At 56.2% G+C, this 222,607-nt stretch carries 185 protein-coding genes, 3 tRNA genes and 2 pseudogenes (1 of these 190 cut by a window edge); 83 read left to right on the top strand and 107 right to left on the bottom strand.

The genetic code is table 11. The features are described from left to right. Window position 1: 1 nt before the first annotated feature. Window positions 2-77: transfer RNA gene (locus ACQCLF_RS12180), tRNA-Val, on the bottom strand. Window positions 78-291: 214 nt separating this feature from the next. Here ACQCLF_RS12180 and ACQCLF_RS12175 point away from each other — a divergent pair. The 10 genes from ACQCLF_RS12175 to ACQCLF_RS12130 all read left to right on the top strand — a co-directional run bounded on the left by ACQCLF_RS12175 (window position 292) and on the right by ACQCLF_RS12130 (window position 12,221). Then, window positions 292-762: a cytochrome c-type biogenesis protein gene (locus ACQCLF_RS12175; protein WP_426987619.1), complete on the top strand. Its 471-nt coding sequence runs from the start codon at window positions 292-294 to the stop codon at window positions 760-762. Next, window positions 759-2,039: a c-type cytochrome biogenesis protein CcmI gene (gene ccmI / locus ACQCLF_RS12170; RefSeq protein ID WP_426987617.1), complete on the top strand. Its 1,281-nt coding sequence runs from the start codon at window positions 759-761 to the stop codon at window positions 2,037-2,039. Before ACQCLF_RS12175 ends, ccmI begins: the two co-directional genes overlap by 4 nt. Window positions 2,040-2,166: 127 nt before the next feature. Continuing rightward, window positions 2,167-5,676, top strand: a complete 3,510-nt coding sequence (gene smc, locus ACQCLF_RS12165) for a chromosome segregation protein SMC (protein WP_426987615.1) — start codon at window positions 2,167-2,169, stop codon at window positions 5,674-5,676. Window positions 5,677-5,720: 44 nt separating this feature from the next. Beyond that, window positions 5,721-6,905: a cell division protein ZipA gene (gene zipA, locus ACQCLF_RS12160; RefSeq protein ID WP_426987613.1), complete on the top strand. Its 1,185-nt coding sequence runs from the start codon at window positions 5,721-5,723 to the stop codon at window positions 6,903-6,905. A gap of 47 nt (window positions 6,906-6,952) precedes the next feature. Further along, complete coding sequence (gene ligA, locus ACQCLF_RS12155; RefSeq protein ID WP_426987611.1) at window positions 6,953-9,001, top strand: NAD-dependent DNA ligase LigA; 2,049 nt, start codon at window positions 6,953-6,955, stop codon at window positions 8,999-9,001. After that, window positions 8,998-9,606: a transglycosylase SLT domain-containing protein gene (locus ACQCLF_RS12150; protein WP_426987609.1), complete on the top strand. Its 609-nt coding sequence runs from the start codon at window positions 8,998-9,000 to the stop codon at window positions 9,604-9,606. Before ligA ends, ACQCLF_RS12150 begins: the two co-directional genes overlap by 4 nt. A gap of 40 nt (window positions 9,607-9,646) precedes the next feature. Next, complete coding sequence (locus tag ACQCLF_RS12145; RefSeq protein ID WP_426987607.1) at window positions 9,647-10,072, top strand: hypothetical protein; 426 nt, start codon at window positions 9,647-9,649, stop codon at window positions 10,070-10,072. A gap of 13 nt (window positions 10,073-10,085) precedes the next feature. Then, window positions 10,086-11,120, top strand: a complete 1,035-nt coding sequence (gene hemB, locus ACQCLF_RS12140; protein ID WP_426987605.1) for a porphobilinogen synthase — start codon at window positions 10,086-10,088, stop codon at window positions 11,118-11,120. A gap of 7 nt (window positions 11,121-11,127) precedes the next feature. Next, on the top strand, window positions 11,128-11,400 hold the full coding sequence (locus ACQCLF_RS12135) for a DUF3012 domain-containing protein (RefSeq protein ID WP_426987603.1): 273 nt from the start codon (window positions 11,128-11,130) through the stop codon (window positions 11,398-11,400). Window positions 11,401-11,426: 26 nt separating this feature from the next. Beyond that, window positions 11,427-12,221, top strand: a complete 795-nt coding sequence (locus tag ACQCLF_RS12130) for an ion transporter (RefSeq protein ID WP_426987601.1) — start codon at window positions 11,427-11,429, stop codon at window positions 12,219-12,221. Here the strand turns inward: ACQCLF_RS12130 and ACQCLF_RS12125 are convergent. Next, entirely contained in the window at window positions 12,202-13,275 is a 1,074-nt protein-coding gene (locus ACQCLF_RS12125) for a GGDEF domain-containing protein (RefSeq protein WP_426987599.1), read from the bottom strand. The two genes, ACQCLF_RS12130 and ACQCLF_RS12125, sit on opposite strands and share 20 nt — an antisense overlap. A gap of 169 nt (window positions 13,276-13,444) precedes the next feature. On the opposite strand from ACQCLF_RS12125, the gene ACQCLF_RS12120 reads away from it, so the two are divergent. Both ACQCLF_RS12120 and ACQCLF_RS12115 read left to right on the top strand, forming a co-directional pair. Further along, window positions 13,445-14,290, top strand: a complete 846-nt coding sequence (locus ACQCLF_RS12120; RefSeq protein ID WP_426987597.1) for an ATP-binding protein — start codon at window positions 13,445-13,447, stop codon at window positions 14,288-14,290. A 154-nt stretch (window positions 14,291-14,444) separates the two neighbouring features. After that, window positions 14,445-15,242 (top strand): peptidylprolyl isomerase, encoded by a 798-nt coding sequence (locus ACQCLF_RS12115; RefSeq protein ID WP_426987595.1) that lies wholly within the window; start codon window positions 14,445-14,447, stop codon window positions 15,240-15,242. Window positions 15,243-15,326: 84 nt separating this feature from the next. Here the strand turns inward: ACQCLF_RS12115 and ACQCLF_RS12110 are convergent, their stop codons facing one another. The 5 genes from ACQCLF_RS12110 to ACQCLF_RS12090 are packed head-to-tail and all read right to left on the bottom strand — an operon-like array spanning window position 15,327 to window position 22,163. Then, window positions 15,327-15,761, bottom strand: coding sequence for a Dabb family protein (locus ACQCLF_RS12110; protein WP_426987593.1), 435 nt, complete (start codon window positions 15,759-15,761; stop codon window positions 15,327-15,329). Further along, a complete protein-coding gene (locus tag ACQCLF_RS12105) occupies window positions 15,758-17,737 on the bottom strand; it encodes a CASTOR/POLLUX-related putative ion channel (protein ID WP_426987591.1) in 1,980 nt (659 codons plus the stop codon). Before ACQCLF_RS12105 ends, ACQCLF_RS12110 begins: the two co-directional genes overlap by 4 nt. Before the next feature lie 24 nt (window positions 17,738-17,761). Further along, entirely contained in the window at window positions 17,762-20,932 is a 3,171-nt protein-coding gene (locus ACQCLF_RS12100; RefSeq protein ID WP_426987589.1) for an efflux RND transporter permease subunit, read from the bottom strand. Continuing rightward, complete coding sequence (locus ACQCLF_RS12095) at window positions 20,932-21,645, bottom strand: efflux RND transporter periplasmic adaptor subunit (RefSeq protein ID WP_426987635.1); 714 nt, start codon at window positions 21,643-21,645, stop codon at window positions 20,932-20,934. The genes ACQCLF_RS12100 and ACQCLF_RS12095 overlap by 1 nt, the downstream gene beginning before the upstream one ends. Continuing rightward, window positions 21,543-22,163, bottom strand: coding sequence for a biotin/lipoyl-binding protein (locus tag ACQCLF_RS12090; RefSeq protein WP_426987587.1), 621 nt, complete (start codon window positions 22,161-22,163; stop codon window positions 21,543-21,545). Before ACQCLF_RS12090 ends, ACQCLF_RS12095 begins: the two co-directional genes overlap by 103 nt. Window positions 22,164-22,312: 149 nt before the next feature. Here ACQCLF_RS12090 and ACQCLF_RS12085 point away from each other — a divergent pair, with 149 nt between their 5' ends. Both ACQCLF_RS12085 and ACQCLF_RS12080 read left to right on the top strand, forming a co-directional pair. After that, complete coding sequence (locus ACQCLF_RS12085; protein WP_426987585.1) at window positions 22,313-22,663, top strand: hypothetical protein; 351 nt, start codon at window positions 22,313-22,315, stop codon at window positions 22,661-22,663. Window positions 22,664-22,749: 86 nt separating this feature from the next. Continuing rightward, window positions 22,750-23,256 (top strand): hypothetical protein, encoded by a 507-nt coding sequence (locus tag ACQCLF_RS12080; protein ID WP_426987583.1) that lies wholly within the window; start codon window positions 22,750-22,752, stop codon window positions 23,254-23,256. Here ACQCLF_RS12080 and ACQCLF_RS12075 read toward each other — a convergent pair. Beyond that, window positions 23,253-26,387 carry a glycoside hydrolase family 15 protein gene (locus tag ACQCLF_RS12075; RefSeq protein ID WP_426987581.1) on the bottom strand — a complete coding sequence of 1,045 codons (3,135 nt, stop codon included), beginning with the start codon at window positions 26,385-26,387 and terminating at the stop codon, window positions 23,253-23,255. The genes ACQCLF_RS12080 and ACQCLF_RS12075 overlap by 4 nt on opposite strands. A gap of 170 nt (window positions 26,388-26,557) precedes the next feature. Between ACQCLF_RS12075 and ACQCLF_RS12070 the strand changes: the two genes are divergently transcribed. From ACQCLF_RS12070 to ACQCLF_RS12060, 3 genes are all read left to right on the top strand, one after another. Further along, window positions 26,558-28,267, top strand: coding sequence for a VRR-NUC domain-containing protein (locus ACQCLF_RS12070; protein ID WP_426987579.1), 1,710 nt, complete (start codon window positions 26,558-26,560; stop codon window positions 28,265-28,267). Further along, entirely contained in the window at window positions 28,260-30,539 is a 2,280-nt protein-coding gene (locus ACQCLF_RS12065) for an ATP-dependent DNA helicase (protein ID WP_426987577.1), read from the top strand. Before ACQCLF_RS12070 ends, ACQCLF_RS12065 begins: the two co-directional genes overlap by 8 nt. Window positions 30,540-30,654: 115 nt before the next feature. After that, window positions 30,655-31,797, top strand: a complete 1,143-nt coding sequence (locus ACQCLF_RS12060) for a rhomboid family intramembrane serine protease (RefSeq protein WP_426987575.1) — start codon at window positions 30,655-30,657, stop codon at window positions 31,795-31,797. Window positions 31,798-31,826: 29 nt separating this feature from the next. Here the strand turns inward: ACQCLF_RS12060 and ACQCLF_RS12055 are convergent, their stop codons facing one another. Both ACQCLF_RS12055 and ACQCLF_RS12050 read right to left on the bottom strand, forming a co-directional pair. Further along, window positions 31,827-32,390 (bottom strand): flavodoxin, encoded by a 564-nt coding sequence (locus ACQCLF_RS12055; protein WP_426987573.1) that lies wholly within the window; start codon window positions 32,388-32,390, stop codon window positions 31,827-31,829. Window positions 32,391-32,620: 230 nt separating this feature from the next. Continuing rightward, on the bottom strand, window positions 32,621-33,640 hold the full coding sequence (locus ACQCLF_RS12050; protein WP_068810574.1) for a DNA-binding protein: 1,020 nt from the start codon (window positions 33,638-33,640) through the stop codon (window positions 32,621-32,623). A gap of 438 nt (window positions 33,641-34,078) precedes the next feature. On the opposite strand from ACQCLF_RS12050, the gene ACQCLF_RS12045 reads away from it, so the two are divergent. The 6 genes from ACQCLF_RS12045 (at window position 34,079) to ACQCLF_RS12020 (ending at window position 41,486) form a co-directional block, all read left to right on the top strand. Then, window positions 34,079-34,417: a hypothetical protein gene (locus ACQCLF_RS12045; protein WP_426987571.1), complete on the top strand. Its 339-nt coding sequence runs from the start codon at window positions 34,079-34,081 to the stop codon at window positions 34,415-34,417. A gap of 99 nt (window positions 34,418-34,516) precedes the next feature. Next, on the top strand, window positions 34,517-35,890 hold the full coding sequence (locus tag ACQCLF_RS12040; RefSeq protein ID WP_426987569.1) for a TolC family protein: 1,374 nt from the start codon (window positions 34,517-34,519) through the stop codon (window positions 35,888-35,890). Continuing rightward, window positions 35,887-37,023: an efflux RND transporter periplasmic adaptor subunit gene (locus tag ACQCLF_RS12035; protein WP_426987567.1), complete on the top strand. Its 1,137-nt coding sequence runs from the start codon at window positions 35,887-35,889 to the stop codon at window positions 37,021-37,023. Before ACQCLF_RS12040 ends, ACQCLF_RS12035 begins: the two co-directional genes overlap by 4 nt. A 15-nt stretch (window positions 37,024-37,038) precedes the next feature. After that, window positions 37,039-40,143, top strand: a complete 3,105-nt coding sequence (locus ACQCLF_RS12030; protein WP_426987565.1) for an efflux RND transporter permease subunit — start codon at window positions 37,039-37,041, stop codon at window positions 40,141-40,143. Window positions 40,144-40,152: 9 nt separating this feature from the next. Then, entirely contained in the window at window positions 40,153-40,494 is a 342-nt protein-coding gene (locus tag ACQCLF_RS12025) for a P-II family nitrogen regulator (RefSeq protein WP_068810571.1), read from the top strand. A gap of 74 nt (window positions 40,495-40,568) precedes the next feature. Then, window positions 40,569-41,486 (top strand): cation diffusion facilitator family transporter, encoded by a 918-nt coding sequence (locus ACQCLF_RS12020; RefSeq protein ID WP_068810610.1) that lies wholly within the window; start codon window positions 40,569-40,571, stop codon window positions 41,484-41,486. 229 nt (window positions 41,487-41,715) lie between these two features. Here ACQCLF_RS12020 and cadR (ACQCLF_RS12015) read toward each other — a convergent pair whose 3' ends face one another. After that, the gene (gene cadR / locus ACQCLF_RS12015; protein ID WP_068810570.1) at window positions 41,716-42,123 is read right to left on the bottom strand and encodes a Cd(II)/Pb(II)-responsive transcriptional regulator; all 408 of its coding nucleotides are present in this window, start codon (window positions 42,121-42,123) and stop codon (window positions 41,716-41,718) included. Window positions 42,124-42,216: 93 nt separating this feature from the next. On the opposite strand from cadR (ACQCLF_RS12015), the gene ACQCLF_RS12010 reads away from it, so the two are divergent. Beyond that, complete coding sequence (locus ACQCLF_RS12010) at window positions 42,217-43,113, top strand: cation transporter (RefSeq protein ID WP_068810569.1); 897 nt, start codon at window positions 42,217-42,219, stop codon at window positions 43,111-43,113. 732 nt (window positions 43,114-43,845) lie between these two features. Here the strand turns inward: ACQCLF_RS12010 and ACQCLF_RS12005 are convergent. The 4 genes from ACQCLF_RS12005 to ACQCLF_RS11990 form a co-directional block, all read right to left on the bottom strand. Next, window positions 43,846-44,817 carry a sodium:calcium antiporter gene (locus ACQCLF_RS12005; RefSeq protein WP_426987561.1) on the bottom strand — a complete coding sequence of 324 codons (972 nt, stop codon included), beginning with the start codon at window positions 44,815-44,817 and terminating at the stop codon, window positions 43,846-43,848. Window positions 44,818-45,006: 189 nt separating this feature from the next. Then, entirely contained in the window at window positions 45,007-46,254 is a 1,248-nt protein-coding gene (locus tag ACQCLF_RS12000; protein ID WP_265368060.1) for a cytochrome P450, read from the bottom strand. 156 nt (window positions 46,255-46,410) lie between these two features. Further along, a complete protein-coding gene (locus tag ACQCLF_RS11995) occupies window positions 46,411-46,983 on the bottom strand; it encodes a DsbA family protein (protein ID WP_265368059.1) in 573 nt (190 codons plus the stop codon). 203 nt (window positions 46,984-47,186) lie between these two features. Beyond that, a complete protein-coding gene (locus ACQCLF_RS11990) occupies window positions 47,187-47,945 on the bottom strand; it encodes a cation transporter (protein ID WP_426987558.1) in 759 nt (252 codons plus the stop codon). Window positions 47,946-48,052: 107 nt separating this feature from the next. On the opposite strand from ACQCLF_RS11990, the gene cadR (ACQCLF_RS11985) reads away from it, so the two are divergent. From cadR (ACQCLF_RS11985) to ACQCLF_RS11945, 9 genes and pseudogenes are all read left to right on the top strand, one after another. Further along, complete coding sequence (cadR, locus tag ACQCLF_RS11985; RefSeq protein ID WP_426987556.1) at window positions 48,053-48,664, top strand: Cd(II)/Pb(II)-responsive transcriptional regulator; 612 nt, start codon at window positions 48,053-48,055, stop codon at window positions 48,662-48,664. An 81-nt stretch (window positions 48,665-48,745) separates the two neighbouring features. Next, window positions 48,746-49,105: a hypothetical protein gene (locus ACQCLF_RS11980; protein ID WP_426987554.1), complete on the top strand. Its 360-nt coding sequence runs from the start codon at window positions 48,746-48,748 to the stop codon at window positions 49,103-49,105. An 81-nt stretch (window positions 49,106-49,186) separates the two neighbouring features. After that, entirely contained in the window at window positions 49,187-50,488 is a 1,302-nt protein-coding gene (locus ACQCLF_RS11975) for a TolC family protein (protein ID WP_426987552.1), read from the top strand. A 34-nt stretch (window positions 50,489-50,522) separates the two neighbouring features. After that, window positions 50,523-51,479, top strand: a complete 957-nt coding sequence (locus ACQCLF_RS11970; protein ID WP_265368055.1) for an efflux RND transporter periplasmic adaptor subunit — start codon at window positions 50,523-50,525, stop codon at window positions 51,477-51,479. A gap of 10 nt (window positions 51,480-51,489) precedes the next feature. Further along, window positions 51,490-54,612 carry an efflux RND transporter permease subunit gene (locus ACQCLF_RS11965; RefSeq protein ID WP_265368054.1) on the top strand — a complete coding sequence of 1,041 codons (3,123 nt, stop codon included), beginning with the start codon at window positions 51,490-51,492 and terminating at the stop codon, window positions 54,610-54,612. A 275-nt stretch (window positions 54,613-54,887) separates the two neighbouring features. Further along, window positions 54,888-55,109, top strand: coding sequence for an AbrB/MazE/SpoVT family DNA-binding domain-containing protein (locus tag ACQCLF_RS11960; RefSeq protein WP_265368053.1), 222 nt, complete (start codon window positions 54,888-54,890; stop codon window positions 55,107-55,109). Continuing rightward, a complete protein-coding gene (locus tag ACQCLF_RS11955; protein ID WP_265368052.1) occupies window positions 55,106-55,540 on the top strand; it encodes a PIN domain-containing protein in 435 nt (144 codons plus the stop codon). Before ACQCLF_RS11960 ends, ACQCLF_RS11955 begins: the two co-directional genes overlap by 4 nt. Before the next feature lie 40 nt (window positions 55,541-55,580). Continuing rightward, window positions 55,581-56,552 (top strand): site-specific integrase, encoded by a 972-nt coding sequence (locus tag ACQCLF_RS11950; RefSeq protein ID WP_265368051.1) that lies wholly within the window; start codon window positions 55,581-55,583, stop codon window positions 56,550-56,552. 39 nt (window positions 56,553-56,591) lie between these two features. Further along, window positions 56,592-59,549, top strand: a pseudogene (locus ACQCLF_RS11945) (Tn3 family transposase); the annotation flags it as partial. A gap of 89 nt (window positions 59,550-59,638) precedes the next feature. Here the strand turns inward: ACQCLF_RS11945 and ACQCLF_RS11940 are convergent. The 5 genes from ACQCLF_RS11940 to ACQCLF_RS11920 all read right to left on the bottom strand — a co-directional run bounded on the left by ACQCLF_RS11940 (window position 59,639) and on the right by ACQCLF_RS11920 (window position 64,060). Further along, window positions 59,639-60,544 carry a metallophosphoesterase family protein gene (locus ACQCLF_RS11940; RefSeq protein ID WP_426987548.1) on the bottom strand — a complete coding sequence of 302 codons (906 nt, stop codon included), beginning with the start codon at window positions 60,542-60,544 and terminating at the stop codon, window positions 59,639-59,641. Window positions 60,545-60,671: 127 nt separating this feature from the next. Continuing rightward, window positions 60,672-61,421, bottom strand: a complete 750-nt coding sequence (locus ACQCLF_RS11935) for an MBL fold metallo-hydrolase (protein WP_426987546.1) — start codon at window positions 61,419-61,421, stop codon at window positions 60,672-60,674. Beyond that, on the bottom strand, window positions 61,418-61,891 hold the full coding sequence (locus ACQCLF_RS11930) for a DUF6691 family protein (protein WP_426987544.1): 474 nt from the start codon (window positions 61,889-61,891) through the stop codon (window positions 61,418-61,420). Before ACQCLF_RS11930 ends, ACQCLF_RS11935 begins: the two co-directional genes overlap by 4 nt. Window positions 61,892-61,893: 2 nt before the next feature. Then, entirely contained in the window at window positions 61,894-62,319 is a 426-nt protein-coding gene (locus tag ACQCLF_RS11925) for a YeeE/YedE family protein (protein WP_426987542.1), read from the bottom strand. Beyond that, complete coding sequence (locus ACQCLF_RS11920) at window positions 62,312-64,060, bottom strand: SulP family inorganic anion transporter (protein WP_426987540.1); 1,749 nt, start codon at window positions 64,058-64,060, stop codon at window positions 62,312-62,314. The genes ACQCLF_RS11925 and ACQCLF_RS11920 overlap by 8 nt, the downstream gene beginning before the upstream one ends. Before the next feature lie 76 nt (window positions 64,061-64,136). On the opposite strand from ACQCLF_RS11920, the gene ACQCLF_RS11915 reads away from it, so the two are divergent. The 3 genes from ACQCLF_RS11915 to ACQCLF_RS11905 all read left to right on the top strand — a co-directional run bounded on the left by ACQCLF_RS11915 (window position 64,137) and on the right by ACQCLF_RS11905 (window position 69,488). Then, window positions 64,137-64,421, top strand: a complete 285-nt coding sequence (locus ACQCLF_RS11915) for a metal-sensing transcriptional repressor (protein ID WP_426987538.1) — start codon at window positions 64,137-64,139, stop codon at window positions 64,419-64,421. 410 nt (window positions 64,422-64,831) lie between these two features. Further along, the gene (locus ACQCLF_RS11910; protein WP_426987536.1) at window positions 64,832-67,348 is read left to right on the top strand and encodes a hypothetical protein; all 2,517 of its coding nucleotides are present in this window, start codon (window positions 64,832-64,834) and stop codon (window positions 67,346-67,348) included. Continuing rightward, window positions 67,290-69,488: a hypothetical protein gene (locus tag ACQCLF_RS11905; protein ID WP_426987534.1), complete on the top strand. Its 2,199-nt coding sequence runs from the start codon at window positions 67,290-67,292 to the stop codon at window positions 69,486-69,488. Before ACQCLF_RS11910 ends, ACQCLF_RS11905 begins: the two co-directional genes overlap by 59 nt. A gap of 524 nt (window positions 69,489-70,012) precedes the next feature. Here the strand turns inward: ACQCLF_RS11905 and ACQCLF_RS11900 are convergent. Both ACQCLF_RS11900 and ACQCLF_RS11895 read right to left on the bottom strand, forming a co-directional pair. After that, on the bottom strand, window positions 70,013-70,501 hold the full coding sequence (locus ACQCLF_RS11900; protein WP_426987532.1) for a DUF5362 family protein: 489 nt from the start codon (window positions 70,499-70,501) through the stop codon (window positions 70,013-70,015). A gap of 311 nt (window positions 70,502-70,812) precedes the next feature. Next, a pseudogene (locus ACQCLF_RS11895) lies at window positions 70,813-71,130 on the bottom strand (transposase); the annotation flags it as partial. 525 nt (window positions 71,131-71,655) lie between these two features. Here ACQCLF_RS11895 and ACQCLF_RS11890 point away from each other — a divergent pair. Next, a complete protein-coding gene (locus ACQCLF_RS11890) occupies window positions 71,656-72,069 on the top strand; it encodes a hypothetical protein (RefSeq protein ID WP_426987530.1) in 414 nt (137 codons plus the stop codon). Between the two features lie 130 nt (window positions 72,070-72,199). Here the strand turns inward: ACQCLF_RS11890 and ACQCLF_RS11885 are convergent, their stop codons facing one another. From ACQCLF_RS11885 to ACQCLF_RS11875, 3 genes are all read right to left on the bottom strand, one after another. Continuing rightward, the gene (locus tag ACQCLF_RS11885; protein ID WP_426987528.1) at window positions 72,200-72,997 is read right to left on the bottom strand and encodes an aspartate dehydrogenase domain-containing protein; all 798 of its coding nucleotides are present in this window, start codon (window positions 72,995-72,997) and stop codon (window positions 72,200-72,202) included. A gap of 106 nt (window positions 72,998-73,103) precedes the next feature. Then, the gene (locus tag ACQCLF_RS11880; protein ID WP_426987526.1) at window positions 73,104-74,018 is read right to left on the bottom strand and encodes an NAD(P)-dependent oxidoreductase; all 915 of its coding nucleotides are present in this window, start codon (window positions 74,016-74,018) and stop codon (window positions 73,104-73,106) included. A gap of 727 nt (window positions 74,019-74,745) precedes the next feature. Then, window positions 74,746-74,961: a hypothetical protein gene (locus ACQCLF_RS11875; protein ID WP_426987524.1), complete on the bottom strand. Its 216-nt coding sequence runs from the start codon at window positions 74,959-74,961 to the stop codon at window positions 74,746-74,748. A 322-nt stretch (window positions 74,962-75,283) separates the two neighbouring features. Between ACQCLF_RS11875 and ACQCLF_RS11870 the strand changes: the two genes are divergently transcribed. Continuing rightward, window positions 75,284-76,561, top strand: coding sequence for an O-acetylhomoserine aminocarboxypropyltransferase/cysteine synthase family protein (locus ACQCLF_RS11870; protein WP_426987522.1), 1,278 nt, complete (start codon window positions 75,284-75,286; stop codon window positions 76,559-76,561). 67 nt (window positions 76,562-76,628) lie between these two features. On the opposite strand, the gene ACQCLF_RS11865 is transcribed toward ACQCLF_RS11870, so the two are convergent. Together ACQCLF_RS11865 and ACQCLF_RS11860 are read right to left on the bottom strand one after the other, a co-directional pair. After that, complete coding sequence (locus ACQCLF_RS11865; RefSeq protein WP_426987520.1) at window positions 76,629-77,849, bottom strand: nucleoside permease; 1,221 nt, start codon at window positions 77,847-77,849, stop codon at window positions 76,629-76,631. A 165-nt stretch (window positions 77,850-78,014) separates the two neighbouring features. Beyond that, on the bottom strand, window positions 78,015-78,446 hold the full coding sequence (locus ACQCLF_RS11860; protein ID WP_426987518.1) for a CBS domain-containing protein: 432 nt from the start codon (window positions 78,444-78,446) through the stop codon (window positions 78,015-78,017). Window positions 78,447-78,643: 197 nt separating this feature from the next. Between ACQCLF_RS11860 and ACQCLF_RS11855 the strand changes: the two genes are divergently transcribed. The 4 genes from ACQCLF_RS11855 to ACQCLF_RS11840 all read left to right on the top strand — a co-directional run bounded on the left by ACQCLF_RS11855 (window position 78,644) and on the right by ACQCLF_RS11840 (window position 84,954). Continuing rightward, window positions 78,644-79,039: a hypothetical protein gene (locus ACQCLF_RS11855; RefSeq protein WP_426987516.1), complete on the top strand. Its 396-nt coding sequence runs from the start codon at window positions 78,644-78,646 to the stop codon at window positions 79,037-79,039. Window positions 79,040-79,086: 47 nt separating this feature from the next. Further along, window positions 79,087-81,390 carry a protein translocase subunit SecD gene (gene secD, locus ACQCLF_RS11850; RefSeq protein WP_426987514.1) on the top strand — a complete coding sequence of 768 codons (2,304 nt, stop codon included), beginning with the start codon at window positions 79,087-79,089 and terminating at the stop codon, window positions 81,388-81,390. 101 nt (window positions 81,391-81,491) lie between these two features. Then, window positions 81,492-82,802, top strand: coding sequence for an acetyl-CoA C-acetyltransferase (locus tag ACQCLF_RS11845; RefSeq protein WP_426987512.1), 1,311 nt, complete (start codon window positions 81,492-81,494; stop codon window positions 82,800-82,802). Window positions 82,803-82,812: 10 nt separating this feature from the next. Further along, window positions 82,813-84,954, top strand: coding sequence for a 3-hydroxyacyl-CoA dehydrogenase NAD-binding domain-containing protein (locus tag ACQCLF_RS11840; RefSeq protein ID WP_426987510.1), 2,142 nt, complete (start codon window positions 82,813-82,815; stop codon window positions 84,952-84,954). On the opposite strand, the gene modC is transcribed toward ACQCLF_RS11840, so the two are convergent. The 7 genes from modC to glgC form a co-directional block, all read right to left on the bottom strand. Next, on the bottom strand, window positions 84,944-86,023 hold the full coding sequence (gene modC, locus ACQCLF_RS11835; RefSeq protein WP_426987508.1) for a molybdenum ABC transporter ATP-binding protein: 1,080 nt from the start codon (window positions 86,021-86,023) through the stop codon (window positions 84,944-84,946). The two genes, ACQCLF_RS11840 and modC, sit on opposite strands and share 11 nt — an antisense overlap. Next, window positions 86,020-86,718, bottom strand: a complete 699-nt coding sequence (modB, locus tag ACQCLF_RS11830; RefSeq protein ID WP_426987506.1) for a molybdate ABC transporter permease subunit — start codon at window positions 86,716-86,718, stop codon at window positions 86,020-86,022. Before modB ends, modC begins: the two co-directional genes overlap by 4 nt. Further along, on the bottom strand, window positions 86,715-87,479 hold the full coding sequence (gene modA / locus ACQCLF_RS11825; protein WP_426987504.1) for a molybdate ABC transporter substrate-binding protein: 765 nt from the start codon (window positions 87,477-87,479) through the stop codon (window positions 86,715-86,717). Before modA ends, modB begins: the two co-directional genes overlap by 4 nt. Before the next feature lie 113 nt (window positions 87,480-87,592). Further along, window positions 87,593-87,964: a hypothetical protein gene (locus tag ACQCLF_RS11820; RefSeq protein ID WP_426987502.1), complete on the bottom strand. Its 372-nt coding sequence runs from the start codon at window positions 87,962-87,964 to the stop codon at window positions 87,593-87,595. Between the two features lie 15 nt (window positions 87,965-87,979). Then, entirely contained in the window at window positions 87,980-89,488 is a 1,509-nt protein-coding gene (malQ, locus tag ACQCLF_RS11815; RefSeq protein ID WP_426987500.1) for a 4-alpha-glucanotransferase, read from the bottom strand. Beyond that, window positions 89,485-91,209 carry a glycoside hydrolase gene (locus ACQCLF_RS11810; protein ID WP_426987498.1) on the bottom strand — a complete coding sequence of 575 codons (1,725 nt, stop codon included), beginning with the start codon at window positions 91,207-91,209 and terminating at the stop codon, window positions 89,485-89,487. Before ACQCLF_RS11810 ends, malQ begins: the two co-directional genes overlap by 4 nt. Further along, the gene (glgC, locus tag ACQCLF_RS11805) at window positions 91,199-92,467 is read right to left on the bottom strand and encodes a glucose-1-phosphate adenylyltransferase (RefSeq protein ID WP_426987496.1); all 1,269 of its coding nucleotides are present in this window, start codon (window positions 92,465-92,467) and stop codon (window positions 91,199-91,201) included. Before glgC ends, ACQCLF_RS11810 begins: the two co-directional genes overlap by 11 nt. A gap of 262 nt (window positions 92,468-92,729) precedes the next feature. Here glgC and glgB point away from each other — a divergent pair, with 262 nt between their 5' ends. Next, complete coding sequence (gene glgB, locus ACQCLF_RS11800) at window positions 92,730-94,925, top strand: 1,4-alpha-glucan branching protein GlgB (protein WP_426987494.1); 2,196 nt, start codon at window positions 92,730-92,732, stop codon at window positions 94,923-94,925. Next, the gene (glgA, locus tag ACQCLF_RS11795; protein WP_426987492.1) at window positions 94,922-96,382 is read left to right on the top strand and encodes a glycogen synthase GlgA; all 1,461 of its coding nucleotides are present in this window, start codon (window positions 94,922-94,924) and stop codon (window positions 96,380-96,382) included. The genes glgB and glgA overlap by 4 nt, the downstream gene beginning before the upstream one ends. 36 nt (window positions 96,383-96,418) lie before the next feature. Here the strand turns inward: glgA and ACQCLF_RS11790 are convergent, their stop codons facing one another. The 3 genes from ACQCLF_RS11790 to ACQCLF_RS11780 are packed head-to-tail and all read right to left on the bottom strand — an operon-like array spanning window position 96,419 to window position 99,036. Next, window positions 96,419-97,423 (bottom strand): methyl-accepting chemotaxis protein, encoded by a 1,005-nt coding sequence (locus ACQCLF_RS11790; protein WP_426987633.1) that lies wholly within the window; start codon window positions 97,421-97,423, stop codon window positions 96,419-96,421. 3 nt (window positions 97,424-97,426) lie between these two features. Next, complete coding sequence (locus ACQCLF_RS11785; protein ID WP_426987490.1) at window positions 97,427-98,287, bottom strand: methyl-accepting chemotaxis protein; 861 nt, start codon at window positions 98,285-98,287, stop codon at window positions 97,427-97,429. A gap of 14 nt (window positions 98,288-98,301) precedes the next feature. Then, a complete protein-coding gene (locus tag ACQCLF_RS11780; RefSeq protein WP_426987488.1) occupies window positions 98,302-99,036 on the bottom strand; it encodes an SDR family oxidoreductase in 735 nt (244 codons plus the stop codon). Between the two features lie 150 nt (window positions 99,037-99,186). On the opposite strand from ACQCLF_RS11780, the gene ACQCLF_RS11775 reads away from it, so the two are divergent. Beyond that, on the top strand, window positions 99,187-100,062 hold the full coding sequence (locus tag ACQCLF_RS11775; protein WP_426987486.1) for a LysR family transcriptional regulator: 876 nt from the start codon (window positions 99,187-99,189) through the stop codon (window positions 100,060-100,062). A gap of 56 nt (window positions 100,063-100,118) precedes the next feature. Here ACQCLF_RS11775 and ACQCLF_RS11770 read toward each other — a convergent pair whose 3' ends face one another. Then, window positions 100,119-100,724 (bottom strand): redoxin domain-containing protein, encoded by a 606-nt coding sequence (locus ACQCLF_RS11770; RefSeq protein WP_426987484.1) that lies wholly within the window; start codon window positions 100,722-100,724, stop codon window positions 100,119-100,121. Between the two features lie 174 nt (window positions 100,725-100,898). Between ACQCLF_RS11770 and ACQCLF_RS11765 the strand changes: the two genes are divergently transcribed. Together ACQCLF_RS11765 and ACQCLF_RS11760 are read left to right on the top strand one after the other, a co-directional pair. Beyond that, window positions 100,899-101,630, top strand: a complete 732-nt coding sequence (locus ACQCLF_RS11765) for a hypothetical protein (protein ID WP_426987482.1) — start codon at window positions 100,899-100,901, stop codon at window positions 101,628-101,630. Between the two features lie 3 nt (window positions 101,631-101,633). Next, a complete protein-coding gene (locus ACQCLF_RS11760) occupies window positions 101,634-103,106 on the top strand; it encodes a Y-family DNA polymerase (RefSeq protein ID WP_426987480.1) in 1,473 nt (490 codons plus the stop codon). On the opposite strand, the gene ACQCLF_RS11755 is transcribed toward ACQCLF_RS11760, so the two are convergent. Both ACQCLF_RS11755 and ACQCLF_RS11750 read right to left on the bottom strand, forming a co-directional pair. Beyond that, the gene (locus tag ACQCLF_RS11755; protein WP_426987478.1) at window positions 103,088-106,162 is read right to left on the bottom strand and encodes an efflux RND transporter permease subunit; all 3,075 of its coding nucleotides are present in this window, start codon (window positions 106,160-106,162) and stop codon (window positions 103,088-103,090) included. The genes ACQCLF_RS11760 and ACQCLF_RS11755 overlap by 19 nt on opposite strands. A gap of 30 nt (window positions 106,163-106,192) precedes the next feature. Beyond that, on the bottom strand, window positions 106,193-107,314 hold the full coding sequence (locus ACQCLF_RS11750; RefSeq protein WP_426987476.1) for an efflux RND transporter periplasmic adaptor subunit: 1,122 nt from the start codon (window positions 107,312-107,314) through the stop codon (window positions 106,193-106,195). A gap of 291 nt (window positions 107,315-107,605) precedes the next feature. Between ACQCLF_RS11750 and ACQCLF_RS11745 the strand changes: the two genes are divergently transcribed. Next, the gene (locus ACQCLF_RS11745; RefSeq protein WP_426987474.1) at window positions 107,606-110,734 is read left to right on the top strand and encodes an error-prone DNA polymerase; all 3,129 of its coding nucleotides are present in this window, start codon (window positions 107,606-107,608) and stop codon (window positions 110,732-110,734) included. 54 nt (window positions 110,735-110,788) lie between these two features. Here the strand turns inward: ACQCLF_RS11745 and ACQCLF_RS11740 are convergent, their stop codons facing one another. From ACQCLF_RS11740 to rimO, 3 genes are all read right to left on the bottom strand, one after another. After that, window positions 110,789-111,394 (bottom strand): DUF938 domain-containing protein, encoded by a 606-nt coding sequence (locus ACQCLF_RS11740; RefSeq protein WP_426987472.1) that lies wholly within the window; start codon window positions 111,392-111,394, stop codon window positions 110,789-110,791. Between the two features lie 51 nt (window positions 111,395-111,445). After that, on the bottom strand, window positions 111,446-113,050 hold the full coding sequence (locus ACQCLF_RS11735; RefSeq protein ID WP_426987470.1) for a fused MFS/spermidine synthase: 1,605 nt from the start codon (window positions 113,048-113,050) through the stop codon (window positions 111,446-111,448). Window positions 113,051-113,223: 173 nt separating this feature from the next. Next, window positions 113,224-114,549 (bottom strand): 30S ribosomal protein S12 methylthiotransferase RimO, encoded by a 1,326-nt coding sequence (gene rimO / locus ACQCLF_RS11730; RefSeq protein ID WP_426987468.1) that lies wholly within the window; start codon window positions 114,547-114,549, stop codon window positions 113,224-113,226. A gap of 221 nt (window positions 114,550-114,770) precedes the next feature. Between rimO and pabB the strand changes: the two genes are divergently transcribed. After that, on the top strand, window positions 114,771-116,165 hold the full coding sequence (gene pabB / locus ACQCLF_RS11725; protein ID WP_426987466.1) for an aminodeoxychorismate synthase component I: 1,395 nt from the start codon (window positions 114,771-114,773) through the stop codon (window positions 116,163-116,165). Window positions 116,166-116,357: 192 nt separating this feature from the next. Here pabB and thrH read toward each other — a convergent pair whose 3' ends face one another. Beyond that, a complete protein-coding gene (thrH, locus tag ACQCLF_RS11720) occupies window positions 116,358-116,975 on the bottom strand; it encodes a bifunctional phosphoserine phosphatase/homoserine phosphotransferase ThrH (protein ID WP_426987464.1) in 618 nt (205 codons plus the stop codon). A 459-nt stretch (window positions 116,976-117,434) separates the two neighbouring features. On the opposite strand from thrH, the gene ACQCLF_RS11715 reads away from it, so the two are divergent. Then, complete coding sequence (locus tag ACQCLF_RS11715) at window positions 117,435-118,160, top strand: phosphoadenylyl-sulfate reductase (RefSeq protein WP_426987462.1); 726 nt, start codon at window positions 117,435-117,437, stop codon at window positions 118,158-118,160. 33 nt (window positions 118,161-118,193) lie between these two features. Further along, complete coding sequence (locus ACQCLF_RS11710; protein WP_426987460.1) at window positions 118,194-118,529, top strand: hypothetical protein; 336 nt, start codon at window positions 118,194-118,196, stop codon at window positions 118,527-118,529. Between the two features lie 35 nt (window positions 118,530-118,564). Here ACQCLF_RS11710 and msrA read toward each other — a convergent pair whose 3' ends face one another. The 8 genes from msrA to ACQCLF_RS11670 all read right to left on the bottom strand — a co-directional run bounded on the left by msrA (window position 118,565) and on the right by ACQCLF_RS11670 (window position 125,877). Continuing rightward, window positions 118,565-119,215 carry a peptide-methionine (S)-S-oxide reductase MsrA gene (gene msrA, locus ACQCLF_RS11705; RefSeq protein ID WP_426987458.1) on the bottom strand — a complete coding sequence of 217 codons (651 nt, stop codon included), beginning with the start codon at window positions 119,213-119,215 and terminating at the stop codon, window positions 118,565-118,567. 241 nt (window positions 119,216-119,456) lie between these two features. After that, window positions 119,457-120,509, bottom strand: coding sequence for a protease SohB (sohB, locus tag ACQCLF_RS11700; protein ID WP_426987456.1), 1,053 nt, complete (start codon window positions 120,507-120,509; stop codon window positions 119,457-119,459). 48 nt (window positions 120,510-120,557) lie between these two features. After that, window positions 120,558-121,211: a cation/multidrug efflux pump gene (locus ACQCLF_RS11695; protein ID WP_426987454.1), complete on the bottom strand. Its 654-nt coding sequence runs from the start codon at window positions 121,209-121,211 to the stop codon at window positions 120,558-120,560. Beyond that, a complete protein-coding gene (nudC, locus tag ACQCLF_RS11690; protein WP_426987452.1) occupies window positions 121,211-122,074 on the bottom strand; it encodes an NAD(+) diphosphatase in 864 nt (287 codons plus the stop codon). The genes ACQCLF_RS11695 and nudC overlap by 1 nt, the downstream gene beginning before the upstream one ends. Further along, window positions 122,071-123,780 (bottom strand): pilus assembly protein, encoded by a 1,710-nt coding sequence (locus tag ACQCLF_RS11685; RefSeq protein ID WP_426987450.1) that lies wholly within the window; start codon window positions 123,778-123,780, stop codon window positions 122,071-122,073. Before ACQCLF_RS11685 ends, nudC begins: the two co-directional genes overlap by 4 nt. Before the next feature lie 63 nt (window positions 123,781-123,843). Further along, complete coding sequence (gene dnaQ, locus ACQCLF_RS11680; protein WP_426987448.1) at window positions 123,844-124,554, bottom strand: DNA polymerase III subunit epsilon; 711 nt, start codon at window positions 124,552-124,554, stop codon at window positions 123,844-123,846. Beyond that, entirely contained in the window at window positions 124,551-124,994 is a 444-nt protein-coding gene (gene rnhA, locus ACQCLF_RS11675; RefSeq protein WP_426987446.1) for a ribonuclease HI, read from the bottom strand. Before rnhA ends, dnaQ begins: the two co-directional genes overlap by 4 nt. A 10-nt stretch (window positions 124,995-125,004) precedes the next feature. Continuing rightward, complete coding sequence (locus tag ACQCLF_RS11670) at window positions 125,005-125,877, bottom strand: class I SAM-dependent methyltransferase (RefSeq protein ID WP_426987444.1); 873 nt, start codon at window positions 125,875-125,877, stop codon at window positions 125,005-125,007. Window positions 125,878-126,007: 130 nt separating this feature from the next. Between ACQCLF_RS11670 and gloB the strand changes: the two genes are divergently transcribed. After that, the gene (gene gloB, locus ACQCLF_RS11665; RefSeq protein ID WP_426987442.1) at window positions 126,008-126,799 is read left to right on the top strand and encodes a hydroxyacylglutathione hydrolase; all 792 of its coding nucleotides are present in this window, start codon (window positions 126,008-126,010) and stop codon (window positions 126,797-126,799) included. A 128-nt stretch (window positions 126,800-126,927) separates the two neighbouring features. After that, on the top strand, window positions 126,928-128,541 hold the full coding sequence (locus ACQCLF_RS11660) for a LysM peptidoglycan-binding domain-containing protein (RefSeq protein WP_426987440.1): 1,614 nt from the start codon (window positions 126,928-126,930) through the stop codon (window positions 128,539-128,541). 91 nt (window positions 128,542-128,632) lie between these two features. Here ACQCLF_RS11660 and ACQCLF_RS11655 read toward each other — a convergent pair whose 3' ends face one another. The 13 genes from ACQCLF_RS11655 to ACQCLF_RS11595 form a co-directional block, all read right to left on the bottom strand. Beyond that, the gene (locus ACQCLF_RS11655; protein WP_426987438.1) at window positions 128,633-130,495 is read right to left on the bottom strand and encodes a SurA N-terminal domain-containing protein; all 1,863 of its coding nucleotides are present in this window, start codon (window positions 130,493-130,495) and stop codon (window positions 128,633-128,635) included. 237 nt (window positions 130,496-130,732) lie between these two features. Next, window positions 130,733-131,005, bottom strand: a complete 273-nt coding sequence (locus ACQCLF_RS11650) for an HU family DNA-binding protein (RefSeq protein WP_426987436.1) — start codon at window positions 131,003-131,005, stop codon at window positions 130,733-130,735. Window positions 131,006-131,334: 329 nt separating this feature from the next. Further along, window positions 131,335-133,755: an endopeptidase La gene (gene lon / locus ACQCLF_RS11645; protein WP_426987434.1), complete on the bottom strand. Its 2,421-nt coding sequence runs from the start codon at window positions 133,753-133,755 to the stop codon at window positions 131,335-131,337. Window positions 133,756-133,923: 168 nt separating this feature from the next. Next, entirely contained in the window at window positions 133,924-135,213 is a 1,290-nt protein-coding gene (gene clpX, locus ACQCLF_RS11640; RefSeq protein ID WP_426987432.1) for an ATP-dependent Clp protease ATP-binding subunit ClpX, read from the bottom strand. 111 nt (window positions 135,214-135,324) lie between these two features. Beyond that, window positions 135,325-135,960 (bottom strand): ATP-dependent Clp endopeptidase proteolytic subunit ClpP, encoded by a 636-nt coding sequence (gene clpP / locus ACQCLF_RS11635; protein ID WP_426987430.1) that lies wholly within the window; start codon window positions 135,958-135,960, stop codon window positions 135,325-135,327. A gap of 175 nt (window positions 135,961-136,135) precedes the next feature. Then, window positions 136,136-137,449: a trigger factor gene (tig, locus tag ACQCLF_RS11630; protein WP_426987428.1), complete on the bottom strand. Its 1,314-nt coding sequence runs from the start codon at window positions 137,447-137,449 to the stop codon at window positions 136,136-136,138. Between the two features lie 73 nt (window positions 137,450-137,522). Then, window positions 137,523-137,607 (bottom strand) — tRNA-Leu (locus ACQCLF_RS11625). 157 nt (window positions 137,608-137,764) lie between these two features. After that, window positions 137,765-138,739 carry a TraB/GumN family protein gene (locus ACQCLF_RS11620; protein WP_426987426.1) on the bottom strand — a complete coding sequence of 325 codons (975 nt, stop codon included), beginning with the start codon at window positions 138,737-138,739 and terminating at the stop codon, window positions 137,765-137,767. A 162-nt stretch (window positions 138,740-138,901) separates the two neighbouring features. Further along, complete coding sequence (gene fadA / locus ACQCLF_RS11615) at window positions 138,902-140,080, bottom strand: acetyl-CoA C-acyltransferase FadA (protein WP_426987424.1); 1,179 nt, start codon at window positions 140,078-140,080, stop codon at window positions 138,902-138,904. Next, on the bottom strand, window positions 140,077-142,251 hold the full coding sequence (gene fadB, locus ACQCLF_RS11610) for a fatty acid oxidation complex subunit alpha FadB (protein ID WP_426987422.1): 2,175 nt from the start codon (window positions 142,249-142,251) through the stop codon (window positions 140,077-140,079). Before fadB ends, fadA begins: the two co-directional genes overlap by 4 nt. A gap of 41 nt (window positions 142,252-142,292) precedes the next feature. Continuing rightward, complete coding sequence (locus tag ACQCLF_RS11605) at window positions 142,293-142,901, bottom strand: helix-turn-helix domain-containing protein (RefSeq protein ID WP_426987420.1); 609 nt, start codon at window positions 142,899-142,901, stop codon at window positions 142,293-142,295. 8 nt (window positions 142,902-142,909) lie between these two features. Next, the gene (locus ACQCLF_RS11600; protein WP_426987418.1) at window positions 142,910-143,269 is read right to left on the bottom strand and encodes an MmcQ/YjbR family DNA-binding protein; all 360 of its coding nucleotides are present in this window, start codon (window positions 143,267-143,269) and stop codon (window positions 142,910-142,912) included. A gap of 57 nt (window positions 143,270-143,326) precedes the next feature. Next, window positions 143,327-145,021: an NAD-dependent malic enzyme gene (locus tag ACQCLF_RS11595; RefSeq protein ID WP_426987416.1), complete on the bottom strand. Its 1,695-nt coding sequence runs from the start codon at window positions 145,019-145,021 to the stop codon at window positions 143,327-143,329. A 59-nt stretch (window positions 145,022-145,080) separates the two neighbouring features. Between ACQCLF_RS11595 and ACQCLF_RS11590 the strand changes: the two genes are divergently transcribed. After that, window positions 145,081-145,440 (top strand): hypothetical protein, encoded by a 360-nt coding sequence (locus ACQCLF_RS11590; protein WP_426987414.1) that lies wholly within the window; start codon window positions 145,081-145,083, stop codon window positions 145,438-145,440. Between the two features lie 9 nt (window positions 145,441-145,449). Here ACQCLF_RS11590 and ACQCLF_RS11585 read toward each other — a convergent pair whose 3' ends face one another. From ACQCLF_RS11585 to ffh, 3 genes are read right to left on the bottom strand one after another with little or no spacing between them, the layout of a single operon-like run. Further along, on the bottom strand, window positions 145,450-145,986 hold the full coding sequence (locus tag ACQCLF_RS11585) for a hypothetical protein (RefSeq protein ID WP_426987412.1): 537 nt from the start codon (window positions 145,984-145,986) through the stop codon (window positions 145,450-145,452). A gap of 8 nt (window positions 145,987-145,994) precedes the next feature. Beyond that, window positions 145,995-146,453, bottom strand: coding sequence for an META domain-containing protein (locus ACQCLF_RS11580; protein WP_426987410.1), 459 nt, complete (start codon window positions 146,451-146,453; stop codon window positions 145,995-145,997). 21 nt (window positions 146,454-146,474) lie between these two features. Then, the gene (gene ffh, locus ACQCLF_RS11575) at window positions 146,475-147,869 is read right to left on the bottom strand and encodes a signal recognition particle protein (protein WP_426987408.1); all 1,395 of its coding nucleotides are present in this window, start codon (window positions 147,867-147,869) and stop codon (window positions 146,475-146,477) included. 183 nt (window positions 147,870-148,052) lie between these two features. On the opposite strand from ffh, the gene ACQCLF_RS11570 reads away from it, so the two are divergent. Further along, a complete protein-coding gene (locus ACQCLF_RS11570; protein WP_426987406.1) occupies window positions 148,053-148,853 on the top strand; it encodes a cytochrome C assembly family protein in 801 nt (266 codons plus the stop codon). Window positions 148,854-148,912: 59 nt separating this feature from the next. After that, complete coding sequence (locus tag ACQCLF_RS11565; RefSeq protein ID WP_426987404.1) at window positions 148,913-150,196, top strand: HlyC/CorC family transporter; 1,284 nt, start codon at window positions 148,913-148,915, stop codon at window positions 150,194-150,196. A gap of 3 nt (window positions 150,197-150,199) precedes the next feature. Here the strand turns inward: ACQCLF_RS11565 and ACQCLF_RS11560 are convergent, their stop codons facing one another. The 12 genes from ACQCLF_RS11560 to ACQCLF_RS11505 form a co-directional block, all read right to left on the bottom strand. Next, window positions 150,200-150,406 (bottom strand): hypothetical protein, encoded by a 207-nt coding sequence (locus ACQCLF_RS11560; RefSeq protein WP_426987402.1) that lies wholly within the window; start codon window positions 150,404-150,406, stop codon window positions 150,200-150,202. Window positions 150,407-150,463: 57 nt separating this feature from the next. Continuing rightward, complete coding sequence (gene cysS / locus ACQCLF_RS11555; protein ID WP_426987400.1) at window positions 150,464-151,855, bottom strand: cysteine--tRNA ligase; 1,392 nt, start codon at window positions 151,853-151,855, stop codon at window positions 150,464-150,466. 6 nt (window positions 151,856-151,861) lie between these two features. Then, window positions 151,862-153,574: a glutamine--tRNA ligase/YqeY domain fusion protein gene (locus ACQCLF_RS11550; protein ID WP_426987398.1), complete on the bottom strand. Its 1,713-nt coding sequence runs from the start codon at window positions 153,572-153,574 to the stop codon at window positions 151,862-151,864. A 167-nt stretch (window positions 153,575-153,741) separates the two neighbouring features. Continuing rightward, window positions 153,742-154,785: an endolytic transglycosylase MltG gene (gene mltG / locus ACQCLF_RS11545; RefSeq protein WP_426987396.1), complete on the bottom strand. Its 1,044-nt coding sequence runs from the start codon at window positions 154,783-154,785 to the stop codon at window positions 153,742-153,744. Between the two features lie 12 nt (window positions 154,786-154,797). After that, window positions 154,798-155,658: an aminodeoxychorismate lyase gene (gene pabC, locus ACQCLF_RS11540; RefSeq protein ID WP_426987394.1), complete on the bottom strand. Its 861-nt coding sequence runs from the start codon at window positions 155,656-155,658 to the stop codon at window positions 154,798-154,800. A 64-nt stretch (window positions 155,659-155,722) separates the two neighbouring features. Continuing rightward, on the bottom strand, window positions 155,723-156,979 hold the full coding sequence (fabF, locus tag ACQCLF_RS11535) for a beta-ketoacyl-ACP synthase II (protein WP_426987392.1): 1,257 nt from the start codon (window positions 156,977-156,979) through the stop codon (window positions 155,723-155,725). A gap of 186 nt (window positions 156,980-157,165) precedes the next feature. After that, window positions 157,166-157,402: an acyl carrier protein gene (gene acpP / locus ACQCLF_RS11530; RefSeq protein WP_012487300.1), complete on the bottom strand. Its 237-nt coding sequence runs from the start codon at window positions 157,400-157,402 to the stop codon at window positions 157,166-157,168. Window positions 157,403-157,613: 211 nt separating this feature from the next. Continuing rightward, window positions 157,614-158,357 (bottom strand): 3-oxoacyl-ACP reductase FabG, encoded by a 744-nt coding sequence (gene fabG / locus ACQCLF_RS11525; protein WP_426987631.1) that lies wholly within the window; start codon window positions 158,355-158,357, stop codon window positions 157,614-157,616. Between the two features lie 9 nt (window positions 158,358-158,366). Continuing rightward, entirely contained in the window at window positions 158,367-159,314 is a 948-nt protein-coding gene (gene fabD / locus ACQCLF_RS11520; protein ID WP_426987389.1) for an ACP S-malonyltransferase, read from the bottom strand. 54 nt (window positions 159,315-159,368) lie between these two features. After that, on the bottom strand, window positions 159,369-160,361 hold the full coding sequence (plsX, locus tag ACQCLF_RS11515; RefSeq protein WP_426987387.1) for a phosphate acyltransferase PlsX: 993 nt from the start codon (window positions 160,359-160,361) through the stop codon (window positions 159,369-159,371). Between the two features lie 42 nt (window positions 160,362-160,403). Continuing rightward, the gene (gene rpmF / locus ACQCLF_RS11510) at window positions 160,404-160,589 is read right to left on the bottom strand and encodes a 50S ribosomal protein L32 (protein WP_426987385.1); all 186 of its coding nucleotides are present in this window, start codon (window positions 160,587-160,589) and stop codon (window positions 160,404-160,406) included. Between the two features lie 40 nt (window positions 160,590-160,629). Beyond that, window positions 160,630-161,166: a YceD family protein gene (locus tag ACQCLF_RS11505; protein WP_426987383.1), complete on the bottom strand. Its 537-nt coding sequence runs from the start codon at window positions 161,164-161,166 to the stop codon at window positions 160,630-160,632. Window positions 161,167-161,282: 116 nt separating this feature from the next. Between ACQCLF_RS11505 and ACQCLF_RS11500 the strand changes: the two genes are divergently transcribed. Further along, window positions 161,283-161,885, top strand: coding sequence for a Maf family protein (locus ACQCLF_RS11500; RefSeq protein WP_426987381.1), 603 nt, complete (start codon window positions 161,283-161,285; stop codon window positions 161,883-161,885). Here the strand turns inward: ACQCLF_RS11500 and ACQCLF_RS11495 are convergent. Continuing rightward, window positions 161,872-162,522 (bottom strand): HAD family hydrolase, encoded by a 651-nt coding sequence (locus ACQCLF_RS11495; protein ID WP_426987379.1) that lies wholly within the window; start codon window positions 162,520-162,522, stop codon window positions 161,872-161,874. The genes ACQCLF_RS11500 and ACQCLF_RS11495 overlap by 14 nt on opposite strands. 69 nt (window positions 162,523-162,591) lie before the next feature. Continuing rightward, a complete protein-coding gene (gene rluC, locus ACQCLF_RS11490; protein ID WP_426987377.1) occupies window positions 162,592-163,578 on the bottom strand; it encodes a 23S rRNA pseudouridine(955/2504/2580) synthase RluC in 987 nt (328 codons plus the stop codon). A 739-nt stretch (window positions 163,579-164,317) separates the two neighbouring features. Between rluC and rne the strand changes: the two genes are divergently transcribed. The 7 genes from rne (at window position 164,318) to ACQCLF_RS11455 (ending at window position 170,187) form a co-directional block, all read left to right on the top strand. Beyond that, the gene (gene rne, locus ACQCLF_RS11485; protein ID WP_426987375.1) at window positions 164,318-167,500 is read left to right on the top strand and encodes a ribonuclease E; all 3,183 of its coding nucleotides are present in this window, start codon (window positions 164,318-164,320) and stop codon (window positions 167,498-167,500) included. Window positions 167,501-167,649: 149 nt separating this feature from the next. Then, window positions 167,650-167,740, top strand: a tRNA-Ser gene (locus ACQCLF_RS11480). Between the two features lie 190 nt (window positions 167,741-167,930). After that, window positions 167,931-168,617 carry a Bax inhibitor-1/YccA family protein gene (locus ACQCLF_RS11475; protein ID WP_426987373.1) on the top strand — a complete coding sequence of 229 codons (687 nt, stop codon included), beginning with the start codon at window positions 167,931-167,933 and terminating at the stop codon, window positions 168,615-168,617. Between the two features lie 98 nt (window positions 168,618-168,715). Further along, window positions 168,716-169,108 carry a sulfurtransferase complex subunit TusD gene (gene tusD / locus ACQCLF_RS11470; RefSeq protein ID WP_426987371.1) on the top strand — a complete coding sequence of 131 codons (393 nt, stop codon included), beginning with the start codon at window positions 168,716-168,718 and terminating at the stop codon, window positions 169,106-169,108. 19 nt (window positions 169,109-169,127) lie between these two features. Then, complete coding sequence (gene tusC, locus ACQCLF_RS11465; RefSeq protein ID WP_426987369.1) at window positions 169,128-169,490, top strand: sulfurtransferase complex subunit TusC; 363 nt, start codon at window positions 169,128-169,130, stop codon at window positions 169,488-169,490. Between the two features lie 54 nt (window positions 169,491-169,544). Then, entirely contained in the window at window positions 169,545-169,853 is a 309-nt protein-coding gene (gene tusB / locus ACQCLF_RS11460) for a sulfurtransferase complex subunit TusB (protein ID WP_426987367.1), read from the top strand. Between the two features lies 1 nt (window position 169,854). Further along, the gene (locus ACQCLF_RS11455; protein WP_426987365.1) at window positions 169,855-170,187 is read left to right on the top strand and encodes a TusE/DsrC/DsvC family sulfur relay protein; all 333 of its coding nucleotides are present in this window, start codon (window positions 169,855-169,857) and stop codon (window positions 170,185-170,187) included. Between the two features lie 21 nt (window positions 170,188-170,208). Here ACQCLF_RS11455 and ACQCLF_RS11450 read toward each other — a convergent pair whose 3' ends face one another. The 7 genes from ACQCLF_RS11450 to ACQCLF_RS11420 all read right to left on the bottom strand — a co-directional run bounded on the left by ACQCLF_RS11450 (window position 170,209) and on the right by ACQCLF_RS11420 (window position 175,859). After that, window positions 170,209-171,582 (bottom strand): alanine/glycine:cation symporter family protein, encoded by a 1,374-nt coding sequence (locus ACQCLF_RS11450; RefSeq protein ID WP_426987363.1) that lies wholly within the window; start codon window positions 171,580-171,582, stop codon window positions 170,209-170,211. A gap of 31 nt (window positions 171,583-171,613) precedes the next feature. After that, window positions 171,614-171,943 carry a preprotein translocase subunit YajC gene (gene yajC / locus ACQCLF_RS11445; protein ID WP_426987361.1) on the bottom strand — a complete coding sequence of 110 codons (330 nt, stop codon included), beginning with the start codon at window positions 171,941-171,943 and terminating at the stop codon, window positions 171,614-171,616. 149 nt (window positions 171,944-172,092) lie between these two features. After that, the gene (locus ACQCLF_RS11440) at window positions 172,093-172,536 is read right to left on the bottom strand and encodes a helix-turn-helix domain-containing protein (RefSeq protein ID WP_426987359.1); all 444 of its coding nucleotides are present in this window, start codon (window positions 172,534-172,536) and stop codon (window positions 172,093-172,095) included. Window positions 172,537-172,874: 338 nt separating this feature from the next. After that, the gene (gene bcp / locus ACQCLF_RS11435) at window positions 172,875-173,348 is read right to left on the bottom strand and encodes a thioredoxin-dependent thiol peroxidase (protein WP_426987357.1); all 474 of its coding nucleotides are present in this window, start codon (window positions 173,346-173,348) and stop codon (window positions 172,875-172,877) included. Window positions 173,349-173,378: 30 nt separating this feature from the next. Continuing rightward, entirely contained in the window at window positions 173,379-174,260 is an 882-nt protein-coding gene (locus ACQCLF_RS11430; RefSeq protein ID WP_426987355.1) for a carbon-nitrogen hydrolase, read from the bottom strand. Continuing rightward, window positions 174,247-175,290 (bottom strand): agmatine deiminase family protein, encoded by a 1,044-nt coding sequence (locus ACQCLF_RS11425; protein ID WP_426987353.1) that lies wholly within the window; start codon window positions 175,288-175,290, stop codon window positions 174,247-174,249. The genes ACQCLF_RS11430 and ACQCLF_RS11425 overlap by 14 nt, the downstream gene beginning before the upstream one ends. A 32-nt stretch (window positions 175,291-175,322) precedes the next feature. Next, entirely contained in the window at window positions 175,323-175,859 is a 537-nt protein-coding gene (locus ACQCLF_RS11420; RefSeq protein ID WP_426987351.1) for a lipocalin family protein, read from the bottom strand. 105 nt (window positions 175,860-175,964) lie between these two features. On the opposite strand from ACQCLF_RS11420, the gene ACQCLF_RS11415 reads away from it, so the two are divergent. After that, window positions 175,965-176,444, top strand: a complete 480-nt coding sequence (locus ACQCLF_RS11415; protein ID WP_426987349.1) for a molecular chaperone DnaJ — start codon at window positions 175,965-175,967, stop codon at window positions 176,442-176,444. A gap of 15 nt (window positions 176,445-176,459) precedes the next feature. Here ACQCLF_RS11415 and ACQCLF_RS11410 read toward each other — a convergent pair whose 3' ends face one another. From ACQCLF_RS11410 to ACQCLF_RS11395, 4 genes are read right to left on the bottom strand one after another with little or no spacing between them, the layout of a single operon-like run. Then, complete coding sequence (locus ACQCLF_RS11410) at window positions 176,460-177,275, bottom strand: methyltransferase domain-containing protein (RefSeq protein WP_426987347.1); 816 nt, start codon at window positions 177,273-177,275, stop codon at window positions 176,460-176,462. Between the two features lie 4 nt (window positions 177,276-177,279). Further along, the gene (locus tag ACQCLF_RS11405; RefSeq protein ID WP_426987346.1) at window positions 177,280-177,891 is read right to left on the bottom strand and encodes a tRNA-(ms[2]io[6]A)-hydroxylase; all 612 of its coding nucleotides are present in this window, start codon (window positions 177,889-177,891) and stop codon (window positions 177,280-177,282) included. 14 nt (window positions 177,892-177,905) lie between these two features. Continuing rightward, window positions 177,906-178,394 carry a DUF1289 domain-containing protein gene (locus ACQCLF_RS11400; RefSeq protein WP_426987344.1) on the bottom strand — a complete coding sequence of 163 codons (489 nt, stop codon included), beginning with the start codon at window positions 178,392-178,394 and terminating at the stop codon, window positions 177,906-177,908. Window position 178,395: 1 nt separating this feature from the next. Beyond that, window positions 178,396-179,469, bottom strand: coding sequence for an SMP-30/gluconolactonase/LRE family protein (locus tag ACQCLF_RS11395; RefSeq protein ID WP_426987342.1), 1,074 nt, complete (start codon window positions 179,467-179,469; stop codon window positions 178,396-178,398). Window positions 179,470-179,883: 414 nt separating this feature from the next. Between ACQCLF_RS11395 and acnB the strand changes: the two genes are divergently transcribed. The 4 genes from acnB to ACQCLF_RS11375 all read left to right on the top strand — a co-directional run bounded on the left by acnB (window position 179,884) and on the right by ACQCLF_RS11375 (window position 185,392). Further along, the gene (gene acnB, locus ACQCLF_RS11390) at window positions 179,884-182,502 is read left to right on the top strand and encodes a bifunctional aconitate hydratase 2/2-methylisocitrate dehydratase (RefSeq protein WP_426987340.1); all 2,619 of its coding nucleotides are present in this window, start codon (window positions 179,884-179,886) and stop codon (window positions 182,500-182,502) included. A gap of 118 nt (window positions 182,503-182,620) precedes the next feature. Continuing rightward, entirely contained in the window at window positions 182,621-183,358 is a 738-nt protein-coding gene (locus ACQCLF_RS11385; RefSeq protein WP_426987338.1) for a dienelactone hydrolase family protein, read from the top strand. A gap of 69 nt (window positions 183,359-183,427) precedes the next feature. Then, a complete protein-coding gene (locus ACQCLF_RS11380) occupies window positions 183,428-184,483 on the top strand; it encodes a DUF3080 family protein (protein ID WP_426987336.1) in 1,056 nt (351 codons plus the stop codon). A 72-nt stretch (window positions 184,484-184,555) separates the two neighbouring features. Further along, window positions 184,556-185,392, top strand: coding sequence for an SDR family oxidoreductase (locus ACQCLF_RS11375; RefSeq protein ID WP_426987334.1), 837 nt, complete (start codon window positions 184,556-184,558; stop codon window positions 185,390-185,392). Window positions 185,393-185,398: 6 nt separating this feature from the next. On the opposite strand, the gene ACQCLF_RS11370 is transcribed toward ACQCLF_RS11375, so the two are convergent. The 5 genes from ACQCLF_RS11370 to ACQCLF_RS11350 all read right to left on the bottom strand — a co-directional run bounded on the left by ACQCLF_RS11370 (window position 185,399) and on the right by ACQCLF_RS11350 (window position 189,403). Beyond that, window positions 185,399-185,857: a methylglyoxal synthase gene (locus tag ACQCLF_RS11370; RefSeq protein ID WP_426987332.1), complete on the bottom strand. Its 459-nt coding sequence runs from the start codon at window positions 185,855-185,857 to the stop codon at window positions 185,399-185,401. A 19-nt stretch (window positions 185,858-185,876) separates the two neighbouring features. Beyond that, window positions 185,877-186,899 (bottom strand): quinone-dependent dihydroorotate dehydrogenase, encoded by a 1,023-nt coding sequence (locus ACQCLF_RS11365; protein WP_426987330.1) that lies wholly within the window; start codon window positions 186,897-186,899, stop codon window positions 185,877-185,879. A gap of 95 nt (window positions 186,900-186,994) precedes the next feature. Continuing rightward, window positions 186,995-187,216 carry a DUF2835 domain-containing protein gene (locus ACQCLF_RS11360; protein ID WP_426987328.1) on the bottom strand — a complete coding sequence of 74 codons (222 nt, stop codon included), beginning with the start codon at window positions 187,214-187,216 and terminating at the stop codon, window positions 186,995-186,997. Next, a complete protein-coding gene (locus ACQCLF_RS11355) occupies window positions 187,213-188,106 on the bottom strand; it encodes a substrate-binding periplasmic protein (RefSeq protein WP_426987326.1) in 894 nt (297 codons plus the stop codon). Before ACQCLF_RS11355 ends, ACQCLF_RS11360 begins: the two co-directional genes overlap by 4 nt. 19 nt (window positions 188,107-188,125) lie before the next feature. Further along, window positions 188,126-189,403, bottom strand: a complete 1,278-nt coding sequence (locus ACQCLF_RS11350; protein ID WP_426987324.1) for a DUF2254 domain-containing protein — start codon at window positions 189,401-189,403, stop codon at window positions 188,126-188,128. Window positions 189,404-190,434: 1,031 nt separating this feature from the next. Between ACQCLF_RS11350 and ACQCLF_RS11345 the strand changes: the two genes are divergently transcribed. The 3 genes from ACQCLF_RS11345 to ACQCLF_RS11335 all read left to right on the top strand — a co-directional run bounded on the left by ACQCLF_RS11345 (window position 190,435) and on the right by ACQCLF_RS11335 (window position 196,612). Further along, entirely contained in the window at window positions 190,435-190,743 is a 309-nt protein-coding gene (locus tag ACQCLF_RS11345) for a GNAT family N-acetyltransferase (RefSeq protein WP_426987322.1), read from the top strand. 334 nt (window positions 190,744-191,077) lie between these two features. Next, on the top strand, window positions 191,078-193,402 hold the full coding sequence (locus ACQCLF_RS11340) for a glycosyl hydrolase (protein WP_426987320.1): 2,325 nt from the start codon (window positions 191,078-191,080) through the stop codon (window positions 193,400-193,402). Between the two features lie 93 nt (window positions 193,403-193,495). Continuing rightward, window positions 193,496-196,612 (top strand): TonB-dependent receptor, encoded by a 3,117-nt coding sequence (locus ACQCLF_RS11335; RefSeq protein WP_426987318.1) that lies wholly within the window; start codon window positions 193,496-193,498, stop codon window positions 196,610-196,612. Window positions 196,613-196,701: 89 nt separating this feature from the next. Here ACQCLF_RS11335 and ACQCLF_RS11330 read toward each other — a convergent pair whose 3' ends face one another. The 9 genes from ACQCLF_RS11330 to ACQCLF_RS11290 form a co-directional block, all read right to left on the bottom strand. After that, window positions 196,702-197,286 (bottom strand): HD domain-containing protein, encoded by a 585-nt coding sequence (locus ACQCLF_RS11330; RefSeq protein ID WP_426987316.1) that lies wholly within the window; start codon window positions 197,284-197,286, stop codon window positions 196,702-196,704. A gap of 4 nt (window positions 197,287-197,290) precedes the next feature. Further along, window positions 197,291-198,496, bottom strand: a complete 1,206-nt coding sequence (locus ACQCLF_RS11325; protein WP_426987314.1) for a pyridoxal phosphate-dependent aminotransferase — start codon at window positions 198,494-198,496, stop codon at window positions 197,291-197,293. Between the two features lie 19 nt (window positions 198,497-198,515). Then, window positions 198,516-199,922, bottom strand: a complete 1,407-nt coding sequence (locus tag ACQCLF_RS11320) for an amidase (RefSeq protein WP_426987312.1) — start codon at window positions 199,920-199,922, stop codon at window positions 198,516-198,518. A gap of 10 nt (window positions 199,923-199,932) precedes the next feature. Then, window positions 199,933-200,874: a D-2-hydroxyacid dehydrogenase gene (locus ACQCLF_RS11315; protein ID WP_426987310.1), complete on the bottom strand. Its 942-nt coding sequence runs from the start codon at window positions 200,872-200,874 to the stop codon at window positions 199,933-199,935. A 4-nt stretch (window positions 200,875-200,878) separates the two neighbouring features. After that, entirely contained in the window at window positions 200,879-202,138 is a 1,260-nt protein-coding gene (locus ACQCLF_RS11310) for an aspartate aminotransferase family protein (protein WP_426987308.1), read from the bottom strand. A 214-nt stretch (window positions 202,139-202,352) separates the two neighbouring features. Beyond that, a complete protein-coding gene (locus tag ACQCLF_RS11305; protein ID WP_426987306.1) occupies window positions 202,353-203,507 on the bottom strand; it encodes an isocitrate/isopropylmalate dehydrogenase family protein in 1,155 nt (384 codons plus the stop codon). Window positions 203,508-203,511: 4 nt separating this feature from the next. Beyond that, a complete protein-coding gene (locus ACQCLF_RS11300) occupies window positions 203,512-204,990 on the bottom strand; it encodes an NAD-dependent succinate-semialdehyde dehydrogenase (protein ID WP_426987304.1) in 1,479 nt (492 codons plus the stop codon). A 37-nt stretch (window positions 204,991-205,027) separates the two neighbouring features. After that, complete coding sequence (locus ACQCLF_RS11295; protein WP_426987302.1) at window positions 205,028-205,201, bottom strand: hypothetical protein; 174 nt, start codon at window positions 205,199-205,201, stop codon at window positions 205,028-205,030. A 3-nt stretch (window positions 205,202-205,204) separates the two neighbouring features. Next, the gene (locus tag ACQCLF_RS11290; protein ID WP_426987300.1) at window positions 205,205-210,115 is read right to left on the bottom strand and encodes an NAD-glutamate dehydrogenase; all 4,911 of its coding nucleotides are present in this window, start codon (window positions 210,113-210,115) and stop codon (window positions 205,205-205,207) included. 345 nt (window positions 210,116-210,460) lie between these two features. On the opposite strand from ACQCLF_RS11290, the gene ACQCLF_RS11285 reads away from it, so the two are divergent. From ACQCLF_RS11285 to ACQCLF_RS11235, 11 genes are all read left to right on the top strand, one after another. Continuing rightward, complete coding sequence (locus ACQCLF_RS11285) at window positions 210,461-211,420, top strand: AAA family ATPase (protein ID WP_426987298.1); 960 nt, start codon at window positions 210,461-210,463, stop codon at window positions 211,418-211,420. Then, a complete protein-coding gene (locus tag ACQCLF_RS11280; RefSeq protein WP_426987296.1) occupies window positions 211,420-212,382 on the top strand; it encodes a DUF58 domain-containing protein in 963 nt (320 codons plus the stop codon). The genes ACQCLF_RS11285 and ACQCLF_RS11280 overlap by 1 nt, the downstream gene beginning before the upstream one ends. 10 nt (window positions 212,383-212,392) lie before the next feature. Beyond that, window positions 212,393-212,956: a DUF4381 domain-containing protein gene (locus ACQCLF_RS11275; RefSeq protein ID WP_426987294.1), complete on the top strand. Its 564-nt coding sequence runs from the start codon at window positions 212,393-212,395 to the stop codon at window positions 212,954-212,956. Next, window positions 212,949-213,968: a vWA domain-containing protein gene (locus ACQCLF_RS11270; protein WP_426987292.1), complete on the top strand. Its 1,020-nt coding sequence runs from the start codon at window positions 212,949-212,951 to the stop codon at window positions 213,966-213,968. Before ACQCLF_RS11275 ends, ACQCLF_RS11270 begins: the two co-directional genes overlap by 8 nt. Next, on the top strand, window positions 213,965-215,866 hold the full coding sequence (locus ACQCLF_RS11265) for a VWA domain-containing protein (RefSeq protein WP_426987290.1): 1,902 nt from the start codon (window positions 213,965-213,967) through the stop codon (window positions 215,864-215,866). Before ACQCLF_RS11270 ends, ACQCLF_RS11265 begins: the two co-directional genes overlap by 4 nt. An 8-nt stretch (window positions 215,867-215,874) precedes the next feature. Next, a complete protein-coding gene (locus ACQCLF_RS11260) occupies window positions 215,875-217,617 on the top strand; it encodes a BatD family protein (protein ID WP_426987288.1) in 1,743 nt (580 codons plus the stop codon). Beyond that, complete coding sequence (locus ACQCLF_RS11255; RefSeq protein WP_426987286.1) at window positions 217,614-217,904, top strand: GIY-YIG nuclease family protein; 291 nt, start codon at window positions 217,614-217,616, stop codon at window positions 217,902-217,904. The genes ACQCLF_RS11260 and ACQCLF_RS11255 overlap by 4 nt, the downstream gene beginning before the upstream one ends. After that, window positions 217,901-218,485 (top strand): tRNA-uridine aminocarboxypropyltransferase, encoded by a 585-nt coding sequence (locus ACQCLF_RS11250; RefSeq protein ID WP_426987284.1) that lies wholly within the window; start codon window positions 217,901-217,903, stop codon window positions 218,483-218,485. The genes ACQCLF_RS11255 and ACQCLF_RS11250 overlap by 4 nt, the downstream gene beginning before the upstream one ends. A gap of 57 nt (window positions 218,486-218,542) precedes the next feature. Next, complete coding sequence (locus tag ACQCLF_RS11245; protein WP_426987282.1) at window positions 218,543-221,476, top strand: insulinase family protein; 2,934 nt, start codon at window positions 218,543-218,545, stop codon at window positions 221,474-221,476. Between the two features lie 94 nt (window positions 221,477-221,570). Then, a complete protein-coding gene (locus tag ACQCLF_RS11240; protein ID WP_426987280.1) occupies window positions 221,571-222,437 on the top strand; it encodes a PP2C family protein-serine/threonine phosphatase in 867 nt (288 codons plus the stop codon). Then, window positions 222,365-222,607, top strand: partial view of a bifunctional serine/threonine-protein kinase/formylglycine-generating enzyme family protein gene (locus ACQCLF_RS11235; protein WP_426987278.1) — the beginning only. Its footprint extends 2,208 nt past the window's final position; 243 of the gene's 2,451 nt are visible here — the first part of the coding sequence; the start codon lies at window positions 222,365-222,367; its stop codon lies beyond the right edge, outside the window. The genes ACQCLF_RS11240 and ACQCLF_RS11235 overlap by 73 nt, the downstream gene beginning before the upstream one ends.

The following is a 222,607-nucleotide window of genomic DNA, read 5'->3' as shown; positions in this document are numbered from 1 at the left end:
GTGGTGGGTGGTACAGGAGTCGAACCTGTGACCTACGCCTTGTAAGGGCGCCGCTCTACCAACTGAGCTAACCACCCCCGTTCAGGAGACGCGTATTCTAATGAAACGGAGGCTGAGGTCAAACCCTTTTTTGGTAAATCCTGAAAAATCTTTACTGACGAATTTATGGTCGGTTCCTCGCCATGCTTTGAAAGGGCTTGTTATACTCTGCGCTCGCAAATTCTAAGTAGGAGGGCGTACGCCTTGAGGTCTTTGGTTTGGGCATGGTGTCGGGCATGGTTGTCCTTTGGGTTGTTGGTTCTACTGCCCTGGCTGGCGGCTCAGGCAGCGGTGGACGTCAGGGAGTTTGACAGCGAAGCCGACCGGCAGCGTTATCAAAGCTTTATCGATGAAATGCGCTGCCCCAAATGCCAGAATCAAAATCTGGCCGGCTCCGATTCGCCCATCGCAAAGGATTTGCGCGATCAGGTCTATCGTATGATCGAAGAAGGGCGCTCCGATAAAGAGATCGTTGATTTCATGGTGGATCGTTACGGAGAGTATATTCTGTACCGGCCACCCTTGAGTGCCTCTACGCTGGTGTTGTGGCTCGGACCCGTCGTGTTGCTGCTGCTGGGCATTGTGGTGTTGATCTGGATCGTGCTCAAGCGCCGCACCAACCTGTCCAATAACGCCGCTGATACAAAGACCCTCACTGAGGCTGAGCGCGAACACCTGGACCGCATCCTGAAATCCTCCGACGATGAGACTTCCGAACGATGATGGCACCCTTATGGTGGGGCATGGCCCTGTTAGCCGCTTTGGCCCTGGCTTTTTTCCTGTGGCCGTTACGCCGTCGCGAGGCCGGCTCGCGGGTGGAGCGTCTGCGTCGGCACTCGCTGGAAACCAATATCACCCTGTTCCGGGAGCATCTGGCCGAGCTGGAGGCGTCCAGAGACGCCGGACGACTGTCCCAGGAGGCGTTTGAACAGCTGAAACTGGAGCAGGAGCGGGCGTTGCTGGAAGAGGAGCGCCAGTTGGCGTCCAGCCGACCACTGAAAGGCCGTGCACTGCCCGGCGGGCGAGTGTTGGTCGTGGTGGCGCTGCTGGGAACCCTTGGCAGTGTTTTGCTCTATCACGAGCGAGGCGCCAGTGAGGATGTTGAGTTGCTGGCGCTGCAAACCCAAAAAGCGTTGGGGGATAATAACGACCTTCGCAATGACCGCCGGCCCGATCCGGCCAGAACCTGGGCTGTGGTTGAGCAGTTGCAGCAGCGGGTAAAAGAAAACCCCGAGTCGGTACAGCACCTGTTTTTGCTGGCTAACTATACCCGTGAACTGGGGCATTATGACCAGGCGGTGGATCTGTATGAGCGTATCCTCAGCCTTCAACCTGATTCGGCACGCATCCATGCGGATTTGGCGGAAACCCTGTTTATTCGCGATGACAATCGAATCGGGGAGCGTGGTCGGGCGCTGGTTGCCGAAGCCTTGCAGCTGAATCCTGAGGAAACAACGGCGCTGGGGTTGGCAGGTATTGATGCTTTCAGTCACCAGCGGTATCAGGAAGCCATTGATTACTGGGAGCGGGCGATCGCGGTCATGGACCCGACCTCGGGTAACGCGATGGCGTTCCGTCGCGGCGTCAGTCGGGCCCGCGCCGCACTGGGAGAGGGTGCACCGGAAGCGGACACGGCCCCCACTGCCGACGGAGGCGTCGCTCTGACGCTCGATGTCAGCCTCGGGGATGACGTCGAGGTAAAGGGCGACGAAACCGTGTTCGTTTACGCCAGAGCCTGGAATGGATCGGCCATGCCCCTTGCTATTCAAAGACTTCAGGCCTCTCAGTTGCCATTGTCCATTACTTTAGATGAAACAATGGCCATGTCGCCCGCCGCTTCGCTGGCGTCGGTAGAGACGGTAGAACTGGTCGCACGACTGTCGAGAAGTGGCGATGTCGCCGCTCGCCCCGGTGATTGGCAGGCGACGCTGGGCCCTGTGGAGCTTGCCGATGCTCCCGAAAAACTAACGCTGGTCATTGACGAACCCATCGCCGACTAGCGCAAATCCGTGTAGAATTTCCGCCTTTGCACCAGCCTGTCGGCGCATGGCGGAGAGGCGGGAAAAGTCAATAATTTCAATGGGCTAGCATGCTGGCCTGCGATTAAAAACCGAGTGATAAGGACTTATGCGCCTCAAGTGTATCAAGCTGGTCGGCTTCAAATCATTCGTTGACTCCACGACGGTCAATTTCCCCAGCAATTTGTGCGCAGTGGTGGGCCCGAATGGTTGCGGCAAGTCCAACATTATTGATGCGGTGCGCTGGGTCATGGGTGAATCGTCCGCCAAGAACCTTCGCGGCGAAGCCATGACCGACGTCATCTTCAATGGCTCGAATGCCCGCAAACCGGTAGGGCAGGCGTCGATCGAACTGGTGTTCGACAACACGGACAAGACCGTGCAGGGCGAGTACGCCGCTTTCAACGAAATCTCCATCAAGCGCAAGGTCACTCGGGACGCGCAGAACATCTATTACCTCAACGGTACCAAATGCCGGCGCCGTGATATTACCGATATCTTCCTGGGCACCGGCCTCGGCCCCCGGAGCTATGCCATTATCGAGCAGGGCATGATTTCCCGGTTGATCGAGGCCAAACCCGAAGAGCTGCGTGTCTATATCGAAGAGGCCGCGGGTATCTCCAAATACAAGGAGCGCCGCCGCGACACGGAAAACCGCATCCGCCGCACCCAGGAAAACCTGGAGCGCCTGACCGATATCCGGGACGAACTGGAACGCCAGCTGAGCCGGTTGCAGCGCCAGGCCCAGGCGGCTGAAAAATACACCGAGTTCAAAAAGGAAGAGCGCCAGCTGAAGGCGCAACTGCAGGCGCTTAAATACCGGAACCTGGACCGGCAGGCCAAAAGCAAGCAGGAGACGATTCGGGACCTTGAGCTGCGCATGGAGTCCTTTGTTACCGATCAGGTCAGCAAAGATACCGAGATCGAGAAGTGCCGCAGCCAATATACCGAACTTCAGGACAAGTTTAACGAAGTTCAGGGTCGATACTATGCCATTGGCGCTGATATCGCCCGTATTGAACAAACCATCCAGCACGCCAAGGAGCGCAGCCGTCAGTTACAGACGGACCTGGATCAGACCGAGCGGGATCGCCGCGAGGCCAATGACAGCCTGCAGTTTGACAAAGAGAAGGCCGAAGGCTGGGAAACGGAGCTAATGGAGATCGAGCCAGAGCTCGAACTGGTGCGCGCGGCGGAAGAGTCGTCCGGTGATGCGTTGCAGGCGTCCGAAGAGGCGATGCAACACTGGCAGAGCGAGTGGGACGCCTTTAACCAGCGTGCCGCCGAGCCTCGCCAACGGGCGGAGGTCCAGCAGTCACGCATTCAGCATCTGGAGCAGGTGCAGCAGCGCTTATTGCAACGTATTGAGAAACTGAAAGAAGAACGCTCCGGGCTGCAAGTGGGCGCCGACGATGAAGAAATCGAGCAGTTGAACGAGCAACTGGCCGAACTGGACTTGGTGGTCGAGGAAAAGCGCGGCCAAAGCGAAAGTCTTGGCGAGCAATTGGAAGCCCAGCGCGAGACCAATAACCGCCTGGCGGATGAACTGGATCAGGCGCGCAGCAAGCTGCAAAGCCAGCGCGGTCGCCACGCTTCGCTGGAAGCCTTGCAGCAAGCCGCGCTCGGCGAAAAGAGCAAGGCCGTCGCCAACTGGCTGGATGAACACCAATTAACGGACCAGCCCCGTCTGGCCGAAACCCTGACAGTCTCTGACGACTGGGATACCGCCGTCGAAACAGTCCTGGGTAATAGCCTTCAGGCCGTTTGTGTCGATGGTCTGGACGCTGTCGCCACCACACTGGCCAATCTCAGCCAAGGCGAACTGGTGTTAATGGATACCGCCCGCCGAACGCAAGCGGTTACCGGTGAGAAAGCCCCCCGACTGCTGGACAAGGTTCAGGCCGACTGGGATTTGAGCGATCTGCTCCAGGGTGTTTATCTGGCGGACTCACTCAACGACGCTTTGGCGCTGCGCCCTCAGTTGAGCGCGGGAGAATCGGTGATTACTCGCGATGGTATCTGGCTCGGCCCGCAGTGGCTGAAAGTCGCCCGCGATACCGATGCCAGTGCCGGCGTGATCGCCCGTCGACAGGAACTGGAAGAGCTGGACGCGACGATCCATGAGCTGGAAACCGAGGTCAGCCGTCTCGATGAGGCGCGTGCCGAAGGGCGCGAAGCGGTCCGCCGCCTGGAACAGGAGCGCGAAACCGCCCGGCGCGAGGTGGACGAGCAAAATCGGCGTGCTGGCGAGCTGCGTGCTCAACTGAGCGCAAAACAGGCGCGCATCGAACAAATCAGCGTGCGCCGGGAACGAACCGATACCGAAATTCGCGAAGCGGGCGAGCAACTGGATCAGGAGGCCGAGCAACTGGCCGAGGCACGCATGATCCTGAGCGACGCCATTGAATCCATGGGCCAGGACACCGACGAGCGGGAGCGACTGCTGCAGGAGCGGGACCGGATTCGCGGTGGCCTGGACGACGCTCGCCAGAAAGCCCGTCATGACCGGGACAAAGCGCACGAACTGGCGATGCGGGCCCAGTCGCTGAAAACCCAGTTGGACAGTATCCGCCTGGGCATCGCCCGACTGCAGGAACAAACGCAACGTCTCGAAGAGCGCCGCGAGCAATTGCTGGAAGCATTGGGGGAAGCCAGCGACCCGGCGGAAGAGCACCAATTGGAGCTGGAAGCCAATCTCGACAAGCGTCTCAGCGTCGAGGCGGAGTTGACCGAAGCCCGCCGTTCGCTGGAGGATGTGGAGCAGACATTGCGCTCAGCTGAACAGGCCAGAAACCGGGCCGAACAGGAGGTTCAGGCCGTTCGCACGCATTTGGAGCAGGAGCGGCTTGCCGCCCAGACGTTCGAAGTGCAGCGCTCGGGGCTTGCCCAGCAACTGGCAGAAGAAGAGTTCGATCTGGAGGCGTTGTTATCCGAGTTGCCCGAAGACGCCGAACTCAAGCCGCTGGAGTCTGAACTGGAGCAAGTGGCGGGCCGTATTGCCCGTCTCGGGCCGATCAACCTGGCGGCCATCGACGAATATCACACCGAATCTGAGCGCAAACAGTACCTGGACGCCCAGGACGAGGACCTCCGAGAGGCTCTCGAAACCCTGGAGAATGCGATCCGCAAAATTGACCGTGAAACCCGGACCCGCTTCCGGGAGACCTTTGATGAAGTCAATCGGTCATTGCAGGAACTGTTTCCCAAAGTCTTCGGTGGAGGCCATGCCTATCTGGAACTTACCGGCGAGGATCTACTCGATACCGGTATTACGATCATGGCCCGCCCGCCGGGCAAGCGCAACAGCACCATCCATTTGCTGTCAGGGGGAGAGAAGGCGTTGACCGCGATCGCGCTGGTGTTCTCAATCTTCCGTCTGAACCCGGCGCCGTTCTGTATGCTGGACGAAGTGGATGCGCCTCTGGACGATGCCAACGTGGGCCGCTACGCACGCATGGTAGAAGAAATGTCGGCGCACGTGCAGTTTATTTATATTACCCACAACAAGATTGCCATGGAGATGGCGCACCAACTGATGGGTGTTACCATGCACGAGCCGGGCGTTTCCCGCCTGGTGACCGTGGATGTGGACGAAGCGGCCGAACTCGCGGCTGTGTAACTCACTGGGCGAGAATCTGACGGATTAACTGACCGGACAATATTATGGGCGACTGGCTGACGATACTGATTATCTTGCTGATCCTCGGGATTCTTCTCGATGGCTGGCGGCGTATGCGTAATGCCCAGAGGGATTCCCTGAAGGTTTCCCGCTTCATGGGCCGTGCGAGCTCCACGACGAGTCATCGGGACCCAGCGGTGGATTACGGAGCGGAGCTGCCCAACGGTGGCGCTCGCGTCGTGGCCTATCGTGAAACCCCGGAAGATGAACGACCGTTTCATCGCGCGCCTGTGGATGAGCTGGACGATGACACTCACATTGAGGACTCCGGTCAGTCCTTCGATACGGAAACATTCGAGACAGAGGAACCCGAGCCGCCTCGCTATGAGGCCAGGCCTGCCGATAGCCGTGGGCGAATTCCTGAGCAGGTGGCATTGAATCTCGATGAGTCGGTCCCGCTACTGATGGAAGCTGAAGAATCGGCAAGCCCGGCATCGGGTGAACACGATGCTCGCATTGAGCCGACGCTGGACGGGGGCGGCGAGTGGGACGAAACCCCGGAACCGTCTGCCGCACCGGAACCAGCGCCCGAGCCTGCCAGAACAAAAGCGACCTCTAGCCCACTGGAACCGCGTGGCGCCCAGCCGTCACCGGCTCCGTTTAAATCGGAACCCCAGGCTAAACCGGAGCCCGGCCTCAAGCCAGAATCCAAGCCCAGGCCGGAATCCAAACCCAAGCCCAAGGCGGAACCCAAGCCGGAAGCGGGGCGCCCGGCGCCCCAGCCGGAAGAGGTCCTGGTTATTAACGTAATGGCACCGGCCGGAGAACAGTTTCGCGGTGATGCATTGCTGGATGCCGTTATCGATGCAGGTCTGCGCTTTGGCGATATGAACATTTTCCACCGTTATGAACGGCCCAGAGGTGGCGGTGCCATCCTCTTTAGTCTGGCGAACATGGTCAAGCCCGGTGTTTTCGACCTGGATGCCATGGACAATTTCACCACGCCCGGTATCAGCCTGTTCATGACCCTGCCGCTGGAGCGTGCGGTGGAACTGGCCAATGTGGACGTATTTGAGGAAATGCTGGAGGCCGCCCGTTCCATTGGCCAGGCCCTGGGCGGGGAACTGAAAGACGAGAATCGCAGCGTGCTCACCCGGCAGACACAGGAACACTGTCGGCAACGCATCCACGAATTTGAACGCAAGCAACTGTCGCGCGCGCCGCACTGAGGCGCGCCGCCACCCCGCAGTCATTGATCCGCAGGAACGACCGCCACATGGCCAACTCCCACTCTGCCATACCGGCTGAGCAAAGCGCCCGAGCCCAGGAGCTTCGTGCGACCCTTCAGGAGCACAATTATCGCTATTACGCGCTGGATGACCCGGATATCCCCGATGCGGAATACGACCGGCTAATGCGCGAACTTCAGGCGCTGGAAGCGGAATACCCGGCGTTGATCACCGCTGACTCGCCTACGCAGCGGGTGGGGGCCACGCCCCTCAGTGCATTCGCCACGGTCACTCACGAACTGCCCATGCTGTCTCTGGACAACGCGTTTAACGAGGAGGATCTGGAGGCCTTTGATCGCCGTGTGCGCGATCGTTTGCAGGACAATGCTGAAATCGAATACGCCTGTGAACCCAAGCTCGATGGCATTGCCGTCAGTCTTTTATACCGCGACGGTTTGCTCGTGCGCGGTGCCACCCGAGGGGACGGCACCCAGGGCGAAGACATTACCCAGAATGTGCGCACCATTGACTCGATCCCCTTGCGCCTGCGCGGTTCGGGCTATCCCGATGTGCTTGAAGTGCGCGGCGAAATCTATATGCCCAAGGCCGGTTTTGAACGCCTGAATCAGACAGCTCGCGAGCGGGACGAAAAAGGCTTTGTGAACCCGCGCAACGCGGCAGCCGGCAGCCTGCGACAGCTGGATGCGCGTATCACCGCCCAGCGCCCGCTGGAAATGTGCGCCTACAGCGTGGGTTATGTTGAAGGCGGCGCCTTGCCCGGCAAGCATTCGGACATACTGGCATCGTTGCGCGAGTGGGGACTGAAGATCAATGGCGAAATTGACACCGTCAGTGGCGTGGCGGACTGCGTCGCCTACTACCGTAAAATCGGTGAAAAGCGGGCGGCTTTAAATTACGATATTGACGGTATTGTCTTCAAGGTCAACCGCCGCGACCTCCAGGAAGAGCTGGGGTTTGTTTCCCGTGCGCCGCGCTGGGCGATTGCCTGCAAGTTTCCCGCGCAGGAAGAAATGACGCTGCTGAAAGGCGTGTCGTTTCAGGTAGGCCGCACCGGGGCCGTTACGCCCGTGGCGCGGCTGGAGCCGGTGTTTGTCGGCGGGGTGACGGTGTCCAATGCGACGCTGCATAACGCCGACGAAATCGCCCGGCTGGGCGTCAAGATTGGCGATACCGTCGTCGTGCGCCGCGCCGGTGATGTGATTCCGCAAATTGTGTCGGTGGTGACCAGTAAACGACCCGACGACGCAGAAGCGATTACCTTCCCTGATCGATGTCCGGTATGCGAGTCCCCGGTCGAGCGCGTGCCTGGCGAAGCGGTGGCCAGGTGTGACGGGGGCTTGATCTGCCCCGCACAGCGTAAAGAGGCCATCAAACACTTTGCCTCGCGCAAGGCGCTGGATATCGACGGGCTTGGCGACAAACTGGTTGAGCAACTGGTGGATCGAGATCTGATACACGCGGTGGCAGACCTGTATACTCTGACTCGCGATCAGCTGGTCAGCCTTGAGCGGATGGGCGAAAAATCCGCGGATAATTTGCTGGCGGCGCTGGAAGCCAGCAAGCAAACCACCCTGGCCAAGTTTGTCTACGCGCTGGGCATTCGTGAAGTGGGCGAAGCGACAGCGCGAAATCTGGCTCAGTATTATGGCTCTCTGGATTCCCTGGCCGACGCTGACGAAGAAAACCTCCAGAAAGTCGAGGACGTCGGCCCGGTGGTCGCGCATTTTGTGGCTGAGTTTTTTGCCCAGCCGCACAATCGCGAAGCCGTGGAGGCACTGAGATCGCAGGGCGTTACCTGGTCGGAAGCCGCTCCGATTGATCGCGATGCACTGCCATTGGCTGGCCAGACGTTTGTCCTGACCGGCACGCTGGAGCAACTGACGCGAGACGAAGCGAAAGAGCGGTTGCAGGCGCTGGGGGCCAAGGTGGCAGGCAGTGTCTCCAAGAAAACCGACTACCTGGTAGCCGGTCCGGGGGCGGGCTCCAAACTGGCCAAGGCCGAAGAACTGGACGTCGACATCATGGATGAAGCGGGGCTGATGTCGCTATTGCAACAATGGGAACAAACGTCATGAAAATTGTGGTTGTCACCGCCGTGCTGGCGCTGGGACTGTTATCCGGTTGTGCCACGGCGCCCCCGAAAAGCAGCGATAATATTTGCAATGTGTTTGACGAAAAACGCGGCTGGTACAAAGATGCCCGGCGTTCAGAGCGGCGCTGGGGATCGGATATCGCCACGTTGATGGCCATCATGTACCAGGAGTCGAGCTTCCGCCCCAAGGCCAAGCCGCCGCGCACCAAAATTCTCTGGATTATCCCGGGGCCGCGTCCCAGCAGTGCCTATGGGTATGCGCAGGTAAAAGATGAAACCTGGAATGAATACCAGAGGTTAAGCGGTAACCACTGGGCAAGTCGCACGCGTTTTGCCGATGCCATCGATTTTATCGGTTATTACAATACGCAAAGCAACGAACGGCTCGGCATTGGCAAGAACGATGCCCGCAACCTGTATCTGGCGTATCACGAAGGGCACGGCGGCTACCAGCGCCGCACCTACAATCAGAAAGCCTGGTTGGTGGGCGTGGCCAACAAGGTGGGCAGCCGGGCTAAACGCTACCGCGAACAGCTCGACGGTTGTGAGAGACGCTTCAAGGGTCCCTGGTGGTGGCCGTTGCGCTGAATGAATTTTTGCTGTGTCTGAGTCGTGTAAAGGAGCGGCTATGGATCAGGAATCCATTGTGTATGGTTGTATCAAAGATGTGGCGTACGTGCCTTCCGGTGACGGACGTTTGCAAGTCAATCGCGAGGCCATGCTGACATTGCCTCATGCGGATGACTGGCCGTTTCTGTCGCAGGAAATGTTCTCCATTCCGGCGGTATCGGCTGGGGCCGGACATTACCAGACGGAAGTCATGCACTTCGGTGCGTCCTATAAGGCCGTGGAGTACGAGTGGGATCAATGGATTGCTCAGTTTGAAGATTTGTTGAGTAAAATGTTCTGGGTATCGGCCACCGTGCACCTGGAAACGGAGCTGTCCGGCGTACATACCTTTACGTGGGAATCGACCGCTAATTATCATGTGCCGGGCTCGGGCGATATGCAGGTTCGCTGCGAGTGGAATCACGAAGGCTCACTGTCGCTGTAAACCAGAGGTAACCATGACGCATAACACCGTTCACCCCGATTTCCGATTTCGTCGTCTGCGGCGCACCGCCGCGCTGCGCGAGCTGGTGCGTGAAACGCGGCTGACGGCCAGCGACTTTATTCTTCCGCTGTTTGTGGAGGAGGGGATTGACGAGCCTGTGAGTATCGCGAGTATGCCGGGCGTGGTTCGTTACCCGGAGGCGCAATTGGCGAGTCGGGTGAAAACCGCCTGGCAAAAAGGCATTCGCGCCGTGTTACTGTTCGGGGTGTCCCGGCACAAAGACAGTGAAGGGGCGGACACCTGGAACGATGAAGGCCTGATGGCGCGCATGATACGCACCGCGAAGTCAGCGGTGCCGGAGATGTGTGTCATCAGCGACAACTGCTTTTGCGAGTACACCGATCACGGCCATTGCGGAGTGGTTCACGAACACGATGTGGACAACGACGCGACCCTGACGAACTTGCAGAAACAAGTGGTGACGGCGGCGCGTGCCGGCGTGGACGTTATTGCTCCCTCGGGCATGCAGGATGGTATGATCGCCGCGATTCGACAGGCGCTGGATGAGGCCGGTTTTGCCCACCTTCCCGTAATGTCCTATTCCACCAAATTCGCGTCCGCGTTTTACGGCCCTTTTCGCGATGCGGTGGACAGTAATTTTAAAGGCACTCGCGCCAGCTACCAGATGGACCCGGCCAACCGGCGCGAGGCACTGGCGGAATCGCTGCGCGATCTGGAAGAGGGCGCCGACATTCTGATGGTCAAGCCCGGGCTGGCGTATCTCGACATCCTGGCGGATATCCGCGCGCATTCCGAGCGTCCGCTTGCGGTGTATCAGGTCAGCGGCGAGTACGCGATGATCAAGGCGGGCGCTGCCGCCGGAGTGATCGATGAACAGGCGGTGGCGCTGGAAAGTTTGCTTGCGTTCAAGCGAGCCGGTGCCGATCTGATCATTACCTATTATGCGGAGGCCGCCGCCGAGTGGCTCTCCAACTCCTCCGCTGAGTGGCTCTCCAACTCCTCCGCTGAGTGGCTCTCTGATTCCTGAGGTTCCCATGAAAACGATTTATGCATTGATGGTCATCAGTGTGCTGATGATTGCGCTGGGTGTGTTTCTCATCATGAGCCAACCCAGTGAACCGCCGCAACCCAAGCGGGACATTGGCCTGATCCCGGCACTGCCGGAAAGCGCGAACGAGATTCCGAAGCTGGAAGAACGCGCGGAGCCCGGTTCGGAGGCGTGGTGCGAGCAAATGATGAACGTGCCTAACAACGATTGGACGGAGGACGATTCCCGCACCTTCGCCAAACACTGCATTTACGACTGACCCGCGTGTTCTTCTCCGAGGAGCGTATGATCTCAAACGACACGTTACAGGCTCGTTTTTACCAGCTTCGGACGCACAAAGCGTTCGAACTGTTTGTGGTTGGGATCATTATTTTTTCCGCGCTGGTCATCGGCGCGAAAACGTACGATATTCCACCGCTGGTCTCCAGCCTGATTGTGATCACCGACTGGTTTATCACGCTGTTCTTTTTGGTCGAGATCAGCATCCGGTTTATGGGTGAGCCGCGCAAAAGGGATTTCTTCAAGTCCGGCTGGAACGTGTTTGACACCTTGATTGTCGTGGTCAGTCTTATCCCGATCGAGGACAGTGAACTGGCGCTCGTGGGCCGATTGGTTCGGGTGTTCCGCGTGTTAAGGATGGTGTCCATTATTCCCGAGCTGCGCACGCTGCTGATCTCGCTGTTGCGGGCTCTGCCGCAACTCGGCTATGTGGCGTTGATGATGTTTATCATCTTCTATATTTATGCCGCGATTGGCAGTATGTTTTTTGCCAGTGTCAATGAATTTCTGTGGGGCGATATCGCTATCAGCATGCTCACCCTGTTTCGAATCATGACGTTTGAAGACTGGACCGATGTCATGTACGAGACCATGGAGCACTATCCCCTCAGTTGGGTGTTTTATGTGACGTTCATCTTTTTATCGGCGTTCGCGTTTCTGAATATGATTATTGGTATTGTCGTGAACGTACTGGACGAGCAGCATCGCAAGGAGCGTCAGGAAGAGGGCGAGCCGACGTTGCGAGAGTTGCAGAGTGAGCTTCGGGAGCTCAAAACGATGCTTAGAGAGACGAAGCACTGACGCGATTGCGACCCGCCTGCTTGGCCTGATACAGCGCCCGGTCGGACCGCTCGATGATCGATTCGCGGGTGTCACCAGGGCGATAGTGCGCGAGGCCCAGACTCAAGGTCATGTCGAGCAGTACGCCGAAGCTCTCCTGCTCGATGCTCAACCGCAGTTCCTCGGCCAGCGTGCGCGCGTCGGTGGGGCTGGTATTGGGGCAGATCAGTAAAAATTCCTCGCCACCCCAGCGACCCAGGCAGTCGGTGCTGCGCAGCCGCTGACCGAGGAGACGGGCAACCTCCACCAATATACGATCCCCGGTTCTGTGTCCGTAGCGGTCATTAATGAGTTTGAAATGGTCAATGTCCATCAGAATGACGGAAAGCGGGGAACTTTGCCGGGTTTGCAGATCAATCTCCAGGTCCAGCATTTCGTCGGTCCGAACCCGGTTGTAAAGGCCGGTCAGGGCATCGGTAATGGCCAGTTGCTGAAGTTTCTGGCTGGTCTGCTCCAGATCGCGAGTGCGCTCTTGCACCAGGCGCTCCAGAACCGCCCGGCGTTCTTCCAGCTCTTTCAGCGGGTAACCCTCTCCGTTGCCTTGGGCCTGGGAAGGTTGGGACAGATGCTTGTGCTCCAGCAGCCATTGACCGTGTTGCTGACAAAATACCAGTGAGAAACGGATGTTGAGCAAGGCCACCGATTGAGACAAGTGATTGAAATGCCAGTCCATTTCTCCCATGACCACTCCGGCTTGCTCGCCCAGCGGCTGGGCCTGAATGGCTTTCAAGCTGTAATGAATCGGCGTCGGCATGGCATCGATGTCGGCCTGGTACAGGTCCAGCGCGTGCGCCAGGCTGTAGACCTGCTCTTGGGCACCGGTTCCGAAGCCCGTCAGGCGGGCACTGGCCAGTACCGACGAGCCCTTGGCATCGCGCTTGTGAAGAAACGTGTCCAGGTAATGGCGGGCGGCGACCAGCAGAGACGCCACCTGCACGGCGTCAGGGCTCTCGTCTTCCAGGGCGGAGTGGCCCGTGTTGTCAAATCCCAAACGGTCCAAGACAACAGTCTCCAAAAGCGTTGGGTCCATGAGGTGGTCGGGTCTCAGTGTCATTTGGTCTAAATGTCGGGGTTATCGGGCGATAGCGATATTCGTTACTATGGCATCTTAGCCCACTCCAGCCAATTGTTAAACTCTGTAAGCCAATGGTTGGGGTGTGATGGTTTTAAATGAGGAGTTGAATGTGAGTCAAGCGGACAAAATTCTCGAACGCCTGGAGGCACTGGTGGGCCGGGTGGAGGAACTGGTGCCCCAGCGGACCCCGTCCCCGGACTGGGGAGCGCAAGCGTTTCGCTGGCGAACGCACAATGGACAGGGGCGGTTGCAGGCAGTGCGCCATCCGCACCGAATCGGGCTTGAGGCCTTGCAGAATATCGACCTTCAAAAAGAGCGTCTCGTTCGCAACACCCAGCGCTTTGTGGAGGGCAAGCCGGCGAATAACGTGCTCTTAACCGGCGCTCGCGGCACCGGCAAGTCGACGCTGATCAAGGCGGCCTGGAACGCGTTCTCCGCTCGCGGCCTGAAAATAATCGAGATCGATAAGGCCGACCTTCCTTACCTGACGGATATCCTCACGCTGCTGGAAGAGCGGCCCGAGCGGTTTATCATTTTCTGTGATGATCTGTCCTTTGAAGAGGGCGATATCAGTTACAAAGCTCTCAAGTCCGCGCTCGATGGCAGTATTGCCAAACCGTCCGATAATGTATTGTTCTACGCGACCTCCAACCGTCGCCACTTATTGCCGCAAACCATGCGCGACAATCTGGATGTGAGTTACGAAGAGGGCGAGCTGCGTCCGAGTGACAGCATTGAGGAAAAAACCTCCCTGTCGGATCGTTTCGGGTTATGGCTTAGCTTTTACCCATTCAGCCAGGATGAATATCTCGATGCCGCCCGCTATTGGGTGGTGCAATGGGGTGGGCAATGGAACGACGATACCGAGCGACAAGCGTTGTTGTGGCATCGCACCCGTGGCGCACGCAGCGGTCGCGTGGCCTGGCAATTTGCCCGGGACTTTGTCGGAGAGTAAAAAATCAGTCGGTTGTGAGAGGGGTTTTCAGGTTCTTACAATTTAGCCACACTCCGGTACAAAGGCTTACAGTTTCCGCCGGGTTGCTTTGCTAGAGTGATTTTATATTGCCTTTCTGGCTTATAAAAGTCTGACTCACCCAAGGAAACCCTGTATGCATAAGTCACTTCTGGCGGCGGGCGCGCTGGCTTCAACCCTGTTGCTGACCAGTGGCCCGGCTGCGGCTACGATTGTCGAAATCGAGACCTCCCTCGGTAATATTCAGGTCAACCTCTACGATGAGAGCACTCCGAAAACCGTGGCAAATTTCCTCTCGTATGTGGAAGGAAATTCCTACGACGGTACTTTTATTCATCGTTCCGTTCCCGGTTTTATCGTACAGGGCGGCGGCTATCGTTTCGATGCCGAGGGTGAGGTGCCGGAAGAAATCGAGACGGAAGCCGCAGTAGTCAATGAGCCGGAATGGTCCAACCGCCAAGGCACGATTGCCATGGCGAAAGTGAGGGGTCGTGTGAACAGCGCAACGTCGCAGTGGTTCTTTAACCTGGAGAACAATCACACCAATCTGGATCAGCAAAACGGCGGGTTTACCGTATTTGGCGAAATAATCAGCGGTATGTCTGTAGTGGAAGAAATAGCGGAGCTGCCTCGTTTTAATTACGGGAGCGTGTTTACTGACTTACCATTGCGGAATTACGACGAAGACGATGCCGATAATAAAGTGCCGCTTTCATCCGATCATTTTGTGGTAGTGCTCTCCGTGAATGTGATCGATGATCGAGAGGATTCCGCCGCCGATCTCAATCCGGTGCCCAACACGCTGATTGATCAAGTGGATCAGGGCGGGGGTGGCGGATCGTCCAGTGGTGGTGCAATGGGCTGGTTCAGTTTGCTGGGCCTCGCGGGGCTGGGCTGGATTCGCCGCCGAAGCGTCAAACGCACGGTCGTGTAGACGCGAACGGTGACCAACGAAGCATGAAGCAAAAAGGGCAGATACCTTGGTATCCGCCCTTTTTTTCGGAAAAAAGCGTGCGCACTATACTTTCATGGAGTCGAATACTTCCACTTTTTTCCACAGGTGTGAGCAGTCTTCCACAAATTTCACATGGATCGGGTGATCCTGGTAAACGTTCTGTCCCTCTACGTCATCAAACAACAACAGTTCGGAAACCTGATAGCTGTTGTTGACCACGTCGCGTTTTTCGGTGGAGGCGGGTACGCCAATATGAATGCCGCGAACGGTTTCAATTTGTTCAAGCGTTTTTAAACCCTTGATCAGCGCATCGCGATCTTCCTGGGAATCCGGGTTTTTCAGCCAGAAGAAAACCGTGTGAGTCAACGGGGGAACCTTGACCATACCGGAGTGGTTTCCGTGGTTGTGTGCCTGCGCGGCACCAGGGATGACGGCGGCGGCGCCCAGGGCCGCTGCGCCGGTGAGAAATTGCCGACGATTGGGGTGTTGTTCTGTCATTCTTGAGAATCTCCTTTATGGATGCCAGTATCGGTGAGAATCACCAACTGATCTTCGGGTTGAAAATCCAGTGCGGTTTCCCGCGCGGGATTCAGGTGCAGACGCCGACCATCAACAGCGTGAGCGTAAAAAACCCCCATGGCGGTTTCCCCTCGCTCCGCGGCCAACCGTTCCAGTTTCCAGAACGGCAATGCGCCTCCAATGCTGTATTCGGCCGGGCTGCGAAACACAATTTCGGCCCCGCCGACGGTAAATAGTTCATCAAATACGGCTCTTAGTTCCGGGCGCAGCGCGACCTGAGCTAACAGGTGGCTAAGCACCAGAGGGCTAATCAACATTTCCGCGCGCTGTTGGCCGAGTAAAATCGCGTTATCCGGATCGCTCAGTTCCAATAATATTTGCGGCGGGTTCTCGAGGTGGCCGATATGCTCTTCAATAATACTTTGCCCAACAATCGCACGCGCATCCGCTTCCTCACCGCTGGCCAACAAATCACTGCTCATCAGTGTGATGCCGTCGTACTGAGCCAGGTCAATATCGTGCAGTTCACCCTCCTGCATGAAGTCCGTTTCGATGTGACGGCACGAAACGCGAACCTGTTCTGGTTGGTAGCGTTCAATCAGGGTTCGACGTTCTTCCGCAGGCACGATGGAAACAATATCGAGGTCGAACTGATATTGCTGGTAGCTCGCCAGCTCGTGAATCAGTGCCGGGAGGCGCGCACTCCATCCGAGGATCAGTATCCGTTTGCGATAGAGCCGCCCAGTGGGCAGGAAGCGTGGGTCAGGGGCCTTGCGTTCTACGGTTTCGAGGCGTCTCTGTGTGGCGCTGCCAGGCTCGGTGTCCCGAAAGTCGAGCGCCATCATGACCACTTTGTCCCTCTCGCCAACCTGGGTGTTGGAAGGGGCGTTGAGGCGTACATTCCAGCCGCCGTTTTTCTGTGGACTGAGCATGCCGCAGACCAGCGCCCGAGGACAGCGCGTAGCAATCGCCGCGAGTGTCTCGCCCTGAAAGTGTTGTCCGCTGCGTACATACAATTCATTGCCGCTCTGGTCGGTGAGCAGCTCGTTATACAGAGCGGACAATCCGGGGTGGAGCAGTGTCTGTGCGATCAGGCTGGCAATCATCGCGTCGCCGGCGACAACTTGCAATGGTCCTTCGTAGGCACGCTGAGCGATGGGCACCTTGCGCAAATCCTGAATTTCCGCCACGACGAAGGGGCGTTTTACACCGCGTGCACGCGCCTGGGCGTTCAGGGACATCAAGGCTTTAATGGTTTCCACATCCGCGCTGACCAGGCTGTCCTGTTCGTGCGAACGGCTGGGAATAATCACAGCGGCGGCGTTGAGACAGGCGGCTCTGTGCAGGGCGTCGGGCTGCAAGGCACTCCCGGAGCGCAGTACGATTTGACGAGCCTTGCGACCGATCTCTGGATCGTTACGCAGCAACTGGGCCTGTTCGGCCGACATGTCTTCTGCCAGCACCACCAGTTTCAGTCTGGAGCGGCTTCGGCCCAGCAAATGGCTGCGCATGGAATCAGAGGCGCCGACCAGTTCACGAATCAGGGGCAGGGTGCGGCTGCTCCAGCCGAGGATAACCACGTGGTTGCGGTAGGCCACGGGGGTGAGGCCACGTTCCAGTTCTGTCATTCGGTTAATCAGCGAGCGGGTGAGAATGGCCACCAGCGCGCCCATGAACACGACATAACCGCTTAACGTCAGGAGGGTAGAGACGAAGCGTACCCAGCTTCCTTCGTCATCGCCGAGATAGCCGGGATCGGTCAGGCGCAGAAAGGCCCACCAGATGGCATCGGCAATGCTTTTGCCTTCTCCGGCGGGGAAGGTCAGCAGCCCGCCGGTAATAGAGATCAAGGCAATAATGGCGCCCACCACCAGCAACTGGAAGGGGCCGCCTTTGACGAACTGACGTTCCACAAAAAACTTCAGGCGATCAATAAAACGTAACGGAGGCAGCATGCAGGTTCCTGTCCTTTTATGTCTTTAGACTCGGCTGTCAGTATAACGGTTTTTCCGTTCCATCCAGTTTAGCACTGCCACGGTCAAAGCCGGCAACATGGTGAGTGTCACCACCGTCGCTCCGATAATGCCCGCCATGACGATGACGCCGACCCCGCGGTAAAGCTCGCTGCCAGCGCCGGGCAGAAACACCAATGGTGCCAGCCCGACTATGGTCGTAATCGTAGAGATGGCAATGGGGCGCAGGCGCGAGGAAACCGCCTCCTGCACCGCCGCAATGGCGGTCATGCCTTCTTCCTTAAGATTACTCAGCGCCCGGTGAACAATCAGAATCGGATTGTTCACCACCGTACCCATCAGGATCAAAAAGCCCAGCATGGAGATCATGTCAAACGGCTGACTGATGCGCCCAAGCCCGAGCGCACCCATGGCGGCGCCAACGAGATTGAGCAGCGCGAGTCCGGCAATGCCGCCTGCAATGCCCAGGGGAATGGTGGTCATAATGAGCAGCGGGTAGCCCCAGTGCGTGAAGATTGCCACCATCAATAGATAAACGATGATCAGCGCGACCAGGTAATTGCTGCTCAGCGCGGCACGGGTCGCATCGAGTTGATCAGCGGCACCGGAGATGTTGAGCGTGACTCCGGTGGGGACCTCGCCGTTATCCTGCAAGTGGCGAACGATTTGCTCACGCACGCGCTCCACCCCCGTTTCCAGCGCCACGGAGCGGGGAGGAATGATGTACAGCGTAACGGTTCGACTGCCATCCAGGCGTCGAATCGAGCTGGTGTCAACGGTTTCTTCGATACGCGCCAGATCCGATAGCGGCAACACGCCAAAGCCGGGCACGTGCACGGCAATGTTCTGCAAGGTATCGACTTGCGCGCCCGGCCCCTGCTGGTTGTACAGGTACATATCAATTTTATCGTCGGCCAGAAAGAACTCGTTCACAAAGGCACCGTCGGTCAGAGCCGACACAGTGAACCCGATATCGTCAGTGGTGAGGTCGAGTTCGGCGATGCGTTCCCAGTCTGGCCGTATTTCCATCAGCGGTTGGGCCAGCGACAGGCTGGATGGCATGGTCTGGATGCTGGGGTTGTCGAACACCTCTTCGGCGCGGGCGTAAGCGGCACGTGCCACCTGGAACAGGTCGGCGAGATTGGGCCCGGAAATATCCAAGTTCACACTTCGGGTACCGCCATCGTTACTGCTGATGATCGACCCCCGGGTGGCGAACGAACGCATACCGGGATAGGCCTCGTAGCGCTCCACGAGAACCTCCATCAGTTCATCGATCATGGCCGGGTCTTTGGTCTCGGTAATGATTCGCAGGTTTTGCGGCGTAATTCCCATGTTGATGTACGCCATGGCCGGTACATCTTTACCACCGCTGGCATTATCAGCACCGGTATAGTCGCCGGGCTCAGCGTCCACGTAGGGCATGAGCGCTTCCTGCAACTCCAGGCCAATCGCTTCCATGGTTTCCAGATTGTAGCCCGGCGGCGCGTTCATTGACGCAAACGTTTTGGGCTCTTCGCCCTCGGGGAGATACTCAGCTGGTGGGGTTAGAAACACCACGATAGCCCCGCTGACCAACACCGTCGTAATCATGGTGATCATACGTCGGCGCGAGTGGGCAATCAGCCATTCAATACGACGGGTAATGGCGGCTTGCACCGGGTGTGGTGTATTGGGATCACTGCCGGCATCGTCGAGGGAAAGGCGGGCACTGGCGGTGGGAATAACGGTGATGGCCACCAGCATGGATACGAGAATAGATGCTGAGATGGCGATGGCGATATCGGAATAAAGTTGACCGGCTTCCTCCGCAATGAAAACCACGGGCAAAAAGACCATGACGGTGGTCAAGGTCGAGGCCAGCACAGCGGGCCAGACTTTTTGTACACCGCGCACAGCCGCTTCCAGTCGTTTCAAACCTTTGCGTCGTTCGAGTTCAATACTCTCCAGCACCACAATGCTGTTATCCAGCGTCATACCGATGGCAAAAGCGACACCGGCGAGGGAGATCACGTTGATCGTACGGCCTGCCAGCAAAAGGCCCAAAAAAGCGGCAATGGTACAGATGGGAATGCCGACCACGCCCAGTGCAGTGGCTCGGAAGGAGCGCAAGAACACGTACATAATCGCCGTTGCCAGCAGCGCCCCGAGGATCAGGTTTTTCCAGACGTTGAAAATTGAATCGCGGACATAGCGCACATCATCGGAGGTCAGTTGCAGCTCCATGCCCTCCGGGTTGAGCAGATCGCCATTGATGAGATCAATCTCGGACATCATTGCATCTTTGATGTCGATGACATTCGAACCGCTTTCCCGGCGGACCGACAGAGTGATAACCGGACGGCCGTCGACGTAGGATTTTTCGCGAATCTTGAAGTGATCCAGTGTAATGTCGGCAACATCGCCAAGGCGAGTGATGCTGTCGCCCTGGCGAGAGAGAATCAGATTCTCCAGATCCTCCAGCTCTTCAAAGCGTCCCATGGTGCGCAACAAATAGCGTCGCTTGCCGCTTTCCAGCTCACCGCCGGAAATATCGCGGTTGCGTGCCCGAATGGCGTCGCGAACCTGACCGGGTGCCAGCTCTCGTTCCGCCAGCCGGTCGGCATTGAGGTGAATCTGGATTTGTCGCTCGGCGCCGCCGCTGACGTTGACTTCCGACACACCGGGTACACCGGACATTCTCGGTCGAACATTGTCCTCGACGTAATCGCGCATCATATCCATATCGAGATCGCGCGGATTGCCCTCCAGCGGCGAGACCCGGAAGTACATGAAAGCGTTGGCCGAGAAGGATGTCGCGAACACACTGGGCTCGTCGACATTCTCCGGGTAGGAGGGCACCTGGGTGAGGGCATTGTTGACACGAATCAGCGTTTCATTGATATCGACGCCGAAGGGAAACTCCAGCTCGATCTGCGCGGAACCAAAATCCGCCGTGCTCTGCATTTCCTGTAGGTAGGGAATGTTGCGCAGGTACTCTTCCTGCTCAATGAGAATTTCTTTCTCAATATCCTGGGGAGTGGCGCCGGGCCAGGTGGTGCGAATGGAAATGGTGCGGACTTCAAGGTCCGGAATCATTTGGACGGGGATGCGCAGGGCGGCCAGTATGCCAAGTACGCAAAGAATCAGGACGGTGACGGTAACCAGAATACCGTGACGAACGATGTGTGCAAACATCAGCCAGCTCCATCCCGTGATTCGCGGGCGCTGACGCGTTGCACCATGACCGTTTGTCCTTCCCGCAGCGCTTCATTACCCCGGGTAATGACCACATCGCCGTCGGAGAGGCCGGAGCGTATCTCCACCCAGCCATCGGCGCTCATGCCGGTGGTGATGCGCTGCTCGGTCACATTGCTCTCGGCCCCCTCTGAGCCACTTTGCGCGACCCACACGGTGATGCGGCCATCGGGGTATCGGATCAGTGCATCTCTCGGCACGGCGAGCCCGGTGCGTTCGGTATCCAAACGAAGTTCCCCGGACGTGGCCATGCCGGGAATGAGCAGCGGGGATTCCTTGGGCGGATTCACACGCAGCAGGAAAGTGCGTGATCCGGGCTCGCTCAGCGGGACTTTACGGTGAATCTGTCCCACATAGGCGTCGTTCGGGTAGGCATCAAAACGCAAGGCGACCTCGGCGGACTCGGCGATCTGCGGGAAATAGCGCTGCGGCACCTGAAAGTGGATTCGCAGGGACTCGCTGGCCACCAGCTCCAACAGTGGGTCACCGGGGGTTACCCACTCGCCGATATCGATCTGTCGGCTGCTGACTACACCATCATAAGGTGCTGTTAACTGGTGACGCTCAAGTTCGGCCTCCAGTCGGCGTAGTTCGGCGGCCGCCGCGTCGCGGGCCGCTGTTTGGCCTCGCTGCTCGGCTTCGAGCGCGCGAATGTCGCTCGCGGCATAGCCCCATCCCGTAGGGCCTGCGCCTCTTCAAGCCGACGAGTGCTGTCTTCGCGCTGGGCGGCTACCTGAGCAAGAGCGGCCCGTGCACGGTCGCGGTCAATCGCCACCAGCTCGTCGTCCAGTGTCATCAGTACATCGCCTTCGCTTACGCGGTCACCCGTGTCCACCGCCAAGGTGTGTACCAGCCCGGCAACTTGCGCGGACAACTGGGATCGCCGTTCGGCAGTGACCGAACCGGTGAGTGGCACCGTATCAATCAGCGGCTGCTCGAGCACTCGCACGGCTTCCACACGCGGTCCTCCCTGACTTTGCGCCAGAGTTTCCAGCGGCGCCAGCACCGCCAGCAAACTGGCGCCGAAAGAGCGCCGCGCGGTGCGGGAAAGGGCGCGGGCCAGGACCAGCGGGGCTCGTAAACAGTGAGGGAACTTTGTGTGTCGGTGGAGTCGGATAAAGAATCGGTGCGAAAGCGGTTTGCCGCGCGCTACCGTGCAAATCTGGGACATGCGTTTACGTCTCCACCTATAGGAAATGCTTATACACAAGGGCTCAGGATACAGGGATAGGCGCCAATGGGAAACCTGGGCCGCCTCGTTTTATGTTACTGTAAACCCATAAATCGGTGCATTTTCACTGTTTGATACGGACAAGAGTTATGAACGATCAATTCAATCAACGCAACGCGGCCTGGCGCTCTGCCCAGCAGTGGCGTGCGCGGGCACAATCCAGCTCACGCTGGCGTGGGCCAAAACTATTTCTGGCCTGGCTGGTGTTTGGCGTAATGATGATAATCGGGCTCGTTGTGGCGCTGGTTTTCCTGTTGGTGGGATGGCTGGCCATGCCGTTCTTGCGCCGTCGAATGCGCAAGCGCACCGAAGAGATGCGCGCCCGTGCGGAACAGGCTGCTCGCCATGGCCGGGGCGACACCCGGCGGAGTCGGGGCAACGTCATTGAGGGCGATTATTCTGTGGAAAGCAATGATGGCCAGAGTGATCCCAAGCGTTAATGATCGTTAAGCTAATGACTTTTGATAAGCCCCTCCGTTCCTTTCTTCCGTATGCCCGCCTTTGCTTTTTGGCGGGTTTTTGCTGGTTGCTAACCAGCTGCGCGGCCTGGCGTCCGGAGGTCAGTGAAGCGGCCTGGCCCGACTCGATACCGCCACGGGCCGAGTTCGCGGCACTGTATGAAGAGGATGACGCGAACCGGGCGGTGCAATCCGAGCGCGAATATCTGCTCTGGATCAAACGGTTCTATGTGGGCTGGCGGCTGTACGGCCAAGGCTGGAACGATCTCGTTCCGGATGTGATGGCGCACGTTGCCGATCCGTTGGCTCGCCTGGAACTGACTCGTGAGTTGAACGACACGGGCAAAATTATTGCCGGGGAGTGGGCCAAGGACGTGGACTCGCGGCGCATTGAAACCCGCCATCTGGCCATTTGGGGTGAAGCGATGCGCGAGGCGGTGGTGCGCGGCGACCCGGAAGACATGGTGCGCCGCATTATTGCCGATGTGAACGACCTGATGGATCAGACGTTGTCGCGAGACGCCATTGACGATGATCGCTACTATGCGGTCGACGCCAACGACGTATTTCGTTAAGCCGGCTGTGCGGCGGCCTGTTGCATGCCACTGAACACCTGCTTTACGTAGGATTGCAACACCGCCGGGGGCTGGTCCAGCAAGCGGTCCAGGTCACGGTGTGGCTCAGCCGCTTGTGCCTGTCTGCCTTCACCTTCCTGTTCGCTTCCATCGCTCGGCTGACGTCGATCACTGACAAACTGGCGGGCGGCGGCCTCCAGTATTTCGCTGAACACCACCGGTTGTTCGAAATACGCCTCCGGATGCTTCTGGCAATACTGGGTGAACACATACAGTGCCTCGACGACGGCACTTTTGTAGTAGCCGGGATGCAGCTGCTGGGTAAGCCGGTCAATCAACTGGGCGAAACTTTCCTCGCCGGACGTCATAGAGCTGCGCACGAGTTCGCAATCCAGAGTAGAGTCGTCACTGTCCCGGTCACCGAACTCCAAAATGGTAGCGTGGGACAGACTCTGCCAGATCGCTTTGAGAAAATCATTGTCCAAACGTGTTACCAGCCCCCGCGAGAGGCGCCATTCAAACCAGTCGGCGTCCACCGCATGCGACTGAATGGCGTCGCTGATTGATAATCCCTGATTCGCGCGTGCTTCCAGACCGGCGCTGAGGCTGACCTCTTCCGAAAAAATTCGCCGCTGGTAAGTCAGGATATCTACCAACCGTTGCATCACAGCGGAGGGAGGCAGAATACCCAGTTCATCCAATGAGCAGAAGTCATCGCTGATGTGTCCCTGACGCAAACATAACTGCATAAAGCGATGCAAATGAATGGAGCGCAGGCCGTCAAACAGTTCAGGATGGGTTCTTACCAGCGAACCGATTTGGGCGAGCATTTCCTGGGCCAGTGTGCGCTCTACCGGGTCGCTATAGGTGCGCTGTAATCCGTCCATTAATTCATCGTTGTTCAAGTGAGCGCTGACCATGAATTCGTGGCCGGGGTCCCCGAGCGCAATGCGCAGATGGCGTACAGCCAACACGGACAGGCTGCCGGCAAGGTCGCGATGAAAGCGTTCCAGTGCGGCAAAACAAAACCGCGCCAGCAACCAGCGATTCAACTCCCGCGCCTGGCGGTAGAGCGTTTCAAGCCACTGTTGCACCGTCATGGGTTGGCCCTGGTGTTGACCAATTACATCGCCCAACGGGCGATTCTTCAGGAAGTGTTGCAGTTGATCGTAGACCTCATGCTCCGGTGCTTGCGCAAACATTTCCCACAGCGCTTGTGCGTTATCGTCCAACTGATCCCAGTGGCTGCGGCACTGCCGACAGGGGCGAGGCTCCTGGGCACTCAGGGAAAGATCATGAATACTCAACTGATTCACGCGAGAGGCGCGGTAAGCGAGGTTGGCCGATGCGTATCCCACATGCTCGTGTTCGGTGCGCAATTGCAGGGCGCGAATCGCACCTAATAAATGCTCCAGATTCGGCATCTGGCACAACTCGTGCGTCAGCAACAGCGTGAAAACCGCCACCTCCTGATTGATCCAGTGTTTGCGGATGTGTTCAATCTCATGGGCCAGGCTGTCACTGAACCAGCGTGCATCGTACAGTCGGTAATCATTGTCTTCGCTTTGCAGCCAGGACAGACTTAAATACACCTTGCCGTTGATTTGGTACGTCTGCGAGCTGGCCAGGCTTTGCAGGCGTCGAGCGGGTCGACCACTCAACCCCAGCGCCGCGTTCGCCCCGACGCTGCCGTAGGCTTTGACCAGCTCGGGGGCGGACAGGGCGGTGATCGGCTGAATATCCTGCAACGTCTCGGCGATGACGCCGTGTTCGGACAGGTTTTTCTTGGTGGTGTCGTTGTCGGTGAGCACGACCAGGGCAATATGGGATTTGATAAATCGTGTACCGCGCTGCCGCAACGACAGCGGATCAAGGTGGGTCGGCTCCAGAAGTCCTTCGTGCAACATCAACCCTGTCCAGTACAAACTTTGTGCCCACACCAGCGGCACATTGTCGTTGGGACGGCGAACCTGTGAACCGGGTTGTTTTTTCTCAGCGGCAATGTTTTCTTTGGGCAGGTAGTACAACTCCGGCAACAGTTGGGTGCCGTTGCTGTTGACCATCAGGGAATCAAGTTTTTTCCGATAGTGACGCGCCGTGGTCTCGTTGCCATCGAACAATGCCTGAATGTACAAATACGTGAAAAACAGGGGCCACTCGGATTCAATGTGTTCAAAGTTCACCAGCTCGGAGTGCTCGTAGTAAATGCGTGAGGTTTCCTCAATCGCCGTCTGGTGGCCGTCCCAGATAAAGCGCTTGCAGCCGTAAGCGCCGCCGAGTTTGGCGAGCACATCATCCCGGGTGCGGGTGACCAGTTGTTCGCTGCTGACGGCAAACGCGGGAAAACCAATAATGCTGAGCAACGCACTGTCCACTTCCTTGGACACGGACTCTCTCGGCAACAGCGAGGCCAGCGTGGTGCGGGCCAGCGAAATCGCATCCGCCACCACGTGAATGGTGGCGCGCTTGTCGGCGTTGGCGCCGAACAGGTTAAACCCATCGAGCGCTTGCAGCGCGGCCTTGGCCATGCCGACCGAACTGGCGTTAATTTCGGTCTTGCCATTGTTGATTTTGTTACCGCGTTCCCAGATGCCGTAGTCCGGCGTGCGGTAAGCGCTGGAAATGTAGTAAACCAGGTTTTGCACGAAGTCGACTTCGCTGAAAGTCGTCACAATACGCAGGCCGGAGGCGGTCATTTGGGCCAGCATCAACAGGTAGAGTGACGTGGCATCGATCTGCAAATGCCCCCAGGCGTCGTCCGCCACTACGGTCAGTCCCGTTTCGGTGTCGTATTTGGCGTGCAGGGCATCCTTGGGGTCCAGAGAGCCTTTGAATGCCTCGACCTTGGCGGACTGTCGCATCATGGCCTGGAGCAGCCCCCGCATCAGCTTGATGGTGGCCTGTTCCAGTTGATCGCTCCGGTTCTGGTCACCCGCATGGCGCAGGGCCATGCCCAGCGCCCAGACACAGATCACGGAGTAGACATTGTCGCGCACCCACGCATCGGTGTAGTCGCCGTGGTGATTGACGCTGGTGCTGGCGGGAAGCAGCCCCGTAACAGGGTGCTGGCGACTGAGAATGACTGTTTCGATATCCTGAAACAGTCGGTTGAGTACCGATTTGCTGTTCATAGGCCCACCTGACTCCGAGCGGGAAAGCGTCTTCAGTATATTGATAGAATACTCTGGCGGATATGACAATCTTTCCGGTTGTCTGAGGCTTTTAATGCCTCGTCATCCACCACTTAAGCAAGCATAAACTGTGCCCAGCCGCCGTGCCGGACCACCTTTCGGGAGTCGTTGTGAACAAACCCGTCGACATTCAGTCTTCCAGCCAGTCCCCCGGCCAGCTCCAGGGGCCGGCCAGCCTGGATGACCCGCTGTATTACCGGCGCAACTTCGAGTGGGTGCTGCACTGGGTGCGGGAACGGTACAACGATCTTCTTCCAGAACGTGAAGCCGGGTTTATCGAAGACGTTCTGGCGCTGCCGGAGGCGAGTCGCGGTTTATTGGTGCGTCTGGTCATGCGCAAGGGCGAGTGGTTTCGACCGGATTCACTGAATTACCCGGAACTTGGCGATCTGTCGGAGGCCGCCGCGCCTTTATTGGAAAAGGGATGGCTGGCCGAAGAGGACTGCCTCTCGATGGAATCCTTGTTTGCTGTGCTCACCTGGCCCCGCCTCAAGCCGCTGTTGCAAACCACCTTTGCCGAGGCGGGCATTCCCTCCAGTACCTCAAAGGCACAGGCATTGGCCATGTTGGAAGCGGAGCAATGGCCGGATCGAAACGCCCGCGAGTGGGGGCTGGAGGCCGGGGCGCTCTGGCATTTGACCGTGATGCCCCAATGCGACCGCGTGCGCTGGCTGTTTTTCGGTAACGCCTATCAGGATTGGTCCGAATTTGTGCTGACCGAACTGGGGTTGTTCGATTACGAGCCCGTGGCGTTTGATGAGCAGATTCGTCCCATGCACTCGGAAGCCGAGTTGCTGCATTATTGGGCACTGCTGGAGTGCCGCGCCGCCTGGGAGGAAGACCTGTCGCCGGAAGCCATTCTGCCCCGGCTGCCGACGGCCCCCACGCAGAATCCCTGGCTGAAACGCCACTACCACCGGCTGCTGTTCAAACTGGGGCGGGAGTGGGAGCGCCTCGGGGAGCTGACGCAGGCGAGGGCGCTCTACGAAACCTGTACCTACCCAGGCGCACGCGGTCGTCTTCTGCGTGTGCTGGAGCGACAGGAAGCGTTTGATTTCGCGCTGGCACGAGCCGAAACCGCCGCGCAAAACCCCGAGAGCGATGCCGAAGCACAACAACTGGAACGGCTACTGCCCCGGCTGCGCCGCAAACTGTTTGGGGAAAAAACGCCGCGTTCACCCGCCCCGGATGTGCCGGTCACGCAATACGTTTTACCGCGATCCGACTCCGTGGAGCGCTCCGTGTTGCTGCATTTGAGTACACCCGAGGCCCCGGTGTTTTACGTGGAGAACACGCTGATGGTCAGCCTGTTTGGGCTGTTGTGCTGGGAGCCGGTGTTTCAGCCACTGCCGGGTGCTTTTTTCCACCCCTTTCAGCGAGGTCCAGCGGACTTAACCTGGCCAGAGTTTTACGCCCGGCGGGCCGACGCTTTCGATGCTTGTTTGGCGTCGTTGGATGACGGTTCCTATCGCGAGAAGATCGTACAGGTATACGGACAGAAGTGGGGGCGACAGTCTCCGTTTGTGTTCTGGGGCGCTCTGGATGAGCCGTTACTGCATTTGGCTTTGAAATGTTTGCCAGCGTCGCATCTGAAACTCTGCTTCCAGCGTTTGTTGCGTGACGTCAAGGCCAACCGGGCCGGATTCCCCGACTTGATTCGCTTCTATCCTGACGAGAGCCGCTACGAGATGATCGAAGTCAAAGGGCCCGGTGACCGCCTCCAGGATAACCAGAAGCGTTGGCTGGCATTTTTTGTCGAGCATGGCATGCCCGTGTCAGTCTGCTACGTCACCTGGCAGGACGGAAACACGGATGACTGAGCACTACACGGTATCGGTGCGGGCATTGTGCGAGTTTACCGCAAAAGCCGGAGATCTCGATCTGCGCTTTACCCCGTCGCCCACGGCGCGCGAGGGCATGGAGGGACACCAGATTGTGACGCGCCGGCGCGGCGGAACGTATCGAACGGAGGTGTTCCTGAGTGGCCACTATGAAGAACTGACCGTGCGGGGCAGGGCGGATGGCTATGACCCAGAGCGAAACCGCCTGGAGGAAATCAAGACCTTTCGCGGTGATCTGGCCTTGATGCCCGCCAACCACCGGGAGCTGCACTGGGCCCAGGCCAAGCTGTACGGCTGGCTGCTGTGCCAGTCGGAGGCGCTGGCACAGCTGGATATTGCTCTGGTGTATTTTAATGTGGTTTCTCAACAAGAGGATTTGCTAAAGGAATCCTTTAATAGCAATGAGTTAGAGAATTTCTTTAAAGAAAAATGTAAGGAATTTTTAAGTTGGGCGCGCCAGGAATTACACCACCGCGAGGCGCTTCACCAGTCGGCGACGGCCCTGGATTTTCCTTATGCCACGTTCCGCCACGGCCAGCGGCCACTGTCCGAGGCGGTTTATCGGGGCGCGGCCAGCGGCCGATGCCTGTTGGCGGAAGCGCCAACGGGTATCGGTAAAACGCTGGGCACACTCTTTCCTCTGGTAAAAGCCATCGCACCGCAGCGGCTGGATAAACTGCTGTTTCTGACAGCCAAAACGCCGGGACGGCAATTGGCGCTGGAAAGCGCGGCAAAACTTAACCTGCCGGAGCTGCGGACTCTGGAGCTGGTGGCCCGGGAAAAGAGCTGCGAGCATCCGGATAAAGCCTGTCACGGCGAGTCCTGCCCGTTGGCAGAAGGCTTTTATGACCGGCTGCCTGCGGCGCGGCAAGACGCAGTGCACGAGACAGTGCTCGACCAGGCGCGTCTGCGCGAGCTGGCGTTAAAACACCATATCTGCCCCTATTACCTTTCTCAGGAAATGGCGCGCTGGAGCGATCTGGTCATCGGTGATTACAACTACTTTTTCGATCAGAGCGCCATGCTTTACGCGCTCACCACCCAGCAAGGCTGGCGCACGGCGGTACTGGTGGACGAAGCGCACAACCTGGTGGAACGCGCCCGCAGTATGTATTCCGCCAGCCTGGATCAACACGTCTTTCGGGCAGTCAAGAAGCAGGCCCCCAAGGCGCTCAAGACCGCACTGGAGCGTGTGAACCGGCAGTGGAACGCCCTGAACCGTGAGCAGCCTGAGGGAGAGGCGTTCATCGTGCAGGCCGGTTTGCCGGAGGCATTGCTCCAGAGCTTGCAGCTGGCCACCGCCGCCATCAGCGACTACCTGACGGAGCACCCGTTTGCCCTCGACAGTGATTTGATGCGGTTTTACTTTGATGCCACGCAATTTATCCGGGTGGCGGATCTCTTCGACGACGTGCACTTTCTCTGCGACGTCGAATGGGGTTCATCGCGAGGGTCCAGCAGTCGCCGCGCCAGGGGGACGGTGGTGAGTTTACGCAACCTGGTGCCCAGCGAACGGCTGCGCCCCAGATTTGAAGCGGCCCACAGCGCCACCCTGTTTTCCGCCACGTTGCAACCGTCCCGTTACTACCGGGATTTGCTGGGGCTGCCCGACAACACCGTGGCCATGTCCATGCCATCACCTTTTAAAGCCGGGCAGTTGCGCGTTCACATTGCCCGTCACATTTCCACACGCTACGCGGATCGGGAAGCGTCGGTCGCCCCGATTGCCGCGCTGATTCATGAGCAATACCAGCGGCAGCCGGGTAACTATCTGGCGTTTTTCAGCAGTTATCACTACTTGCAGCAAGTGCAGGACTACCTGCAGGCGCATTACGCGAGCCTGCCCGTTCGGGCACAGCGACGGCAAATGAGCGAAGCGGATCGCCAGGCCTTTGTCGAGCAGTTTCACAGCGAGGGGCAGGGCATCGGGCTGGCCGTGCTGGGCGGCGCATTTGGCGAGGGCATTGATCTACCCGGCCAGCGATTGATCGGCGCGTTTGTGGCGACGCTGGGCCTGCCACAAGTGAACCCGATTAATGAAGCCTTGAAGGCACGGCTGCATACCTTGTTTGGAGAAGGCTACAACGACACCTACCTGTACCCGGGCTTGCGCAAGGTTGTTCAAGCGGCCGGGCGTGTGATTCGCAGCGAGCAGGATTCCGGCGTGGTGTATCTGATTGATGATCGCTTTTGCCGCAACGAAGTACAACGCCTGCTGCCGGACTGGTGGACGCCAACTGAGGGACAGTGACTCGTTTCACAGTTCAACACATCCCTTTTGGAAACCCGGTGAAATTCCGGCAGAATCCGCCGCGTGTTCTTAATCGCAGAGTCATGTCGGTGCATGTTTTATGGAGATCGAATAGGTGGCGTCGTCAAAATCCCGTTGTCCCCACTGTGTCACCTACACGCTGGTTGAATCCCGTGTAGCGCGTCAGCGTGTTCTCGAATGCCGTGACTGCAAAGGCGTGTGGTTTGAAGACGGTTCATTGAACCGTGCCATCGTGCATAAACACGACAATATTGAGCGCTACAACCACGAGGAATTCCTGGGCGACAAAGTCGGCCTCGGTGACCGGCTGTGTCTGCGGTGCAGCAAGTTTATGGAGCGCTTTCATCTTCTCGAACAATACGAGGTGGAGGTGGACTGCTGCCCAACGTGCAATGGCATCTGGCTCGACCGGGAAGAGGTGCAGGGTGCCCTGCATTCGCCCCAGATGCAGCGGGCATTGAATCATCTGAAGCAATCGGTGAGCTGGCGCTCCTGGGTGTTTCAGTTTTTGACGCGCATGCCTGTTGAGTACAACCTCAAGCCGCACATCACACCCTGGATGACCTGGAGCATCATAGCGCTGTGTACGATCCTCTTTGTGGTGGGTCAGTTTTCGGCGGATCTCGAACTGCGCCTGTTAATGACACTGGGCTTCAACAGCGAAACACCGAACGGCTTGTTGCAAACGGCACAGTTGGTCACCAGTCAGTTTATGCACGGCAGCTGGTTGCATCTGATCGGCAATATGTATTTCCTCTGGATCGTTGGCGATAATGTGGAGGATGCGGTGGGCCATTGGCGTTATCTCGCGCTCTATCTCGTGTCGGGTGTGGTCGCCGCGCTGACCGAGTGGGCGTTTTTCGATACCGGTTCCGGGCCGTTGTTATTGGTCGGTGCCAGTGGCGCGATTGCCGCGCTGTTTGGTATGTACCTGGTGTGGTTCCGCTATGCCAGCCTGACGTTCATGGTCTTTGTATTCCAGGTGAAAGTGGCACCGCACTGGTACTTCCTGATCTGGAGCGGAACCAACATCCTGGGAATGTGGATGGGCGATGTAGGCGTAGCCTATTGGGCGCACCTCGGTGGATTTGCGTTTGGCTTGCTCGTTGGTTTGCTAATGAACCGGTGGGTGAGGGCGCGCAACCCTATGCTTGATCTGTTAAACCGCCCGGAAATTCACCTGGATCGTTTCAAGCGTTTTCGCGCGCGGTTACAGGGAGAAAAGCCCGCCCGGTGAAGGTCGGGCTGCTTGACGACGCAGCCGGTTTACGCCGCGTTCGCTCGGCTGTACTCACTCACGATCTGATCCACCCATTGTTGAATGCGTTGATCGGTGAACTCGAACTGCTGATCCTCGTCGATGGCCAGTCCGCAAAAGAGGGAATTATCCGCATTCACCGCTTTGGACTCGTCGAAGTCGTAACCGTCGGTGGGCCAGGCGCCGATGGTTTGCGCACCGGCTTTCAGCACGCGCTCATTCAGCCAGCCCATGGCGTCGAGAAAGTAAAACCCGTAGCCAAATTGATCGCCCAACCCGTACAGCGCCACCGTTTTACCGCTGAGTCGGCTGGAGAGGATGTCTTCTTCGAAGTTCTCCCAGTCGGCCTGAATACCGCCAAAATCCCAGGTAGGAATCCCCATAATCAGCATATCAAACGCCTCAAGCTGCTCGGCGGAAACGTCCACCACATTGATCATGTCGGCGTGGATGCCGTGAGCCGCTAGAGCGGTACAAATTTTATCGCCAACTTCTTCGGTGTTCCCGGTATCGGTGCCAAAAATCAGTGCTACGTTCGCATTATGTAAGGATGAATCGTGCAAGGAAGACAAAATAAAACTCCTGTGATCACACCCACGCCAATGGGATTCAGCTAATGTAATGATAATTATTATCAATAAAGCCGACTTATGCCACAGGAGTTACATTTGTTACAAAATCACCGGATAACCCACAGGAGGTCCGGCCGGTAAAGCTGTAAAATCCAGCCACTAACTCTACATCTCATTGATTTTAAAGGAAAATATTGGACATCTAGAAGCAATCCTGGATCACCTCCCGCTTACGTGGCCGGTTCGTCATATTGGCGCCGGTTTTCAGCCATTAGGCGCTCAATCATATCGTTCTTAACCGATAGCTCAGCCTCCAGTTTGGCCTGGCTGACGGTAAAATCTTGCACCTTGCTTTGCGCCGATTCAAGGCGTTGCGTCAGCTCATCAATTTGCGAGGCCTGGCGCTGAGCGCTGTCGGCGTACTGCTGCAGATCCGTCGACTGGGTTTGCAATTGCTTATTGGCATCTTCAAGCTTCGCGTCAGTCCGATTAAGCTTCGATTCGAGGTCCTGTGTTGCTTTGCGTGCAGCGCTCAGCTCGCTGACCAAGCGCGCGTTGTCCTTGTTGAGCTGCGTTAAATCGCCCTGCTTGACGGAAATTGTCTGGTTTAACGTGCGAATCTCGGCCTGAAGCTGCTGAATTTGTTGCTCATGCCGGCGCTGATCCTGATCCCTCTGCTCTTTCACCGATTCACGATAATGCTCCAGTGCCTCCCGGCTGTGACGGTGCTTTTCCTCAAGGGATTCGATATGAGCCTGCTTTTCCTTGAGCAGCGCCGCCCTGCTGGCCTCGCGCTGACCCACCTCGTTGAGCTGTTTATCTAAGGCATCGCAGGCCGCGGATTTGGCAGCCAATTGCTCACTCGTCTCATCAAGGCGCGATTTCAACGCTGTCTGCTGATCGGCCAGTTGGCCAGCCTCTTGAGTGAGCGCGGCGCAGCGGTCAGAGAGCTCTTTGATCCGGTGTTCATAGCGGCTTTTACTTTCATCGATGATGTCGTGTGCCTCTTCCTGTAGGCGCGATGCCAGGCGCGCAATGAGGTCCTTAATGGGCTGGCTCAATAGGGCCTCATCATCGAGTCTGGTGGACGCCTCCTCCTCCAGCTCTTTGAGATAGCGATGAATCGTTGATTTGGAGCCGGTATTACCGAGCTCTATGCGTATCGCGTCAATGGAGGGGTTTTCTCCCCTGGCTAGAACGGCCTGATGGGCCTTGGCCACCAATGCTTTGTTGATACCGCCACGAGCCATGCTGTCCTCTCCTGTTTATTTCGTACTGTGATACGTAATATGTATATACGTACTATATTAGGCGGTAATGGGAGCTTTGAATAGACCTAATTTAACCCAAGATAATAAAGCATTATCTGATGTTAGAACGTTTTTTGCGCAAACCGACGCCAAAATCTGTACAGGTACAGATGTTTCCAGACCAAGTAAGTCATGAAGAGGTTGCTGCAAACCGCTAGCCCTGACTTCAAATCCCTTGATCTTCAAGGTGATGCGGGCATGGCTCTACTCCACACAACTCAAGAGATGACCTCGACTTCGAAGGCCTATCCGCTCTACAAGGAAGTCATCGCCTACGGCTTGTCGAAGGCGGCTAGCGGACCGTGACAGCCAGACGCGCGGTCCCGTAAACGGGAAAGGAGTTGTATTGTCTGATTGCTTGCAAGTAAACTCAACTACATGAAGAAAAGCTCTCTGATCCTGTTTTTAATGCTGGTAGCCGTCGCGAACCTCGTGTTCGCGGCGGATTTGCATGAGCTGGCGACGGGAGACGAGGCGGCGTTGGAACATTTGGCTAGCGCTGACGGTAACGTCAGCGCCGACCACGCCAACCACTCTCATCCCCCTGGGGGTAGCTGCGTTCACAGCCATAGCTGTCACGCCCACGCCCATCTGTTTTTCGTTGAGACGGGCGGGTATGGATCTCACCTGCCCACCGGTCACCGCTGGCAGGCGGAACAACTGCCGTTACCCCCTCAGCATTTTATGGCACCGGATGTGCCCCCTCCCATTGCCTGATTTCACTCCCTAGAGATCCTCTGTCGATTGTTCTTGCCCGGCGCTTGACCCGGTGCAGATCGGCACATTTCTACCACTGAAATATCAGGCAGGTAACACATGTTTCACTCTCTATTCACCCGTCCGTCCGGGCGGCATGGGGTATTGGGGCTCTGGGCTTTGCTGCTGGCCATGGCCGCCGCGCCCGCCGGAGCGGGTTCAGCCCCCCTATCGCTGAACGAAGCGTTGGCCCACACACTGGAACGCCATCCCGAGCTGGCGCAGTTTCCCTACCGTCGGCGCGCCGCAGAGGCCCGTGAGCTCCAGGCGGGTTTGATCCCCAATCCGGAACTGGCCGTTGAAGTGGAAAACATCGGCGGCAGCGGCCGCTTTGCCGGTACGGACTCGGCCGAAGCCTCGCTGGTGCTGAGCCAACTGATCGAATTGGGCGGTAAGCGCGGACGGCGCGAGGAGGTCGCCCGCTACCGCACCGATCTGGTGGACAGCGACTACCGGCAAGTCCGCTGGCAGGTGCTCGCGGAAACTGTACGCCGCTTTCTCAGCGTTGCCGAAGCCCAGCAAAACATCCAACTGGCGGAGCTGTCGCTGGAACTGGCGCGGGAAAGCCGGGAGACCATCCGGCAGCGTGTCCAGGCGGGAACAACAAGTGACGCCTCACTTCAACGCTCGGCCATTGCGGTCACACGGGCCGAGCTCGCCGTAGACTCGGCCCGGCAGCAACTGGCGTCCGCGCGAGTGGCGCTGGCCGCTCAGTGGGGAGAGAGCGAGCCGGATTTTGAACAGGTCCGCGCCGACTTGTACCAACTTGTGGCACTGCCTGAGTTCAACCAGGTTCGTCGTCACCTGGAAAACGCGCCGCAACTGTCCCGCTATATCACCGAAAGACGACTGCGCGAAGCGGAATTGCAACTGGCGCGGGCCCGGGGTCGGCAGGACCTTCGGGTCGGAGTAGGCGTCAAGCAGGTGCAGGAAACCAACGACCACGCCTTTACCCTAAGCCTGTCCATGCCGCTCGGCGTCAGCGATCGCAACCAGGGCGAAGTCCGAGCCCGTCGGGCGGAATACGAGCAACTAGCGCTGGAAGAGAAAGCCACTCGGGTGCATTTGATGGCCCGAATCCAGCGGCTTTACCAGGAACTTGAGGTGTTTCGTAGCACCGCGCTTCGCTTGCGAGGTGAGGCACTGCCTTCGGCGCGCGCCGCGCTTGACAGCATTCGCAGAGGTTATCGGGAGGGCTTGTATACCTATCTTGAACTGGTGGACGCTCGGCGGGAACGTCTGGCGGTAGAGCGTGATGCCCTCAAGGCGGCCGTCAATTTCCACCAAACGCTGGTAACGCTGGAACAACTGACTGGCACGGGCCTGACAGGACAGTGGACCTTGGCCCCCAATGGAATCGAGGGGGCCACAGAACCCTACGAAGCGTCTGAACCAGAGCCCCGTCCCTACAATGAACAAGCAGGTGAATCATGAAGCCGTTATCGAATGTCTGGATTTTAACGATCAGTATGATGCTGACCCTATCCGGCGTAAGCATCAACCTACAAGCGCAGGAAGACGATCACGAAGCACACGGTGAAGAAGCCCATGGCGAGCAGGAGCACGGTGCTGATGAGCCCAGTGATCATGAGGAAAGCGGTGCTCACGAGGATCACAGTGAACAAGAAAGTCACAGCAACAAGGAGCAGCACTCTGACCACCAGGGTCATGAAGGCGAGAAAGACCACGAGGAGGCCACTGAGGGCGCGCATGAAGGGCATGGAGGTCACGATGAACACGAAGCGCAGGGCGCCTCTGTTGATGCCGAAACGTTAAAGGCGTTGGGTGGAGAAATCAGAATCGCCGGTCCCGGTACAGTCCGCCAGACGGTCTCCCTGCCCGGTGAAGTTCGCCTGAACAAGGAAACGGTTGCCCGGGTCAGCCCTCGCTACCCGGCCCAGGTTGTCGATGTCAGTGCCCGAATCGGTGATTCCGTGGACGCTGGCGATACATTGGCCGTCGGTGAAAGCTCCCAAACGCTACAGCGATTCCCTCTAAAATCGCTCATACGTGGCACGGTCATCGACCGGTCCGCAACGCTGGGCGAGCAGATCCAGCCTACAGACGCAGCGTTTTTCGTGGCGGACCTCTCAACGCTTTGGGTTGATATTGCGCTCTACCCACGGCAGATAGGGCACGTGCAAAAGGGGCAGCCGGTTCGAATCACCACAGCGTTCGGTCCCGACCCCGTCAATGCCAAGATCGACTACCTGGATCCCGTGGTCAGCGAGCAGGTGCGCACCGGCCTGGCCCGAGTTTTCCTCGACAACGCTTCGGGCAAATGGAAGCCCGGAATGTTCATTGAGGCCGAGGTAACGCTATCCGAGTCGCAAGGGGGCGTGGTGGTTCCACGGACCGCCGTGATTGAGTATGAGGGCCGCCAGGTGGTTTTTGTGCGCGAGGGGGAGAGCTGGCATCCCCGGCCGGTAACGCTCGGGGCAAAAGACCGGGATCAGGTCATCATCCAGTCCGGACTTGAGACGGGTGAACAATACGTCGCCAAAGGCGGGTTCACACTGAAAGCGGATTTGCTCAAGAGCGAATTCGAATCGGGCCACAACCACTAGCACTCGGAGGTTTTTATGCAAGCGATTATTCGAGCCGCGCTGCAAAACCGGCTGCTGGTGGTGGTGATTGCACTGGCCACCGTAATCGGCGGCTATGCCGCCTATCGAAGCCTGCCGGTGGACGCCTACCCGGACATTTCACCCTCGCTGGTACAAGTATTTGTTGAAACCGAAGGGTTGGCCCCTGAGGAGGTCGAAAAGTATGTGACCTACCCTCTGGAAAGCGCCATGAACGGTTTGCCGAAGCTGGATCACGTCCGATCAGTGTCCAACTTCGGCCTGTCGGTAGTGAACATCTATTTCGAGGATGGCACCGACATTTACTTCGCCCGACAACTGGTCAGTGAGCGTTTACAGCAAGCGCGGGAGGCGATTCCCGACGGGTTTGGTGAGCCGGTCATGGGGCCCATTACTACTGGGCTTGGGCAGATTCTGTTCTACGTTCTGGAAGACACCAGCGGCGAGTATAGCCGCACCGAAATGCGTGAAATCCAGGACTGGATCGTCAAGTTCAACCTACAGACGGTCAAGGGCGTGACCGAAGTGCTGTCCATCGGCGGCAACGTCAAACAGTTCCAGGTGCGCATTGATCCCAAGGCGCTGTTGCGCTATGACATCTCCTTGCCGCAGGTCAAACGTCGGATCGAGGCGAACAACGCCAACGCGGGGGCCCAGTTTATCATCCAGAACGACGAGCAATACATCGTTCGCTCCGTCGGTCTGGCAGAAAATCTGGATGACTTGCGCAACATCGTGGTCAAAAGCGTCGATGGTGTGCCGGTCTACCTGCATCAGCTCGGTGACCTGACTATTGGCGGTGAAATTCGTCGGGGGCTGACCACCAAGGATGGCAAAGGCGAAGCCGTGGTCGGCATGGTGCTCAAGCTGATTGGCGCCAACACCTCCAACGTGATCAGTGCCGTGAAGGACGAGCTGGCAACCATCAACGCCAATTTGCCGGAGGGCATTGAAGTCAGTCCGTATTACGATCAGGCACAGCTGGTTGAAGCCGCCGTCTCCACCGTTACCAATGCGTTGTTGCAGGGTATTGCGTTGGTTGCGATCGTGTTGCTCGCCTTTATGGGCGGTTGGCGCCCCAGCCTGGTGGTGGCCTTGTCGATTCCCTTCTCGGTGTGTCTGGCATTAATTGCCATGAAGTGGTTTGGGATTTCCGCCAACCTCATGTCCCTCGGTGGCCTGGCGATTGCCATTGGTATGATGGTGGACGGTGCCGTGGTCGTAGTGGAGAACATTGACCGGCTCTTGCGCGAATCCTCCCCAGATGAGTCGCGCATGCACCTTGTGGCGCGAGCCAGTCAAGCGGTAGCCCGACCGATAGTGTTTGCCATCAGCATTATCATCGTGGTGTTTCTGCCCCTGTTCAGCTTGCAGGGCGTGGAAGGCGCGACCTTCCGACCCCTGGCTTACACCGTGTCGCTGGCCATGGTGGGCTCCCTGATTTTCGCCTTGGTGGTGGCGCCGGTGGCGGCCTCACTGTTAATGCGCCGCCCGAAATCGGCGCAATCGTCCAGTGAGCCCGGCGGCTTGATTGGCTTTATCGCCCGTGGGTACCGACCGCTCCTGAACGGTATTATCCGGCGCCGCTGGATTGGGGTGGCTATCGCCGGTGTTGTCTTAGCCGTCGGGGTGGCTGTCGGTCCGCGTCTCGGTTCCGAGTTTGTGCCCCGATTCAACGAGGGGGATCTGCTGATTCGTGCCACCATGGCCCCCTCCATCTCCCTGGATAAAGCCAAACAGTCCATGACCCTGTTTGAGCGCCAGCTCCTGGAGCGCTTCCCCGAAGTGACCCAGGTAGTAACCCGCTTAGGCCGCGGTGAAGTGGGGGCGCATGCCGACCCGGTGAACAACGCGGAAATCTTTGTCGGGCTAAAACCCAAGGATCAGTGGCAAACGGCGGAGACGCTTGATGGCCTTTACTCCGCCATGAGTGCCGAGTTTGAAGACTTTCCCGGCACCAAGTTTAACTTTACCCAGCCCATTGCCGCCGCCGTGGACGAGCTATTGACCGGGACCAAAGCCGAATTGGCGGCCAAGCTCTTCGGTGACGACCTGACCGTTCTGGATCAGAAGGCAACGGAGATTGCCGAGGTGATGCGTCGAGTCGCTGGCGGGGAAGACGTGCAGAAGGACCAGGTGGGTGGTACGCCCCAGGTGCAAATCAAGTTGGACCGGGAGGCCATTGCCCGCTATAACCTGAATGTGTCGGAGGTGCAGGAAACCATCAGCATTGCCGTGGGTGGTGACAGCGCCGGTCAGGTGTTCGAAGGTATTCGCCGGTTCGATATCTACGTACGCCTGGAAGAGTCTTCAAGAGACCGAACCGACGTCATTCGGGACCTGAAGGTTCGCAACGAACAGGGCCAGCAGATTCCTCTCAGCGAACTGGCCAGCGTGGAAGAAGTGGTTGGTCCACGGCAAGTCACCCGGGAGAACAACCAACGCTTTATCACCGTTCAGGCCAATGTGCGTGGCCGGGATATTGGCTCCTATGTGGCCGAGGCGGACCGGGTCATTGCCGAGCAGGTGGACCTTCCTCCAGGCTATTTCCTGAAATGGGGCGGGCAATTCGAACTTCAGCAGCAGGCCAACAAACGCCTGATGGTGGTGGTTCCGATTACCTTGGCGCTGGTATTTTTCATGCTGTACGCGAACTTCGGTTCACTGCGCAATGCACTGCTGATCATGCTCAATATTCCTCTGGCCCTGGTCGGCGGTATTGTGTCGTTGTGGCTGGCAGGGCTGAGCCTGTCGGTACCGGCCTCCGTGGGTTTTATCGCCCTGTTCGGTATTGCGCTGGAAAACGGCCTGGTACTGGTCAGTTACCTGAACGAGTTGGTGCGCGATGGTGTGCCCATGGCGAAAGCCTGTGTTCAGGGCGCAATGGCGCGCTTGCGTCCGGTCATCATGACCGCTGTCACCACGGGTCTGGGCTTGGCGCCATTGCTGTTTGCCACTGGGACGGGCAGCGAAGTCCAGCGACCTTTGGCAGCCGTGGTTATTGGTGGGCTGGTAACCGCGACCATTCTAACGTTGGTGATTCTGCCAGCTCTCTACCCCTGGTTCGCCGATCGTTCCAACGGCGACAACTCAACGTCTTGAGGTGACACCATGCAAGAGGTAAAAGCTTACATCAAAACGCGTAAACTGGAATCGGTCACTCTGGCGCTGCATCGCCTGGATGGCATTACCGGGATGAGCGTCTCGGAAGTCCGGGGTTTCGGTCGCAGCAAGGCGCAGAGCAGCGCCACGCACCCGATTGCGGGTGCGTCGGAGTTCTCCGAGCATGTGAAGGTGGAGATCGTGTGTCAGGACCACCTCGTCGATGCCGTAGTGGAGCTGCTGAAAACCGAAGCCCATACTGGGCTTAGGGGGGACGGTCGTATCTTTGTTAGCGATATCAGGCGTGCAATCCGCATTCAGGATGGTGTTGAGGATTCAAGCGTCATCTAATGTTGAGTAGCTGGGATGCCACTGGGCATCCCAGCCCTTCTTTCAGATTGTATATTCAAGGGAGCGGCTATCCCATGGGACATGAGCATAACCATAGCACCAAGGCCATGGGCGATAAACGTCTGATTGCTGCAATTGGCGTCAATGCAATCCTGACACTAGCGCAAGTGGTCGGTGGGATACTTTCTGGTAGCCTGTCGCTCATAGCTGACGCACTCCATAATCTGAGCGATGCCGCATCACTCGCGATCGCGCTCATCGCGCGCAAAATCGGTCGCAGACCGCCCGATGCCTTCAAAACCTTCGGCTACCGACGCAGTGAAACCATAGCGGCCTTGATCAACCTGGTCACGCTAGTCATTGTCGGTATGTACCTTGTCTACGAGGCTATAGGACGGCTATTTGCCCCGCAGCCCATCGAAGGCTGGACGGTGGTCGTGGTGGCAGGAATAGCTCTGATTGTAGATCTTGCCACGGCCATACTCACCTACACGATGTCAAAGAACAGCATGAACATAAAGGCCGCGTTCTTGCACAATGTGTCGGATGCGATGGCGTCCGTCGGTGTTGTTATAGCGGGGACCTTGATACTGCTGTATGGCTGGTACTGGACGGACACTGTGCTGACGTTGATGATCGCTGGGTACGTGCTGTGGCAAGGCTTCAGTATGCTACCGAAAACCATTCACTTGCTGATGGAAGGCACACCAAAGGGAGTCTCCATTGATGACGTGATCAGCGCCATGGAGCATGTGGACGATGTTGTGAGCGTCCATCATGTACATGTTTGGGAACTCGCTGAACACACAATCGCACTGGAAGCACATGTTGTCGTAAAGAAGGCCAATCTGCCCGATATTGAACGGGTGAAGACCGATTTAAAGCGTATGCTTCATGACCAATTCGACGTCAGCCACTCAACACTTGAAATTGAGCAGGAAGGCAGTGGCTGTGTCGATACGCAGACCAACAGTAAGCGCGGCGGTGCGTAAGCATGCCCTACGGGTGCTTCCACTTTTGCGTTGGATACCGCCTTACCTGATTAAGGATGCTCCTGACCATTAGCCATTGTTAAAAAACAGCCTCCTCATAGTGGGTCGCTTGGCCGTCAATCGAGAAACCACCTCTTTCCGGGGGTTCGAGTTGCCGAAACGCCGGGCGACGGCGGTTTGAGCAGAGCTGGTTCAAGCTTGTCACCGGATTATCTGGTTGATGCTCAAGCTACTGCTGACGCACGCTTTCCTCATTGATTCGGGCAAGAATTCCACAAGTCTCAACCTCCCGGCCATCGTTGCAGCTCGCTCTCAGCGAAACGAGTTGTGTCTCTAGCGTTTGCAGAGCGGTTATCCGCGACCGTACATGAGAGATGTGCTCATCGAGCAGGGCGTTGACGGCGGCACAAGGTTGGTGAGGGTCGTCCTGATGTCTCTGTAGCTCGTGAATTTCTGCTAGCGACAGGTCCAGGATTCTGCACCGACGGATGAAGGCCAGCCGCTCACCATGTTTCTCGGTATAGACACGGTAACCATTCTCCTGTCGATCAGGCGGCGGTAACAAACCCTGACGTTCATAGAAGCGGACCGTCTGTGTATCGACCCCAGCCAACTCTGCCAACTGACCAATACGCACCAAGCTTCTCCTAAACGGATTCTCTACTATTGACCCTATAGTAGCTATAAGGTTTATGATGATATCACAAAATTATTCAAGTGGAGCCGTACCATGAATAACTCCTGTGGTGGCGCCTGTGGCGGCGATAAAGTACCTGCAGCGGATTCCGATTTGCAGACTTCCTCAGAATCGCCAGGGAAGTGGGTCAGCATCTATGCTGTGCCGAAGATGGATTGTCCATCTGAAGAGCGAATGATCCGCCTTGCACTGAACGGCTTTGACGAGATCCGAATGCTGTCCTTTGACTTGTCCAACCGCCGGTTGGAGGTCTTGCATGACGGCTCGGTTGTGCCCATTACTGCGAAGCTGACGACCTTAGGGCTAGGTGCCTCTCTTCAGGAAACCGTGACTGCCGACCCAGAGACAATCAAGATCGCTAAGAGCTCAGCAGCCTCTGCTACGCAGGAGTCCGACACCCTGCGCTGGTTGCTTGGCATCAACGCACTCCTGTTCGTGGTGGAAATGACTGCCGGTCTGATCGCCCAGTCCACCGGACTGATTGGAGAGTCCCTAGATAATTTTGCCGATGCGGCAGTGTATGGGCTCGCCCTTTATGCGGTTGGGCATAGCGTGAAAATGCAGGTACGTGCCGCGCATCTTGCTGGTGTACTTCAACTGATTTTGGCTCTCGGCGTACTCGTAGAAGTGGTGAGACGCTTTGTATTTGGTAGTGAGCCCGAATCGCTGATGATGATGGCCATCGCCTCCGTCGCTTTGATCGCCAATACCGGTTGTCTGCTGTTGATCTCCAAACACCGCGAAGGCGGCGCACATATGAAGGCAAGCTGGATATTCTCGGCCAACGACGTGGTGATTAACATGGGTGTCATCGCCGCTGGCGCCTTGGTCGCGTGGACCGGATCCAATTATCCGGATCTGATTATCGGCACCATCGCGGGGATCATCGTGCTTAACGGTGCCAGGCGTATTCTGGCGCTCAAGGGTTAAATAATAAAGCATTATCTTGGGTTAGGGCGTTTTTTGCCCAAATTGACGCTAAAACCTGTACAGGTGCGCATTCAACCGTCTACCTCGCTGTGGCGCATCATTGGCTTGCCCGCCGGCGGGCATAGAACTCCATCAGTGCAACCCTAGGCGGCTTTGCGACATCGTTCTAGACGTACCGGTCCAGGTTGAGGCTGCAACGGCTTTCGTTAGCAGTAGAAGTCGTAGGACATTCTGTGATGCGACGTAAATATCGAAGGAAACACATCCAGGGCGCGCAAACCCATCACGACTGAAGCCGATTACTGTGAGGCCCTGAAAAAGATTGGTAGCTTAATAATGGCTGGACCAACACCGCTGAAGAGAAAAAGCGCGATTACCTTGTGGCCTTGGTCGAGGCCTATGAGCAGAAGCTTCAAGGCCCCACCTTGGACTCACTGTTGGATGCGACTCCAGCCGATGCGGTGACGCTGAATCAAGTGGACCGGGATTGGCTGCACAATACGCTGCCTAGCGAGAGCCAAGGCCCCTGCGATACCTTTTTTCGAGGTCTGGGGTTACGCCCGTTTTCCTTCAGGACCGGGAACAGCCGGATGACGAAGACAAGTAATGGGGCGTCGCGAAGCTTCACCCCGAGACCGAAAGGCGCGCTGAGCCGCTGCACACCGACAACGCCTTCAACGCAGCAACTTAATCATGCGTTGGCCGATGTTTGCAGAACGGCGTCGGAACATCCTAAACAGCATTCAGAACCCAAATGAGGGTCACGGCGATGTAAGCCAAGTAGAGGGCGACAATGATGCCGACTTTCCAGCTCCGCAGGCGGGGTTGCTTGGTGCCAATCAATGCGCCGAAGGCGGCAGCCATCGCAGCTAACGCGGCCAGGCTAACCCAAAACAGCTGGACCTCCTGCAAGGCAGTGGACACGATGGCCAGCGGTATAAACGCAATGGTCATCGTCGCCACCAGGTCACCCAGGACGACCGTCACCGCAGCCGTATGCTGTCGGCTTCGCATTACGCTCCAGGTGGAAAAGACTTCCGGCAATGCGCTCATGGTGCCGGTAATGAAGATACCCCCGACCAATTTGGATATTCCAAGGGCAGAGACAATTTGCTGGGTGGAGCGCACCGTGAAATAGGCGCCTATGGCGAGCACGCAGAGACCTGCGGCGGCTAATAGCCACTCTTTTTTCTTCCACTGCTGGGATTGACTCTCGGAGCGCCCCCTTAGCAGCACCTGGGCGAGGTAGGCAAGATAGGCGCCCAGAAGAATCCAGCCATCGATAGGCTGCAGTCCGCGCCAGGCCGGAGGTAACGTCAAGAGGGCGACGAGTGCCAGAATCGCCAGGTAGGGCAACACGTGCCGAGTTACCGTCTCTTCCTCAATCGGCAATGCCGTCGACGCCTGCTGATCGGAGCCGGTCCGAAAAGCGATATAACCAACAGTCAGCGTGAGTGGCAGCGCGATCAGATTCGCGCCCAGCATCGCGCCGAGACCAATGTCACTAACACCCTTGGCGGCGCTGGTGATGTTGATCGCCAATTCCGGACTGGCGGTGGCGATACCGACCAGCGCGCCCCCCGCGACACCCGAAAAGCCCCAGCCTTTACGAAGCTTCTTCAGCGGAGACGCCAGTTGATCTGCCCCCCAGTGCGCGGCCCAAATGGCGATCAGTAGCACAATTTCCCAGATCCAGGCGTTCATCAGTTCCTCCTTTCGATTGGTGGATAGGCATCCACCGGTAGCCAGCTATCCAAGGGCTCCGAATGCAGAAGCTGCAGAGCCGGTTTTCGCATTAGATCGCTGCCGCCCCGTTGGATGACAACGTGTTGCTCCATCTGCCGGAGTGCTGGCATTTACGAACCTTCGACAGCACTTATGCCAGCAATTGCTTTAGCCAGCCTGCACATTGCTGATGACAAGCCGGCTTCGAGGTAAGGCGGGCAGCCGGGACATATCGATCTCCAGATCCTGCGCCGGTACGTCGTACCGCATCCTTTTCAGCATGACGTCCAGAGCGATCTTAATAAGGTCGATCGTGATCCACTCGCCCGGGCAGCGGTGGTTAATCTGATGCTCTCCGCCGCCTTGCGGAATGAAGTTGAACGGGCTGCCATCCCACTGGCGGAAGCGCTCCGGCCGAAACGCCTCAGGCGCCTCCCAGATTCGCGCGTCATGATTGGTACCATGCAAGTCCAGCATGACCCGTCGCCCCGCTGGAAAGTTATAGCCCTTCCAGTCAAAGCCGTGCCGCACGCGCGCCATTACAGCGGGGAAGAAAGGATAGAAGCGCCGGATCTCCTGTATGAACAATTCTGCGTAGCCATCCTCGTCGGCCGCAAGCTTCCGCTGGCAGTCGGGATACTGGTGCAGCGCGTAAGCGGCGAATGTGACATAAACCGAAACGGCTACGGTGGGACGGAGCACATTCAGCAGTTCCACGGCGGCAATGCGCGGACTTAGCCGTTCGCCGTTGAGTTCTCGATGCAGGGCGACGACCTGAAGCGCGCTCTGCTCGGGCGCATGCCGCTTGCCGTTGCGAACCTGCTCAATCATCCCCGCCGCCCAGCGCTCAGCCCGCTGGCGGGCCAAGCGCGACCACCAATGCCTGGGACCGACCGATCCGGCAGCGTCGAATAGCACTGCTAGCTCGCGCGTCCGCCTGCCGACCTTCAACTCCTCAAGCGGGATACCTGCCCAGGCGCACACGGCGCGGGTGAGTAGCACCTGCGACTCGTCGTAAAGCACGACTTTATCCAGCGAACTCCATTTTTGCACATGGTTATCCCACTCGGCAGAGGCCATCTCCGCAAGCAACCTCAGCCTCTCCGGCGTCATTAGCGACAGGAACATCTTCTTGCGGTGCCGGTGCGCATCATCATCCAGCCCCTGCACACCGCCTCGACCGAACAGAGTTTTTTGGATCCGGCCGGGCGCCGCGCCGCTACGGACGAAGCGGCTCGTGTCGTAGAACAGTTGCGCCGCCTCTGGGCCGGACATACAGATGGTCGGTCGAAGCAGCAGGCGGGTCTGGAACACGTCCGACTGGTAGCGCTGACACCGCTTCGCGATAAAGTCGTAGGGATCACGTAGCAAAGCCAGAGTACTGTCCCGGCTTCTGTCAATCGGTATCTGGGGCATCACTCCACCTCTCTCAAGTTTCGCAGGGTAAACTGGTGCTTCATTGCCCAGCGCAGTGCTGGCGCCGGGAGAAATGCCTAGCAACCTCAAGCCAGAGACAATGTCGCCATGGACATGGACTTCGCAACCGCTAGCATACCGATCCTGACATGCGGGTCATTCGCCTGTCGCTCGGATATCTGAAGTCGAGTCCTTGGATGAACCCCTTTTCCGCCTTTCGTGTTCAATCAAGGATTCCAGCGCGGAAAGTTCAAGCAAACCTGACCTGACTTCAGTCCCAATGACAAACGCTGGCGTACCAATGATTCCTAATGTGTTTGCCAAGGCTCGATTTCGTTCTACTTGCCGCGCAATGGCCGGGTCCTCCATAGCGGCCAGTAACCGTTCCATATCCAAGCCGAGGGAACCTGCGGCTTCTTCGATCGCTACCTGTGACGCTTGCCCGGGAAATTCCATCAATCCCTTGTGAAATTCAACGTACTTCCCCTGACGGTGCGCAGCCAAGGCTGCTTTTGCGGCAAGGGTCGAATCCGGACCGCGGATGGGGAATTCTTTATAGACGATGCGCAAGCCAGGGTCCCGTTCCTTGGCTTGCGCCAGGATCGGCGCCATCCGTCGACAAGCCCCACAGTTGTAATCCATAAACTCCACAATGGTGATATCACCCTGTGGATTACCGCCCACAGGCGAACGCGGGTCATCGAAAAGCTCCCCGCGATTTTCTCTCACAACATCGCCCCCTGATTGAGGGAGCGGCGACTGGTTTTCCGTGGGCCAGAGCAGGCTTCCAGCCGCGGCCAACGCCACAACGATAACGCTGACTATTATCGCTCCGCGGCGAAACGAGTGATTCCCGGTTACCATCAATTTTCACCTTTTCGCTTGGGTTGGGTTTTGCGCTTATTCCATTGTTCCCGGTGTATGTGCGTACGCTAGCCTTTTAGCCTGAGAATTTTGCGCGCACCACCAAGCACCACCAAACCTATGGCTAGCCCGATTATCAGGTCGGGATAAGGGGAGCCGGTCCAGTACACGAGTGCGCCCGCGAGAATAACCCCCGAGTTGGCTATGACGTCATTGGCGGAAAAAATCCAGCTGGCTTTCATGTGAACACCGCTTTCACGGTTGCGGGAGATGAGCAGCAGACAGCTCACATTGGCCACTAGTGCCACCAAAGCCATCCCCATCATGAGTACCGACTCAGGATCGCTGCCAAATAGAAACCGGCGCAGGACCTCAGAAAGTGCACCGAACGCTAGAATCAGTTGCAGCCATCCGGCCAGGCGGGCCGCTTTCAATTTCGTCTGCGCAGCCCGTCCCACCGCGTAAAGCGCAAGGCCGTATACAGCCGCATCGGCAAACATGTCGAGAGAATCCGCAATCAGGCCCGCAGACTGCGCCAGATAGCCTACCGTCAGTTCTACGAAGAACATCAGGCCGTTGATCGCCAGCAGTGAGCGTAGAATTCTCGCTTCTTTCGCAGCCGTTTCCGCCAGGGCGGCCGGCGTGACGATGGCCTCCTCGGGACTGGCGGCTTCGCTATTCTCCAGCACAGCGCCAAGCCCCAACGGGTCTAGCCGCTCGCTAATCGGCTGTGGCGAACCCTCGTGCACCACTCGTACCTGACGATTTGGCAGATCAAACGTCAACCTTCTGACCGAATCCAGCCCATCCAGCGCAAGTCGAACCATTCGTTCCTCAGACGGACAGTCCATCTTTGCCACTTTAAAAACGCTGACCCACGAACCAGCGCCGTCTTGAGTATGACTCACCTCAGACCTATCCGTGGAAGGGGTTTGTGGATTGCAGTGATCATCACAGGACTTTGTCACAGCCAAACCTCGCTCAGCGTCGAAGGAAATTTCGTGTTATTACAGACCCTAAAGCCACTTTAGAGTCAAGGCATTCTGCGGCTGTTGCCTCTGCACTTGATGTACCAAAAGACTTAAGTTACTATAGGGTTTATCCTGACGAAGGAGATTTCCCAATGAGAATTGGTGAATTGGCCAAAAAACTCGGCTCGCCGGTGGAAACCATACGCTTTTGGGAGAAAGAAGGCCTCTTACCAGAACCTTCGCGGACCGAGGGCAATTACCGAGATTATGACGGCTCGGATTTGGAGCACTTGCTATTCATTCGTAACTGTCGAGCGCTGGACATGAGCCTTGACGAAATCCGGCAGTTATTGCAACTGCGAAGCCAACCGACCGAGTATTGCGGTAGTGTCAATGATCTTATTGATAACCACATTGATCAGGTGGTACTTAAAATCGAAACACTACAAGCGCTTGAAGTCCAGTTACGGTCGCTGCGCAAGGCCTGTGCTGACGGACGCAAGGTAGAACAATGCGGCATTTTACGAGGGCTGACCAAAGGCAGCCGGGGTACGGTTCAAAGGAATAAAAGCTAAACAAATGAAGCTCGAGCGGTGACTCTGCTGCTTCTCGCGCCGTGAAATGTGCTGAAACCTGTTTAAGTACGGAACTCAATTTTGACAAAACAAAGAGTGACGATTGTATTGATAACGCTGATGGTGCTGCAGACCTTTATGGTCGCTGCGGACGCGCATCCGTTTTCTCAATGGACTGATCGCCCGCTCGAGTGGAGCCTGGAGGCTCAAGACCTTGGCCCGCACGCTGGTAATGGAGAAATCGATTCAAGAGATGCTGCGAACACTGCCTTGCTGACAGACGATTGTTCGTGCTGCAGTCAGTGTCACGCTTGCTGGCTCGCCGTATTTGCTCACCAGTTCTCCGATTTCTACCCGGACGCTACGCGAAAGCTACCGTTTTATCACATCTCTCTCTCATCCGATCACGCCTCATCCTTGTTTCGTCCGCCCAAAGCCTGACATTTCTCCGCTCATTCAACACCCTTAAGCCGGTCTCCTTGGTGGGCACCGATCAATATTAATCATTCTAGGATGTTATCGATGAACTGTTTTGGCTTACGGGCCGGGTACGCCTCCTGGCGTGCGCGCACCGTACACAGAGTCTTATTGATTTTTTTATTACTGAGCGGCGCCGCGTACGGACAACCCCAGCAGGTGGCGCTGACACTGGACGACGCTATTCTCCAAACGTTGCAACACAACCCCCGCCTGCGGGTATTCGACGTCAGAATGCGCGGTCTCAAGGGTCTTAGAGAATCGGCTGATCTGGCGCCAGCCTATGAGCTGGGCGCGGAGGTCGAAAACTTTGCCGGCAGAGGTGAAATGCAGGGGCTGAATGCCTCTGAACAAACCGTGGCATTGTCGTCGGTCATCGAACTCGGCGGTAAGCGTTCGGCGCGCGTGGCGTTGGTCGATGCTCGAGCGGACCTGTTGGAGGCAGAGCGCAAGGCTAAAGCGCTGGATTTGCTCGGCGAGGTGACCCAGAGATTCGTCGCCACCCTGGCCGCGCAGGAACGCCTGAATTTAGCTGAAGATGCATTGGCGCTAGCGCGCACCACACTGCAGGCGTTTGGACAGCGTGCACGTGCGGGCGCGGCGCCTGATGCAGAAGTCTTGCGCGCTGAAGCGGCCCTCGCTCAAACGCAGATCACCCTGTCTCACATCCGGCGAGTCTTTGACACCGAGAAAACACAGCTCGCAAGCCTCTGGGGCGCCACCGAAGCCGATTTCGAGGAGCTTCAGGGCGACCTGTTTCAGTTTCCGCCAGCGGACGATTTCGAATCGCTCTATGCCCGGGCCAAAGGCAGCGCCGCTTTGGCCGTGTTTGCCAGCGAGGCGCGCCTGAAAGAGGCCGAACTGCGGCTGTCGCAAGCGCGCGCCAACAACGATATTTCCTGGAGTTTAGGCGTGCGCCGGATGGAAGGCACTGGCGACACTGGACTGGTTGCGGGTGTGAGTATGCCCTTGTTTTCGGGCCGCCGCAGCCGTGGGGATATTCGCGCAGCCCAGGCCGAACGCGATCAAGTGGCGTTTCGCCGAGAAGCGGCGCTGCTCGATCTGCATGCCCAACTTTTTGAAGCCTTCCAGAACCGACAACAGAACATCGACGCCGCAACGGCACTGCACGAAGAGGTAATTCCAACGCTTGATCGCGCGCTACGGGAAACGCGGGAAGCCTACGAGCGAGGCCGGTACAGCTACCTGGATCTGACCGCCGCGCAGCAAGAGTTGCTGGATGCTCGGCGAAGGGTGATCGACGCCGCAGCCTCAGCGCTTCAATACGGCGCTCTCATTGAACAGTTGACTGCCGAGCCCCTGTCAGCCGGCAAACTCGCCCGGTAACCGCCGGTGCTCCAAAAACAACAGGAATAACATTATGCGACACAAATACTACTTTATCTTGGCAGTATTCATGTTGACGTTCGCCTCGAGCGGCGCCGTCAGCCAAGACTTGGATGGACACGAACGGCTCGATGAAGCGCCGGAAACTCATCCCACAGGAGATGATGACGAGCAAGGAGAAGGAGACGGCTTGGTCCAGATCAGCCCGGAGACGGCGCAGCAAGCAGGAATCAGTACAAAAGAAGCCGGGCCCGCTACCCTTGATCGGACCGTGCGAGTCTACGGAAAGATCGTCGTGCCACCGGGGCAGGAAGCCGGGGTCAGAGCCCGATTCCCAGGCCAGATCATTCAGGTTCATGCCCAAATCGGCGACAGGGTCCAAGCTGGAGATTTGCTCGCTGAAGTCGAGTCCAACGACAGCTTGCGGACCTACCAACTTCGCGCTCCGATCAATGGCGTCGTCACTGATCGCCAAGCGGCCGCAGGCGAATTGGCTCAGGATCAAGTCCTGTTCTCCATCGCCAACTTGAATACGCTTTGGGTCGAGCTCCAAATTTTCCCTGGCCAAAGGTCAGCCGTCGCGCAAGGGCAGACGGTTCTGCTTTCTTCCGACAGTGTTGACGGCACCACCACGCTCAGCCATGTACTGCCCGACAGTGGAATGCAACCTTACGTCATTGCCCGAGGCACACTCGACAATCGCACCGGCCAATGGGCTCCTGGATTATTAGTGATGGGGCAGATCGTCGTCGAGTCATTCGAAGCTCCTCTCGCAGTGGACAGCCGCGCCTTGCAAACAGTTGAGGGCAAAACGGTGGTGTTCGTCAAAGTGGACAATACGTTCAAAGCGCAACCCGTAGAACTCGGACGCAGTGACGACCGGTACACCGAAGTCCTATCGGGGCTCGAAGCCGGTGACCGCTATGTCGTGGGCAACAGCTTTTTAGTCAAAGCTGATCTTTTGAAATCCAGCGTCGAAGACCACGATTAGGAGACAGACGATGATTGAATCGATTCTGCGCTTCTCAATCGAGCGGCGCTACCTCACATTATCCTTTATTTTTGTACTGATCGGCCTAGGTGTCTGGAGCTATAAGAGCCTACCTATCGACGCAGTACCGGACATTACCAACGTCCAGGTCCAGATCAACACACAGGCTCCCGGCTACTCGCCACTGGAGGCCGAACAGCGCATCACCTATCCGGTGGAGACAGCGCTTGCGGGGCTACCTAATCTGTCGTACACACGGTCCTTGTCCCGCTACGGCTTATCGCAGGTGACAGTGGTGTTCGAGGAAGGCACCGATATCTACTTCGCTCGCAACCTGATCGATGAACGCCTGGGTGGCATTAAAAACGCTCTCCCGCCGGGCCTCGAGCCCGAGATGGGCCCCATCGCAACGGGCCTTGGCGAAATCTTTACCTACACGGTAGAGGCTGTGCCCGGCGCGGTTCAACCCGATGGCACGCCATACGACGCAACGGCTTTGCGGGAAGTTCAGGACTGGATCATTGAACCCCAACTGGCCCTTGTGCCCGGTGTAGTGGAAATCAACACCATCGGCGGCTTCGCCAAGCAGTACCACGTAACACCTGATCCGCGAAAGCTACTGGCTTTTGGGGTGACGCTGGATGATGTAAGCCGGGCCCTTCGGAACAATAACAACAACCGCGGCGCAGGCTACATCGAGCACAACGGTGAACAACTGCTGGTGAGATCACCGGGCCAGTTGGAAACCATAGCCGATATCGAACAGGTGGTGGTGAAGCTCGCGAACGGCGCACCGGTGCGCATCGCCGATATCGCCGAGGTCGCCATTGGCAAAGAACTACGCAGCGGCGCAGCCACGCGGAACGGGGTCGAGACCGTCGCTGGCACAGCGATGATGCTGATGGGGCAAAACTCACGCGCAGTGGCCCGCGATCTGGCGGAACGGCTTGAAGAAATTAAGCCCTCTCTTCCCGAGGGTGTTCGCGTGGAGACTGTCTACGATCGCACCACCTTGGTGGATAAAGCCATTGCGACGGTCAAGAAAAACCTGCTAGAAGGCGCACTGCTGGTTATCGCAGTACTTTTTATATTGCTTGGCAATATCCGCGCGGCCTTGATCACTGCCGCAGTGATTCCGCTATCGATGCTGGCGACCATCTTCGGCATGGTCAAGACCGGGGTTTCCGCCAACTTGATGAGTCTTGGCGCGCTGGATTTTGGCCTGATCGTCGACGGAGCGGTCATCATCGTAGAGAACGCGACGCGCCGCCTAGCCGAAGCACAAGCGGCTGGCAAGGGCAAGCTCGAGCGCAAGGAGCGGCTTTGGGTGGTCTTTCAAGCCACCAATGAGGTCATTCGTCCGAGCCTGTTCGGCGTACTGATCATTACGGTCGTCTACATACCGCTGTTCACGCTGACAGGTGTCGAGGGCAAAATGTTCCAGCCGATGGCCGCTACCGTGGTGATGGCACTTCTGGCGGCCTTAGTACTGTCACTGACCGTGGTGCCTGCGGCGGTGGCCGTCTTTATGACCGGGCGCATCAGTGAGAAGGAAAATCGCGTCGTTGTCGCCGCAAAGTCACTGTATCGACCGCTATTGACTCGGGCGCTCAGGTTCCGATGGTGGATTGTCTCCGGTGCCACAGCCCTGGTGCTTGCTTCAGGCTGGCTCGCCACGACCTTGGGGTCCGAATTTGTGCCCCAGCTCGACGAAGGGGACATTACAGTGCAGGCGTTACGGGTTACCGGGACAGGGCTAGAACAGTCGGTGGCGATGCAGGAAATGCTGGAAAAGCGCATCCAGGCTTTTCCCCAGGTGGATAAGGTGCTGGCCAAGATAGGCACTGCCGAGGTGGCCACGGATCCGATGCCCCCGAATGTGGTGGACAACTTCGTGATACTGAAGCCGCGCAGCGAATGGCCCGATCCAAAACTTCCCAAAGCGGAACTGCTCGAAGAGCTGGAAGAGGCCTTGGAAAAAGTTCCGGGGAACAATTACGAGATTACGCAGCCGATTGAAATGCGCTTTAATGAGCTGATTTCCGGCGTCCGCTCGGATCTGGGTATTAAAGTCTTTGGCGATGATCTCGACCAGTTGCTGACCTCAGCCCACGCGATTCTCGCAGTTGTGAATGACATGGAAGGTTCAGCCGATGCGCGGGTTGAACAAGTCGATGGCCTGCCGATGCTCTCAGTGCACCCAAAGCGGATGGCGATCTCTCGTTATGGGCTTAACGTCGACGATGTGCAGGATTTTGTCGCGACTGCCATCGGCGGTGAGTCCGTAGGGCTGATCTACGAAGGTGACCGTCGGTTTGAACTGGTGGTCCGTCTTCCAGAAAGCATACGGCGCGAGGTCAAGCACCTGCATGAGCTGCCTGTGCCTCTGCCGCAGGGCGGTTTTGCCCCCTTGTCGGAACTCGCCACGCTCGAAATTGCGCCCGCACCCAGTCAAATCAGCCGGGAAAACGGCAAGCGCCGGGTCGTGGTCATGGTGAATGTGCGCGGTCGGGACTTGGGCTCTTTCGTCGACGAAGCCAAGCAGCGTATTGCCGCCGAAGTCGAGCTGCCGGCCGGGTATTGGTTGGATTACGGAGGTACCTTTGAACAACTGGCCTCGGCCAGTCAGCGGCTTTCGCTCGTGGTTCCGGTGACCTTCGCCATTATCATTATGCTACTAGTAATGGCGCTGGGCTCGATCAAGGACGCACTCATCATCTTTACTGGCGTGCCCCTGGCGTTGACCGGTGGGGTGCTAGCCCTGTGGCTACGTGATATGCCGCTGTCGATTTCAGCCGGCGTTGGCTTTATTGCGCTATCGGGCGTAGCTGTATTGAATGGGCTCGTCATGCTGGCCTTTATCCGCGACCGCTGGCACGCATCGGGTGATTTGATCGCCTCGGTCATCGACGGTGCGCTCCTGCGCCTGCGCCCGGTCTTGATGACGGCGCTGGTGGCCAGCTTGGGCTTTGTGCCTATGGCGCTTAACACTGGAACCGGTGCCGAAGTTCAGCGGCCTTTGGCGACGGTGGTTATCGGCGGCATCATCTCATCGACACTGCTGACATTGCTGGTATTGCCAGCGCTTTATCGGATTGTTCATGGTAGAAGAAACGGCAGCTCAAGCTTTTAATGGTCCGCAGCCTTGGGAACGGGATGTCCCGAGGCTTACCAATCGCGGGCAGTGCTGCTAAACCCAAAACCATCCAGATGCTGTCCATAGTCTGCCCTGAAACACGTGAGTCATGTGGTACCCACGATTGGCAGCTGGCATGGCTAATCCTGTGACCCCAGGCGCATGGCTCATGTCAGCTACCACGGACGGCGCATCGGTTTCTTTACGTATTGACCACTCGTAAAGGCGGTGTTACCCTTTACTGAACCGTAAGTAGTAAAGAGAGTTGTCCTATGCCAAAAGTGAGCTCCAAGCGGCAAATCACACTGCCCGTCGATCAATGCCGGCTGGCGGGCATTGAGCCTGGTGATGAATACGAGAGCTTCGTCGATAACGATGGCCACATCACCATCATCAAGAAAACCTCCGGAGCCGCTTTCGGCATCCTCAAGGGCGTTAGCGTAGACAGGCAGGTAAGCGACGAGGCGTCGCGACAAAGCAGTATCAGTCCATGATTGCGATCGACACCAATGTGCTTCTTCGGTACCTGCTGCAGGACGATAAGACTCAATCACAAAAGGCCGCGTCATTGATCACAGGTTCTGTGCCCGTGCTGGTGACGGATGTCGTACTGGTAGAGGCAATGTGGGTTCTAGCCGGCAAGCGTTATGGATTGAATCGTGAGGCGATAGCGGGCGTTCTTAGCGCGCTATTTGAAGAGCCGAACATTGTCTTTGAAGATGGCCAGACCGTCTGGCGAGCGCTGAGTGACTATAAAAATGCGCGGCCGGTGAAAGTCGGCGGCAAGAAAAAGAGCGCTGACTTTCCCGATGCGCTGATCGTGAATAAAGCCATGCGCCAAGCACGCGAGTGGCATCAGGCGCTCGAGGGTGTCTACACCTTCGATGTCGCGGCTCTGGAAATACCAGGGACGCTGAGCCCATAGCACCGCCTGTGCTGAGAATTCGAGATAGCTAAAAACCGACATGAGTAGCATTGACCACTACATACACGCAGCCACCCGCGCCAACACCCGCAGAGCGTATCAAGCCGCTGTCCAGCACTTTGAGGCCGAATGGGGCGGCTTCCTGCCGGCCACGGCCGATAGTGTTGCACGTTACTTGGTTGATCATGCCCGCACTCACTCGCTAAACACCCTGCGCCAGCGGCTCGCGGGTCTGGCGGCTTGGCATCTTGAGCAAGGGTTCTCCGATCCCACCAAGGCACCCCACGTCAAAAAGGTACTAAAAGGCATTGCCGAGCTGCACCCGGTCCCAGAAAAGCGGGCCCGGCCCATCCAGTTAGTGCAGCTGACGGCCATCATAGCCCACCTTGATCAGCAGATTGCCCAACACGAATCGCACGCATTGCCACTGCAGCCGCTTCGCAATAAAGCGCTCATGCTGATGGGTTTCTGGCGGGCCTTTCGGAGCGATGAATTGGCACGGCTTGATGTGGAGCATATCCAGGCGGAGCCTAGCTCAGGCATGGAGATTTATCTACCCCGCACCAAAGGTGACCGCTCGGGGCAAGGGCGTTACTTCAAAGCGCCAGCGCTGAAGCAGCTGTGCCCCGTAGAGGCTTACTTGGACTGGATCAACGCGGCGCAAATCGAGCAGGGGCCGGTCTTTCGGGGAGTTAATCGCTGGGGCCGGCTTGCGGATGAAGCTCTGCACCCGAACAGTATCATCGGCATCGTCAGATCCTGTTGCCAAAACGCCGGCATAGAGGGTTCAGACGCTTTCAGCAGCCATTCCCTGCGCCGAGGCTTTGCGAACTGGGCCAATGACCAGTGCTGGGACACGAAGTCTTTGATGGAGTATGTGGGATGGAGAGACGTTCATTCCGCAATGCGCTACATCGATGCACCTGATCCGTTCGCCCGCCTTCGGATTGGACACGTGCCGAACGAAGCCGAGGCTTCCGGTGGTCCCTCAAACTCACCTGATACAAAATAAGCACTTGCCATGGTAGCCATCTAGCACACCGCGTACCCGCGCCTTAAGAAGGACCTTTCGCCGCACGAGCTCGGCGATGTTTACACGCCGACAGATACAGAGCTTCGCTTCGCCCAACGTCACTGTAAACGTACCAGCGCCTCGTATCTCGGATTACTGGTGCAGCTGAAACTGGTTCAAAGGCTGGGGCGCTTTGCCACACTGGGCGAGGTGCCAGACGTTATCCTCAACCACATCAGAGCTCACAGTCGTTCCCGAACATCTCGTAAGGAACTGCAGACCTATTTCGCCTCGGGCGCGAAAATTCGGCACGTCAAATTCATTCGCCAGTACCTGAAGATTCGACCTTTCGATAGCGAAACAACGGGTGTTCTGGTGCGGGGCTGGGCGCTGGAGGCGGCCGCCACCAAAGAGGCATTGGCCGATATCATCAATGTCACCCTGGAGTACCTGGTCAAGGAGAAGTACGAGCTGCCCGCTTTTAGCGCTCTCGACCGACTATGCCAATCGGCGCGCCGAGAAGTCAATAACAGGTACTATGATCAACTCTGCGGCTATCTGACGGCCGGAGGTCGCCAGCTCATCGGGCAAATGCTCCGATCTGCCGGTGGAGCGAGTGGTTTTGGCTGGAACACCCTGAAAAACGAGCCCAAACGGCCTACGCCTCGAAATATTCAGACTTACATCACCTATCTGGAATGGCTGACGTCCCTGCAAAATAGCTTACCCGTGGATCTGGGGTTGCCGCCTGTCAAACACCGGCAATTCATCAACGAAGCCAAGGCTCTCGACCACGCTGAGCTGATGAAACTCAAGGCGAGCAAACGCACGGCACTGATGATCGTGCTGATTCGTCATCAGTATGCCCAAACCCTGGACAAGGCCGCTGAGATCGTCATCAAGCTCCTTCAGAAGATGGATCGCACGGCGGAAAAGAAGCTGGAGGAGTATCTGGCTCATCACCAAAAGCAGACGGACCGGCTCATAGCTATACTGTCCGGTACCGTCCAAATATATCTGGACAAGCCGGAAACAGTAACCGCGTTTGATCCTGTGTTGGGCAAGGACAGCGAGCTGATCTTACAAATGTGCGAACAGTACATGGCCTATGCTGGCAACAACTACCTGCCCTTCATGGTGCCGCTGTACAAAAAGCAGCGAGCCACGTTGTTCCGTACGATCGAGATACTAAACCTCGCGTCGGCCACCGAAGATAAAGATCTCCTTAAGGCTTTCCGATTTATCCTCAAGCACAAAAAGCGCCGCACTGAAACCCTGTGCATTCTAAGTGACCCCGATTCACCCTCAAGTAAGAACGTGCTGAACATCCGGTGGATTCGAGATAAATGGTGGAAGCTGGTAACCGGCAAGTCCACGAAGTCTGCAACTGTTACCCATGTCAATAAACTGTGCTTCGAACTATGCGTATTCGAGCGAATCGCGGAGGAACTGAGCACGGGTGACTTGTTCATCCCTTACAGCGAAACCTTCGACGACTATCGCGAGCAAATGATCACTTGGGAAGAGTACGAGGCCGGGTTAGGACCGTACTGCGAGCAGGTAGGCCTGGTCGCCGGGGCTCCCGCCTTCACACAGGCATTGAAAAGCGCCATGACAAACTCTTGTCAGAAAGCGGATCAGCGTTTTCCGGATGACGAACTGGTTCGTATTGAAAATGGGAAGCTTGTTATTGGTAAAGCCAAAACCGATGATCCGCCGCCCGAAATTGAAGCCATTTCTGCCTTGCTTAAAGATCGCCTGGAGAAGATTAACCTGCTTGATCTGGCCATCACCGTGGAGAAATGGCTTAATTTGAATCACCAATTCGGACCGCTATCCGGCTTTGATTCACGTATCGACGACCCTTTTCTACGCTTTGTACTGACGTTGTTCTGCTACGGAACCAACATCGGACCGACAGAAACGGCCCGGTCAGTGAAAGGCATATCCCGCAAACAGATCGCCTGGATCAGTCTCAAAAGGACGACCGAAGAGCGCCTTGATAAGGCCATCGCCAAGGTCAACAACGCTTACAAGAAGTACGGCCTAATTGAGTGTTGGGGCTCAGGCAACAGCGTTTCTGCTGATGGCAAGCTTTGGGACCTGTACGAGGACAATCTGCTGTCTGAATACCATCTGCGATACGGCAGTTACGGGGGTATCGCTTACTACCATGTCTCCGATACCTATATTGCATTGTTCAGCCGGTTCATTCCGTGCGGTGTTTACGAGGCCATCTACATTCTCGATGGTCTCTTGAACGACAAATCCGACTTCAATCCGGATACCGTGCACGGCGACACTCAGGCGCAGTCAACGCCGGTGTTCGGGTTGGCCTCCCTGCTGGGCATTAAACTGATGCCTCGCATCCGCAACATCAAAGACCTAACGTTCTACAAGTCAGACAGGGGACTGGTGTTACAGCATATCCAATCGCTATTCAGCGATCCCATTCGGTGGGAGCTCATTCAGACGCATTACCCCGATATGATGAGGACCGCCATGTCGGTAAAAACGGGCAAGATCACCGCGTCGACCATTCTCAGGCGATTTGGCACCAAAAACCGCAAGAATAAGCTGTACTTTGCATTTCGGGAACTGGGAAGGGTCGTCAGAACCATGTTTTTGCTGGACTATGTTACCGACCTTGACCTGCGGAGGACGATTCAGGCCGCCACATGTAAGAGTGAAGAGTTCAACGAATTTGCGCGCTGGTTGTTTTTTGCCAACGGTGGGAAGATCAGCGCAAACCTCAGGCATGAGCAGAGCAAGATCGTGAAATACAATCACTTACTTGCCAATGTTGCGATTCTTTACAACGTGAATGCAATGACGGAGGTCTTTAACCAATTGAAGGCAGAAGGGCACAGCATTACCCGAGAGCACATGGCCAGCTTCTCGCCATACCACGCAGAGCACCTTGGTAGACTGGGCAGCTTCGAAATTGATTTGTCCAAGAAATTTAAACCAATGGCTTTCGAGCTGGAGATCGAATAACGGGAAAATGGTTTTGGATCAATCGCTTACGAGGCTAGTGGCTGAATTTTACAGTTTTACCGGCCGGACCTCCACAGGGGTTTACACGGTCACCGAACCAGGGGGCTCTTGGGCAACGTGAATGTATAACGGTGCCGGGAGAGAGGCGCTTCGACACCTGCTTCATACGTCTCTACGAGTACCTTTCCTGATGCAGTCACCTGGAACACCCGGAACATTGGGGTGTGTCGCGTTTCATCCGGGATCTTGGTTCGCTCCAGGGCGGGGATGTGTAAATAGTGGACCTGGCCGATCTTGTGGGAATGGTTCACACGGTCCATATCCATATGCAGGTCACCGGAAATGACGGCCGCCAGGTTAGGCTGCGCTACCACCTCGGCAAAGCCCGGGTGAGTGACCCCCTTATCGGCACGCTCAGGATAAACACCTGCCTGCGCGGCGTGTACCACCAGCAACACAGGCTTATCCTGCAGGCGTTGCAGTTGTGTGAGAATCCAGTCTATACCGTCATCGTCAAAGTCTCGTCCATGGTCGGGAGACGCAAAGACCATGGCCAGTGAATCAAACTCCAGAACGTAGCTCGGCTTTTCTATAGTGTTTTTACCGGCAGTCCATTGATTGGCGTACTCCAGATAGCGCTCTTCAGTGCTGCCATGCTCTTCGTTGCCCATAATAGGGTAGAAAGGCAGGGACAGTTGTTGCAGCACGGGCGTGGCGTTCTCGTATTGAATCAGTGTGCCTTTATGAGCGATGTCACCAACGCCCACAACGAAGTCCAGGTGTTGCGGGTCAGCCAGCTCATTAACATGGTGAACAGCCGCTTCAAGTCCAGGAAACTCTGCCTTGGGTTTGGGCTCCGCGTCTCCAAGTACTGCGAAAGCCAATACCACCTCGGTATCCTCGCTGGTGGTTGCGGGATGGGAGGCGCAAGCCACAAGAGTGAACAGGGAAGCCACGAGGGCGCTCGTAAGCATGGTTCGAAAGCTGTTTGTCATGTCTAAGCCTTACGTCTATGAATGGGCGAGCCGACTGTAGAGGCTTATTATGTCAATCCAATGACAAATCAGAGAATCCTGTCCGCCGCTTTATGTCGGCGAACTGGCGCTGCTTTCATCACAAGGCTTAGCCCTGCTGGCTGTTCGTCATCTGCTCGCAATATTCCTGAAGCTGTTTGGGAAGATTGTCCGGACACACACCACACTTTCGGTTACCCGGCACGGCGTAATCGATAAACTTCGGGTAGGGCAGGTTCAGGTTGTTCATGATCTCCCGAAACTCTTCCAGACTCTTGTTTTGCCCCAGCCGTTCGTTGCGGTCTTTCTCCTGCGCAATCGTGGAAACCCGGCGCTTGTGATAGTCGTGCGCGGGATAGACCAGGTAATCATCCGGCAGCGCGAACAGCTTTTCCGTCACGCTGTTGTACAAGGTATCGGCGTGGCCGTTTTGGAAGTCGGTTCGGCCGCAGCCTTCGATTAACAGCGCATCACCGGTCAGCACGCGGTCCTGAAAAATGTAGGCGAAATGCCCGTCGGTATGGCCGGGCGTATGCAGGGGGTTCAGCGTGATGCCGCCGACCTGAAAAGGCGTGCCGTCCTCAATTCCGACATCGGTACACGGCAGCCCATCGATAGCGGGCGTGGCGATTTTACTGCCCACCTTTTTCTTCATTTCCAACGCCGAGGTAATGTGATCGGCGTGGATATGGGTGTCCACCGTGTAGGCCAGTTTCATGCCCAGCTTGGAAAGCTCGTGCAAATCCCGGTCAATAGCATTCACCACTGGATCAACCAGAATGGCCTGTCCGGTTTCCTCGCAGCCAATGAGATAAGTGTAGGTGCTGGAAACCGGTTCATAGAGTTGCCGAAAAATCATAAATAGCGCTCCTGTAAAATGTGGTACATCAGTGCCCCGACGGCCATGGAGGCCACGAATCCGAATACCGGTAACAACCCGCTGGCCAGTGCCGTCAGAGCCGGCCCGGGGCATAACCCGGCCATCCCCCAACCGACGCCAAACAGTATGGCACCGGTAATCAACCGGCCATCAATATCCCGGCGATTGGGCACATAAAACGTGCGATCAAAAAGCGGGTGAGGGCGCTTCAGAATCAACCTGAACATCGGAAAAGTCACCAACACGGCGCCCCCCATGACGAAGGCCAGGGTAGGGTCCCATTGGCCGGCTACATCCAGGAAATTGAGCACTTTTGCCGGGTTCACCATTTGCGAAACGATCAGTCCGACGGCGAACAGAACGCCGCACCCGAAGGACAGAAGAATCCGTGCCTTACTACTATCGTGTCCTTGGCTATTATCGTGTCCTCGGCTATTATCGATCGCCATGTTCAACCTCCGATCACGTGACGGACCACAAACGTGGTAATGGCCGCCGATAGCATAAAGGTGACCACTGCCACCATGGAGCGCGGCGACAGACGGGCAAGACCACACACACCGTGGCCACTGGTGCAACCGCTGCCGAGCCGACTGCCAAAGCCCACCAACAAGCCCGCCACAATCATCACCGGCCAGGACACTTGCAAATCCACCGGCAACGGGTCGCCGGAGGCGAGACGCCACACCAGCGCGCCGACCAACAGCCCCGCAATGAAGGCAGCACGCCAGCCAAAGTCCCCTTTACTCGGAGTCAATACCCCGCCAAATATCCCGCTAATGCCGGTAATTCGGCCAGAACCCCACAGCATCAGTACGCTGGCAATGCCAATAAACAGGCCGCCGATGAGGCCGGTGACCGGTGTGAATTCAGTCATGAGAAGAGGGCTCCTGATTGTGATAGGTCATGTTCGTTACCGCTTGCTCGGTGCTTAAAAACACCTGGCCCGGCGCGAGCCACCGGTACAGGTCGTGATGCTCCAGTCGATCCATCACCGGCCCCTTAACGTCGCTCAGGTGCAGCGTTATTCCGGCACTGCGAAGGCTGTGGGCCAACTGTTCAAGTGCCTCAATCGCGCTGTAGTCGATGGTGTTCACCGCGCTGCACACCAGCACCAGGTGTTTGATGTCCGGCTGCTCAGCCACCTGCTGCGCCACGTAGTCATCCACATAATGAATGTTGGCAAAGAACAGGCTTCTGTCAACGCGCACCAGCAACAGCTGAGGCCAGGTTTCGACAGGGTGGCGGCGAACGTTGCGAAAATGATGCGTACCGGGAACACGCCCGACGATGGCAATGTGCGGGCGGGTGCCGCGCCACAAAAACGTGGCCGTGGCCACGCCGACCCCCAACAGTAAACCCAGCTCAATGCTCAGCAGTAAAACGCCCAGAAAGGTAACGAGAACGGTGCAGCCATCGGCTTTATCGTAACGCCAGGCACTTAAAAAGCCGCGCCAGTCGAACAACGACGCCACCGCCACCACAATAATGGCGGCCAGCGCGGCCTTGGGCAAATAGTAAAAAAGTGGAGTGAAGAACAGCGCAACGAGAGCGACCAGGCACGCCGTTACCATGCCCGCCAGCTGCGTTTGGGCGCCCGCTGAAAAATTAACGGTGGACCGACTGAAGCCACCCGCCACCGGCATACCGCCACTGAACGACGCCACCACATTCGCGGCGCCCAGTGCAACAAGCTCCTGATTATTGTCGACTTTTTGCCGACGCCGGTAAGCCAGCACCCGGGCCACAGAAATGCTTTCCACATAACCAATCAGACTGATCATAATGGCGGCGGGCAATAAATCGAGTACGCGGTCAACGCGCAGAAAATCCCATTGCGGGATCGGCAGACCGGCGGGAATGTCACCGACAATGGCGACACCCCGGTTCTGCATATCCAGTGCGGCCACCAACGCTGTTAACAACACGATCACAGCCAGCGGTCCAGCACGGGATAACAGAGTCGCCGTCTCGCCCGCCATCCCCAAACGGGTCAGCAGGGCAATCAGCGGACGGCGCGACAGCAGCAAAAGCGCAATGCCCGAAATGCCGAGAAGGGCCGTCAGGTAATGCGACTGCGGGACTTCGGCGAACGCCACCATGGCCATAGCGAACCCCGAGCCCGTGGACGGTACGGACACCGCTAGCAGATTGCCGAACTGACTGAGAATAATCAGCAGCGCGGCCCCACTGGTGAACCCGGAAAGGGTGGGGTGGCTGATAAAGTTCACCAACACATCCAGCCGCAGGGCCGCCATCCCCAGCAGAATAACGCCACTCATGGCCGCCAGCAGAAGCGCATCCGCCAGATAGGTGGCGTCGGAACCCGAGCCGCTGGCCGATAATGCGTCCGCCACCAGCAATGCCGCGACCGATACCGGCCCCACGGACAAGGTTCGGCTGGTCCCCAGAAAAGCATAAATCACCGGCGGCAAAATACTCGCGTACAAACCCACCTGAGGCGGAAGCCCCGCCAGAATCGCATAGGCCAGCCCCTGGGGCACCAGGAGCACGGCGGTAATGAAACCCGCCAGCAAATCATCGGGCAGCTGCTGGCGCTGGTAAGCGCGCATCCAACCGGATGCGGGAATGAACTGTGCCAACCGATCCGCTCTCACATTTCCTGCCCTGTTCACCGAATTCATATCAGGTTAGTATACCCCCTGGGGTATAGTCAACTGCTGGAGTCCACCCGTGAAAAACAGCCCAAAAACCAAAGAATCCCGCCAGAAAGCGCTGCTGGCACGTCTCTCCCGCGTAGAGGGGCAAATACGCGCCGTGCGCCGAATGATTACCGAGGGCGAGTCCTGCGAAACAGTGGCGCAGCAACTGGCCGCGTCAAAGACCGCCATGAACAAAGCCTTCTGCGAAATGATGGCCTGCGCCATTGAACACGAGGTGGCCGAAGACTGCGCACTGGACGAAGCGGCGCAGGAAAAGATTGCGAGATTGACGGCGATGTTGACGCGTTATGGGTGAGGGGGGGCTAATACCTAACCTCGTTACACGGTCAGGGGGATACGTAAATTAGATATCCAACCTGTTCTTTTCTTTACTGTGAGAGCGGTGTATTTAATTTGTCTGAGAAATAGCGCACAATTTAAACAGAAAGGCATTGTTTCATGCAATGAAATAACATTATTTTCTTATAAATCAAAAGGTTATGATGCTTTATAAATGAAAGAATAACTCGAGGCCAGATCTTCTGAGTCGTGCATGCATTCTTATTTTCGTTTCACCGTGAAAAGTGTGGGCTATAAATACTGGCTTGGTTCGTCCGCTTTCGACCCAAAGCGGACGTTTGAAAATTATATTCTTCAGCCTAAATAACCTGTTTCTGATAGCTAACGGGATTCTAAAATACCCAAACATATCAAGAGAAAGAATAAGTGATTAAACCAAACTGGGACAGTTTTAAAGTTAAGTTCAGCGAAAACCCTCAATCGAATTTTGAGTGGTTCTGTTATTCACTGTTCTGCCAAGAATTCAAGGCTCCGGCGGGCATTTTTAGATATAAAAACCAGTCTGGAATAGAGACTAATCCGATCGCTAAGGGCGAAGAAGTAGTCGGCTGGCAATCCAAATTCTATGACACTAAGTTGTCAGACCATAAGTCTGAGCTGATAGAGATGGTTGCCAAAAGCAAAAACAATTATCAAGACCTAACAAAGATCATTTTCTACACCAACCAGGAATGGGGACAAGGTAAGAAGGAAAATGATTCAGAGACCAAGAAAGCAGTCGAAAATAAAGCAAAAGCATCAGGCATAGAGATAGAGTGGAGAACAGCAAGCTTTTTTGAGTCTCCATTTGTAACAGTTGATAATGAGATATTTTCAAAACACTTTTTCTCCCCAGATAAAAGCATCTTTGATCTATTGGAAGAGAAGCGGAGGCACACATCGAATGTTCTGAGTGAAATTCAAACTGATATGGGTTTCAACGATAAAAAGATCGAGATAGACAGATCTTATCTCTTAGAGAGTCTGCGTGAAAACATGGATCAAAAGCAGATTCTCATCGTAAGCGGCGTGGGTGGCGTCGGGAAAACAGCGATCATCAAGAAGCTTCACGAAATAGAGAAAGATAGTATTCCTTTTTATGTCTTTAAGGCTAGCGAATTCAATAAGGACAGTATTAGTGACCTATTTAAGGAATATAGCTTAGAGGATTTTTCAGCCGCTCACCGAAAGGAAACACACAAAATCATTGTCGTTGATTCTGCTGAAAAGCTTTTGGACTTGACCAACACCGATCCTTTTAAGGAATTCCTAACGATTTTAATAAAAGATAGTTGGAAAATAATCTTCACCACTAGAAACAACTATTTGTCAGATTTGAATTATGACTTTATTGATATCTATAAGATAAGGCCAAGCAACTTTAGTATAGGCAATCCGAGTCAGAAAGAATTATCAGAAATAGCATATGCAAATGGTTTCAACCTTCCTAAAGATGTGAGGCTGTTAGAGCTGATCACAAATCCTTTCTATCTGTGCGAATATTTAAAGTTCTATACTGGCGAGAATATCGACTATGTAAGTTTCAAAGAAAAGCTATGGAACAGGATAGTTGTTAAAACGAATCCGGCCAGAGAACAATGTTTCTTATCAACGGCGTTTCAGAGGGCTGGTGAGGGGCAATTCTTTGTCACCCCATCCTGCGATTCGAAAGTTTTAGATGCATTAGTCAATGACGGAATTTTTGGTTATGAGACAGCTGGCCACTTTATTACACACGATATTTACGAGGAATGGGCGTTAGAAAAGAAGATTGCCGTCGAATACATACGCAAGGTGAACAACAAGGACTTCTTTGAAAAGATCGGAGCGTCTCTGCCAGTCCGTCGCAGTTTTCGAAATTGGGTGTCAGAACGTTTGCTATTCGATTGGCAGTCCATAAGGAAATTTATAGTCGAAGTAATTCAGAGTGATGACATCTCCAACTTTTGGAAAGATGAGCTATGGATATCCGTCTTGCTCTCCAACCACTCAGAAATAGTTTTTGAATCGTTCAAGGAAGATTTGATTAGTAACGATCAGAGATTGTTAAAAAGACTGACCTTCTTGCTAAGGTTAGCTTGCATGGAAATTGATTACGATATTCTCAAGCTACTGGGAGTTAATGACTCAAACCTTCTTTCCATTAAGTTCGTATTGACCAAGCCGAAGGGAATGGGCTGGGAGAGCGCGATTCGTTTCATCTACGATAATTTAGACGAGATAGGTGTCAAAAATATTAACTACGTATTGCCGGTGATACATGAGTGGAACAAAAAATCCAAAGAGGGTGAGACGACCCGGTTATCTAGCCTGATAGCTCTTAGGTATTATCAATGGACCATCGAAGAGGATGTCTATTTGTCTCGGGGGGACTATAAGGAAAATTTATTACAAACTATCCTCCATGGGGCAGGCATGATTAAACCGGAGATAGAAGAAATATTCGGAGATGTTATAAAAAATCGATGGAACAACCATAGAGATCCATTTTGCGATTTAATGAAAGCAATCCTGACAGATATGGATTCTCAGCCTGTCTGGATAACTCTTCCAGAATATGTCTTACAGATTGCTGATCTGTTTTGGTATTGTCAGCCTCAGAAAAAAGGAAGTTTTTATAGTAGGATGGACGTTGAAGATGAGTTTTGCCTGAGTGGCTCTCATCACGATTACTTTCCTGAAAGTCCGTATCAGACCCCCATCTATTGGTTGCTACAGTCAGCGCTACAAAAAACCATCGATTTCATTGTGGATTTTACAAATAAGACAACGGAATGTTTTGCTCACTCTCGACTTGCTGGAAATGAAATAGAAGAAATTGATGTGTTTATCGAAGAAGGGGAGTTTGTCAGGCAATATATATGCAACCGGTTATGGTGTTCGTTTAGAAAAGTTTTTTCTTGATCACTGGAAAGACGTGGATTCCGAAATATTGGAAAGCTGGCTTCTTTATCTTCTGCGTAATACTAAATCAGCATCCATTTCAGCAGTGGTGACAAGCATTGTGCTGGCTTTCCCGGAGAAGACGTTTAATGTCGCTAAAATACTTTTCCAGACAAAGGATTTATTCCATTTTGACATGAATAGATTAGTGCTGGATCAGTCACACAAGAGCTTACTTATTTCGCTGAGAGATAGTTTTGGAGGCGCAAACTACAAGAATGCTCTCCATGAACAAGCCAGAATAAAGGCTTGCGATGATCCTCACAGAAAAAAATCTCTTGAACAGCTTGCTTTGAGTTATCAGGTTTTCAGAAGTGAGGATACTTCTGAAGAGGAAGCTGAGAAAAGGCAGAAGGTTTTATGGGATATCTTCGACAAATACTATAGCCAGCTTCCAGATGAAGATCAAGAAACCGGGGCTGATAAGACCTGGAGGATTTTCCTGGCGAGGATGGATCGCCGAAAGATGAAGGTTTCCACCGAAGAGAAAAAAGGGGGGGTCGAGATATCTTTTAATCCGGAAATTGATCCTAAGCTCAAGGAGTACAGTGAAGCATCATTAAAGAAAAGTACCGAGCCGATGAGATACACTTCTCTGAAGTTATGGGCAAGCTATAGAAAGGACAAGGACGAACGCTCTAAACAATATGAGCAGTACGAGAAGGACCCTCAACTAGCCTTAAAAGAAACCAAGGAAATAATCGAGAGGCTCAATTCGGGTGCTGATGAAAGTTTCAATTTATTTAATAGCGCCATACCGGCGGATGTTTGCTCCATCCTGATTATTGAGTATTTTAATCAGCTTTCAAAAGAAGAGAGAGAATACTGTAAAGATATTGTTTTGGAGTATTCGAAGATGCCACTGATGCCTAATTACCGATATCAGATATCAGACGGAACCACGTCGGCCATTTCAGCGTTACCAGTAGTATTTCAGAATTTTCCAACGGAGCGGGATGGCATAAAAGTATTATTACTCCTAACATTGTTTGATGATTACCCTATTGGTATGGGAGGGGGTAAGTATTCTATCTATCCTAGTATGGCGATTCATAAGTTATGGGATTACCATTTTGAAGATATGCAGTCTCTCTTGATTGGATATTTTATGCTCAAACCAAAGTATGAAGATTTGAGAATAAAAATTCGCAATGAGGGCTACGAAAAAGGAGTCTATGACATTGACGAACAAAAGCTCAGCGAGAATTTCTTCAAGGAGTATGAACACGACCTGCAAAAAGTAATCGGAAATACGGTTTCGATAGATGACTTAAAGGAGCTTAATAAAACTGATCTACATATATTAAATACGGGTTTTCAATTGATTCCCATGAAAACGGACAATGCTATACATAAACAGATTGCGTTATCCGTAATCGCCACATTTGCAGCTCCTCTGTTATCTCGTGAGCGAGAAGATAAAATAGACTATTCAGTCCGCCATGCCTTTTTGGAAAGGTTTTCGTATTTTGTTCTTAATGCTTCAGAGCAAGACATTCCCAATTATTTGAAACCATTTCTTGATGAATTCAACGGATCGGAGCCTATCTCGGATTTATTTAACGAATTCATTTTAGCTGAAGATAGATTGGATACCTACGATAATTTCTGGAAGGTCTGGAATCTATTTTTAGAGAAGATGGTTAATCTTTGTAAGGATGGGGATGGATACTGGTATGTGGATAGAATTATAGAAAGCTATTTATTTGCACGAGTTCCTTGGAAAGAAACAGCTACTGATTGGCATACATTCAAAGATAGCAATAACCAATTTTTCTCAAAAATAGTCAAGAATATTGGTCATTGCCCATCAACGTTGTACGCTCTGGCTAAATCGCTGAATAACGTCGCTAGTCGGTATCTCAATCCCGGTATAGCCTGGTTGTCTGAAATGTTGACTAACAACGAAGGATTGTGGGAAGCCAAGCTCGAAGCCAACACAGTTTATTACCTAGAAAGTCTCGTCAGAAAGTATATCTACAAAGAGCGTGAAAAAATTCGAAGGACAAAGCAATTGAAAGAAGAGGTTTTGGTAATATTGGAATTCTTGGTAGAGAAGGGTTCTGTCATCGGGTATATGTCACGAGAGAACATATTGTGACACCCTAAATCAGGAATGTCCGATTAACAAGTGCCTTATAGTGATAATATTAATAGAAGCCATATTGAAGTTTCCCTTTGATCAACAAAGAATGTCCGCTATTGGCCGAATGCAGCCAGTTAGACACTCTTGAATGTAGGAAAGACGGCCTGTAAGCACCTGTGCACAGAAAACGCCGAGTTCAGGGCCAGACCTAACCTCTGAGAGAGCAGCAAAAGGCGGTAGGGCAGTGTATCGGGAATGAGCGCTGAACGCTTTTTAGCGAGGACATGAACGCATGGTCGAACTGATACAAGATCGGGTAATTTTGCGCTGCAAAACCATGTAACTTATTGTCACATAAGGTGTTTTTCCCATAATACGCTTTTCAAATGGTGGTGAGACCGAATCTCAGTCTCACATTGAAATGACATAGCAAGGGCTTGCATTGTTTTAAAGGACAACACATTATTTAACATAATATACATTATGCGAATGTATGGCGCATCGGCAGGAACCCTCCAGCCCCAGACTGTTACCCCTTTCTACTGCTGGACTAGCTCGCGGGCCTGCTGGAGGAGTTTCTCTCGGGATTCGTCCCGGGGAAAAATGGAGTTTAGCGCCTTGAATGGTTTCCGAAACTGCCTGCCAATAAAAATCAGTGGAATCCCTATGATCGCACCGACCACGGTCAAGCTGATCAGCACGCCCGCCACAATAAGAACCATTCCTAGTGCGTGGAAGCCAGAGTTTTCTTGTGAATTCACCGTGAAAAAACCTTTCGGCATCCCCTCCAGCCAGCCACTGATGCCCTTGGTGTGATTTCTGTAGGCAAGGCAACCGACGAACCCAGCGCCGTTATTTTCCTCACAGATGAGTGAGATATCATCCCCAGTGCTTAGTGACCAGTATTGGCTGATCGACAGATGATAAACGCCAGGCTTATCGCGTAGTTCTATATGAGTCTGCGTTTTGGTAAGTGGCTTATAGGATTTAACGATTCCGCGGGTTTCAGTTAGTCGTTGATCGGGCATTCAAATATCCGTGTCTTTCAGGGGGTAATCGGTGTCGATTGGTATTTTAATGATTCTTGCGCCAAACGGCAAAGACATCAGAATGTGCTTGGTCGTAGCACCTTAAGAAAAACCGCAAGAAAATGGGCATGCAACAACTATGGTACGAGCTATAGTCAAATCTGGTGTACAGCCTTTTCAGCGTGCCCCTGCTGTCGATCCGGCTCTACACGTTCACCATCCTTGAATTTAACTCCCTGAATGACATCGGCTAACAGCTTGTAGCCTCGTAACCGCCGCCATTTTTTCTGGGCCGCGACGATGAGTTTGTACGCCATGGCCTTGGTGCGCTTCAAGTACGGTGGCACCAGGCTGCTGTTGAACTTGATACCGCTGCCGGAACGGTCCCGCACCTTGGGCACTTTGACCGGTAAATCTCCAAGTCCGGTCTGCACCGTGCGCTCCGGCAAATAGCCGTTGCGCACAACCGCTTGCCTGCCCTCCACCCGGAGGTCTGAATGCTGATCCAGAAGCTCGGCCAGCTCCGCCTCAACGGCCTTTGCCAACAGTTGCTGAGCGCCGTGCTTGAGCAGCTCATTCAGCGGGTCTTGGGCTGGCGTTTTCAGGTCAAGAATATTACCATCGATCATGCGGTGTATCTCCTGTGTTGATTGTTGATCCGCCAAGATCAATCAACAGGATACACCGCTTCTTTTCTCAGCTCATACACCAGAAATCATCATAGCTCCTTGGCTTTGCGTTGAAGTTTGATTGCAGCGGTCGGATCGGATTTGGGCTTTATTTTTTCTTTGAGGTTTGTGGTGAGTGCTTTGCGCGTTCCTGTTTAAGGATAGCAATAGGTTTGACTTTATTCTAGGTTTTAGTACTATCTTCGACAATCAAGCTCATTTTTTTGGTTTTGGGTCATGTTTAAGAACAGACAGATCTTCATTTGGAGGACCTCTCCAGCTTTTCCCGTCTAACCCGAGTGCAGAACGCACTCGGCCCCTCTTCTATACGCAACAGCTAAACTGTTTATCCCAGCTCAGTCGTTAGTGGCTTTTGTAAATTTCGCCCAAGCATACCATTACCTCGGTAATATGGTACGTGCTGGCCGAGTTGTAGCCAAAGATGGCGGCCACCGCCGCCACCTGTTATACCCCTGGTGAAACACTATGTTCAAACCCATCAACACGACCGCCGTTCTGTGTCGAAGCGATTACGAGTATATTAAAAACCATTTAACAAGATCTTCTATATGCGATTATTGGCGTATCAAACTCGCCCACTCTACGGTAGTTAGCGACGACCTCTACTCCCATCATTTGGTCAGAATAGGGTCCATCGTAGAGATTAAAGACCTAGGAACAGGAAGCATAACCACTTTTGTGGTGACGGCCAAACGAGGCAATCCAGAGCTCATCACTTCAAGCCGACATCCGGTAAGCATCTGTTCGTCACTTGGGTTTACCCTTATCGGAATGCGTTTGGGGGAAGAAATCATCTGGACTTTGCCAATAGGGGAAGAAGAACGTCCTCTAAGGGTTTCAGGCGTCAACTTTGATAAATATCAAAACGAGAAAGAATGACCATCTGGAGAAATACGTTGGCTTGCACTGGTTACGTGCCGGTAAAAACCGGACTGTTTGATTGTGGGTTGAAAATCACCGGCTGTCGCACCGGAGCTCAGGCAGTCCATTGCCTGAGCTGGAAGAATCACTATCCAAACTTTATCGGTGAAACGATATTTCGAAGTGTGGAGACCACACTCCAACCGGCTATGTGCGCGGTACTGCTATACACGTTGATACTGGCTCTAATACCATTACCCTGAATACGAATTTTGTGCTCATCTCCCACGTAATTAGGGGTTGACGTCATCGATACTTTCATATTCTCAGGGCCGACAGAAGCCAGTGAGGCGGCAACGGCAACGTTTACTTGGGTAGGAAAGCATTCAATGGCTTCAACTGCAGTCCCCTCAAAGACCGTTTTCTGTTGTCTTTCTAGCTCTGGGTCGTAGATGGACGAAGACCTCAACGATTTCGCGCCCTTCTCTGTATCGAAGCTTGCTTCATTTGCTCCCATTAGTGTCAAGGTGCTCAACACATCAAAGCCCCCTATCGCTCCCGAAACAATATGAACTTTTGAGGCTGACTTCTTGGCAACTTCCTGAACTTTTTCGTAGAATTCTTTATCAGCAAAAGCACCAATGGAAAGGGTGATTACGGACGTTCCTTGCTTCAAGGCAGGCACGATAAACTCTTTTAAAGCGTCTGGCGACGCTGCCTCTACAATGTAATCAGGGTTTAGCGTCAAAAGCTCATCAATGGATTGGCATGAAACGCAATGACGATCCCCTATAAAGTCATTGACTTTTTCACACAGTCGCTGAGAGTTAATTTTATTTCTTGAGTAGGCACCCACCAAAGCATATTCCGGAAGAAGCCCATTTAACTTTGCATTGACCACGACGTCGGAGAGTTTTCCGCATCCTACAAAGGCCAGAGTTTTCATTTTTACGCCTATAAATAATATCAATTTGAAGTAATCGGTTCATATAGCTATTCCTCTAATGGATAGCTACGACCACCTGTAATATATAAAAGCCAAATCACTGCCACTACGGATTTGGTCTAAAGTAATTTGAAATATTTTCAATAACCTTATCGCTTAAACGTACAAACGCTTGCCGCGTTCGTCCTGCTGAAGCTTCGACACACTGCACATTGCGATGAGACAGATACTTTTCGTTTCCCAGAGCTCCTAAGGAGTCACAGAAAAACAGGTTTTCGTTCTCTAACCATTTGGCGAAAGGAGCTTCATCCCAGGCGGGAGAAAGTCCGACGTTGAACAGCATTTTTCGGTTTCCTAAATACCTGAACTCCTCATCTCTTAATAAAATAACGTTTTTGTTCAAGCAACAAATGACTACTTCGCTACTGACAAGAAGCTCCTTGAGAGGAAGAAACATATAACCCTTCTTGCGAGCCTTTAGTTTTTCAGAGCGTGAGTAATATGCAATATTTGCTCCAAAAAACTTTAATGCATCTGCTATCATTCCTCCAAGTGTTCCTAACCCAACTATTCCGACATTCAGACCGGTTATTTCACGAGGTGTACCGGTCCATGGTTTGAGAAGAGCGCCCTTTTGTGTTCTCCCAAACCCATGCAGGCACCGAACCAATTCGCTGACTACATATTCTACGACGCCTTCATCGCCATAATCTCGAACGCCGACGACGGTGATTCCTCGAGATTGCGCATAATGGATATCAACGTTTGCAGATTCGGGAGAATAAAGGGAGCAGCACATTCCAATGTATCGAATATTCGGGCAGCGCGCCAAAGCCTCCTCTCCAAGATAAGTCGTATGGCTCAACAGTACCGCATCCGCTTCCCCAATGCGTTTTGCTATATCGTCTTGTGTTTTGGGTTTGTCTTGGTAGAGCGTTACTTCCTTCGCGTAATCATGCAATTTTAACTCAGCTGATGAAATTAAACTCAAGGGCTCAATTCCAACAATTTTAGAAAACACTTTTCTACACCTCTTCTTTAAAATCAACGGCAATCATAGACACGCTTATCCTGAAAGGCAACTCCATAGGTGATTGCGGCACCTTTGATCGTTTTCTTTGATGAGGTCCATGAGCTAGTTCAAAGCGAAGCTAGCTCTTATGGTTGACTTTATTCTCCGTTCAGGTAGTCTCTCGTTAATATTCGCCCAAAAGCAAACGGTGTCAACGTTTAATATGCATAATAGTATTGTTTTACGTTTTTTGATGTGGAGGCTTGCCCCCATCTTCCCCTCTTAACGAGTGCCTTCCCTGGCACTCGGGTTTCGGCGTGTCTGATGCTTAAGCCACCTTTAATCCTTTGATGTTTCACCCAGTGACACTGTAGGTCGGTAACTTGCTACTGAACGTGCATAATTAACGATAGTCTATCAGGAGGTGATTGTCTTGCATGCTGGAGAATGGTAAGTCCACGTTTTTCCATAAATGTTCAATATCTCTAATTAGAGGACTTGCATCATGGCAAAAACTGAAAAAAAACCGGCAAAGCGCTCTTTGAAAGAGAAGAGAGCTGCAAAGCGCGAACGCAAAGAAGCAATGAAAAAGGATTAGTAGTTTAACTGACTTCACTCGCCAAGGATGGCTTTCAGTCGTCCCCTCTTCCAAAGCGCCATAACCGATAATTACTCCAATGCCTGATCATGTGTGTGCGACATTGGAGTTTTTAGGGGCCACGTCGTTCAATCGGTGTCAAATTACGCCAAAGGCAAGCATCGCATCAGCAACGTGGCGAAAACTGGCAATATTGGCTCCTACGACATAATTGCCTTCCGCGTCAAACTCTTGAGCTGTTTCGTAGCAGTCACGGTGTATGTTGGCCATTATTTGCTGTAACCGATTTTCGGTTATTGCCGACACTATCGAATACCCGAGCAACGAATCATCCGGACTCTTTGCTCCGTTCATATTTTACAATGAACGTCTCATCGTTCTCGGTGTAATCGTACTGATGATTGATCGGGGGGTAGTCATTTTCAGCGAAGGCCGGTAATGTCGATAGAAGAATAGAAAAAGTGACAACTGGTCGAGATGATTTAAGCGCCATAATGAGTCCACCTGTATTGAGATTCCTTGGATATACCGCTGCGAGACGTGTAGTGTAGCCTCGCTCCCCATTATCGGAACGTTTTGTTAAAGGTGGGAGTAACTTCTCTATATAAATGATAAAGTCCCCTATTCCCATAACGATTATTCCGCGCCGTATGGCGCTCAGTTCGGAGAACCGATCATGAAGCTTGAATCACTGGCGTTGCATTGTGGCTATGATCCTGAGCCCACCACTCACGCGGCCACCACGCCGATCTATCAGACGACGTCCTATACCTTTGATGATACTCAGCATGGCGCTGATCTCTTTGATTTGAAGGTTCAGGGTAATATCTATACCCGCATCATGAATCCCACCAATGCGGTGCTGGAAGCTCGCATGGCGGCGATGGAAGGCGGTATTGGCGCCCTGGCGCTGGCTTCCGGTATGGCCGCTATCACTTATGCTATCCAGTGCATCACCGACGCCGGCGACAATATTGTCAGCACGAGTCAGCTGTATGGCGGCAGCTACAACCTGTTCGCCCACAGCTTTCCCCGCCAGGGTATTGAGGTCCGTATGGCCTCTTTTGACGATTTGCAGAAAATGGAAAGCCTGATCGATGATAAGACCAAGGCGCTCTTTTGTGAGTCGATCGGGAATCCCGCCGGTAATATTGTGGATATTCAGGCGTTGGCGGACATCGCTCACCGGCACGGTATTCCGTTAATTGTAGACAACACAGTGGCCACGCCATTTTTGTGCAAGCCGTTCGAGTTTGGCGCGGACATCGTGGTGCACTCTCTCACCAAATACATTGGTGGTCACGGCACGACCGTGGGCGGTGTGATTGTGGACTCCGGAAAGTTCGACTGGGTGGCCAACAAGAAGCGCTATCCGATGCTGAATGAGCCTGATCCGTCTTACCACAACGTGATTTATACCGAAGCGCTCGGGGAAGCCGCTTATATTGGCCGTTGTCGGGTCGTTCCGCTGCGCAACACGGGCTCGGCGTTGGCTCCCCACAGTGCATTTTTGATTATGCAAGGGCTTGAGACGCTTGGGCTTCGTATGGAGCGTCATTGCGAGAATGCGCTGAAGGTGGCTCAACACCTGAAACAGCATCCGAAAATCAATTGGGTTAACTACGCGGCGTTGCCAGACAGCCCCTATCAAGCCCTGTGCCAGAAAATCAGTGGCGGGCAGGCGTCAGGTATTTTGAGCTTCGGGATTAAAGGCGGGAAAGCGTCCGGTGCCCAGTTCATCGACGCACTGCAAATGATTTTGCGTCTGGTCAATATTGGTGATGCCAAATCGTTGGCCTGTCACCCGGCGACAACCACTCACCGCCAGTTGAATGAAGAAGAGCTTAAGTCGGCCGGTGTGTCGTCAGACCTGGTTCGTCTATCGATTGGTATAGAACATATCGATGATATTATCGCGGATATTGATCAGGCACTGGATAAAGTCAGCGCCTGATTCTCTAAATCCTTTAAGTCAGCCGGGGCTCCCCTGCCCCGGCTTCCTACCTTTTCCATGTCACCTATTAATCAGACACATTGAGTTTTTCATTCCGGAAAAGCACGGAGAAGAGCACCAGAACGACCAGCGCGAAAGCGGATGGGAAAAGCCAGATGCTGGTCCAGTCACGAGAGGCGTCGGCGTTCACAAAGTGGTCGGTAATGGCGCCGGCAGCCCAGAAGCCGATCAACATCCCTACCCCATACGTCGCTAAGGTAATCATGCCTTGCGCCGAGCTTTTGAATCTCTCTCCGGCTCGGGAGTCCGTATAGATTTGCCCGGAAACAAAGAAGAAGTCGTAGCAAATACCGTGCAGCGCAATGCCGATGATCAGCATGAAGACGAGTCCGTCAGCGTCGCCATAAGCGAACAGCAGGTAGCGTACCACCCAGGCCATCATGCCGATTAACAGGGTCAGCTTAATGCCAAACCGCTTCAGGAACACCGGCAGAAGAAGCATGAACAGCACTTCTGATACCTGCCCAAGCGCCATTTTGGCGGTAGCATTCTCTACGTTAATGTCGGTGAGAAACGGGTTGGCGTTCTGGTAGTAGAAGGCCAATGGAATACAGATCAGGACGGAAGACACGAAGAAGATGGCAAAATTGCGATCTTTCAGCAAAGCCAAGGCGTCCAGCCCCAGCACTTCGCGCATTTTCAGTTTTTCGCCCCGTGCCACTGCCGGTGGCGTTTTGGGCAGAGTAAAGCTGAACAGGCCCAATGCGACGGACGCCAGAGAGCACATCAGGAAGGTGTTGCGCAGCATGCCTTCGGAAAGGCCCAGCTGTGAGTCCCAGGAGAACACGTAGCTGATCATCAAACCGGCGACGACCCACCCGATGGTGCCCCACACACGAATCCTGGCAAACTCGCGCGAAGGATCGACCATTTGGCGAAACGATACCGAGTTAACCAGTGCCAGCGTCGGCATGAACAGAATCATGTAGACCAGCACAAAGGGATAGAAGGTGGAGAAGTCCTGTGCAGAATAGAGCTGGTACATCAGGACGGCGCCGACCAGATGCAGCAGTCCAAGAATCCGTTCGGCATTGAAGTAGCGATCCGCAATCAGACCAATGATAAACGGCGCAACAATGGCGCCCCAGGACTGAGTGGCGAAGGCCATGGCCGTTTGGCCACCGGTCGCACCCAGGTTATTGGCCAGGAAAGTGCCCAGGGTAACGAACCAGCCTCCCCAGATAAAAAACTGGAGAAACATCATTATGCTTAAGCGTGTTTTTACCATAATACAACTTCCAACTGATGAACACTTTAAGAGCGCCAAAGTGTATCAGCCGTCGATAAAAACCACCATCAAAGTGTCTGCTTCAACATCCCCTCATGTACATTTATTAACACTTACCTGAAAGAGGCAGCACTAGTACTGCTTCACCCTTCCGCCAATTTGAAATCAATGGTACTGCCGACAACAATGCACCACCCGCTGCATCATTTCCGGATCGCTCGGATTCTCACATTTTTCGGCAATGTCGCTGAGCGAAATCACGCCAACAAAATCCTTGTTCGTGCGGTTGTTTAATACAATCAAGCGTTGTACTGAATTTTGGAACATATTCTGCAAGACGTCCTTCACGTCTTCATCTTCATAGCAGTACAGAACTTTGCCACTCATGACACTGCTGACTTTGTCATCTGCGGTTTTACCGTTCGCCAGGGACCGCAGGGCGATGTCCCGGTCAGTGACCACCCCGACCAGTCTTTCCCGTTCGGCCACGGGGGTGAACCCTCGATCATCTTCCGCCAGCCGTTGTGCGGCCTCGCGAATGGTGGCATTGGCGTCGATATATTCCGGTTTGCTGCTCATCAGGGATTTGACTTGCATGATTCGACTCCTTTTCCATCGAGTAAAAGTAAATAGTGGATTGTGTTCTAATCAGATCCTGCATGGGTTAGGACCCTGCATCCGGCCCCAAATTCCTTCAATAAACGGGCGTCCCTGAAGAATGTGTTAGGGCGGGATATTGACATTCAAGGGGGGTACCCCCATTGTGCTAGCTGACGCCATTATTCGGATTGATCATGAGCCAGCCCGCGCCATCCTGTCGCGACATCGCCGTTTCTCGTCAGCCAGCCAGAGCCGTCTGGCTGGCGCTGGTGCTGTTGTCGGGCCTGGTCTTCAGCGTTGGGACCAGTCAGCCGGTCGCCACGGACGCTGACTCTGGCCTGCTCAGTGGCGCCCAGTCCATTGAAATGGGTGCCCCCAGCGATCTTTCCGGCTGGAATCCACGGTTGCGTTCGTCCAGTTCTGACGGCGAGCCAGATTGGAAGCCGCCTTATTTGGTGGTAACTCGACACGCCCCTTTCAACATTCACCCGACCGGCACGCAAGGGCAACGCCCTTCGTATTCAGCAGATACATTCCCCCGTTTTGCACCAGCGGAGGTCCATCCGCCACGCGCCCCACCCCTCGGTTAATGCCTGACAGCCACTTTCCATAACACGCATTTTCCGAGGACTTTTGCATGAAATCCCTGAGATCCCGGGCCATCGTCTATGGCCTGGTTGTTTTATTGGGCCTGCTCAGCGCCCTGCCCAACCTGTTGTCGGCCCCCAGCGCCGACAAGCTGCCCGACTGGTATACGCAGAACCAACTGGCACTCGGCCTGGACCTGCGCGGCGGCTCCCATCTGTTATTGAATGTTGACACCAGTGAACTGGCGCTCGATGAACTTCCTCCGGGGCAACGCCAGGCGGCGCTGGATGATGTCGTAGAGCGCAGCCTGGAAATGGTGCGCCGCCGCCTGGACGAAACCGGCCTTGTGGACCCGACGATCACTCGCCAGGGAGAGGATGGCATTTTGGTGCAGCTTCCCGGCGTGGACGATCCTGCCCGTATTCGGGAGCTGCTCGGCACCACTGCCAAAATGACCTTTCACTGGGCTGCCAGTGGTCGTTCGCTGGGGCCGGTAATGACGCTAAAAGGCAATGGCTCCGAACAGACATACCGGCTGGAAAAACGGGTAGCGATGGCCGGCGAGCATATTCGTGACGCGCAAATGGCGTTTCACCCCGATACGGGAGAGCCTATTGTGACCTTTGAGCTGGACAAGGAGGGCGCCCGACTCTTCGGTGATATGACACGACATAATGTGGGGCGGGCGCTCGCGGTCGTGCTGGATGACGACGTGCTGACCGCGCCGGTTATTCGCTCGGTGATCGCTGGGGGCCGCGGTGAAATCAGCGGTAGTTTTACTACCACCGAAGCCAGCGACCTCGCGTTGTTGCTGCGCGCTGGTGCCCTGCCCGCGCCACTGGATGTCGTGGAAGAGCGCACCGTGGGGCCGGAACTGGGCAGTGATTCCATTGCGATGGGCGTAAGCACGGGCCTGATTGGTACGCTGCTGGTCTTCGGGTTTATGTTGACGATTTATCGTCGCTGGGGATTGATCGCGTGCACGGCCCTGGCGCTGAATATCGGTCTGATTTTTGGCGCGTTGAGCCTGTTTCGCGCCACGCTCACGTTGCCCGGCATCGCCGGTATTATTCTCAGTATCGGCATGGCGGTGGATGCGAATATCCTGATCAACGAACGCATCCGCGAAGAGGCCCGGAATGGCGGTTCTGCGCTGAAATCGTTGAGTGCGGGGTTTGATCGCGCCTGGAGTACCATTCTCGACTCCAATGTAACCACCTTGATCGCTATAAGCTTGCTGTTCCTGTTTGGAAGCGGACCAGTGCGAGGTTTCGCGGTCACCATGGCCATTGGTTTGCTCACCTCGATGTTCACCGCGATTGGTGTAACGCGATTGCTCATGGAATGGCGGGTGCGAAAGCTGGGGCGTCAGCCGCTGCGCATTCCCGGTCCGGCATTTCTCAGTCGGCTCGGCAAAAAACCGCTGAATATCATGCGCGCCCGCTTTATGGGCATTGCCGTTTCCGCCGTTCTGTCGTTGGCCTCCATCGGCCTGTTTTTCCAGCCGGGACTGACCTACGGCATTGATTTTACCGGCGGCAGCGTCGTGGAAGTGAAGGCGGATGATCTGTCGGTTGAGACGTTGAGACTCAGCCTGGATGATCCGGCACTGGCCGGCCTTGCCATTCAGGAGTTTGGTGAGCCGGGGTATTTTCAGGTTCGCCTGCCCGCCCAGACCGCGGACCAAGTGGCTTCCGGCGAGCTGGTGTCCCTGTTGAAATCCGACGTTCTGGAAACGGCGCCAGACGCGACCTTCCCACGCGTGGAAATGGTCGGCCCTAAAGTCAGTGGCGATTTCAGCGAAGCCACCATTCTGGCTATTCTGATGGCGGGCGCGGGCATGCTGGCCTATCTCTGGATACGGTTTGAGTCACATTTTGCGCTGGCTGCCACTCTGACACTGGCGCTGGATCTGGCCAAAACCATTGGCTTTTTTGTCCTCGCGGGCGTCGAGTTCAACCTGACGGCGGTGGCGGCGTTGCTGGCGCTAATCGGTTACTCGGTAAACGACAAAGTCGTGGTGTTTGACCGCATTCGCGAACGTTTGCGGGAAACACCCGACCGCCCGTTGATACCCTTGATGAACGACAGCATCACGTCCACGTTAACGCGCACAGTCCTGACGTCGGTCACCACATTCATCGCGATTATTCCCATGGCCGTCGCTGGAGGCGACGCGGTGGCCAGTTTCGCACTGCCGATGCTCTTTGGCATTGTGGTCGGCACCAGCTCTTCCGTTTTTATCGCTGCTCCTATGCTGTACTGGTTGAGCCAACGACGCCTGAAAAAAGGCATGCCGCAGCTGCGACCGACAGCGGAAGAAAGGCGCGAGGCGCTGGACGGTATGCCGTAACCGTCAACCGGACCGTCAAACCTGAGTTGGCAGACAGGGGAGGAAAGCCGTATGCTTGAGGGTATTGGTACGACAGCAGTGACTCGCAACAAGGAGCCCTCATGGCGAACGACTCGTACACCCCGACCACAGGTCGCCCCGTCTATCTGGTAGACGGGGTGCGCACGCCCTTCCTCAAAGCCCGGGGACGCCCCGGGCCCTTCACGCCGGTCGATCTTGCTGTGCAGGCCGGACGCTCACTGCTGCTGCGACAGCCCATGGCGTCCAGCGAATTCGATCAGGTTATTCTCGGCTGCGTGAATGTCATTTCGGAGGAAATGAACCCGGCCCGCGTTGCAGCACTGCGCCTGGGAATGGGTGAAGCCATGACGGCGTTTACCGTGCAGATCAACTGCGGTTCGGGCATGCAGTCGCTGGACACGGCGTATCACTATATTCAAGGTGGAAGCGCCGATTTGATTCTCGCCGGGGGCGCCGAAGCACTGAGTCACTCTCCCCTGCTCTTTCAACAAAAAGCCGTTAACTGGTTTGCCGAGCTAGAGACGGCCAAAACCTTCGGTCAGCGCCTGAAGGCGCTTTCCCGATTTCGCCCTTCGATGCTGGCGCCGGTGATCGGCCTGGAACGCGGTCTGACCGATCCGATTGCGGAGCTGAACATGGGGCAAACCGCCGAGGTTATTGCCCAGTTATTTGGCATCACCCGACAGCAGGCCGACGAGTACGCGGTGCAAAGCCATTTACGGCTGGCTCGTGCGCAAAAAGAAGGCTGGCTGAAAAACGAGGTGGTCCCCGCCATTGCGGCGGACGGTCGCATTTTCACCGAAGACGACGGGGTGCGTCCGGACAGTTCGGTAGCACACCTGGCTAAACTCAAGCCGGTGTTCGAGCGCCCGTACGGCATTGTCACGGCGGGCAACAGCTCGCAAATCACCGACGGCGCGTCCTGGATGATTCTCGCCTCCGAGGAAGCGGTTAACCGATATGAACTAACGCCACGGGCGGTGATTACCGACAGCTGTTGGTCGGCGCTGGACCCGGAAATCATGGGGCTCGGACCGGCAATGAGCATTGCCGAACTGATGACTCGTCACCAGCTTCAAACCGATGATATTGATCTGTGGGAACTGAATGAAGCCTTTGCGGCGCAGGTGCTCGCCTGCCTGGCCGCACTGGATGACGATACGTTTTGCCGCAACGCCCTGGGTCTGGAACAGCGCATCGGTCGAATTGATCCGGAAACCCTTAACGTGGATGGTGGCGCGGTGGCCCTGGGTCATCCGGTGGGCACCAGTGGCAACCGCATAGTGTTGCACCTGGTCAACGCCCTGGAGCGAAAGGGGCTGAAACGTGGCATTGCCACGCAGTGTATTGGCGGCGGCCAGGCTGGCGCCATGCTGATTGAACGCGTTTAAGGAGAGCACGATGACTGGTCCTGTGTATTCTGCCCTGCAAGTGCGCGCCCTGGAACTGGGCCCTTTCGGATATCGCCCGGACGGGGACAGCCCCTGGCAACACTGGCAATTGCAGCGCGACGATGAAGGCGTGGCCTGGCTGTTGCTGAATAAAGCCGACAGTCGTGTCAACGTATTGTCGGCCGAGGTACTGGAAGAGCTCGGCCAAGTGGTCGAGACTTTGCACAACACTTTGCAAACAGATCCGCCCAAAGGGCTGGTGTTGCGCTCGGGGAAAGTCGGCAGCTTCTGTGTGGGGGCGGACATCAAGGAGTTCCGCCACCTGCATTCGGAATCCGAGGTCGAAGAAAAACTGAACCGCGCCCACGCGCTGGTCAAACGGCTCAAGGATCTTCCTTTTCCCACCGTGGCGGTTATTCACGGCGCCGCCCTCGGCGGCGGACTGGAACTGGCGCTGTGCTGTGATTATCGCATTGCTATTGAGGGCGCGACCTTTGGTACACCGGAAGTTTTGCTGGGTCTGCATCCCGGCCTTGGCGGCACCGGGCGACTGGTCGATCTCATCGGTCCGATTCCGGCCATGACAATGATGCTGACCGGCAAGAATACGCGTGACCGAAAAGCCAAATCCCAAGGGTTGGTGGATGCCGTTGTGCAGGAACGGCACGTCGCCAATGCCGTGCGCTTTGCCCTCACCGGCAAACTGAAACGCAAAAAAGGCGGCTGGCAAAATACGCTGTTCCGTATCGATCCCCTGCGTCGTTTCGTTGGTCGAAAAATGCGCGCGCAGGCCGCCCAAAAAGCGCCACCGGAGCATTACCCTGCACCGTCTGCATTGGTTGACCTGTGGGAGAAACACGGACGCAATGGCAAGGATTTGCTACGCTACGAAGTGTCCTCATTCGCCCGGTTACTGACCAGTGAAACCTCCCGTAATCTGGTGCGCGTCTTTTTCCTGCGCGAACAGATGAAGTCGCTGACCAACGTGGGGGACGACATTTCACCGATCCGGCAAGTACACGTGATTGGTGCCGGTGCCATGGGTGGGGATATTGCCGGGTGGTGTGCCCTTCAAGGCTTGCGTGTGACGCTGTTCGACACACAGCCCGAAATGATTGCCAAAGCCATCGGAAAAACCGCCGACCTGTGCCGCAAGAAACGCATGAACACCGCTCAGACTCGCGCGGTACTGGACCGGCTGGTTCCGGATTTCTCGCACCAGGCCATTGGGCAGGCGGACCTCGTTCTGGAAGCGGTGCCCGAAAAGCTGGAGATAAAACACAAGGTGTTCTCGACGGTGGAGCCGCAGTTAAAACCCGGTGCCATTCTGGCCAGTAACACCTCGAGTATTCCGCTCGAGCAATTACAGGATGGCCTGCAGCAGCCCGAGCGTCTGGTGGGTGTGCACTTCTTCAACCCGGTGGCACAGATGCAACTGGTCGAAATCGTTGAGCACAGTGCATTGAGTGATGACACCCGTCAACGGGCGCTGAAATTTGTGGGACAGATCAGCCGACTGCCGGCACCGGTTTCCAGCGCGCCGGGCTTTCTGGTCAATCGCGCCCTGACGCCTTACCTGATTGAAGCGATCATGATGCTGGATGAAGGCCACAAAGCGGAGAGTATTGACCGGGTGGCGCTGGATTTCGGCATGCCCATGGGCCCCATCGAACTGGCTGACCAAGTGGGCCTGGATATCTGCCTGGGTGTGGCGGATATGCTGCGCGAACGATTGGATAATAACCTCCCCGAAACGCCTGCCTGGCTTCGTAAAAAAGTAGAGGAAGGCAAGCTCGGCAAGAAAACCGGTGAAGGCTTGTACACCTGGGAAAACGGCAAACCGAAAGAGTCCGATAACGCACCCAGAGCACCCGAGGAAATATTGGACCGTTTGATTTTGCCGCTGCTTAACGCCTGCATGGCCTGCCTGCGGGAAGACGTGATCGACAACGAAGAGCTACTGGACGGCGCCATGATTTTCGGCACCGGCTTTGCGCCTTTCCGGGGCGGACCGATGAAGTACGCTCACGAGCGCGGGTTCGAAGATATTCGGGTGCGCTTGCAGCAATTGGCTCAGTTACACGGGGAGCGCTTTGCTCCCGACCCCGGCTGGAGAACGGACGCACCCACCACGGAATTGGTTAGCGAATAATGGCGACGGATTTAATCAGTGCCCAGAGCGTTTGTCCGGGACGAACCTGTAAATGCTCAAAGGAACGGCGGGTAAGCCGGGCGAGCAGATAATCGTCCCCGGCCCGGAGTCGCACCAGACAATGGGCCGGGTGTTGATCATTACCCACCGACTCCACGCTGACCGGAATCTGGTTCAGAACACTGGCTTCGGAAATGGCGTTTTGGGCGAGGCTGACGTCGCTGGCGAGAATCCGAAGGCGCACGTCCTTCCCCGGATGATCCCCCTCATCGGGAACGGTCAAGACGCTACCGAGACATCGAACGTCCACCAAATGCCAACGGGCATCGCGGGAAACGACCTGGCCGCTAAGCATAACGCCGGTGTCCGGCCCTTGCAGGCCAGGAAGGTCTATTCGCGAAAAAACATCATTCACACCTCCCTCTGCGACGACTCTCCCCTGATCCAGTACCACGGCGTGCGAGGCCAGACGGGCGACCTCTTCCAGCGCATGACTGACGTAGATGATCGGCAGCTCAAACGCGGTGCGCAGCCGTTCCAGATACGGGAGGATTTCCTGCTTTCGGGCACGATCCAGAGACGCCAACGGCTCATCCATCAACAGCAGGCGCGGTCGAATTAACAAAGCTCGTGCTATCGCCACTCGCTGACGCTCGCCACCGGACAGGTTCTCCGGATAACGCGACAGCAAGGCGTCAATGCCCATGACGGAGAGTACCTGTTGATACAGTTCATCCGTCACCCGAGTGGCCGCTCGCCGCATGGCATAGGCCAGATTACCGCCAGCCGACAGGTGGGGAAACAGGCTGGCCTCCTGAAAAACATAACCCACCGGGCGTTTGTGGGCAGGCTTGAAGTGCTCGGCACTCTGCCACGAGTCGCCTTGCACAACCAGTTTTCCTTCGTCGGGTTTTTCCAGCCCCGCCAGGCAACGAAGGAACGTGGTTTTGCCCGAGCCCGATGGGCCGTAAATGGCGGTCACGCCCTGGGCGGGTACACTAAGATTTGTATTCAGTTCGAAGTGGTTGCGACGTTTCAGAATAAACCGGGCATCAATCGTCTCGCTCACGACCGCACTCCATAAGCCATCACGCCCGAACGTCGGCGCTGCAGAGTGTACAGCAGGAACAGTGTCACGAAGGAAAACAGTACCATCAGCAGCGCGAGGCTGTGCGCGTTGTCATAGTCCAACGCTTCCACATGATCATAAATCTGCACCGACACCACTCGGGTTTCGCCGGGGATGTTGCCGCCAATCATCAAGACCACACCGAACTCCCCCACGGTGTGGGCAAAGCCAAGGATGGTGGCGGTAATAAATCCGGGTCTGGCCATGGGCAGGACGACGGTAAAAAAACGATCCCAGGGTCCCGCGCGTAGAGTCGCGGCCACTTCCAGCGGGCGATTACCCAGGGCTTCCATGGCGTTTTGAAGCGGTTGCACCACAAACGGTAACGAATAAAAGACAGAGGCGACCACCAGCCCCCAGAACGTAAACGGCAAGGTACCGAGCCCCAGGCTTTCGGTGAACTGCCCGACGGCGCCGTTTGGACCCAGTGCCAGGAGCAGATAAAAACCCAAAACGGTGGGCGGCAACACCAATGGTAAGGCGACTACGGCGCCGACGGCGCCCTTCCACCAGGAACGGGTGCGCGCCAGCCACCAGGCAATCGGTGTCCCAATCACGAGCAGCAACAGCGTTACGGTCGTGGCCAGGCGAAGCGTGAGCCAGATGGCCTGCCAGTCGGCGTCAGAGAGTGTCAAGGTGCTTCAGCCGCTACACGGTAGCCGTAGGATTCCATAATGCGCACGGCCGATTCTGTGCGCAGAAACGCCATCAGGGCTTTCGCACCAGCGTTATTCTCGGCGCGCTTCAAAATGACGGCATCCTGACGGATGGGGTTGTATAGATCGAGGGGGATGCGCCAGAACGACCCGCCGTCGATGTGGCCATCGCTCATGATTTGCGACAAGGCCACAAACCCCAGCTCCGCATTGCCCGAGCGAACGAATTGATACGTCTGGCCAATGTTTTCGCCCTGGACCCACTTGGGACGAGTGGCTTCCAGCAACTCCAGGTTGCTCAGTACCTCGGTGGCGGCGACACCATAGGGCGCGAGCCGAGGGTTGGCCAATGCCAGCTTGCGGAAGTGCCCACGGCCCAACACAATACCGCGCTCATCCACCAGTTCCGGCCGGGAGGACCACAGCACAAGAGCGCCCAGCGCGTAAGTAAACCGGCTGCCGGGTACGATGCGCCCTTCGCGCTCGAGCGCTTCCGGCTTCTGCTGGTCGGCCGACAGGAAAACGTCAAAAGGAGCGCCATTATTGATTTGTGCGTAGAACTTACCGGACGAGCCGAAAGAAAGTGCCAGTTCGTGACCGGTGCTGGCCTCGAAAGGTTCGGCCAGCGCTTTCATGGTGTTGGTAAAATTCGCAGCCACCGCCACATTGATGGTTTCCGCTTGTACGGTTGGTGTCAGCAGCATTGCGGTCAGCAGCGCTGTCCAATGATGTCGAAGCATTATGCCCCACCGCCGTTTATTCCAGTGAATGTTCGGTAACGCCTACTATAGCGTACTCTACGGCTAAAAATCATGGTGAGGATTTTGATAAGACGACAGGAAGAGGTGTCTCTCTACGAAGCGATTGGCTTTGCGATGCCCTGCTCTTTTTGAATCAGATCGTGTAACAACTGGTTTCCCGGCTCTTCCAATAGCTCCATTTCCAGCCCTTTCCCCATTAGCGTCTTTTTGACCACCAGTGCGCCCACGCGGCAGCGCTGTTCGCCTTTTATGCGGCCCGCGAGAAGCACTTCCAGTTCCAGCCGTTGCAGTTCGCGTACATCCTGATACTCGGTTTCCAGATAAAGGCCGTGGCGACTGCCGTTGATAATACGCCCGGTAGCCACCGGAGTGCCGTGCTTGTAGATCAACGCATTCAGTTGCAACGGCACGCGTCGGCTCGCGTAATGATCCATAGTGTCATGATTCCCGTTGTAATAATTCATAACCACACCTCGTTATCAGGAGTCATTCATAGCGTGTCGTCGGGTCAGTGCCCGGTTGGGTTCGCGCCCGTACAGCAGCAGCCAGTGTCGCAGTTGCCCGGCCAACCCGTCGGGTACCTGGTCCCATGAAAAGCGCCAGCGCCAATTACCGCTGTCTGTACCGGGCGTGTTCATGCGGTGCTGACCGTCGAGCCCCAGGAGATCCTGCATGGGGATGATCGCCAGGCGTGCCACGGAAGCCAGTGCCAGGCGTATTAGCAGTTCAGGCATGCGCTGTTCACTCCCGTAGCAATAGTCCGTCACCCGGTCGCGTACTTCCTCCCCCTGAGCATTGAACCAGCCCAGGCTGGTATCGTTGTCATGCGTACCGGTATACACCACCGTATGCGGTGAGTATTCGTGGGGCAGATGGGGGTTATCGGACTGACCATCAAAGGCAAATTGCAGTACGGCCATGCCCGGCAAATGAAACGACTCTCTGAGCGCTTCCACTTCCGGGGTGATAAAGCCAAGATTTTCCGCCACCACTGGAAGTTTTTTGTGCTCCCGAAGCAGCGCGTTCAGCAGGGCTTTTCCGGGCGCTTCTACCCATTGCCCCAATTTGGGTAAGGGTGTTTTCGCGGGAATTTCCCAATAAGCCTGAAGACCTCGAAAGTGATCCAGCCGGACCAGGTCGAACCCTTCAATCTGTCGGTTCAGGCGCGCTCGCCACCAGCGAAACCCGCTGGCCTGCATTTCATCCCAGTTGTAATGAGGGTTGCCCCAGTGTTGCCCTTCTTCCGAAAAGTAATCCGGGGGAACGCCTGCGACGGTTAATGGCTGGCCATCCGCATTCAGGCGAAACAGGTTTTGGTTGGCCCAGACATCCGCACTATCGTGTGCCACAAAAATGGGAATGTCGCCCATCAGTGCGACTTGGCGCTCGGCGGCGTACTGGCGGAGCTGGCGCCACTGGAGGTCGAATACAAACTGCTCGAAGCGAAACACCTCCACAGCGTCCGCCAATGTCCGCCGCAGGTTGGCCATGGCCTGTGGACGGCGTGATCGTATTTTCTTGGGCCACTGCGTCCATTCCTGTGTTTGAAAATGCGCCCGCAACGCCATGAACAAGGCGTAATCTTCCAGCCAGTCTCTGTGCGAGTGACAAAACCGCTGGTACGCATCGCGCGGCTCTGTTGATCCCAAGAACCTTCTGGCGGCCTTCTCACGCATGGTTTTGGTGTTTGTCTGAGTGCGCTCTTCTTCTGTTAACCAGCCTCGAGCCACAAGATCATCTGGATCAATCAGTTCCGGATTGCCGGCCAACGAGGACAAAAGCTGGTACGGCGAGCGGTTGTCGTGAGTGGGTCCGGTCGGCAACATTTGCCAGACGGTAAAACCGCTTTGTGAGAGGAAGTCCACGAACCGGCGGGCATGCTCCCCTATCGTGCCGAACTGACCCGGTCCGGGGAGCGACGTGGGATGCAGCAACACACCGGCGCGTCGGTCGCGCAGCAAAGCGTGAGGTTGATCCCGGCGAATCATTCCGGGTGCTCCTCGTGGCCGCGACGCATGACACCGCCCGCCTGAGGCGATCCGCCACCCTGGCTCAATGGGTGTGACAGATTCTCCGGCACAGGCTGTTGCAGGAAGGTATAGAGGTTAGAGAGGTGCCGACGATACAACACATCGAAATCCCTCACGCTTTCCGCCGGATTGTAATCCCCGAGCCACCAGAACCAGTCCGAGCCTTCACACTGGGCCAGCTGTTGTTCGGCGTCCGTCGCTGCTTTTTCGTCGAGAGCGTCGTGGTGTTGATCATACGCACGCTTGGCGTCACACAAGCGATCCCAGGCGAGATTTTTATCGGCGTCACCGAGCCAGGTGGAGAAGGTACCGTACACCCAACTGCCCGCGACCAGGTGATCGAGCGCAACGGGTTCCGGGGGGGGTTCGCGGGACAGTAATTCGTGATAAGTGGTCAGCGTCAGCCGCTCATGCGTGGCGATACGTCGGTATAGCGCCTCCAGAAAATGCCAGGCATTTTCGGGATAATACTCCCAGGCATTCTCTCCATCCATAATAATGGAAATCACCGTATCGTCGGGATTGCCACTGCTTTCGGCGATAGACACCATGTGGTTGATTAAATCACCGACCGCATCCTCGGCATGCCAATCGGCGTACTGAAAGCCGATCAGGTCCGATAGTCCATCGTCTCGAAAAAAGCAGCGCAATGATTGCCCCGGCACGGTGAATGCCCGGTGAGCCACTGTGTGTTCATGCGGTGAGCGCGCCTGATTCTGTAAGCTGTTGTGAAGCACGGAATCGCCCGTGGCCGTCCAGAAAAAACCGCTTTCTTCCAGGAGTGTTAATGTGGCATCACTCAGAGCACCTTCCGAGGCCCAGCAGCCGGAAGGCCGTCCGCCAAAATAGCGTTCGAAAACGTCCAGCCCTCGTTCAATGTGCCATTGGGCTCGCGCACGCCCTCCCGGATAGTGGTCATGTTTTGGTAACACCACGTCGGGCATGGCTTCTCTGGCCGAGGCGAAGTCCAGTAACAACGGCAGGATGGGATGTGCGTACGGGCTCATACTCAACTCGATGCGCCCTTCTTCCCATAGCTGTTTATAACCTGGCTTCAGTACTCGGAACTGGTTGGCAATGACTTCCATTAACGCGGTGCGGTCCTCCGGGGTAAACCCGCCGCCCTTGGCTTCCAGTGCGTTCACGCGCGGATCTTCCCGACGCACAAACTCGCCCAGCCAGGCCAGGTGATACCACACCACCAAATCAATCAGGTACTGAGGGTTCAGGTAGCACTGCTGCTGAGGGTTTTCGGCAATCACATCCATGGTATCGGCCAGAAACCGATACGCGGGAAACCGCTCAATCATCCGCCCCCGTTGTGCGCGCAGACAATGGTTGGCCAACGTCCAAAAGGCATCGCTTCCCGGTTCCGGCAAGGTTTCCTGTACGAGTGCGGCGAGTATGGAGTCTCGTATCGGGATGGCCTTGTCAAGCCAGCCATCCACTTGCTCCCGATAATCTTCCAGCTGCTCCAGAAGAATCGGGGAGAAATTCACCACGGCCCGAGCCTGCGGCTGCGCTTGCAAGTGCCGCAACATGTCGCTGTAATCTTTCAACGCGTGCAAATAAGTCCATGGAAAATCATAGTGGCCGTTCTGATGATTGCGATAGTCGGGCTGGTGCATATGCCAGCACAGCACGACTGGTACTGGCTTGCTGGCCGTATCAGGAGACATGCGGATACTCCTTATCAAGCATTTCCGGTGTCACCAGAACCACGCCTTTGGGCGATACATGAAAACGCTGGCGATCAGCTTCGGTGTCGAACCCGATGTCGGTGCCGGGTGGTATCTGGCAGCTGCGGTCAATTAACGCGCGACGAATGCGACAGTTCCTGGCGACATCCACACTGGGAAACAGCACCGAGTCTGTAACCTCGCTGTAGGAGTGAATGCGCACGCGGGGAAACAACAAAGAGTGCTGGATATGCGCCCCGGAAACAATGCAACCACCAGCCACCATGGAGTCCACCGCCGAACCGCGACGACCTTTTTCGTCAAAGACAAATTTCGCCGGGGGCACCTGTTCCTGATACGTCCAGATCGGCCACAGCGAGTCGTAAAGATCCAACTCTGGAGTAAATCCGGTCAGCTCCAGATTGGCTTCCCACAGTGAGTCAATTGTCCCGACATCCCGCCAATACGCTTTGCCGCCGGACACCGGGTCACGAAAAGGAAACGCCATCACGCGACGGCTTTTCATCAGCGAAGGAATAATGTCTTTGCCAAAATCGTGGGAGGAACCCGGCAGGTGCTGGTCGTTCAACAGTTCACGAAACAGTACTTCCGTGTTAAATACATAAATGCCCATCGAGGCCAGGGCCTGATCCGGAGCGCCGGGCATTGGCTCGGGTTTTGAGGGTTTTTCCTGAAAGCGCACAATTCGGTGGTCGCTGTCGATTTGCATGACACCGAAGGCACTGGCTTGTTCGAGAGGTACTTCGATACAGCCAACGGTGATATCGGCGGCACGTTCAACATGCGCGGCCAGCATGGTGCCGTAATCCATTTTGTAGACGTGGTCACCGGCGAGAATCAGCACGTACTCCGGGTTGTGACGGCGAATAATATCCAGGTTCTGTAACACCGCATCCGCTGTGCCGGCATACCAGTTTTGACCCATGCGCTGCTGGGCCGGAAGCCGTTCGACAAACTCCCCCAGCTCCCCGCCGAGAAAACCCCAGCCGCGTTGAAGATGACGATCAAGGGAATGGGATTTGTATTGCGTCAGGACACTGATGCGGCGAATACCGGAGTTCACGCAGTTGGAAAGGGGAAAATCAATAATGCGAAATTTGCCGCCATAGTGCACAGCGGGTTTGGCTCGCCAGTTGGTTAACTCGTGCAGCCTTGAGCCTCGACCTCCAGCTAATACTACCGCCAGGGTCTCCCGTGTCAGGCGACTGACAAAGCGTCCGGATGTCGAAGTCAGCATAGCGTCTCCCCTGAGCAAGCTAATCGTGTTCGTGATGGATTTTCATAAGTGGAGCATGATGAGTTGAGCAATAACAGTGCCAAAGAGTTCCCTTTCAAAACTGGCTACGTCAATTAACCACGTCAATTATCTACGTCGAACAGGCACGGTTTGTGCGTCATCCATTAAGTGTAGTCATAAAATGACAGACTTATGGAAGCGCTGGCAATATATCAGCAACCCGATTACGCTTTAACGACAGGTCCCAACGAGTGGATGCTATATGCCAGAAAGTGAGCTGAAGGATATCGGGACGCGCCTGGCACAGGCTCGTCATCACGACCCGTTTCAAGTGCTCGGCCACCATCCGGTAGCGGGGTTATCCGACGAAGGTATTTATCGGGCATTTTTGCCCGACGCCGATCATGTATCGGTGCAACAGGTCAGTGGACAACCGGTATCGCTGACCGCCATCGGTGCCGGGGGGATTTGGGAATGGCGAGGCCGACGCGACGATCTGCCGCCTCACCCCTGGCTCCACTGGACAGATAGAGAGGGTCGCACTCACTCGGAGCAGAGCCCGTACACCTTTGCCCCACAAGTGGGCGAGATGGATTTACACCTGTTCAATGAAGGGCGACACTGGAACATTTACGACAGGCTGGGGGCACACCCGAAAGCCGTGGACGGTATTTCCGGGGTGGGTTTTGCGGTGTGGGCGCCCGGTGCCGAAAGAGTCAGCGTGGTGGGCGATTTCAATGGCTGGGATGAGCGCTGCCACATGATGCGCTCTCTGGGTGCCAGTGGTGTCTGGGAGTTGTTTATTCCCGGTGTACCAGTCAACCATCTTTATAAGTTTTCCATTCGTCACCGGGAAACCGGCCAGGTTGTGTTAAAAACCGACCCCTATGGTCGAGCCTTTGAAGTGCGTCCCGCCACCGCGGCGCGCATCCTTTCGAGCTCCGATTACCAGTGGCAGGACAGCGAATGGCTGTCCCAAAGAGCGCTGTGGGATTGGCAGCGCGAACCACTGTCGGTTTATGAAGTACACCTTGGATCCTGGCGTCGTCAGGCCGATGGGCATTTTCTCAATTACAGGGCGCTGGCCCACGAGTTGGTGACGTATGTGCAGCCACTTGGTTTTACTCATGTGGAGTTGTTGCCCGTTTCCGAGCATCCGCTGGATGACTCATGGGGCTATCAAACTACGGGTTATTACGCGCCAACCAGCCGATTTGGTACGCCGGATGACTTTCGGTACTTCATCGATACGCTTCATCAAGCCGGTATCGGGGTGTTATTGGACTGGGTCCCCGCGCATTTTCCCAAAGACGAACACGCCCTGGCCCGCTTTGATGGCACAGCGTTGTATGAACATGAAGATCCCCGCCGTGGTGAGCACCGGGACTGGGGCACATTAATCTACAACTATGGGCGTAACGAAGTACGGAATTTTTTACTGGCGAACGCGCTGTACTGGTTAAAGGAGTTTCACCTGGATGGGTTTCGGGTGGATGCTGTGGCTTCCATGTTGTACCTGAATTATTCCCGGGAAGACGATGACTGGATACCAAATCGTGACGGAGGCAACGAAAACCTCGAAGCGGTGGATTTTTTAAGGCAACTTAACGAACTCTGTCACGGAGCCTGCCCGGGCGTTGTGTTATTGGCCGAAGAGTCCACCGCGTGGCCCCAGGTCACTCGCCCCGCCTGGGCGGGTGGATTGGGATTTTCCATGAAGTGGAACATGGGCTGGATGCACGACACTCTGGCGTATATGAGGCACGATCCGATCCACCGCCAGTACCATCACGAGCAGTTAACGTTCGGAATGATGTACGCGTTCAGTGAGAACTTCATGTTGCCGCTCTCTCACGATGAAGTGGTGCACGGCAAAGGCAGTTTGATCAACAAAATGCCGGGCGACCATTGGCAGCGTTTCGCCAACTTGCGCCTGCTTTACAGCTATCAGTGGACTTATCCCGGGACCAAACTTTTATTCATGGGACAGGAGTTTGCGCAATGGCGCGAATGGGCGCATCAGGAAGAGCTGGAATGGGCTCTGCTCGATCAGGAAGCGCACCAGGGAGTGCATCAATCACTTTGCGACCTTAATCGCCTCTATCGCGAGCGCAGCGAGTTGCATCAACGCCATTTTCAGGGCGAAGGCTTTGAGTGGATTGACTGCCACGATGCCTCGCAATCGGTCATTAGCTACCTGCGTGCCAGCGATGACGGTTTTTTGATTGTGGTATTGAATTTTACGCCCTCGCCGCATCCTCACTACCGCCTCGGTGTGCCGTTGCCGGGGGTGTACCGGGAAATCTTTAACTCTGATTCCACCTATTACGGGGGCAGCAATCTGGGCAATCCGTTGTCCCTGACCACTGACGACAGGCGTTGGATGAACCGCCCCTGCTCCATTGAATTAACCCTGCCACCGCTCGGTGCGCTGATTCTGGAGCGGGAACACCCATGAATATTCTGTTTATGGCCAGTGAAGCGTTTCCGTTTATCAAAACCGGCGGACTGGCCGATGTGGCCGGCGCCCTCCCCCGCGCCTTGATGAAACGCGGTCACTCTGTGCATCTAATCGTGCCGGCTTACCAGTCGTTGCTGGCCCGAATCCGCGCGGGTGAAGTCCCCTCCGTGGCGCTGAAATTGACGACGACATTGACTCTGGAGGGAGAGCGCGTGGCGTTGTGGCGAACGCGCTTGCCCGGCACTCGTGTGACCGTTTGGCTGGTGGATATCCCGGCGTTTTCCGAACGTTCGGGCAATCCCTATACGGGTCTCGATGGCCGCGACTGGCCTGATAATCATCAACGGTTTTTCCGCTTTTGCCAGGCAGCGGTCGCCGTAGCCACCAACCGGGCGGGCTTGAACTGGAGCGCGGATCTCGTGCACGCCAATGACTGGCAGTGTGGCATGGCCTGCTGGTTGCTTCGACAAACCCCCTCCGCTCCGCCGAGTGTTTTTACCATACACAATCTCGCCTACCACGGTCTGTTCAGCCAACCGGCTCTGTATGATCTCGGTTTGCCCGATACCTTGTGGCAACCGGATTATCTGGAGTTTTACGGGCAGTTGTCGTTTATCAAGGCCGGTCTGGTTTTTGCGCACCGCTTGACCACCGTCAGCCCTGGCTACGCCCGTGAAATTCAAACCCCGGACATGGGACATGGCCTCGACGGTTTACTGCGCGCCCGCCACGATGACTTAAGCGGTATTCTCAATGGCATTGATACCGAGGTATGGCATCCGGGTCGTGACCGGTATCTGGCCACGCCCTATAACCAGCACCGTCTTCAGCGGAAAAGCCTGAACACGGCTGACTTGCGCAAGCAGCTCGGGCTCACGATGATAACGGAGCAACCGTTAGTGGGGTTTGTCGGGCGAATGGTGGCACAGAAAGGCCTGGATCTTTTACTGGCGGTGTTGCCCGAATACCTTCAGAAATCGGCATTGCAGCTGGTCGTGCTCGGCAAGGGAGACCCACATTATGAGCAGGCTTTTGCAAAGCTGGCTCTGACATTTCCCGATACCGTGTCGGTCACACTGGGGTACGACGAGGCGCTCGCCCACCGTATTGAAGCTGGCGCCGACCTGTTTTTAATGCCCTCTTTATTTGAGCCCTGCGGCTTGAACCAACTGTACAGTCTTCGTTATGGGGCTTTGCCGCTGGTTCATGCGGTTGGCGGGCTTGGCGACACGGTAGTGGATGAGGGAAACCCTGTGCGGGACAACGGCTTTTGCTTCCACCGCCCACAACCGGATGCGCTCTCTGCAGCGCTAAGCAGAGCCTTGGAAATGTACGAAAAAGACACGTCGGCCTGGCGTCAACGCCAACGCAATGCCATGGGTGGGGACTACTCCTGGAACCAGAGCGCGGCGGCTTATGACCAGTTGTATCAGAAGACGCTGTCCAGCGTTTGATCTGTCACGGTCAAAAGCCGCCCGTCTTTATCGCCGTTATCCGTTCAAACGAAAACGTTGCGTCATTTCCTGAAGTTGCTGAGCCAGTCGTGCCAGTTCCTCACTGGAGCGAGACGTCTCTTCTGAGCCGGAAGCGGACTGATCGGCAATATCACTGATACGTTGCACACTGTGGCTGACTTGCTCGGAAGCCGCGCTTTGCTGCGTGGCCGCCGAGGCAATTTGGACATTCATGTCCGCAATGTCACCCACGGCTTTTGCAATCCGCTTCAACGCCTGTGCCGCTAGTTCACCGCGCTCGACGGTATTTTCTGCGCTGCTTTGATTCGCTTCCATCGAGGTAACGGCCTGCTCGACCCCCTGTTGCAGCTCGCTGATTAACTGCTCGATTTCGGTCGTGGATTCCTGAGTACGCTGAGCGAGCGTTCTCACTTCGGAGGCCACTACCGCAAAACCGCGTCCCTGATCGCCCGCTCGCGCCGCCTCGATAGCCGCATTCAATGCAAGCAGGTTGGTTTGCTCGGCGATGCTTTTAATCACATCCAGTACGGTACTGACGTTATTGCTGTTTTGGCGAACGCGCGTCACGGTATCAGCGGACTGTCGGATGTCGCTTGCCAGCGCCAGGATGGATTCCTGACTCGAGCGCACCAGTTTTTCGCCTTCTCCGCTGTTTTCATCGGCTTCTTTTGCCAGATTGGAAGCCTGTTCGGCACTGCCCGCCACCTCCTGAATACTGGCGGTCATCTCGGTCATGGCGGAGGCCACTTGATCCACTTCCTGTTTTTGTTCCTGTACACCCTCAGCGGTTGGTACCGTAACCGCCGATAGCTCCTCGGCGGCCGAGGCTATTTCATCGGAACTGGTTTGCAAGGCAGCAACCATATCCTGCAAACCCTGAATCATACTATCCAGCGCCTGCAGCACCTGGCCGACTTCGTCTTTTCCGGCGTTGGGCACGGAAACCGCAAGATTGCCGCCCGCGACTTCCCGGGCGATTCGCGCCGCGGCCGTCAATGGTGGAACAATGGAGCGCGTAATCAGTCAGGCGGCCACGACACCCACCAGTAACGCAACCAGAGGCAATAAGAGTGAACCGGTTTCGGTGCGTTCAACGCCTCTGTTCATTTGGGTGCGCTGAGTCTGCGCGACATTGGCCGCCGCATTCATTGCCTCCCGGGCGTTGCTCACCATAGCGGCTTCCATGTCTTCGCGGGTTTGATTCAGTTCGATATAAGTCTCGAAAGCATTCTGATACCGCTCAAGATCACCTTGGCTTCCATCCAGCAGGACGCGGCGATCTTCCCGCACCAGTTCCGCGTCCAGTTCATCCAACGCCTCAGCGATGCCACTGATATGAGTTCGTGTGTCAGCGGCATAATCCGGCAATGCAAACAGCATGTAGTTCTTCTCGTTTACCCTTGCCTGAAGCAGCTGGCGGTTGGCGCGATTCGCCGTGTTGGCAAGGGCCATATTGCGCTGAATCTCGTCGTAGCTGCCTTGCGTTTCGACGGTAGAAGTCACGTCCTCCACGAGACTGTCTCGCAGCGTGTCCAATTGTTCAATGAAGCTCCCCGCTCGCTCCCGCAGCTCCGTCACCAGTTGACGCTGGCGTTGGGCACTTTGGACATATTGTCCAAATGCTCGTTGATACTCCCCTACCCGGGCACTCACAGAGGTGATTTGCTGTCGGTCTTGAGCGTTATCGGTCAGGGCCTCCAGGTTATCAATCAGTGTTTGCAGTTCTCTCAGCCGTTCCTCCGCCAGGTTCACTTCATTGTCGTCGTCCCGCGCTATGAAGTTTTTCTCCGCGATTCTGGCTTCCAGCATCAGCTTCACGGAATCAGCGGCATTTTCGGATTGATCCACTCGATGTACGATTCCCTGTAACCCCATATAGGACATCAGCGCGATCTCCTTTAGTAAGGCGAGGTGGTGGGACGGATGGTGATTTCGCTGGTATCCACATCCATGGGGGCTTCTATTACCTGGCGGACAGCTCGGGCAATAGCCTCGGGCGGTAGCTTGATACGGCGGAACTCTTGCATCGCAGCAGCGGCGCTGGCGTCGGTGATGGTATCGGCCAGCTCGGAGTCCACCACGCCGGGATTGACGCAGGTCACCCGAATAACATCGCTTTCCTGCCTCAGACCGTCCGAAATCGCCCGAACCGCGAATTTCGTGGCACAATAAACGGCCGCGGTCGGCGAAACCGCCAATGCACCGATAGACGCAATATTGATAATCTGACCGAACCCCTGTTTTTCCATCGACGGCTGGACGGCAGCAATCCCCCAGAGCACCCCTTTAATATTCACGTCGACCATTCGCTCCCATTCGTCGCACTTACCGGCAGCCAGGGGAGAGAGCGGCATTACGCCCGCATTGTTGATCAGGACATCGATCCGGCCCCACTGGTCAAGAGCGGTCTGTGCAAATCGTGATAAGGCGGAGCGATCGGTAACATCCAACGGCTGCACCTCGACCGTCCCACCGGCGCCCCGAATCTCGGTGGCGAGCGCTTCCAGCCGGTCCAGGCGCCGAGCCCCCAGTAGTAGCGTTGCGCCCGCGGCACCGAGTTCTTTGGCCATGGCGGCACCAATGCCACTGCTGGCACCGGTGATAAGAATGACTTTCTCTGCGATGTTCATCATCTTTTCCTCTGGTTAATTGTTCCTCTGATGACTTGAACGACCCCGGTCGCCGTGTCAGAAAATACGATAACGGCTCGACTTGTTTAGGAGAACATGCCAATCTCTGGACTTTATGGTTAACAGAAATTACCAATTGCTATGGATCTCAACTTGCTGAGGTTATTCACGGCGGTCGCCGACACGGCGAACTTTCGCGCCGCGGCGGATCGACTGGGGGTCACGCGCTCGGCTGTCAGCCAGGGCGTGCAGCGGCTCGAAGAGGCTTTGGGGCAGCCACTGTTCCGACGTACTACCCGCAGCGTGAGCCTTACCGAAGAGGGGGAGCAGTTGTTGCAGGCTGTCTCGAACCCACTCGCTGAGCTTACGGCGGCGCTGGAGGTCGCCCAAAATACCGCTGGCAACCCCCATGGGCTGCTGCGAGTAACGGCGACGTCGATTGCTGAACGGTTTCTCTCCGGGCCATTGATTGCCTCGTTTGTGGAAACCTACCCGGGAATTACGCTTGATGTGACGGTGAATGACGAGGAGTTTGATATCGTCGCCGCTGGCTACGACGCCGGTGTGCGGTTGGGAGAGGTGATCGAGCGGGATATGGTTGCGGTGCCGCTCACGGGGGATCAGCGGCAGGTAGCCGTGGCCACGCCGGACTATCTGGACCGTTACGGTGCCCCGCAACACCCACGTGATCTGGCGAAGCACCGTTGTATCGGTTGGCGCCCGGCCTTCGATACCGCGCCCTACCGTTGGGAATTCGAACGCGATGGCCACGCTTTCGATATTGCGGTTGAGCCACAGGTGACCACCAATGACATGTTGGTGATGGTCCGCACTTCATTGGCCGATGGTGGCATTACTTTTGGTATGGAGGAAACGTTCCAGCCCTACCTGGACCGTGGCGAGCTTGTCACCGTACTGGACGATTGGCTACCACCGTTTACCGGCTTTTATCTCTATTTTCCAAGCCGGCGCTCGGTGACACCAAAATTGAGGGCACTGATTGACCACGTTCGTCAGTACCGTGAATAACCCCGCTCAAGGCTGTTTCCCTAAACCCCGCTCAAGGCTGTTTTCCTAAACCCCGCTCAAGGCTGTACATCCAACTCCAGTGTACAGCCTTTGGCTTCGGTCGAGCTGATGTCTACCGGCTCTCCCGCGAGGGCCGACTGTAGTGCGGCTTCCAGGGCCGTGGCTTTTGAGCTTTCCGCCTCTTCGCTCTGCAGGGCTCCCCGATAGAGCACTTTGCCGTGAGGGTCGATGAGGAAAAAATTCGGCGCGGTGCTGACTCCGTAGGCGCGGGCCATAATGCTGGTGTCATCCAGGAGAATCGGAGCGCTGGCTTGCATGCCGTACTCACTGGCCAGGGCCAGGGCGTCTTCCGGCTCAATGCGGTTTCCCGGTCCGGGACTGGATGAGATCACGGTCAGCCAGGTGACGCCTTTTTCACGATAGGCTTCTTGCAGCGCGGGAAGCGTGCCATCGCGGTATCGCTGCTGCACGGCGTCACACTCCGGGGTTAACCATTCGAGCACCAGCCAGCCCCCAATAGCCTCCGTCAGAGTATGCGAATGCCCTCCCGCGTCAGTGGCCCGGAAGGCGGGAGCAGGATCTCCCGGCACAGCGTCGGCCCATGCCACTGGCGTGCTCATTAATGCCGTCAGGCAGATGGCGGAATACAGCAGAGACTTCATCGCATCGGACTCCTTAGTGGTTTTTTCGCTGGCCTTGGGTTTTTCGGTGGACGCCGCAGGTGGAAAACTCGCTATGCTAACAAACTGGACACAATTTCTCTGCCCGAAATGGTTTTCAGAGGTGCGGCACACTGATAAACTGTATTTATGTACAGTATCAAGAGGTGAGATTCCGTGCCGAATCTGGAGCAACCTGAAATGCTGGAGACACTGGAGCAGCGCCACCTGATCTGGCGAGGGCGGGAGACTCCCACCATGCCCGGGACTCGGGCTAGCGGGTGGGCCGAGGTGGACCAATATCTGGGGGGCCTTCCGGGTGCCGGAGCCGTGGCTGTTCACAGCCCGTTGGCGATCGGTGAAATACGCCTGCTGTGGCCTTCGGTGCAAGCCGGCGAACGCTTGAGTGTGATGGTCAACCCCCCTTTCCAACTGAGTGCTGAAGCCTTGCTGGCCGAGCAATTAACCCCGGAACGGTGGCTGGTCGTGCGATCTGGTACAGACAAAGATGCCCTCTGGTCCGCCGAACAAAGCGTGAAGAGTGGCTGTTGTGACAGCGTTTGGCTTTGGCCTTCTCCTTCGCTCTCCCAGGCTCAGGTCCGGCGCTTGCAGCTGGCCGCCCGCACGGGCGAAGCCACGCTCTTTTTGTTTTTTACCGATAGCAGGACTCCAAACCTGAGCTGGCCGGTGGATATGCACCTGGTATTGGCACCCCATCCCGACGGGGTGCGGGTGTCCGTGCCCCGACGCCGACAGGGGCGGCCTGTCGGGGCGTTTTCTGTTGCCATGACGGCTCGATGGCCGGAACTGTGCGCGACCTATACAGAAAAACATCGGGCGGCAATGCCGAAAGCTCCGATGCCGAAAGCCCCGATACAGAAAACCCCGATGCACCGAACGGCCGTTTGATCCATGCTCTGGCTGTATTTGCACTTCCCGCGTTTGCAACTGGACACGCAAATGCCGGTGACGGCCCATCACGATGACAAGGTTTCCGAGGAGGCACCCGCCGCTGTAGTCAACGAACGGGATCATCGGCTTTGCCAAATTAACCCATCGGCAGCCAAGCAGGGTTTGCGAGTGGGCATGGGGCTCGCGACCGCCGCTGTCTTATGCCGAGAGGTGCATTTATTGCCCTATCGGGAAACGCTGGAGCGGGAACGACTGGAGGCTTTCTCTCAGGGGCTTTATCGAATTTGCGGTGACCTTTCGTTGGACTACCCGCAGGGAATCTGGGCCGGAATAACCAGAATGATAAAATACCATAATGGACTAGACAACTATTTTAAAAAAATATCCGCGCTTATGGCGTCATTTCAGGTTCATTGGCAATGGGGCAGCGGACCATCACCCCTGACCGCCAAACTGTTAGCCCGCTCTGGTAGAAACCTTGTCAGCGACAACCTTCCGCATCTTCAGATCGAATGTGAACATTGCCCACTCGCGTTTACGGATTTGCCGAAGGAGGCTATCAAACCCTTGCAACGGCTGGGAATTCGCACCCTTGGTGAGCTTTTGACCATTCCGCCAGGAGAACTGGCCCGCCGCTTTGACCGACCCGTGGTGGACTATGTGTTGCGCTTTCAGGGACAGACCTCTCATCCCCTGCCCTTTTATCAGCCTCCCGATCATTTCCGCCGCTCCCGGGAACTTCCCCATGAAGCCACCATGACCGACAGGCTTCGCCCTTGGGTGGAGCAACTTCTGAAAGAGCTGGAGCAGTTCCTGTTGGCCCGCAACCAACAGGCTCTCAGGCTCGAGCTGCAACTGTGCTTCCGCGACGGCCCTCCTGCGCGGCTCATTATTGGCTCAGCTAAAGGCGAAGTCCGAGCGGTTCGCTGGCAGCACTTGGTGGATTTGGTACTCGAACGCCACCCCCTGGCCGCTCCGGTAGTGACTATGACGCTTTCCGCTCTGGAATTCACTACCGGTACTACAGGCAGTGAATCCCTGCTGACTCGCCAGTCAGCGGGTACGATGCAGCCTGCTGAACTGGTATCCCTTCTGGAGGCCAGGCTGGGGAGCGGGCGTGTCACCACGCCGCATCATCGCGATGACTTTCGGCCATTGGTGGCCAACGGAGAAAGCGCCGCGCAGGCGACTGTTTCCCAGGAGGAGCGCGTTATTTCTTCTCGGGATGCTCCTTTATCGGCAATGGAACCTCCATTGCCTTCGCTCCGCCCCGCTTTTCTTTTGCCAAAGCCAGTGCCTTGCCGTGAACCTTTGATGATTGTGGAAGGCCCGGAACGAATTGCCACGGGCTGGTGGGATCCTACCCCCGAGATTCGCGACTACTATGTGGCACGCAATGGCAAGGGTCAGTGGTGCTGGGTGTTTCGGGAACCCGATAGTCCAGAGTGGTTTCTTCAGGGGTATTTTGCCTGATGTGCCTTGCCCTGACGATAATCCCGGGCCAGCCACAGGTACACCGCTGGAACCACAAAGAGGGTGAACAGCGTACCAATGGTCATACCACTGGCAATCACCAGTCCCATGGCGTAGCGGGAGGCTGAACCGGCACCGGTGGCGATCAGCAGCGGCACCATGCCCAGTACGGTCGCAGCGGTGGTCATCAGGATGGGCCGCAGCCGTATCGCGGTCGCCTCTTCAATGGCTTGCCGTTTGGTGCGCCCTTCTTCCTGAAGCTGGTTGGCAAATTCCACGATCAGGATACCGTGTTTGGCAATCAAACCAATCAGCGCCAACAACCCCACCTGGGTATAAATGTTGATACTGGTCAGCCCCAGGCTGATAAAAATCAGAGCCCCGCAAATACTCATGGGAACCGTCACCATAATGATGACACTGTTGCGGAATGACTCGAACTGGGCCGCCAGCACCAGGAAAATGACCAACAACGCGAAAAAGAACGTCATTACCAGTTTTTGACCTTCACTTTTCAGCTGCCGCGACTGGCCAGAATAGTCCACAGTAAAACCGTCTGGCAAAACCTCAGCGGCAATCGAATCCAATACACCCAGCGCCTCACCCAACGAAACGCCAGGGCGCGGCACACCGGAAATGGTCACTGAATTAAGCTGCTGGAAACCCGTCAGGGAGCGCGGCTGCACTGACTCTTCCAGGGTCACCAGGGACGACATGGGAACCAGTTCCCCTTCCCGGTTACGGGTGTAGTACTGCTCCAGCTGTTCGGGATTCAGCCGCTCCGTGCGCTCCACTTGGGGAATCACACGGTAAGAGCGGTTCTCGAGTGAAAATCGTCCAGCGTAGCCACCCCCGGTCATACTGCCCAGGTCGGCGGCAGCCTGCTGCATGCTCACGCCCATCAACGCGGCCTTTTCGCGGTCAATCTTGACGGTCTGGCGCGGCCGGTCAATACGCAGGTCGGTATCCGTGAAAATAAAGCGGCCACTGGCCATGGCACGCTCCAGCACTTCTCCGGCCACTTCATCCAGCACGGAGTATGGCTGAGTGGTACCAATCACAAACTCCACGGGGGCACCACCACCGCCCGGGGAGGGTAATGAGGGAGGAATCACCGCGAAGACATCCAGCCCCGGCACCTGTTGCATAAATGGCTGGATATCATTGTCCAGAATCTCCTGAGTGCCGCGATCACGTCGGTCCCAGGGTGCCAGTACCATACCAGCCCCCGCTGTATTGGAACCGTTCATGCCGTTGATCACGAATATTTTCTCCAGCTCAGGAACGTTTTCCTGCAACTGATTGAAATACTCGGTATTGCGGTCGGTGTAATCCAGCGTCGCGTAAGCATCACCCGTGGCAATGGTGAACACAAACCCCTGGTCTTCCTGAGGCTCCAACTCATTATTACTGGAGACAAACAGGAAATAACAGGAGGCCAGAATAATCAGCGCGAATACCAACACCACTGGCGCCGTGTTGAGCATGCCGTGGAGACGCTTCTGGTAACCCTGCCGCAGTTTCTCGAAGTTTTCATCCAGCCAGCGCTCAAATTTCGGCCGGGTTCCGCTGTGAGAGCGAGAGCGCAGAATACGCGAACACATCATCGGGGAGAGCGTCAGCGCCACTACGCCCGATAGAATGACGGTGGCGGCCAAAGTGAAGGCGAACTCCACAAACAGAATGCCTGTCAGCCCCCCTACAAAACCCAGCGGGATAAAGACGGCTACCAGTGTGGTGGACATCGCAATGACCGGCCAGGCCAGCTGTTGTGCCCCAAGAATGGAGGCATCGAAGCGGGACATGCCCTCTTCCACATGGCGCTGAATATTCTCCAGCATAATAATGGCGTCATCCACCACAATCCCGATCGCCAGCACCATGGCCAGTAGCGTCAACAGGTTGATGGAAAAGCCGAACATCCACATCAGGAAGAAGGTGCCCACCAGCGACAGCGGTACAGCAACCGCCGGCACGATGACACTGCGCACAGAGCCAAGAAAGGCATAGATCACCAAAATGACGATGATCAGAGCGAGCACAATCGTGAGTACCACTTCATCGATCGCACTCTGGATATACTCGGTGGAGTCGTAGGGGATATCCGCTTCCAGCCCTTCCGGCAGTTGCGGAATAATGTCCCGGTCCCACACCTCACGAACATCGGCAATTACATCCAGGGCATTGGCATCCGGCGAAATTTCAATGCCCATAAACGTGGCGGCCAGCCCGTTGAATGTGACCGAGGTGTCGTAGTTTTCGGCCCCCAGTTCCACATCGGCCACATCTCTCAGGCGCACCAGCGCGCCGTCTTCCGAGCGCACCACCAACGCTTCGAATTCCTCGGCGGTGTGCAGATCGGTGCCCGCGTTCAAGTCCACCGCCACCATTTGGCCTTTGGTGCGTCCCAGGGCGGCCAGGACGTTGTTGGACCGCAGCGCCGTCATCACATCGGAGCCGGTCACGCCTTGGGCTGCCATACGTTCAGGGTCCAGCCAGATACGCATCGCGAAGGTTCTGGCTCCCAGAATCTGGGCACGCTGAACGCCGGGAATGGTGGCCAGCTGTGGCTCCACGACCCGCACCAAGTAATCGGTAATCTGGTTGTTGTCCAGCAAATCACTGAAGAACGACAGGTACATCGCCGCGGTTTCCTGCCCTACCGCCAGCGTCACCACCGGGTCTTCCGCCTCTTCCGGCAAATCGGACCGCAGCGCATTGACCTGGGCGGCAATCTGCGTAAGCGCTTCATTGGGATCGTAGTCCAGGCGAAGGTACGCCATCACCGTGCTCATGCCGGCGCTGGAGGTGGATTGTACATAATCAATCCCCTCGGCCGCTGCGACTTCGCGCTCCATAGGCTTGGTGATAAACCCCTGGATCAAGTCAGCATCCGCACCAATGTATGCCGTGTTGACCGTCACCACAGCATTCTGGATTTCGGGAAACTGCCGGACGTTCAGCTCAAAACCGGCACGCATTCCCAGCAAGAGGATAAACAGGCTGACCACCGAGGCCAGCACCGGTTTGCGGATAAAAACGTCAGTAAACCGCATCAGTTATTTCTCCTTTGGCCTGCCTGGCACTTACTGGTTTGCCGGAGCCGGTTCCAGTTCCGCAGAGGGCTGGACGCTCGGGTCATCGTTGATACTGACCAGCGCATTGTTGCGCAGCTTCAGCAGGCCGGAAGTGGCGATCTGCTCCCCTTCCTGCAAACCATCGGTCACCGCAATCAAATCACCACGACGCTCCCCGGTGCGTACAAAACGCCGGGTGGCACGAAGCTCTCCCTCATCATTCTCGGCAAGAATAAATACCGAGTTTCCATAGGGATCAAACTGGATGGCGGTTTGCGGGACAACCACCAGCTCCTGTGGCTGCCCCAGGTCCAGGGTTACCCGGCCGAACATGCCCGGGCGCAAACGCGCTTCGGGGTTTTGCAGCGTGGCTTGTAACGTGAAAGTGCGGGTCGCTTCGTTAATGGAGGGCTCGATGGCGGTTACCTCCCCTTCGAAGGTCTCATTACTGAACGCATCCACCTGGGCTGTCACCGCTTGCCCCACGTCTACCTCGGACAGCTGGCGTTCAGGCAGGGTGAAATTCAGGTAAATGGGATCAAGGGATTGTACCGACACCACGGGCTCACCGGGTGAGATATATTGGCCAATATTAACCTGCCGAATTCCCGAAATGCCATCAAAGGGAGCGCGGATGGTTTTCAAGCGAATGCGTTCTTTCTGGGCTTTGACTGAGGCCACGGTTTGAGCGGCTTCACTTTGCCGACGCTGTAATTCGGAACGGGAGCTGTTCCCTTCATCAAACAGGCGCTGATAGCGCTCCAGCTCCATGGACGCCAGTTTTTCTGCCGCGTTCAACCGTTCCAGTTCGGCTTCGTCAGTGGCAGTATCGAGCGACACCAGCCGCTGACCTTTTTCCACTCGGTCACCATTGTCGAAATGAATGCCCGTGACAATTCCGCTCGCTTCAGTGCTCAATTGCGCCCCGCTGACGGCCCGAAAACTGCCGACGGCGGTCGTTTCCCGGTTCCACTGCTCAAGCCCCGCTTCGGCGGCGGTCACTGAGGCGGTCTGCTCAGGCATATTGTCCAGAAAGTTACCGATCATCGTGTTCACAAAAGCCTTGTAGCCAAAAATCAGGCCGAAGACGACACCGACAATCACCAGCATTATGATCATTCGCTTGGTCATGCGCTTACTCCCTAACTCCTGCGTTTATGTCTGAGCAGATGGTACTTTCACCTGGTACTTTCCAGTACTTACTTTCATTGACGGGAAGGTTTTTACTGAGCCCTCGGACGGAGGTACTGCGGGGGGCTTCTTCAAGGATGCCAAGCTTACAACAGACCGCCTCAAAGGTATACGGGGGTTACAGAATCTTACATTTGGACGCCACCTGCCAGTACCCTTGCACAATGCCCGCCACTCTTTTACTGTATGTAAATACAGTATTCAAGTGATTCCTACTTCATCACCTTAATTATGAGTTACGCCGAGCTGGTCTGTCAGAGCAACTTTTCGTTTTTGGAGGGCGCCTCACACCCCGAGGAGTTGGTGGCTCAAGCGGGCGTTCTGGGCTACAAAGCCCTGGCCATTACCGATGAGTGTTCCGTGGCGGGTGTTGTTCGGGCTTATGCCGAAGGCCGGGACAGCGATACCGCACCCGCCTTGATCGTAGGCAGCCGGTTCCGTATTGAGGGCGAGCTGGACCTGGTGCTGCTCTGCCCCAGTCGCCAGGCTTACGCGGAGCTGTGCCGCATTATCACCAATGCCCGACGTCGCTGCCCCAAAGGGGAATACCGGCTTGAAGAGTGGGATATAAAGTCCCTGCAATATTGTCTGCTTCTGTGGTTGCCATCCGGGCGTCCGAGTGATCAGGCCTGGGGCCGCTGGCTGAAAAAACACCATGCCGAGCGGCTTTGGCTGGCGGTGCGGTGCCACCTCACGGAGGCGGAGCATCGCTATCGGGCCCATTGCGAAACACTGGCCCGGGAGCTGGCCTTACCGGTGTGTGCCTGTGGCGATGTGCTGATGCATCATGCTGAAAGGCTGCCCTTACAGCAGGTACTCACGGCTATCCGGCTGGGCACCACCGTGGTTCAGGCGGGTCGACGCCTGCAGTCCAATGCCGAACGCCGCCTGCGATCCCTGCCCCGTTTGCAGTCTTTATTTCCGGCGTCGTGGCTGACAGAGACCCTGCGCATTGCCGAGCGCTGCCGGTTTGATCTGGGCGAGTTGCGCTACGAATACCCCTCTGAACTGGTCCCGAAAGGAAAAACGGCTTTTTCATGGTTGTGCCATCTCGTCGACAAAGGAATAGCCAAGCGCTTTCCGGAGGGGGTCTCCGGCGAGATTCAAACCACCATCGACAAAGAGCTGGATTTGATCGAAAGCCTGGGCTACGCCCATTTTTTCCTGACCATTCACGATCTGGTGCGGTTTGCCCAGGAGCACGGCATTCTCTATCAGGGACGTGGGTCGGCGGCTAATTCTGTGGTGTGCTACTGCTTGGAAATTACAGCGGTAGACCCACGCCATATCAAGGTGCTGTTTGAACGCTTCCTGTCACGGGAGCGTAACGAGCCCCCGGACATTGACGTGGACTTCGAGCACCAGCGGCGCGAGGAAGTCATACAATACATTTACCGTAAATACGGTCGGCCCCGCGCTGCTCTTGCCGCCACGGTGATTACCTACCGGTTTAAAAGCGCCCTGCGGGATGTCGGAAAAGCGCTAGGTATTAATGAATCGCACCTGGATTTTTTGATTCGCCAGACCAACCGGCGCGACCGGGGTACCGACTGGGCGTCACAGGTTGCCGAGGCCGGGCTCGATCCAAACGCGGATACGGGCCGACACCTGATCCAGAGGGTGAACGAGCTGCGCGGTTTTCCCCGTCACTTATCCCAGCATGTGGGGGGATTCGTGATTTCTTCTGGTCCGCTGTACGAACTGGTGCCCGTCGAGAACGCAGCGATGACCGATCGCACTGTCATTCAGTGGGACAAGGACGATATCGAGACGCTTGGCCTGCTTAAAGTGGATGTGCTCGCGCTCGGCATGCTAACCGCCCTGCGCAGGGGTTTCGACCTGGTGCGCGAGCACTGGCAACGGGAGTTAACGCTCTCCGGCGTGTGTCGTGAAATGACGGACAAGGCTGTCTATGAAATGATTCAGCGCGGCGACACCGTAGGGCTGTTCCAGATTGAGTCCCGCGCTCAGATGTCCATGTTGCCGCGCCTGAAACCCGCCTGTTACTACGACCTGGTGATTCAAATTGCCATTGTCCGCCCAGGCCCTATCCAGGGGGGCATGGTGCACCCGTTTCTCAAACGGCGAAACGGCGAAGAAAAGGAAGAGTACCCTTCCGAAGCGGTGAAAGGGGTTCTGGAGCGCACACTGGGCGTACCCATTTTCCAGGAACAGGTGATCCATCTGGCCATGGTGGCCGCCGGCTTCAGTGGCGGTGAAGCGGATCAGTTGCGCCGCGCCATGGCCGCCTGGAAAAAAACCGGCGACCTCGATCCCCTCAAGGACAAGCTGATCAAAGGCATGACCGAACGCGGCTATCCGCTGGCCTACGCTGAACGCATTTACCAACAGATTCGTGGTTTCGGTGAATACGGTTTCCCGGAGTCTCATTCCGCCAGCTTTGCGTTGCTCGCTTACGCGTCGGCCTGGATGAAGTACCATTATCCGGAAGCCTTTTACGCCGCACTAATGAACAGCCACCCCATGGGCTTTTATTCACCTTCACAACTGGTGCAGGACGCCCGGCGCCACGGGGTGGAAATACGCCCCGTGTGTATTAACCATTCGGGCGCCGACCACCGGCTGGAAAGCACCGGAAAGAGCACCGACAAGAGCTCCGGCAACGGCTGGGCAATTCGTTTGGGCTTCAGGATCGTGACAGGTTTGTCGCGAAAAGCGATTGAAGCCATCACGGGCATCCCACCGGACGTACATGGATATCGTTTCCGCGCTTTGAACGATATTCACCGGCTGGGACTGGCGCAACCCGACCGCGAAGCTCTGGCTGGTGCAAACGCGCTACACAGCCTCAGTAATAACCGTTACCAATCGCGCTGGGCGCTGATGGATCGCGGGTTCACACTTCCCTTGTTTGCCGCTCAGCCTTCGGAAGAAACACTCGCTGCGGAAGCAGAAACAACTCCCTATCTGCCCGTCCCGAGCGACATCGACAATCTGGTGGAGGATTATGCCAGCGTCGGGTTAACCCTGAATCGACACCCCATCGCACTATTGGATGAGGCGGGTTGTCTGGGCCGCTTTGTCCGCGCCACAGCATTGGGAGAATATCGCCACGGTGCCCTCGTGACGGTTATCGGTGTCGTCACTGGTCGCCAGAGTCCGGGAACCGCTTCGGGCGTTACTTTTATTACCCTGGAAGACGATACTGGCAACCACAACGTTATCGTCTGGCTGGCCACGGCCCGGGCGCAAAAGCAAGCGTATCTAACCGCTCGTGTACTGCGTGTTCGCGGGACCGTTGAACGCGAGGGGGAAGTGATTCATGTCATCGCCGGGAAGCTGGAAGATCTGAGCGATTGTTTGGAGAACCTGTCAGCCAGATCCCGGGACTTTCATTAATCCGGGCCATTAATCCAGGCCACTAATCCGGGCATCTCCCCCGTCTCAATGACATCAACGGCGTACAAAAACCAGGCAACGATTGTTGGCCGGCAGTTCCAGTGTTTCGGTCAATACCAACCCGCGTTCCGCAGCCTCGATTTCCAGTGTTTGCCGGTTCCGGATACCTCGATGCGGCGCCTGGGACTTCAACCACTGATCAAAGGCGGCATTGCTCTCGCTGGTGAACTGCCCCTGCTCATTGAATGGCCCATACACGATCAGTTTGCCTTTTGGCGGGAGCACGCGCGTGCATCCATCGAGCAGAGACAGCACACTTTCCCAAGGCATGATGTGCAAGGTGTTCGCGCTGAATACGGCATCGGTGCTCGCCACCGGCCAGTCCGGCTGAGTCGCGTCCAGCGTCAACGGAGCGCGAATATTCTTTCCCGGATATTCACTCAACCATTGCTGAATAGCGTCGTGATTATCAGACAAGTCACTGGTTTGCCACTCCAGGTGAGGCATGGCCGAGGCGAAGTAAACGGCGTGCTGTCCCGTGCCCGAGCCGATCTCCAACACATGCCGACAGGTGGCAAGACGCGGGATCAGTACGGACAAAATAGGTTGCTTATTGTTTTCGCAGGCCTGCGAGAAGGGTTTCTGCGGCGTCGGGGACATCGGTTACCTCGGCGGCTTGAAAACCGTCATTGTAACCGATTAGGAATGGGGTCAGTAAAACAGAATCTCTTCACCCACCCGCTCAATCAACATATCGCGGTAATATTCCGCTTTGGCGATGTGCAGCGTCTCCAGTGGATTGAAGTTATCGGTAATAATCAGTTCGGAATCGCCCTCAATAGTCACTTCGCGCTCAGTCAGCCACGCCAGCGTATCGGCGCTGCCCTGCAACTCCAATGGTTCATCCGATACGTAGAAGACAAAATCATTGAAGGTGGCCTCTGGGGAAGACACAAAAGTGCGGCGGTGCTCAAACACCTGATCGAGGGTATGCGCGACCGCTTCCACGGGCGCCTCCTCCCCCTCCAATGTCAAACCGACAAAGTTAAGGGCCAGGACACCACCGGGCTTGAGCTTCGCTTTCAACTCTTGAAACATCTCCAGACTCAACAGGTGAATGGGTTCGGCTCCCCCGGTAAAACAATCGTGGATGATAAAGTCATAGCGCTTATTCAGCTGTTTAATCTGGTAGCGAGCATCCCCGACAATGACGTCTCCAGTGGGTTGAAAGCTAAAATAACGATCCGCCGCATAGGCCACCGCAGGGTCAATCTCTATGGAATCGGTACGCACACCAAACTGCTCGTACACATTCACCAGGTGCCCACTGCCAAGACCCACCAGCAATGCCTCATCCCCGGCGGGATTAAAACGCGGCAGATACCCCACGACTTTCTGGTAGCCCAGCAGACCGGCCCCGGTACGAATATCCTCGGCACCGATGGTAGACCCGCCGGACATCAGCCAGCGAATACCACGGTCGGGCTGGTCTACCACCCTCACCCAACCGTAATGCGTTTCCTGCTCAAACACGACCTTGGAGCCAGAGTAATTCCGCTCACCCACGCCGGCCCCCACGCCAAACAATAAGACCAGGGCCAGAATCCCAGTCGTGGCCCCCCAGCCCACTATGGAGTTTCGGGCGCGCAGACGCCGATTCTCATACAGCGCCAGCAGCAATGCCATGAATAACATCAACAGGCTCAAGGCGATCACGATTTGCTCGGTTCCAGCCAGCGGCAGCAGGAAGAACCCGAGAAACAGCGTGCCGAGCACACTCCCCAGAGTGCTGATCGCGTAGACAGTGCCAGCGGTGCGCCCTACCCGCTCCAGTCCACTGGTTGCGATTTTGATGACATAGGGCCCCACCATTCCCAGCATCAGCAGGCAGGGGGTGAACAGCACGAAAGCGCTCACCAGCGCGCCACCGCGCAACCCCAATACATTACTGGCCAGTTGTACCGGCTTGCTGATCAGCGGAATAACACCGATTAAAATCGCGGTGACCAGCAGAATGTGAGACAGCCGTAGCCACGGGGCCGTATCCGCCAGGCGGCCACCGAGCATGTAGCCGATCGACAGCGCCAATAACGCTGTGGACAGCAGCGACGACCAGACAATCATGCTCACCCCGTAATAGGGTCCGATGATGCGCGTGCCGAGCAGCTCGATCATCATGACCGTAGCCCCGGTAATGCTCGCCGTGATGTAAAACAGAACCCGGTCTGCCCGGGTCAGGGGAGGATGGGCAGCGGCGCTGGCAGCGCTCGCTTTGGAAGACGATCGTTTTTGGTGGGGCAGACTTTGTTTGGACACGTTCCATGACCTCTATTACTTATTGTAACGCCCGGTATGTGCGTCAGACTTAATGGTATGAGTAACTGTAGTCTATAAAACGTTAGCGTATAAAAAGTCCCCGTGCCTGCCAATCGAACTCTCCGATTTTGTGGCGCGTTTCTCAACTCGTGAAAATTACCAGAGGACGCAATTTACTGCTCCGCCAGCCTCCCCCAAAGGTCATACTCATCCGCGTTTTCAATAATGACAGTGACCTTATCGCCGGGCTGCACATTGTGTTCACCATTGAGGTACACCACCCCGTCGATTTCCGGGGCATCGGCGTAACTGCGCCCTATGGCCCCTTCACTGTCTACCTCATCAATCAATACTTCCAGCGTTCGACCCATCTTCGCTTGCAGGCGACGAGCGGAAATACCCTGCTGCAACGCCATAAAACGCTCGAAACGCTCCTGCTTGACCGCCTCTGGCACCGGGTCCGGTAACTCGTTGGCCGCGGCACCTTCCACCGGGGAATACTGGAAGCAACCCACGCGATCCAGTTGCGCCTCTTCCAGGAAGTCGAGCAACTGCTGGAAGTCTTCTTCGGTTTCACCGGGGAAACCGACAATAAATGTCGAGCGAATCGTCAGGTCGGGAACCTGGGCGCGCCAGCTTTGAATTCGCTCCAGCGTCTTCTCCACCTGCCCCGGGCGACGCATCAACTTCAAAATGCGAGGGCTGGCATGCTGGAACGGAATGTCCAGATACGGAAGGATTTTCCCCTCAGCCATCAACGGGATGACCTGATCCACGTGAGGATAAGGATAAACGTAGTGCAGGCGCACCCACACGCCCAGCTCACCCAGCGCCTCACACAATTTGATCATATCGGTTTTCAGTGGGCGCCCATCCCAGAAGTCGGTGCGGTATTTCACGTCCACACCATAGGCTGAAGTGTCCTGAGAAATCACCAGGAGTTCCTTGACGCCCGCCTTGACCAGCCGTTCGGCTTCACTCATTACCTGCCCGATGGGTCGACTGGCCAGTTTACCTCGCATGTCAGGAATGATGCAGAAGCTGCACTTATGATTGCAGCCCTCGGAAATCTTCAAATAGGCGAAATGCCTGGGTGTCAGCTTAATGCCCTGAGGTGGCACCAGGTCGATGAATGGGTTGTGATTCGCCGCCGGCGGTAAATGCTGGTGCACCTGATCCAGCACCTTTTCATAGGCGTGAGCGCCGGAAATGCCCAGCACCCCGGGATGCACCTCCCGTATTTCATCTTCTTTCACGCCAAGGCAACCGGTGACAAGTACTTTGCCATTCTCCTTGAGCGCTTCGCCGATAGTGCTCAGAGACTCTTCTACCGCACTGTCGATAAAACCGCAGGTGTTGACGATGACCATATCGGCATCGTCATAGCTGGGCACAATGTGATATCCCTCGGTGCGCAGCTGGGTCAGGATACGTTCGGAGTCCACCAGGTTTTTGGGACAACCCAGACTGACAAAACCAACTGTGGGGGTATTCTTCATAAAGCGCCGCTCGCAGGTGTTCAGAGGGGAATAGCAAACCGGAGAAAGAGAGGGTCCGCGAAAACGGCGCTATTGTAGGCGTTTCGGCGCGATTTTGCAGCCGTCGATTGGGGCAAATCGCCGAAAACCGATGATTCAGGCACGGCCTGGGCCTGTCCTGTCAGAGCATCATCCCGTGATAGAATGCGCGCGTTTTCCAGCAAGCATCGAGTGCCCAGTCAATGAGGCCTAAACCGCACGTTCTCACTCTGCCCTACCGAACCGACAGCGTTGCCTGGTTTGCGTGCCTGGCCGGGCGACGCCAACCTGTGTGGCTCGATAGCGGTCGCCCTCACAGCACCTATGGGCGTTTCGACATTATGGCGGCGGAGCCGGAGACGATACTGAGCAGCCAGGATGGAAAAACCCGGCTGCTTGACGCCCAAGGCCAAAGCCACTCCCTGACTGGCCACCCCTTTGATCTCATTGAGCAGTGGCTGCCCCAGCCACTCGAACCCGTCCCTGACCTGCCCTTTGTGTCCGGCGCGATCGGCTATTTCAGCTACGATCTGGTACGGCAGCTGGAGTCGCTGCCCGCGCACGCCCGGCACGACATCGCTCTGCCCGATTTCTGGCTCGGTCTCTACCCCTGGGCAATCGTGCAGGATCACCACCGGAAACAGACCTTTCTGGTGGCACGCCCTGATATGGACCCGATGCCGCTGCACCGTGAACTGTCTCAGCAGGACCCGGATTTTGAGTTAAAGCAATTTCTTGAACCTAAAAAATCCTTTAAAATCAGAAAGTTTAAAGAAGAACTTACAGCAGATTCTTACCAAAAGAAGCTCTCGCAAATTCAGGCTTATATTCGCGCTGGCGACTGCTATCAAGTCAATCTTGCCCAACGCTTTCAGGCTGACTGCCAGGGCGACCCTTTGGCGGCTTATCTGGCGTTACGACAAGCACTGCCCTCGCCGTTCTCCGGTTATTTGCCACGGCCGGAAGGCGCCATTCTCAGTTTGTCCCCGGAGCGCTTTATTGCCCTCAGAAATGGTGTGGCTGAAACCAGGCCCATCAAGGGCACAGCCCCGCGCCACCCCGACCCGATCCGGGACCAGGCAGAAGCGGACGCGTTACGCCGAAGCGCCAAAAACCGTGCCGAAAACCTGATGATCGTCGATCTGCTTCGCAACGACCTCAGCAAGTGCTGTGACGAGGTTCGTGTCCCGGCGTTGTTTGAACTTCAAAGTTTTGCCAATGTGCACCATTTGGTCAGCACGGTTACCGGACACCTGAAATCCGGAGCGACGGCCGTGGATTTGCTCAGGGGCAGCTTTCCGGGCGGCTCGATTACCGGAGCGCCAAAGATTCGCGCCATGGAGATTATCGAAGAGCTTGAACCGGTGCGCCGCTCGGTGTATTGCGGGAGCCTGGGCTATTTGAGCGCCGACGGCCAGATGGATACCAGTATTGCGATTCGCACCCTCGTTTGCCATCAAAATCGCCTGTATTGCTGGGGCGGCGGCGGTATTGTGGCGGACTCGGAACCCGACGCGGAGTACCAGGAGAGTTTGAATAAAGTGAGAGTGTTGATGGAGACGCTTGAGAGGGAGTTTGGAGATCGGCCGCCTCTCTGAAAGCTTTCTCGAGGGCACTGATAACCTTGTTGCCACTGTAAGGCTCTTCAGTTTGGGCAGAGGCAAACGCGAAGCCGACGGAATGAGGCCCTTGGGAAACTCTAGGAGGCAGGAAGCCGACTTGAAGCCCCCATGGAGGGGTTCACGGCGGGTTTCCCAAGGGCCTCATTCCGTCGGCGCTACCTGTCTCTCTTATAAACTCAAATCGCGGTTACTGGCGGAAATGAAGGCTTTTTTGAGGTCTTCGTAGTTGTGTACCGCCGGGAATTGCGGGAATTCGTCAATGACGTTCTGCGGGGCGTGAAACAGGATGCCGGCGTCGGCCTCACTCAGCATGGTGGTGTCGTTGTAGGAGTCGCCTGCCGCAATGATCCGGTAGTAGAGGGTTTTCAATGCCAATACGGACTGGCGCTTGGGGTCTTTTTGACGCAAGGTGTAATCCACGACCTTGCCCTTTTCGTCCACTTTCAGCCGATGGCACAACAGGGTCGGAAAGCCCAGTTGACGCATCAGGGGCTGGGAAAACTCGTAAAACGTGTCGGACAGGATGATGACCTGGAAGCGTTCGCGCAGCCAGTCGACAAACTCCGGAGCGCCGTCCAGAGGCTTCAGGCGTGCAATCACGGCCTGGATTTCATTCAATCCCAGGCCGTTTTCCTCGAGAATACGCAGACGCTGTTGCATCAGCACGTCGTAGTCAGGAATATCCCGGGTAGTGGCTTTTAGCGCTTCAATACCGGTTTCCTTGGCAAATTCGATCCAGATTTCCGGTACCAATACCCCTTCCAGGTCAAGACAGGCGATTTCCACAGTTACCCCCAACAAGCGTCTGATTTAGGCTGGGGCTCGACGCCCCAAAACGCGCGCTAATTTACCGGCTTCCCCCAAGGAACGCAACTTGCCTGACGTCTGAACACCTGCTGACATTGTCAAGCAAATGGCCGAGCGATTCACGTGGAACATATTTCAAAATCGGCAATTTTTAACCAGCTGTTCTATGAAAACAGTCTATAAAATTTTGCTATTTTGACGAAAATATGACCAAAATAGCGCAATATATGGTGTTTTTTAATAAAGGCACCACTACATACTGTACATTTTGCGCTCACATAGTGCAAAAAGCACCCAATGTTCCACGGCTTAAAAATACCGCAAAAACCAGCCGGGACCGCCAGCTATAAGGTCATAATGACTGGCTATTAGGAACTTGTCCGGCGCTCTGGTATTCTTCCCGGCCCGTGATAGCAAATCGAACAATGGCCCTTTTTCATGAGCAGTGAATTACTCAATACCGTCGATATCGATGCTGAATTACAGCACGCCTCCCCTCAAAAGATTCTGCAGTTCGCTTTAGGCGAATTCGATAACATCGCCGTCTCCTTCAGTGGGGCTGAAGACGTCGTGCTGGTGCACATGGCTCACCAGATTCGACCCGATATTCAAGTATTTTGCCTGGATACAGGCCGGCTACACCCGGAGACGTATCGGTTTATTGAGCGGGTGCGCGAACACTACGGTATCGACATCGATGTGCTCTCCCCCGACGGCGAGGCCGTTCGTGAATTGGTGCGAAATAAAGGCTTGTTCAGTTTCTATGAGGACGGCCATCAGGAATGTTGTGGAGTGCGTAAAATCGGTCCGCTGCGCAACAAGTTATTGCAGGTGGACGCCTGGGTAACGGGGCAGCGCAAAGACCAGAGCCCTGGCACACGAATGGGCATACCGGTAATTCAGGACGACAAATTGTTTGCGCGTCCGGGCGACCGCCTGGTGAAATTCAACCCACTGGCCAACTGGAGTTCACAACAGGTCTGGGACTACATTCGCGCGATGGAAATCCCCTACAATGAACTGCATGATCGCGGCTTCGTCTCCATCGGCTGTGAGCCCTGCACTCGCCCTATTGGTCCGGGTCAACACGAACGGGAAGGCCGCTGGTGGTGGGAAGAAGCCACCAAGAAAGAATGCGGACTGCACGCAGACAACGTCAAGTAAACGACTCTAATCGAACCGGTAAGAAGGTGAACCATGAACATCACGCTGGTTAAAAAAATCCTGAAGGACGGATCGCCCTGCCCCAAGTGCGCCGATGTCCTGCAAAAGCTGGAAGCGTCCGGCCATATGGATCGCATTGACCGTATCATCGTGGCGGATGAGCGGGACCCCGACAGCCCGGGTATGACATTGGCGCATCAGCTTCAGGTGGACCGGGCCCCCTTTTTTGTGGTGGAACGAGAAGGCCAGGCACCGGAAATTTACACGGTCTACCTCAAGTTTGTGCGGGAAGTTCTGGAACAGGAAACGCGTGAATCCGACGAACTGAAGGAAATCATGAAGGACAACCCTGACTTGGATTTTCTCTAAGTCCTGACGCCTGACACACCGCTTTTCGGCTGGAGTCAGGCGATGCCCGGGCAAGCCACTCCGGTTCCCCCCAGGCCACAATATCCACCGGGATTTTTTGCCAGATACTGCTGGTGATAATGCTCGGCATAGTAAAACGGCCCGACGTCCTGAATTTCCGTCGTAATACTGCCCTGCCCCGCCCTGTTTAGCGCGGCCTGGTAACGATTCCGGCTCTCTTCTGCGGCGTTTTGCTGAGCCGAAGAACAGGTATAAATGCCGGAGCGATACTGCGTGCCTCGATCATTGCCCTGACGCATGCCCTGCGTGGGATCGTGATTTTCCCAGAAGGTTTTCAGAACGGTATCCAGAGAAATCACCGTTGGATCGAACACCACCAGCACGACCTCGTTGTGCCCGGTATACCCGGAGCACACTTCCTCATAAGTCGGGTTGGGTGTGAAACCTGCCGCATAACCCACCGCGGTGGTGTAGACACCGGGCAATTGCCAGAAGCACCGTTCTGCGCCCCAAAAACAACCCATCCCCACAACGAGTTGCTCCATTCCTGCCGGAAACGGTGGTTGCAACGGAGTGCCCTTCACAAAATGCTTGCCCTGATTTCCCTCAAGCGCCATAGGCTCATCGCGGCCCGGCAGCGCCTGCTCACGAGTTGGCATCTCCAGCTTTCGGGTTCTGGAAAACATGGCTTTGCCTCCTACAGAATAACTTCAAGCTACCTTACAAAAAAGCACCTTACAAAATACGACTGACGGCTTAAAGAAATCAGCGAGTCAGTCACTGAAGGGTCGGAGGTCTACCGTACAGAGACTCTTGGAGGCATGGATGCCGACATGAAGCCTACAAGGATGTATTCACGGCGGGTCTCTGTGCGGTAGACCTCCGCCCCCGGAACCTCCCCGTCAAACCCACTCGTTGTTTTCAACACTAAAACCAGCGCTGATTATTAGACCGCTGCCACCAGCGCAACAGCAAACGGTCCATCGACTCCTCGGCCGCAAAGCCCAGCTTCTTCGGCAGTGACTTTTTCTGCACGTAGTTTACCTCGAAGATATCCGCTTTCTCAGAGAGTGACAGCAGATACTCGTCACTGGTTTTTAACTCATCAATCAGATTGACATCCTGAGCGCGACGGCCAAACCAGATCTCACCGGTCGCTACAGCCGCAACGTCCACCTGAGGACGGTGCTCCGCCACAAACTCCTTGAACAGAACGTGCGTGTCTTCCAGGTCTTCCACAAACTTGTCACGGCCCTTCTTGGTATTTTCACCAAACATGGTCACCGTGCGCTTGTACTCACCAGCGGTAAACACTTCGAAATCGACGTTGTTCTTTTTCAACAGCTTGTGAAAGTTGGGAAGCTGAGCCACTACACCGATAGAGCCGAGCACCGCGAAGGGGGCCGCCAGAATACGGTCTGCCACGCAGGCCATCATGTAGCCGCCGCTGGCCGCCACCTTGTCCACGCAGACCGTCAAAGGAATATGACGTTGTCGAATGCGCGCAAGTTGACTCGAGGCCAGCCCGTAACTGTGTACCAGGCCGCCACCGCTCTCCAGTTTAACCACCACTTCGTCCGAGGTGCTCGCCAGGCTCAGCACAGTGCTGATTTCTTCCCGCAATCGATCAGTGGCGGAGGCCTTGATGTCGCCGTTAAAGTCCAGCACGAAAACACGCTTGCCCGGTGTGGGCTCGCCCTGGCCTTTGGCCGCTTTTTTTTCTGCCCGTTCAGCCTTGAGGCGTTTTTTTTCCGCTTTTAATTCAGACTTGCGATCCGCTTCGTCGAGCACAGCCTGTTTCAGCGTGTCCGCCATCTGCTTGAAGCGGTCATTGAGTTTGTGGACTTCTATATGACCTTTATCGCCCTTTTTCCGGGTTTTTTGGCCCGCCGCAGCGATTAACCCCAGGACAATCCCAATCGCCACGACAACGGTGACCGCCTTGGCCAGAAACAAACCGTATTCAATAAGAAATTCCAAATCAGGACTCCGTCAATAGTTGTAGGTTTCCGTGTATAGTCATTGTGGTTATTCCCACACGTTCAACGCCTTGCGGGCGGGGTCGTTTAATGGACGAGCCAATAAGCCCGTCGCGGATAACCGCACTTCAAACAGGGCGTTGTCCGCCATGGGCACAAAGGTCGCACTCCCATATCGCGCATCCACCAGCGGGAACCACTCCGGATGACGATTGACCCAGGACCATAAATCCGGCCCCCAGCGATCCGAGGCGAGACCATAGACCGTTCGCTCAGCCGAACGCTCTTCTGTCAGGCTGTAATAGCGACCGCTCAAGCGATCAAGCCGGTAGCCGGGATGGACACCCAGCCCAGCGACCATGCCTTTCCACTTAATCAGCCGCGCGTCCAGTTGCCATTGATCTCCCTGCAACTCGAAAGTTTCTTCTTCACCGTTACTGTGCACCAGCGTTGCTTCATAGCGCTGTTCGGCCAACCGCTTGAAGCTCAACGTGGCCACCGCCTGCTCCTGAGTCAACTGACGATAGCTGAACAGATCCATTGAGGCCAGTGCCAGCATGAGCGCCACCACCAGTAGCCCAAGCCCAAGCAAGCCACGCACAAAGCCCAGCAACCAGTGGCGTCGGGCCAGCAGGCGAAGTGCCATATACGCAAAGGCGAGCCCGAGAAATACAATCAGAACTGACAATACCGTGTAGAACATCAGGGGTCTCCCGCCCGCTGGCTCAAGGGTTGAGGCCTATTGTGCTGGCGACGAACGAAATCCGCAATCAATTGCCCGGCCAGAGTTTGGGGCGGCGGTATATCCGGCAAGGATTGATAGTGGTACCAGTGAGCTTCCACGATTTCATCCCCATCCACCCGGATATCGCCCGACCGGTATTCGGCATGAAAACCCAGCATCAACTGTCCCGGAAAAGGCCAGGGTTGACTGTCGAAATAACGCGGCGGATGAACGCCCAGACCGACTTCCTCTTTGACTTCCCGGTGCACCGTGTCTTCTACCCGCTCGCCGATCTCCACAAACCCGGCAAGTGCGGTGAAAGTGGCGCTCGTAGAGCGGGCGTGGCGCGCGAGCAGACAGTGGTCTCCGCGTGTGACCAACGTGATCATGCAAGGGGTGACGCGCGGGTAAAACCGCAGGCCGCACTCCGGGCACTGATGAGCAGGCTCACCGGCGGGCATTGGCTCAGTCGACGCTCCGCAACGGCCGCAGAAGCGATGTTCCCGACGCCACCGGTACCATTGCAAACCACTTCCCGCGAGCATAAACAAGGCATCCGGCACCCGGCCCAACAAGGCGCGCAGGCCTAGCCAGCGGCCTTCCCGAAGCCCGGGAAGCTGCTCCAGCGGCCGGGAGGTTTCCGGAAGCAGTGAAACGAGCCTTAAAGGCCTTCCCCCCCAGTCGCCCAACACATCCTCAGGGGCGTGGGCAGGCCACTCAGCCCGCTGAGCCGGATCCAATAACACCAGTTGTTCGTCAGAGGTACAGAGCAATTGCCCATCCGCCACCAACAGATAACGGGGGGAAGCCGGGGCGAGGGGTGGTTGCTCGGAGGACGTCATGCAGCTGGGTAACCCACTGCGGCCAGGCTCTCTTCGGCCACCTGGAGCACACTGTCATCCGCGCTCCGCTGCTGTTTTACGCTGTCGATATAATACTCAAGGCTAATGATGGCGTCGGCGAACGTTTCAAGCATAGGGCCGACCGCAGCAGGCTTCTCGTTTTTCAGCAATGTTTGCTCGACAAACTGGCGACTGGCCAACAACACCGCCGCCGCCCGATGACGATTCAGCAGCACCATACCGCCACGAAGCGTACTCAGCGTGGTACCGACGTTTTTGATATGTCCGACGTCATAGCTGGATTCTGTATACGACGTCAGGGCACGTTTGATCATTGCCAGCCCGGCCTCGGCTTCCTCAAGGACCAAAGCCTCGGCTTCCACCAACTGGCTGCTCGAAATAACCTCTTCCCGAGAGCGTGCATTGATTGTTTCCAGACGAGAATCCGACAGGTTGCCCTGCCCTAAGCCGGTCACCGAACTTTCGATATACAACAACGTATCGGCGACTCGTAACAGCTCTTCCGCACTCACATCCTCAGACGCCTCCTGCCAGCGCTCGATACAGCGTATTTCCTCCCGCAAACTCTCGGCGGGCGTGACCAGTCCAACCACCTTCAGTATCTCCGCCACCTTTACCAGAGTCTCCACCAGCTCCGGGCTTTCCCTCAGCATTTCAACGCCGCCCTGCGCAGCGCGTTCCAGGATATTCTTAGTGCTGCGCAACTCATCCTTGAGCACACTGCCCATCGAATGAATGGTGGCGGCACTGGGGCCGGTCATAAACTGCAGTTCCCGCGTCAGTTCCCGGTCGGTATAGGGCAGATAGTCCAGCTGGTACGCCTGGAAAATGGGGTCAATGCGCTCTCCCGAAGCCCTGGACAGCGCGATCAGATAAAGCATTTCCTTCAGCAACTCGGGGGAAGGCGCCTTCTCCAGGCCCTCAGCACCCAACTTTTGAACATCGCGAATTTCCCGGTCCAGCGCGCTGAACAGGCGCTTGCGGCTGACGCCGATCGTCATTTCGCTCTGGCGCATCGCTTCCAGTGTAGCGGCCGCTATCCACCAAAGACCGGCACGGGGACGCCCACCACTGATGGACTCCAATCGCTCCATGGCACGGGCCATCATACCCAGTGACCCGGGCAACTGCCGATTTTGCAAGACGTTGACGAGCCCCACCTGATACATGTGCCGCAAACGTCTCACCAGCGCCGAAAAGTCCTCTCCCATCACGGTGCTTTGTTGACGTTTAGGGGGGATGACTTCGGGCACATCGATGACAAAGTAATAACTCTCGGGTAGCGGTGGTGCCCGCCGCAGCTGCCGCAGCTCGTTGATATGGGGGATCAGCAGCACCGCCATGCTGCGCGACGTTTGCAGGCAGTGTTCGATGTACCGGGGCAATATAAAGAAGGCCGAGGTGAGCACATTCAACTTGCGGTCGGTCTGCGCTTCTTCTCCCAACGGGATGTCGGTAATCTGCGATACCAGCTCGCGGGCCAGTAAATCGACCCCTTTCAGTTGCAATAAATCCAGGGTGCCACTGATCTGCTTGATGCCGTCAATACAGCTTTGCAAGCGGTCGGCGTCATTGCGATCCGCTGCAAACTCTTCCAGCCGAACCGCCGCCTGCTCAATGGTGGCTACCAGTTGATCCTGAACCAGTTTCAGGGAGTTGAGATTTACCTTCTCGGTGCTGCTCACGGGCGCTACCTTTTTTGTACTCTTTGATTAAATCCGTGAATAATCACGAGTTTGCGAACAGTGTCAGTCCTGCCAGACAATCTGACCGGCGGTTTTCTCAATGGCGTCCAGGCGTGCCCGGTGAGCGGCAAGCTCATCGTCACTGGCCGCGATAACAGGTAGCGGCGCCCGACCTCTTGCCAGCGGGCGTTTCTCTACACCAGAGGTGCCACCCCCTTCTGAACTCGACCCCTGCCCGCCCAGAGAGAGCGCCGTTTGCCCACCCGTCATCAGCAGGTAGACATCGGCAAGGATCTCGGCGTCGAGCAAGGCGCCGTGCAGTTCCCGCTGGGTGTTGTCTACGCCGTAGCGCTTGCACAGCGCATCCAGGTTATTTTTTTGCCCTGGGTGCTTGCCCCGGGCCAACACCAGACTATCCACGACACCACACCGCTTGGTGACCGAGCCGTAGCCAGCATCCCACGCGCGCAGTTCGTGATCGATAAACCCAATGTCAAACGGTGCATTGTGAATAACCAGCTCCGCGCCTTCGATAAAGTCGAGAAATTCACGCGCTATCTGAGCAAAGAGAGGCTTGTCGGCCAACATCTCATTCGTGATGCCGTGCACTTCAATGGCGCCGGCATCCACTTCGCGGTCCGGATTAATGTATTGATGGTAATGGCGACCGGTCAGTTTACGGTTGACGAGTTCGACACACCCAATTTCAATAATTTTGTGCCCCTGAGAAGCCTCAAGGCCGGTGGTTTCAGTATCCAGTACAATTTGTCTCACCCGTGACTCCCCAACTCATCAATCCCGCGATTGGCCAATTGATCGGCCATTTCATTTTCCCGATGGCCACTGTGGCCTTTTACCCAATGCCAGTCAACGCGGTGGGTTTTCACAGCTTCGTCCAGTGCCTGCCAAAGGTCCACGTTTTTGACCGGTTTTTTGGTCGATGTTTTCCAACCGTTACGCTTCCAGCCCGACAGCCACTCATTAATGCCTTTGCGCACATACTGGGAATCCGTCGTGAGCACGACCTCACAGGGCTCTTTCAGTGCGGCCAGCGCTTCAATGGCGGCCCGCAGCTCCATCCGGTTATTGGTGGTGTGGGCTTCGCCCCCGTACAGACTTCTTTCACGACCGTTGAATCGTAACACAGCCCCCCATCCGCCTGGCCCCGGATTTCCACGACAGGCGCCGTCGGTAAATACTTCAACTTTTTTCAAGGTTTCACCATTAACTATTTGATCTTGCAGCTTTTTGTGTTTTATTGAGGGGCTGAACACCGCCTAATCCACGAAAGCCCTTGTCGGCGTTTTCCCAGGGCGGTTTGAGCGGTACCGCTCCCCCAACCTCCTTGCAGGCCACGACCACGTAGAAGGCGCCACCCGGCAGCCGGAACCGTTTTCCCCAGGTTTCCAGCCATTGGGTGCGACGCATCAAGCCCGGAGAATTGACCGGTGGTCGAAAAAAACCCTGCTCAACGCTGTCGGGTACCAGATCCAACAGAGGCAGCCAGTCCAGTAACCGGCCCAATCGCAATGCGCGATGGTGCCACACGGCATGGGTACTGAACAGGCGTGCGACGCCACGGACGCCTCCCAGCCCACTCCACGGGTTGAAGCCGAGTATAATAAGGTGTCCCCGAGGAATCAGCACTCTTTGGACCTCGCGCAACAGCTGGTGAGGGTTTTCACAGTAGTCTAGAGCATGATGCAATACCACCATATCAATGGATTCACCAGGTAGTGGTAGTTGCCGGTGATCGGCCATCAGCCCGGAGAGGACCGATTCTTTGCCTGTGCCTGTGCCTGTGACTGCGCCTGTACTGGTAACTGAGCCGATGCAGGCCCCCACCGTCACCCGGTGAGCGATGCGGCTGCCGGCGCTGACATCCAGCTCGGGGGTGACACTCATCTGCAGCAAATGATAGCCAAAGCGATCCTGAAGCCTCTGGTCCAACGCCTCCCGTTCCTGGGCGAGCAAGGTTTCACCGAGCGGCGTGTGAAACCACGCGGACAAATCCGTCTGCGAGCGGGACAGCTCGGGCAGTCCGAAATGTCTCTGCCACCAGCGATAGGCTCGATTGAAGGGGCTTGATGGCCGCATAGTTCGGTTCGATACGTTTAGTTCGGTTCGATACGTTGATGCGCTTGCGTTTAAACGAAGTATATTGAAAATATCGAAAGCAGGTCAGACGAGTATACCTGCTTTAACGGTCTGAAAGCAGGAGTCCCTCATGCGAGAACCCATTCCCGTTCCGGCGCTCGACAGCAACTATTTTTGGCTGATCCCTGGCGATAACCGGAAAGCCTGGGTGGTTGACCCCGGAGACGCCACGCCCGTGCTGGAAGCCCTGCAGAAGTTGAAACTGTCCCTTGAAGGCATATTGATCACCCATCACCACTGGGACCATACCGACGGCCTGGAGGCGCTGTTGGCGAGGTTCGATGTGCCGGTCTACGGGCCGGAATCCGTGCCGGAAGTCACTCACGTGCTCACCGAAGGAGATCGAGTGGCGTTATTTGAAACGACAGAATTTGGCGTGAAAGAGCCAACGCTGGAGGTTCTTGCGGTGCCGGGCCACACGCTGGATCACCTGGCGTACTATCAGCCCGGCGTGGGCGGTCAACCTCCCCGGCTTTTCTGCGGCGATGCCCTGTTCGCCGCGGGCTGCGGCCGACTGTTTGAAGGCACAGCCTCACAGGCTCTGGACTCCCTGAACAAGCTGAATAAACTGCCAGCGGAAACCCTGATCTATTGTGCTCATGAGTACACCTTGGACAACCTGCGCTTTGCGCGAACGGTAGACCCGGATAATCCGGCTGTCCTGGCCAGACTGGAAGCGGTCAGCCAGTGTCGGGCCCGGGGAGAACCCACCCTTCCCTCCTCTCTGGATCTCGAGCGTGACACCAATCCCTACCTGAGAACCGGCCTGCCGGGCATCCGAAAAACCTTTGGGGCAGATGACGTGGAAGAGGACGCCAGCGTCTTTGCCGAACTACGCCGCCGTAAGGATCGTTTTCGCTGACGAGTTCACGTTCCCGTTCTCGGGGCGAGACCATTTCTTGACGCTTGCCGACGACGTCCATAGAATCGCCAAAATCCACGCTTGGCAAAAACGCCTGGCACCAGAGTCACCAAGCAGTTCGGAACCCAATGAATCGATTCAAGCGCCCTCTCGCCCTGGCCATCAGCCTGATCAGTCTCGGTGGCTGCCAAGCCCTGAACTCACACGATCGCACCGAAACGGAGCACTCTGACGGCAAGGCAGCCCAACAAGGAACGGTTATCGATGAATCTCTTTGCACCTTCGACGAGGAGTCTTACACGGAGTTCTCAATCTCTGATCGGGGCAACCTGTGGCCTCGACTGCGCGAAGGCTATGGCCTGCCGGACATTGATCACCCGCGGATCGACGCCTACCTGGACTGGTATACGCGCCATCCCCATTACATGGAACGCGTTCTGGAGCGCGGCCAGCGTTACCTGCATTACATTGCCAACCAACTCGATGCCGAAGGGATGCCCCTGGAGCTGGCTTTATTGCCGATTGTCGAAAGTGCGTTTGATCCCTTTGCTTACTCTCACGGGCGGGCTTCCGGGATCTGGCAGTTTGTCCCGGGTACAGGACGCCAGTACGGGCTCAAACAGAACTGGTGGTATGACGGACGTCGCGATGTAGTGGCGTCTACTGACGCGGCGGTGCGCTACCTCAACTACCTGCACGGACTGTTCGACGATGACTGGCTGCTCGCACTCGCGGCCTACAACACTGGGCAGGGCAACCTGGCGCGTCGCATTCGCAACAATGAACGCCAAGGCAAGCCAACGGATTTCTGGTCCCTGAGCCTTCCGCGGGAAACCCGGGCTTATGTACCCCAACTTCTGGCATTGTCCAAGGTAATCGCGGCACCGGAAGAGTACGGACTCTCATTGCGGCCAGTGCCCGACGAGCCCTACTTTCAGGTGGTCGATGTCGGTTCCCAGATCGATCTGTCGCAAGCGGCCGAAATGGCTCAAATGGATCTTGATGAGCTGTATATGCTCAATGCCGGCTACAACCGTTGGGCCACGGATCCGGAGGGGCCCCATCAGTTGCTTATCCCAGTGCAACATGAGGACGCTTTTCTCGAGCAGTTGGCCGAGCTGCCGACGGATCAGCGCGTCGCCTGGGACCGCTATCGCGTGGAGCGCGGGGACTCGTTGATTACCATTGCCCGGCGTTACCGCACCAGCGTTGACAACATCAAAAGCGCGAATCGGCTCAAGGGAAATATGATTCGTGCCGGGCAAACCTTGATGATTCCAACGGCCCGCGAGTCGGCCGAACACTACGCCTTCAGTGCCGACCAGCGACGAGCCAGGACCCAGAACCGTTCAAACGGCAATGACGGAACCCGGCTAGACTACCAGGTGCGCTCAGGAGACAGTTTCTGGACGATAGCCAAACGCCACGGTACGACCGTCGGCGCGCTGACCAATTGGAACGGCATGGCCCCAGGGGATACTCTGCGACCGGGACAAACCCTCGTTATCTGGACTGACCGGGAGCAAAGCGGAACTCGACGCACGGATTCCGAGCAGCGCTCAGTGGTTCGCAAAGTGAGTTATCGCGTGCGGAAAGGCGATTCTCTGGCACGCATTGCCAACCGTTTTGGCTTGTCTGTACAAGATATTCTGAGCTGGAATACGGTGTCTTCTTCGAGCTACATTCACCCGGGCCAATCGTTAACGCTTTACGTGGATGTAACAGAAAACGGAGGCTACTGACTATTGATGTAGTCCCTGGCCAGAGCACAAAAATGCCCGCTGTTTCCAGCGGGCATTTTTTTATGCGGGGCTACTTACCGAAGCCTTGGCACTAACGGCTGATCTTCGCATTGGCTCTCAGTTGGTCCCTGAACGCCAGATACTCCTGCTGGCCATGCATCTGCGCCAGATTGCTGCGCAGAGCACGCTGCTCACTCTCGGAGAGTTGGGTCCAGTCTCCCGGTTGAACCTCAGTCAGGGTCATCAGCGCGTATCCCCCATCAATTGGCGTACCACTGTTCTGAACGCCAGCTTCTGGGTGAGGCAAGGCAAATACATGGCTCAATAGCTCACGGCTTACATCGGCGTCGGAGCGCTCAACTGCTTCGGCTTGTTGAAGATCCAGGCCCGCTTCAGCGGCAACGCTTTCCAAAGAAGCACCGGACTGCAGTTCGGACAACAGGGCTTCGCCACGCTCGGCCAGCAACGCCCGGGTTTTTTGTGCTTCCAAACGGGTCGCGATTTGGTCACGCACCGTGTCCAGCTCCTGAATGTAGGACTCCTGGTGTTCGGTTTTCTTCACGACCACCACACGATCGGCGGCCAACTCAATCAAATGGCTGCTGTTATTGTCGACAAGCACCTCATCCGAAAAAGCGGCTTCAACCACCGGGCGTTCAGCGGCAACACCCGTGCCGCCATTGCGGGAAAACAGGCCAGTATTACCCATCGGCAAACTCAATTCCTCCGCTACCGGTTCCAGGCTGTCAGTGTTGTAAGACAATTCGCTGAGCCGCTCCATGAGGCCGGCAAATTCTGTCTCCGCCTGAACGCGCTTGAGCTGCCGGGCGATACGATCTCGTGACTCTTCAAAGCTCTGCACTTCGGTGCCGCTTTCTTCGGTAACTTTGATAAAGTGCACCCCGGCATCGGTTTCGACGGGGCCGGAGACCTCGCCTTCTGCCAGTTGATTGGCCGCGTCTATAAACGCTTCCGGCAAACCCTCGGAAATATACCCCAGGTCTCCACCCTGACCGCTGGAGCCAACATCATCAGAATAGTTTTGTGCCAACTCAGCAAAATCTTCTCCGCTTTCCAGCGCTTCCTGCACTTGCGCCACTCGATCATCATCGGCATCTTCAAGAAGGATATGGGATACCCGGCGCGGTGTTTGCTCCGCTGCCTGAGCCTCAAGATTCTGTTCGTACTGATCTCGCAACGTTTGCTCATCCAGTTCTATCTGCTCCATCAGCACCGCTACACTCAAGTCAATATAGTCCACCGCGACTTGCTCTGGCTGACGAAACTGCTGCTGGTTGTCCTGATAGTACGTTTCGATCTCGGTTTCGCTCACCTCTACCTCACCCGCCAGGCTCTGCTCTTCGAGAATGGCATACTGAAAACTGCGAGTTTGATAGTTCAGTGCAGCAAAACGCTGTAATTCATCATCGGTTACAAAGCCACTGGCACCGATACCCGATGAGAGCTGGCTGAGCAACATTTCCTGTCGAAGCATATTTTTGTATTCAGTGGGCGTGTAACCCATGGAGCGCAAAACCTGCTGATAGCGATTGGCATCGAAACGGCCGCTCTCACCGGCAAACTGGGGGAAGCTGACGATCAGGCTGTCCAGCTCCGCATTGCTGACGGCCATGCCATGTTCCCGGGCATACTGAATCAGCAACTGGCGCTGCACCAGATTATTGATCGCAGGCTCACGAAGGCGCTCGTCACTCACCATTTCGGAAGGCACTGAATCGCCATACTGGTTGAGAATCTGCTGCCGCTGACGATATACCTCCCTCATGACTTGGTTCTCAGTAATGGACTCGCCGCCCACACTGACAACTTCACCGGAATTGGAAGAACCGGAAAACAGGGCTTCCGAGCCGGACACAGCGAAAATAATCACCAGAAAACCAATCAGAATCCCGGCCACTACGCCCTTGGAATTGTCGCGAATCGTCTGCAGCATTGTCTGCTCCTAATCATCGTTCCTCCGGGGCGATCAATTCCGGAAGACATTTCTTATCATCCCGTCCAGGCACTGAGCCAAAACGGTTGAAGTTGAATAAAGAAAAGGCGCACCTTCAAAAGATGCGCCCCTTCATCACGCCCACTGGTTCACTCGTTCACTGCCATTAACAATCTGACGGTGATCACCCGTTAACAGTCGGCGCACACTGAAATTGCGCGCCAGGCGCGCAAACGCTTAGTTAACGGCGTCTTTCAGTGCTTTACCCGCTTTGAAGCCGGGCACCTTGGCAGCGGCAATCTGGATTTCAGCGCCAGTCTGCGGGTTACGGCCAGTACGAGCAGCGCGCTCTTTCACTGCAAAGGTACCAAAGCCTACCAAAACCACTTGTTCGCCCTTTTGCAGAGCACCAGTGATGTTATCCACCATGGCGTCCAAGGCGCGACCAGCGGCAGCTTTAGGAATATCCGCAGATGCGGCAATGGCTTCAATCAGCTCGGATTTGTTCACACTTAACCCCTTTTGCTTATTTGCTTCAAGAATTGATAGCGCAGGTCTACTGTTCATACCCGCTCAGGCAGGATGTCGGCCTGAACAGCAACTTAGGCGTGGACAGCAACTTCGCCCCCCGTGCCGCCTGCTTGGCGAATGAACTGCGATTTATACCAAGGCAGGCCATGCGGGTCAAGAACACAATGAATGCTTTGTGCGTTTAGCACCGTTCCTGCTGATTATTTAACCAAGGAGACGGTTCCAGCCTGGCAATCCGTCGCCAAACGTTACTGCCGGAACCCGGACACCCTGCCCTTATGTTACCTCTGGAAACTGCACCTTTGACCTCAGTGGGTGTTAATCCGGCCCGTTTCCGACTGCTGCTCTGCTTTTTTTTCAAGCGCCTGATATTCTTCATCAGAAAGCGGCTTGGGCAAGGATTGCAATGCAATTTGTAAAACATCGTCAATCCATTGGACAGGGCGAATCTCGAGATCTTCTTTGATATTGTCCGGAATTTCTTTGAGATCACGTTCATTCTCGGCCGGAATAATCACGGTTTTGATACCACCCCGATGCGCGGCCAGGAGCTTTTCTTTCAAACCACCAATACGCAGTACCTCACCGCGCAAGGTAATCTCACCGGTCATGGCAACATCGGCTTTCACGGGAATTGAGGTCAATACCGACACCAACGCTGTACACATGGCAATACCGGCGCTCGGACCGTCTTTGGGGGTAGCCCCTTCGGGCACGTGAATGTGAACGTCGGTCTTTTCGTGGTAGTCCGGCGCGATTCCCAACACCTGAGCGCGAGAGCGGACCACTGTGAGCGCCGCCTGGATAGACTCCTGCATAACGTCGCCGAGGGAGCCGGTCTTGATGATCCGCCCTTTCCCTTTAACCGCCGAAGACTCGATAGTCAGCAGCTCGCCCCCGACTTGGGTCCAGGCCAGACCGGTCACCTGACCAATCTGGTTTTTGTCCTCGGCGCGGCCGAAGTCAAACTTGCGCACACCCAGATAATCTTCCAGCACATCCGGGCCAACAACATCCTCTCGCAATGTTTTATCTTTCACGTGCCGAGTAACGACTTTGCGGCAAATTTTGGCGATTTCACGTTCCAGACCACGCACACCTGCCTCGCGGGTATAGTAGCGAATCACGTCTCGTATAGTGCTGTCTTCGAGCTTGACCTCACCCTCTTTCAAACCATTCGCTTTCATTTGCTTCGGAATGAGGTAGCGTAAAGCGATGTTCAGTTTCTCATCCTCTGTATAACCGGGAATACGGATTACTTCCATACGGTCCAGTAAAGGTCCCGGAATATTCATGGAGTTGGACGTACAAACAAACATCACATCCGACAGATCGTAATCCACTTCCAGATAATGATCATTAAAGTGATTGTTCTGCTCGGGATCGAGAACTTCCAGCAACGCCGATGCTGGATCGCCGCGATTGTCCATTCCCATCTTGTCAATTTCGTCCAGCAAAAACAGCGGGTTTTTGACCCCCACTTTCGCCATTTTTTGAACCAGTTTGCCCGGCAAAGACCCTATATAGGTGCGTCGGTGACCGCGAATTTCCGCCTCATCCCGAACGCCACCCAGCGCCATGCGAATAAATTTGCGGTTTGTGGCTCGGGCGATAGATTCGCCTAAAGAGGTTTTACCCACGCCAGGCGGGCCTACCAGGCAAAGGATAGGACCTTTTACTTTATTGACGCGTTTCTGAACCGCCAGGTATTCGAGAATACGCTCTTTCACTTCCTCAAGGCCAAAGTGATCTTTTTCGAGCACACTTTCGGCGCGCGCCAGATCGTGACGTACTTTACTGCGCTTTTTCCACGGAACCTTCAGCATCCAGTCGATATAGGCACGTAATACTGACGCCTCGGCCGACATCGGAGACATCATGCGCAGCTTGTTTAGCTCAGCCAGCGTTTTTTCACTGGCTTCTTTGGGCATGCCGGCCTGCTCGACCCGCTTTTCAAGTTCGTCGATTTCATTCCCTTCATCGCCCATATCCCCCAGCTCTTTTTGAATAGCTTTCATTTGCTCATTCAAATAATACTCGCGCTGGCTTTTTTCCATTTGTTGTTTAACACGGCCACGGATTTTCTTCTCTACCTGAAAGAGGTCGATTTCCGCTTCCATCAGGCCCAACAGATGTTCAATGCGTTCGCGCACAGACACCATCTCGAAGATGGCTTGCTTTTGACTCAACTCCAGAGTCATATGCGCTGCGACGGTATCCGCAAGACGACCGGGGTCGTCGATACCACTGAGGGACGTCATTACCTCGGAAGGCACTTTTTTACTGAGGTTAACGTACTGTTCGAATTGATTAATGGTCGAATTGATCAGCGCTTCTGCCTGCGGGCCTTCCAGGCTTTCATCCTCTTTCAGGGTCACCCGTGCGCGAAAGTGTTTTTCGATCACTTCCACATTGTCAATCTGGGCGCGATCACCCCCTTCTACCAGGACTTTCACTGTGCCGTCCGGCAATTTGAGGAGTTGCAAGATCGTGGCAATGGTTCCTACGCCATACAGCGCATCAGCTCCAGGCTCGTCTTCGCCCGGATTTTTTTGCGCGACCAACAGCACTTGTTTGTCACTGGCCATGGCGCTTTCCAGCGCCTCGATCGACTTCTCTCGGCCCACAAACAGCGGAATCACCATATGGGGGTACACCACAACATCCCGCAGAGGAAGAAGTGGAATATCACTGACTTGGGTGGGAGTAGCCTTGTCTTGCTGGTCCATTGAGTCGACCCTCATCGTCAAACGCGTAAAGTGATGCCCATTCACCGGGCTCAAGACAAAGGTGGGGGCTATCCAGGGTTATTGCAAGCTAACATAACGTTAAAAACCGCAAAGAGCGCCGTAATGGGCGCTCTTTGCGGTTACAACAGATGGGTACACCACCGCGTGTCAATCGCCCTTGGCCACCTTGGCCGGTCGTTCGCTCTGCTCGTACACCAACAGGGGTTCAGATTCGCCCTTGATGACCGTTTCGTCCACGATCACCTTGACCACACCCTCTTCCGAGGGAATCCGGTACATCGTGTCGAGCAGCACCGCTTCCATAATAGAGCGTAGACCCCGAGCCCCGGTTTTGCGATCCATGGCTTTTTGTGCCACAGCCTCAAGGGCATCGCGCCGGAAATCGATATCCACGCCTTCCATTTCAAACAAGCGCTGATACTGCTTGGTCAAGGAGTTTTTCGGCTCAGTCAGAATTTCAACCAGGGCTTCCCTGTCCAGCTCATCCAGTGTCGCTATGACCGGCAGACGCCCAACAAATTCGGGGATCAAACCATACTGGACCAGATCTTCCGGCTCAAGCTGATGCAGAACTTCGCCGAACTTCCGACTGTCATTCTTGCTCTTAACTTCCGCACCGAAACCGATCCCGCCTTTTTCGGAGCGATCACGAATCACTTTGTCCAGCCCGGCAAACGCACCACCGCAAATGAACAGAATGTTCTTGGTGTCCACCTGCAGGAATTCCTGCTGCGGATGTTTGCGCCCGCCTTGCGGCGGCACTGACGCGACGGTTCCTTCAATCAGTTTAAGCAGCGCCTGCTGAACACCTTCCCCTGACACGTCCCGCGTAATGGAGGGGTTGTCAGACTTACGGGATATTTTGTCGATTTCATCGATATAGACGATACCCTGTTGGGCCTTGTCGACATCGTAATCGCATTTCTGCAGCAGCTTCTGAATGATATTCTCGACGTCTTCACCCACGTAACCCGCTTCAGTCAGCGTCGTCGCGTCGGCAATGGTGAACGGAACATCCAGCAGGCGTGCCAGCGTTTCCGCAAGAAGGGTCTTACCGCTACCCGTCGGCCCTACCAGCAAAATGTTACTTTTCCCAAGTTCTACAGGATCTTTGCCTTTATCGCCCACGCGCAACCGCTTGTAGTGGTTGTACACGGCGACAGCCAGTACTTTTTTGGCCCTTTTCTGGCCAATGACGTATTCATCCAGAATAGCGGAAATTTCACTGGGCGTCGGCAGGTGGTCTGAAGGCCCTTCGGAAGCCGCCTCCTGGATTTCCTCGCGAATAATGTCATTGCATAAATCGACACATTCGTCGCAGATAAATACCGAGGGACCGGCAATCAGCTTGCGTACTTCGTGCTGGCTTTTACCACAAAACGAGCAATACAGCAGTTTGCCGTTCTTATCGCCGCTGTCGTTGGTGTGATCGGTCATTAAACCACTCCGTTTAAACGCATACTTAGGACAGAGGTGCAGCCTTTGTCCCCAATTTTCAAGGTCGACCCGTCCAACTGACCTTTCCTGGCAGCGGACGGTCCGCCGCCATTACTCTGTTGCATCTCTGCGACCTACAACTTTGTCAACGAGACCATATTCAACGGACTTCTGGGCACTCATAAAGTTGTCACGTTCGGTGTCCGCGGCAATCTTTTCCACGGGTTGACCGGTGTGATAAGCCATCAGCTCATTCAGGCGCTCACGGATGCTCAGAATCTCTTTTGCCTGGATATGAATATCGGAGGCCTGCCCTTGCGCGCCACCGCTGGGCTGATGGATCATCACGCGAGAGTTCGGCAGGCAAAAACGTTTGCTTTTGGCACCCGCTGTGAGCAAAAAGGCGCCCATGCTGCAGGCTTGCCCGATACACATGGTGCTGACATCGGGCTTAATGAACTGCATGGTGTCGTAAATCGCCATACCCGCCGTCACCGAGCCGCCCGGTGAGTTAATGTAAAGGTGAATATCCTTGTCCGGGTTTTCGGCTTCCAGAAACAACAACTGGGCCACGACCAGATTGGCCATGTAGTCCTCAACCTGGCCGACCAGAAAAATCACCCGCTCTTTGAGCAGGCGAGAATAAATGTCGTAGGATCGTTCGCCGCGAGCGGTCTGCTCTACGACCATTGGAATCAGGCCAGATGCCATAACGTCGGGTACCTGTTTGGAAAAATCGTTCGACATAAAGTCTTCGTGCCCTTATTTGTGAACCGGTTCATCGCGACCGTCGCCCGGCCCGGGGCGATGCGGTGGAGACTGTCGTTCAAGCTTAACCTGAGAAACGAGCGGATGCCAGTGCTAGGCGATTTTGGAGGGAAGATTGGCCACAAACTGTTCAGTTTGTGGCCATTTCGTTCAATTACGACTGCTTCTGGCTGCCGACAACGTCGTCGTAACTGGCAGATTCGTCAGTCACTTTGGCCTTGTCCAGGACGAAATCCACGACCTGGTCTTCCAGGGCTGCCGATTCAACGCTTGCCAGCAACTGGCGGTTTTCATAGTAGTAGTTGACAACCGCTTCGGGCTCTTCGTAGGTCGAGGCCATCTCCTCAACCAGCTCACGAACGCGATCACTGTCGACCTTGATATCGTGCTGCTTGACGATTTCTCCTACCACCAGCCCCAGGGCCACACGGCGCTGCGCCTCTTCTTCGAACATGTTGTCCGGCAGCAGAGACTTGACATCAAAGTTCTGCTGCTGGCCTCCAAAACGTTGCAACATTTGCTGACGCAGGGTCTCGATCTCGCTGTCTACGAGCGCTTTTGGCAGATCTGGTTTATGGCTCTCGAGCAGAGCGTCCATTACCTGGGTCTTGACCTTGTTTCTAACCGCGTTTTTCAACTCACGCGTCATGTTTGCCTTCACTTCCTTGCGGAACTGAGGCTTGCCACCTTTTTCCACGCCAAATTTGGCATAGAATTCTTTATCCAGCTCGGGCAACTCTTTCTCGGATACGGCGTTTACCGTCACTTTGAATTCGACCTTGGCTCCACGCAGATCTTCAGCCTGATAGTCTTCAGGGAACGTCAGCTCCAGTGTTTTCTCTTCTCCGGCTTTCAGACCCTCAATACCCGCTTCAAAGCCCGGAATCATGGAGCCAGAGCCCAGCACCAGGTTTTGCCCCTTGGCACTGCCGCCTTCGAACTCAACACCATCGCGAGTACCCACAAAGTCAATATTGACCTGATCCCCATCTTGAGCGGCACGATCTACTTCTTTCCAACCAGCCTGATGCTCACGCAGGACGTCAATCATCTTATCGACGTCTTCCGCGCTTACATCCGCTTTGTAGCGGGTAATTTCAAACCCGGAGAAGTCACCCAGCTCGACAGAGGGGTATACTTCAAAAGTCGCCACGTACTCCAGATCCTTCCCTTCTTCGAACTGCTTGGGTTCAATAGAGGGCTGACCCGCCGGTTTGACCTGTTCCTTACTGACGGCTTCGTAGAAACTGCGATTGATCAACTCGCCCAGCACTTCCTGGCGAACGCCAGCGCCGTAACGCTGTCTGACCACCTTCATGGGTACTTTACCCTTGCGGAAACCGTTGATACGAATATTTTGAGCAGCCTGCTGTAAGCGCTTTTGCACTTCGCTGTCTACTTCGGCGGCGGGGACTCCCACCGTCAGGCGACGTTCCAAACCGGACGTTGTCTCTATGGAAACCTGCATTCTCTTCCTCTATACGCTATTCGCATCGGGGGACCAATGCCGTTTAAGGTAACTCGTGAATGACGATATTGTATGGTGCGGTCGGAGAGACTCGAACTCTCACACCTCGCGGCACCAGAACCTAAATCTGGCGTGTCTACCAATTCCACCACGACCGCTTAAAACCTCGGGCGGCTTGTCAGCCCCCTGGTAAATTCCACGCCTATTATCTCCCAACCTGCTGATTTCTATAGGCTTTTTGCCAAAAGTCAGCCTGTGCGGCAACGTGAAGGCAGGAGATTGTGCCACAAGCCCCAGATGGGTTCAATAAGCGGCTTAGAGCCGCTCCACCCGGTACCCGCCGTGCCGCAGTCCGTCCACTAACCCGTCCGGCCCGATCAGATGCCCAATGCCCACCACAAAAAAGACCGGTTGGCGAGTTTTCAGGTAGCCCTTGACCGCTTCCATCATCGAATCATTTCGGGTTTTGAAGATTTTCCGATAAAGCTCCTGGGTAAAGGGATCATCCGCCGCAAATGCTCCCAGTATGACGGCCTCTAAGTCCTCGCGGCGCCCCTCGCGCCAGGCTCGCGCCATGCGGCGCAGTTGAGGGCCGGTGGCTTCCAGATCGTTGAGCGTATGCGCCAGAAACGCACGCTGTTCAACCTCGTCCATGCCGGCAAAAAGCCGTAATTGCTGATCAACGGTTTCCAGCGGTTCAATACGCTTTTCCCCTTTTGCCATATCCAGGAAATACCGATCAACGCCCTGCCCGGCGAGGTAGTCGCTGCGAATTACCTGCATATTGACCAGTTGCAACGCCGCAAGCCAGGGACGTACATGCACAAAAAACTCTTTCTCCAGGCCCAGGCGTTGGCTGGCCTGAGTCAACTGTTCCCATAACTCCGGTCCGATACGCTCCGCTATCTGCACGTGCGAGGGGTAGCGGCCGGTTCGGGCCAGCGTCGCGCGCAGTGTTTCAGTGTCGGTTTGGGTGAGATCCAGCTCCACGGCCAGCACTTCGGACGCTCGATAAGCCTCCAGCACTTTGTCTGGCAGCGGGAAGAAACTGTCGTCGCCAAAATGCAGGGAGCCGAAGAGGTAGACAACGTGTTCACTGTCCGGCGCGTGCACTCGCCAGAGCAGCGGCTCGGGTGGCGATGCTGACGTGGGGGAAGAGGGAGAAGGTTCCTTAACGGGAGGCGCCGGAGAATCAGATTCCAGGTCGGGAGATCCGGCCCAGGTCGAGAGCGACAAAAGCAGCAGAAGCGCGCTCCAGAGCCACCGCTCCAAGCCAGGGGTTGGATACACTGATCGAACACAGATGCGCCACGTGCCGAGCCGTACGCCCTTTCTGTTAAGCGACCGCACCATTTGAGTCTGACTATCCGCCAACGCTGCCACCTTACTTCGCCACTGTTCCGACAAGCGGCGAAGTCTAGCAGAATCGGAGCGGGAATCGACGTTTTTCCTTCAGCGCAGGCGCTCCACTACGGTGGCAATACCCTGCCCCAAACCGATGCACATGGTCGCCACGCCCAGCGTCGCCTCTTTTTCCGCCATTACCGTCAACAGCGATCCGGTAATACGTGTACCGGAACAGCCAAAGGGATGTCCCAGGGCAATAGCGCCGCCATTGAGATTGACCCGGTCATCCATGTCGTCCAGCCAGTCCAGATCCTTAAGCACCGGCAATGCCTGTGCGGCAAACGCTTCATTAAGCTCGACGCATTCGATATCCGAGGCGGACAACCCGGCTTTTTGCAGTGCTTGTCGAGTTGCGGGGACCGGGCCATAGCCCATTATGGAGGGGTCTACCCCGGCCAAACCGAGCGACGTGATTTTTGCCAGCGGTGTTAGCCCCAGCGATGCAGCGCGTTCGGCGGACATGACCAGCATGGCGGACGCCCCGTCAGAGAGCTGGGAAGAGGTGCCCGCCGTCACCTTGCCGTTCTTGGGGTCGAAAACGGGGCGCAACTGAGACAGCCCCTCCACCGTCGTTTCGGGCCGGATCGTTTCATCCGCCGTCACCATCACAGGGTACCCCTCCTCGGTATGGCCGCTCACCGGGATGATTTCCTGTGAAAACGCGCCACGTTCCCTTGCAGCGGCCGCCCGCTGGTGCGAGCGAGCGCCGAAGGCATCCATTTGCTCGCGACTGATATGATGGAGGCGGGCCAGGTACTCGGCCGTCACGCCCATATTGCCAGCCGCTTTCGCCACCGATAAACCCAGCCGCGGATTGGGATTGATGGCATCGTACATGGGTAAATGGCCGAGATGTTCCACGCCACCCACGAGATAAATATCACCGAGCCCTGCCCGAATATTCGCCGTAGCGGTATGCATTGCGGCCATGGAAGAACCGCACAAACGATTGACCGTCTGCGCGGGCACCGTATGAGGAAGCCCCGCCCTCAACCAGCTATTGCGGGCGACATTGAAAGCCTGTTCTTCTCTTTGAAGCACGCAGCCCCAGATAAAGTCATCCACGGTGGCAGGATCGAACTCCGGGTGGCGTGACAGCAGTCCGAGAATCACGGCCGCCGAGATATCGTCGGCTCGCGTGTGGCGAAAACACCCGTTTTTGGAGCGGCCCATCGCACTGCGGGCATAATCCACGATAACGGCATCGCGTGCATTCAAGCTCATTGCACACCTCCCTTGTTCTCTGCAGAGTCCACGGAATAGAAAGGCTGATTGTCTCGCACCCGCTGCTTGAGGCTGTCCGGCAGTTGATACAAGGCTCCGAGTGAACCGAGGGTTTTCGCCATGGCCTCCAACCTCGACAGGCCAATGGCATCCACCCAGCGCAATGGCCCACCACGGAATGGCGGAAAACCGGTACCGTACACCATTGCCATGTCCGCCTCTGTCGCCGACGCCACCACCTCTTCGTCCAGGCAGCGCGCCAGTTCAGTGATCATCGGGATCATCATTCGGGCCACGATGGTCTCATCGGTGATCGACTCGTTATCCCCTGACTGTTGGATGATGTCACCCACCGCTTTGCTGGACTGCTTTTTCGGTCGACCTTTACGGTCATCCACGTAATCGTAAAAGCCGCCACTGGATTTTTGCCCAAGACGACCCGCTTTATACAAGGCTTCCGTAGCGGAGACGTAATCGCGAGTCAGCCGGTCCGGATAAGCCTCTGCCATCACGGCCTCAGCATGAATGGCCGTGTCCAGCCCGACCACATCCAACAGATAGGCCGGCCCCATTGGCCAGCCCCAGCGCTCCATCACCCGATCAACGCGCTGATAATCCACGCCATCCCGAACCAACATTGCGAACGCCGAGAAGTAGGGAAACAGGACGCGATTGACTAAAAAGCCGGCGCAATCGCGTACCACAACGGGTTTCTTGCCCATACGGCTCGCGTAGGCGACCGTGCGTGCGATGGTGCTATCCGAACTTTTCTCTCCCCGAATAACCTCCACCAAAGGCATGGCGTGAACGGGATTAAAAAAGTGCATACCGCAGAATTTTTCGGGCCGTTGCAGCGCGGCTGAAAGCTCGGTAATGGAAATCGTGGAGGTATTGGAAGCCAAGACGGTGTCGTCACCCGTGCACTGCTCAGCCTCGGCCAGGACGGTTTTTTTAACCCGGGCATTTTCCACAACGGCTTCGACTACAATGTCGACATCGTCGAAACCCTCGTAGCTGAGTGTCGGTTCGATACGGATCAGCGCTTGTCCCATTTCGCTGACACTGAGTCGTCCTTTTTCAACGAGTTTGGTGAGCAAGCGGTTGGCTTCCCGCAGCCCCTGATCGAGCCCTTTACGTTCTATGTCTTTCATCCGGACAGGGACGCCCTTGAGAGCCGACTGGTAGGCGATTCCGCCCCCCATGATTCCCGCCCCGAGCACAGCGGCGCGGGACACCTCCCCTTCATCGTGACGCTGCCACTGCCTGGCCTGACGACCGAGCCATTGTTCTCCGAGGAAAATGCCCACCAACGCCTGCGCTTCGGTGCCTGTTGCCAATTGGGCGAACGCCTCCGCTTCGATGGCAAGGGCCTCTGCACGCCCTTTTGAAGCGGCGGCCTCCATCACCCGAATGGCCGCAATCGGCGCGGGATAATGAGGCCCCGCTTCGGCGGAAACCACGTTCTTTGCTGTCTCGAACGCCATGCCTGCTTCGACGGCGTTTAATTGCAAAGGCGATGTCTTGAGCGCTCGCCGGGATTGATAGTCCAGCCGGCCCGCCGCACATTCCGCCAGGGTATGCAGCGCCGCATCGCGCAGGCGATCCGTCTCTACCACGGCATCGACAACGCCTGCCTTGAAGGCGGCATCGGCGCGCCATTGGCGGCCGCTCGCGATCCATTCAGCGGCGGTATCAACACCCACCAGCCGCGGCAGTCTAACCGTGCCACCCCAACCGGGGACAATTCCCAGTTGAGTCTCGGGTAAGCCGATCTTGCCCCCACTTCCCATAATCCGGTAGTCGCAGGCCAGGCAAAGCTCCATCCCGCCGCCCAGCGCGTAGCCGTCAATAGCCACTACCACGGGCGCCGCCAGATCTTCCAGTCGGCAAAAGTTGCGGTTATTCGCCGCCAAGTAGTCTTTGACGGCCTGCTCGCCCGAGGCAAAAAAACTCTGAAATTCGGTGATGTCAGCGCCGACCATCAACGCGGGCTTGGCACTGCTGACTAGTAACCCGGAGAGTGGTTCTTGCTCGAGGATATCCAGCGCCTGCTCCAGTTCCCCGACGGTTTGCCGGCCAAACTTATTAACCGATTCCCCGTTCAGGTCAAACACCAGCTCCACCAGGCCGTCTTCAAGCCTGAGTAGTTTCAACGTGTTTCCTTCGTACATCGCGGCTCTCCTTTTGTTTTCAAAGGAAGGTTCCTGGCGCCTTACTTCTGCGCCTCGGCCATCACTAAAACGGCCGTTTCACTACCGGCGTTGCGTACCCGGAACCGCTGTCCGGATGGCAATTGGAACGCATCGCCACACTTTAAAGTGTAGCAGCGCAAACCCAGCGTCAACTCCAGATTCCCGGCCACCACCCAACCGGCGCGGGCCATCGTGAGCTGTTTGGGAGCATTGCCGGTATCACTGCCCGGCGCCAGCTCGCAGCGCTCAAGACACGGGGCGGTGCCACCCGGCACGGGTAGGCTCTCTATCGTGAGACCAATATCGGGCCGTTCTGTTCGCGCGGCTTTTCCAGCACGAACAATGGCTCCTTCGGGTGCGTTCAGGTCGAGCGCGAAGAACTGCGCCAGAGAAATGGGAATGGCTTCCAGCAAACGGGCCAGTAAACCCACGGAGGGGCTTACCTGGCCTTGCTCAATCAGGGAAATATTACTGTTGGTGGCGTTGGCACGTCTGGCCAACTCGCGTTGCGAGAGGCCATTTAATTCACGCACTTGTCGAAGGCGTCGACCGACTTCAAGCGCTTCAAGGTCGCCCGAGACCTCCTCGTCGCGACCGTCTTGGAGTGGTGGTGAATCGCTACGGGACATGACCGCCATCAGCGCCCCAACAGCCGCTCCTGATCGGCAGTGGGCAGGTTTTCCACCACCCGTTCATACGAGTGGTTAATTAATTCCAGCACCAGTTCCTCGGGTACGCTGCCGTCGAGCACCACGGTGTTCCAGTGAACCTTGTTCATACGGTGACCTGGCTGAATGGCCGGGTAGCTATCCCGCAACTCTTGCGCGCGGTTGGGCTCACACTTCAAGTTGATGTACGGTACGCCATCTTCCCCTTCCGCCAGGGTGGCAAACAACTTGTGACACACTTTGAAAGACTTGACTTCAGACCCCTGAGCTTGCAGCTCTACAGCTTCGGGTTTCGCCAATATGCTGGCCTTAGCACTTTCGTAATCCATTGACTTTGCCTCACAAACGATAGTCGGTTAACTTTACACGGTTGATAGTTTAACAGCTTAGAACGAAGTGCGGCGATAGTTGCGGTACTCCGGTTCCCAAAAATTACGCTCAATACGCTCTTCCACAACTTCCTCTGGTGCCGGAGTCGCTACCGCATCCTCCATAGCTTGCCGATAAACGGCGCGGGCAATCACTTTGCTCACCGCACGGATATCACGCAACGGCGGCAGCAAGGCGCCCTCTCCCGTCTTCACCATCGGTGAGCATTCGGCCAACGCGCGGCTGGCGGCCACCATCATATTGTCGGTAATCCGTTCCGCCCCCGACGCCACGACTCCCAGGCCAACCCCCGGAAATATGTAGCTGTTGTTGCACTGCGCAATGTCATGTCGCCGCCCGGCAATCTCCACTGGCTTGAACGGGCTGCCGGTGGCCACGATGGCCTGCCCTCCAGTCCAACGCAAGATGTCCACCGGCTGTGCCTCCACCTGTGATGTGGGGTTGGATAACGGCAACACCACGGGCCTGTCACAATGTTGATGCATCGCTTCAATGACCGCTTTAGTGAACAGCCCCGGTTGCCCGGACACGCCAACCAGCACCGACGGGCGGGCATTATTCACAACATCCAGTAATCCAATTTGCCCTTCAACACGACTGTGACCCAATGTCCAGCGTGCCAGTTCAGAGGAAGTGGCACAAAGAGGCTTCTGGAAAGAACGAACGTTCTCGGAACCCTCGTGCAGCAAGCCGGAGCGGTTCAGCATAAAAATACGTCGCCTGGCCTCCGACTCAGTCAAACCTTCCTGCATCATCAACACGATGACCTGTTCAGCGATGCCGCAACCCGCTGAACCTGCGCCGGCGAAGACAAAGGTTTGCTCGGACAGCGACTCCTGCTTGGCTTTGCATGCGGCCAGCAAAGTCCCTACGGTGACCGACGCTGTCCCTTGTATGTCATCGTTAAAACAGCACACTTTATTTCGATAGCGTTCCAGCAAAGGCGTCGCATTCCCTTGGGCGAAGTCCTCGAACTGAATCAGCGCCTCCGGCCACCGTACCTGCACCGCCTGGATAAACTGCTCGACAAATTCATGATACGCCTCACCGGATATCCGTTCATGCCGCCACCCCATATACATGGGATCATTGATCAAGGCCGCATTGTTACAGCCGACATCCAGGACAATGGGCAATGTGTAAGCGGGGCTGATGCCGCCGCAGGCGGTGTAGAGCGCCAGTTTTCCAATCGGAATCCCCATGCCCCCAATACCCTGATCACCCAATCCCAATATACGTTCACCATCGGTGACAACGATCACTTTGACTTTTTGTTTAGTCGCGTTTTGTAACATATCATCCAGACGCTCACGGTCCGGATAGGAGATAAACAACCCACGCTTGCGACGGTAAATTTTTGAAAATTGTTGACAGGCAACACCCACCGTTGGCGTATAGATCAGCGGCATCACTTCTTCAAGATGATCCACCACCAGCCGGTAGTACAGCGTCTCGTTGGTGTCCTGGATGTTGCGCAGGTAGATATGCTTGTCAATATCCGACTGGAAGGAGCACAATTGGTCATAGGCCCGCGCCTCCTGTTCCTCAATCGTCTCAATGTTGTACGGGAGCAGGCCTTCAAGATTGAACTGCTGACGCTCCTGCGTAGAAAAGGCGCTGCCTTTATTGAGTAACGGAGCCTCCAGCAGTGCCGGGCCGGCGAAAGGAATGTATATGGGGCGTTTGCTCACTGGGTCACCTGCTCCGTAAACCGTCACTGTAAAAATGGTAAGAATGCCGAGGACATTTTATGGTAAATGCGAAGAATGTTAACACAGCCCGCACCTTGCTGTGGGGCGCAGCCCTCTCACTGATCATCGGCTGCCAGGCGGCACCCAAAGACGCCGACAATGCCAATCCGTCCAAGGTACCCGAAAACCTGACAGCGTGTCCGGATCAACAGGCCGAAGTGTGTACCCAACAGTACGATCCAGTGTGTGGCTACCTGCAGCCGAGCCCGCGCGATGATGGACAATCGTCCAGTCAGGAATGGGCCACCAACAGCGGGCAAGGCACCGGACAGTGGCGCACGTTTGGCAATGCCTGCAGTGCCTGTACGCAGGAACAGGTGATGGGCTACCAAAAAGGAAGTTGCGAAGAGGGTCGCTGACGTTATCACTTAATCCTGGCGAAGCAGGTTTTCGGCCACCCGTACCAGATTGTCGTTCGCTTGCCGCTGGGCCCGGGCGCAGTGGGCTTTGAGAACGGAGACTTTCCAGCGTGATAAAAAACCGCTCACGCCGAACACCTGCATACGCGATTGAACCAGAGTGCTGCCTGAGTCGTCCTCGAAGGTGAGCGTCATACGCGAGCGATTCCATGGCATGGGAGACGCTGCCACAGAGAGCGGTTGTTCGTCGTCAAGCGCGGTGTACTGATAATCGTAGACCAGTTGTTCTGGTCGGCTCGCGTCAATGATATCCAGGCGTGTTTTATAGTGGTAATCGTTGTCAGGCAGCGAAATCCAATAGCGGTTTCCTGCCATCTCGCTATCCCGTTTCGATGCTTCTCTTTCGGCACTGATCACAGCACCATGGAATTCTGGAAGCTGCGTCAGATAACGCGGAAAATCTGACATAAGATCGAAAACCGATTCCCTCGGGAAACGGACGCGGTAGCGGGTATCGAAGAAGGTGATGGCATCCACGGTGGACATGGCGAGAGCTATTGCCAACGCACGGCGGTGACCAGCGGCTGGCCATCGGCATCGGAAAGAGTCAGCTCCCCTTTCGCACTCAGCTCAGTCTCCACCGCTTGCGGCAAAACATCAAAAAGCTGTTGTTCCTGAACCATGACCTGCGGCTCACAAGCCATTTTCGTACTGCCCACCGCAGGCTCAATAAACAACTCCCCTTCGGTGAAGCGATACATACCAAAAAAGCGATTGCAGCCACCGTTGCCGGTCAGTCTGGGAGGCTCGGAAAATTCAATAAACGCCCTGCCCCCCGACTCCATGACAACCCCATCAACGGATTGTATCTGCCAGCGCCCTTGCAGTTCTCCCAGTGTCAACGGCTTCTGTCCGTCGTCGCTGTCCGACATTGAGGGCGACTGGCAGCCCACCAGCATCATTAAGCCAGCCGTGATCGCCAATACACTTATCCATTGAGAGCGGTTGGGCATAACGGTTCTCCTGCGGCGTGACTAACGACGAAATCCCGGTGGCAGTTGCCCACCGCCCGGCATACCACCGCCACCGCCGAGCATACCGCTCATGCCGCGCATCATTTTATTCATGCCGCCGCCCTTCATTTTTTTCATCATCTTGGACATCTGCTTGTATTGCTTGAGCAAGCGGTTCAGGTCCTGGATCTGTGTGCCAGAGCCTTGCGTAATACGGCGTTTACGCGAGCCAGTCAGGGAGTCTGGATTGCGACGTTCCCAGGGTGTCATGGAGTCAATAATAACCTCCATCACTTTAAACTGGCTGGTCATGTTACTTTGCTGCGCCATCTGAGACATTTGTCCCATGCCCGGCAGTTTTTCCATCATGGCACCCAGCCCGCCCATGCTCTGCATTTGCTGCAGCTGGTCGCGCAAATCTTCGAGATCAAAGCGCTGACCTTTGCTGACTTTCTTGACCAGTTTATCGGCCTTGGCTTTGTCAATTTTTTGTTCGGCCTGCTCAATCAGCGACATCAAGTCGCCCATGCCGAGAATGCGCGAGGCAATCCGATCCGGGTGGAACGGTTCGAGGGCGTCTACTTTTTCTCCAGTGCCCAGAAATTTGATGGGCTTTCCAGTGACCTCTCGTACCGACAATGCGGCGCCACCGCGCGCGTCACCATCCGCCTTGGTGAGAATCACACCGGTCAAGGGCAGCGCGTCGTTAAACGCTTTCGCCGTGTTCACCGCATCCTGACCAATCATGGCATCGATCACGAACAAGGTTTCCGCTGGTTCGACCGAGCTGTGCAGCGCCCGGATCTCATCCATCAGCGCTTCGTCCACGTGCAGGCGACCGGCGGTATCCACAATTACCACGTCGGCAAACTGGCGACGCGCCTGGGCAATCGCGGCCTCGGCAATGGCCACCGGTTTTTGGTCGGCCGAGGACGGGAAGAAATCGACTCCGACCTCAGTGGCGAGGGTCTCAAGTTGCTGAATGGCTGCCGGGCGATAAACGTCGGCACTGACGACCAGCACCTTTTTCTTTTCCCGGTCTTTCAGATACCGGGCCAGCTTGGCTACCGAAGTGGTTTTACCCGCCCCTTGCAGGCCGGCCATCAATATCACCGCCGGCGGTTTGACCGCCAGATCAAGCGATTCGTTAGCAGACCCCATGACGTCGACCAGCTCATTCTGAACAATTTTCAGGAACTGCTCACCGGGGTTCAGCGCCTTACTGATCTGTTGGCCTAATGCTTTGCTGCGCACTTGCGCAACGAAGGTCTTCACTACCGGCAGCGCCACGTCGGCCTCAAGCAGCGCCTTACGTACTTCGCGCAAGGTGTCCTTGATATTGTCTTCGGTCAGCCGGGCCTTGCCGGTTACCCGACGCAGGCTGTCGGAAAGACGATCACTCAGGGTATTAAACATGGGTACTCTCGAATGCGAATCCACGATAAACCGCGATTATACCCTTAAAGACGGGGTATGGGTCCACCCAGCCAGCCCCCGGCCATCAGGAGAATGGGAAGCCTTCCGCTTCTATTTGGGCGTACCTTATGACACACTGCACCAGACCGGACACGGATCGATGCCTGAGGATAATCCACCGTTATGACCACCCTCCTTTTGAACAGCCTGGCCGCCGCGCTCTACCTGTTGGCTGGTGCCTATCTGGCGTGGACAGTGCGCGTGGGGCAAGAGCCCAGGCGCCAGTACCTGTTCGCCGCTGTAGCGGTGGCACTGCTCGTGCATGGGCTGGGTGTCTTCAGCCAAGTGATGGTGGATAACACGGTAGAGCTCGGGTTTTTCCGGGTCTCCTCGTTGCTCTTCTGGGTCATTAACCTGATCGTTCTGGCCAGCAGCCTGCGTAAACCGTTACACAATCTGTTTATCCCGTTACTGCCCTTGTCCGCTGTGGGGGTTCTGGCCTCTCTGCTCGGTCAGGGTGCCGGACACCCCATCGTGCTCGACTACGCCCTGGCCAGCCATGTCCTGCTGTCTATCCTGGCCTACAGCCTGCTGACCATCGCCACCCTGCAAGCACTATTGCTGGCGTGGCAGAATCATCAGCTAAAACACCGTCACCCGACCGGACGCGTCCGCCTCCTGCCACCGCTGCAGACGATGGAAGCGTTGCTGTTTGAGCTGTTATGGGCCGGTCATATTGCTCTGACTCTGTCCATCCTGTCGGGATTTGTGTTTCTCGATGATCTTTTCGCCCAGCATCTGGTGCACAAAACCGTCTTTTCTCTGGCGGCCTGGGTCATCTACAGCGTACTACTCTGGGGGCGACATCAGCTCGGCTGGCGGGGCTATACCGCTATTCGCTGGACGCTGGGCGGTTTTGTCCTGTTAATGCTGGCCTACTTCGGCAGCAAACTGGTGCTTGAACTGATTCTGGATCGCTATTGATTCCCTTGGGATTCTGCTTCAAGATAGCGAGCCTCGTAGCAACTTGGGCTTGACCCGCCTTGAATGAAGCTCCGCTAGAAATCTTGTTTGCTATTCTGATCGGCCTGCTGGTGATGTCCGCGTTCTTTTCGAGCTCGGAAACCGGCATGATGTCCCTCAACCGGTATCGTCTGAAACACCTCACGAAGAAAGGTCACCCTGGCGCTCTACGGGTAGCGTCCCTGTTGCGCCATCCGGATCGGCTGATAGGGCTGATTCTGATCGGTAATAATCTGGTTAATATTTTTGCAACGGCCATCGCGACTATTATTGCCATGCGTCTCTACGGCGACGCGGGTGTCGCCGTGGGCAGCCTGCTGTTAACCCTGGTAATTCTCATATTCGCGGAAGTTACGCCCAAAACCATCGCCGCACTGCACCCCGAGAGAATCTCGTTTTTTGCCAGTTGGGTGCTCAAACCTCTATCGGTGCTGTTGGCGCCAGCGGTTTATCTAGTAAATGGCATCTCCAACAATATTGCCCGGCTATTTGGTCTTCACGGCGCCCACGGTGCCATGGAACACCTGAACCCTGAAGAGCTGAGAACCGTAGTCGACGAGGCTGGCGACTTGATCCCCGACCAACATCAGGGAATGCTGCTCAACATTCTGGATCTGGAAAAATCCACGGTCGAAGACATTATGATCCCTCGCAACGAGGTGGAAGGCCTGGACATCACCCGCCCGGTGCCGGAGTTACTCGAATGCATCCGCACCAGCGAGTACACCCGCCTGCCTCTGTACGAAGGTGACATCAATAATGTGCTGGGTATTCTGCACCTGCGCAATGCCGCCCGCTTCATTCGCGGGACGGATGACAGCATTACCCTTGAGCGGATTCGGGAGTACGCGGACGAGACCTATTTCGTGCCCGAAGCGACCCCACTGCATACCCAGCTGCTGAATTTCCAGCAACACAAAAGCCGCATGGCGCTGGTCGTGGATGAGTACGGGGAGGTCCAGGGGCTGGTCACACTGGAGGATCTCCTGGAGGAAATTGTCGGCGATTTCACCACTAACTCCGCCGAAGAGTCCACGGACGACATTGTCCCTCAACCCGATGGAACCTATCTCATTGACGGTGGGACGTTCATTCGGGATATCAACCGCGGCCTGGATTGGGATTTGCCACAAGACGGCCCCAAAACGTTGAACGGACTCGCCATGGAGTATCTGGAAAGCATTCCAGACGCCCACATTGGTTTCGCCCTCGATGGCTACCGCTTAGAGACAACCGAGTTGACCGATAAGATGATTGCCTGGATGAGAGTCGAGCGCGTGCCGCGTTCCGGGGACGATGACTGACGGTCAGCGCCGTAAACGGGACAACACATAGCCGAGCAGGGCTGCCACGAGGATCAAAACAATCAACAACCCCCCTGCCACCAGTAGCTTACCGCCAAGATCCTGCCAGCGAACACCCCAACCGTAGACCGCCAGCGCCAGGAATGCTCCGCAAGCCAGAATGCTTACCCAAAGTGTTCGATAACGGCGATAGGCTCTACGAAACGACATGGAACATACCTCTACACATCTCTGTCAGGGTCACAGACCAACCCCAACACGAACGGTTCATTCTCGGCGCCATTGGGTGCCCGCAGGAGAATCGAGCAGCACAATGCCTTGTGCGGCGAGCTGATCACGAATCGCATCAGCGCGCGCAAAATCGCGCTGCTTCTTGGCTTCCGCACGCTCGGCAATCAGCCCTTCCACCGTTTCGGCATTGATGGCATCACGGCCACCGGCTTGCAAAAACGTATCGGGAGACTCCTGCAATAACCCAAGAATATGGCCCATCGCTTTCAACTGAGCGGACAGCGTTTGCGCCTTGCTCACATCCGTTTCGCTGTTGAGGTCCCGAACCAGGTCGTATAACACGGCCAGCGCCACTCGCGTATTGAAGTCGTCATTCATCGCGGCCACAAAATCGCGATAATAACGGCTCTCCGCCATGGTCTCCAAAGGAGCAGGTGTCACGGCTTCATAGCCTTTCAAGGCACCGTAAAAACGCTCAAGTCCGTTTCTGGCTTCAATCAAGCTGTCTTCGGAATAATTGATCGGGCTGCGATAGTGGCTGCCGATCAACAGGTAGCGAACGACCTCAGGATGGTATTGCTCCAATACATCGCGAATAGTGAAGAAATTGCCGAGCGATTTCGACATTTTTTCACCATCTACTCGTAACGCTCCGGCGTGAATCCAGTAGTTGACATACTGGCAACCATTGGCCGCTTCGCTTTGTGCGATTTCGTTTTCATGGTGCGGGAACGGCAGATCCGGGCCGCCACCGTGAATATCAAAGTGCGCTCCCAGACAATGTTTGCTCATCGCCGAGCATTCGATGTGCCACCCTGGACGCCCCCGTCCCCACGGCGATTCCCACCCCACATCATCGCTCTCGGCATGCTTCCACAAGGCAAAATCTCTGGGGTCTTCTTTTGCTTCGTCGACTTCAATGCGGGCGCCGGCCAACAGCTCCTCGGGATTGCGATTGCTCAACCTTCCATACGGCTCGAACCGGCTGACCCGGTAATACACATCACCATTACTGGCCGGGTACGCATAGCCCTTATCCACCAGAGCCTGCACCATATCCACGATATCACTGATATGAGCCGTGGCACGTGGCTCAATATCGGGCGGCACAATACCGAGGCGCGCTTCATCTTCATGAGCAGCATCAATAAAGCGGTGCGTCAGCTGATGGTATTCCTCGCCATTTTCTTCGGCGCGGCGGAGAATCTTGTCGTCGATGTCCGTCAGGTTGCGAACATACGTCAAATCCCAACCCTGGCTGCGCAGGAAACGGGCAATCACATCAAAGGCGACCAGTACCCGGCCGTGCCCCAAATGACAGTAGTCGTATACGGTCACTCCGCACACATACATGGAAATCCTGCCGGGATGAATCGGCTTGAAGGTTTCTTTTTGTCGAGTCAGGGTATTGTATATCTGCAACGTCATAGTCGATTACTGATTCTGAATTTTGGCCCAGGTGTCACGCAACTCAATGGTGCGATTGAAAACCGGCTTTTCCAGTGTTGAATAGCGACTGTCCAGGCAAAAATAACCAGAACGTTCAAACTGGAAATGATCTCCGACGCGAGCGTTTGCCAGACTGATCTCTGCTTTGCAATTATTAAGGACCCTCAGACTTTCCGGGTTAATCGCTTGCAGAAAGTCCTTACCACCGCTGTCGGGAGAGGGATCATTGAACAGACGGTCATACTGGCGCACCTCGCAGCTGAGGTGGTGCGTCGCAGACACCCAATGGATGACGCCTTTGGGTTTGACTCCGTCGGCCGGATCGTTACCCAGCGTACCTTCAATCACCCGGGCGCGCACTTCGATAACCTCCCCCTGCTCGTTCTTGATCGCTTCATCCGCTTCGATGACATAGGCGTTGCGTAAGCGAACGCGCTTACCGAGCACCAGTCGCTTGTATTTTTTGTTGGCCTCTTCGCGGAAGTCCTCGCGCTCAATAAACAGCGTTTGGGTAAATGGCAAGACACGCTCGTTGAAATCATCACGGTTCGGGTGCCCCGGCGCACGCATCTCCTCGGTTCGGTCGGCCTCGTAATTCGTCAAGGTGACTTTCAACGGGTCCAACACACACATTGCGCGCGGTGCATTCTTGTCCAGATGATCGCGCACCGCATATTCGAGCATGCCCACATCAACGACGCTGTCAGAACGTGTCACACCAATAGCCGTGCAGAAATTACGCAGCGCTTCGGGTGGATAGCCCCGACGGCGCATGCCGGAGATAGTGGGCATTCTCGGGTCATCCCAACCGTCCACATGCTCCTCGTCCACCAGTTGCCGCAATTTGCGCTTGCTGGTAACGGTATAGTTGATATTAAGCCGGGCAAACTCGTACTGCCTGGGGGCGGTCGGCACCGGCAGGTTTTCAATAAACCAGTTGTACAGCGGGCGATGATCTTCAAATTCCAGCGTACAAATGGAGTGCGTCACGCCCTCGAGGGCATCACTTTGCCCGTGAGCAAAATCGTAGGAGGGATAAATACTCCAGATATCACCCGTGTGGTGATGATGCGCTTTTTTAATGCGATAGATAATGGGGTCGCGCAGATTGATGTTCGGCGCCGCCATATCAATCTTGGCGCGCAACGCACAGCTGCCCTCGTCAAACTCTCCCAGACGCATTTTCTCGAACAGAGTAAGGTTTTCTTCAACGGAGCGGTCGCGGTATGGGCTGTCACGGCCAGGCTCGGTGAGTGTGCCTCGATACTCCCGGGCCTCATCCGGACTCAAATCGCACACATACGCTTTTCCCTCGCGGATCAGATGAAGCGCCCACTTGTGCAATTGCTCAAAGTAGTCAGAGGTGTAACGAACGTCGCCAGCCCACTGGAAGCCAAGCCACTGAACATCCGCTTTGATAGCGTTGACGTACTCTTCGCTCTCTTTTTCCGGGTTGGTGTCATCAAAGCGCAAATGACAGTCGCCACCAAATTCGGCGGCCATACCGAAATTCAGGCAAATAGACTTGGCATGGCCAATGTGCAAATAGCCATTCGGCTCGGGCGGAAAACGCGTGACCACCTTCGCAGTTTGACCGGACTCAAGGTCTTTGCGAATAATCTGCTGGATAAAGTGTTGCGGCTTTTCGGATGGCGTGTCCGGATTGCCCCGGCCCCCGGCGGAGGACTGATCACTCATAGGATTCGCTTTCCCTTTAACTCTGTGGAATAGGGTAATTCAGTGAAATACGGCCATAGCAGACGGTACATTTCGCGCCATTTGCGACCAAGCCAACCATTGTAACCATTCACCCTGCCTTTTCCTAGGCACCATTGAGACAAGGGACACAAGAACAATAACGTCATTCAACGAGCGGGGGGTGCCCCTAAAGGTGGTGAAGAACGGTAGTCCTCCCGGCGTTGCAGCTGGTACTCCCGGACGGCTCGATTGTGTGCATCAAGATCGTCGGAGAAGACATGGGTGCCATCGCCTCGCGCCACAAAGTAGAGCGATGTGCCGGGCGCCGGATCCACCGCGGCCGCCAGTGCTTCTCGACCCGGTAACGCAATGGGTGTGGGCGGCAGTCCGGCTATTGTGTAGGTGTTGTACGCGGTGGGTGCGCGCAAATCCTGACGGGTAATTCGTCCCTGATAGCGATCTCCCATTCCGTAGATGACGGTAGGATCGGTTTGCAGCCGCATGCCGCGCTGCAGACGGCGCACGAAAACTCCGGCGATTTCGCGTCGCTCCCAGGGAGCGCCCGTTTCACGCTCAATCAATGAGGCCAGAATCAGGGCTTCGTACGGCGTTCCTATCGGCAGCGTATCAGAGCGCTCCGCCCAGACCGCGTCCAATGCCCTGCGCATCGCCTGGTGTGCGCGTCGCAAAATCTCTACGTCCGTGGTGCCACGCACATATCGATAGGTATCGGGGAAAAACCAGCCTTCCGGGTGATCGATATTCAGCGACAACCGTGTCAGCTGTTCCGATCGGGAGAGCCCTTTCAGCGTTGCTTCAATATCCTCCTGAGCGTGTAGCGCCTCAAGCGCCTGCTGGTAGGTCCACCCTTCAATCAGGGTGACACTGTGCAAGATGACGTTGCCTTCCGACAATTGCTCTATCAAGCCTACCGGGGTTAAACCGGAAACGAGTTGATACTCCCCTGCCCGCACCTGGGTTTGTTCGGTCAGCCGGGCATAGATCCTGAGCAGCACCGGATAGCGCAGCGCGCCAGAAGCACCCAGATCGTGAGCCACATGACTCAGGGATTCACCGCGAGCCAACTCGTAATGCAAGCCCTCTTGCGGGAGGTCCAGCGGCGTTTCGTGCAGCCAATACCAGCTGTACGCTGCCAGCGCTCCGGCCAACACCACGCCTAACGAGAATAACCGCACCAGAAACCGTTTCACTGCTTCTCCTTTTTACGTTTCAATCAGTTCACGCAACGCCGATTGAAGTTGCCGCGTATCCTCACCCACCTCGAAACGCTGCCCACCACTCAACCCGCTAACGGGCCATATTCCGAAGACACTATTGCACACAAACAGCTCACGCGCGCTTTTTACGTCGGCGATGGGGAGATCGCACGGCGTTATTGTTACGTTGCACGAAGGTGCTACAGCACTCAGGATCAAATCGCGCATAACACCGGCCACACCATTGCGTTTTAACAACGGTGTACACCAGCCCATCTTCGTGCGCACAAAAATGTTGCTGAGCGTACCTTCAATGGCGCAGTCACGAGCGTCACACAACAGCCCTTCCGGGTACTCGTCTCGCCACTCTGAGCGAGCCAGCACGTATTCCAGACGATTTAAATGCTTGTGCCCTGCCAGCGCCGGATTGTCCCCCAGGCGGTGCTGACATTCGAACAAGACGACACCATCCTGTCCTTTCTCCCACGACGGAGACGTCCCGCATCGTAATTGCCAGCAATAGGAAGGCACGGGGTCTGTGGGCGGTGCGTAGGCCTGCCCGCCTTCGCCCCGTGTCACAATTAACTTCAGCACACCGTCACCCGGTGTACCTTGATCTTCTTTCTCTCGCGCTTTCGAAAGAATCCTCGCCCGCTCTGTCTCCAGGCGGACCACATCCAGTGGGATGCCAAAGTGTCGGGCGCCTTTTTCCAGGCGCTGCCGATGTTTTTCCCAAAGAGGAATCTCACCCGCTCGCACGCGGCAAGTTTCGAATAACCCATCGCCATAAGCCAGCCCTCGGTCCAATACCGAGAGACCGCTATCGAACTGACCATTGGTCAATATAATCGGGGGCTTCTGCAACATGGCTGCAGTTTACCAGAGGCGGGAATAACAAAGCGCCGAGGTGAGTCACACCCCGGCGCCAGGTCTAAAAGCTGAAGTGTGTCCAAACCTTGCGGAAAATCAGAGAGCCATTGGTGCCACCAAAACCAAAGGAATTAGACAGCACCGCATCAATGGCTCGCTCCTGCGCTGTATGCGGCACCAAATTGATGTCGCATCCCTCATCCGGATTATCCAGATTGATGGTAGGCGGTGCCACTTGATCACGAATGGCCAGCACACTGAAAATGGCTTCTACCGCCCCGGCGGCACCCAACAAGTGCCCGATCATGGACTTGGTGGAGCTGACCGCCACTGTATCCACAGCGGAACCCATCACGCTTTTTACCGCGCGACATTCAGCCTTATCACCTGCCTGGGTAGAGGTGCCGTGGGCGTTAATATAATGGATAGCGTCGACGGGAATACCAGCATCGTTGACCGCGTTGCGCATCGACAGCGCAGCACCGGCACCATCTTCCGGCGGCGAGGTCATGTGATAAGCGTCCCCACTGACACCGAAACCGACAAGCTCTGCATAGATATTTGCACCACGCTGCCTGGCGTGCTCATACTCTTCAAGCACCATCACCCCGGCACCGTCGCCGAGTACAAAGCCATCGCGGTCGCGATCCCAGGGGCGGCTGGCGGACGTTGGATCGTCGTTGCGAGTAGACAGTGCGCGAGCTGCTGCAAAACCGCCGAGACCTACCGGCGTGGTCGCCATTTCCGCACCGCCAGCCAGCATGACATCGGTCTCACCGTACATAATACTGCGCGCCGCATAGCCGATACTGTGTGTCCCCGTTGTACACGCCGTGGTAATCGCGATGTTCGGGCCGCGCAGCCCATACATGATCGACAGGTTGCCCGCGATCATGTTGATAATCGCTCCCGGAACAAAAAAAGGAGAAATTCGTCGAGGGCCCTTGTGCTCAATCATCAAGGCACCGTCTTCCACGGAGCCAATGCCGCCGATGCCAGAGCCAATGGAAACCCCCATTCTATGGCTGTTGGCTTCTGTCACTTCCAGGCCGGCATCGCGCATGGCCTGGATACCTGCCACCATACCGAACTGGATGAAGGGATCCATTTTGCGAGCATCTTTGGCGGGATAGTAACCCTCTACGGAAAAGTCCTTAACCGAGGCACTGAAACGGGTCGTAAATGCAGAGGTATCAAAAGCCGTAATATCGGCCACCCCGCTTACGCCATTGACAATTCCCCGCCAGGTATCTTCCACCGTATTGCCCAGCGGACTCACCATACCCAATCCGGTAACGACGACTCTTTTACGCGACACCTTGTACATTCTCCAGCCGATAAACAACCGCAGGACCCTGGCAACAACGGAGCGTTCCGCATGCTGCCCGGATCCCACGGTCAAGTGCCATTGCCAACGCCTGTGACGTCAGCAATCCAAAGAAAAAGCCGTACTATTTCACAATAATACGGCTTTTCGGAAGACGGTAATCAACCAGCTTGAAGATTACGCCAAGTTGGCATTGATGTAATCGATTGCCAGCTGCACAGTGGTGATTTTTTCCGCTTCTTCGTCAGGAATTTCAGTTTCGAATTCCTCTTCCAGGGCCATCACCAGCTCGACGGTGTCGAGAGAGTCGGCGCCCAGATCTTCAACGAAGGAAGCTTCATTTTTAACTTCTTCTTCTTTTACACCCAGTTGCTCGGCAACAATTTTTTTAACCCGTTCTTCAATGCTGCTCATGATGTTATCTAACTCCTAGTAGGTAGTATCGATGAAGCCGTAAACCCGGGCCTCTAAATAAAGGCAAAGTCCGAGGCGACTCCTTAGATTAAGCTACGGACAAAATCGACGCGCATTTTACATCGAATTGCCTCGGGTTGTAACGGATTGGACCAAATTTCTTTGTTTTTTAGAAAAACCATCATGAAAAACAAAGAGTTATGACCATCCATCACGCCATATACATGCCTCCGTTGACATGTATGGTCTCGCCACTGACATACGCACCAGCATCACTGGCCAAAAATGCGACCACAGAGGCGATTTCCTCGGGCTGGCCCAGCCGACCCAACGGAATTTTGCCAAGCAGTTGTTCACGCTGCTCTTCAGACAGGGCGCGGGTCATATCGGTATCGATGAAGCCCGGCGCCACAGTATTCACCGTAATACCCCGCGAGCCTACCTCAGCAGCCAGGGATCGTGCAAATCCGGCGACGCCGGCCTTGCTCGCCGCATAGTTCGACTGACCGGGATTTCCCATCGCACCAACCACCGAACTGACATTGATAATACGACCCCAGCGGGCCTTCATCATGCCGCGCAGCACGGCTTTACTCAAGCGGTAAACGGAACTGAGGTTGGTATTGATGACGTCGAGCCACTCCTCATCGCCCATTCTCATCAACAGGTTGTCTTTGGTGATACCGGCATTGTTCACCAAAATGGTGGGCACACCAAAGCGCTCCTTGACCGCAGCCAGGGTGCCGGCAATTGAATCAGCATCGGTAACGTTCAAGACCATGCCTTCACCGGCAATACCCGCGGCGCTCAACCGCTCGCTGATCGCATCAGCCCCTTTCTGACTGGTTGCGGTGCCCACCACCACAGCGCCAGCGGCTCCCAGCTGAGCCGCCACCGCAGCACCAATGCCACGGCTCGCGCCGGTGACCAGCGCCACCTTGCCTTCAAGATTGATCATGGGTTGTTATTCCCCTTTGGTTTGTTGCAGGGCCGCACGAAGATCCTCCGGCGACTCAATGGAAAGCGTAGTCAGTGACTTGTCGATACGTTTGTTCAGGCCCGAAAGCACCTTACCGGGACCACATTCGACCGTCGTATCGACACCACTCTCCACCAGTGCCTGAACGCCGCTTACCCACAGCACCGGGCTGTAAATTTGCTCGATCATCAAGCGTTTGATCGCTTCGGGATCGGTCTCGGTTTTGGCGTGCACATTGTGCACCACGGGAATTTCCGGCGCACGGAACTGAGTCTCAGCGATACGCGGCGCAAGACCGTCAGCAGCGGGCTGCATGAGACTGGTGTGGAAAGGGGCACTGACCGGGAGGGCCAGCGCCCGCTTGGCACCCGCCTCTTTACACAGCACCATGGCGCGCTCAACAGCAGAAGAACTGCCTGCGATGACGACCTGCCCCGGGGAGTTGAAATTCACGGGTGCCACCACCTCCCCTTCCGCCGCCTGCTCACACGCGGCAATAATCGCGGCGTCATCAAGCCCAATAATGGCTGCCATACCACCTTGCCCGGCCGGAACGGCTTCCTGCATCAGCTTTCCGCGCTGCTGCACCAGAGAAACCGCATCGGCGAAATCCACCACATTGGCGGCCACCAGCGCCGACCACTCGCCCAGGCTGTGGCCCGCCAGGCGCAACGGCAACATGCCGCTTTGAGAGCGCCAGACACGCCAGGTGGCCACACTGGCAGCCAGCAGCATCGGCTGCGTGCGCTCCGTCAGGTTGAGCTGCTCTTGCGGCCCTTCTTGCACTAGCTCCCACAGGTCGTAACCCAACACATCAGAGGCATCGGAAAACGTTTCCTTTACCAGACTGTACTCGCCAGCCAGCTCCGCCAGCATACCCACTTTCTGTGAGCCCTGACCGGGAAACACAAACGCCAGTTTGGATTCAGACATAGGTTCTACCCCTTTCTAACTATCGTATTCACAGCCCAAGCCGACGACGCTTATTTAAATGTCCCGCGTCAGCTCGGTTTTAATAAGTTCGACAACACCGTAACGGACCTGCTCCACCGCCACCTCCAGAGCGCGCGCAAATGCTGTTTCATCCGCACTGCCATGGCTTTTGATGACAGGCGAGCGAAGCCCCAGAAAAACGGCCCCGTTATAAGCGGAGGGGCTCAACTCTGTTCGCCAGCGTTTCAATAGTGGCGCCAGAAGCAAAGCCGCCACACGATAACGCCAGCGTGAACGCAGGCCGACCCGCAGCTTCTCTCCGATCAGGCGCGCCACCCCTTCACTGGCTTTTAGTGCCACATTACCGGCGAAGCCATCGCACACCACCACATCGACGCGACCCGAGTAAATATCATTACCTTCGATGTATCCCTGGTAGTTCATCCGAGAGTCAGCCCGCAACAATGCGTCTGCGGCGTGGATCACTTCGGGCCCCTTGGCTGCCTCAATACCGACATTCAACAGCGCTACGGTCGCCGCTCGACCGCTGTGCTGTTCAGCCAGCACAGCCCCCATCAGGGCGAATTGATGCAACTGGCTCGCGCTGCTTTCCATGTTGGCACCCAGATCCAACATATAAGTGCGAGCTTGTGTCACCGGCATCGATTTGCAGATGGCGGGACGCTGAATACCGGGAAGAGTCTTCAGCAGATAGCGTCCCATGGCCATCAGGGCGCCCGTATTGCCGGCACTGACACACGCCTCTGCCTCGCCATTGCGCACCAGATCCAGCGTCCGCCACATGGAAGTTTCACGTCCATGACGCAAGGCAGCCCTGGGATCATCACCCATGGCGACTCTGGCGGGAGCATGAACGAGGGATATAGAGGGCGGGAGAGCCGTGGGCAGCAACGACTCCAGTTCAGAGCGATCCCCCACGAGAATAAAGTGGACGCCGGCGATGCTGGGAACCAGCTGCAACACCGCCGAAATAGCAGTGCGGGGACCTAGGTCCCCGCTCATAGCGTCTACCGCTATACGAATCATTGCCGGATGGCTGCCAGTGTTAACGCCTGACAGACCCGTCGTTTACTCGTCGTTACCGGTGTCAACCACTTTGCGACCGCGGTAAAAACCATCGGCAGTCACGTGGTGACGCAAATGCTTCTCGCCGGTAGTCGGATCGACGGACAGTGCCGTTTTGCCGGTCAGCGCGTCGTGAGAGCGACGCATGCCACGTCTGGAACGGGTCTTACGGTTTTGTTGAACGGCCATGATAATCTCCTGTTGACAATACGACTGAAGCCGGGGCGCCTCACTTTTTCGGCGAGCCCTTGAGTTGCTTCAGAACCTGAAACGGATTTTCCGCCGGCTCGGGTTCCACCGGTTCACCACTGCTGAGGAGGTCCTCATCAATGCAGGGGTGGTCGTGAAACGCCACACTCGGCATACTTAATAACAGCTCTTCCTCCACCATGGGGAAAAGCTCCGTGTTGCCCTCTTCCGGCAGCAGCCAGGGGTCCATTGAGCGGGGCAGCTGCTTGGCGTCCATTTCTGTGCGCACCAGTGCCAGCCCGATATCGGCTTCCACCGGCAGCGTCACCGGCCCAAGACAGCGCTGACAAGTAAACACCAGATCGCCAGCGGCCGAGCCTTGAACCACCAGTTTGCCTTCCTCGCTGATCCCGAACATCAGATCAACACGAACTTGCCCTTCCTCTTCCAACACCAGATCCCGCACTCGCGGCAGCTGCGACACCGGCACATAACCCGCCAAATGCACACCCTGTTGCGCAAATTTGCGAGGGTCTCCCTGGCGCGGCAGGGGTTTGTCAAAGGGGGCTGAAAACATAAGCGCGCAATAATAGGGATAAGCCGGAGCCGTGTCAAAGAAAAAAGTGCGGAAAAGCCGCCAGGACGCGGCTTTCCGATAGAATAACCGGATATTTGCCCCAGGACGACGTGACTATGCCCGAGTTTATGCCTAAGCTGCTACTCGCCTCCAGTTCTCCCTACCGACGGGAATTGTTGACCCGACTGACTTCCGATTTCGACACAGCGTCTCCGGACGTGGATGAAACCCCTCTCAAGGGAGAGGCCCCCGAAGCTCTGGCCCGACGACTGTCCAAAGCCAAGGCACTGGCGCTCGCCCCAACGCACCCTCGCGAACTCCTGATTATCGGCTCAGATCAGGTGGCCAGCCTTGATGGCACCCCACTGGGTAAACCCGGCCACCATGAAAATGCCGTCGCGCAACTCAAAGCCGCCAGTGGTCGTCGGGTCGACTTTTACACTGGGCTCTGCCTGCACGACGCCCGCACAAACCGAACCTCCACCCGATGCGAGAGAATCAGGGTACATTTCCGGGAGCTGAGCAACGAGCAAATCGAACACTATTTGCAAAAAGAAACCCCGTACGATTGCGCCGGGTCATTCAAAATGGAAGGCTTGGGAATACGGTTGTTCACCGCATTTGAGGGGCGGGATCCCAATGCGCTGATCGGGCTGCCATTGATGGCACTGACCGATTTGTTACTGGCCGCCGGCGTGGACCCGCTCACACCTGAATAAGCCGCTCCCATGCCAGTAGCTCACCAAAACGATCCAGACACAAAGCAGGCGCATACGGGTGTAAACGATGAAGTTCATGCGCACCATAGCTGACCGCTATGCGATCCATACCGGCGCGCCGCCCCATTTCCATATCATATTCGGTGTCGCCGATCATTACCGCCTCGGAGGGCGACCCTCCCAAGACCTCGAGCAGTTGCTCAAGCATGAGTGGATGCGGCTTGGAAGCGGTTTCATCGGCACAGCGGGTGGCTTCAAAAAAACCCCGTAACTTCATGGCCTCCAGAACACGATCCAGCCCCGCCCGACTCTTGCTGGTCGCCACGGCCAACCGATGACCGTCATCACGCAAACGCGTCAGCCCCTCCATTACTTCCGGGAATAACTGCGGCGCCTTGATGCGGTCTTGCAACAGGTAGTTCTCCCGATACCGGTCGCGCACCTGTCGCCGCCCCTCATCATCGACAGCCGGAAACAGCATGGCGAGCGCCTCAGGCAAACCCAGTCCAATAATATTGTGCACCGCATGCTCTTCCGGAACCGCCCACCCGAGGTCCTGAGCGGATTGCTGCATGGCGCGGGTAATCAACGAGGTTGAATCACTGAGGGTGCCGTCCCAGTCAAAAATCAATAACACCGAAGTTCCTCTCCCAAACGGATCGCTTTCAACATAACCAATCGTACGCCTGGTAAGCCCCTGCCGTCCTTAGCACTTCAAGGCGTCCAGCACCGAACTCAGGTCATCCGGCAAAGGGGCTTTGACGCAAGTGGGTTCATTCGCGTCCGGCAAATAAAACCTCAGCTCGGCCGCATGCAGGAACAAACGCCTGACTCCCCGCTCCCGCCATTGCCGATTAGCCGCGTCATTACCATACTTTTCATCCCCGAGCAGACTGTGCCCGGTGGACTGGGCGTGCACCCGAATCTGGTGAGTTCGTCCAGTAATGAGGTTCGCCTCCATCAACGTCGCCCCATCGTAGCGCTCCAGAACCCGAAACAGCGTCAGGCTGGGCTTGCCCTCCGGATGCACCTTCACAATGCGCTCTCCATTAACCTCAAAGCGCATCAGCGGCACATCGACCTTATCCAGACCGGCGGGCCAGCGCCCTCCCACCAGGGAATGATAGATTTTGGTCACCCCACCCTTTCCTTTATCGCGCAGCGCCGACTGTAAATGGCGCAGCATGCTGCGTTTTTTTGCCACCATTAAACAGCCCGACGTGTCGCGATCAAGCCGGTGGACCAGCTCCAGGAAACGGGCTTCAGGCCGCATTTGCCGCAACACTTCAATCAAACCCAGACTAATACCGCTGCCGCCGTGCACAGCAAGCCCGGGCGGCTTGTTGATCACCAGCAGCCCGTCGCTTTCAAACAGGATGGCGCGGGCCAGCGTTTTTACTAACTGGTCACTGGGCTTATCCGGCGCGGGGCGCTCGCTGACACGCACTGGCGGAACCCGAACCTGATCGCCAGCCACCAAACGGTAATCAGGCTTCACCCGTCCTTTATTAACGCGCACTTCGCCTTTACGCAAAATATTGTAAATGCGGGACTTGGGCACCCCCTTCAGGCGCGCCATCAGGAAGTTGTCCACGCGCTGCCCGGCCTGGTCGGCGTCAATCGTCAACCACTGCACACGAGTCGGCGGCGCAGCAGCTTTATGGGAGGCGTGTGAGGGGGGTGGTCGATTCATGGCGCGCATGATAGCGCAAAGGGCGCATCGCCGCGAGATAAGGCCCGCTCGAATTTCCTGGAGTCCACCGACACTCTCTGATTGAAGCCCATTGCAATTACTGATATATTCCGGGCAGCTGGGACAGGCAGGTTTCCGGACAGGTATAGGATTCGAGACCTGTTGCGAGGAAATACCGCTGCCAGCGAAGGGCCACGCTAAGCCCGGAGGAGACGTTTTACCTCCCCGGTCGTGGCCAGTGAACTGACAAAACCGCACCACCGTATGACGCCAAAAGAGGCTTGCGGGGTGCCCCATGACCATCGCGCCGACCGCGTGATAGCCATTGTTGACACTGTACGTGTTTTGCGAGAACTCTGATTTCTACGCGTTGCCGGCAGGCCCGGCGGTAACCAAGGCCTGGGCAAAATGCCCCGCCGCCTGACAACCAGAACGGCGAGCCCCAGTGGCCCCGGTAACGCCAGATTCCACGCAGCGCCTGTGCTGCCTGAAGCCCAAAGCAGAAAAGAGTCTGCGGAAAATAGAGTCTTATGGAGCAGGATTGTATGAAGATCAAGGCGACATTCCACCCCCTTCGCCGACCGGTCACACGCCGGGCGGAGGCTGTGGCCACGCGTTCGCCCCTGCCCTCTCCCCGGTCTAGCGCCCTTATTACGTGCGCTGCCTGAGGTTGTAAACACAACAGCGTTAACCCTGGTTATTCCGTCGCCCCGGCGCCCGGACTAACATTAGGTAACGCATGAAAAGAATGCTGATTAACGCAACTCAACCCGAAGAGTTGCGCGTTGCTCTGGTCGACGGCCAGTGGCTGTACGACCTGGACATCGAAAACCGTAACCGGGAACAGAAAAAAGCCAACATCTACAAAGGCAAAATTACCCGCGTAGAACCCAGCCTGGAAGCCGCTTTCGTCGATTATGGCGCAGAGCGTCACGGTTTCCTCCCGCTCAAGGAAATCTCCCGCGAATACTTCACCAAATCCCCCAACGATGTTGAAGGCCGCCTCAAAATCAAAGAGGTCGTCAAAGAGGGAACCGAAGTTATTGTTCAGGTCGACAAGGAAGAGCGCGGCAATAAAGGTGCCGCTCTAACCACCTTCGTCAGCCTGGCGGGCCGCTACCTGGTCCTTATGCCCAACAACCCTCGCGCCGGCGGTATCTCCCGACGCATCGAAGGAGAAGATCGCGCGCAATTAAAAGAAGCGCTTTCCGGTGTCGAAATTCCGTCCGGCATGGGCATCATCATTCGCACTGCCGGGGTAGGCCGCAGCGCCGAAGAACTGCAATGGGACCTGAACTATCTGTTGCAGTTGTGGGAATCCATCGACAACGCTGCAAAGGCGGCCCCAGCGCCTAATTTCCTGTTTCAGGAAAGCAACGTCATTATTCGTGCCATTCGCGATTACCTGCGCCAGGACGTCGGCGAAGTCATCGTGGACAACAAGGAAGCCTACGATCTGGCGGGCGGCTTCATCCAGCAGGTCATGCCCAACTTTGGCAGCAAAGTGAAGCTGTATCAGGACGACATTCCACTGTTCAACCGCTACCAGATCGAAAGTCAGATCGAAACGGCCTTCCAGCGCGAAGTCAAACTGCCCTCGGGTGGCTCGATTGTGATTGACGTCACCGAAGCACTGGTCTCCATCGATATTAACTCGTCACGCGCCACCAAAGGCGGTGATATTGAAGAAACCGCTTTGCAAACCAACCTGGAAGCCGCCGACGAAATTGCCCGCCAGCTGCGCCTGCGCGATATGGGCGGCTTGATTGTTATCGACTTCATCGACATGCAGCCTGCCCGCAATCAACGCGAGGTGGAAAACCGCATGCGCGATGCACTCGAAATGGATCGCGCACGCGTTCAGGTAGGACGCATCTCCCGATTTGGTCTTCTGGAAATGTCTCGCCAGCGGCTGCGCCCCTCTCTCGGCGAGGTACACTCCAAAGTCTGCCCCCGCTGTAACGGTCAGGGAACCATTCGCGGCACTCGCTCACTGGCGCTTTCCATCCTGCGACTGGTGGAAGAAGAAGCACAAAAAGAACGTAGCGCCGAGATCCGTGCCATTGCACCGGTTTCCGTTGCCACGTATCTGCTGAACGAAAAACGCAAAACCATTTCCAATATCGAGCAACGCAATAGCACTCGGGTAGTCATCGTCCCCAATGCCGAAATGATGACCCCGCACTTCGAGGTTCAGCGGCTGCGAGACGATGACGAAGGCACACTGGAAACCAGCTACAAAATCGTCGCCACCGCCGATGAGCACCAGGAGGAAGAAACCGACGCTAATGCCAAACCGGCGCCACTGCCCCAACCGGCAGTTCAACCCACGGCTCCTGCTCAAGCAGCACCGACGCCCGCTAAAGCCAAACAACCCGGACTCTGGGAGCGTGTCGTTGCGCTGCTGGTTGGCCTGTTTAAAAGCGAAGAGAAAACGCCGAAAAAATCCTCCAACAAACGCAGCCAGGGCCACCAACGCAGTCGGCACGGACGTGGCAACACGCAAAACCGCCGTCGCGATGGTCGCGGACGCCGAGGCGGGCGTCGTGGTTCCGAGCGCGCCACCGATGTCGATGCAAAGTCCGACAAGCGTAACGACTCAGTCGGTGAGCGCGCCAACGACAAAAACCAGGGTAGCCATCAGGACAAAGACAAGAACAGCGAAGGCGGCAACCGTCGCTCACGGGGTGGTCGCAACCGTCGCGGCGGCGCCAACAAGCAGGAAAACAACCGCAACAACGCTGGTGACAAACCTCAAGAGCAGAACAACGAAAAAGCCGCTGACGCCTCCGCTTCGAATACTGACTCAAGCGACAGCACTCAGGAGAACCGCCCACCGAAGCGTCCTTCCAACCGTCGCCCCCGGTCCGGCCCGCGTCGTCGCAACCGCCGCGAACTGTCAGAGGAAGTTTTGGAAAAAACCTCTGAAGTAAAAGCGAATCAGGACACTGCTGAGGAAACCTCAACCCGCTCGCCAAAGGCGAATGACCGCACGCGCCCAGAGAACGTTCGCGAAAAAGCCGCTGAGAAACCGGTGGCTCAGGAAGCGACCGATACTAAAGGCACTCAAAAAACCGAGCGCTCTAGCACCGTCGCGTCCAGCAAGGTCGAGTCCGACAAGACCGACTCTGGCAACACTGGGTCCGAAAACACTGGACCCGAAAAGAAACGCAACGAGAAATCCTCCGAAGTTGCCAACGTGGAGCCGGCTTCCTCAGAGCGTGACGCCCCCATCCAGGCACCGCGTCGCACAGCCCAGGTCAGTCAGCGACAGGTCGGTGAGCCGCGCCCGGTATCAAGCGACAACAGCGCTGCCTACAGTCTCACCGCGACGGCCGTGCTTCGCGATGAAGAAACGCCCACCGAAAGCCGAGTGACTACCAGCGGCAATGGCTCTGTATCCGATAATACCGAGAACAAGCCCGCTCCCCAGGCCGTTGCCGAGAAGACTTTCCGCGACAACACCCCGTCGCCCTCTCACGGTGAGGAGTCCGATCAGGTAGCCGTTACGGCAAAAGACAAGAACATCTCATCCGAAGGTGACAGGAGCGTGCCAGAGAACGCCCCTGTGGAGCCCCAGACGCCTGAAATCGCCGAGGACTCTGAACCTGAAGAAGCACCAGAGACCACTACGACCCCGGCAACGCCTCAGCAGCCAACGACGGCCAACACATCTAGCGACGCCAGTGTCGTGAACGACAAAGGACAGACAAGGGCTGCCAATGACCCACGGCTGGCGCCTGCGCCGAAAACCCCAGCGGAGATTCAGACAGAGCGTCGGGCTATCACCCAACTTCAGGCGCTCGATACCCGACAGCCGCCCTCGGTGACCCATAATCCACGACCGCTACGTCGCCCCACCAACGACCCACGCAATCGTCAGCAGGCTCAGACGATGACGGAAAGTCCATCGGGCGAGTAAACGTCGAAGGCTAAAACAGCCATCCTGATAAAGGCCTCCTCACTGCCAGTGAGGGGGCCTTTTTTAACACCTAAGCCTGTGAATTCTATGAGTTTTTCAGACTCTCCCCTTGCTCCACACAAAAAGCTCTGTATAATCTGCCCCGTTCCGGAAGGGTGGCAGAGCGGTTGAATGCAGCGGTCTTGAAAACCGCCGTAGGTTAATAGCCTACCCAGGGTTCGAATCCCTGCCCTTCCGCCATTTAAAAACCTCCTGAAAACCTCAGGAGGTTTTTTTATGTCCGCTTGAAAAACAGGCTAAAGGCCCTGATATCCATCGTTGAACCCGCACCTTCTGCCGTGGTCAAACCCCTGGCAACAATACTTGGCAGGGTTCCGCCACCTCTGTATGATCTGAGACAGCGAATTACTGTCATCAATGGAGAACGACAATGCGAGACCAGCTTTACAGTCAAAATGCCCGCGTCGATATTGGCAACAGCATTGAGGTCAACAAGGTTCTGCGTAACACCTACATGCTGTTAGGCATCACCCTGGCTTTCAGTGCAGTCGCCGCGGCCATCTCAATGGCGCTGAACGTACCACATGGTATGGGTATGATCATGAGCCTCGTCGCCCTGGGGCTGATCTGGTTTGTGTTACCGAGAACCGCCAACTCCCCTGCCGGACTCGGTGTCGTGTTCGCATTTACGGGTTTGATCGGCGCCGGTCTCGGTCCTATTTTGAACCACTACATGGCAATGTCTAACGGCGGCTCCATTATCATGCAGGCATTGGGCGGCACAGCCGTTATTTTCCTGGGCCTGTCCGGGTACACACTGACCACCCGTAAGGATTTCAGCTTCCTGAGAGGCTTTGTCTTCACCGGTATGGTGGTAATGATTGTCGCCATGCTGGTTTTGATGGGGGCATCCCTCTTTGGCTTTGATGTATCCGCGTTGAGCCTGGCCTTTTCTGCCGGTATCGTGCTGTTGATGTCAGCATTGATTCTGTTCCAGACCAGCGCCATCATCCACGGGGGTGAAACCAACTACATTCTGGCCACAACAACTCTTTACTTGTCGATCATCAACCTGTTTACCAGCTTGTTGCACTTAATTGGTGCCAGCAACGAGTAAACTGTTCGATAATGGTAGTCCGAAAGGCCCCGGTTTCCGGGGCCTTTTTATTGCTGCCATCCGATCCATGCGGGTATTGAGTACTGCCGGAGTCGATTATGAAATTCGCGCTTGCGATTTACGCCTCACCTTTTACCGCTCAAGCCAGTCAGACAGCTCTGAGCTTTGCACGGGCGCTACTGGCTCAGGGACACAGCCTTTATCGCGTGTTTTTTTATCAGGATGGCGTTTATACCGGCAACAGTCTGGCTACGCCACCCCAGGACGAACAGGGTTTGACGCAGGCCTGGAGAAACCTCGCCCGCGAACACCACCTGGACATCGTCGTCTGCATTGCCGCCGCTCTTCGTCGCGGTGTCATAGACCCGGAAGAAGCCAATCGTTACGGGCTCGATGTGGCCAACCTCGCTCCCGAGTTCAGCTTGAGCGGACTAGGCCAGTGGGTCGATGCCGCCGTCCACGCCGACCGCCTAGTGACCTTTGGCGCCTAAAAGCCGACAGGAGTCTGGAATGAACCGACGTTTATTGTTTATTATGCGTCATGCGCCCTACGGAACCAGCGCGGCGAGAGAGGCTCTCGATGCCCTGCTGGCGACGGCGGTGTTCGGCCAGGACGTGGCTGTCTTGTTCATGGATGACGGCGTTTTCCAGCTCACCTCGGGTCAGGCGCCCGGCGCACTGCCCCAAAAAAATCTGGCTGCCAGCCTGTCCGCTCTACCGCTTTACGATGTAGAGCAGGTCTACGTTCACGCCCCTTCGCTGAGCGCGAGAGGTTTGACCGTCGAAGAGCTGTGCATGGCGTCAATTACGGCACTGACGGACGACGCTGTTGCCCGGTTAATGTCGGAACAGGATCAGTTACTGAGTTTTTAGCCAGCCCCGTTTACCCAGAGGCTGCAACCTCGAATCATCAGGCCCAACAAAACCATGAGCACTTTGCACACGGTGAACAAGTCGCCGTTTACGCACAGCACGCTAGTGTCCTGCATGGCCATCTGCCAGCCGGGCGATGCGCTGTTATTAATAGAGGATGGCGTTTACGCAGCCCTGCCGTCCTCGCCCGTCCAGAAACGCTTGAAAACACTGGCGGACAGCGGTGTGACGGTAGCGGCACTCGGGCCTGACCTGGATGCTCGTGGGCTTACCTCCAGGAGTGTGGACTGGATAACCACCATGGACTACGACGGCTTTGTGACGCTTTCCACGACCTTGAAAACCGTTCAGAGCTGGTATTGAGATGGGCTTGAAAGTCGGTCAGCAGCTGCTCGAGACAGATAAGGAAGGCTATTTGCGGCACCTGGAAGACTGGTCGCCCGCCGCCGCCGAGGCACTGGCCGCCGAGGAAGGCCTTACTCTGACTCCTGCTCACTGGGAGGTGATTGAAGCGCTTCGGTCCTTCTACAGAACCTTTGAACTCTCACCCGCCATGAGACCCCTCGTGAAATGGATCGGAAAGCAGTTGGGAGCCGATAAAGGCCGCAGCATCTACCTATTGTCTCTCTTTCCGCCAAGCCCGGCCAAAGTCGCCAGTAAAATCGCAGGACTTCCCCGCCCCGACAATTGCCTGTAATTGCCCCGCTAACTTGCCCTTCTACAGCCCCAGGGAGTCAGTTTTGGCCCGCGCAAAGTAGTTACGAGTCAGCCCTACTACCACGCCGGAGAGCGCCAGTAAGGCGATAAGATTGGGAATAGCCATAAGGCCATTCAGGATGTCCGCCAGGATCCAAACCACACCCAGGCTCAAGTTCGCACCTACGGGAATGGCTATAATCCAGACGATTCGGAAAGGCTTGATGGCACGCTCGCCAAACAAGTATTGTGCACAGCGCTCTCCATAATAGCTCCACCCCAGCAAGGTGGTAAATGCAAACAGAGAAAGGCACACCGCCACCAGATGATGACCGTTGGGCAATGCGTCGCCAAACGCTGCCTGAGACATGACGGCGCCTTTAGCGCCCGTCTCCCAGGCCCCGGTAACCACCAGCACGAGGCCTGTCACCGTACAAATAACCAGGGTGTCAATGAAAGTCCCGAGCATGGCGACCAGTCCCTGACGCACCGGGCTGTCGGTTTGTGCCGCCGCGTGCGCAATTGGCGCACTTCCCAGGCCGGCCTCATTAGAAAATACGCCCCTTGCCACCCCGTACTGAATGGCCATCATCACCGTGGCCCCGGCAAACCCACCCGCTGCCGCCGTTCCTGTAAAGGCCGATTCAACCACTAACACCAGAGCCCCCGGCAGAGCCGACAGATTTAACGCGAGTACTGTCAGCCCGCACAGCAGATACAGCAACGCCATAAAAGGAACCAGCCGCCCTGCTACGAGCCCCAGACGCTTGACCCCACCAATCAACACCGCACCCACCAGTGCCATCAGCACCGCGCTGGTCACCCAGGAATTAATACCAAAGCTTTCCGACAGCGCATCGGCTACCGAGTTGGCCTGAACCGTATTACCAATGCCGAAGCCAGCCAGCATACCGAAGAATGCAAACACTGCACCCAGCCAGACCCAGCGACGCCCGAGGCCATTTTTGATGTAGTACATAGGGCCGCCAATGTGATGCCCACGCTGGTCAGTTTCGCGATAATGTACCGCACAAACCGCTTCAGCGTATTTTGTCGCCATCCCCACCAGAGCACTGCACCACATCCAGAACAGGGCGCCGGGTCCACCCATGCCAATTGCCGTCGCCACACCGACAATATTACCGGTGCCCACCGTAGCGGAAAGCGCCGTCATTAGCGCGTTGAAACTGGTAATATCACCAGTGCCACGGGCACGGCGACCTTCAAAGAGTTGGCGGAAGGCGGTACCGATACGCCTCAGGGGCATGCCCCCCAGGCGTACCATCAGGAAGAGACCGGTGCCGACGATCAGCACCAGCATAAACTCACCCCACACCAAGTCTTTCAGGCTTTCAAGCTGCTCTGTGAACGGGTGTGGGGTAGAGTCGTCGTTCATAGTTTAAGGGCTGGCTTTAGAAGCACCGCACCTAGATAGACTTAATGGTGCCTTTGGGCAGCACGGCATGCACGGCCACTTTCTGGAATTTCTGCTCGATGTTCTCGCCGGTTTCCAGCACCACGTAGTTGTCATCCACTTTAATGATTTTCCCCAGTAGACCACTGGTCATCACCACCTCATCCCCTTTGCTTAGTGCGGCGACCAGGTTCTGATGCTCTTTCTGGCGCTTACGCTGGGGGCGAATAATGAACAAATACATAAACACAAACAGCCCGACAAACATCAACAAGGTCACCATCGGGTTGCCTTGCGGTTGAGCAGCGTCTTGCGCCATGGCGGCGGGAATCAGGAAATCCATGTAATCAGCCTCATTTTTTTGGATTTGAAAAAGGGCTAACTCTACCGTGTTTAAGCGGGGCAGGCAATTGGGATGAAACGCCGGGAAAAGATAAAGGACCCCGGCCGGACTCGACCGGGGTATCAAACGGGATTGTCAAGCGGGGGGTATCAAGCGTAATCCCGGAAAAGTTTTCGAAACACGCTGGGCGACAAGCCTGTCCAGCGCTTAAAGGCGTTGGTAAAACTGGTGCGGTCAGAGAAATCCAACGCTTTGGACACTGCATCCACACTCATGTGCTGATCAATCAAAAATTTGATCGCATAATGAAATCGCAAGCTGTCTCGCAACTGAGCGAAATTCTCGCCCTGCTGTTGCAGCCGACGCTGGAGAGTCCGCTTGGACAACTCAAGGTCTTCGGCAATAAAATCGATTGCCAAGGGAGCCTGCCCTACACGCCGGTGCAGAACATCCAGAACTTTGGCTGCGACGCCCTCCGCAGGCGGGATTCGTGCCAGTTCCAAATACTCCCTATAAGACCGGACACCCGGAGTCGCAAACGGGCGCGCCGCACTTTCACTGATTCGATCATCAATACGCTGTAGCTGGATCATACAGGCCTCTCCTTATGCCAACACTTTGGGCATTGAAAATTAAGAACGCTGTTGTCTCCGCGACACCAAAGGGTAACCCCCTCCGATAACTGGACCGCGGCCCTTATCGAACGGCTGCCACCCAGACGGGTGATGACCGTCACCAGAGCCGGGGCGCCTTGGCTCCCCGCGCTCAGTACGAAATCAGTATAGGTCAATCGTCACAAAAATGTCGCCAATAAAGTCAAAAAAAACGACACTCAAAGGGACTAAGATCACATTTTCATAAAAAATACGATTTTATTCCCCGATGCCTATTACTGCTTCCACAATTTGCCTGTTTTAGGGTTTGAAACGTGTCACAGGTACTCACGAACGTACTCAAGCACGACCTCATCGTGATTTTTCGTTGTGAACTTCTCAGGGATGTGTCGTAACCGCCCTTCTCTATCGACAATGAAGGTGGTACGAATCAGCCCCATGTACTCCTTCCCTGCGAACTGCTTCAAACCCCAAACGCCATACTTCTCGGCAATCTCGTGGTCTGGATCAGACAACAGATCAAAATTCAAGCCCTGTTTGGCAATGAACTTTTGCAGCGCCGGCTCTTTATCCGGGCTTACCCCTAATACGACTGTATCGTACTTCGCGAGTTCCGCGAGGGCATCTCGCATGCCGCAAGCCTGCACGGTGCAGCCCGGTGTTGAGGCTTTGGGGTAAAAATACAGCACCACGTTCTTATCACCGCGAAAATCTTTCAGGCTGACCTTTTCCCCATCCTGATTGTTCAGCGTAAATGCCGGTGCCAAATTGCCAATTTTGGGCAGAGCCATCGGTTCCTCCGGTTAAGTCGTTTAAGGGTTTCAATCGCGATACAGTTTCAACAGATCGCCGTAGTGGTCGATGCGACGATCGCGCAGGTACGGCCAGATCCGCCGCACATTTTCGCTGCGCGCCAAGTCCACCACCACCACTTCATTTTCAGTCTGGTCAGTAGTAGCGGTGTATAAAAATTCACCCTGAGGGCCAGCGACAAAACTGCTTCCCCAGAAGTCTACGCCCGTGCCCCCGCCGGGATCCGTTTCATGGCCGATTCGATTCACACTCACCACCGGCAAGCCATTGGCCACCGCGTGCGAACGCTGGATGGTAATCCACGCCTGCCGCTGGCGCTCCTGCTCTTCCGGATCATCCTCGCGACTCCAGCCAATCGCCGTGGGGTAAATCAACAGTTCTGCACCGGCCATCGCCATCAGGCGTGCGGCTTCCGGAAACCATTGATCCCAGCAGACCAGCACACCGAGCTTACCCACGGAAGTCTGAATGGGCTGAAAACCCAAGTCGCCCGGCGTGAAATAGAATTTTTCGTAAAATCCCGGGTCGTCGGGAATGTGCATTTTGCGATACGTGCCGGCAATGGAGCCGTCCTTCTCCAGCACGACGGCCGTGTTGTGATACAGGCCGGGCGCCCGACGTTCAAACAACGAAGAGACGATCACGACCCCCAACTCCCTGGCCAGCGCCCCAAGCCTTTCGGTGCTGGGGCCGGGAATCGGTTCGGCGAGATCAAACTGCTCGACGTCTTCTTGCTGGCAGAAATACAGTCCGCGATGCAACTCCTGCAACACCACCAGCTGCGCACCACCCTCTGCCGCAGAACGAATTCCGGCGATCGACGCTTCCAGGTTGGCGGTCACGTCATCGGTACATGCGTGCTGAACCAGTCCTACGTTAAGCCGGGTCATAAAGCACTCCTTCCGGTAACTGCATGGTAATGCAATGCAGGCTGCCGCCTTGCTCGATTAACACCGAACAGGGCACGCCAAAAATATGATGCCCGGGAAACGCCTGCATAACCTGCTCAAGCGCCTGCTCATCAGTTGGGCAATCGTATTGCGGAACCAGCACCGCGCCATTGATGATCAGAAAGTTGGCGTAGGTGGCGGGCAAACGTTCGCCGTCATCATTAAGCACGGCACCGGGCCAGGGTAATGGCACCAGCGTATAGGGCGCGTTATCCGCATCCGTCATGGCCTTTAGTTCGGTTTCCATCGCCTGCAGGTCGGCGTAATGCTCATCCTCCGGGTCATCACATTGCACGTAGGCGATTACGTTGTTTGGACATAAACGGGCCAGTGTATCGATATGGCTGTCCGTGTCGTCGCCCTTTAAATGACCGTGCGCCAGCCAATTGATCTTGCGTACTCCGAACGCTTCTTTCAAGCGTCTCTCAACCTCGGTTTTGGACAGTGAAGGGTTGCGGTTGGGATTGAGCAGGCACGCCTCGGTGGTGAGCAAGGTGCCCTGCCCATCCGTTTCGACAGACCCGCCTTCCAGCACCCAGTCCTGAGGCTGTAACGCCACACCAGGAAAGGCGCCGTCACGGTGCAGACGCCCGGTGATGGCATTATCGAGGTCGTGCGCAAACTTGTCGCCCCAACCGTTGAAACGAAAGTCCAACAGCACGGGGTTGTCTTTCACCAACACGGTGATCGGTCCGTGATCCCGGGCCCAGGTGTCATTACTGGGCGCTGGTCGCAAGTGCACATGCGACATATCCACATGCATAGCTTCCAAACGTTCCCACACGGATTCCAACTCAGCCTCAGGAACCGCTACGATCAAATCCGCGTAATCCGCGATTACAGTGACCAGGCCTTCATAAAGCTGTGTCACCTCATCGAGCAACGGCAGCCAGTCACTGTCACGATGGGGCCAGGTCAACATAACCGCATCCTGTGGCTCCCATTCAGCGGGCAGTCTCGGTAAGGACATAGAAAACCTCAGTCAATCGCGCAAAGCGGCGATTATAACGAATTTGTCCGGGTCTTCGGGTAGATGAACGCATCGGTGTCAAAGCCGAGTTCGTCGGCGCGGTTCACCAGTTGCTCCACCCGTTCCGCGTCAGGCTCTGGCGAGCGGAACAATAACCAGAAATAGGAGCGGTCAGGTCCGGTAATCATCGCGTACTGATAATCCTCATCCAGCTCGATAATGTTATAGCCGCCATAAAAAGGACCGAAAAACGAGACTTTTAACCGGCCCGTGGTGTCATCTTCGATAAAGTAGGCCTTGCCCTCGGCCTCTTCCCATTCACCGGACTCGGAGTTGTACCCGCGGTTGACCACTTTCACCCCGCCATCCTCGCGAAGTGAATAGGTGGCGGTCACCTGTTCCAGCCCCTCCTCAAAACCGTGGTCCAGACGCACGATTTCATGCCACTGCCCGAGGTAACGCTGCACATCGAGATTTTCCACCGGCTCCAACCCCTCGGGAATTCCCGTATTCGAACAACCGGATAACAACATGACGGCCAGCAATACGCCCATAACCCACGGTTTCATTCAATCTCTCCTTACTCCTTACATTTCGCCCCTGTTGTGGGGCGACCCGTCTCTCTATAATAGCTGTTCTGCAATACGCTGCGACGCAGCCAACGGATGAATCTTATGTTGCGATTAATCATCGCCCTGATCGTAATCGTCGGAATCTGGGCGGCCATGGCTCACCTTCGGCGCCTGCCTGAGAAGCAGCGCAAATCGTTACTCTGGCGCATGCTGGCCTGGGGCGGCGGACTGGGGTTGATTTTGCTCGTGGCCACCGGAAGAGCGCACTGGCTCTTTGCGGTCTTGGGGGCGATGTTGCCCTTAGCCAAGATGCTCCTTGGCGTGGGGCTTCAGCTCTTTCCTTTGTGGAAACAGCGCCAAAAAACAGCCTCCTCAAGCTCGCCACCCAGTGGTCCCATGAGCGCGCGCGAAGCGATGGATACGCTCGGTCTCAAGGGCGAGGAAAGCCGGTTAACCCGCGATGAAATTATCGCCGCACACCGCAAGCTGATGCAAAAGCTGCATCCGGATCGTGGCGGCAACGACTATTTGGCGGCCAAAGTGAATGAGGCCAAAGCGCTATTGATCAAACGGCTGGGGTAGCGCGGGTTCGTTAACTCAGAGTGTCTTTTTCAACAGTACGTGCATATAGCGTCCCAGTGATCGATAAGGCTCTCGCTGGGACAGCGCTAACTCCAGGGCGACCACTTTATCCGGGTCCTTCTCCCGTTCAGCACGATCCAGAATGTAGTCGTGAAACACCCGGATACCGCTGGTGCTCAATCGCTCCAGCGGCAGAGCCGCCAGCCACTCATCCACGGTTTCCGGATAAAGCGGGTTAATGGGGGACAGACTCCCTCGAAACCCACCATGATCCCCCTGCTCCACTTTGCGGTAGTTGGTACGCAACAGGTTCTTGTAGATGGCGCCGTGCAGATTGTAATAACTCAGGGAAAGGTAGCCGCCGGGTTTCAGCCAGCGCAACAAATGTTCAAGCACTGTCTGCGGCTCAAGCACCCACTCGAGTACCGCGTGGCAAATCACCAGATCAAACGCTTCCTCCTGCGCCGGCAGAGACTCGCCCAGCGATTGAATCGGGGTTTGCAGGAAGGTCACCCGATCTGCAATCGCTTGCCGCCCGGCCTCAGCGGCGGCTTGCGCCAACATCTTGCTGGAGAGGTCACACAACGTCAGGGTATGTCCGGCGCGAGCCAGAGGGATGGAAAACTGACCCTGACCGCCCCCGGCGTCCAGAATGCGCCATGGCGGCTGGTCGGTGTGCGGAACGAAGGGCGGAATGGGCAGGTGCAACCCGAAATCCCGGCGCAGCACGCTCAGCCGGATACGGCCTTTCAATCCGCCGTAGACATTCCGGGAAAAGCGCTCCGAGAGATCGTCAAAATTGCGATCGCCGGTCAACGGCTGGCGAGGCATAACGTCAGGCGGCCCGGGGCACACCGCTGTGAAAGCGGAACGTATCGTCGGGTGATTCGATCAGCGTTTTCTCCAGCGTCAGAAACGTTTCGATACGCTCGTCGATTGACGCCCCTTTCGCTGCTTTACGCGCGAGTTTGAGGTAGTCCTGAAAGTGGCGAGCCTCGGATTTCAGCAGCGATTCATAAAACCCTCGCAACTCGTCATCCAAATGGGGCGCGAGGCGGGCAAACCGTTCACAGGAACGTGCCTCAATAATGCCTCCTACAATCAATGTATCCACATACCGGCCCGGCTCGTGGGTACGAATGGGCGCGCGCAGCTCTGACGCGTACCGACTGGGGGAAATCTGGCCGTAGGCGATGCCACGCTTTTGCATCAGGCTCATTACCTGCTCATAGTGACGCAGCTCCTCTCGCGCCAGGCGAGACATCTTGTGCATCATGTCGAAATCGCCCACATAGCGGTACATCAGCGTCAACGCAGTGGAAGCCGCTTTCTTTTCGCAATTCGCGTGATCGAGCAGCATCAGCGGTTCATTATCCAGTGCCCAGGTCACCCATGCATCGGGTGTTTCACAGGAAAGGAAATCCAGTATTGGTTTTAAATCAGTCATTTACAAATACATTCTCACCTGGATTGTGAAGCTTTAAGAGCCGCATCCCGCGCCAGCCCGGGCTCGATATAGCGCTCATAATGGGCACAGGAAAGCTCATAAAAATCGCGGTCAATCTGGTCACGCAGCTCCGTGAGGGGAACACCCTGCCACTCTACATGCAGCCGAAGCCCGTAATGGGCGAGATCCCGAATCTGGCTGGCACCGGCCTTCAACAAATCAAACACCCAGCAGTACGGGTCTTGATCCTGGTTGAAGCGAATTTGCTGATGTTGAATCTGGGTCAGGAGCGCCTGCTTATCGACGATATTAAAGCGCAGCGCCACCACCTGGCTCAAGAACCCCTCCAGGCGATGAACAATGATCTGTCGCTGGCTTTGATCGTACGCATTCCAGTCAATGACCTCGTGCGCAAACCGCTTGCAGCCCCGACAGACACTATCCCCAATGCCGGTGGAACAAACACCCACACAGGGGGTTTTAACGCGCTTGAAAACCGTCATATCAGTAAGGATAACCCGCGACATCCAATTCAATCTGCCAAAGCGTACCCGCGCCGGTCAGGTACAGGGTCTTGCGCTGCTCACCACCAAACGCCGCGTTAGTGATATTGGCGTCCACCTTGATTTCCGCCAGTTGCTCCCCTTCCGGGGAGAGTACACGCAGCCGTTGCAAGCTGTGCTCAGTGACGTAGATATTACCGAGGCAGTCAATCGCCATACCATCGGGCACACTGACTTTTGCCAGATCCCTGTGGCCCGTGACCTGCCCTTGATCATCCAGATCATAGGCTCTCAGCACCCCCTTTTCCCCACCTCCAGCGACGTACAGCGTGCGCTCATCCGGGGAGAGCGACACGCCGTTCGGATTCGCGATGGTGTCATCGACTACGCTGATGCCGTCAGTGCCAATCCGGTAGACACGCGTTTTGGGCTGTCGGCCTGGCGCGGCGGACTGCTGGAAATCCGGGTCAGTAAAGTAGATGATGCCATTGCCGGTCAACGTCAGGTCATTGGGGGAGTTGAACCGGTTATCCTGATAGGTATCCCAGACAATCTCACGGTCGCCGGTGCTCAGTTCATAGCGGGATATCGCCTTGGCATCGTGCGTCGCGGCCATCAGAAAGCCTTCGGTATCCACCGCCAAACCATTGCTGCCACTGTCCTCAATGGCGGTTTCCAGCGTACCTTCGTCCGTCAGGCGTTGCACACGGGAGGGAAAGCCCTCATCGAAGGTAAAGTCAGAGAAATACAGCGAACCATCTACCCATACCGGCCCTTCATACAAGCCAGGTCGCTCGCTCGCCGAGCCAGCGATGCGCTCGGCCCTCAAGGTGCCTGAAGGCGCTTCTCCAGGGTTCGAGGGGCACTGCCAGCTTGACGCCATCGATGGCTCATTGCCGGACGCACTCGGCTGGGCAGAGCTGGCGGCTGCCTGGCCTGCCTCCGCCGAGGGGGATTCACTACCTTGAACCTCCGAGGGGTCATCCTGCTGGCCACAGCCAACCAGTGAGGCCAACAATGACAGCGAAGTCAGTGTCAGGGCAGTACGGGTCAGTCGAGTGCTTGTGCCTGTCATGAGAAGTCCTTATTGCCGCGTTAGAAAACGAAGATTAAACCCAGTTATAACTTTAAATAACGGACATAACCTGTTGATTTTTATGGAATAGACATTCACCAATTCAATCCCGATATTATACAGGCAAACGAGGCCACGCCGGTAGCGGCCTGCTGTCTTTCCCTCAACGCTGAGAGCGCCAGGGGGTCAGACTGCGCTGCCCTACACCGCCCAGGCGCTTTGCTGTATAATCCGCCGCCGTTTCGCCGTACTTTTCAACCCCGTTTCAACCCCGCTGCCAACCTCGTTGGTAACGGCCTACCGGGGTGCGGTGTGCGGAGCCCTGCTCCGCCCGATCCATGACGATCATGGATAGCCTCTTAAGATGGAGATCCCATTGCGAGAGTAATCCCACAAAATCAGAGGAACTCAATCGTGCTTGAAGCCTATCGTACTCACGTCGCCGAACGCGCCGCGGATAATGTGCCCCCCAAACCGTTGAACGCTGAGCAAGTTGCCGCTCTGGTCGAGCTGCTGAAAACCCCGCCGGCCGGCGAAGAAGACACCCTGGTCGAGCTGATCTCACACCGCGTTCCTGCCGGTGTTGACGAAGCCGCTTACGTGAAAGCTGCATTCCTCAGCGCCATCGTCAAAGGCGAAGCTGAAAGCCCCCTGATTTCCAAAGAATACGCGGTCAAACTGCTGGGCCAAATGCTCGGTGGCTACAACATTGAACCCCTGGTAGCACTGCTGGACGATGCTCAGCTCGCCCCGTTGGCCGCCGAACAGCTCAAGCACACCCTGCTGATGTTCGATGCCTTCCACGACGTGGAAGAAAAAGCCAAGGCAGGTAATGAGCACGCCAAGGGCGTTCTGCAGTCCTGGGCTGACGCTGAATGGTTCACCCAGCGCAACAAAGTGCCCGAAAGCATCAAACTGACTGTTTTCAAAGTCACTGGCGAAACCAATACCGACGACTTGTCCCCCGCTCAAGACGCCTGGTCTCGCCCGGACATCCCCCTGCACGCCCTGGCGATGTACAAAAACGAACGCGAAGGCCTGGCTCCGGACGAACCCGGCACCATCGGCCCGATTCAACAAATCGACGAACTGAAGAAAAAAGGCTATCCGCTGGCCATGGTCGGCGACGTGGTCGGCACCGGCTCATCACGCAAATCCGCCACCAACTCCGTGCTGTGGTACATCGGTGAAGATATCCCGGGCGTCCCGAACAAGCGCACTGGCGGCGTGTGCATCGGTGGCAAAGTCGCGCCGATTTTCTACAACACCATGGAAGATGCCGGCGCACTGGTTTTCGAAGCGCCAGTGGATGATTTGAACATGGGCGATGTGATCGAAGTCCGCCCCTATGAAGGCAAAATCCTCAACGGTGAAACCGGCGAGCTGATTTGCGAGTTTGGTTTGAAGTCCGACGTACTGCTGGATGAAGTTCAGGCGGGTGGCCGGATTCCCCTGATCATCGGTCGTGGCCTGACGGGCAAAGCCCGAGAATCCCTCGGTCTGGAAGCGTCCACCCTGTTCCGCAAGCCCGAACAGCCAAAAGACACCGGCAAAGGCTACACTCTGGCCCAGAAAATGGTCGGGAAAGCCTGCGGCATGGAAGGCGTTCGCGCTGGCACCTACTGCGAGCCCTACATGACTACCGTCGGCTCCCAGGACACCACCGGGCCAATGACCCGCGATGAGCTGAAAGACCTCGCCTGCCTCGGCTTCTCCGCCGACCTGACCATGCAGTCTTTCTGTCACACCGCCGCTTACCCCAAGCCAGTGGATATCGACACCCAGCACACACTGCCTGACTTCATCATGACCCGCGGCGGTGTTTCCCTGCGCCCGGCCGATGGCATTATTCACAGCTGGCTGAACCGCATGCTGCTGCCGGACACTGTGGGCACGGGTGGCGACTCTCACACCCGCTTCCCGCTGGGCATTTCCTTCCCCGCTGGTTCCGGTCTGGTAGCCTTCGCCGCCGCGACCGGTGTTATGCCGCTGGACATGCCGGAATCCGTTCTGGTGCGCTTTAAAGGGGACATGCAGCCGGGTATCACCCTGCGCGATCTGGTAAACGCCATTCCCTACTACGCTATCCAGCGCGGTCTGCTGACTGTTGATAAGAAAGGCAAGAAAAACGTGTTCTCCGGTCGCATTCTGGAAGTGGAAGGTCTGCCTGACCTGAAGGTGGAACAGGCCTTCGAAATCTCCGATGCGTCCGCTGAGCGCTCCGCCGCTGGCTGCACCATCAAGCTGGGCAAAGAGCCTATCATCGAATACCTGAACTCCAACATCACCATGCTGCGCTGGATGATCGAGCAAGGCTACGGTGACGTGCGCACTCTGGAGCGCCGCGCCCGCAAAATGGAAGAGTGGCTGGAAAATCCGGAACTGATGGAAGCCGACGCCGACGCCGAGTACCACGAGGTCATCGAAATCGATCTGGCCGACATCAAGGAGCCGATCCTGGCCTGCCCGAACGACCCGGACGATGTGAAAACCCTGTCCGACGTTCAGAACACCAAGATCGACGAAGTGTTTATCGGCTCGTGCATGACCAACATCGGTCACTTCCGTGCTGCAGGTAAGCTGCTCGATGCGACTAAAGAAGAGCTCGCTACCCGCCTCTGGATTGCACCGCCCACCAAAATGGACGAGCACCAGTTGATGGAGGAAGGCTACTTCAACATTTTTGGTCGCAAAGGGGCCCGTACCGAAATGCCGGGTTGCTCACTGTGTATGGGTAACCAGGCGCGCGTCGCTCCAAACTCGACCGTGGTGTCCACCTCCACCCGGAACTTTCCGAACCGGTTGGGCCAGGGCGCCAACGTGTACCTGGCTTCCGCCGAGTTAGCAGCGGTCGCCGCCATCATCGGTAAACTGCCTACGCCCGGGGAATACCTGAGCTACACGCAGGATCTAAACAGCATGGCCAGCGACATCTATCGCTACCTCAACTTCAACGAAATTGAGGAGTACCAAAAATCGGCAGACGAAGGCAAACGCATCGCCGCCGTGCAAATTGAGCAAGTGGCGGTATAAACCGACCACTGCCGCTTCGGCGCCTTGACAGCGTTTAAGCCTGCTCAAAGCCCATTGGTCATTGGCCAATGGGCTTTTTTATACTGTGTCAGCCCGTCGTTCTACGAGGACAGCATTGATGATTATTCAACATGAAACGGTCGATCTGGAAACGCCGACCGGCACCATGCGCACCTATGTGTATCGTCCGGTGGATGAAGGCCATTACCCGGCCATTATTTTCTATTCCGAGATTTTCCAGCAAACGGCACCTATCGCGCGCTCGGCCGCCATCATGGCTGGCCATGGGTTTGTCGTGCTGGTACCCGAGGTCGCACACGAACTGAACCCCATCGGCACCGTACTCGCCTATGACGACGTGGGGAAAGAGAAAGGCAACAACGACAAGTTCACCAAACCGCTCAAGGACCACGATACCGATACGCAGGCCATGATCGACTTCCTGCAAACCCGGCCTTATTACAGCGGCAAAGTCGGCAGTATGGGCGTTTGCCTGGGCGGCCATCTCGCCTTTCGAGCCGCCTTGAATCCGGCGTTGGGCGCGGCTTGCTGTCTGTACGCTACCGACCTGCATTCCAACACCCTCCCCGCTCCGGACGAAGACCAGACTTTGGCTCGTGCCACAGAGATTCAGGGTGAGCTGCTGATGATCTGGGGACGGCAGGACCCGCACGTCCCGGATACACCGCGTGCCACCATCAACCAGGCGCTGCGCGACGCCGAGTGCCGCTTCAGTTGGCTCGAAGTCAACGGTCAGCACGCCTTTATGCGCGACGAAGGCGAACGTTACGACCCCGAGTTGGCGTTACAATGCTATCAAATGGCCGTCAATCTGTTTCGCCGGACCCTGCGTTAAACCGGACAACGCGCTCGCGGTCCGGCCCGCCTTGCCTCGGTGCCGACCACAGCGCGTATGATAGACAGTATGAAAACACGCCCGGAAATCACAGCGGTTATCGTGCTGGCGACTCTGCTGGCGGCATGCAGTGCAAAGCCGCCCGCCGAAGCGCTGTTGGACGATTACTTAACGCGCCTCTCCCGCGTACTGGACGTACCCCGCCCGGAGTCATCTACTCTGTCAGCCCGTGAAACACCCCTGCCCCGGCTGCCCGCGCAGCGCGAGCTTGCCGTCGAGATTCAGCCATTGTCCATTAACCTGCTGGATTTATGGGGGTTTCGTCAGTGTGAGCTGGCCGAGGTACTCGGAGAGCGAAACAGCGTATTGGGCCGCGTACTAGTGCCGTCCCAACATCTGCACATGGATGGCCGCATTCTTTTGGCCCTGCGCGCGTGTCAACACATTGTCGAGGACGAGGAACTTCTGGCTCTCACTGTTGAACTTGAGCGCGGCAAACAGCAGCAATGGCCACAACGCTATTGGAACGCCACGGTGGCCGCTCCAGAATTACGCCAATTCTGGAGTCCCTCCAGCAGCCCACTGGTTCCCGGCGAAGAAGCCAGCTACCAACGCGCCGAAGCCGCTATGGACTTTTTGGCGGCGCTGCCTCAACAACTGGCCGAAGGACGTTGGCCGGAACGCGCTGAGCTGGAAGCGCATTACCAGGCCCTGGACCTCTACTCATTAGGCGGGCGATTGCTACACAGCCTACGCCTTGGGCAAAGCGCCATTGCTGAGGCCAACTACCTATTGCAAGAGGCCATTGAGCAGCGCCGTCTTTGTCCGGCAGGGCTACAGAAAGTGGAACTGAAATACGCACGCAACGTCATGGCCAAGGTGTTTGCCGGTGAAGTCCAACCCTGGCTGGCCGCCATCAATCGCCGCGCGAGTACACTGCTTCCCCGTTACCAGCGCCTGATTGATCAACAGCCGACAGATTTACAGGCGCGCATCACACCGTTTAACCACCAGGTTTCACGTCTTCATCAAGACTTCCAGCAAACGTTGCGAGATCACGTTGCGCACTGGCAAACCCTGTTCGATACCTGCGGCAGTCAGGCTATCCCCGATCAAGGAAGGTGAGCAGACGCGCTTGCGCCCTACCCGACCCGCTGAGACAATAGCGCCGCATTCTCACTGCGGAGAAAACAGGCGATGAACGACTCAAAAACCGTACTGGTCACCGGAGCGTCCAGCGGCATTGGTTATTACTGCGCCAAGGCGTTACAAAAAGACGGTTATCGCGTGATTGCGAGCTGCCGAAAATTGCCGGACGTGTCTCGCCTGCAAGCCGAAGGGCTTACCTGCATTCAGCTTGATGTCGCCGATTCCGAAAGCATCCAGCGCGCCGTCGAAGAAACCCTTGCGATGTGCGATGGCAAACTCTACGGCCTGTTCAACAATGGGGCTTACGGACAGCCCGGTGCGGTGGAAGATCTGAGCCGTGACACCTTGCGCCGCCAGTTTGAAACCAACGTGTTTGGCTGGCTGGAACTGACCAACGCCCTGCTGCCCACGTTGATTGCACAAGGAGAAGGCCGCATCATCCAGAACAGCTCCGTACTGGGCTTTGCGGCCATGCCGTTTCGCGGCGCTTACAACAGCAGTAAATTCGCTCTGGAAGGCTTGACCGACACCTTGCGTCTGGAACTGGCGGGCACCAACGTTCACGTCAGCCTGATCGAACCCGGCCCCATTCTCAGTCACTTCCGCAAAAATGCACTCGCCGCCCTGAAAGACAATATTGCGATGCAAAACAGTCGGCACAGTGAGAAGTACGCCAAGGCCATTGAGCGCCTGAGTAAAGAAGGGCCGACGCAACGTTTCACATTAGGCCCGGATGCGGTGTACAAGCGGTTGAAGCACGCGCTGGACAGCAAACGCCCCAAGCCGCGTTACTATGTGACCTTTCCGACTTATCTGATGGGTTACTTGAAGCGGGTGCTAAGCACCCGCCAAATGGACAAGATTTTGGGGAAAGTGGCGTCCTGAACGTGGTTATCGGGCGCGGCTCGCCATGTATGCATCGTAGTCCGGAATGGAGCGCTCCACCGGACGGTTAAACAGCGGCGAGGCCACCATAAAGTCAGCGGAAATCTGATTGCACGCCACCGGAATGTTCCAAACTGCGGCTATGCGCAGCAACGCTTTGACGTCTGGATCGTGCGGCATGGGTTCGAACGGGTCCCAGAAAAAAATCAGGAAATCGACTTTACCTTCCGTAATCAAAGAACCCACTTGCTGGTCGCCGCCCAACGGGCCACTGATCAAGCGGAGAATATCCAGTCCTGTCGCGTCGCCAATCACTGTGCCGGTCGTCCCTGTCGCGTAGAGGGTGTGCGTTTTCAGAGTATCGCGGTGCTTGCTGCACCAGGCCACCAAATCTTTTTTCTTGTTGTCGTGCGCCACCAGCGCGATCTTTTTGTCACCGGGTAATGTAACGGTCTTGTATTGCATGATCGGGTTCTCTATCAGTTTATAACGACTCGCGGGCCAACGTTTCTGTGATGGTTTCGATCAATGTCGGGCCTTGGTAAATAAAGCCTGTGTACACCTGCACCAGCTTTGCACCCGCGCGCATTTTTTCCAGCGCACTGGCGCCGTCAGTAATACCGCCCACACCAATAATCGGCAGTCGATCTTTCAAGTGAGCGTGCAGGGCCGCGATAACATGGGTACTTTTATCACGCACGGGCAGCCCGCTTAAACCACCGGTTTCCTCACTGTGCGCCAGCCCTTCAACCCCCTCGCGACTAATCGTGGTATTGGTGGCGATCACACCATCCATACCCTGCTCCACCAGGACATTCGCCACCTGTTCAATCGCGACGTCATCCATATCCGGGGCGATCTTGACCGCCAGCGGCACGTAACGGCCTTCCGCTTGATAGTGTGCCTGCTGCTCTGCTTTCAGCCTTTCCAGCATACGCGCCAGGCTATCACCAAACTGCAGGTCACGCAGCCCCGGCGTGTTCGGCGAGGAAATATTGAAGGTGATGTACTGCGCGTGGGCGTACACTTTTTTCATGCATTCAAGGTAATCATCCACGGCGTTTTCCAGCGGCGTGGTGGCATTTTTCCCGATGTTGATACCGAGAATACCGGAATAGCGACGGCGCTTGACCTGCTCCACCAAATGATCCACACCGAGGTTATTGAAACCCATCCGGTTGATGATCGCCTCGCGCTCCGGCAAGCGAAACAGGCGGGGCTGGGGATTGCCTGGCTGTGGACGCGGCGTCACCGTACCAGTTTCCACAAAACCGAAACCCAGTGCGCCCAGCGCATTAAAATAATCGCCGTTTTTATCCAGCCCGGCGGCCAGTCCCAGCGGATTGTCGAAGTGCAGCCCCATCACCTGTACCGGGTTGTAATGCGCTTTCGGTTTCAGTAACGGCAACACCTTCAGCCGCTCGGCCGCGCCCAGCCAATCCAGGCTCAGGTGATGGGCTGTTTCAGGGTTCAGGGAAAACAGGGCTTTTCGGATCAGGGAATACATGGAGTCGCTCGGTACCAGAGGGCTGGTTTCCGGCCGGGTCGCTGCCGGAAAATGGGACAAAGGAAACGGCGCTGATCATACTGGATTTGCGCCGTTTAGTCGATTTTGGTGATGGCGCTGAAGCGATGTTGTTCGTCGAACTCAATGCGAAAACGCCCGCGTATTCCGTCTCTGGTCACATAAGGGCGCAATATTGGAGCGGGAAAGCTGACGCTGCGGCCATCCACACTGTGGGCATACACCAGCTGAGCGCTGCCCTCGTACCAGCGGCGATACTCGTCCGGAGAAATCGAGATATTGACCACCACGGCGCTCACGGCTGATACCAAAGCTCCTGACGATCCAGCGGGGTTTCGGGAGTCAATAACGGATTCTCCAAACGCAACAACGTTCTGTTTTTCAGGTCGGCTCGCTCCAACATATCGCCAAAGTGTGCCATAAACAATCGATCAAACGAACCGTCTTCAATCGCCTTTTCAAGCCCCTGGCGCAACGCTTCAGCCAGCGCGGTATTCTGCTGGCTCACAAAGAAATAATAAGCCGAGGGATAGACCAGTACCAGGTGGGGTTCCACAATGACATCCAGATTCTGAAACAGCGGACGCTCCCCCCATACTTCAGCGACTGAACGCGGAAAATAATCCACTCGCCCGGCGTGCAGCATTCGGTGCATGCCCTCCCAGCTCGGGGTTCGCAACACCTTGAGGCCGTTGCGCTCAAGGATATCCGAGTCCGGCCAATCGTGCCCCTGCACAGCCGTCATCGACTGCAAATCACTCACCGATTCCACTGGCGCAAAGCGATCACGATCCCCCGAGCGCACCAACAGCAGGCGCCAGCCAATCACACCCTTGGTGAGCGGAATTCGCACAGGCTCCAACACCCTCTCCCGCAACGGATTGGCGTTCATCCAGTGCACGTCATACAACCCTTTTGCCACCGACATAACGCTTCGGCTCTCCCGAAAGCTGGACAGGCGCACTGGCTGTAGCTGGTAATTCAAATCACTGTGCCGCAACGCCAACACCAACAGCTCCCGAAAATACCGGGACAGGTTTTGAGAAAAGGTATCCTCCACCCAGGGGTAGCGCACCACGACTGGCGTCTCCTGCACAGCCGCAGCGCGATGGGGCATCGCCATCAGCGACAGGCCGCCAAGCGCGACCAGCCACACGGCGGTGTAAAGTTTCCATGTCCTCAGACGCATACTCTTAATCCGCTGCATTCTAATCTGATGTCCTCGTTCCAAGGCACGCATTGGCTCGCACTACGGCCTTATCCTCAGCCTGAGTCAGCGCCCGCTCGGCACGCTCCAGCGCCAACTGCGCGTGCCGTCTGGCGGCCCGGCTCATGGCCTGGTTATTGAGCGCTTCCAGAGAGCGAAACGCCTTTTGCAGCCTCACGCCCACTTCTACCATACCCGCACCATCCCGCGCGATCGCTGTAAAAGCGTCATCCAGCATATCATCCACATTGAGCTTAGGCACCACAACCCGATCATAGGCGGTCTCCAGCGGTGTCTCGTCCTCGGGCGGCTTAATCCAGAGCGTCAGTAACCGTACCATGGTATTAATCACATCAATCGCGGTGCCAGGGTCGTTGATTCCCGGCGACAACGCCTTATCCGCGATCTCCGACAACGCCACCAGACCAAACCGTGGATCATCCTCGAAGGTGCGATTACGCCCGAGGGTAAAAGCCCGTGCAAACTCGGCCAAATCCTCCTGCGCGACCCCCTCGATAAAGGCCATCGGCCGTTCTGTGCAAACAAAAGTGCCCGGCAGCACCATCAGGGTCACCCGTGCTTCTCGCTCCACCGCTTCATTTTGTAAGGTGGCCACGCTGATGTGCTGCACATACCCTACCTCCGTGCTATACAACGGCAACCCTTGAGGCTCACCCGGCGTCTCATCCAGACCGCACAGTGTGGGCGCTCGGCGGCGCCGCTCCAGCGCCCGTCGGGTCGCCTCCTCCACCTGCGCAATGGTATTACCGAGCCGACCCAGCCGCGCAATACGATCCACCCAACGCACAAACGTTACCACTACCAGGGCAAACACCCACAGCGTCAGCACAAACATGGTGAACAGCCCCGCTTCGCCATAAAAGCTGTTCTTCACCGAGACCAGAGAAATCAGACTGAATATAAAAGCGCCCAGGAAGGCCGAAAGCGCATTCTGGGTCACATCATCGGAAATTACCAAAGGAATGGAACGCGGCGTCGCGCTGGTGCTGGCCGACGCATAGGCCGCCACCATCGAGCCCACCGCCAGCGTGGCAATGGTCAGCATGCTGCTGGCCATTACCGACAGCAGTGATTCCACGGACCCCTCCGCCACCTTCGGCACCAGCTCCGCCAGTCCGGTTCCGTCTGCCAGCTTTGCCACAAACGCGCCGACGATAGACAGCAGACACAGCGCCAGCGGGCGAATCCACAGTTTCTCCTGTAACCGGTCGAACCAAAAACGCCAACGATCAAGAGACAAGGGGGAAAATCGCGCCATAAGCAGTTCTACCAACAGCCATCAAAATACCAGAGAAACACCGCCCAGCGATCAGCAGTGACAACAGTTTGAGAGAATATTTAGCGGGGCCAAAAACATCAAGCGGCTTTCATAGGTCGCGCACACCAAGCGCACATCGTGACAAGTCTCTCCTCAGGCACACAACGCAACTTGCAACCTCTCCATATAGCTATAGATCAAGTATTGACCTAGCGAAACACCCGTATTTAAATCGGCTTATCGGTGGCTCCATTCACCACCCTAAGATGTGCTATTGCGCCAGAAAACAATTATACCCTCTGAAAAATAATAAAATGACCTGTATTTTTTGTGAGATCGCCGCAAACAGATCTCCCTGCCATAAAATCTGGGAAGATGAGGTACATCTGGTCTTTCTGCCCATTTTCCCCAATACTGTAGGGTTCTCGGTGGTTATACCCAAGCACCATATTTCAAGTTATTTATTCGCCCAAAGAGATGACGTAATGACCGCTTGACGTTGGCTTCAAAGCGCGTGGTGTTGTTGTTGGACAATGCACTCGAAGGGGTTGCCCGAACAAAGATGATGTTTAAAGGCTATGGAGTAGACCACTTACATTCGAAACTGTTTCCCATGCACGGGACCGGTGAGAATTCAGGCTTCAGGCCAATCTCTTCCAGAGTGGACAAGTATATTGAACGTTACGAGGGGTACATTTCCTCTCACGATTATAAGCGCGCCGACGATGAAGCGTTGGCGCAGTTGGCTGCACGTATCAGGGTCCATTCAAACGAATCACACCTTAACTAGTTGGGTCTGAATCAATCACTCTGGCCACAGAGGCTACCATGTTAAGAGTGGCCAAACCGAGCGACGCAGAATCCATCGGAAAAGTCAGAGTCGACGCCTGGCGAGCGGCCTATAAAGCGTTTATGCCTCAGGAATTTCTCGACAACCTCGACGCTGCAACGAACCTGTCAGAACTGAAAAACCGCTTATCGTCTCAAAGCCCGGCATTTACGGTGTCTGTAGCGGAAGACCAGGGAACAGTGTGGCTTTCTCCATTATTGGTCGGCCTCGCTATGAGGCCTCACCGGAGACACTAGAGCTGTGGGCGGTCAATGTTCTCCCCAGGTTCTGGCAGCGAGGTATTGGCAGCCGTCTGGTTGAGCGAGCTATTCGTTATGCGGCGTCTAAGGGCTTTAATAGGTTGGAGCTTTGGTGTATCGAAGGCAACCTGCCCGCCGAAAGGACTTACAAAAAGCTGGGTTTCCGTGCATCTGCTCACCGAAGGTCCTCATCGAACATAACCGGACATACACTGCATGAAACTCACTATATAAAAACCATTTCTCGTTAGAAACCGTTATTAAAAAATAGAATATAAAGAAATATTTTAATTCCAAATTCATTGAACGAAGTGTGTCTTCTTAGTTGACGCCAGCGAGTTCAAATACGACAATTCTGTAACCGATTACAACAATAAATTTGATGCTCTGAAGTTGAGCAGTTTGATTGTCCCCTGAAAGGTAGATCCTCCATTGATTCGATGCCAATGTTCTTGGATCCTTTCTCGACCAAAAAAGTAACCGGTTACAACGTAGTTGGTCGCTCTGAATGGCTCACCCGCAGCAGCATGTGTCATGCCGAGCGAGAAGTTAAGGTGAATCCAATAATAATGTTTGAGGTGAATAATGATAATTGCAAAAACACGCCAGGTGCTGCTCTCTACTCTATGCGCGGCCAGTGTTACCCTGTCACTTGTTGGCTGCGGTGGCGAACCTGATTTAAACACTGAAACAGCCACTTACACCCCTGAGGAGCGACCTCTAGGCGTCATTGCCGGTGACGGTGGCGAGTATGCCCCCGGGGCGCAGGTGACTTTGTCCGGCCGACTTGTCGGCACCGTTCAAGACGAAACCATCCGTTGGTCACAAACGGCAGGCACCGCCGTAGAGCCAGAGGATTGGCGCTCACCCGAACTGACCTTCTACGCGCCTATGGTCGAAGCGATTGAATCGCTGAAATTTCAAATTGAAGCGCTGGATGGTGATGGCGAAGTTATTGAGAACGATGACGGCGAGCCACTAATGGACGAAGTGGAAGTTCTGGTGTACGACCCGAATGAGCTGGTGATTTACACCGTTGACAACCCCGATATTGTGCAACTGAACAGTGTAAACCTAGTGGGCGAAGGCAATGATGCTTATATTAGCGGTGCGCATAGTGAGCGCCATACCGCTGATTTTACCCCGGGTGCGTCGGCGGTTTTCAGAATTGAACTTACGGCTGAAGACGCGGGTTTTTACACACTTTATTCTCGCTTCGCCATTCCTTCAAGTTATGGCGGAAAAGTGGCAGGGATAGAGGTCAACGGCATCGCTTACGAAGTGGAAGTAAATGCGGCGGGTAGTTGGGGAGATTACCGCGTGGGCACTATCTCCCTGCAAGAAGGTGAAAACCTGATCAGGATCGGCGGTGGCTGGGACTACTACCGCTTTGACAGCCTATCAATGATTGCTGCCCCCGCTCCTGCGGGCCCTCAGTCGGTCACGAGCTCTCTGGTCAATCCCAATGCCTCCGATGGGGCCTTGAAACTGATGGAGTTTCTTACTTCCCATTATGGATCGGCCACTGTCTCTGGTCAGACGGAGTATCTGGAGAAAGGCAACGAAGGCGAGTTCGAGCTGACGGAGTTTGAAAAAGTCGTAACAGCTACTGGCGATGATGCACCAGCCATTGTCGCATTCGATTTGATGGACTTTTCCTCCTCCCGCACCGCAAACGGCACTGACCCCTACGGCATGTCGGAATTCATGATTGCCGAGCATCAGAGTAAAAATATCATTCTTTCCGCACTCTGGCACTGGAACGCCCCCACCGATTTGATCGATAGCGAGGAGCAGCCCTGGCACAAAGGCTTCTACGCCGAAGCGACCACCTTTGATCTGGCGGCGGCACTGGCTGACGACAATAGCACCGAATACGCCGCCTTGATGGGTGACATCGACATTATTGCCGACGAACTGAAAAAGTTTGACGATGCCGGCATTCCCATTTTATGGCGACCTCTACACGAAGCCGAAGGTGCGTGGTTCTGGTGGGGCGCTGCCGGTCCGGAGGCACTTAAAGAATTGTGGGTGATTCTTTACGACCGACTGACCAACGACCATCAACTGCATAACCTCATCTGGGTCTATACCCATGCAGGAGAAATCAACGAAGACTGGTACCCCGGAGATAACTATGTCGACATCGTGGGTTACGACGGTTACGACGGCAATAACGATGAAAACCCGTTTGCGTCGCGTTACGAAACCTTGCTAAGCCAACACGACGGCGAAAAACTGATTGCGTTAACAGAAACTGGCACCATCCCCAACGTGTCCATCATGCATGAAAACAATGCGTGGTGGGCGTTCTACATCACCTGGAATTCAAGCGATGCAGAAACAGGCTATGGCCCGGACAATCAAAGTAACGAGATCATTGATGCCAACTATGCGCAGGAAAGCGTCATCAACCTCGCCGAAGTTCCCGTGCCCTCAGTCACGGTAAGCGCCGGAATTTACGACGACTTTGAAAGCGCCGAGATTATGACGGGCTGGGAATTTCAGGTGAACTGGAGCCCGGCAGAGGGGCTCGCGCTCTCATCGGATTGGGCGGCTGAAGGTAGCCAATCGCTGTCGGGCACGACGCAGTTGGAAGAGGGAGACGATAACATCATTCTTCAAACCTACCCCACCGGCGGTCTCTTGCTGGATGGCGTTAGCACCGTGCGATTGATCGCCCACGCGGAAGCGGCTGGCCCGGACCTCAAGGTAAAACTATGGGCTAAAGATCAGGATGGAGCCTGGGCAGATGGAGGCGAGGTAGACGCGGATTCCGGGGACGTAGAGCTGACACTGGACATTTCCGCGTGGACCGAACTTAGCGGATTGGGGGTCCAGTTTATTAGCCCTGATAACGCCGACAGCGAATCCACTTATTACATTGACCAAGTCGAATTCCTCGAATAATCGACTAATCATTGATACTCGGTAAATGTCTCCCGGTGGCTATCAGCCCGGGAGACACCTCAAAATAACGAATTTAATAAGAAGGACAAATTTATGTCTTTTCCACGTAAAAATTTCAAGCGCAACCTGCTGTCCGTTGGCGTACTTGCCGGCATGATGCCATTGTCGAGTGTCGTGCTGGCACAGGGTTCTTACAATGAAGATCCCGCTATGCTCGAGGAGATCACGGTCACAGGCATTCGTAGCTCCATTCGCCAGTCGATGGACATTAAGCGGGATTCAGGATCTGTAGTGGATGCAATTACCGCCACAGACATTGGTAAGCTACCGGACGCAACTATCGCCGACTCACTTCAGCGAGTGCCAGGCATACAGATTACCCGCTCCGGAGGGGAAGGAGCGACGGTCAACATTCGCGGCAATGGCAACGTAACTACGACGCTGAATGGTGAGCAGATGCTGTCAGCCGGGTCGGTCACCACCGTGACTCCCGACTTTGCCGATATACCCTCTACGATGGTGTCGGGCATCGAAGTGTTAAAATCCTCTCAAGCTAAGAATGTGGTGTCCGGCCTCGCCGGTACCATTAACCTGAAAACCACCCGTCCGTTTATGCTGAATGAAGGCTGGACGGCCTCGGGTAAAGCCGACGTTACGCAAGGATCAATGGGTGAGGAAACGGACCCCTCAGCCTCGGGTTTTATCGGTTTTAACAATGGTGACCGCTTCGGGGCCACATTGAATATTTCCTACGGTGAGTCCTACCTGGCGGATTATAATAACGGGGCACAGGGAGAGGGTTGGTCTTTCAATGCTACCGAGGCGAGTAATTTTGTACAGGACAATGTCGATGTCAACGGCGATGGTGACAGTAATGATGTGTACTATGCCCGGCAAGGACATATGGCGAGCAACCGTTTTATTGACCGGGAGCGAACGGGCATTAACGGTTCCATTCAATTTCAGATCAATGATGCTTTTGAGCTGACCGGCGATGTATTCTACACAAAAATGGATGAACACCATTACGCCGCCGGTTTTGTAGCCGCTCAAGCCTGGCAGGCAGAGACCGGGTGGTTCACACCGAACGACAACGGCACCACTGAATACCCGAACATCATCAGTGGCGACCAGGATGGCGAACGAGTGTACGAACAGCTGGATGGCAATTATTACACCATTCAGTCTGGCGACTACCAGTCCCGTGTGACAAAAACACACAATCAGACCTGGGCCGTTGACAAAGAGGCGCTCAACACCAATCTGGAGTTGAGCTATGATAATGGCGGTGCCTTTAGAGGCACGGTACGCTGGACCTTTGGTGACGCAACCAACAACATTTCCCGCAGTGTTATCGATGGGTACATCAATTCCGGTGCACAAGTGGGAGCCGAGTATGTCAGTGTGGGTGGCGAGCGCATCAGCGACGTAAACCCATGGGGTTATGTCGGTGTTGACGCTACACTTCCCGATGGCACTCCAGTTCCAGACTCCTACACTCAGATTCCCATAGGTGTTGGTTACAGCTCTGGAACTCAACACTGGAGCTTACCGACCATGACCGGCATCGATCAGGATGGCAATGAGTACAGCGAAGCCTTCGGTAGCAACCTGGACCGCTATAGTCTAACGTCTACCAACTTGTACGGTGAAGACACTCACGCTGAAATGAACGTGTTTCGCGCTGACGGTTCTTTGGATTTCGATATCCGATGGGTGCCCAGTATAGACTTTGGTGTGCGTCACGGCGTGCGTGAGGTGGAGAAGCGAGGCTGGATTGGCGGCGTGGCGAAAACCAATCAGTACGGCGATGCTTTCCTTTCGCGCTGGAAGGACTCCGCCAGTCAGGCACCCCAAACGGGCGAATCGTTCATTGAACCAATTTCATTCACCGATTTGAATGAAAAAGGCATGATTACGCAAATTTCCGACTTCCAGGGAACCCGTGGTTTGGGAGCGCTGTACTTTGTTGACCCGGAAGCCATGTCTGATCCGCTGGCTTGGCACAACGACCTCTACGGCGTCAATGTTCAAGTGCCGGATGCAGCCAATGTGTATGACCTTGAGGAGACAACGCAATCGGTCTATCTCCAGGCTAATCTGCAAGGTGATCTGCTCGGCCTCCCCTTTACCGGGAATATCGGCGTTCGTTATATAGAGACGGAGTTTGATATTCTGCAAAGCGAAGCCGTCATGGGTGATACCGCAACATTTAACGGGCAGGAGTATATTATTCCCGGTGCACTTGGAATATTGGCGCCCGACGGCAATCGTATCAACACGGTCACTAGCTACGATAACTTCCTGCCCGCATTTAACATGGCCTTCGAGTTATCCGAAGACCAGATTCTGCGACTGTCGGCCACCAAAACCGTCTCCACTCACAACACCGATATGCTGGCCGGGGGCCTGACCGTTAACCGTATCCTGGCTTGTAATATCCAAGAGGCCGATGGCTCCAATGTTTTTTGTGCTACAGGCGGTAGCCAGCAGGGCAACCCTCTGCTGGAGCCCAACCAAAACACCAATGCTGAAATGTCCTATGAGTGGTACTTCAGCGATACAGGCATGTTTAACGTTGGTGTCTTCTGGGTGCAGCAGAATACCGGTTTCCGCACCCGCGAGATTGAGCGCGATGACATCACCGATACCGACGGCAAAGTCCGTGGCTTTGATCTTGAAACCGGCGAGCTGACGGGTACTGTGCCGATTTCCACGACCACCACAGTGGATGAAACCTCCTATACACGTGGCGCCGAAATCGGGTATCAGCAAGCTTTTGATTTCTTGCCCGGATTCTGGAGTGGTTTCGGCATCTCTGCCAACTATACCTACTCGCCCAGTAGCAGCAACGAAACGGACTACTATGGTAACTCTCTGCCGGGTGGTGGCAACTCGGAGCATCAATCCAACTTTGCTCTTTGGTATGAGTACGGCGGCTTGCAGGCGCGTATCGCACACAACTATCGAAGCAAGATGTTTGACTACGTAAAGGTTGAGGGTAATTACCGGTTCGCGCGATATTACGCACCGACCAACTACGTGGATGCATCTCTCAGTTATGAAATCAATGATCACGTCAAAATCAACCTACAAGCGGTCAATCTGACAGAGGAGTATCAAGAGGTGTACTTCCAATGGGAATCTAACGTCGATCAACGCTTCCATAACGAACGCCGGCTGACGTTGGGCTTACAGGTGGACCTGTAGTCAAAACAGTCCGAATCCGCTCATTGATACGGTGAGCATTTCTGAAAAATCCACCCGCTATCCAGTGGGTGGATTTTCGTAGGCACTTGCTATTCCTTCAACCACCCATTCGCCACCGCCTCCTCGACTCTATTTGCCATCCAGCGGTGCAGTGCAGGGATTTCATCCGCGATAAAGGCGTGCGCCGCCAGCACCTGGGATTTGGCCACGCCGTTTTCGATCCACGCCCTGCCCTGGCTGTTCACGTTCAGCATAAACGGTAAAAGACGGTCGACGACTTTCAGCAGGCGGGTTTCCTTGCCGGTGCCGGTTTCCTGTTCATCCCAGAGCGGCACAAAGTCGTGAGCCGGATTGCCCGGATGTTCACCAAAGCGGAGCACGCATTCACGCTCGGGGCCGGCGGCGTCTTTGCGCGCCGCACTGTAAAGAAAGGTATCTCCGGCGTCCACTTCACCCACGTCATGTACCAATGCCATTTTTAGCAGCGCTTCCATATCGTAGTCGTCGTCCAGAAACTCCGACAGCGTCCAGCAAGCCATGGCGAGATGCCAGGAATGCTCGGCGGAGTTTTCCAGACGGGTGCCGCCTTGTATGTAACTGCGACGGTTGACGGTTTTCAATGCGTCCAGTTCGCTCAGATAGTGGGCAAACGCGGAAACCTGATCGGCGTTCATAGGCTCAGTCGAAGTCCTGCTGTTCCATCCAGGGGATGATTCTCTCAAAGGCTTTTTCAATGTTTTCAATGGAGGTGGAATAACTCAGGCGCAGAGAGTTGGCACAGCTGCTGCCGAAAGTCTCGCCGGGAATGGTGCACACGCCGGTTTCTTTCAGCAGGCGCAAGGCGACGTTGGTTCCATTGGCGCCTTCGGGCAGCGAGGGAAACAGGTAGAAGGCGCCTTCGGGTTTATAGCCGGTCAAATGCGGCGTTTGCTCCACCAGTTCGACTAACCGGTCGCGGCGCTGGGTGTACTCATTGAGCATATAGTTAATGAATTCATTGCTGCCATGCAGCGCTTCAACACCCGCCCATTGGCATGGGGTATTGGCCACCGTCGTGGTAAACATATGGTATCGGCGCAGCTTTTTGATGGCGCCCTGGCTGCCAATCAGCCAGCCGATCCGCATACCTGCCATGCTGTAGGTTTTGGAAAAGCTGCTGGCCACCATGACATGGTCCAGGTCACTGCAGCAAGACAGTACCGACGGATAAGTTTTACCGTCGTAAATCAGGTGGTCGTACACTTCGTCGCTAATGATTTGAATACCCCGGTAAGCCGCCTCTTCAACAATGGCCTCCAACGTCTCGCGCGGGTAAACGGTGCCGGTAGGGTTACTGGGCGAATTCAGTACGATGCCGTAGGTGTGCGGTTCAATCGCATCGATCACTTCCTGCGGATCGATCTGATGATTGTTTTCGGCGCGGGTGGGAATCTCCGTCACTTCCCCTCCGTTCATGCGTATCAGCGGTGAATACAGCATAAAGGCCGGATCGGGCACGATAAAGTGCCGACCCGGTGCCGAGACGGCCGTCAACGCGAGGTACAGCGCTTCGGTGGCTCCGGTGGTGATCATGATGTTCTCGGGACTCAGAGTCCGTTGGTAACGCTCACCGTAATAAATCGCCAGGGATTCCAGCAGTTCCGGCAAGCCGGCATCCATGGTGTAACCCGTCTGCCCGCGCTGCATCGCTTCCACCGCCGCATTTACCACGTTTTGCGGGGCGGGCAAATCCGGTTGCCCGATGGATAAATGAATCACGTCCTCCAGATTGGACGCGAGGTTCACCATTTTGCGAATCCCGGGAATCGGCATGGTCATCAGGGCCGGGTTCCAAATGGGATCCTCGGACTCGTAGAACTCGAAATCCATATTGCTCAGTGGCATCGGTACTCTCTCCTCAACGTCAGGACATCAGCGCTGGACGACGATTAGTCAAATCGTTGGCCTGTTGATAGGCATGGCCCGCTTGCAGCACCAACGCATCGTTAAAGCGTGCACCGACGAGCTGTAACCCGATGGGCAAACCGTTGCTGTCGAATCCGCAGGGAACGGACAGGCCCGGTTGCCCTGTCATGTTGAATGGGTAGGTAAACGGCGTCCAGGTTGGCCAGCGAGTGGTCGGCCAATCTTCCGGCACTTCCCGACCGGTTTTGAAGGCGGTAATTGGCAGTGTGGGCGTCAACAGCAGATCGTACTTCTGATGAAAGTTGGCCATACGCTCGCGCAGCGCCATGGACTCGTTCACCGCGCCCATATAATCCAGCATGGAAAGACGGCTGGCTTTCTCGGCAACCTTGACGAGTTCCGGGTCCATGTTCTCGCGTTTTTTATTGCCCAGGTCACGCATCGCGTTGGCCGCGCCACCGTAGAACAGGTGGCCGAATGCAGGCAGAGGATCACTGAAGCCGGGATCGCAACGCACGATTTCCGCGCCCAGTTCCTTGAACACATCCACGGCCTTGGCGACGGCGGCTTCCACTTCGGGATCGACATCCACATAACCGAGATTGGGGCTGTAGGCAATTTTCAGCCCCTTGATACTGCGCCCCAAATTAGCCATGTAGTCGATGTGCCGACGCGGCACCGCGTTGGTATCGCGGTGATCGGATTCGGCCAGGACGTTCATCATCAGTGCGCAGTCTTCCACGGTCCAGGTCATCGGGCCAGCGTGGGCCAGTGTGCCAAACGGGCTGGCCGGCCAGTGTGGCACTTCACCAAAAGAGGGTTTCAGCCCCACGATGCCGCAGAACGAGGCGGGAATACGGATGGAACCACCGGCATCGGTACCGAGAGCCAGCGGTGCCATCCCCAGCGCTACTGCCACGCCGCTACCGCCGCTGGAACCGCCGGAGGTCTTGTCGGGGTTCCAGGGGTTATTGGTCACACCATCAATGGGGTTGTCCGTCACGCCTTTCCAGCCGAACTCCGGCGTGGTGGTTTTGCCGATGGGCACGTAGCCATGTCGGGCCATAGCGGCGGTGGACGGCGCGGATTTGTTCAACGTGGAGTCCGGATCGACGGTTTTGGAGCCTTTGACGGTAGGCCACATGGGTGTGAGGAACACATCCTTCACCGCCACCGGCACCCCATCCAGTGAACCCTGCGTCTGCCCCTGACTGTACCGCTGCTCTGAGGCCTTGGCCAGTTCCAGAGTGGTCTCCCTGTCCACCAGGCAAAAGCCATTGGTGGCACCGTCCACTCTCTCGATTTGATCAAGCATGGCGGTGGAAACTTCAACTGGGGACAGGGTTTTGTCCCGGTATTGCTCCAGCAGTTGCACAGCGGTCATACGCAGGATGTCTTGGCTCATGGACGTCTCCTCAATGGCTCACCAGGTTGTCGAGTGTGTCGCCCGCCTGCCAGCGTGCGAAGTTGGCCGTAAACTGTTCGCCGAGTGCGCGTCGCCAGCCAACAAAGTCACCGGCCATGTGGGCGGACATCATCACGTTGGGTTTATCCCACAATGGGTGATCTTCCGGTAGAGGTTCCTGCTCGAACACATCCAGCGCCGCGCCCGCTAACGGCCCGCGATCCAACGCGGACAGCAACGCATCGGTTTGCACAATCGGTCCACGCCCCACATTGATCAGACACGCTGAAGGCTTCATGGCGTTGAACAGCGCCTCGTCAAACAGTCCTTCAGTATCGGACGTCAGCGGTGCCGTAATGACGACATAATCGGCATGGGCGATTCGTTCGTGGATACGCGACTGCTCATGGACTTTTACAAAACCTTCCACGTCCCGCTCAGTGCGGGCAATGCCCTCCACTTCCAGACCAGCGGCGCTGAGCAACCGGGCCACGGTCGTGCCGATGGAGCCCGCGCCCACGATCAGTGCGCGCTGCTTTTCGATCAGTCTTGTCTCGCGATGTTGCCAACGATGCTGACTCTGATAATGCACATTGCCCAACGTATCTTTAGCGAATAAGAGAATGGCTCCCAACACATACTCTGCAATACCACGGTTGAAAATGCCCCGTGCATTGGTGATGGGTATGTCGCTGTCACGCAGCGCCGGGAACATCAACGCGTCGACACCCGCACTGGTGGCGTGGACCCAGCGAATGCTGGTCTTCGACGGCCAGACACGTTCAATCATGCCAGAACGGAAGTCGGTCACCACCAGAATATCGGCACGGGTAAGGCCCGCTTTCAGCGAGACTTCATCGCGTATATGAGTCACAGTGACCGTTTCCGGCAAATCATCAAGGCCCGGCAAATCCGGCTCATCATCAGCGGTGAGGATCAATACTTCTGTCATGACTTTATTTCTCGTCCTCGATGCCTTCCAGTACGCACCCGAACACATCCGTCGCTTCATTAATCTGTTCTTCCGTTACGACTAACGGTGGGAGCCAGCGAATGATCTGTCCACTAGTGCCGCATCGCAGCAGTAACAGTCCGCGCTCTTCCGCGGCTTTGGCGATTCGCTCGGCAATGTCACCCCGGGGCCGGTCCGGACTGTGGGCAATTTCCATACCCAGCATTAAACCGCGTCCACGTAAATCATCAATCCAGGCGTATTCCTTTTGGTACGCTTCCAGACGTTCGCCCAGTTGTTGTCCGCGCTTGGCGGCATTCTCTACCAGCTTTTCTTTTTCCACGACCTCAAGGGTTGCCAGTGCCGCCGCGCAGGCCACTGCGTTAGCCCCGTAGGTTCCCCCTTGGGAACCGGCCAGCCCTTTGCTCATCAAGGACTCGGACGCGGCGATAGCAGACAGCGGAAAGCCGCTGGCCAGACCCTTGGCGGTGATCACAATATCGGGCTGAATGCCGGACCGTGTATGACTCCAGAAGTCTCCGGTACGCCCATAGCCCGCCTGAATTTCATCGGCGATCAACAGGATTCCGTGCTGTTTGCAGCGCTCCGCGATGCCTTGCAAAAAAGCATCGGGCGCTGGGTAGTAACCGTACTCGCCCTGCACCGGCTCAATCATCATGGCGGCGGTGTCGCTGGGAGCGCTGTGGGTTTTGAGGATTTCGTCAAGCTCACGAAGACAGAAATCCACGGCGGTTTTTTCGTCCCAACCGTAACGGTAGGCATGTGGAAATGGCGAAGTAACCACGCCACCCATCATCGGATGAAATCCGGTGCGCACTTTGGTGCCCGATGTTGTCAGCGACGCAGCACCCATGGTGCGTCCGTGGAAGCCACCGTGAAACGTGAGAATGTTGGCACGACCCGTCGCATGGCGTGCGAGGCGTAGCGCCATCTCCACGGCTTCGGAACCGGAGTTGCTGAAAGCGACGGAGTCCAGTCCCTTGGGCATTTTTTTCACCAGCCGATCGGTAAGTGTGAGCATGGGCTCGTGGGTGACCGTGGTGTACTGCGCGTGGATCACTTTGGCGACTTGTGCCTGTGCGGCTTTAACCACGTCGGGGTGGCTGTGACCGGTGCTGGTAACCCCGATGCCGGAGGTGAAATCGAGATAGCGTTTGCCATTGGTGTCGTAGAGCCAGGCGCCTTCGCCGCTATCGACACAGACTTTGCTGGATTGTTTCAGGAGGGGTGAGAGGTGGCTCATTAGCGTTTTCTCCTGTGGCTTTCTGTGACTTTCTGTGGCTTTAAGGGTTTTTACTCTGACCGTTCAGCACTTACTTTGTGAGGCCAGTCATAAAACGTGTGAGGCGGGAGCCGGGCATGGCGGACCGGAACACGCAACCAGTACGTCCCTGTAGCTCGACTGCTGCTCCCGGCAGCAGACGGTTCCGGTCCGCCATGCCCGGCTCCCTTCGCATTTAGGCGCTTTCCCTGATGCGGCGTAGAATCGTATGGGTAATCTCTTCGGTACTTCTTTGCTTGCTGTCTGTACTTTGCATATCCTGCGCCACGGCGTTTCTGAGGGCTTCTGCCGCTTTACCAAGATCGAGCCAGTCGAGCATCATGGCGGTGGTGAGGAGCATGGCGGTCGGGTTGGCGATGCCCTGCCCGGCAATATCGGGAGCGCTGCCATGCGTCGGCTCGAACAGTGCCGGTAGTGTCTTGTCGGCCGGGTTGATATTGCACGAGGGGGCGACGCCGAGACCGCCGGCGAGCACGGCCGCAAGGTCCGTCAGTATGTCACCGTGAAGGTTACTGGCGACAACAACATCAAATTGCCACGGGCTCTGCACGAATTTCATGCAGGCCGCATCGATCAGTTCATGGTGTACACCAACTCCCGGATATTCTCCGGCCAGTTGGTCAAATACCTCGGTATACATGTCGCCCCAGTGCGGTTGGGCATTGCGTTTGGTAATAAGACAAACCTGCGCCGTTGCTATGCGATCACGATCACATTGATAGTCCCGGGTTTCACCATTGTGTTTGCGGCGCCGCTGTCGCTCTTGCGCTCTTTCAAAGGCGTGGCGGATGATGCGCTCAGCGGCGCGACGGGTGAAAATCTCAAGCTGACTCGCCACTTCATCAATGCTGCCGGCACGCAGTCGGCCGCCCTGATTAATGTATTCACCCTCGCTGTTTTCACGAATCACGAGCATGTCGACCTCCCGTGCTCTCGGGTCGGCCAGGTATTGCGGCGCGCCCGGCAGCAGCCGTGCGGGTCGTTCACACGCCCAGAGGTCCAACCCTTTGCGGAACGTCAGCAAAGGGGCGAGCGAAACACTGTCGGACAAACGATAACGCTCGGGATCATTCGCCGGGCCGGGGTCCCCCAGGGCACCAAGCAGCAAGGCGTCGTAACCGTTCCTTTTCAGTTGCTCCAGGCCATCGTCGGGCATCATTTGCCCGTGTTCGCGATGCCAGCCGGTCGATGGCCAGCCCAGCTGTTCCCAGCTGAGCGGCAACTGGTAGTGATCGCGCAACGCCGCCAGCACCTGTTCGGCGGCGGCCATCACTTCCAGGCCAATACCGTCTCCGGGCATCAGGGCCAACTTGATGGATTGAGCCGCCATACGCTTACGCGCCTCCCATGCAGAGGTATTTAATTTCCTGGTATTCCTCCATACCGTGACTAGAGCCCTCGCGACCGAGACCGGACGCCTTCATGCCACCAAAGGGCGCAGCGGCGTTGGAAACGGCCCCTTCGTTCACACCGATAATGCCGCTTTCCAAGGCATCGGCGACGCGCCACACACGATGAATATTCTGACTGTAGAAATACGCGGCCAGCCCGTAAGGCGTATCGTTCGCCAGACGAATGGCCTCATCTTCCGTTTTAAAGCGAATGATCGCCGCCAGCGGCCCGAAGGTTTCTTCGTGACACAATTGCATGTCAGGCGTGACGCCGGTCAGCAGGATCGGCTCGACGTAGTTGCCATTCTTGCCTTCCGGCACCGGGCCGTACACACGGGTGGCACCTTTGCTCATGGCGTCCTGATAGTGCTGTTGTACTTTTTCCACCGCCGCGCGGTTAATCAACGCCGATTGGGTGACACCCTCTTCAAAGCCATCGCCCACTTTCAGACTTTTCATGGCCTCGGATAACTTTTCGACAAATGCGTCGTGCACACTGTCCTGCACCAGGAACCGGTTGGCGCACACGCACGTTTGACCGGTATTACGAAACTTGGAAGCCATGGCCCCTTCCACGGCCTTGTCGATATCCGCATCGTCAAATACCAGGAACGGTGCATTGCCCCCAAGTTCCAGCGACACTTTCTGTATATGCTGCGCGCACTGTGCCATCAACTGGCTGCCCACACCGGTCGAACCAGTGAAGCTCAGCTTGCGCACGACCGGACTGCTGGTCAGTGTTTCGGCAATGGGTTTGGGTTTTCCAGTAATCACATTCAATACGCCGTCGGGAATGCCCGCTTGCTGCGCGAGATACCCCAGCGCCAGAGCCGTAAATGGTGTGGCCTCGGCAGGTCGCACAATCATGCTACAACCAGCCGCCAATGCGGCGCCGGCTTTGCGCGTAATCATCGCGGCCGGGAAATTCCAGGGCGTGATACAGCAGGTGACCCCGACCGGCTGTCGCGTCACCACGATATGTTGATCCGGCTTGGCACCGGGGATGGTTTCCCCGTAAGCGCGGCGCGCCTCTTCGGCAAACCATTTTATAAACGACGCCGCGTAGTTCACTTCGCCTTTGGCTTCGGCGAGCGGCTTGCCCTGCTCAAGGGTCATCAGCGCACCGAGATCGTCAGTGTGCTCGATCATTAGTTCATACCAGCGGTACAGCAACTCACTGCGTTCGTTGGCCGTTTTTGTTTTCCAGCGATGAAATGCCGTGTCCGCGGCGGCAATGGCTCGCGCTGTTTCTGCGCTGCCACAATCCGGTACCCGTCCGATAATTTTCCCATTCGCCGGGTTATCCACATCAATCATGTCGCCGCTGTCGGACTGAATCCATTCTCCGCCGATGTAACAGGCCTGCTGAAACAACGCTGAATGCTTTAGAGAAATCGGAAATGTCTGCTTACTCGTTGCCATGATCAATCCGCTCCTGTCTTGAGCAAAGGTGTCTTGCTCATTCACTATAAACCTTTGACTTCAAAGCATTTGTCTGCGCCACAAAACCAATGCTTCCAACTCTAGCAGACATTAACCGTTGTGGCGCAAGTCTTTTTTCCGGTTTTTTTATCCAACCTGTGAAAAATAATCCATTGAGTTCAAACCTGTTGAACGCGAACGTTTCGGCCACGAACTACTCTTCGACCTCGCAATGCTGAGTCATCTGAACCAGATCCAAAAGCTCACGCAGTGCCACGGAAAAAATGGCGTAGTCGGTGCCGCTGCTGTTTTGCACCTCATTCATCATGCTGCGCCACCGATCCAGTTGCGGCGTAAAGTAATCCGTCCAGCGATCAATGGATTGCTCAATATCTTCGTCACTGTCCGCCCAGCTGCATAGCGCCAATGTCAGGCTGCGCAACTGGGACTCCAGGTCATCAAGGTAAGTTTCGCGTGCCATCGCCTGCCAGTAGCTTTCCACCGCTGCATCCGAAATCTGTCGAGCAAAGTCGTGCAGTTGCAATCGTTCATTAACCAGCAGATACAAGCGCATGACGGCCAGCAGTGGCAGCTCGGTGTGTCGTGATACTTCCGCCACACTCAATCCGGAATACAGGTGACCGGGGGTTGCCACGCGATACAATAGCTCGTCGGGTACTCCTTCGCTCTTTAAGTGAGCCACCTGCTCATTCCAGTCTTCGCGGGCGGCGCCTGAAAGATACTCCGGCATGTGCTCCAGCACTGTGTGAACCAGCGGTGAAAATTCTTCGATCTCCAGTGCGGGTTCGAGATGGCTTCGCCGATTGCGCAGAAACCAGCGTGAGGCTCTTCGCACTCGTCGCATCAATGTCTTCATCAAGCCCATCTGGACACCGGCATCCACTTGATGATCCAGCGATTCGAGCGCTTCCCAAATCGATTCAATGGCATAGATATCACGTGCGATGATGTACGCTCGCGCTACATCACCCGCCCCCACGCCTGTAGAGTCCAACAGGCGCTGCGCAAAGCTCAACCCCATGGTGTTGACCATATCATTGGCCACCTGGGTCGCCACCAGTTCGCGGCGCAGCCGATGCTGATCAATCGCATCGCTATAGCGCTCACGCAACGGCGAAGGGAACGCCTGGTAAGCAAAACGTGCGATATAGTCGTCATCGGCCAGATTGGTTTGCGCCAAATCATTTTTCAGAATCACTTTTGCGTAGGAAACGAGAACCGCCAATTCGGGTCGGGTAAGCCCCTGTCCTTGCGCCTGCCGTTCGATGAGGATCTCTTCGTCCGGTAAAAACTCAAGGGCCCGGTTCAAGCGCCCTTCTGCTTCCCAGGCTTGCATGACACGGCGATACTCGGCGTTGCGGCGCATGGCATCTGAGGCAGCAATGCTGATGGCCTGCGTCTGGTGATAGTTGTTGTCCAGCACCAGCTCAGCCACTTCTTCCGTCATCTCTTCAAGTTGTTGATTGCGCTGTTTCTCGGTCAGGTCTCCTTTGGCGATCAGTTCGTTGAGAAGAATCTTGATATTGACCTCATGGTCGGAGCAATCCACTCCGGCCGCATTGTCGATAAAGTCAGTGTTGCACAAACCGCCGCCCAACACATATTCGATACGTCCGCGCTGGGTCATTCCGAGGTTGCCGCCCTCGCCGACCACCTTGCAGCGCAGTTCATCACCGTTAACGCGCAACGTGTCGTTGGCTTTGTCTCCCACATCGGCATGGCTTTCGGTGCTCGCCTTGACGTAGGTGCCAATGCCACCATTCCACAACAAGTCCACGGGCGCTTTGAGTAAGGCATGAATCAGCTCCGTCGGCGTCAGGTTTTCGGCTTGAATATCAAACCGTTGGCGCATCGGCTCGGTAATCGCAATGGATTTGGCATCCCTCGAAAACACGCCACCACCCTCGCTGATCAACGATGTATCGTAGTCTTGCCACGAGGAACCCTGGGCGCTAAACAAACGTTGTCGCTCTTCAAAGCTTCGTTCCACATCCGGCTCGGGATCAATAAAGATATGCAAGTGGTTAAAGGCCGCCACCAAGCCGATATGACGCGACAACAACATGCCGTTGCCAAATACATCGCCTGCCATATCACCGATGCCTATCGCCGTGAAGTTTTCATTCTGAACGTCAATCCCGCGCTCGCGGAAGTGCCGTTGCACAGCGACCCATGCACCCCGAGCGGTAATGCCCATCGCTTTGTGGTCGTAGCCATGACTGCCACCGGAGGCAAACGCATCACCCAGCCAGTGTCCGTATTCTGCCGAGATTTCGTTGGCGATATCCGAAAACGTGGCGGTGCCCTTGTCGGCGGCAACCACCAAATAGGGATCGTCGTCATCCAGGCGAACGGTTTGTTTGGGCGGCACGGGTTCTCCGTCGATCAGATTATCCGTCAGGTCCAACAACCCGCGAATAAACAACCGATAGCAGGCAATGGCTTCTTCCTGCCTGGCTTTCCGGTCACCGCTCTGGGGTGGCTTTTTGCAGACGAAACCACCCTTGGCGCCGTTGGGAACGATAACGGCGTTTTTCACCTGTTGCGCTTTAACCAGCCCAAGCACTTCAGTTCGGTAATCCTGCAGCCGGTCGGACCAACGCAGGCCGCCGCGGGCGACCTTACCCGCGCGCAAATGCACCCCTTCCATACGCGGCGAGTACACAAATATCTCGTAGAGCGGGCGCGGCTCGGGAATATCCGGAATGTCTCTGGGTGTGAGTTTAAAAGAGAGATAGCTTCGGGACTGACCTTGCGCATCTTTCTGGAAATAATTCGTGCGCACACAACCCTCTATCATTGCCAGATAACGCCGAATGATTCGGTCTTCATTCAAATTCTGAACGTTATCCAGCGCTTTGATGATGCGCTCGTGCAATTTTTTCTGTTGCTCGGTGCGTTTCTGCGTATCGGTTCGAGCCGTGCCGCTTCGATGAGACGGATCGAATCGAGCTTTAAAGAGATCCACCAGATCGCGGGTAATGTCAGAATGATTGACCAGCGCCGATGCAATATAGTCTCCGGTAAAGTTGAAGAGGGTTTGATGCATGTAGGCGGCCAGCGCCCGAAGAATACTGATTTCCCGCCAACCCAGCTTCGCGCTGAGCACCAGCCGATTGAAGCTGTCGCTCTCTGCGTCACCGTGCCACACCGAGGCAAACGCGTTCTGGAACAGCTCGCGCACGGTATCCATATCGAACGCACTTCCACCATTCGATGTCAGGTAGAAATTATGCAAGAACGTGGAGAGCCCCTCTTTGGGAACGATGCGGTAAGGGTGTTCGGCCACTACTCGCAACCCCAAGTGTTCCAGCACGGGAATTACGTCGGATAATTCCATGGGACGGTGCCGACGAAACACTTTGAAGCGCAATCCCTGGGCGCCATTTTCCGCGGGTTGATAAAAACTAAGGGCCAGGTCATCGTCATTGCGCAATCCCATCAGCGAGTCCAGATCCTGAACCGCTATTCGCGCATCGAAATGCTCTCGGTAGGCCGACGGGAACGCGTCCTGGTAATGTGACAACAGCTGCGCGGCGCGCTCCTCGCCTTTTGCGTCAGTCAGCGCGGTCAGCAACTGGTCTTCCCAGGAACGGGTAATGTCGATAATGCGTGATTCCAGCTCACGCACGTCCGGCTCAACAGACTCACTGGGGTCGACACGGAATACGAGGTGAACCCGGGCGAGAATGGATTCGGAGAAATACGTGGTAAAGTCCACCTCCCGCGCTCCCAGCGCCTCGCGAAGCATTTCCTGAATGCGTTGCCGGATTCGGGTGTTGAACAGCTCGCGAGGTACGTAGACCAAGGCACTGACAAATTTGCCAAAGGCATCCGGCCTCATAAACAACCGCACCTGATAGCGTTCGTTGATGGCAGCGACACCCGTGGCGAGATCAAACAGCTGGCTGGTGCTGGCCTGAAAAAGCTCATCGCGAGGGAAAGTTTCGAGTATTTGCCACAGTGCTTTACCGTCATGGCTGTGCGCATTCAGGCCTGAGCGTTCGAACACTTCATTCACTTTTTCACGGAGTAGCGGAATATTCGCGGGGCTCTGTGTATAGACTGACGACGTGTAAAGTCCTAATAACCGGGATTCACCGCATAACTCGCCCCGCTCATCAAAGCGCTTGATCACGATGTAATCGGCGTAGGCCTGGCGATGAACCCGCGAGCGCTCCGGCGCCTTGGAGAAGGCGATCAGCTTGGGCGACAGGTGGAATTGCGCCGTGCCGGGATTGCGATCATCCACCGGTTTTCGGTCTGCCTCATCCTTGGAGCGAAACAACCCGAGCCGGGATTCGGGGCGCTCTACCAACCAGGTTTCATCCGCTTCCTGCACCCGGTCATACTCTGTATAGGCCATGAATGTAAAATGATCTTGCAGTAACCACTCCAGAAAGGCCTGAGTTTCCTGAGTGCGGTGGGTCAGCGGCTCCCGCGTGACGCGTTGCAACTGGGAGCAACAATGACCTGTGGCATCCCGCAGTAATGCAAAATCGTCGACCACTGTGCGCACTTGATCGAGTACCGACGCCAATGAGCGTCGAATCTGTTTCAACACCTTGGAGCCGGTGTGCAGGCCCACCTCCATGTAAATTAATGCTTCGGACGAAAAACCCGCGTTTTCTCCCGGCGTCGCCGTGCCATTTTTTCCGGAGCCGTTCATGTGCAGTTCACTGACACGCGCCTTGTCGTCGCGACGCACGTTAAGCACGGTGCTTTTGATGCTGTGAATAGCGATGTTTCGCCGGTTGAGCTCAATGCGGATGGAATCCACCAGAAACGGCATATCGCGCAGGTGGACCAGGAGTACCGTGTGGGGGCACAACCAGCCGTCTTCTTCCAGGTCCGGGTTAAACAGCGTGATCGCCGGGATGTCCGGGCGATAATCGCTCAACTGGCGCCAGACCTCATACACCGCACCAAAAATGTCCGTGTGCGGCCGCCCGGCCCATTCATCCAGCGGCAGGCGGTGGAAAAATGCCTGTCGAAAGGCCTGCCATTGAGACCATTGACTTTCATTGACGCGATCGCGAGCCAGTTCATCCAGGCGCTTTATCAGGCTCTCGGGGTCAATATCACCAAACCGTCGTGTGTTCATTCTGCCTCCTTGGGGCCTGTTTACATTCTCCGTTTACAATATGCGTTTACACTATCCATCATCCAATTAGCCGTTCTTTTTAACGGTTCTCTCAACCCATGCGCTCAACCCGTATGCTTGCCGTGTGGTTAAAGGTTCGTGCCGGTTATCGATCCCGATCACATTACTCCCTTTCGCCGACAACTTCGCCCTCAACACTCTTTTCAGTGTGGGCTGAGGGTGTACACTTCGCAAGCGCTTGAAAAAACCGGGAACTGACGCCAAATAGATGGGTCTAGAACCGCACTCCCTCTGCGCACTGCGCATAATTGTTCAGCTTTTAACCAGAATACTAAGTGGGACCCCATGCAAGCTTACGATGCTCTACACACACTGAATCAGTGGCTCAACCGCAATATTGTTGGTCAGGAACACTTGGTGCAGCGCATGCTGATCGCACTGCTGGCCGACGGTCACCTGCTGGTGGAAGGCGCTCCCGGCCTGGCCAAAACCAAGGCGATCAAAACGCTGTCCGACGCTATTGAAGGCAATTTTCATCGCATTCAGTTCACTCCCGACCTGCTGCCCGCTGACGTCACCGGTACCGATATCTACCGGCCTGAACAGGGGCGTTTCGAATTCCAGCCCGGCCCCATCTTTCATAATCTGGTGCTGAGTGACGAAATCAACCGGGCACCCGCCAAAGTCCAGTCGGCACTGTTGGAAGCCATGGCCGAACGGCAGGTCAGTGTGGGCAGTACCACCTACCCCCTGCCCGAGTTATTCATGGTCATGGCAACACAAAACCCGATTGAGCAGGAAGGCACCTACCCGCTGCCCGAGGCGCAGCTGGATCGCTTTTTGATGCAGGTGCTGGTGGATTACCCCAACCTCAACGCCGAGCGGCAGATCTTGAAGCTCGCCCGCGCCGAAGCCGCGCATCAGGAAGCCGAACCTCCTACCACCGTTAAGCAGAATGTGTTGTTCGAGGCCCGCAACGCCGTGCTCGATATTCATATGGCGGAGGCGGTAGAGGAGTACATTGTGCAGCTCATCAACGCCAGCCGCCGTCCGGCAGACTATGACGCTGATCTGGCGCAGTGGCTGGAATACGGCGCCAGCCCCCGGGCGACCATCGCTCTGGACCGCTGCGCCCGGGCTCACGCCTGGCTGGAAGGTCGCGATTACGTCAGCCCGGACGATGTGCGCGCTATCGCTCACGATGTATTGCGCCACCGGCTGATCCTGACCTTTGAAGCGGAAGCCACGGGCGTGACCGGTGAGCAGGCCATTGACCGTTTACTCGATGTGGTGCCCCTGGCCTGATGGTACGCCCAGCCTCCGACTCCACCCGCGAGTTAAGTCCCACCGGCGCTCATTGCGAACTCACGGACCTGCTGCGCCTGCGCTTCGTGGCCCGCGATTTACAGCTGTTTGCTCGACGGCCCGCCCGCAGCCTGCTCACTGGCGGCATGCGAACCCGTCAGCGGGGCCGAGGCGTGGACTTCGAGGAAGTCCGCCTGTATCAACCCGGCGATGACGTGCGCACCATCGACTGGCGTGTCACCGCCCGAACCCAGGTCCCCCACACCAAAATCTTCCGCGAGGAACGGGAGCGGCCGGTCTTTGTGGCCGTCGACCAGCGCGCTTCGATGTTCTTCGGCAGCCGCACCTGTTTCAAGTCGGTCCTGGCCACCCACATCAGCGCGACTATCGCCTGGGCGGCGCTGAACCAAAGTGACCGGATCGGTGGCCTGGTATTCGGTGACAACGCGCAACGTGATATTCGGGCGCGGCGCAGCAAGCACGCCGTGCTGGAGTTGCTACACCAACTGCATGACTACAACCATCGGCTGAAAAGCCCGATTGCGAGCCGATCGCCGATTGCGCTGGAAACCATCCTCGCCGATGCACGCCGCGTCGCCAAACCCGGGAGCGCCGTTTTTGTGGTCAGTGATTTTCACGACTTTGACCGCGCCTGTGAGCAGCAACTGTTCGAACTGGCCCGCCACACCGACGTCACGCTGATTCACGTGTACGACCCGCTGGAACACCACCTTGGCGGCAACCGGCTGCTGACCGTCACCAATGGCCACGAGCGTCTGCCACTGCCGGCACAGGACGCTCACTTCCAGCAAGCCTACGCCCGGGATTTCGAACAGCGGCTGGAGACACTCACCGCCAGCTGTCGACGATTGGCGCTACCGCTGCTGTCCTACGCAACCGACGATGATATTCACACGCTGCTGCGCGAGCGCTTCGGTGCCCGGCGCCGCATCAGGAACTGATAACACGACCATGAACCCGCAAGACCCACTGGCACAACTCAAGGACATTCACCTGCCGGACCCCGTCGGATGGTGGCCACTCGCCTGGGGCTGGTGGATGTTGCTGGCGGTACTGTTGCTGGCAGCCGGTCTGCTGGTATGGCGGTGGCGCGCCCGCCGACGCCGCCAGCAATATCGCCGTGAGGCGCTAGTGGTGTTGCGTGACGCGCAGCGACGATACCGGGCGGCTACCCCCGGCCCCGAAGCGTCGCGCCGCTACCTTCAGGACATCAGCGAACTGTTGCGCCGCACGGTTTTGAGCGGGTTGCCCGAGCGCCTGCACCCGGCGGTGGCTGCACTCAATGGCCGCCAGTGGCTCGCACTGCTGGACACCACCGCGCCAACCAAATCAGGTTTCGAAGAAGGTCCTGGGCAAATATTGGCCGAAGGCCCCTACCAGCCAAACCCTGAGTTTGACGACGCCTCGTTGTACGCATTGGTGAGCCTCTGGATCAAACGCCACCGCCTCGACCCACACCATTTGCCAGAGACCGTAAAACCAGAAATCGTCAAAAAGGGGGCCGCCCATGCTTGAGCTGCACTGGCCCTGGCTGCTTTTGCTGCTTCCCCTGCCCTTACTGATGCGCTTCGTACCCGAAGCCCCCAGTCATGAGGCCGCGCTGCGAGTCCCGTTTTTCAGCCGTCTCAAACAGCTGCGCGACGGCGAACGGCAACGCAGCGGCGCTCGCTGGCTGACGGCGCTGTGCCTGTGGTTAATCTGGAGCGCAACGCTGCTGGCGGCCACCGACCCACGCTGGGTCGGAGAACCGGTCACGTTGCCCAGCAGTGGTCGGGACTTACTGCTTGCCGTGGATATTTCCGGGAGCATGGAAATTGAGGACATGAACTACCGGGGTCAGCCTATTAACCGGCTCCAGGCCGTCAAAGCGGTGGTAGGTGATTTCGTCCAGGAACGCCAAAGTGACCGCCTGGGGCTGGTGCTGTTCGGCACCCGCGCCTATCTGCAGGCCCCGCTGACCTATGATCGACAGACGGTTTTCACCCTGCTGCACGAAGCCCAGATCGGCTTTGCCGGGGAGAAAACTGCCATTGGTGACGCCATTGGTCTCTCGGTGAAGCGCCTGAGAGACCGCCCGGAAGCCAGCCGAGTGCTGATTCTACTCACTGACGGCTCCAGCAACGCGGGCGAACTCACCCCGCAACGCGCCGCCTACCTGGCAGAGCAGCACGACGTGAAGATCTACACCATCGGTTTTGGGGCCGACGAAATGGTGACGCAGACTATTTTCGGACAGCGCACCGTCAATCCATCGCGGGATCTCGACGAGGCTACTCTCAAAGAAGTGGCGGCACAAACGGGAGGCCGTTATTTCCGCGCCCGCAGCCTGACCGAGCTGGATGAAGTACACACCATGCTCAACGAACTCGAACCCATTGAGTACGACGCCGAAACCTTCCGCCCCACCCGTAGCCTGTTCTACTGGCCCCTCGGCATAGCACTGCTGTTAAGCGGCCTGCTTGCCGCCGGGCGCGCTTTCGGGCCCGGTCGCTCGGAGTCGACAACGGCAGGGGGAGCGGGCAAATGATCGACTTTTTCACCCAGCCGGAAGGCTTTCATTTTTTGCGACCTTTGTGGTTACTGGCGCTGCTGCCCGCGTTTGTCCTGACACTGTGCCTCTGGCGGCAGAGCCGTCAGGCCCGGCAGTGGCGGCACCTGATTCACCCGGACCTGCTTTCCCACCTGGTCGAGCCCGGCCACCGGCACGCACGCCGCTCGCTGCTCTGGGGCTTATTGCTCGCGTGGGGTATTGGCGTGGTCGCCATGGCCGGCCCCACCTGGGAAAAACGCCCTGTTCCCGTGGTGAAAACCGGGGATGCACTCGTGATTCTGCTGGATCTCTCCCCCTCCATGCTGGCGGAAGATCTCAAGCCTTCCCGGCTGACGAGAGCGCGCTTGAAAATTGCGGATGTCCTGCGCGCCCGAAACGAAGGGTTTACCGGTTTGATTGCCTACGCTGGCGATGCGCATGTGGTGTCGCCGCTCACGGATGACACCGCCACCATCCGCAGCCTGCTCAATGCATTGCACCCCAATATTATGCCCGCTTCGGGCAGCCGTCCCGAAGCCGCTGTCGAGGCAGCTGTCGAGTTGTTCAGCGAAGCCGGAGTCTCCGAAGGACAGATTTTACTGATCACCGACGGCGTGGTTGATCAAGCCATCAACCCTATTCTTAATCGCCTGGAAAACACCGGCCTGCGCCTGTCTGTCCTCGGTATCGGAACCCCGCAAGGTGCCCCCATCCCCGATGAGCGCGGCGGCTTCGAGCGGGACCGTGCCGGCAACATCGTGGTGGCCAAACTGGAAGAGGACCGGTTAGAGCGCCTCGCCGGGCGCACGGGCGGGCGCTATGAACGCATTGACGCCAGCGCGGATGATGTGGACTGGCTGCTGGAAACCCCTCGCCCGGGCAGCGACAGTCAACGCCAGGTGGACCGTGAGTTCGACGACTGGTTCGATCGGGGTCCCTGGCTGGTGCTGTTGCTACTGCCGGCGGTGCTGTACAGCTTCCGCCGCGGCCTGCTCGCTGTGCTGTTTGCCCTGCCGCTGCTCACTGTGCTGATACCTTCTCCCGCCCACGCGGACGACCGCTGGCTGGCGCCCTGGCTGACGCCGAACCAGCGCGGGGAACGCGCGTTGAGCGACGGTGATCCCGAAACCGCCGCCCAACAATTCGAGAACCCCGAGTGGCGCGGTAGTGCGCTCTATAAGGCCGAAGCGTACGAAGCCGCCGCCAAAGCCTTCGAACAAAGCGATACGGCCCGAGCCCATTACAACCGAGGCAATGCCCTGGCCCGCGCCGGCGACCTTGAGGGTGCCATTGAGGCCTATGATCAGGCATTGGCGCGCCAACCTGATATGAGCGACGCGCAGGCGAACAAAGCCCTGGTGGAACAACTCAAGCAACAACAGGAAGAACAGCAGAAAGAACAGCAGCAAAACCCACAGAGTTCCGACGATCAAAACGGCGGCGATTCTTCGGAAGATCAACAGCAGGATTCCGAACAAGGGGAAGGTGAACAGAACCAAAATTCCCAAGACCAGGACAGCCAGAACCCGGACAACGCCCAGGATGGACAATCCAACTCCCGCAATGACGGGCAGGATGACGCCCCCCAAGACCCGAACACCGACAGCCCCACGCCGCAAAGTGACGCCGACGACCCGGCGAATACCCAGGGCGAGCAGCCCACGGCGGGCGATCCCGCCGAACCACAGGAAGGCGAACCCGAGGATACAATCGCACCCTTGCAGGAGGGCGATGTGAGTGACGAGGAACGGCAGGCCATGGAACAATGGTTGCGTCAGGTACCCGATGACCCCGGTGGCCTTCTGCGTCGCAAATTTGAATACCAGTCCCAACAACGCCGCCTGCGGGAAATGCGCGGCGAACTGGAAGGCCAAGGCACCGAAGAGCGATGGTAAAACGCACCATGACATACTCGATGACGCACTCAATGAAAAGTCCGATGACGCACGCGATCAAACTGTTGACTGCCCTGCTTCTGCTGGGTGCCCTGTTGGCGCCTGCCGTTAGCGCTCAGGAACTGATTGCCGAAGTCGACCGCCAGAATATTGGTTTGAACGACACGCTAGTACTGACCGTGCGCCAAAACGGGCGCAACTTTTCCGCATCGCCGGATTTTGAAGCACTCAGGCGCGACTTTGACATCCTGGGCAATCAGCGCAGTCACCAGACGCAAATCGTGAACGGCGACATGCAGGCCTGGACTGAATGGCGTCTCACCCTGTCACCGAAACGGGCGGGCACGCTGGATATTCCGGCCTTTGAGCTGGATGGCAATCTGAGTGAGCCGCTGGAAGTTAACGTCAAGGAAAACCGCGATCAGCCCGACAGCGAGGGCCGGAATATTTTTGTCGACACGGAGCTGAACAAAGAGCAGGTTCACGTGCAGGAACAACTGCTGTTCACCGTTCGTCTGTACAGCAGCGTCAATCTCGACGGAGCCGAAATCCAGCCACTGGAGATTGATAACACGGTGGTTAAAGTCGTCGGGGAGCAAAACTACATTTCCACCATCGACGGCCGTCAGCATATTGTGCTCGAAACCACGTATGCGCTGTTCCCCCAGCGCAGCGGCACACTGGAGATCCCCGCTCTTGTGTATGACCTGGCCGTCAGCCGCGGACAGCGGGACTTCTGGGGCCGCAGCTCCCGCCAGCGTCTGCGTACCGAACCCCACAGCGTCGAGGTTGAGGCCATCGCCCCGGATTTTCAGGGCAACACCTGGCTGCCAGCGCGGGATATCCACCTCAGCCAGCACTGGAGTGCCGACCCCGAAAAGCTGCGTCAGGGTGAGCCCGTCACGCGGCGTATTACACTCGAAGCCGATGGGCTGACCGCCGCCCAATTGCCCACGCTGGAGTTAGGTGAGGCGGATGGTGTCACCCTGTATCCGGACCGGCCACAAACCGACGAACAAGTCAGCGCCAGCGGCGTGCGCAGCACCAGCACGCTCACCGTTGCCCTGGTGCCCAACGCCGATGGTCGTATTACCTTGCCACCGGTAACGCTGCACTGGTGGGACACCGAAGCCAACGAACCCCGCACCGCCGAGCTGCCTGCCACACGCCTGAGTGTCAGCGCCGTCCCGGGTGCCGCGCCACCACCATCGACAACACCAACCGCCCGCGACGAGAGCACGCTCGACAACCCGGCGAACGTTCCCGCCAGCGCGCCGACCACCCCCATGATTACCTGGTTGCTGGCGCTGGCCTCTGCCATTCTGCTGGGCATCACCCTTTGGTTTGCTTTCGTGGTCTGGCGCCTCAAACGTACCCTCTCCGAACGCGAGCGTCAGGCGCAACGCGAACAGGATCGAGGCCGCGTGGCCCGAAGCCGAGCCTGGCAGGCAGTCAAGCGCGCCGCCGGCCATGGCGATCTTCCCGCCTTACGGCGCGCCCTGCTTGACTGGGGCACGGCCGTCTGGCCCGAAATACCGCCCCGCGGACTGACCGATCTCGCCGACCGACTGGAGGATGACCTGGCCCGGACCAAACTGCGCGAGCTGGACGCCCTGCTGTTCAATGGCAGCGACCACAGCGACTTTGATGCCCAGGCTCTGGTCCAGGCATTGAATCAAAGCCGGGCCGGACATCGTCGCCCCCGGGGCAATGAAGCCGGACTCAAGCCCCTCTATCGGGCATCAAAATGACCGAAGGCCGTTGGCAGGTCTACATGATCCGCGGTGACGACAACTGCCTGTATACGGGTATTACCACCGATATGACGCGTCGCTGGCGGGAGCATTGCGCCGGTGTACGCGGTGCACGTTACTTCCGGGGCCGGAGCCCCCGTGAGCTTTGCTATCTGGAGGCCCACCCGGACCGCAGCAGCGCGAGCCGCCGGGAGTATGCCATCAAGCAGTTAACACGCGCCGCCAAGGAGCAATTGATTGCCAGTGCCCCAGCCCCGGTTCAACCGCCCGGTAACAACGAATGAGCCGTCCGCTATGCGGCGACTGCGAAAGGCCGCTGAATGCCTGTTTGTGTCAGTGGCGTCGGCCCACAACCAATGCCGCGCCGCTCGTTATGCTGCAGCACCCGGATGAAGCCAGGCATGCAAAGAACAGCGCGATTTTGCTCTCACTGAGTCTCACGCAGGTGACGCGTCACATCGGCGAACAGTGGCCAGACAGCGTACTGGCCGAACTTCTGGGCAGCGACCGCTCTTCTGTCTTGCTTTACCCCGAGACAGAGGATCTGCCTGCCCCACCGCCACTGGACAACGTGCTAAACGCCGACGCACTGCCGCAGTTGGTGGTGCTCGACGCCACCTGGCGTAAAAGCCGCAAAATGTTGTACCTGAACCCGTATTTACAGCGACTGCCCCGGCTCTCCCTCCAGCAGGCATTTGCCTCCCGCTATCGAATCCGACGCACTCGCAAACCGGGACAGCTATCTACACTGGAGGCGAGTTGCCACGCACTGGCGCAATTGGAGGCCGACCGCGTAGACTATGCGCCCCTGCTCGACGCCTTCGAGGGTTTCAACGAGCAGCAATTGGCCTTTCGCCCCGACTGAACCCCCATCCGGTTATTCCGGGGCCCGCACACGCACCGACGGAGACACTGAGCGTTTATGAGCAACCACCACCCCGCTTTCGAGCCACTGCGCAGCCAGACCATCGACGCCCTGAACCTGCGGGTGGAAGAATACCGGCACCGGAAAACCGGGGCACAACACATCCACCTGGCCAGTGACAACACGGAAAACGTGTTTCTGGTGGCGCTCCGGACAGTGCCGGAAGACTCTCGGGGCGTGGCTCATATTCTGGAACACACCGCCTTATGCGGCAGCGAAAAGTACCCGGTGCGCGATCCGTTTTTCATGATGATCCGGCGCTCGCTCAACACCTTCATGAACGCCTTTACCAGCCCGGACTGGACTGCGTACCCCTTTGCGAGCCAGAACCGAAAAGACTTCGACAATTTGCTCGATGTTTACCTCGATGCCGTGTTTTTCTCGCGGCTGGATGAGCTCGACTTCGCCCAGGAGGGCCACCGCCTGGAGTTTAAAGAGCCGGACAACCCGCAATCCCCCCTGACCTACAAGGGCGTGGTCTTCAATGAAATGAAAGGGGCGATGAGTTCCGTGCCCGCGCAACTGTGGCAGGCACTGTGCCGTTACCTGTTCCCCACAACCACCTATCACCACAACAGTGGCGGCGACCCGGAACACATTCCCGACCTGAGCTATGAACAATTAAAGGATTTCTACCGCACTCATTACCATCCAAGTAACGCGATTTTTATGACCTACGGCGATATCCCTGCCGAGGAACACCAGCGTCAATTCGAAGAAAAGGCGCTGCACCGGTTCGAACCGCTGGACACCGTAATTGCGGTTGGCGAGGAAAAGCGTTACCACGCTCCCATTACCGTGGAAGAAGCCTACCCGCTGGAGGCCGGAGTCGACCCCACGGACAAGCACCACCTTGTCATGGGCTGGCTGCTGGGTAATATCACCAACCTGGACGAAACACTGGAAACCCAGCTGTTAACATCGGTGCTGCTGGATAACAGCGCCTCGCCGCTTCTGCACGCGCTGGAAACCACCGACCTGGGGCAATCGCCCTCCCCCCTGTGCGGACTCGACGATTCACAATACGAACTCACGTTTGCCTGCGGCCTGGAAGGCTGCACACACGAAGCCATTCCCGCCATCGAACAATTAATCCTGGAAACACTGGAAAACGTGGCCGAGAACGGCGTCCCTGCGGAATTGCTGGAAAGCGCCCTGCATCAGTTGGAACTGCAACAGCGGGAAGTCGGGGGCGATGGTTTCCCCTACGGCCTGCAACTGATTATGGCGTGCCTGCCCGCCGCCACTCACCGCGCTGACCCCATTGCGCTGCTGGACCTCGATACCGCGTTGGTCAAACTGAGGGAAAAAGTGCAGGCCCCGGACTTTATTCCGGCACTCGTGCGTCGCTGGTTGCTGGATAACCCACACCGGTTGCGACTCACCCTGCGTCCTGACACCGAATTCAGCGAGCGCGCCCAGCAGGCCGAACAGCAGCGTCTGGAAAAGATCAATCAACAGCTAACCGACGATGATCGCCAGCGTATTGTCGAACGCGCTAAAGCGCTTCAGGAGCGTCAGGTTCAGAAAGATGATGACAGCATTCTGCCAAAAGTGGGCCTGGAAGATATTCCCCAGTCCATGAGCTACACCGAAGGCTCACGCGCTCCGCTGGACAGTGCGCAGCCAGAGGGCAGTGTATTGTCCCGTTATGGCGCCGGCACCAACGGCCTGGTCTATCAACAGGTCACCTGCAAGCTGCCTGCGCTCGCCGAAGATCAACAATCACTGCTCCCACTGTACTGCAATGCATTGACCGAAGTCGGCCTGGGCGACAAGGACTATCTGGCCGTTCAGCGCTGGCAAGCCAGCGCCGTGGGCGGTATCAGTGCATCGGCCACCGTGCGTGGTGCCACCGATGATGTGCAGAATATTGATGGTTATTTCTCGTTGAGCACCAAGGCGTTGAGTCGCCACACCGACGCCATGAACGAGCTGTTGAGCGCCACCCTCACCGCACCTCGGTTTGATGAGTCCTCCCGTCTGAAAGAGCTGGTATCCCAGATGCGAGCCCGGCGCGAACAGAGCATTACCGGCAACGGCCACAGCCTCGCCATGCTCGCCGCCTGTGCCGGTATGGCGCCTTCGGCACGCCTCACCCACCGGCTGAGTGGGCTTGAAGGGATTGCTTACCTGAAGACGCTGGACCGCAACCTCAAAGACCCGGAGGCTCTACAAGCCTACGCCAGGCAGTTGACCGACCTGCACGAGCGCATAGAGTCCGCCCCACGCGAGTTTTTGCTGGTCGGCGAGCCGCAAGAGCTGGATGGACTCAGCCAGCGCATCGCCCGTCATTGGAGCGCAACGCCAGCAGCACCCGACTTCCAGGCTTTTGCGCTGCCCACCACGCACGAAACGGTGCGCGAAGGCTGGTTGACCGGCACACAGGTCAACTTTTGCGCCCAGGCGTATCGCACCGTACCGTCCGAACACCCCGATGCGGCTCCACTGACGGTGCTGGCCGGCTTTCTTCGCAATGGCTATTTACACCGCACCATCCGCGAACAGGGCGGCGCCTACGGCGGCGGTGCCAGTCAGGACAACAATATCGCGGCGTTCCGGTTCTTCTCCTATCGCGACCCGCGCCTGGCGGATACGCTTAAGGATTTCGAGGCCGCGGTGGACTGGCTTCTGTCCAGCGAGCACGAGTGGCAGCCGGTGGAAGAGGCGATTCTCGGCGTGGTGAGCGCCTTGGACAAACCGGCCTCCCCCGCCGGCGAAGCCCGTCAGACCTATCAGTCGGAACTGTTTGGCCGCACCCGCGAGAAGCGGGAAACATTCCGTAATCGCGTTCTGGCGGTCACACTGGCAGACATCCAGCGGGTAGCCAACACCTACTTGAAGCCGGAGCAAGCCAGCACCGCGGTGGTCAGCCACAGCGGCGAGCGGGCCACTCTGGAAGCCCTGGGGCTGACTATTCGCGAACTGTGACGATCTATAGTTTTCCATCGCCAAGTGTTTTAGGATTTCGAAGCTGGGGGTAGTCCCGATACCCCCTGGAGCCGAGAACGACAACGGACACCTTATGCCCGACCAGCCATTGGACTACAGCGCCGCGACCAACGCCGGTCATCGACGCGACAACAATGAAGACGCCCTGCTGAGCCTCCCAGAGAACGGTCTGTGGGTGGTCGCCGACGGCATGGGCGGGCACGAGGCGGGCGAAGTGGCCAGTGCCATTGTGCGCGACACGTTGCTCGATCAACGGCACAACAGTCTCACCCAGGCGATCCAGTCATCGCATCAGGCCGTGCTGGAGGCCGCTGCCAACGGTGAGGGAGCGCCGGGGATGGGCTCGACAATTGTGGCGCTGCGCAGCCACAAAGGCGAGTACGAAGTGGCCTGGGTCGGTGACAGCCGTGCCTACCTGTGGACGCACACGGCGGACGGTGGGCGCCTCGAACGTCTGACGACCGATCATTCCTACGTGCAAATGCTGCTCGCGTCGGGAGCCATTGCAGAGGAAGAAGTCGAGCACCACCCGGACAAGAACATTATCACCCAGTGTCTGGGTTCTCATGAGTTACGGGAAGTACGGGTGGATTCCGTACACGGCCAGTGGCAGGAACACCAGTGGATTCTATTGTGCAGCGACGGCCTGACCGACGAACTCGACGATGAGGCCATCACCCGTCTACTGTATCGCAGCAGCAGCCCGGGCGCCGCTGTCGATCGGTTGATGCAGGCCGCCCTCGATGCTGGAGGACGGGACAATATCACCTTACAGCTGGTGCAGTCTCCGCTGAACCCGATCCCGCGCTGGAACACGCTGAAGCAGTGGCTGCCTCGCTTGAGCGCACGAACTGCCTCTGAACGAGTGTGGCCGAACTTGTTATTGAATGGGGTGTTGCTGGCCTCGCTGGCGCTAGTGATTTATTGGGTGATTCCCTGATGCATATTCCGGGGTATCGCATTATTCGCAAGATCAACCAGGGAGGCATGTCCAGCGTCTACCTGGCGATTCAACTGAGCGTTGGGCGGGAAGTGGCGCTCAAGGTAATGTCGCCCGCGCTCAATAGCGATCCCGTTTTTAGCGAACGCTTCCAGCGCGAAGCCAATATC

The sequence above is a fragment of the Marinimicrobium sp. ARAG 43.8 genome (genome assembly GCF_050113635.1).
Taxonomy (GTDB): Bacteria; Pseudomonadota; Gammaproteobacteria; order Pseudomonadales; family Cellvibrionaceae; genus Marinimicrobium.
The sequence above is the reverse complement of the archived record's forward strand: the minus strand, read 5'-3'. Positions and strand labels throughout refer to the sequence as shown.

Bases quoted from the DNA above. Each gene is read 5' to 3' on its own strand.
- ccmI (WP_426987617.1), top strand. From the start codon at position 759: ATGATGGCACCCTTATGGTGGGGCATGGCCCTGTTAGCCGCTTTGGCC.
- smc (WP_426987615.1), top strand. From the start codon at position 2,167: ATGCGCCTCAAGTGTATCAAGCTGGTCGGCTTCAAATCATTCGTTGAC.
- zipA (WP_426987613.1), top strand. From the start codon at position 5,721: ATGGGCGACTGGCTGACGATACTGATTATCTTGCTGATCCTCGGGATT.
- ligA (WP_426987611.1), top strand. From the start codon at position 6,953: ATGGCCAACTCCCACTCTGCCATACCGGCTGAGCAAAGCGCCCGAGCC.
- ACQCLF_RS12150 (WP_426987609.1), top strand. From the start codon at position 8,998: ATGAAAATTGTGGTTGTCACCGCCGTGCTGGCGCTGGGACTGTTATCC.
- ACQCLF_RS12145 (WP_426987607.1), top strand. From the start codon at position 9,647: ATGGATCAGGAATCCATTGTGTATGGTTGTATCAAAGATGTGGCGTAC.
- hemB (WP_426987605.1), top strand. From the start codon at position 10,086: ATGACGCATAACACCGTTCACCCCGATTTCCGATTTCGTCGTCTGCGG.
- ACQCLF_RS12135 (WP_426987603.1), top strand. From the start codon at position 11,128: ATGAAAACGATTTATGCATTGATGGTCATCAGTGTGCTGATGATTGCG.
- ACQCLF_RS12130 (WP_426987601.1), top strand. From the start codon at position 11,427: ATGATCTCAAACGACACGTTACAGGCTCGTTTTTACCAGCTTCGGACG.
- ACQCLF_RS12115 (WP_426987595.1), top strand. From the start codon at position 14,445: ATGCATAAGTCACTTCTGGCGGCGGGCGCGCTGGCTTCAACCCTGTTG.
- ACQCLF_RS12110 (WP_426987593.1), bottom strand. From the start codon at position 15,761: ATGACAGAACAACACCCCAATCGTCGGCAATTTCTCACCGGCGCAGCG.
- ACQCLF_RS12105 (WP_426987591.1), bottom strand. From the start codon at position 17,737: ATGCTGCCTCCGTTACGTTTTATTGATCGCCTGAAGTTTTTTGTGGAA.
- ACQCLF_RS12100 (WP_426987589.1), bottom strand. From the start codon at position 20,932: ATGTTTGCACACATCGTTCGTCACGGTATTCTGGTTACCGTCACCGTC.
- ACQCLF_RS12090 (WP_426987587.1), bottom strand. From the start codon at position 22,163: ATGTCCCAGATTTGCACGGTAGCGCGCGGCAAACCGCTTTCGCACCGA.
- ACQCLF_RS12085 (WP_426987585.1), top strand. From the start codon at position 22,313: ATGAACGATCAATTCAATCAACGCAACGCGGCCTGGCGCTCTGCCCAG.
- ACQCLF_RS12075 (WP_426987581.1), bottom strand. From the start codon at position 26,387: ATGAACAGCAAATCGGTACTCAACCGACTGTTTCAGGATATCGAAACA.
- ACQCLF_RS12065 (WP_426987577.1), top strand. From the start codon at position 28,260: ATGACTGAGCACTACACGGTATCGGTGCGGGCATTGTGCGAGTTTACC.
- ACQCLF_RS12050 (WP_068810574.1), bottom strand. From the start codon at position 33,640: ATGGCTCGTGGCGGTATCAACAAAGCATTGGTGGCCAAGGCCCATCAG.
- ACQCLF_RS12045 (WP_426987571.1), top strand. From the start codon at position 34,079: ATGAAGAAAAGCTCTCTGATCCTGTTTTTAATGCTGGTAGCCGTCGCG.
- ACQCLF_RS12040 (WP_426987569.1), top strand. From the start codon at position 34,517: ATGTTTCACTCTCTATTCACCCGTCCGTCCGGGCGGCATGGGGTATTG.
- ACQCLF_RS12035 (WP_426987567.1), top strand. From the start codon at position 35,887: ATGAAGCCGTTATCGAATGTCTGGATTTTAACGATCAGTATGATGCTG.
- ACQCLF_RS12030 (WP_426987565.1), top strand. From the start codon at position 37,039: ATGCAAGCGATTATTCGAGCCGCGCTGCAAAACCGGCTGCTGGTGGTG.
- ACQCLF_RS12025 (WP_068810571.1), top strand. From the start codon at position 40,153: ATGCAAGAGGTAAAAGCTTACATCAAAACGCGTAAACTGGAATCGGTC.
- ACQCLF_RS12020 (WP_068810610.1), top strand. From the start codon at position 40,569: ATGGGACATGAGCATAACCATAGCACCAAGGCCATGGGCGATAAACGT.
- ACQCLF_RS12010 (WP_068810569.1), top strand. From the start codon at position 42,217: ATGAATAACTCCTGTGGTGGCGCCTGTGGCGGCGATAAAGTACCTGCA.
- ACQCLF_RS12005 (WP_426987561.1), bottom strand. From the start codon at position 44,817: ATGAACGCCTGGATCTGGGAAATTGTGCTACTGATCGCCATTTGGGCC.
- ACQCLF_RS12000 (WP_265368060.1), bottom strand. From the start codon at position 46,254: ATGCCCCAGATACCGATTGACAGAAGCCGGGACAGTACTCTGGCTTTG.
- ACQCLF_RS11990 (WP_426987558.1), bottom strand. From the start codon at position 47,945: ATGGTTCGACTTGCGCTGGATGGGCTGGATTCGGTCAGAAGGTTGACG.
- ACQCLF_RS11975 (WP_426987552.1), top strand. From the start codon at position 49,187: ATGAACTGTTTTGGCTTACGGGCCGGGTACGCCTCCTGGCGTGCGCGC.
- ACQCLF_RS11970 (WP_265368055.1), top strand. From the start codon at position 50,523: ATGCGACACAAATACTACTTTATCTTGGCAGTATTCATGTTGACGTTC.
- ACQCLF_RS11965 (WP_265368054.1), top strand. From the start codon at position 51,490: ATGATTGAATCGATTCTGCGCTTCTCAATCGAGCGGCGCTACCTCACA.
- ACQCLF_RS11960 (WP_265368053.1), top strand. From the start codon at position 54,888: ATGCCAAAAGTGAGCTCCAAGCGGCAAATCACACTGCCCGTCGATCAA.
- ACQCLF_RS11955 (WP_265368052.1), top strand. From the start codon at position 55,106: ATGATTGCGATCGACACCAATGTGCTTCTTCGGTACCTGCTGCAGGAC.
- ACQCLF_RS11950 (WP_265368051.1), top strand. From the start codon at position 55,581: ATGAGTAGCATTGACCACTACATACACGCAGCCACCCGCGCCAACACC.
- ACQCLF_RS11940 (WP_426987548.1), bottom strand. From the start codon at position 60,544: ATGACAAACAGCTTTCGAACCATGCTTACGAGCGCCCTCGTGGCTTCC.
- ACQCLF_RS11935 (WP_426987546.1), bottom strand. From the start codon at position 61,421: ATGATTTTTCGGCAACTCTATGAACCGGTTTCCAGCACCTACACTTAT.
- ACQCLF_RS11930 (WP_426987544.1), bottom strand. From the start codon at position 61,891: ATGGCGATCGATAATAGCCGAGGACACGATAATAGCCAAGGACACGAT.
- ACQCLF_RS11925 (WP_426987542.1), bottom strand. From the start codon at position 62,319: ATGACTGAATTCACACCGGTCACCGGCCTCATCGGCGGCCTGTTTATT.
- ACQCLF_RS11900 (WP_426987532.1), bottom strand. From the start codon at position 70,501: ATGCCCGATCAACGACTAACTGAAACCCGCGGAATCGTTAAATCCTAT.
- ACQCLF_RS11890 (WP_426987530.1), top strand. From the start codon at position 71,656: ATGTTCAAACCCATCAACACGACCGCCGTTCTGTGTCGAAGCGATTAC.
- ACQCLF_RS11885 (WP_426987528.1), bottom strand. From the start codon at position 72,997: ATGAAAACTCTGGCCTTTGTAGGATGCGGAAAACTCTCCGACGTCGTG.
- ACQCLF_RS11875 (WP_426987524.1), bottom strand. From the start codon at position 74,961: ATGAACGGAGCAAAGAGTCCGGATGATTCGTTGCTCGGGTATTCGATA.
- ACQCLF_RS11870 (WP_426987522.1), top strand. From the start codon at position 75,284: ATGAAGCTTGAATCACTGGCGTTGCATTGTGGCTATGATCCTGAGCCC.
- ACQCLF_RS11865 (WP_426987520.1), bottom strand. From the start codon at position 77,849: ATGGTAAAAACACGCTTAAGCATAATGATGTTTCTCCAGTTTTTTATC.
- ACQCLF_RS11860 (WP_426987518.1), bottom strand. From the start codon at position 78,446: ATGCAAGTCAAATCCCTGATGAGCAGCAAACCGGAATATATCGACGCC.
- ACQCLF_RS11855 (WP_426987516.1), top strand. From the start codon at position 78,644: ATGAGCCAGCCCGCGCCATCCTGTCGCGACATCGCCGTTTCTCGTCAG.
- secD (WP_426987514.1), top strand. From the start codon at position 79,087: ATGAAATCCCTGAGATCCCGGGCCATCGTCTATGGCCTGGTTGTTTTA.
- ACQCLF_RS11845 (WP_426987512.1), top strand. From the start codon at position 81,492: ATGGCGAACGACTCGTACACCCCGACCACAGGTCGCCCCGTCTATCTG.
- ACQCLF_RS11840 (WP_426987510.1), top strand. From the start codon at position 82,813: ATGACTGGTCCTGTGTATTCTGCCCTGCAAGTGCGCGCCCTGGAACTG.
- modA (WP_426987504.1), bottom strand. From the start codon at position 87,479: ATGCTTCGACATCATTGGACAGCGCTGCTGACCGCAATGCTGCTGACA.
- ACQCLF_RS11820 (WP_426987502.1), bottom strand. From the start codon at position 87,964: ATGAATTATTACAACGGGAATCATGACACTATGGATCATTACGCGAGC.
- malQ (WP_426987500.1), bottom strand. From the start codon at position 89,488: ATGATTCGCCGGGATCAACCTCACGCTTTGCTGCGCGACCGACGCGCC.
- ACQCLF_RS11810 (WP_426987498.1), bottom strand. From the start codon at position 91,209: ATGTCTCCTGATACGGCCAGCAAGCCAGTACCAGTCGTGCTGTGCTGG.
- glgC (WP_426987496.1), bottom strand. From the start codon at position 92,467: ATGCTGACTTCGACATCCGGACGCTTTGTCAGTCGCCTGACACGGGAG.
- glgB (WP_426987494.1), top strand. From the start codon at position 92,730: ATGCCAGAAAGTGAGCTGAAGGATATCGGGACGCGCCTGGCACAGGCT.
- glgA (WP_426987492.1), top strand. From the start codon at position 94,922: ATGAATATTCTGTTTATGGCCAGTGAAGCGTTTCCGTTTATCAAAACC.
- ACQCLF_RS11785 (WP_426987490.1), bottom strand. From the start codon at position 98,287: ATGTCCTATATGGGGTTACAGGGAATCGTACATCGAGTGGATCAATCC.
- ACQCLF_RS11780 (WP_426987488.1), bottom strand. From the start codon at position 99,036: ATGATGAACATCGCAGAGAAAGTCATTCTTATCACCGGTGCCAGCAGT.
- ACQCLF_RS11770 (WP_426987484.1), bottom strand. From the start codon at position 100,724: ATGAAGTCTCTGCTGTATTCCGCCATCTGCCTGACGGCATTAATGAGC.
- ACQCLF_RS11760 (WP_426987480.1), top strand. From the start codon at position 101,634: ATGCTCTGGCTGTATTTGCACTTCCCGCGTTTGCAACTGGACACGCAA.
- ACQCLF_RS11755 (WP_426987478.1), bottom strand. From the start codon at position 106,162: ATGCGGTTTACTGACGTTTTTATCCGCAAACCGGTGCTGGCCTCGGTG.
- ACQCLF_RS11750 (WP_426987476.1), bottom strand. From the start codon at position 107,314: ATGACCAAGCGAATGATCATAATGCTGGTGATTGTCGGTGTCGTCTTC.
- ACQCLF_RS11745 (WP_426987474.1), top strand. From the start codon at position 107,606: ATGAGTTACGCCGAGCTGGTCTGTCAGAGCAACTTTTCGTTTTTGGAG.
- ACQCLF_RS11740 (WP_426987472.1), bottom strand. From the start codon at position 111,394: ATGTCCCCGACGCCGCAGAAACCCTTCTCGCAGGCCTGCGAAAACAAT.
- rimO (WP_426987468.1), bottom strand. From the start codon at position 114,549: ATGAAGAATACCCCCACAGTTGGTTTTGTCAGTCTGGGTTGTCCCAAA.
- pabB (WP_426987466.1), top strand. From the start codon at position 114,771: ATGAGGCCTAAACCGCACGTTCTCACTCTGCCCTACCGAACCGACAGC.
- ACQCLF_RS11715 (WP_426987462.1), top strand. From the start codon at position 117,435: ATGAGCAGTGAATTACTCAATACCGTCGATATCGATGCTGAATTACAG.
- ACQCLF_RS11710 (WP_426987460.1), top strand. From the start codon at position 118,194: ATGAACATCACGCTGGTTAAAAAAATCCTGAAGGACGGATCGCCCTGC.
- msrA (WP_426987458.1), bottom strand. From the start codon at position 119,215: ATGTTTTCCAGAACCCGAAAGCTGGAGATGCCAACTCGTGAGCAGGCG.
- ACQCLF_RS11695 (WP_426987454.1), bottom strand. From the start codon at position 121,211: ATGTTCTACACGGTATTGTCAGTTCTGATTGTATTTCTCGGGCTCGCC.
- nudC (WP_426987452.1), bottom strand. From the start codon at position 122,074: ATGACGTCCTCCGAGCAACCACCCCTCGCCCCGGCTTCCCCCCGTTAT.
- ACQCLF_RS11670 (WP_426987444.1), bottom strand. From the start codon at position 125,877: ATGCGGCCATCAAGCCCCTTCAATCGAGCCTATCGCTGGTGGCAGAGA.
- gloB (WP_426987442.1), top strand. From the start codon at position 126,008: ATGCGAGAACCCATTCCCGTTCCGGCGCTCGACAGCAACTATTTTTGG.
- ACQCLF_RS11660 (WP_426987440.1), top strand. From the start codon at position 126,928: ATGAATCGATTCAAGCGCCCTCTCGCCCTGGCCATCAGCCTGATCAGT.
- ACQCLF_RS11655 (WP_426987438.1), bottom strand. From the start codon at position 130,495: ATGCTGCAGACGATTCGCGACAATTCCAAGGGCGTAGTGGCCGGGATT.
- lon (WP_426987434.1), bottom strand. From the start codon at position 133,755: ATGGACCAGCAAGACAAGGCTACTCCCACCCAAGTCAGTGATATTCCA.
- clpX (WP_426987432.1), bottom strand. From the start codon at position 135,213: ATGACCGATCACACCAACGACAGCGGCGATAAGAACGGCAAACTGCTG.
- clpP (WP_426987430.1), bottom strand. From the start codon at position 135,960: ATGTCGAACGATTTTTCCAAACAGGTACCCGACGTTATGGCATCTGGC.
- tig (WP_426987428.1), bottom strand. From the start codon at position 137,449: ATGCAGGTTTCCATAGAGACAACGTCCGGTTTGGAACGTCGCCTGACG.
- fadA (WP_426987424.1), bottom strand. From the start codon at position 140,080: ATGAGCTTGAATGCACGCGATGCCGTTATCGTGGATTATGCCCGCAGT.
- fadB (WP_426987422.1), bottom strand. From the start codon at position 142,251: ATGTACGAAGGAAACACGTTGAAACTACTCAGGCTTGAAGACGGCCTG.
- ACQCLF_RS11605 (WP_426987420.1), bottom strand. From the start codon at position 142,901: ATGTCCCGTAGCGATTCACCACCACTCCAAGACGGTCGCGACGAGGAG.
- ACQCLF_RS11600 (WP_426987418.1), bottom strand. From the start codon at position 143,269: ATGGATTACGAAAGTGCTAAGGCCAGCATATTGGCGAAACCCGAAGCT.
- ACQCLF_RS11590 (WP_426987414.1), top strand. From the start codon at position 145,081: ATGGTAAATGCGAAGAATGTTAACACAGCCCGCACCTTGCTGTGGGGC.
- ACQCLF_RS11585 (WP_426987412.1), bottom strand. From the start codon at position 145,986: ATGTCCACCGTGGATGCCATCACCTTCTTCGATACCCGCTACCGCGTC.
- ACQCLF_RS11580 (WP_426987410.1), bottom strand. From the start codon at position 146,453: ATGCCCAACCGCTCTCAATGGATAAGTGTATTGGCGATCACGGCTGGC.
- ffh (WP_426987408.1), bottom strand. From the start codon at position 147,869: ATGTTTAATACCCTGAGTGATCGTCTTTCCGACAGCCTGCGTCGGGTA.
- ACQCLF_RS11570 (WP_426987406.1), top strand. From the start codon at position 148,053: ATGACCACCCTCCTTTTGAACAGCCTGGCCGCCGCGCTCTACCTGTTG.
- ACQCLF_RS11560 (WP_426987402.1), bottom strand. From the start codon at position 150,406: ATGTCGTTTCGTAGAGCCTATCGCCGTTATCGAACACTTTGGGTAAGC.
- cysS (WP_426987400.1), bottom strand. From the start codon at position 151,855: ATGACGTTGCAGATATACAATACCCTGACTCGACAAAAAGAAACCTTC.
- ACQCLF_RS11550 (WP_426987398.1), bottom strand. From the start codon at position 153,574: ATGAGTGATCAGTCCTCCGCCGGGGGCCGGGGCAATCCGGACACGCCA.
- pabC (WP_426987394.1), bottom strand. From the start codon at position 155,658: ATGTTGCAGAAGCCCCCGATTATATTGACCAATGGTCAGTTCGATAGC.
- acpP (WP_012487300.1), bottom strand. From the start codon at position 157,402: ATGAGCAGCATTGAAGAACGGGTTAAAAAAATTGTTGCCGAGCAACTG.
- fabD (WP_426987389.1), bottom strand. From the start codon at position 159,314: ATGTCTGAATCCAAACTGGCGTTTGTGTTTCCCGGTCAGGGCTCACAG.
- plsX (WP_426987387.1), bottom strand. From the start codon at position 160,361: ATGATTCGTATAGCGGTAGACGCTATGAGCGGGGACCTAGGTCCCCGC.
- rpmF (WP_426987385.1), bottom strand. From the start codon at position 160,589: ATGGCCGTTCAACAAAACCGTAAGACCCGTTCCAGACGTGGCATGCGT.
- ACQCLF_RS11505 (WP_426987383.1), bottom strand. From the start codon at position 161,166: ATGTTTTCAGCCCCCTTTGACAAACCCCTGCCGCGCCAGGGAGACCCT.
- ACQCLF_RS11500 (WP_426987381.1), top strand. From the start codon at position 161,283: ATGCCCGAGTTTATGCCTAAGCTGCTACTCGCCTCCAGTTCTCCCTAC.
- rluC (WP_426987377.1), bottom strand. From the start codon at position 163,578: ATGAATCGACCACCCCCCTCACACGCCTCCCATAAAGCTGCTGCGCCG.
- rne (WP_426987375.1), top strand. From the start codon at position 164,318: ATGAAAAGAATGCTGATTAACGCAACTCAACCCGAAGAGTTGCGCGTT.
- ACQCLF_RS11475 (WP_426987373.1), top strand. From the start codon at position 167,931: ATGCGAGACCAGCTTTACAGTCAAAATGCCCGCGTCGATATTGGCAAC.
- tusD (WP_426987371.1), top strand. From the start codon at position 168,716: ATGAAATTCGCGCTTGCGATTTACGCCTCACCTTTTACCGCTCAAGCC.
- tusC (WP_426987369.1), top strand. From the start codon at position 169,128: ATGAACCGACGTTTATTGTTTATTATGCGTCATGCGCCCTACGGAACC.
- tusB (WP_426987367.1), top strand. From the start codon at position 169,545: ATGAGCACTTTGCACACGGTGAACAAGTCGCCGTTTACGCACAGCACG.
- ACQCLF_RS11455 (WP_426987365.1), top strand. From the start codon at position 169,855: ATGGGCTTGAAAGTCGGTCAGCAGCTGCTCGAGACAGATAAGGAAGGC.
- ACQCLF_RS11450 (WP_426987363.1), bottom strand. From the start codon at position 171,582: ATGAACGACGACTCTACCCCACACCCGTTCACAGAGCAGCTTGAAAGC.
- yajC (WP_426987361.1), bottom strand. From the start codon at position 171,943: ATGGATTTCCTGATTCCCGCCGCCATGGCGCAAGACGCTGCTCAACCG.
- ACQCLF_RS11440 (WP_426987359.1), bottom strand. From the start codon at position 172,536: ATGATCCAGCTACAGCGTATTGATGATCGAATCAGTGAAAGTGCGGCG.
- bcp (WP_426987357.1), bottom strand. From the start codon at position 173,348: ATGGCTCTGCCCAAAATTGGCAATTTGGCACCGGCATTTACGCTGAAC.
- ACQCLF_RS11430 (WP_426987355.1), bottom strand. From the start codon at position 174,260: ATGACCCGGCTTAACGTAGGACTGGTTCAGCACGCATGTACCGATGAC.
- ACQCLF_RS11425 (WP_426987353.1), bottom strand. From the start codon at position 175,290: ATGTCCTTACCGAGACTGCCCGCTGAATGGGAGCCACAGGATGCGGTT.
- ACQCLF_RS11420 (WP_426987351.1), bottom strand. From the start codon at position 175,859: ATGAAACCGTGGGTTATGGGCGTATTGCTGGCCGTCATGTTGTTATCC.
- ACQCLF_RS11415 (WP_426987349.1), top strand. From the start codon at position 175,965: ATGTTGCGATTAATCATCGCCCTGATCGTAATCGTCGGAATCTGGGCG.
- ACQCLF_RS11410 (WP_426987347.1), bottom strand. From the start codon at position 177,275: ATGCCTCGCCAGCCGTTGACCGGCGATCGCAATTTTGACGATCTCTCG.
- ACQCLF_RS11405 (WP_426987346.1), bottom strand. From the start codon at position 177,891: ATGACTGATTTAAAACCAATACTGGATTTCCTTTCCTGTGAAACACCC.
- ACQCLF_RS11400 (WP_426987344.1), bottom strand. From the start codon at position 178,394: ATGACGGTTTTCAAGCGCGTTAAAACCCCCTGTGTGGGTGTTTGTTCC.
- ACQCLF_RS11395 (WP_426987342.1), bottom strand. From the start codon at position 179,469: ATGACAGGCACAAGCACTCGACTGACCCGTACTGCCCTGACACTGACT.
- ACQCLF_RS11385 (WP_426987338.1), top strand. From the start codon at position 182,621: ATGATTATTCAACATGAAACGGTCGATCTGGAAACGCCGACCGGCACC.
- ACQCLF_RS11380 (WP_426987336.1), top strand. From the start codon at position 183,428: ATGAAAACACGCCCGGAAATCACAGCGGTTATCGTGCTGGCGACTCTG.
- ACQCLF_RS11375 (WP_426987334.1), top strand. From the start codon at position 184,556: ATGAACGACTCAAAAACCGTACTGGTCACCGGAGCGTCCAGCGGCATT.
- ACQCLF_RS11370 (WP_426987332.1), bottom strand. From the start codon at position 185,857: ATGCAATACAAGACCGTTACATTACCCGGTGACAAAAAGATCGCGCTG.
- ACQCLF_RS11365 (WP_426987330.1), bottom strand. From the start codon at position 186,899: ATGTATTCCCTGATCCGAAAAGCCCTGTTTTCCCTGAACCCTGAAACA.
- ACQCLF_RS11355 (WP_426987326.1), bottom strand. From the start codon at position 188,106: ATGCGTCTGAGGACATGGAAACTTTACACCGCCGTGTGGCTGGTCGCG.
- ACQCLF_RS11350 (WP_426987324.1), bottom strand. From the start codon at position 189,403: ATGGCGCGATTTTCCCCCTTGTCTCTTGATCGTTGGCGTTTTTGGTTC.
- ACQCLF_RS11340 (WP_426987320.1), top strand. From the start codon at position 191,078: ATGATAATTGCAAAAACACGCCAGGTGCTGCTCTCTACTCTATGCGCG.
- ACQCLF_RS11335 (WP_426987318.1), top strand. From the start codon at position 193,496: ATGTCTTTTCCACGTAAAAATTTCAAGCGCAACCTGCTGTCCGTTGGC.
- ACQCLF_RS11330 (WP_426987316.1), bottom strand. From the start codon at position 197,286: ATGAACGCCGATCAGGTTTCCGCGTTTGCCCACTATCTGAGCGAACTG.
- ACQCLF_RS11325 (WP_426987314.1), bottom strand. From the start codon at position 198,496: ATGCCACTGAGCAATATGGATTTCGAGTTCTACGAGTCCGAGGATCCC.
- ACQCLF_RS11320 (WP_426987312.1), bottom strand. From the start codon at position 199,922: ATGAGCCAAGACATCCTGCGTATGACCGCTGTGCAACTGCTGGAGCAA.
- ACQCLF_RS11315 (WP_426987310.1), bottom strand. From the start codon at position 200,874: ATGACAGAAGTATTGATCCTCACCGCTGATGATGAGCCGGATTTGCCG.
- ACQCLF_RS11310 (WP_426987308.1), bottom strand. From the start codon at position 202,138: ATGAGCCACCTCTCACCCCTCCTGAAACAATCCAGCAAAGTCTGTGTC.
- ACQCLF_RS11305 (WP_426987306.1), bottom strand. From the start codon at position 203,507: ATGGCGGCTCAATCCATCAAGTTGGCCCTGATGCCCGGAGACGGTATT.
- ACQCLF_RS11300 (WP_426987304.1), bottom strand. From the start codon at position 204,990: ATGGCAACGAGTAAGCAGACATTTCCGATTTCTCTAAAGCATTCAGCG.
- ACQCLF_RS11290 (WP_426987300.1), bottom strand. From the start codon at position 210,115: ATGAACACACGACGGTTTGGTGATATTGACCCCGAGAGCCTGATAAAG.
- ACQCLF_RS11285 (WP_426987298.1), top strand. From the start codon at position 210,461: ATGCAAGCTTACGATGCTCTACACACACTGAATCAGTGGCTCAACCGC.
- ACQCLF_RS11280 (WP_426987296.1), top strand. From the start codon at position 211,420: ATGGTACGCCCAGCCTCCGACTCCACCCGCGAGTTAAGTCCCACCGGC.
- ACQCLF_RS11275 (WP_426987294.1), top strand. From the start codon at position 212,393: ATGAACCCGCAAGACCCACTGGCACAACTCAAGGACATTCACCTGCCG.
- ACQCLF_RS11270 (WP_426987292.1), top strand. From the start codon at position 212,949: ATGCTTGAGCTGCACTGGCCCTGGCTGCTTTTGCTGCTTCCCCTGCCC.
- ACQCLF_RS11265 (WP_426987290.1), top strand. From the start codon at position 213,965: ATGATCGACTTTTTCACCCAGCCGGAAGGCTTTCATTTTTTGCGACCT.
- ACQCLF_RS11260 (WP_426987288.1), top strand. From the start codon at position 215,875: ATGACATACTCGATGACGCACTCAATGAAAAGTCCGATGACGCACGCG.
- ACQCLF_RS11255 (WP_426987286.1), top strand. From the start codon at position 217,614: ATGACCGAAGGCCGTTGGCAGGTCTACATGATCCGCGGTGACGACAAC.
- ACQCLF_RS11250 (WP_426987284.1), top strand. From the start codon at position 217,901: ATGAGCCGTCCGCTATGCGGCGACTGCGAAAGGCCGCTGAATGCCTGT.
- ACQCLF_RS11245 (WP_426987282.1), top strand. From the start codon at position 218,543: ATGAGCAACCACCACCCCGCTTTCGAGCCACTGCGCAGCCAGACCATC.
- ACQCLF_RS11240 (WP_426987280.1), top strand. From the start codon at position 221,571: ATGCCCGACCAGCCATTGGACTACAGCGCCGCGACCAACGCCGGTCAT.